A 223,820-nucleotide genomic window follows, 5' to 3' on the forward strand; every position below is an offset into this window, starting at 1 on the left:
CCTGGTCACCCAGCCCCGCTTCCTGTGGGGCACGCTCGATCTCGCCGGCACTCAGCCGTTCTCGGGAGTGATCGACAACGGGACAGGGACGGCCGCCGGGAAGCCTGAATCCGCGGTCGCACTGCCCAACGCACGCGCGATCCTCAACCAGGGGACCTGGACGATCGACACGCCGTTGGACCAGACCGTCGTACTGCGGCAGAAGTTCTACCAGCGTGAGTACGGCAGCGACATCAACGTGCAGTCGCGTCCAGGGAGCAAGGTTGTGCTCGTCGGTCAGTACAGCTACTCCGACCGGGGCGGTGACACCAACCCGTCGCTGAGCGCCCCGGCGCTCAACTGGCGGAAGATCCCGCACGATCGCAACAAGCGCGGGACCAACATCAAGGGCGCCAACGTGCAATGGGGCGACGGCACGACTCATCAGATCTTCATGCCGGGTACGGCGGACACGGTCTACATCAACCTGCTGGCGGCACGGTCCCGGTCGAAGCTCACCTTCGCCTACAACGGCCCGGTGACGCTGGGTGCGCCGATCGGCGGTGGTGTCTTCCACGACACGCTCAAGGCGCCCGGCGCGGGCGACATCGTCATCAAGGGTGTGCCGGGCAACGATGTGACCTTCGCGGCGGACCAGTACTACAACGGCTCGACGACGATCGAACGCGGCGCCGTGCTGCGGCTCGGTGGTGCGCAGGGCGACGGAAGCCTGCTGACCAAGGCAGAGCTGTTCAAGGTCGTCAACGACGGTTCGCTGATCATGCGGAATTCCCGGGAGACGATCTCACTGTCGAAGATCAGCGGAAGCGGTTCATTCACCCAGGCCGGCGCTGCCACGACTCGGTTGACTGGGCACCTGACCTACACAGGCACGACCACGATCTCCCGAGGCACTCTGGTTCTGACCGCCGGGACCTTGCACACGAGCGGCGCTGTCGCTCTCACCCGCGCCGGCGCACGGCTGGACCTGACCACAGCCGGAGACCAGACGCTCCGCAATCTCACAACGGTCGCCGGTACGGCGATTTCGTCCGGTAGGCGGGCGGTCGTGACGCTGGCAGGAAAGTCGACGCTCGCAGGTGATTTCCAGGGCGGCAAGCTGGTGAACACCGGCGTGCTCGGTGGTTCGTTCACCGTGAGTGGGGACTTCGCGCAGAGCTCAGGTGGTCGGTTGATCGCCGGTGGGAAGCCAGTGAAGGTCGCCGGCGCGGTGTCACTTGCCGGGACCCTGCAGCTGGCCAGGGCGGGGGTTGGTGCGGGTTCGGAGGGCTCCCAGATCACTCTGATCGACAACGCCGGCTCGGACCCTGTGACCGGTGCCTTCGCCGGATTGGGCGAAGGCACTGAGGTGACGGTGGACGGGAAGAGGTACGCCGTCACCTACCGAGGTGGCGACGGCAATGACGTGACCCTGACTGCGGTTCAGGCTGCGGCTGCCACACCTTCGGCGACGGCCAACGAACCGCCCGTGGCAACCAAAGCTGCCACGGGCGCGAAAACGTCATACTGGCGTCCAGCCGGTCTTGGTGCCGCGGCCGTGCTGGTGGCAGTACTGGGGATGGTGCTGCTCCGACGGCTCAGGCGTCGGAGCTCCTCTTCCAGAGGTTGATGCCGGCCTCGACGGCGTCCTTGTCGATGGCGTCGAGCTCTTCCTGGCTGAACGTGAGGTTGCGGACCGTGGCGAGGTTGTCCTCGAGCTGCCCGACGCTGGAGGCGCCGATCAGCGCGCTGGTCACGCGGTCGTCGCGGAGGGTCCAGGCGAGCGCGAGCTGGGCGACGGACTGACCGCGCTCCTTCGCGATCTCGCTCAGCGCGCGAACGTGCTTGAGCGTGTCCTCGGTGAGCGAGTCCGGGTTGAGCGACTTGCCCTGCGCCGCGCGCGAGTCGGACGGGATGCCGCCCAGGTACCGGTCCGTGAGCACGCCCTGCGCCAGCGGCGAGAACGCGATCACCCCGACCCCGAGCTCACCCACCGCGTCCAGCAGGTCCTCCTCGATCCACCGGTTCAGCATCGAGTACGACGGCTGGTGGATGAGCAGCGGCGTACCGAGTTCCTGCAGGATCCGCGCCGCCTCCCGGGTCCGGTCCGCCGAGTACGACGAGATGCCGGCGTACAGCGCCTTGCCCGAGCGGACCGCCGCGTCGAGCGCGCCCATCGTCTCCTCGAGTGGCGTGTCCGGGTCGAACCGGTGCGAGTAGAAGATGTCGACGTAGTCCAGGCCCATCCGGCTCAGCGACTGGTCGAGCGAGGCGAGCAGGTACTTCCGCGAGCCGCCGCCCTGGCCGTACGGCCCCGGCCACATGTCGTAGCCGGCCTTGGTCGAGATGATCAGCTCGTCGCGGTACCGCTTGAAGTCCCGCGCGAAGTGCGTCCCGAAGTTCGTCTCGGCCGACCCGTACGGCGGGCCGTAGTTGTTCGCCAGGTCGAAGTGCGTGACGCCGAGGTCGAACGCCCGCCGCAGGATGTCCCGCTGCGTCGCGAACGGCTTGTCGTCGCCGAAGTTGTGCCACAGCCCGAGCGAGATCGCCGGGAGTTGCAGTCCACTCCGGCCCGTGCGCCGGTAGGTCATCTGATCGTCGTACCGGCTCGCAGCCGCCTCGTAGTCAGTCACGGAACCCCAGTCTGCCTCATGTCACAACAAGTGCAAACCCCCTTGTTTTCAAGCAGAAACCCCATCACTGACATCAAGAACCCCGCCTTCTTGATCGCTAGGTCAGATCGGACCAGGGCTGCGGTGGGGCGGTGGTGAAGAAGTGCAGGATGTTGAGCATGCGGCTGGTGGTGGGAGCGGTCCAGTGCCGTTGGCCCGGCCAAGGGGCGGCGGGGAGTTTGGCGAGACCCCAGGACAGGTGGAACCAGAGGACGGCCGCGGCGAGCTCCTCCTCGGACTCTGGTGACTGGGAGTGCCGGAGGTAGTCCGGAAGCAGCACGGCGACCTGGGTCAGGGGGAGCTTGGCGAAGTCCATGGCCCGTGGCGCCCAGGCCGCGTCACCCCAGTCGATGAGCGCGCGGAGCTCCCCCTCCGGCCCGGCGAGAAGGTTGTGCGCGGCAACATCCCCGTGGATCAGCACCTTCGCCCCACTCCCGTCGATACGCTCCGCCAACCGCGTGAACCACCCAGTCAGCCAGCTCGCCGTCCCCGGATCGAGATACCCCCGATCAGCAAGCTCGTCGAGAGTCCGCCACGGATCCCCCCACCCATCCTCACCCACCCCCGACAGGTCCAGCGTCCGCTCGAGTTGGTGGAGGCGGGCTAGTTGGTTGGCGAGGCCGGTGGGGAGGTTGGTGGGTTCGGTGCCGTGGACTCGCTCCATCACGACGTAGGGCGCGGCGATCAGGTGGCCGCTGTCGTCGTACTCGACGATCGCGGGTGTCAGCACCCCGACGGACCGAGCGGCCGGCACGACGTGCGTCTCCTTCAGTAGGTCGGCCTCGTATCCAGGTCGGCACACCCGCAGGAACAGTTCGTCCCCGAGTACGAAGCCCCGGTTGGCCACTCCGCCGGCGACCTCCTTCAGCTCACCGGGGTCGACGCCGTGACGCCGCGCCACCGCAGCCACCTGCTCCAGGAAGTCGGGCTCCGCAACCAATCCACATCTCCGTCGTCTCGTCGGGCCGGACGGCGTGGGCCCCGTCCTGAATGCCCGCGACCGCACTTCGTCTCGCTGGCCGCGTCCGCGCGAACCGCCGCCCGGATCCGCGAGGCGGGGTACGGCGGCATCCACCGAGTTTGATGTACTGCGGGCGTGCGTGTCGATGTGAATCCGGAGACCGTCGGGCGGCGGGAGTTCTATGCGCTGCTGAACTCGGTGGTCGTGCCGCGCCCGATCGCGTGGGTGTCGAGCCGATCGGCCGACGGCGTGCTGAACCTGGCGCCGCACTCCTTCTTCACCGTCTCGTCCGTGCAGCCGCCGATGGTGCAGTTCACCTCGGTGGGGCGCAAGGACAGCCTGAACAACGTCGAGGCGACCGGCGAGTTCGTGGTGAACTTCGCCGCCGAGCCGCTCTACGAACAGGTCAACGCGTCCGGGACGAACTTCCCCGCGGAGGTCTCCGAGTTCGAGGCGATCGGGGTGACGACCGAGCCGTCCCGGACGGTCGCCGTACCGCGGGTCGCGGAGTCGCCGGTGGCGATCGAGTGCACGCTGCACACCACCCTCGAACTGGGTGACTGCACGCTCGTCATCGGTCGGGTCCGGCACATCGCGGTCGATGCCGCCGTGCTGGAAGGAGACCACCCCGATGTCCGGCGCCTGCGCCCGCTCGCCCGGCTCGGCAAGGACGAGTGGTCCACGATCGGCGAGGTCCGCTCGATCTCCCGCATCCGCTACTCCGACTGGCCTGGGCATTTCACACCTCCTGGTGAATAGGTCCTGTCTGGTGATCCATCGCCTCCTGCGGGGCTCTCGGCACGGCACCTCGCCCGCGGAGCACCTCGCCGCACGGAGCACCTCCTCGCTACGGCGCTGGATCAGCAGACCGGACCTAGGTCCTGGTAGTTGCTTTAGGCATCTGTCATCGCCGGGACTCAGTTGATGCCTCCCGGGTTGCGAGGAGCTTGGTGAGGGATTCGAGTTCGGGGGACAACCGCAGGGGTGTGTGGTCGGGCAGTGCGGTCGTGGCAAGGTGCCAGGTGAAGTCGGGAGTGACCAGGTAGACGTCCGGGGACAGCGGGCCGGGATCATGGGCGTGGCAGCGGGCGGCGACGTTCAGCAGGACGCCGAGCGCGGGGATGACGGTCAGGCCCTCGATCACGTGGAGCAGCAACGTGTCCCGGGCCGGCACCGCGGCCAGCACACCGTGGGGTGCGTGCTCGACGTGTAAGGACTCGCGCAGCACGGTGTCGAGGACGAGCGCGCGGGAGGCCGCGAAGGCGGTCCCGGAGACGAAGGCGATCCGGAGATCGTCGTGATCGACATACTCGACCTGGTCCTCGAGGCGGCGGAGGTTGGCGAGTCCGTAGCGTTCGGCGTCCGACCAGGTGAGGTCCAGGTCGTCCGGCTCGAGGTACATCGTCACGATGCCGTCGGCCTCCGCGGACGGGACAGAGATCAGGCCGGGGAGGAAATCGGGGCGGTCCGCGGTCCAGTCGGGCGGCAGCGCGTCGCGAGGGACGAGCCGCTGGATCAGCTCGCGCTCGGGGTCGTCCGGTGGTTCCGGTGGGCCTTGGCGGAGCTGTTCCAGGAGTTGGCGGAAGTGTTCCTCGATGAGCAGCGGCCAGCGTTCCTCGTCGAAGTGGGCGAGGATGCGCGCGAGATTGCTCAGTCCGAGCACCGGGTTGTCGGCGGATCTGTCGGTGGGCACGAGCGCGGCGCCGCCCTGGTAGCTGACGGCGAGACCGAGGTCGGCCGCCGTACGCAACGCGAGATGCACGAACCGATCGGCCTGCCGCCTGGACAGCGGTGGCAGCACCAGGTCGGGAGAGCTGGAGTGAGGGGAGTTGTTGCCTCGGGCATGGTTGGTGGTGTCGATGGGCATCGTCGGTCCTCCTTGTCGGCAGAGAAAGTACGAGGATCGGCCCGGCTCCGAGCACGCCAATCCGAACCTGTGGACAAGCGGGCATCTCGTGATGCAGGTGGTGGGATCAGGCTGGTGGCCAGGGGATGGCGGAGCACCGCAGCACCGCAGCACCGCGACAAGAAGGCTGGTTATCCCCTCGTGTTGGGGGTTCTCCCTTGGTGTACGAGCAGAGAACCCACCATTCGAGGGGATAACCGTTCTTCTTGGTCGGGGCGTGGCGGGGCACCGGCGCCGGTGTGGGCGGCGGGAGGTGGTGGGCGGGATACGCTGCCGCAGAAGCAGCCGGAGTGAGCCAAGGAGTTGTATGAGCAGCAGTCCGTCGTCGCGGCCGACCTCGGAGACGCGGCTGTCGCTGTCGCACATCACCGCGCAGAACGAGACGAACCTGCTGGGCACCGTGCACGGCGGTGTGATCATGACGCTGGTCGACTCGGTGGCCGGCGTGGTCGCGGCACGGCACTCCGGCGGGCCCGCGGTCACCGCTTCGATGGACGAGATGGTGTTCCTGGTGCCGGTGCGGGTCGGTGACGTCGTGCACTTCAGCGCGCAGGTCAACTGGACTGGGCGGAGCTCGATGGAGGTCGGCGTACGGATCACCGCTGATCGGTGGGACGCGGTCGGTCCGCAGGTGCACGTTGCGTCGGCGTACCTGGTGTTCGTGGCGGTCGACGGGGACGGGAAGCCGCGGCAGGTTCCGCAGGCGGTTCCGGAGACGGACGAGGACCGCAGGCGGTTGCGCGAGGCCGAGATCCGCCGAAGTCACCGGCTGGCCCGCCGCACCGCAATCATCGCCTCCCGCGAGGAAGCTGCACACGCGGTGGGTGCACACGCGCAGGCCGCACACGAGGAGGAGGCGGCGGTTGAGGGGGGTGGGCGGTGACGGTTTTTGGTAGTGCTCGGCGGAATCCGTCGGCGGTTTTGCTGATCGTGCAGTTGCTCGGCGTGCTCGTCTATCCCGCGATGGAAGGGTCACGCTCCGGCCGCGTCGCGTTCGAGATCCTCGGCATCGTCGTACTCGTGCTCGCGGTCTTCTCCGTCCGCTCGACCCCAGGACTCACCTGGGTCAGCGTCTGCCTGGGCATCCCGGCGGTGGCGCTGTCGTTGCTCGACGCGTTCGACCCGACCGAACCGGTCGTCGCGATCTCCGGCGCGCTGCATGCCGCCTTCTACTTCTACGCGGCGTACAGCCTGCTCCGCTACATGCTCTCCGACCACGACGTCAGCGTCGACGAACTCTTCGCGACCGGCGCCACTTTCACCTTGGTGGCTTGGGGTTTCGCCTATCTGTACGTGTTCGTCCAGGTCCTCGTCCCCGGCAGCTTCACCGCAGCCGTTGACCCAGCCAACGATCGCACCTGGATGGAGCTGCTGTTCCTGAGCTTCACCACACTGTCCAGCACCGGACTGAGCGACATCGTCCCGATCACGTCCTGGGGCCGCTCGGTCGTGATGCTCGAACAGCTCGCAGGCCTCGGGTACGTCGCCATGGTCGTATCCCGCCTCGTCGGTCTAACCATCGCCAAGCGGAGCAACACCTAGACCCGCGGCCACCCGGCCAGCAGATCGGCGGCCGCCCGGGCCGCGACCTCCGGCGCCGAGGTCATCGCCGCGACTCGGTAACTGACCAACGCGCCCTCGTGGAGCAGCAGCAGCCGATCGGCCAGCTCACCCGCGTCCGCGAGTCCCGCCGCCTTCGCCTGCGCCTCGAACTCGGACCGCATCCACCGCTTCTGGCCGACGATCACCGGCATCGCCGGATGGTCCGGCGCGGCCAACTCGACGCTCGCGTTGATGAATCCGCACCCGTTGCGCGAACCGGCCAGCCAGTCCGTCAGTGCGGCGAACAGCACCAGGATCACCGCCTCGGGCGTGGCCGGATTCCGCGCGGCCAGCTGTTCGTCCAGGAAGAGGTGCCAGGTCCGGTCCCGCTGCTCCAGGTACGCCGCGATCAGGCGATCCTTCGACCCGAACCGGTCGTACAGCGTCTTCTTCGTCACGTCCGCCGCCGCGGCGATCGCATCGACGCCGACGGTCCGGATCCCCTGCTCGTAGAACAGCGTCGACGCGGCCGCCAGGATGCGCTCGCCGGCCGGGGTCAGCCGGGGCGCCGCACGGACCTCGCGGTTCACGATCAGTCTCACCTGGTGGTCGAGCATACTGATAGTATACCGACCGGTGTGGTTACCGTCCTTCCATGATCACGCACAAAGCGCTCACGCTGGCGGCCGGGACCGGGTTCGTCGTGTTCTGGAGCTGCGGCTTCATCGGTGCGCGCTGGGGGACGCAGTACACGAACGCGTTCGACCTGCTCGCCTGGCGGTTCCTCGTCGCGGGTGCGATCGCCGCCGTGGTGCTGGCGATCCGGCGGCCGCGGATCTCCCGCCGGGACCTCGTGAGCCAGGTGTGGATGGCGGTCCTCACCCAGTTCGTCTACCTGGGCCTGATCTTCACCGGTATCGACCACGGCATCACGGCCGGCGTCACCGCACTCATCGGATCGCTCCAGCCGATCCTGATCGCGACCGTCGCGGGGCCGCTGCTCGGTGAACGCGTCAGCGGGCGCCAATGGATTGGGCTGCTCCTCGGTCTGCTCGGCGTCGGTCTGGTCGTGGCCGACGACCTCGGCGCCGGCCACGGTTCACCACTCCTCTTCCTGGTCCCGATCGGCGGTCTCCTCGGCCTGGTCGCGGGGACCTGCCTCGATCGCCATCGAAAGCCGGCGACGAACTCGCTCGACGCGCTGGCAATCCAGAGCCTCGTGTCGGCAGTCCTGTTCACTGCGTTGGCCGCGTCGACGGATCGACTGACCGTGCCCGAGCAGCCGGGCTTCTACGGCGCGGTGCTCTGGCTGGTGCTGCTGGCAACCGGCGGCGGCTGGGGGCTGTACCTGGTCAACCTCAAGCTCTCCGGCGCAACACGCATCAGTTCGCTGCTCTACCTGGTGCCTCCGACCACTATGGTGTTCGCGTTCCTGCTGTTCCACGAGACGATCGGCGCGCTCGCGGTCGTCGGCATGCTGGTGTGTGCTGCCGCCGTACTGCTGATCCGGGTCGGTGAACAAGTAGGCTGCCGGGATGGCGGAACCCCGGTGGCTGAACCAGACAGAGGCGCAGGCCTGGCGCGCGTACATCGCGGCGCAACGCGTAGTGAGCAGCCGGATCGAGCAGCAACTGCAGCGCGACGCCGGCATTCCGCACACGTACTACGAGATTCTCGTCCGGCTGTCCGAGGCGCCTGCCAACCGGCTGCGGATGAGTGAACTCGCGGTCGCCACGCAGGGCTCCCGCAGCCGGCTCTCGCACGCGGTCAACCGGCTCGAGCAGAACGGCTGGGTGAAGCGCGAGGGCATCGAGTCCGATCGCCGCGGCCAGGTCGCGATCCTCACCGAACTCGGCCGGCAGAAGCTGGTCGACACGGCACCCGGTCATGTCGAGGAGGTGCGTAAGTCGATCTTCGACGCACTCACCCCCGAGCAGGTCGAGAACCTGTACGACGTCTGCGCGACACTGGCCCGGCATTCCGGTGACACCATCGATCGCGCGGCCTGGGAGCGAAACTGACATGAGGCGTCCGGTCACGCTGATCGCGCTGACTGCCCTCGCCGTGACCGGCTGTGGTGACAGTGGCTCCCCGACCGCGGGACCGAGCACCGTGCCGTCGTCCTCGATCCCGATCACGGACGACCCGGCGACCACACCCACGGATACACCAACCGACACACCCACCGACGCGCCGAGCACGTCCCCGACCTCGAAACCGCCGACCAGTACGGCGGGCTGCGTCGACCAGAAGCTGCAGGCCCTGACCCTGCAGGAGAAGGCCGCGCAGCTGATCATGACCGGGATCGGCTCCACCGGTATGACGTCCACCCAGCGCGCCGTCGTACAGCAGCAGAAGTCCGGCAGCGTGTTCCTGATCGGCAACGGCGGCAGCCTGTCGCACACTCGCACGGCGATGGCCGCGGTCAACACGGCCGCGACAGTGAAGGGCGTCCGCCCGTTGATCGCCGCGGACCAGGAGGGCGGCCAGATCCAGCGACTCAAGGGCTCTGGGTTCGACCGCATCCCGGCGGCCACGGTCCAGGGCACCTGGTCGAGCGCCAAGCTCACCGCACAGGCCGAGCAATGGGGCAGCCAGCTCAAGGAGGCCGGCGTCAACGTCGACCTCGCGCCGGTCGCCGACGTCGTACCCAGCTCGCTCAAGTCGCAGAACGCACCCATCGGCCAGCTGGATCGTGAGTACGGCGACACGCCCGAGGAGGCCGGTCAGGGAGTACGGGCGTTCGTCCAGGGCATGCGCAACGCGGGCGTGGCGACGTCGGTCAAGCACTTCCCGGGGCTCGGACGTGTGCGCGGCAACACCGACTTCTCCGCCGGGGTCGTCGACAACGTCACCGTCCGCGGCGACGCCGACCTGCAGCCGTTCGCGGACGGGATCAAGGCCGGTACGTCGATGGTGATGATCTCGACCGTGACGTACACGAAGATCGACCCGAAGAACCGCGCGGTGTTCTCGCCGATCGTCATCCAGGGCATGGTGCGCGGCGATCTCGGCTGGCGTGGGGTCGTGATCACCGACGACGTGGGCGCCGCGGCGGAGGTTGCCGCGGTCCCGGCCGGCGACCGCGCGACCCGGTTCGTCGCGGCCGGCGGAGACATCGTCATCAACGCCAAGGCCGGGCTGACCGCGGAGATGGTGGCGGCTCTGGTCGCCAAGTCTCAGCAGGACAAGTCCTTCGCCGCGCAGCTGACGAGTAGCGTGCGCCGTGTGCTGACACTGAAACAGGATCACGGCCTGGTGAGCTGCGGATGACGGAGGAGGAGCCCGACTACCGCTTCACCCTGGCGAACGAACGCACCTACCTGGCCTACCTGCGGACCTCTCTCGCCTGTTACGCCGGCGGGCTGTCCGCGGTCCAGTTCCTCGACCTCGGACCGGACCGCTGGCCGGCCCGGATCATCGGCATCGTCCTGGTCCTCGCCGGGCTCGTCACGACCGCAGGCGCGTTCCGGCGCTGGCAGCTCAACCTGACCGCGATCCGCCGCGGCGGTGCGCTTCCGGTGACCAGGCTCCCGCTGATGCTCGGAGCAACGATCGCCGTGGTCGGCCTGATCGGCCTGCTGTTCTCGCTCTGGCGGTGAGTGTGGCGATGAGCACACCGGATCCAGGCCGGCAGCCGGAGCGGACTTTGCTGGCGTGGCGTCGTACAGCGCTCGGACTGATTGCCAACGGCGTCCTGCTGCTTGCCTCCGGCCACGGTTCGTCGGAGGTCCGGACCGGTCTCGGGATCGTCGTTCTCGTGCTCTCGATGGGCTGCTGGGCGGCGGTGAGCGCCGTGTACCGCCGTACCAAGGGCGGTGCGATCCATGCCCTCGGCCACCAGAACGTACTCCGGGTCGCGGCCGGTCTGGTGCTCGTGGTCGGGTTCTTCGACCTGTACGCCGTGATAACACGCTGAAACCGATCGGTTACCGGCCGTGCGCGACTGAAAATACGGTTCACCGCGACGCGCTACGTTGATCGGGGCGGATGTCACGTCAACCGATGGTTCCCCCTAGCATGTTCACGGTTTGTCCCTCGTTCATCCGGAGCTTGAAGTGCCGTTACGTCTGCGTCCGAACGACCCGACGTTCTACGACCTTTTCACCGAGTCCGCCAACCACCTCGTTGACGGAGCGCGGATCCTGGCCGAGTTGCTCGGCAGTACGGCGGGAACCGGGCTGTCCGCGAGCCATTCGATCGCCGCCCAGATGAAGGACGCGGAACACGCGGCGGACGAGACCACCCACTCGATCATCCGCCGGGTGAACTCGACCTTCGTCACCCCGTTCGACCGTGAGGACATCTACCGGCTGGCCTCCGATCTGGACGACGTCATGGACTTCATGGAGGAGGCGGTGGACACCATCCACCTCTTCAACCTGGAGAAGCTGCCGGAGGAGATCGCCGAGCAGATCGAGGTACTCCAGCGGGCCGCGCAGCTGACCGCCGAGACGATGCCCCGGCTGCGGACCATGAAGGACCTGGCCGAGTACTGGATCGAGATCAACCGCCTGGAGAACACCGGTGACGCCGTGCACCGGCGGCTGATCGCGAAGCTGTTCAGCGGTGAGTACGAGGCGCTGACGGTGATGAAGCTCAAGACCGTGGTCGACCTGCTGGAGGCCGCGATCGACGCGTTCGAGCACGTCGCGAACACGGTCGAACAGATCGCCGTCAAGGAGAGCTGAGCGTGGAGCTCACGCTCGTCATCGCCGTCGTCGTCATCGCGCTGGCCTTCGACTACACCAACGGCTTCCACGACGCCGCCAACGCGATCGCGACCTCGGTCTCGACCCGCGCGCTGACCCCGCGGGTGGCGCTGGTGATGGCCGCGGTGATGAACTTCCTCGGCGCGTTCCTCGGCACCGAGGTGGCCGAGACCGTCGGCAAGGGCATCATCAACACGCCGAGCGGCAAACACGGCCTGGTGGTCGTGATCGCGGCCCTGATCGGCGCCATCACCTGGAACCTGATCACCTGGTACTTCGGTCTGCCCAGTTCCTCGTCGCACGCGCTGATCGGCGGTCTGGTCGGCGCCGGCCTGGCCTCGAGCAGCGTCGTGCTGTGGTCGGGCATCGAAGACAAGGTCATCATCCCGATGGTGCTGTCGCCCGCGGTCGGGTTCGTCGGCGCGTTCCTGCTGATGACCGCGATCCTGTGGATCTTCCGGAACCGCAACCCCGGCAAGACCACGCGCGGCTTCCGGCTGGCGCAGTCGCTGTCGGCCGCCGCGATGGCGCTCGGGCACGGCCTCCAGGACGCCCAGAAAACGATGGGCGTCATCTTCCTGGCGCTGCTCACCACCGGCCACGCGAAGGCCGGCGACGGCATCCCGACCTGGGTGAAGCTGGCCGCCGCGACCGCGATCTCGCTCGGCACGTACTCCGGCGGCTGGCGGATCATGCGGACGCTCGGCCGCCGGATCATCCACCTGGACCCGGCTCGCGGGTTCGCCTCCGAGGCCGTCGCCGCCACCGTGCTGTACGTGATGGCCATCGGCCTGCACGCGCCTGTCTCCACCACTCACACGATCACCTCCGCGGTGATGGGCGCCGGCGCCACCAAGCGCCTGTCCGCCGTCCGCTGGGGCGTCGCCAAGGGCATCGTCACCGCGTGGATCCTGACCATCCCGGCCGCCGGCATCGTCGCGGCGGGCGTGTACGGACTCGCCCACCTGATCCTCGAGTAAGGTCCCGAACCGGTTCATTTCGAGTTCACTCACCCGGCCTACGGTCGATCGACGCTGCTGATCGTCCGCCTAGGGAAGTGGTCGCTATGGACCTTTCGTTCCTCGTCGTCGTGGTGATCATCACCGCGCTGGTGTTCGACTTCACCAACGGGTTCCACGACACCGCCAACGCGATGGCGACCTCGATCGCCACCGGCGCCCTGAAACCGAAGATCGCGGTCGCGCTGTCCGCGGTCCTGAACCTGGCCGGCGCGTTCATCTCGACCGAGGTGGCCAAGACGATCTCCAGCGGCATCGTGGACGACGCCAAAGTGACCGTCCCGGTGATCTTCGGCGGGCTCGTCGGAGCGATCCTCTGGAACCTGATGACCTGGTACGTCGGTCTACCGAGCTCCTCGTCGCACGCGCTGTTCGGCGGCCTGATCGGCGCCACCTGGATCGCGTCCGGGAGCAGCGCCGTACATTTCGGCACCGTCGTCCAGAAGATCATCATCCCGGCGGTCGCGGCCCCGATCGTGGCCGGTGTGGTCGCGCTGCTCGGGACCTTCCTGGCGTACAAGATCACCGCGCGGGCGCGGAAGAAGTCGGTCGACGACGGGTTCCGGGCCGGGCAGATCGCGTCCGCTTCGCTCGTCTCGCTCGCGCACGGTACCGGTGACGCGCAGAAGACGATGGGTGTCATCACACTGGTGCTGATCACTTCCGGCAGCCTCGCCTCCGGGTCCCGGCCGCCGCTGTGGGTGATCCTGGCGGCCGGACTGGCGATCGCGGCCGGCACCTACCTGGGCGGCTGGCGGATCATCCGGACGATGGGCAAGGGCCTGACCGAGATCGAGTCGCCGCAGGGCTTCTCCGCGGAGACGAGTTCGACCGCCGTGCTGCTGGCCTCCTCGCACCTGGGCTTCCCGCTGTCCACCACCCAGGTCTGCTCCGGCAGCATCCTCGGCGCCGGCCTCGGCAAGCGGCTGGCCGAGGTGCGCTGGACGGTCGCCGGCCGGATGGCCGTGGCCTGGCTGCTGACGCTGCCGGCCGCTGCGGTCGTCGGTGCACTCGCCGGCGAGGTCGCCGACTCCGGCAACATCGGCGTCGTCATCATCGCGGTCCTTGCGGTCGCGGCCGGTGGCGGAATCTACGCCGCGTCCCGGCGCCGCCCGGTGACGTCGGAGAACGTCAACGAGTACCCGAGCTCCACCCCGTCCACCACCGCTGCGGCGGCCTGAGAGGAGTACGGCGATGCACATCAACTGGAGTGGCCTCGGCGAGGTCGCACTGGTCAGCCTGCTCTTCGGTGTCGGCCTGGCGGTGCTGTTCGCGTTCGGTGTGACCGCTATGTCGCGGCGGGCCGTGGCGATCGACGAGAAGCGGCAGCCGTCCTTCATGGACACAGGTGTGGCTGCGCTCTGTTTCGCAGCCTGCCTGGCGGCAGTGCTCTACGGGCTGTACCTGATCATCCCGCAGTTCCACTGAGCTGTACGACGGGCGGTCTGGCGGCTGCCCGTCGTACAGCAGTCTTAGGAGGGGGTCTGGGGGCTCTGCGCCTACTGCGCGGCACTCGGCGGGCACCTCGCCGAGCGGGAGCGAAGGGAACGATGAAACCACATCGACCCCTCCGCTCCCGCTCACCGAGGCACTCCGCCGAGCACCTGCTCGCTACGGCGCAGAGCCCCCAGACCCCCTCTAGCGGTTCCAGCGCCGTACGGACTTGGCTACGTCCTTGGCGCGGATGGAGCCGAGGTTGTACTCCCAGGCGGCCAAGAGGCGGTCGCCGAGGACCTCTGCGTCCAGGTACGTGCGTGGGCGGACGGCGACCGCCCAGGTGGCTGCGGCGGCGTGGCCCTGCTGGTGGAGGAGGTGGTCGACGGTCGCCTCGATGCGGTTCGACTGGTCGCCGCCGAGGCCGTCCGTGGCCCACTCCTGCAGGATCCTCGCGTCGTCGGCCGTCATCCGGGCGAGGTAGGTCAGCGGGCCGCGCCAGAAGCCCTTGCGGCCGATGCTGTCCAGCGACTCGAGCGGGAACCAGCCGTTCTGGTTGCGCCGGCCGTTCACCGCGGACTCGATCTCCCGGGCGCGATCCGCGGCCAGCCCCCGGGTCGCCCAGTCGACGAAGAACGCCCCGGCGTCCGGGATGTGCTCGGCCACGTGCGGGGCCGGCGTCAGCGCCCCCGGGTCGAACAGATGCAGCTCTTCCGGTGAATCGAACAAAACCATCCCCGCCCGCTCTCGTACGCGAGCCACCGCAGTCGCCCGCCGCACAGGGACCCCCCAGGTTCCTGCTCTGTCAACGAGAGACTTCGTACCCTCGTACCGGCCCGAGGGTCAAGGTCTGGTCCGGTTACTGACGTTTGGCTGCCCGCCGGGCGAGCTCCTCGGCGTCCAGCCGTTGGGCCTCTTCGGGCGTCGGCGCGCTGCCGCCGTACGCGGCCGGCAACCACCAGGCACCGGCCGGTTGCTCGGGGTAGGCGCGGATGGTCTCGTCCAGCATCCCGGCCATCGTGGACCGCAGGTGCGCGGTCGCCTCGGCCGGGTCGTCGTCAGGCGTCACGGTGATCGGCGCGCCGATGCTGATCGAGATCGGCCGGTGCCGGGTGAAGTCCCGCGGGTGGTCCTTGGTGAACATCCGCTGCGTGCCCCACAGGATCATCGGCAGCACCGGTACGCCGGCCTCCGCCGCCATCCGCACCGTGCCGGACTTGAACTCCTTGAGCTCGAACGAGCGGCTGATCGTCGCCTCCGGGAACACACCGACCAGCTCGCCGGCCGCCAGGTACTCCAGCGCTTGCTGGTACGACGCGGCGCCCGCGTCCCGGTCCACCGGGATGTGGTGCATCCCGCGCATCAACGGACCGGAGTACCGGTTGCGGAACAGCACCTCCTTCGCCATGAACCGGACGAGCCGCTTCGCCGGAAGTGCGCCGTACCCGCCGAGGATGAAGTCGACGTAGCTGACGTGGTTGATCGCGATCAGCGCCCCGCCGGTGCGCGGCACGTGCTCCGTCCCGGTACGCCGGATCTTCAGGTCCAGCACCGTGAACGCGGTCTTCGCGAAAGCGACGACAGGCGGATAGACGAGGTCTCGCATCTCTAGAACCTACAGGGTTCGTCTAATGTGTCCGGTGACAACTGGAGATCGCGGGAGCTCGCACCGTAGTGGGCTGAGAGGGCGGCTGGACCAGGAATCGACACCTGGCCGGCGCCGCCGACCGCCGAACCTGTCCGGGTAATTCCGGCGTAGGGAGCAGCAGCATGGTGAATGTCAGCACGATCCGTCCGGCCGTCACCACGGGCCCGATCTCGGGCTCGGAGAAGATCTATCGCGGAGAGCTCGGGGTACCGGCGCGCCGCGTGAATCTCACCAACGGCGAGCACTTCGACCTCTACGACACGTCCGGTCCGTACACCGACGCGTCGGCGCGGATCGACGTACAGGCCGGTCTGCCCGCGTTGCGGCGCGAGTGGATCGCCGGGCGCGAGCCGCGGACCCAGCTCGGGCACGCGCGGGCCGGAGTGATCACCGAGGAGATGCGGTACGTCGCCTTACGGGAGGGACTCGATCCGGAGTTCGTCCGGGCGGAGGTAGCGCGCGGGCGCGCGGTGATCCCCGCGAACCGGCGGCACCCGGAGAGCGAGCCGATGATCATCGGGAAGAAGTTCCTGGTGAAGGTGAACGCGAACATCGGCAACTCCGCCGTCAGCAGCTCGGTCGAGGAAGAGGTGGAGAAACTCGTCTGGGCGACCCGGTGGGGCGCGGACACCGTGATGGACCTGTCCACCGGGAAGAACATCCACGAGACGCGGGAGTGGATCCTGCGGAACTCGCCGGTGCCGATCGGGACGGTGCCGTTGTACCAGGCACTGGAGAAGGTGAAGGGCGATCCGGCGGCGCTGTCGTGGGAGGTGTACCGCGAGACCGTGATCGAGCAGTGCGAGCAGGGCGTGGACTACATGACCGTGCACGCCGGCGTACTGCTGCGGTACGTGCCGCTGACCGCGCGGCGGATCACCGGGATCGTGTCGCGCGGCGGGTCGATCATGGCCGCGTGGTGCCTGGCGCACCACCAGGAGTCCTTCCTGTACACGCATTTCGCGGAGCTGTGCGAGATTCTCCGCGAGTACGACGTGACGTTCTCGCTCGGGGACGGGTTGCGCCCGGGCTGCATCGCGGACGCCAACGACGAGGCGCAGTTCGCCGAGCTGCGGACGCTGGGGGAGCTGACGCGGATCGCCTGGGAGCACGACGTACAGGTGATGATCGAAGGCCCCGGACACGTGCCGATGCACAAGATCGCGGAGAACGTCCGGCTCGAGGAGGAGCTGTGCGGGGAGGCGCCGTTCTACACGTTGGGGCCGTTGGCAACCGATGTGGCGCCGGCGTACGACCACATCACATCGGCGATCGGCGCGGCACAGATCGGCTGGCTGGGTACGGCGATGCTCTGCTACGTCACGCCCAAGGAGCACCTCGGCCTGCCCGATCGTGACGATGTGAAGACCGGCGTGATCACGTACAAGATCGCCGCCCACGCAGCCGATCTGGCCAAGGGGCATCCGGGTGCGCAGTCCTGGGACGACACGTTGTCCAAGGCAAGGTTCGAGTTCCGCTGGGAGGACCAGTTCAACCTCTCGCTGGATCCGGACACCGCCCGGTCCTTCCATGACGAGACGTTGCCGGCCGAGCCCGCGAAGACCGCGCACTTCTGCTCGATGTGCGGGCCGAAGTTCTGCTCGATGCGGATCACCGCCGACATCCGCGCGTACGCCGAGGAACGTGGGCTGACCTCCACCGAGGCCATCGAGGCCGGCTTCGCCGAGATGTCGGAGACCTTCAAATCCACTGACCAGAAGCTCTATCTACCGATCACGGACTGAGTACGGCGCCCGTCCGGCCCGGCGTGAACCTGGCTCCGGGCCGGATACGGGGAGTAACTGGCTGAACCGATTCAGGTTTTGGCCTTCACTCTACGTGAATAAGACTGTAGCCTTAAGCCGTTCAGAAGGAGGTGCAGGGCGATGGTCTTCGTTCTCACGGTAGATCAGCGCGGCAGCCGAAGCACGAGCGATCTCGTACCTGAGCTACTCAACTCCCTGAACCGCCGGCCGCGGCGGAGCGGACTGCTGCGGAAGTTCGAGCGGACCGCCGGCGACGAGGTGCAGGGCGTGCTGTCCGAGGCCCGGCCGACCGTCGACGTGATCGTCGAACTGCTGCGGTCGGACAACTGGTATGTCGGACTCGGCGTCGGTGAGGTCACCGAACCGCTGCCACGCAGCACCCGCGCCGGAAGCGGCGACGCGTACGTGTTCGCGCGGGAGGCGGTGACGCGGGCGAAGTCCAGTCAGCACCACGTGAACGTGGTCGGAGCGGACTCACGCAGAGCAGAGCAGGTGGAGACGGTGCTGTGGCTGATGGCGTCCGTACTGCGGCGTCGCAGTGACCGTGGCTGGGCAGTGGCGGACCTGTTGGGCGAAGGACTCACGAGGCGGGAGATCGGCGTGAAACTCGGCATCAGCCAGTCGGCGGTGACGCAACGCGCCCAGGCCGCGGGCTTCGCCGAGGAACAGCGCGGACGGGTGCTGGCCGCGGATCTCCTCGGCGCCGGGGCTGCTGCGTGACGGCGCTGGTCCTGTCGCTGACCGGCGCCGCCCTGGTCCTCGCCGTACTCGCATGGGTGCCCAGGTCGTCCGGCTCCACCCTCGAGATCGTCATCAGTAGCGTCATGCTGGCCTGCCTGGCCGCAGTCGGCGTGCTACTGCTCGCTGGACACGGAGTAGACGGCTGGCCCGAGCGCTGGTGGAACGTACTGCTCCTGCTGGCCGGAGCGTTGGCAGTGACAGGCGGCGGTCCGCTGACGACCTCTGTGATGGCTCTGGCCGACCGGAGGAGCACCCGTGCCCAGTCGACGCAGAAGGCCGGTGAGGTACTGCGTGGCGGCGCACTGATCGGTGCGCTCGAGCGAATGGCCATCTACGCATCACTGGTTGCCGGCTGGCCGGAAGGCATCGCTGTGGTGCTGGCGATCAAGGGACTGGCCAGGTACCCCGAGCTCCGCAGTCCCGATCAGCCTGCCTCGGTCACACCGCAGGCCGTTGCCGAACGCTTCATCATCGGCACCTTCAGCAGTGTGCTGTGGGCAGTGGCCTGCGCCGGTCTCCTACGCTCGCACTGACGTCAGATGCGCACCACGTAGGTGTTCACGACCTTGTCGTGCCACGTCTGCTTCTGGTCGTCCCACAGGGGCCACAGGAGGTTCAGGAAGCAGGCGTTGTTGAAGAGGCCGCTGAGGAAGTCGCGGAGGAAGGACCGGCCGGCGCCGATCGGCTCTCCGGTCACGGCGTCGATCAGCTTGATGTGCAGGGCGCTCTTGCCCACGCTCTGGCCGGTCCGTCCCTGCCGGAAGACCCGGTTCCACAGACTGAGCGCGATGCTGGCGACGAGGCACACCAGGAAAAGGATGATCGCCCACCACTGCGGCCTGTCGTACGGGTAAGGGTTGTCGCGGCGCGCGACGACGTTCGCGATCAGAGCGCCGTACCCGATCAGGAGCGGCGCCAATGCGATCAGACTGTCGATGAGCGACGCAGCGACCCGAGGGCCCCAGTCGGCCAGCGGAGGCATCGGAGCGCCGTAGCCGTAGCCATAGGCACCATAGGGCTGCTGGCCGTACGCCGTGCCGTACGGCTGCCCGTAGCCCGGCCCGTACGGCGCCTGCTGCGGATGCTGCTGCGGATGCCCGTATCCGTACCCCGGCTGCTGCCCGTACCCGTAGCCCGGCTGCTCGTTCCCGTAGGGCCGGTCCTGCGGCCGGTCGTCGTCGGGCGGCATCGGTGTGCTCATCGGAATCCGTCTCCCAGTCGATCGATGCACACTGTATCGGGGTTACCGTTGGCGTGTGACCTTCGCGGTGATGCCCCGTCCACAAGGACCGGTGAAACCTGTCGATCGCCGCGTCTGGGGACTCGCCGGAGTGGGGATCGGCGGCTTCGCGCTGGCCGGGATCTACCGGGTGTCCGGTCTCGGCATCCCCTGCCCGCTGCACACGCTGACGGGTCTCGACTGCCCGTTCTGCGGCGCGACCAGAATGGCCGCGGCACTCCTCGAAGGCGACCTGAACGCCGCCTGGCACTTCAACGCCGCGGTCCTGATCCTCGGCCCACTCATTGGCGTTGCCATCGGCTACGAGGTCCTCGCCTGGTCACTGTCCCGCGCCGGCTGGCTCAACCTGCCACGGCAGCGCCTCAGCCCACGAGCGGTGGCAATCCTCACGAAGGTTGCCCTGGGCGCCTTGCTGATCTTCGGCGTACTACGAAACTTCTGACGCCGGTCACCTGATCAGGCCGGCGCGCTGCCACGCGGCCTGCACGAAGGGCGGGACGACGAGGTCGATCCGCCGGTTGAACGCGACGTGGTTCAGCATGACGTCGAACCAGACCGGCCGCGGCACCCGCAGCTTGTACTGAGTGTCCCCGTAGGCGAGGACGGTCCCGTCATGCTCGGTCCACATGCGAGTCACCATGGCCAACCCGAAGTCCTGAGGCATTGGCCTGGTCAGTAGACATACGCGAAACGGCGTCAGAACCGCCGTGCCGTTGTCAATTGTGCGCCACTGAGCTGCAGCCGCATGGCGGTCCGCGTTCCCGTAGGCGAGCCGTAAACCGTCGTAGCGTTGCACTTCGCAGGGCTCGACGGCGTACGCATGTTCGCCGGGATTCAACGGCACCGGCGGCGGGAGAGGCTGCAACTGAACACCCTGGCCCAATGCGCTCCACAGATTCCACGCATCCCACCAGTCCTGCTCAAATGGATTCAGCACAGCCCCTCCCAATCCTCAGCTGACTACCGAGTACCGATCACCAGCGTGTTTGCAGCCTTGTCGTGCCATCCCTGCACACGCCCAGAGCTGTCGAAAAGCGGCGACAGGTAGACGAGCAGCGCACCGACGTAGCAGAGGAAGGAGCCGATCATCGGCAGGAGCCAACGCATGAAGGCCGGGCCGAAGCCAGGAACCTGACCGTCCGACGAACGAACGACCTTGATCCCCATGACCATCTTGCCGACGGTCTGGCCCTTGAATGCGGTGAGCAGCAGTTCGTAGAGAACCGTGATCAGCACCGAGAGGCCGATGACGGCGAAGAACGCGCCGAGGAAGCCGGCACTCTCGCCCTCGGAGAGAGTGCCATCGCTGGTCGCAGCGCTGGCACCGCCGATGAAGATGGCGTACAGGATGCCGACGATCGCGTACAGGATGACGCTGTCGATGATGCGTGCGAGCGCACGCGATCCGATGGTTGCCACCTTGACGGTGCCGATACCTGGGATCTGCACGAGGCCGCTCTGGGCCTGGGCTACCTGGCCGTAGTCGGGGCCTTGTCCATAGCCGCCGGGCTGGCCGTAGCCGGGCTGGCCCGGCTGCTGGCCGTACTGCGGCTGGCCGTAACCGGGCTGTCCCGGCTGCTGGCCGTATTGCGGCTGGCCGTAGCCAGGCTGACCCGGCTGGCCACCCGGACCCGGCTGGCCGGGCTGCTGGCCGTACTGACCCGGAGCGCCGTAACCAGGCTGTCCCGGCTGGCCGGGCTGCCCCGGCGGTGTCGCACCGGGGTTGCCGTACGGGTTCTGTCCGGGGCCTTGGGCGCCCTGTCCATAGGACGGCGGCTGCCCACCGGGCGCGCCCGGTCCCTGGTTCCGGCCGTCCTCCGGTCCGGTGCCCGGGGGTACGTTCTGGTCGCTCACGATGGTCCTTTCGTCACAGTTCACCCGCGTTTACTGGGCAAAGGCTAGCGGTCAGAGGGCCACAGTGGTGGTCAGGGCAGACGCGAAACGCCCGATCTGTGGACAGTTGCACCAATTGACACCAAACACAGCTGCGGGCCGGCGAAGCGCCGGCCCGCAGCTGTGGATAACTCGTACGACGGACTAGCCGAAGCGGCCCGTGATGTAGTCCTCGGTGGCCTTCTCGGCCGGGTTGGAGAAGATCTGCTTGGTCGGAGCCATCTCGATCAGCCGGCCGGGCTTGCCGGTCGCGGCCAGGTTGAAGAAGGCCGTCTGGTCCGAGACCCGCGCCGCCTGCTGCATGTTGTGCGTGACGATGACGACGGTGAACTGGTCCTTCAGCTTCTCGATCAGGTCCTCGATCGCCAGCGTGGAGATCGGGTCCAGGGCCGAGCAGGGCTCGTCCATCAGGATCACCTCGGGCTCGACCGCGATCGCCCGGGCGATGCACAGCCGCTGCTGCTGACCACCGGACAGGCCCGCGCCGGGCTTGTCCAGCCGGTCCTTGACCTCGTTCCACAGGTTCGCGCCGTGCAGGGACCGCTCGACCACCTCGGTCAGCTTCTTGCGGTCCTTGACGCCGTTCAGCTTCAGGCCGGACGCGACGTTGTCGAAGATCGACATCGTCGGGAACGGGTTCGGCCGCTGGAACACCATGCCGACCACCCGGCGGACGGCGACCGGGTCGATGCCGGCGCCGTACAGGTCCTGCTGGTCCAGCATCACCTTGCCCTCGACGCGGGCGCCGGGGATCACCTCGTGCATCCGGTTCAAGGTGCGCAGGAACGTGGACTTGCCGCAACCGGACGGGCCGATGAACGCGGTGACCGAGCGGGGCTCGACCGTCATCGACACGTCCTCGACGGCCTTGAAGTCGCCGTAGTAGACGTTGAGGCCGCTGACCTCGATGCGCTTAGCCATTCGACTCAGAACCTCTCGACTATTTCGACTTGATGGTGCTGAACCGGGCGACCAGCCGGGCCAGCAGGTTGAGGGCAAGAACCAGCAGGATCAGGGTGAGCGCCGCCGCCCAGACCCGGTCCGCGGCGTTCGGCAACGCCAGCTCGGTGCGGTCCTGGTTGATCATCGTCGGCAGCGCGCCCATGAAGCCGTTGAACGGGTTCAGGTTGATGTTCTTCGAGTAGCCGACCAGGATCAGCAGCGGCGCGGTCTCACCCATGACCCGGGCCAGACCGAGCATCACGCCGGTGACGATGCCGCCGAACGCCGTCGGTACGACGACCTTCAGGATCGTCTTCCACTTCGGGACCCCGAGCGCGTACGACGCCTCCCGCAACTCGTCCGGGACGAGTTTCAGCATCTCCTCGGTGGACCGCAGTACGACCGGAAGCATCAGCAGCACCAGCGCCAGCGACACCGCGAAACCGACGCGGTTGAAGCCGAACACGGTGATCCAGACCGCGTAGATGAACAGCGCGGCGACGATCGACGGGACACCGGTGAGGATGTCGATCATGAAGCTGACGACCTTGGCGGCCCGGGTGCCCTTGCCGTACTCGACGAGGTAGACCGCGCCGAGGATGGCGATCGGGACCGCGATCGCCGCGGTGATCAGGGCCATGATCAACGTGCCCATGATCGCGTGGTACGCACCGCCGCCGGCTCGCCGGACGGTGATCCCGCGCTGCGACTGGCTCCACCAGTCCGCGCTCAGCAGCAGGTCGTACCCCTTGCTGATCACGGTGAAAAGGATCCACACCAGGGGAATCAGGGCGACGAGGAAGGCCAGCGCGATCAGCACCGTGGCCAGCGTGTTCTTGAAGGCCCGGGCGCCGGACTTGCCGGTCAGGTCGAGGACCTTCCCGTCGTACGCCGGCCTGTTCTCTGCTACGGCGGTCATGCGGAAGCTCCTTCGGCTGCCTCGGCGCGACGGCGGCGCCGGGGACGCTTGGCGCCAGGGGCGCTGCGGTCGACGATGATCCGGGCCGCGGAGTTGACCAGGAACGTGACGACGAACAGCACCAGGCCGGCCGCGATGTACGCGCCGGTCTTCTCCGGCGAGTCGAACTCGGCGGCGTTGTTGGCGATCTTCGACGCGAACGTCTCGCCGCCTGCGAAGATCGACGAGTTCCACGGGTCGTTGCCGTTCGGCACCGTCAGGATGATCATCACGGCGACGGTCTCACCGAGCGCTCGGCCGAGGCCGAGCATCGAGGCGCTGACCACCCCGGAGCGCCCGTACGGCAGGACCGCCATCCGGATCATCTCCCACTTGGTGGCGCCGAGCGCCAGCGCGCCCTCGCGGTGCGCGATCGGGGTCTGGGCGAAGATCTCCCGGCTGATCGCGGTGACCACCGGCAGGATCATGATCGCCAGCACCACGGACACCGTGAAGACCACACCGACGTTGTCGCCGATCGGCTTCTCGAAGATCGGGATCCAGCCCAGCGCGTCGGACAGGCCGTTGATCACCGGGAGCAGGATCGGCGCGAAGAACAGCGCACCCCACAGGCCGTAGACGATCGACGGTACGGCGGCCAGCAGGTCGACCGCGTGCGCGACCGGTGCGGCCAGCCGCTTCGGGGCGTAGTACGTGACGAACAGCGCGACGCCGATCGCGATCGGGACCGCGATGAGCATCGCGATGATCGAGCTGATCACGGTGGTGTAGAAGAGCGCCGCGATGCCGAACCGCGGATCGTCGCCGCCCGGCTCCCAGATCCGGGAGAACAAGAAGTTGCTCTTGTCATCGATCAGCGCCGGGATCGCCAGCGCCAGCAGGAAGATGCCGACGAACGCGACGATCACGACCACCAGGCCGCCGGAGCCGCGGGCGAGCCCGCCGAACAGCCGGTCGCCGAGATGACCGACCGGGCCGAGGTCGAGCTTGCCGTCCGTGGTGGACTTCGTGCCTGCGGCCTCGACGCCGGACTCGGTCAGCACCTCGGCGGACTGCTGTGCCGCCTCGTGTTCGGCGTGTTCGGAGGCCAGGCCGCCGAACTTCGGGGTCGGACCGGCGTCCTCGTGAACCAGATCCTCGATCTTCGGTTCTGTTTCGTCGGCGGCTGTGCCGTCCGGCCGGTCGGGCGGTGCCGTGCCGTCTGGACTACTCATTTCGATGCTGCTCCAAGCGCCTGGGTCGTGATGTCACGTCTGGGTCTGACGAGGCGAGCCCCGGCGTCCTCCGATGACTCGGATCGACCGGGGCTCGCATCAGTACTGCGTCTCGATCAGCTGATCGCCTGGATGGCGGCGTCGACCTTGGTCTGGATCTCGGCCGGGAGCGGCGCGTAGTTCAGGTCGGTCAGCGACGCCTGGCCGTCCTTGCTGACGAAGTAGCTCAGGAAGCTCTTCACCAGCGCGGTCTTCTCGGCCGGAAGGCCCTTGGTGCAGGCGATTTCGTAGGTGACCAGGATGATCGGGTACGCACCCGGGGCCTTGGTCGCGTAGTCCAGCTTCAGGGCCAGGTCCTTGCCGGACGCGTCGGCCGGCTTGGCCGCGGCCAGCGCCTTGCCGGCGGACTCGGCGGACAGCTCGACCGGGGTGCCTGAACCGGTCTCGATCTGGGCGACGCCGAGCTTGTTGTCGACGGCGTACGACCACTCGACGTACGTGATCGCGTTCTTGGTGCTCTTCACACCCTCGGCGACACCGGCCGACTTCTCCTTGCCGGCGCCGGTGCCGGTCCACTTCTTGGCCGGCTCACCGGTCCAGGCGCCGCCGCCGGCCGCCTTCAGGTACTTGGTGAAGTTCTCGGTGGTGCCGGACTCGTCGGAGCGGAAGAACACCGAGATCGGTGCCGACGGCAACGTGACGCCTGCGTTCAGCTTGGCGATCGCCGGGTCGTTCCAGGTCTTGATGGTGCCCTGGAAGATCTTGGCGGCGGTCGGGCCGTCGAGCGTCAGCTTGGTGACGCCGTCGACGTTGTAGGCGATCGCGACCGGGCCGATGACCATCGGCAGGTTGACGGCCGCGTTGTCCGCGCAGCGCTTGGTGGCCGCGGTCTGCTCGTCGGGCTTGAGCGCCGAGTCGGAGCCGGCGAAGTCGACCTGGCTCGCGTTGAACTGCTTGATACCCGCGCCGGAACCGGTCGGGTTGTAGTTCACCGTGACGTCGGCGCACTTCTCGTTGTACTTGCTGATGACTTCCTCGATGGCGTTCTTCTGTGCCGAGGAACCTTCGGCGTTCAGCGTGCCCTTCGGGCACTCGGCGCCGGCCGACGACGTCGAGGAGTCAGGGCTCGAGGAGCCGGTCGGCTCGGGGTCACTGCCACAGGCGCTCAGGGCGAGGACGCCGAGGGAGGCCACGGCGACGGAGCCGACGCGGAGCAGGCGATTGACGGACACGAGAGTGTTGCCCTTCTGCGGGAATCAGACTTCTGAACTTCCACAGACGGTAGGGAGACCAGGTGACCGACCGGTCCGTCACCGGTGAACGAGCGGTGAACGGTTCCGGTAGCGTGCGCGACGCCTGGCGTGCCGACAGGCGGCCATTAGGTGAACTGAGTTAGGAGCCGTCACTCTCCGTCGATGTAAACGGCTGTTTGCTCACGTTTCGGTAACGCACAGCGCACTATTAATGTGAACGGTAGTACCTCGTCGTGCCATCCGGGGTCGCGGACCTCAGCTGGAGAAGTCCTCCGGGGCGACGCCGTCGAGGAACTGCCGGAAGCGTTCCAGCTCCGCCTGTTCCTCCTCGGGGGTCGCGACGCCGGCTTCCCGGAGTACCTCTTCGGTGCAGCGGATCGGCGTACCGAGACGGACCGCGAGCGCCACCGAGTCGCTCGGACGGGCCGAGACCCGGGCGCCGTTGGCGAGGACGAGTTCGGCGTAGAAGACGGCGTCGCGCAGCTCGACGATCTCGACCGCTTCGATGTGCACGCCGAACGCCTCGATCAGGTCGCGCATCAGGTCATGGGTGAGCGGCCGCGACGGACGCAGGCCCTGTTCCTCGTAGGCGATCGCGGTCGCCTCGACCGAGCCGATCGAGATCGGCAGGTAGCGGTAGCCCTCGGTCTCCCGCAGCATCATCACGGGCGCCCGGTTGGGCGATTCCATCCGGATCCCGATCAGTGTCAGTTCTCGCATCATCGTCATGGTGCGCCCCGAACCTCTCCTCAGACCGGCACCCGGTGGGGCGCCGGTTCCTCGGGTAGGAACATACCCGTCACCTCCAGTGTCACCCGGCCACCCCGTCGGCTGTGCCTGGATCGTCACCGAGCCGTGTCGCGGCGGCTACGAGTTGCTTCAGGGGGCGCCGAATCGTTCGTGCACCAGGCGGCCGTCGGCCAGCCGATGCGCGACCAGAAACGCACCTGTGGAGAACTTGCCGACCTTCAGGCCCAGCTCCCGCGCCAGCGCCGGCAGCACCGGCCGGTGCGAGCAGACGACCGTCACCTTGCCCGGTCTCCACACCCGCTCGGCCAGACCGCGCAGTCCGTCCGGGTCGGCGTCGTACCCGCGTTCGGAGATCTCCGGCCACAAGTGGATGTGCCGGTCGAGAGAGGCGGCGTACGGCGCGACTGTCGCGACACACCGCTCCGCGTCGCTGCTGATGATCCGGTTGGCGCCCAGCGCGGCCAGTACGCCGGTCAGTGCCTGCGCAACCGCCGTACCGTTGCTGGTGAGTGGACGGAGGGTGTCCTTGCCGTCCCAGTCCTTCCGCTTCACTGCCTCCGCATGCCGCACCACGACCACAGTGGCGACGACGGGTACCGCACCGTCCAGGGCGTCCAGGATGTCCACGTCACGCGGGTAGCTGAGCTTGCCGCGGGCCTTGTCGACCGGGAGCCAGCTGACCTGGTCCACCTCGTCGTTCGGCTCGAACTCGCTGCCGTTGACCGGTACGGCGGACCAGTAGTGCACCAGCTTCTCGGTGGTCCCGCCGTTCTTGCGGATCGGGTACCGCTGCACGCCCAGCGGGGGACCGAGGACGACCTGTAGCCCGGTCTCCTCCTCGATCTCCCGCCGCGCACCGAGCAGTACGTGCTCATGCGCGTTGAGCTTGCCCTTCGGGAGGGACCAGTCGTCGTACCGGGGCCGGTGCACCAACAGCACCTGCCGGGTGCCGCGGCGCTCTCGCCACACGACACCACCCGCGGCGATGACGGTCGCCGGGTTGCTCATGGATTCACCCTAAGACGTGACTAACTGATCGGTTCGGACGCCCGCCGTCGGCCGCGGGTTGCAATCAGCCGCTCCTGCATGTCCCGCAGCGGCTCACCGTCCGCTCCGCTGAGCCGGGCCTGCCACGTGTCGTCCGCCTGCAGCCACCAGGAGCCGGTGCCCTCGTCCATCGCCAGGTCGAACATCTCACCGAGCTCGGCGACGTGGTCCTGCTGCTTCAGCTGCACCAGCACCTCCACCCGGCGGTCCAGGTTGCGGTGCATCAGGTCGGCCGAGCCGATCCACACCTCCGGCTCACCGCCGTTCTCGAACAGGAACACCCGGCTGTGCTCGAGGAACCGGCCCAGGATGCTGCGGACCTGGATGTTCTCCGACAGACCGGGGACCCCGGGCCGGATCGTGCAGATGCCGCGGATCCACAGGTCGACGGGTACGCCGGCCTGTGACGCCCGGTAGAGCGCGTCACACAGGGCCTCGTCGACCAGGCTGTTCACCTTGATCCGGATCCGCGCCGGGCGGCCGGCGTGGTGGTGCTGCACCTCACGGTCGATCCGCTCGACGAGCCCCCGCCGTACCGACTGGGGAGCGACCAGGATCCGCCGGTAGCCGGCACTGCGACCGAAGCCGGACAGGTGGTTGAAGAGCAGCGCGACGTCCTCGGTGACCACCTTGTCGCTGGTCAGCAGACCCAGGTCCTCGTAGAGCCGGGCCGTCTTCGGGTGGTAGTTGCCGGTGCCGATGTGCGCGTAGCGGCGCAGGCCGTCCGGCTCGTCACGGACGACCAGCGACAGCTTGCAGTGCGTCTTGAGGCCGATCACGCCGTACACGACGTGGCAGCCGGCATGCTCGAGCTGACGAGCCCACTTGATGTTCGCCTGCTCGTCGAAGCGCGCCTGGATCTCCACCAGGACCAGCACCTGCTTGCCGGACTCCGCGGCGTCGATGAGCGCGTCGACGATCGGGGAGTCACCACTGGTCCGGTACAGCGTCTGCTTGATCGCCAGCACGTGCGGGTCCGCGGCAGCCTGCTCGATGAAACGCTGGACGCTGGTGGAGAACGAGTCGTACGGGTGGTGGACGAGTACGTCGCGCTGCTTGAGCGCGTGGAACATGTCCGCCGGGTTGGAGGTCTCCACCTCGGCCAGATGCGGATGCGTCGACGGAACGAACGCCGGGTACTTCAGCTCGGCCCGGTCCAGGCTGGCGATCGTGAACAGACCACGGAGATCCAGCGGGCCGGGGAGCTCGAACACCTCCGCCTCGGTGACGCCCAGCTCGGACAGCAGCAGCGCCTTCACCTGCGGGTCGATCGACTCCTCCACCTCGAGCCGGACCGGCGGACCGAACCGGCGGCGCAGCAGCTCCTTCTCGAGCGCGGCCAGCAGGTTCTCGGCGTCGTCCTCCTCGACCTCGAGGTCCTCGTTGCGGGTCACCCGGAACGTGTGGTGCTGGGTGACCTCCATCCCCGGGAACAGCTGGCCGAGGTGGGTGGCGATCACGTCCTCGAGCGGCACGAACCGGCCCTCGGCGACCCTCACGAACCGCGGCAGCAGCGGCGGCACCTTCACCCTGGCGAAATGCTCACCGCCGGTGTCCGGGTTGCGGACCACGACCGCGAGATTCAGGCTCAGACCGGAGATGTACGGGAACGGGTGCGACGGGTCGACCGCCAGGGGCGTCAGGACCGGGAACACGCGGTCCCGGAAGAACTTCGTCATCGCTTCGCGCTCGTCGTGCTCCAGCTCGTCCCAGCGCAGGATGTCGATGCCCTGCTCGGTCAGCGCCGGCTGCACCGACTTCCGCCACGTCTCCGCCTGCCGGTCCATCAGCTCCCGGCTCCTCGCCAGGCTGCGGTCGAGAACCTCGCGGGGGAGCAGGCCGCTGGCCGCCTTCACCGCGACCCCGGCCGCGATCCGGCGCTTCAGCCCCGCGACCCGGACCATGTAGAACTCGTCCAGGTTGCTGGCGAAGATCGCGAGGAACTTGGCCCGCTCGAGCAGCGGGATCCGGTCGTTCTCGGCGAGCTCCAGGACCCGCTGGTTGAACGCCAGCCAGCTCAGCTCCCGGTCGGAGAACCGGTCCGCGGGGAGGTCACCGGCCGCACTGATGTCGTACGGCGGTTCGACGTCGTACTCCCTGTTGTGCGATGCCAGCAAGTCTCCAGCCACACCGCTCAGCATCCCATCCTTTGGTGAACATCGGGTAGCGGTCCGCGCGTTGACCGATGTGACGTTTTCGTTGCCTGTCGACACTTTCTCCCGCGCCGCGGTTGCTAGCGTCACCCCTTGTGAACCTACGACTGGACTCGGTACTGCGTGACACGGTGACCGCCGTACAAGCGAACGCCCTCACCCCGCTGTACGCACTGCCCGCGGCCGTCCGCCGCCGGCTGGCCGGCGCCCCGATCCAGATCGACGGCAACACCCTCGACCCCGACATCCAGCTGCTCCTGCGCGTCGAGAACCTGTTGCCGCACACAACCAAAACCGACGCGGCGACGGCCCGTACCCACTTCCGCAACCTCTGCAAACTGATCCCCGGCAACCCCGCCGAACTACTCCGAGTAACCGACCTAACCGTCCGCGGCACCGTCGGCCAACTAGGCGCCCGCCTCTACATCCCCCGCACAGACCCGCCCTCTGGGGCAGCCGCCGCTTCCGCGTCGGCTTCCGGTCGGGGATCGAAGGGCCTTGGCGGGTTGCTGGTGTTCTTCCACGGGGGCGGCTGGGTGGTCGGTGACCTCGGCACCCACGACGCGCTGTGCCGCGCGATCGCCGCCGACTCCGGCGTACGGGTCCTCTCCGTCGACTACCGCCTAGCCCCCGAGGCACCCGCCCCGACCGCCGCCGAGGACGCCATCGCCGCGTTCACCTGGGCCGTCGAGCACGCCGAGGACCTAGGCGCCGATCCCGCCCTGGTAGCCGTCGGCGGCGACAGCGCAGGCGGCAACCTAGCGGCGGTCGTCGCCCAGCAAACAGTCCGCCGAGGCCTCCCGCAACCGGCCCTCCAGGTCCTGCTCTACCCAGCCGTCGACCTTGTGGCCCGCCGCCCCAGCCGAGACCTGTTCTCCGAGGGCTTCATCCTCACCGAGGAGGACATCATCTGGTACCGCGACCTCTACACCCCCGACCCCACGCTCCGCCCCGACCCGATCGTCTCCCCCCTCCGAGCCGAAGACCTCACCGGCCTCCCACCCACCTACCTGACCACCGCCGGCTTCGACCCCCTCCGAGACGAAGGCCTCGAATACGCCCAAGCCCTCACCAAGGCCGGCAACCCCCTAACCCACGCCCACTACAGATCCCTCCCCCACGGCCACGCCAACCTACTAACCGTCCCAGGCGCAACCCGCGAGGCCCACACCCACCTCACCAACCACCTGAGAACCGCCCTGTACTAGGCGCGTGTGGACAACCGCCCCTCGCACCGAGCGACCGAACCTCCTGAGCCGGGTCGGGGAGGATTACCTACCCAAATCGGACAGAAACCCTCCCCAACCACCTGCCTCTCGCGAGAACGAGATCAGCGGTCCGGGTCGACGAGGACGGGGATGGCTTCGCGGATCTGGAGTGGGGTGGCGGGGCCGGTGATGGGGACGGTGCCGTCGATGTACTGCCAGCCGGTGTCGGCGACGTTGAAGCGGGCGGCGTAGTTGGTCGTCAGCGTGAGGCTGACGGCGCCGCGCTTCATGTACTTGTGGGTGATCTCCTTCGACGGGTACGGCTTGCCGGGCGTACTGGTGGTGAGTGCCGGAGTACCGTCGCCGAAGCGCCAGGTGTAGCTGATCGGCGTCGCCTCAACGACCACCGGGAATCCGAGCAATGTGACGGTGGTCGTCGACACCTTGCTGTCGTCGGTGTAGACGATGGTGTCCAGATTCACCAGCGTCCGCCCATCCGGCTGCACCTTGACCGAGAGCCCCGGGAACATGACGTTCTTGGTTTCCGAGCGCACCTGCTCCCACGTGACGTCCTCAGGCCGCGGACGCACCACCTCGGGCGGCGTCGTGCGCGCCGTAATCTTCCGCCCGACCCCACCAGGCTGACACCGATTCGGCCCAGGCACAGTCCCATCCGTCTGCACACGACCACAAATACCGCGGTTCATTCGGATCTCTTGCCGAGGGTCGCTCTGCGGTTTACGGAAGCGCGTTGGTTTCGCAGGTTTGGCGGTCCGCGTCGGCGTCCGTGTGGTGTCTGAGCCATGACGCTCCTGGCGACCGCGTTGGGTAGTCGACCCCTGGACCGTCCCACCCCAGCGCCGGGTCTTTCCCTTTACCTTCGGGACCGGCTTCGACGACGCTTCGGCCAAGGGCGCAGCTGGAGTCGCGTTTGCCTCGTTCGCATCACCGGCGAGCGTCACCGTTACAGAAACGCCAGCCGTCAGGATCAGCGTCGCGAGAGCAGCGCACGCACAGCGGACAAGACCCGGCCTCATTCTTTGATTTCCATCTCGTACATCACCCAGTTCCCGCCGCTCGGCGACAGGGTGAACTCCATCGTCCCCGTGTCGCCTCCCTGGGGAACGGGGGACGCGCTAGGTGAGTCCCTCTCGGTGAATGTCCCCGATTTGAGGGTCGCCGAGCCGCCGAGTCGTCCGGAACTGCCTCGAAAGATCTCTTTCACGTCGATGAGGCGGTCCTTGTAGTCGCCTTCAAGGGTGCCGTTTTTGACGTTGATCTTCCGGACGTAATCTGCGACAGCCTTGCAACCGACGCAACCTTTGTCGCTGGCCGTGAGGAGTGGGCCCGAGTCGCCTGTTCCGTACGAATAGTTGAGCAGGTCTACGTAATATCCGATGAAGGCTTCGCCGGCAGCGAGACTTGCCCCGGCTGCGGCTTTTGGACGCCCGGGCGGGGCCGTGGGCAGAGCTGCAGGAGATGTGCTGACGGGGTTGCTCGGGCCAGAGGTCGCCGACGTCCCGTTCGTGGGGGTCGTTGACGCGCCCGTTGATGCCGGCGGGGCCGTGTTGGGGTGGCCGGCCTCGGGGCTGTTTTGGGCGCAAGAGACCAGTAGTGCGGCGGCGCTTAGGCAGGCCAGGAGTGTGAGCGTTGGCCTGTTGCGGTGTGTCACGTGTGTCAGCCCTCCGTAGTTGACACGATCGTAACGGCGGGGTGGGGCGGGGTTCGATGTCAAAAGATGCAGTTGTGGATAACGGGGTTGGGGCCAGGAGCCGCCCGGCTGGGGGGTTAGAGGCTCGGACGGCTCCTGGTTGATGGTGGGACGGGGCGGGGTGGGGTTTATGACGGGACGTGAGCGGGTGACTTCGTTGTGATGTCGTTCACAGGAGGTTGCCGCCTCGGGTGAGGTGGGAGGTGGGTGGCTGGAGGGTGGCGGGGTTGTGGGGCGCTGGGTGGTGCAGTTCTGGTGGCTGGGGGCGGGTTGTGGTGGGTGGAGACCAGTTATTTCAGGTCTCCACCCACCAGTTCCTGTCTCACGCCACCGGCTTCGCCCGCAACCTCAGCCCGCAACCTCAGCAGGCGGGTGCAGCCCGGGCAGTCAGCAGCGTCAGCCCGTTGGTGGTGGCCGGAGGTTGGGGTGTGGGAGGGGGTGGGTTAGGCGGGGGTGTATTGGACGTGTAGGGCGGCGGTGGTGAAGTTTAGGGAGGTGTAGAGGGTTCGGGCTGGGGTGTTGGTGCCGTCTACGTAGAGGGTTATTTCGTTGAGGTTGCGGGTGGTTTGGAGGTGGTGGAGGCCTTGGAGGGTTAGGGCTTTGCCTAGGCCTTGGCCCTGGTGGGTGGGGGAGACGCCTACTACGTACACCTCGCCTACGCCGTCTTCGACCTTTGTCCAGTGGAAGCCGGCGATCGCGCCGGTGGCGGAGTCGACAGCTAGGAAGAAGCCGTTGGAGTCGAACCACGGTTGCTGGAGGCGTTCGGCCAGGTCGGCGGCGGTCCAGCTGCCCTGTTCGGGGTGGTCGGCGAAGGCGGCTGCGTTGACCTTCAGCCAGGCGGCGTCGTCTTGTCCGGGGACGAACGTGCGTACGGCGATGCCGTCGGGCCAGACCGGCTCGGGCAACGCGGCCCTGGTACGGCGGAGGAAGTAGAGCTCCCGGGTGACCTCGAGGTGGAGGCGGTGGGCCAGTTCGTCGGAGCCGGGCAGGCGGCCGTGGGCCCAGACGCTGGTACGGCGGCCGCCGTGGTCGAGCAGGATGCGGAGGAGCGCCGTACCGAATCCTTGCCGGCGAAACGGCGGGGCGACGAAGAGTTCGGCGGAGCCGTCGGGGGACAGGGCGCCGTACCCGACCAGGTTGCGGGCGCTCTGCAGGCCGCTGACCTCGATGGTGCCCGGATCGCCTTCGTAGGCGAGGACGTGGACGTCGCCGGGGTGCTCGCCGTCGAGGTGCAGGAGGGTGCGTTCGGAGAGCGGGTTGACGCCGTCGCTGTGTGCTGCGGCGCGGGCGAGTTCCGTGACGGCGGCGGCAGTGGCCGAGGGCAACGGTGAGGGAACGGCTTCGAGGGTCACCTGAATACCGTAAAAGGGTCCGGTTGAGTTCACGCTCAGGTCCTGGCGAGGGCGCGTCGTCACGGGTAGCTTTCGCGGAACCGCGGAGGATTTCGCGGCGCCGCAACAGCGGTGACCGAGACGACGGAGAAGAGATGGCCATCACAGGACGAGGCAGGGCACGGTTGGGGGGACGGCGGGCGGTCGGGCTGCTCGTCACCGGGACGGCCGTGGCGCTCGCGTTGGCCGCGGGGGGATCCGTGAGCCAGGCAGGGGCCGCGACCCAGGCCACGACGCAGGACGCCGCCACGCAGAATGCGGCGACACAGGCGACGAAGCCGAAGCCGACGCACAGCCAGATCCAGCTGCTCGCGATCAACGACTTCCACGGCAACCTGGAGCCCGCGACTGGTTCCAGCGGCAACATCAACGGCACCCCGGCGGGCGGCGCGGCATACCTCGCCACGCATCTGAAGGAGATGCGGGCCGCCGCGAAGGCGAAGGGCCAGGACTCGGTGACGGTCGCCGCCGGTGACCTGATCGGCGCCTCGCCGCTGCTGTCGGCCGCGTTCCACGACGAGCCGACGGTCGAAGCGCTGAACGGGATGGGACTCGAGGCTGCGTCGGTGGGCAACCACGAGTTCGACGAGGGTTGGCACGAGCTGCTCCGGATGCAGACCGGCGGCTGCCTGCCGGACGGCGACGGGACGAACAACCAGAACTCCTGCCCGGACGCGGCGCACCCGTTCGAGGGCGCGAGGTTCAAGTACCTCTCCGCGAACGTGTACTTCGAGAACACCCGGAAGACCCTGTTCGCGCCCTACACGATCAAGACCTTCAAGGACGGCAAGAAGGTCGGCTTCATCGGTATGACGCTGGAGAACACGCCGAACATCGTGACCAAGTCCGGCGTCGAGGGGCTGACCTTCAAGGACGAGGTCGACACCGCGAACGCGCTGGTCCCGGTGCTGAAGAAGAAGGGCGTGGAGTCGATCGTCGTGCTGCTGCACGAGGGCGGTTTCCCGGCCGACCCGAAGGCGTACAACAGCTGCCCGGGCATCTCCGGCCCGATCGTCGACATCAACGCCGGCCTGGACCCGGAGATCGACGCGATCATCTCCGGCCACACCCACCAGGGGTACAACTGCTCCCTGCTGGACAGCGCCAAGCAGCCGCGGCTCGTCACGAGCGCGTCGTCGTTCGGCCGGCTCGTGACCGAGGTCCGGTTGAGCATCGACAACACGACCGGTGACGTCGACCGGGTGAACACGCTGGCGAACAACCAGATCATCACCCAGGACGTCGTGCAGGACCCGAAGACCGCGGCCCTGATCGCGAAGTACAAGGCGCTCGTCGCCCCGATCGAGAACAAGGTGATCGGACACATCACCACGCCGTCGGTGGTGCGGACACCTGACGATTCGCTCGAGTCGCCACTGGGCAACCTGATCGCGGACGCGCAGTTGGCCGACCCGAGCGTCGTGACCGGTGGGAAGACGCCGGTCGTGGCCTTCATGAACCCGGGCGGTATCCGGGCGGACCTGGCGTCCAACGCCGGTGAGGTCACCTTCGGCAAGGCGTTCACCGTGCAGCCGTTCAACAACTTCCTGGTCTCGATGGACATGACCGGGACGCAGATCAAGGGTCTGCTGGAGCAGCAGTTCTCCGGGGTGAACGGTCCGGACGCGCCGAAGTTCAAGGTGCTCCAGGTCGCGGGCATCACCTACACCTGGAACCCGGCCGCCGCGGCGGGCTCGAAGGTGGTGGCGGGCTCGATCAAGATCGGCGGCCAGCCGCTGGTCGACGGTACGACGTACCGCATCGTCACGAACAACTTCCTGTCGGACGGCGGTGACGGCTTCCCGGCCTTCACCACCGCGACGAACAAGTTCTTCGGTGGGCTGGACATCGATGCGTTCGCGAACTACCTGACCGCGCACGACCCGTACACGCCGGTCGCGACCGACCGCATCTCCATCGGTTCCTGACCGCAACGGCGGACTGAACGAGAGCCGGTACGTCGCCTCACAGGCGGCGTACCGGCTTTTTCTTCTCGTCAGTGATCCTGGTACCTTGCGTACTCAGGCACTTACGGAAGGTGAGCGATGTCGCACGTTGCTCCGACCTCGCACCGGCGGGCCGCCAGAGCCTCGCATCGAGGGCATCGCGGCGCGGAGGGGCCGGTACAGGTCACCAGCTGGCTCGGGTTGACGTTGGCGTACGTCGTGGGGCTGGTACTCACGGCGCAGTCACACGTCGGGGTTCACGCGGCCGGGGTCACCCTGCTGGTGATGCTGGTGCCCGTCACCGTCGGGGTGTTCGTGGCCGCGTTCCGGCAGGGCGTCGGTTCCTGGAAGGCGGCCTTCGTCACGGCGGCCGCGCTGGCCTTCACCCTGCTGAAGTTCTTCTTCTAAGAATTCAGGACTTCACTTCGGCAGGTTCGCGCGCGGCGGGCGCCGGCGGGACCACGAAGCGGTAGCCGACGTTCCGGACGGTGCCGATCAGGGCCTCGTGCTCGGGGCCGAGCTTCGCGCGCAGGCGCCGTACGTGCACGTCGACCGTCCGCGTGCCGCCGAAGTAGTCGTAGCCCCAGACCTCCTGGAGCAGCTGCTCCCGCGTGAACACCCGGCCCGGGTGCTGCGCGAGGAACTTGAAGAGCTCGAACTCCTTGTACGTCAGGTCGAGCGCCCGTCCGTTGAGTTTCGCGGTGTACGACGCCTCGTCGATCACGACGTCGCCGCTGCGGATCAGCGTGGACTCGGGCTCGTCGTTGCGGGTCGCGGCGAGGCGGCCGATGACGAGTCGCAGCCGGGCCTCGATCTCGGCCGGGCCGGCGGTGTCGAGCAGTACGTCGTCCGCGCCCCAGTCGGCGTTGACCGCGGTCAGGCCGCCCTCGGTGACGACCAGGATCAGCGGTACGTCGACGCCGGTGGTGCGGATCAGCCGGCAGGTGCTCCGGACGGCGACCAGGTCACGGCGCGCGTCGAGCAACACGGCGTCGGCGTCTGGCGCATCGACCAGCGCGGCGACCTCGGCCGGCAGGATGCGGATCTGGTGGGGGAGCAGGGCGAGCGACGGCAGGACCTCGGTGGAGGCCTGCAGGGCGTTCGTCAGCAGAAGCAACGTACTCACGCCGTCTCCTTGTGCTGATCATCGGATCCGATGGCCGCGATCCGGTCCTCGTGCACGTCAGGCCCCGACGGCGTCGTTGCCGGGGGCCTGGGACACACTGGGTCTAACAGCAAGCTGACATAATAGCCGAGACTTAACCGATTAGTGAGGCGCGGACCAGATGCCGGAAGTGACCATCAGGTACTTCGCTGCCGCCCGCTCGGCCGCCGGGGAGTCGTCGGCGACCGCCGAGGCGGGCTCGATCCGCGACCTGGTCACGACCGTTTCGACCGATCGGCCGGAGCTGGCGCGCGTGCTGTCGATCTGCACGTTCCTCCTGGACGGCGAGCGCGCCGAGCCGGGCACACCGCTCACGCAAGGCGCTCTGGTCGACGCCCTGCCGCCCTTCGCCGGCGGCTGACCAGGACCAAGCCCGAGGACTCCTCGCCAGGTACATTCGTCGCCGTGGCGATGGAGTCGGGGACGCTGCTCACTACGGTGGGTCGCGCGGGGGTCCTGTTCGGGAAGGCGTGGCCGCGCCTTCTGGCGGTGTTTCTGGTGGCCCAGTTGGTGCACCGCGGCCTGCAATGGGTAGCGGTCCAGGCTGGCGCCAGAGCCGAGGCGGCCGGCATCGCCGTACTGGCGTTGCTCGTAGTCGTCTCGTTGGCGATGTACGTAACCATGTTCCTGGTCCTCCGCGGCGAGCTGCCGTTCCACCGCCGGGCCGTTGCCGAGGGCACGCTTGCCCCGGACGGTGTGGAGCCCGGCCATGAACACCGGGCGCTCGACGCGCTCGCTGCGGCGCTCCTCCCGTTCCTGGCCTTCTACGCCGCATACAAGTTCCTGCAGACCGAGGCGCTCGACTACGAGTACCAACTGGCCGTCCACAAGGTCAACGAGACGGCCGCGACGATCCTGACCGGAGGCACCGTCGCACCGCAGTCCACGGGATTGCAGTCGCTGTCCACCTGGTTGTTCATCGGGCTCGGCGCCACGGCGTACCTGCTCCGGTTTGTGTTCAAGAAGTGGAAGAAGGAACGAGAAGGCGCGGTCCGCAAGCTGTTCGTCACCTACCTGGAGGCGCTGTGGATCTTCGTGGTCATCTATCAGGCGTCCTCGTACATCCCGTCGCCGAAGACGTGGCTGCAGGAGCGCCAGGTCTGGCAGTGGCTGCACGACGGGTACACCTGGGTGCTCGACCACGTGCTGGGCGTCGACCAGGTCCGTGAGGTGTGGGACGCGGTCACCGGGTTCATCACCGCCGGGATCGCGGACCTCTGGGACGCCGCCGTACTCCCGCTGATGTGGATCACGATGACCGCGATCATCTACGGCCGCGTGGTGCAGAAGCTCGACAAGCCGCGTTGGCGGTTCGACCGCATCACGAACCGCTGGCAGCAGACCCCGCGGATCGTCCGCGTCGCCGGGAACTCGGTCATGGCCGACTGGAAGGACCGCTGGACCCCTGTCCTGGAGGCGTTCCGGCTGGTGGTCCGCTCCGGCCTGCGGCCGATGCTCGGGTACTTCCTGGCCTGGGCGGTCGTCACGTTCGCCGCGAGCGGCGTGTGGATCGCCCTGAAGGTGTGGGTCCTCGGACCGCACACGCTGCAGTTCTGGCAGGTCATCGACGAGCCGCTGAACCTGGTCACCGACGGCCTGAAGATCATGCTGCAGGTCAGCCTGCTCGCCGCCGCGTACGACCGGATGATCGGCGGCCTGGCCGGCTACCTGACCCCGCGGACCCGCGCGGTCCACGAGCAGCCGGCCGGCGACCACGGTGTCACCGACCTCAGCGCCGCTACCTCGGGAATGCCAGGTACTGAGGGAGCTTCGTTGCCCACGTGATCGTCGGCTGCACGCTGCCGGCGACGGAGGACGGTACGACGAACACGGCGACCGTCTCGAACGGCTTCCCGGCGACCGGCTTCAGGTAGTACGGCGCCGCGGCCCCACGCCAGCTCGACGGTTTGTCGTCGGAGCCGCCGCTGCACCCGGTCGGACGGTCCTGGTAGTCGTCCGCGATCGCGTCCTCGTCCCAGATCCGGCCGTCCGGCGCCCGGAGATGGACCTGGCAGCCGCCGAGCCCTTCGAGCGCGGACAGGTTGTCCACCTGCAGCCGGAAGTACACCCGGATCCGGGTGGTTCCGTCGGGCAGATTGTCCTGATCGGCGCCAGCGCGCGACGGGTCCGGGTTCTCCTCGACGTTGGCGGCGTACCAAGTGGCTCCGTTGTACGTCGTACCGCTCGCCGACACCGTGACGGGATCGCGGGGCTCGTTGTCGTACCAGGACTTGTAGTCGCTGCGGGTGGTCCACCACCCGGCGAGCGGGATCGCCAGCACCAGCGTCGCGAGCGCGACCGTGTTCTTCCGGAACCAGCCGCGGCGGGCACGGCGCGCGCCGCTCACGTGTCGCTCGCAGTGGTCAGCGTCACGACGTCTTCCAGCTTCGGAGTGTCTGTCCCGAGTGGCACGGTGACCTGCGGCTCGAGGTCGTTCAGGATCGACTTCTCCATCACCAGCAAGGTTGCCCCGGGCACCTTGTCGGCCGGCATCTCGACCACGAACGAGCCGCGGACCGGGATGTCCGGCGCGAACTCGGTCCCGGTCAGGTCGACCTGGTCGAGACCGCTGCGGTTCGCGCCGAGGTACGTGATGCCGTCGGCGGACCGGATCTTGACGCCGAGGATGTGCATCGGCTCCCGTTTGGCGGTGACGCTGGCGTCGACGACCACGAAGGCGGTCAGCGAGTCGCGGTCCGGCGTGGATCGCGGGATCCGGAGCTTCTTGCCGACCCGTACGTCGTCGACGGTCAGATCGAACCGCGGCGTCTGCACCGCGCGCCCGACGATGCCCTTCACCGAGGTCGGCTGCTGGATGTCCTGCTGCGTCGGCGTGAACCGGTACAGGGCGACGATCGCGACCAGTACGGCGAGCGTGAGGCCGGCGTTCAGCAGCTTCTTCCGGGTCATTTGGCCTTCACCGCGACCGTGCTCTCCGCGGCGATCTTGTCCGGCAGCCACTTCTCGTGGTGGTCGAGGATCGACTCGTCCTCGTGCTCGTAGCCCTGCACGGTCAGCTTGACCTCGGTCGGGAACTGGCTCGCCTTCGGCAGTTTCCAGACGTAAGCGACGTCCTCGGCGGCGTCCGGGGTGAGCACCGGGGTCATCGTGGCGTCGCGGAGGTTCGTGGTGCCGAGCGGCGGGTCGGTGTCCTTCACGCCGGGCACGCCGATCAAGCGGATCAGGTCCGACGGCGGTGTCGTGCCGGTGTCGTCGGTGACCTTGAGCTTGGTCACGACCGCGATCAGCACCCCGCCGTCGTCCGGCGTGAACAGCGGCTTCAGGTCCTTGACGGTGACGACCCGCTGGACGGTGACCTCGAACTGGCCGGCGTCGATCGCGGTCCCGGCGTCCACCTGTGGAGTCTCGTCGCCGGCCTTCTTCAGCCCGCCGAACGCCGCGGAGACCACCAGCAGTACGGCGCCGGCGCTGATCGCCCACGTCCTGACCGAGCGGCCCCGCACCTTGAGATCCTGCAACTCCGGAAGGTCCTCCGACCCCCCGCTCCCCGTTTCCTGCACGCGCGCAAGCGTATCCAGCCAAAGGGCCGTGTCAGTCGTCCGGTCGGCCGCGGAGCCGCTTCGTCTGGCCGCGGCGCTTCTTGTCGTCCAGCCGCCGCCGCACGGACCCCTTGCTCGGTTTCGTCGGCCGTCGTTTCCGGGGCGGCGGAGCGATCGCCTCCCGGATCAGCACGGCCAGCCGTTCCCGTGCGGCCTCCCGGTTGCGCCACTGCGACTTGTACTCCGACGCGGCGATCGTCACCACCCCGTCGACCAGCCGCGACTCGAGCCGCTCCAGCGCCCGCGTCTTCAGTACGTCGCTCAACGCCGACGTACTCGCCACGTCGAAGCTCAGCTCGACCCGGCTGTCCGTGGTGTTCACGGACTGCCCGCCCGGTCCGCTCGACCGTGAGAACCGCCACATCAGCTCTGCCTCGGGAATCACCACCCCGGACCGCACGGTCACTCCGCTCTCCACAGGACCTATTAGACCGGAGGAGAATCGGCAGATGGATGCCTGTGTCTTCTGCGGCCTGATCTCGGCCGACTCGGCCCGCTGGATCGCCAAGGAGGATGCGGCGGTCGCGTTCCTCCCGCTGCCCGGTGAGGAGATCGCTCCGGGCCACACGCTGGTCGTGCCGCGGCGTCACACCACCGCAGGTCTGCTGGACGCACGGCCGGACGACCTGGCTCAGGTGGTGGACCTGGCGCAGCGCATCGCGCAGAAGATGGTGGCCAAGCTCGGGGCGACCGGTGTGTGCCTGCTGAACGCCAGTGGGCCGGACTCCGGGCGCAGCGTCGACCACCTCCACCTGCACGTGGTCCCGCGGTACCCGGGTGACGGCGACGACAGCCTGCCCTGGCCGACCGGGCGCTCACGCCACCGCCTCGCTGTGGATCCGCAGGTGCTTCTCAGCACGTGAAACGGGCGGTTGAATCGCGAACAAGCCGACGTACCGTGGGTAACTGTGAGCCTGGGGCTGTGGGTACTCGTCGCGGCGGTGGTAGCCGGCGTGGGGCTCAGTGTGCTCAAGGCCTGGGTCGACGGGCGGTTTCGCGGGAAGAGCGAGGACGACGTGGAGCGGGTGACGGCCGCGGAGGTAGGCGGGGAGCTGGGCGAGCGAGCGACTCTGCTGCAGTTCTCGTCGGCGTTCTGTGCGCCGTGCCGGGTCACTCGGCGGACGCTGGCCGAGGTCGAGGCTATGGTCGACGGCGTACGCCACGTGGAGCTGGACGCCGAGTCCCACCTCGAGCTGGTACGCCGGCTGGACATCCTCCGTACGCCGACCACGCTGGTGCTCGACAGCACCGGAGCAGTGGTGAAACGCGCCAGCGGAGCGCCCCGGAAGCCGGACGTGATCGCCGCGCTGGCCGTCGCGATCGACCGCCAGCCGAGCTGACCGCGTCCGGTACGTGCCACCGGATGGCCAATGAACCGGGACGTACGCAAGACTCTCCCGGTGAGCTCCCAAGTAGCAGGTTGGTACGACGACCCTGAGGACCCGACCCAGCAGCGGTACTGGGACGGCGCCGCCTGGACGGATCAGCGTCGGCCGCAGGAGGGCCCACCCCCGTTCCAGGGGCAGTTCGGCCAGTCGAAGACGCAGGACCTCCCGAGGTACGGGCAGACCGCGGAGCACGGACAGGTGTACGGCGGCGGCGGGCCGGCGCAGTCACCGTCGCAGTTCGGCCAGCAGGCCCCGCAACAGGGCGGCTACCCGGCGTACCCGCAGAGCGGACAAGGCTTCGCTTACCAGGGGCAGAGCCGCGGGACCACACCCGACGGTCAGATGCTGTCCGGTTGGTGGCGCCGTGTCTTCGCGCGCATCATCGACTCGATCATCGCCTGGTTCATCGCCTTGCCGCTGACCGGATACTTCTACTACCAGTCCAGCAAAGTGATGAACTCGTGGATCGAGGACGTCCTGGACGCCGCCCGGGCCGGTAGTTCGACACCGGTCTCGATGCCGCCCGAGGTCTTCAAGTACGCCATCCCGGCGTCCCTGCTGGGGGCCCTGGTCGCCTTCGTCTACGAGTACCTGTTCCTGGTCGCGAAGGGCCGCACTCCTGGCAAGATGGCGACCGGCATCGCGGTCCGGCTGCGGGAGACGCCGGGCAAGCCGCCGCGCGGCGCCGTGGCGAAGCGTGGCGGTCTCGTCCTGGCCCTGAACATGGCCGGCTCGATCCCGGTCGTCGGTCTGTTCGCCTCTCTCGCGCTGCTGCTCAACTACCTCTGGCCGCTCTGGGACGACAAGAAGCAGGCGCTGCACGACAAGGTCGCCGCGACCAACGTGGTCCGGGTCTGACTCCAGAGTCCACAGTTTGATCAGTTGTCTCACGTGATGGGACCACGGGTGGCGTGCCCGCCCAGGTTCCGTAGTCTCGTTGCGTGGTTTACACGACATGGCTGACGAAGCGACGGGCAGTGGACAACTGCCGCGTCCGCTCTTCGCTGTGTCGACGCCGCTGACCAGGCGGCGTCCCGAGCGCTGCGGAACCGGTCGCTGAGCACGGTTCCGCGTACGTCGCCTCCCGCAGACCCGGGCGGGTTTCCGGCTCGACATCCTCCTTCACCGGGAGTCGTCATGTCCGAACAACAGGCGGCACAACAGGTCGATCCGCGCGGTCTCCGGTTCGCCGCCGGCGTGACCACGGTCGTCCTGGCGCTGACGCTCGTACTGAACAACCCCTGGCCGCTCGCGGTGCAAGCCGTGGTGTTCGCGATCTCGGTCGCGTTCGGCGTGAGCGCGTCGCCGTACGGGTTGCTGTTCAAGCGGCTGGTCCGGCCCCGGCTGGGCCCGCCGAAGGAGCTGGAGGACGCGGCCCCGCCGCGGTTCGCGCAGCTGGTCGGCCTCGTCTTCGCGGTCGTCGGTCTGGTCGGGTACCTGACCGGCGTCACCGTGCTGGGAGTGGTCGCCACCGGATTCGCCCTGGTCGCCGCGTTCGTGAACGCGGCCGTCGGGCTCTGCCTCGGCTGCGAGGCCTATCTGCTGATCCACCGCATTCGTACGCCAACCACCGCTACCAACTGAGAGGCAGCACACATGAGCAGGGAATCCGCGCTCGTCTCGGCCGACTGGGTCGAGGAGCACAAGAACGACGCCGGTGTCGTCCTGATCGAGGTCGACGAAGACGTCTCGGCGTACGACGCCGGCCACATCGCCGGTGCGATCAAGATCGACTGGCAGGACGATCTGCAGGACCCGGTCCGTCGCGACTTCGTCAGCAAGGAGCAGTTCGAGGCGCTGCTGTCCGACCGCGGCGTGAAGAACGACGACACGGTCGTGCTGTACGGCGGCAACAACAACTGGTTCGCGGCGTACGCGTACTGGTACTTCAAGCTCTACGGCCACGGTGACGTGAAGCTGCTCGACGGCGGCCGCAAGCGCTGGGAGCTGGACAGCCGTGAGCTGACCGACGAGGTCGTCAAGCGCGAAGCCACCGAGTACTCCGCGCAGCCGCAGAACCTGGAGATCCGCGCCTTCCGCGACGAGGTCAAGGACGCCATCGGCGTGAAGAACCTGGTCGACGTGCGCAGCCCCGACGAGTACGCCGGCCGGCTGCTCGCCCCGGCCCACCTGCCGCAGGAGCAGGCGCAGCGGGCGGGTCACATCCCGACCGCGGCCAGCATCCCGTGGAGCAAGGCGGCCAACGACGACGGCACCTTCCGCGCCGACGAGGAGCTGAAGACCCTGTACGCCGACGCCGGCGTGGACTTCGGCAAGGACACCATCGCGTACTGCCGGATCGGCGAGCGCTCGGCGCACACCTGGTTCGTGCTGCACGAGATCCTCGGCCAGCAGAACGTGAAGAACTACGACGGTTCCTGGACCGAGTGGGGTTCGCTGGTCGGCGTACCCGTTGCTCTCGGCGACGAGCCCGGGGAGGCCTGACATGTGCGGAGCGAAGCAGGGCGGACTCGACCTCAAGGGCGTGGACGTCGACAAGGAGGCCGTGATCCAGGGCCAGGTGCTGCGCGGCGAGGAGCCGGTCGGCGGCGCGTACGTGCGGCTGCTGGACTCCACTGGTGAGTTCACGGCCGAGGTGCCGACCTCGGCGACCGGGCACTTCCGGTTCTTCGCGGCGCCGGGCAGCTGGACGCTGCGCACGCTGGCCCCGAAGGCCGACCCGGTCGACCGTCAGGTGGTCGCGCAGTACGGCGAGGTCGCGGAAGTGGCCGTCACCGTCTGACCAGTCGTTCGTTACTGATGGTGCCACCACCACCCGACGGTGGCCCACCCTGAAGTAAGCACCGAGGGGCCCGGACCTTGCGCGTCCGGGCCCTTCGGCATGTCCGGAATCGCTTGCGCGGCAGGGCTTCCAGGTCATCGCAGCGGGGTTACGGGTGGTACCGGGAAATCTCGTGGAACGAGCGGCAAGGTAACGGTTTGGTCTCGGAGCGCGGTCGGCTCGTCACCTACCGCAATCGGCTGAGTTGTGTCTGTGTCCTGACCCGCACTTCGGGTCACGTCATCACTCAGGGAGGAGGGGTCAATGCGACCCCGCATCGGATACAAGAAGCTCGCTGCCGTCGGTGTTGCGGCGGTTGTCGGCGTGGCTTCTACGATTGCGCTGACGTCGGGTTCCGCGTCCGCCTCGCCGGTTTTCGGCTACAGCGGCTACGCGTACGGGACCGATGTCCAATCCGGGCTGGCGAACAGTGGCCCGCAGGTGATCAGCAAGTTCGGTTGCACCACGGACGCCAACAAGGCTGACAAGAACGACATCGCCACGGCGAACGTGAACGGGCAGGCGATCGCGCGCTCGGTGAAGACCGACACGCACAGCTTCAACAACGCCGGCGGCACCGGCGTCACCAGCAACGCGGTGGCCGCCGACATCCGCGTCGGCAACCTGCTCACGCTGACCGGCGTGAAGACCACCACCACGTCGAAGTACTCGAAGGGCCAGCTGTCCTACACCGGCAGCACCACCTTCGCGGGCGTGCGGATCGGCGCGATCTCGGTGCCGTCGCTGCTGAACCCGAAGCCGAACACCAAGGTCGCCGTACCGGGCCTGGGCTACATCGTGCTGAACCGTGTCGGCGGCGTGAAGACCGCGTCCGGCATCTACTCGTACGCGCAGGCGGTCGTGCTGCACGCGACGGTGAAGAACCAGTACATCCCGCAGGGCGTCGACGTCGCGGTGCTGAAGACCCGCGCCGAGATCTCGAAGCCGGCGACCGCACTGGTGATCGGTTCGGCGTACGGCACCAAGGCCATGGCCGACAAGCTGGTCGTCTCCGACGCCACGTCGCTTCAGACCACCTGCCAGGGCACTGAGGGCAAGACGGTCCGGGTCGCGGTCGGCGAGCTGAACATCCCGAAGGTCGCCTACGTCGGCGGTGTCTACACCACCAAGAACGGCGCCATCGGCGAGAACAAGTCCTACATCAACTTCACCTCGCACGTCGCGGGCGTGAAGGTCGGCACGCTGTCCATCGGCGCCATCGAGTCCTCGGCGTCCGCGTGGAAGACCAAGGACGGCAAGGGCGGCGTGGCGTCGTCCTCGACCATCGCCTCGATCAAGGTCGGCGGCAAGTCCTACGCCGTCCCGACCGGCGAGAACAAGACGCTGAACATCCCCGGTGTCGCCAGCCTGACCTTCAACAAGGTCATGCGGCAGAAGCGCTACATCGAGGTGGACGCGCTGGTGATCAACGTCTACAGCCTGAACACCAAGGTTGTCGTCGGTCACTCGGCCGCCGGCGTCGTCAGCTGATCGCAGCAGACACTCTCTGAGTCGAACCTCACCGACCCAGAACCCCCGGCCCCCGGATCCCGCACGGATCCGGGGGCCGGTCTGTTCCCCCCAACTTTGAGAAGCCACCGACCATTTCCGGAGCGGATTTTTGGTCGGTGGCTTCTCAAAGTTGACTTCAGGTGTCGAGGATCAGGGTTACGGGGCCGTCGTTGACCAGGGCAACGTCCATGTGGGCTCCGAAGACGCCGCGTTCGACCTTGGCGCCGAGGGATTCCAGGGCGGTGCAGAAGGAGTTGTAGAGGGGCTCGGAGACAGGGCCGGGGGCTGCGGCGTTCCAGGAGGGACGGCGGCCCTTGCGGGTGTCGGCGTACAGGGTGAACTGGCTGATGGCGAGGATCGGGGCCTGCTCGTCGGCGGCGGAGCGTTCGTCGTGAAGGATGCGGAGGGTCCAGATCTTCGCGGCCAGCGCGGCGGCCTTCTCGGGAGTGTCGTCGTGGGTGACGCCGAGCAGGATCAGCAGCCCGGGTCCTTCGATCGCCCCGACCACCTCGCCGTCCACGGTGACCGACGCCCGACTGACTCGCTGTACTACGGCTCTCATGAGGAACATCCTCTCGCGCGGGAGATCGTCCGGTCATCGGACCCTCCGACCGGAAAATATCCGTTTCCAGGCGCGATCTGGCAGGATTCGTCCATGGCGTCGACACTGATCACTGTTGCCCCCACCGGTGCCGAGACCGCGAAGGCGGACTACCCGGCGTTGCCGACCACGCTCGACGAGCTGGTCGAGACCGCGAAGCGCTGCGAGGCCGCGGGAGCGGCGATGATCCACATCCACATCCGCGACGGCGAGCACCAGCCGACGCTGGACCTCGGCCGGCTGACCGAGACCGTCGCGGCGGTCCGGGAGAACACGGCGCTGATCGTGCAGCTCTCGACAGGCGGTGCCGTCACCGATCCGTACGAGGACCGCCTCCGCGTGCTGGACGCCGTACCCGACTCCTGCTCGTTGACCATGGGCACGGTCAACTTCGGCGACGACGTGTTCATGAACCCGTGGCCATTCGTCACGCAGCTCTTCCAGCTCACCCAGGAGCGCGAGGTCGTTCCGGAGTTCGAGCTGTTCGACCTCGGGCACGTCGCCGCGCTGCACCGGCTCCTCGACAAGTACGGCCTGCCGTACGGCGGACGCGTGCACTGCGACCTGGTGATGGGCGTCCCCGGCGGCATGCCCGGTACGGCGGACGCACTCGTCGCCGCCGTCAACGCGCTCCCCGACGCCGTCACGTCCTGGTCCGCCACGGGCATCGGCCGTACGTCGTTGACGGTCGCGCTGGCCGCACTGTCGAAGGGCGGCAACCTCCGCGTCGGCATGGAGGACACGCTGACGCTGGCGAAGGGCCACCCGGTCACGCACAACGCGGAGCTCGTCGAACGCGCCGCCGCGCTGGCGACCCTCGCTCAGCGGCCGCCGATGTCGCCGGACGAGGCCCGCGACCTTCTCAAGGTGAAGAAGTAGCCGACGACGCCGCCCGCGATGATCGTTGCCTCCAGCAATAACCAGTCGCGGAGGTAGTCGCGGGGGAGGACCGTCGGGTTCACGCCCTTGCCCTGCCGCAGTAGTAGCGGCAGCGCGATCAGGCTAGTGATCCCGACGTACAGCAAGGTCGTTCGCACCGCTCCGACTGTTCGGTGCCGATCGGGCCCGGCCGACCAGCGCGTGACGAGCCACCCGATGGCGACAGTCAGCGGCACAAGCAGGAAGTCGTCGACAAGCACGGCCCCACCCAGCCAAACCGGCAACCGCACCAGGGCTGGGGTGTCGACGGCCCGCACCAACTCCCAACCACCCCACAGGGCCATCACCACGCCGGCGACCAGTAACCCGATTCGCAACCTCATGTGATGACCTCCAGCCGATGAACCCACTTGGTCTGCAACACGCCAGGCCGGTTAGGCGCGATGATCCGCGCCGGAAACCCATGGTCCAAAGCCAGCTCGCTGCCATTGAGCCGGAGCGCCAGCAGCGTCAGCGGATCAGCGGCGAACTCCGGTGGCAGCTCACTCGTCGCGTAGAAGCCGCCCTTCTCCATCGAGACGACCCGAACGCGGGAGTGGGCCGGGGCTCCGGACAGTTCGAGCAGATCCCGGATCCGGATGCCCTCCCACCGGGCGCCTTGACTCCATCCCTCGACGCAGGCGATCGGCAGCTTGGAGCGGCTCTGCGGCAAGGCCCGTAGTTCGTCCAGCGAGTAGGAGAGCTGCTGCGGTCCCGTGATCATGAAGCGCCAGTTCTCGTCGATTCCGGTGACGCCGGCCGCTTCCGCCGTACGGTTCACCGGCAGTCCCTGTGGTCCGATGTTCGGCTTCCGCGGGGCCAGTACGGCGACGGGACCGAACGCCGGGGCCGATTGGCCGACCGACGTGATGCCGACGAGCGTCGCCGCACCCGCCACGGTCCGAAACAGCCCGCGCCGGGTGAGCCCGGTGATTGCCGGCGGCAAAGAGTCCGGCACCTTCTCGGCCGTACGCCGCCAGTTCGCGCGGATCAGCGGGAGCTTGACGGCGAGGTGGACCAGGAGGGCGCCGACGATGATCCACGCCAGCGCGTAGTGCGTCTGCCGGAACGGGAACGGCCAGGGGTACCACTGCAGGGTGTTGAGGAAGCCGGTGAACAGCTCGAGAGCCATCGCCGAAACCAGCACCAGGATCGACGCGCGCTCGAGCATCGTCGCGAGCGCCTGCCGGCTCGGTGGCCACGGCGGCTTCGCGAACAGCTTCGGGTAGACCGTCCACAACTTCGCCAGCAGCAGCGGGACCGCCACGGTCCCGCTCAGCACGTGCAGTCCCTGAGTCACGCGGTACAGCGAGGCCGGGCGGCTGGGGATCGGCAGCCAGCTCGGGGTGTCCTGGACGAAGTGGCTGTAGAGACCGGTCAGGAAGCAGATCGTCACGGCGGTCGCGAGCCAGCGGCCGATGACCGTCGCCACCCGCGGGTGGTGCAGCGGCGACGGGAACGACTTCTCCGTCGGTGGTGCCGGGAGCTTCATGTTTCTACTACAACCCAGCGGGAGACGTGTGGACGGCGTACTGCGGTTACTGCTCGCGAACGGCGTACCCGGAACCAGTTATCCACAGGTCTGCGTCTGTACCCGAGTTGGTGGCACCGGTCGGGGCATACTCTGGGCAAACTTGACGGAAGGAGTGTGGCGGAGTGAAGACGCAGGAGCGGTCGTTCGACGATGACGAGCGGGCGATGGCCGATCTGGCCGAGGTCGTCGACTGGCGACCGATCTGGGGGCCGCCGGCCACCGGCATGGACGCGATCCGTGCCCTGGTCAACCGCGTCACCGACGCCACCGGCTGGCTTCCCTGGGCACCGGGAAACATCGATCCTGATCGGTACACCTGGGGCCTGGTCACCCAGCGCGAGACGGTGATGCTCGTGCTGCCCGACGCCGTGCTGCCGGAGTCGCCGCGGAGCGGCTGGTCGGCGTACGAGATCGGTGAGTCGGAGCTGCCGCAGGCCGAAGAAGGCCTCGACGCGCACTGGCCGGGCCAGCTCGAGATCGCCCGCCGCTACTGGGGTCCGCCGGTGTACGTCGGGCCCGGCGACGACCTGCGCATTCCGCCGGAGTGGCGCGGCCGCCGGCGGCACTTGGCCGTCTGGCTCCGACCGGGAGCCGAGTTCCACCTGTATGCGTCCCAGCCGGGACCGGGCGAAACCGCCGCCGGTTTCGGGTACTCCGTCTATGCGAGCGAGGTGGACTGATGTCCATGACAGGTGACGAAGCCACCGACGAAGTCACCCAGGCTCTGCTCCGCGGGTTCCGGCAGATGAAGCGGATGGCACGTGGCGGGCTTCGGCAGGTCCAGGCGCTGCTCAGCCGCTACAAGCGCCATCGCGTCGGGGTCGAGCACGGACTGTCCCAGGGACGGTGGGACCCCGAGACCGATCGGCTGATGCAGCGGTCCGACGGGCCCGACCGCACCCGCGACATCGAGCGCGCGGCCGAGCTGTCCGAACGGAACGACGCCCTCGGGCAGCAGATTCGCGACACCGAGGCCCGGAACCGCGACCTGCGGGAGCGGAGCGAGAACCTCCGGGCGGAGAACGACGCCGCCAACGAACGAACCCGGGACGCGGAGGCCGAGCGGAACAACGACCGCGACGGCGACGGCATCCCCAACGACGACGTCAGGGAACTGACCGATGTCGACAACGACCGCATCCCCGATACGCGGGAGCGCGATATCGAGAACGACCAGCAGAACGACAACACCACCGCGGACGCGGACGCGGACCGGCGGCGACAGGAAGAGCAGGCGCGGGCGGACAACGACCGGCGGAATCGGGAAGAGCCGGAGAACCAGCAGAACCGCGAGGACGGCATCGACCCGCTCACCGCCGGGACGGCTGTCGGCGCGGCGGCCGCGGCCGACGAGATCGCCGACGAACAGGACGAACGGAACGCCGACGACCGGCAGGAGAACGCCGACGCGGACCGCGAGACGACGGTCGACGCGGACAACGCCGTGGACGACCGGTCGACCGACGCGGACAACGCGGTAGATGACCGGTCGGCGGAGGCGGACAACGACCGCCAGACCGACCTCACCGCGGAGCAGGACGGCGTCGACCCGCACGTGGCCGAAGAGGGTGCCCTCGACGCGAACGACCGGCTCAACGAGAACGACGGTCAGCAGACGGACCCCGCGCTCGACGCCGACGGTCAGCCGAAGGTCGACGCGGAGAACGCGGCGGAAGACCCGTCGGCCGAGGCGGACAACGGGCGCCAGGCGGAGCCTGCCGCGGAGCAGGAGGGCGTCGACCCGTACGTGGCCGAAGAGGGTGCGCTCGACAACGACGAGCGGTTCCAGCAGACCGACCTCGCGCAGGAAGGGCAGGACTCTGCTCTCGACGGGGACGAGTTGGACGGTTCGGACCTGGACGAGCCGGGGCTGGACGCGAACGACGGGCAGCAGACCGACGTCAGCGCGGACCAGGAACGGGTGAGCCCGTACGTTGCCGAGGAGACCGGAGTCGACAAAGACCTGCAGAACGACGGCACCGAGCTGGGGCAGGACGGCCGACAGGTCGACCCGCAGCAGGTGGAGGCTTCTGGGCAGGGGGTGGAGGCGGGTCAGGACGGCGCGCAGCCTCCGCAGCCGAAGGGGCCGAACACGCAGCAGATCGCCAACGCCTCGCAGACGGCCGTCGACGAGACCGCGGGACTTGGTCAGGAGGACGGCCAGAGCGGCCAGACCGAGGGCCCTTCGACCAGCCAAGCCCAGGGCACGCAATGGCGTCCGCCGGAGCAGGCCGCGGAGGACCCGGCGATCGCCGAGGCCAAGGGTCAGAAGAACGGCAGGCCGAGCGGCCCCGGCCCGGAGCTCCCGCCCGACGAGAAGGCGACGTTCGACCACGTTCGGACGGACCAGAAGCCCCTCACCGCCGTCAAGGTCGAAGGCGGAGGTGTCGCCACCAGCGAGCGCCCCGGTACCCCGGCTGCGCAGCGCGGCCAGGACCGCGACCGCGGCGGCCGCGGCAACGACGGCCGAGGCGGCGACGGCGGCCGCGAACGCTGACCCCCACACCACACGACTACTGACCGGCGTCCGCTCCTTGCGGGTGCCGGTCAGTAGACGATTGCTTGGGTGTTTTCGGTGAGGATTTCTTCGGTGAAGGCGGGGGCGCCGGCTACGCGGGTGCCGGGGCGGAGGTCGGAGTCGGTGAGGTCGCGGCGCTTGGCGCACTGGGTGCAGACGGTGAGTTGACCGCCTTCGAGGACCGCGGTGAGCAGGTCGGCGAGGGGTGCCGCGTGCGGGAGTTCGAAGGTTTCGGCGCGCCCGGGTACGGCGAACCACACGGCCTCACCGGTCAGCCACAGGGAAACCGTGGCACCGGCCGCGACCGCGGTGGCGGCGACAGTGAAGGCCTGGTTGGCGCGCTCGGGTTCCTCGGCGCCTGCAGTCAGTTTGATCACCAAGGTGCGGGACATCACGCCACCGTAGCCGAAACCGCCGTACCCATCCTCTAGACTGACCAACGTGCTGCACGTCGTCTTCACCACGCTGCTGGTCCTGGTCTGTGTGTTCATGGGCTGGTTCTCGGCGTTCGTCGTCTACCGGCTGTATCGCGGCCGTAGTGCGAACTGAGTGACCCCATGGCGTTCGAGATCCCGCAGGACCTGCACCCGGACGTGATGCCGCTCGCGTGGCTGATCGGTCGCTGGGAGGGCCGCGGGCACGGCGACTACCCGACCATCGAGAAGTTCGAGTTCGGGCAGCAGATCGACTTCACCCATAACGGCAAGCCGTACCTGCACTACGTCAGCCAGACGTTCGTGGTCGGCGAGGACGGCACCAAGGAGCGTCCGCTCGCCGTCGAGACCGGGTTCTGGCGCCCGCAGCCGGACAACAAGGTCGAGGTCATCCTCGCGCACCCGACCGGCTTCGCCGAGATCTGGTACGGCGATATCGACGGCGCGAAGATCGAGCTGCAGACCGACGTGGTGGCCCGCACCGTCTCGGCCAAGGAAGTCACCGCCGGCCACCGCCTCTACGGCCTCGTCAACGGCGAGCTCCTCTGGGCCTACGACATGGCCGCCGAAGGCCAGGCCCTGCAGCCCCACCTCTGGGCGACCCTCGTCCGGTCCTAACTCTCGGATACCCAGGAGTACTCGACTTTCGGGCGGCCGCTGCGGCCGTCGTAGCGTTGTGTGCGGAGTGCCTGGCCCTGGTCGGCGAGGTGTTCCAGGTAGCGGCGGGCGGTGATCCGCGAGGTGCCGAGCGACGTCGCCACTTCCTCCGCGGTCCATCCCTCGCGGTCCGCGAGGAGCTGTACGACGCGGTCCAGCACACCCCCGGCGAGACCCTTCGGCACCGACGAGACCGTTGCCGGACGCAACAGACGGTCCACCTCGTCCTGATCCGCGACGACCTGGCCGGCTTCGGCGGCGCGGCGCTGGCGGGCGTACGCCGACAACCGGTCGCGCAATGTCTCGAAGGCAAATGGTTTCAGCACGTACTGAACGACCCCGATCCGCGCGGCCGCCTGCACCGCCGCGACCTCGCGCGCCGACGTCACCGCGACCACGTCCGTTTGGTTGCCGAGGGCGCGCATTCGGCGGACCACGTCCAGCCCGTGACCATCGGGCAGGTGCATGTCGAGCAGCACCACGTCGACATCGCCCCGCGCAAGCACCTGCAGCGCGCGCCCCGCAGTACCGGCGATTCCGGCGCAGGTGAAGCCGGGCAGACGCTCGACGTACGTGCGATGTGCTTCCGCGGCGACGGGATCGTCCTCGACGACGAGTACGCGTAGGTCAGGCACTCGCGCCCACCGCCCGCGGCAACCGCACCCGCACGGTCAGCGCCGGTACTTCGTCCAGCTCGGAGTCCGGATCGACCATCAGCGAACCCTGCCACCGCTCGACCGTGCTCCGCACCAGCACGAGCCCCAACCCGTGCCCCGGCTCCGCCTTGGTCGTCCACCCGCGCTCGAACATGTGCGCCAACTCCACCGACCCCAACTCGGCACCCGTGTTCGTCACGATCAGGTCCACGGCCTCCGCGGTCGTCGCCGCCCGGAACTCGACCTTCCGCGGCGCCGGTCCACCCCGCGCGGCCTCGATCGCGTTGTCCAGCAGGTTCCCGACCACGGTCACCACGTCCTGCGCCGGCAGCCGCGTGTTCAGCGTCTCGTGCCCGAGATCGAGGGTCAGTACGACGCCACGCTCCTGCGCCTGCGACAACTTCGCCAGCAACAGCGACGCCAGCACTGGATCGCCGACCGTACCCACGACCCGATCCGTCATCGCCTGTGCGAACTGCAGCTCCGACACCGCGAACTCCCGCGCCCGTTCCGGCTTCCCGATCTCGATCAGGCTGACCACGGTGTGCAGCCGATTCGAGGCCTCATGATTCTGTGCCTGCAGCGATTCCGCCAAACTCCGTACGGCGTCCAGCTCGCCGAGAAGCCGCTGCAGCTGGGTGTGGTCGCGCAAGGTGACGATCCGCCCGCGCCCGGACGGCTGCTGGTTCACGACCACGACCCCGCGCGCGCCGAGGTGCAGCTCGTCGTACGCCGTCCGTCCGGTCGCGAGCAGCTCGGCCAGGGGAGCGCCGAGGCGGAGCTCCTCCAACGGCGTACCGGGAACCACGGAGCGCAACCCGAGCAGGGCCAGCGCCTCGTCGTTCGCGAGCTGCACCCGGCCGTCGAGGTCGAGCAGGATCAGCCCTTCGCGCGCCGCGTGCAGGACGCCTTCGTAGAAGTCGAGCATCCGGGCCAGCGACTGCGTTCCGACGCCGCGCGTGGCCCGCCGTACCCGCCAGGTGACGAGTGCGTTGCCGGCGATCGCGACCCCGAGCATCAGGCTGGCGATGCCGAGCATCGAGCGCACGTCCAGCCGGACCAGCTCCCACCAGCTCGGTGTGGCCAGGCCGGTCGCCGCCGCGTCCCGGATCGCCTGGGCGCGCGATCGGCTGATCATCACGATCCACGCCATCGCGATCAGGACCAGGACCGTGACCGTCTGTATCCAGAGCACCTGGCGGCGCAGCTCCCACGGTCGGCCCCTCATGACGAACAGTTTGCACCGCGAACGATATGAACGAAATGCGCGCTTCTCCTGTGCGTCACGTCACAGTTACCCGAAACACCCCTCCGCCAGGCCGATACAGGGAGTCCCGACCATGTCGAGCCCGACCGAACCCCGCCCGACTCCGGTGCGCAACGACCGGACCCATTTCCTCTACATTGCCGTCATCGTCGCCGTCGCACTCGGCATCGGTGTCGGTCTGCTGTTCCCGGACTTCGCCGTCGAGCTGAAACCGCTCGGCACCGGATTCGTGAACCTGATCAAGATGATGATCAGCCCGATCATCTTCTGCACGCTGGTGCTCGGCATCGGCTCGGTCCGGAAGGCCGCCCGGGTCGGCCGGGTCGGCGGTCTCGCGCTCGTCTACTTCCTGGTGATGTCGACGGTCGCACTCGGAATCGGCTTGGTGGTCGGCAACCTGATCCACCCGGGCTCCGGGCTGAACCTGACCGAGAAGCTGCGTGAGTCGGGCCAGAAGCAGGCGGCCGGCGCGCATGCGAGTACGTCGGACTTCCTGCTCGGCATCATCCCGAAGACGATCGTCTCCTCGCTGACCGAGGGGCAGGTGCTGCAGACGGTGTTCGTGGCGCTGCTGGTCGGCTTCGCGCTGCAGGCGATGGGCTCCAAGGGCCAGCCGATCCTGGATGGCATCGGCCACATCCAGCGCCTGGTGTTCAAGGTGCTGTCGATGATCATGTGGGTGGCGCCGATCGGTGCCTTCGGTGCGATCGCGAACGTCGTCGGTGCGACGGGCACGGACGCCCTGGTCAGCCTGGGCAAGATCATGCTGGCGTTCTACATCACCTGTCTGATCTTCGTGCTGGTCGTCCTCGGCACTCTGCTCCGAGTGGTCACCGGGATCTCCATCTTCCAGCTGTTGCGCTACCTCGGCCGTGAGTTCCTGCTGATCGTGTCCACGTCGTCGTCGGAATCCGCGCTGCCCCGGCTGATCGGCAAGATGGAACACCTCGGCGTGGACAAGTCCGTGGTCGGTATCACGGTGCCGACCGGGTACTCCTTCAACCTCGACGGCACGGCGATCTACCTGACGATGGCGTCGCTGTTCATCGCGGAGGCGATGGACACGCCGTTCTCGCTCGGCCAGCAGATCTCCCTGCTGCTGTTCATGATCGTCGCGTCGAAGGGCGCCGCCGGGGTCACCGGTGCAGGCCTGGCGACCTTGGCCGGCGGTCTGCAGTCGCACCGGCCGGAGCTGGTCGACGGCGTCGGTCTGATCGTCGGCATCGACCGGTTCATGTCCGAGGCCCGGGCGCTGACGAACTTCGCCGGCAACGCGGTCGCGACCGTCCTGGTCGGGCACTGGGTCGGCGAGTTCGACAAGAACCAGGCCGAGCAGGTGTTCGCCGGCAACGACCCGTTCGACGAGGCCGCCTTCGCCGCCGGTGACACCCACGCCGGCGACGCCCCGGCCGCCGTCGAAGCGCGCCAGTCCGACCGCTAGACCATCCCCACCCCTCCCAAGCGCTCCCCGCCGGCCCACAGACCGGCGGGCAGCGCGCTGTTCTTTGTGCCCCGATCAACCACCGGCCGGCTTCCTTGAGCACCCGTCAACCATTTGCGGACCGGATTTTTGGTTGATCGGTGCTCAAAGTCGGCGGGCGGCGCTTTCCTACTTGCCGTCCAGGAGTTCGATGACGGGGGCGAAGTCCTCGAGGTAGCCGGAGTTGACGCTGATGTAGCTGGCGCCGATCTGGTCGCGGCGGCGCAGGAGTTCGTCGGCCATCTCCTGCGGAGTGCCGCGGAGCAGCATCAGCGAGTCCATCGCCTCGAGCTGGTCGGGGTCGACGCCCGAGGCTCGCTTGGTCCAGGGCGGCAGCGGACGGGTGCCGGCGGCGAGCAGGTTCATCGCGAGCTCGATGTCGTCGGCGCGGGACCCGGCCAGCTCACGCAACTCGCGCGCGACGGCCGCAACCTCCGAGCGAGGAGTGGTCGCGTCTTTGGCCAGCGAGACGATGTCGGCCCGCTCGGCCGCGAGCGCACGCGCCTTCGGTCCGCCGGCGGCCAGCATGATCGGCGTACGGCGCTCGCCGTCGAGCTCGCGCAGCAGGTCGAGGGTCTCGATGACCTGCTCGCGCCGCTCCCGGGCCGTTCCCCACCGCAGGCCGACCTCGGCCGTCTGCTGCTCCGCGACCGGACGCCCGGTCCCGATACCGAACTCGAACCGCTCGTCGGTGAGTACGGTCAGGGTGTGCGCCTCCCAGGCGGCCTGTCGCGGCGTCCGCAGCGGCGCGGCCGCGACGAAGGTGCCGACCCGGATATCGGCGACCGCTGCCGCCATCGCCAGCGAGGCGAACGGCGCGGGGAGCTGCAGCCCGTCCGGCATCAGCACGGTCTGGAACCCGAGGTCCGCCGCCTGCCGGACCGTCTTCACCCACTCCTCACCGGTCGTCGGACTTCCCGCCACACCGAACCGGAACTGCCTCGCGTTCATCGCCCTGCTCCCTCCGTCTGTTTGGTGACTCCAGACTCGCCGTAGACCGGGTCTGTCCACATCCCACGACGGGAGGCGTTCGCCGTACGCCGACCGACGTACTCTGGTGACATGTCACGTATGCGCAGCCCCCTGCTGGACCGGCCCGGCGCGGTCGAGGCCGACGGATTCGATGCCGGCGTCGCGGCGCACTACGGCTCGGATCTGCGCGAGCAGCGGGCCCTGGTCGCGGGTGAGGCGTTCGTCGACCTGTCGCACCGCGACGTGGTCACGATCACCGGTCCGGACCGGTTGACCTGGCTGCATGCGCTGACGACGCAGTACTTCGAAGGCCTCAAACCCGGTACGTCGACGACCGCGCTCCTGCTGTCTCCGACCGGGCATGTCGAGCATGTGATGTACGGCGTCGACGACGGCGAGACGTTCTGGCTGCACACCGAGCCGGGCGCGGCGGCCGCGTTGGTGGAGTGGCTGCAGAAGATGGTGTTCATGTCCCGCGTCGAGATCACGGACGTGACCGACGACTACGCGATCATCTGGCGTCCCGGCACTGCGGAGGGCGAGCACCTGACGCGCAGCGGTGATGACTCGCTCGGTGGGCACGAGGTGTTCCTGCCGCGGGCCGAGCTGGCCGGTTTGGAGGGCGCCGCGGCCGGGATCTGGGCGTACGAGGCGCTCCGGATCGAGGCGGGCGCCCCGCGGTTCGGGCTCGACACGGACGAGCGCGCGATCCCGAACGAGCTCGGATGGCTCGGCGTCGGCGTACATCTGGACAAGGGCTGCTACCGCGGCCAGGAGACCGTCGCGCGGGTCCACAACCTCGGCCGCCCGCCGCGCCGCATCGTCCGCCTGCTGCTCGACGGCTCCGTCGACCACCTGCCGGCGCACGGGTACGCCGTCCGCGCGGGCGAGAAGCAGGTCGGCGTCATCGGCTCCGCGGCCCGCCACCACGAGCTCGGCCCGATCGCACTCGCCCTGGTCAAGCGCAACGTCGACCCCACCGCCGTGCTCGACATCGTGGCCGAAGACCAGCCCACGGTGACTGCCACCCAGGACCTCCTGGTCGACCCCGAGGTCGGGCTGCACGTGCGCTCCCGGTTGTGAGCGGAATCATTCGCAACACGGCGTTTTGCACCTGTACAGTTCAGCCGTGACCGAACCTGTGATCCTGGCCGACGTCGTCCGGAGCGACTTCGTCGAAGGCCACCACCGCGGCTCCGTCGTGGTGACGAACCCCGACGGCTCTGTCGACTGGTCAGCCGGCATCGTGGACCAGCCGATGTTCCCGCGCTCGTCCAACAAGCCGATGCAGTCTCTCGGCATGCTCCGCAACGGTCTCCCACTGACCGACAAGCTGCTCGCCCTCTCGGGTGCATCGCACTCCGGCGAGCAGTTCCACGTGGACGGCGTACGGCAGATCCTGGCGACGGCCGGCCTCGACGAGACTGCGCTGCAGACGCCGGTCGCGTACCCGCTGGACGACGACACCCGGGATGCCTGGGTCAAGGCGGGGCACGGCAAGGAGCGGATCGTGATGAACTGCTCCGGCAAGCACGCCGCCATGCTGCTGACCTGCACGCTCAACGACTGGGATCTCGAGACCTACCGCTCGCCGGATCACCCGCTGCAGAAGGAGATCCGCAGCGCGATCGAGGACACGGCGGCGGAGAAGGTCTCGTACGTCGCGATCGACGGCTGCGGCGCCCCGATCTTCGCGCTCACGCTCTCCGGCCTGGCCCGCTCGTTCGGCCTGTTTGCGGCTGCGGCCACGGATACCCAGGAGGGCCGGATCGCCCAGGCGTTCCGGACGTACCCCGAGTACGCCAGTGGGAGTACGCGCGACGAGGCCGAGCTGATGCGAGCCGTCAACGGCCTGTTCTGCAAGGCCGGAGCCGAGGGCGTGTACGCCGTCGGTCTCGCGGACGGCACCGGCATCGCGCTGAAGCTCGAGGACGGTACGCCGCGCGCCCGCAGGGTCGTGATGGCGGCGACCCTCCAGCGTCTCGGCATCACGAACGAGACGATCGAGAACCACCTCCACTTCGACCTCACCGGCGGAGACAACGTGGTCGGCGCAGTCCAGCCACACGCACCGACCTTCAGCTGACCAGCGGCTGGGTCGGCGTGACTGTGCGGGCGTGGAGTACGACGTCGAACCAGTCGGCCGGTGCGGGCGGCATCGTGAGCGGGCCGAGCGTCGTACCGTGGTCGAACGTGCAGCCGATGGAGCGGTAGCGGTCGCCGTACCAAGCGCGGAGGTACGAGCCGGCGCTGCGGAAGGCGACGGGTGGTTCGCTGACCCGCAGGCGCGGGGCGTTGGCGGTGTGCGCGCTGGCCGCCCAGTAGATCACCTTGTTGCGAGTGAAGCTGTGCCACCAGCGGACGTTCTCCGCCACACGGGCATCGCGGTACACCCAGTTCTGATCTTCGGGCAGGCTGAATGCCGTGTAGAACGAGCGGATCTGGCGCGCGTCTTGCTCGGTGATCGCGTAGTCGCGGTCGTTCGGCCGGTGCGGTAGGTCGCGCACCAGCGAGTAGACGGCGCGGGCCTTGGCGACGTACGGCGCTTTGTCCTTGACCTCTTGCCAGTACCACCGGACGAGAGACGGCGGGTCGAGAAGTACTCCGAAACCGGCGAACCGGACCTTGTCGCGATGCGTGGCGTTGTGCGCGCGGAGGTACTCGAAGAGCTCGGCGATCTCGTGCGTGCGGGCCTCGGTGCTCAGCTGGCGTTGCCAGGATTCAGGTCGGTGATCGGCCTGGCGTTCTGCGAGATCCAGCGGGTGATCGAGTTGCCCATTGCGTAGGCGGTGGTGCCGCTAAGGCTGACTGCCGCGAGTGCCGACCCGGATAGCAGCGTTCTGCGAGAGATGGGTTCCATGCCATCCCACCCTGTCCTCCAGGCTCGGTCCGGGCATCCTCCAGCGGAGGGCTTCAGGGATACGCCCTCCGTCGTACGTGCTTGGCCGTCTGCGTTCCTATGGTGAAAGGCATGGACGAGGCGATCGTGATCGGGGCCGGGATCGGTGGGGTAGCAGCGGCTGCTGCGTTGGGGCGGGCCGGGTGGCGGGTTCGGGTGCTGGAGAGCGCGCCGGAGTTGGGGGAGGTCGGCGCCGGCCTTGTCGTGACCGTCAACGGACAACGGGCGGCCGAGGAGCTCGGCGCCGCGGAGCGGATCCGGCGGAGCGGGTACGGCGTACGGGCGGCCGGGACCCGGCGGTGGGACGGGAAATGGTTGCTCAAGGCACCTGACGGTGGTGACACCGGGATGATCGGGATCCACCGGCGGCGGCTGCACCAGGCGCTGGTCGAGGCGCAGGACGCCGAGCTGGTGACGGGTGCTCGGGTCATTGCGGTCGAACCGGGAGCGGTGGGTGGCGAGCGGGCCCGGGTGACGTGGGAGTCCGCGGACGGGACGCACAGTGCGCGGGCCGATCTGGTGGTCGGCGCGGACGGGATCCGCAGTACGACCAGGAACGCCTTGTTCTCCACAGGTTTGCGCTACAGCGGCTTCAGTTGCTGGCGTGCGGCGATACCGGACACCACGGTCGACGACCGGTTCGCGATGACGTGGGGGCCGAACGCCGAGTTCGGGGCGCTGCGGATCAGCGCCGACGAGGTCTATTGGTACGGGTACGTCGCGATGCCGAGCGGCCGGCCGATCGAGGACGAGGTACGGGCGGTCCGCGAGTACTTCGCCGCGTGGGCTCCCGACGTACGGGCGCTGACCGAGACGACGGACGAGGTGATCCGGCACGACGTGTGGGTGCTGGACCGGCCGCTGCCGCGGTACACGATCGGGCGGACCGTGCTGATCGGGGACGCGGCGCATCCGATGCTGCCGACGCTCGGGCAGGGCGCGAACTCGGCGCTCGAGGATGCGGTGACGCTCGGGCTGGTGGTCCCGGCTGGTGGCGAGTTGGCGGCCGGGTTGCGGGAGTACGAGTCGCAGCGGTATCGGCGTACGCAGAGGATCGTCAACCGATCGGCGTGGATGGGGCGTACGGGCGCAGAGGTCGGGGTGCACGGTCAGTGGTTGCGGAACGCGATGCTGCGGATCACTCCACCGCGGGCTGCGCTCAGGAACGGTACGCGGATCTTCGACTGGACTCCGCCCGGGTCATTTGGCGCGCAGGCGGTTGACCGCGGGTGACAGGACCGGGAGCGGGGTGGTCGGTGCGGGCAGGTCGTAGCCGACGTACAGGCGGGTGCGGATCGCTTCCAGGGGGAAGGTCTCGCGGTAGATCGCGAGTTTGACGGTCACGCCCTCCAAGGTTGCTCTGAGCAACATCTCCTCGACGGCCGGGTCGGCGGCGCCGCGGGCCGCGAACACGTCGCGGATCGCGTCCTCGACCAGCGACAACCGGTCGGACTTGGCCTGCTCGACGCGGGCGAACACGTCGTGGGTGGTCGGCTGCATCATCAGCGTGATCGCGAGCCGCTGGATCGGGAGCGTGGTCGCGGCCGCCATCAGCGCGCCGTCGATGATGCCGGCCAGACGTTCATCAGGTGTTCCCTGGATGGTCAGAATGCCGGCGATGCCGTCCAGCCAGCGGTCCAGGAGTTCGGCCGCCAGTTGCTCCTTGGTGGCGAAGTAGTACGAGACCAGGCCGCGGGAGACGCCCGCGGCGGTGGTGATGTCGGAGATCGACGCGGCCTCGTAGCCCTTGGCGGCGAAGGTCTCCAGCGCCGCGGCCAGGATGCGTTCGCGGGAGCGCTCCCGCAGTTCCTGGTTGACGGTCGCCGATCGCGGCACTGATTCCTCCCGGTCGAAGCCTGAAGCGCCGGGCAACCCCCATCCTCGTGCCCGGCGCCTCGGGCTGACCCCCCGTGGTTTCGGCCCCTCCCCAGGCGCCGTTTATAGACTGGACGTCCAGTCAACAAATGTCAAAGAGGTTGCCGTTTTCTGGACACGAGCGGTGACAGGTAGAATGACGGTGCTGCGCCCTGTGTCGAGTGGCACGTGAAACCAGCCGTAGCCACCGCCAGATCCCTATTGCTTGGAGCGCTTCCTCATGCCTGTCCGTAACGACCTGCGCAACGTCGCGATCGTGGCCCACGTCGACCACGGGAAGACCACCCTCGTCGACGCGATGCTGTGGCAGTCCGGCGCCTTCGGAGCCCATCAGCACGTGGATGAGCGGGCGATGGACTCCGGCGACCTGGAACGTGAGAAGGGCATCACGATCCTCGCCAAGAACACCGCCGTACGGCACAAGATGGCCAACGGCGAGCAGATGACGATCAACATCATCGACACCCCCGGTCACGCCGACTTCGGCGGCGAGGTCGAGCGCGGCCTGTCGATGGTGGACGCCATCGTGCTGCTGGTGGACGCCTCCGAGGGCCCGCTGCCGCAGACCCGGTTCGTGCTCCGCAAGGCGCTGGCGCGGCAGATGCCGGTGATCCTGGTGGTCAACAAGGTCGACCGACCGGACGCCCGGATCTCCGAGGTCGTCGACGAGACGTACGAGCTGTTCCTCGATCTGCTCGACCACGACGCCGACCAGTCCGCCCTGGACTTCCCGGTCGTCTACGCCTCGGCCCGGGCCGGCCGCGCCTCGCTGAACCAGCCCGCCGACGGCGGCATGCCGGACTCCGAGGACCTCGAGCCGCTGTTCGAGACGATCCTGAACAACGTGCCCGCCCCGGAGTACACCGAGGACGCGCCGCTGCAGGCGCACGTCACCAACCTGGACGCTTCGCCGTTCCTCGGCAGGCTCGCGCTGGTCCGCGTGCACGAAGGCACCCTGAAGAAGGGCTCGCAGGTCGCCTGGTGCCGCCACGACGGCTCGATCCAGAAGGTCAAGATCACCGAGCTGCTGGTCACCGAGGCGCTCGAGCGCGTCCCCGGTGACTCGGCCGGTCCGGGTGACATCGTCGCGATCGCGGGCATCCCGGAGATCATGATCGGCGACACCCTGACCGACCCGGAGAACCCCAAGCCGCTGCCGCTGATCACCGTGGACGAGCCGGCCATCTCGATGACGATCGGCACCAACACCTCGCCGCTGGCCGGTCGCACCAAGGGCACCAAGGTGACCGCGCGGCTGGTCAAGGACCGGCTCGACCGCGAACTGGTCGGCAACGTGTCGCTGAAGGTGCTCCCGACCGAGCGCCCGGACGCCTGGGAGGTGCAGGGCCGTGGTGAGCTGGCGCTGGCCATCCTGGTCGAGCAGATGCGCCGCGAGGGCTACGAGCTGACCGTCGGCAAGCCGCAGGTGGTCACCCGCGAGATCGACGGCAAGCGGCACGAGCCGGTCGAGCGGCTGACGATCGACTGCCCGGAGGAGTACCTCGGCACGGTCACCCAGCTGCTCGCGGTCCGGAAGGGCCGGATGGAACAGATGACCAACCACGGCACCGGCTGGGTCCGGATGGAGTTCCTGGTCCCGGCCCGCGGGCTGATCGGGTTCCGCACCGAGTTCCTCACCGACACCCGCGGTACCGGCATCGCGCACCACGTCTTCGAGGGGTACGAGCCCTGGTTCGGCGAGCTGCGCACGCGGCCGTCCGGTTCGCTCGTGTCCGACCGGGCCGGCGCGGCCACGTCGTACGCGATGATCAACCTGCAGGAGCGCGGCACCATGTTCGTGGAGCCGGCCACCGAGGTGTACGAGGGCATGATCGTCGGTGAGAACTCGCGCTCCGACGACATGGACGTCAACATCACCAAGGAAAAGAAGATGACGAACGTCCGCTCCAACGCGGACGAGTTCGAGAAGCTGGTGCCGGCCCGCAAGCTGTCGCTCGAGCAGTCGCTGGAGTTCTGCCGCGAAGACGAGTGCGTGGAGGTCACGCCGGACGCGATCCGGATGCGAAAGGTCGCCCTCACCCAGATCGAGCGGGCCAAGCTTGGCCGCAAGTCGAAGAGCTGATGGTCGACCGGGCGGCGGTAGACGGGCTCTTTCCGGCGGATCTCCCGGAGCCGGGGCACTGGGAAGAGCGGTATCCGGCGCGGGAGCTGCCGGAGGGGGCGAAGGTCACGCGGTTCGGGCCTTCGCCGACCGGGTTCGTGCACATCGGCGGGATCTACGCGGCGATGATCGACCGGGACGTCGCGACGGACTCCGGCGGCGTGTACCTGCTCCGCGTCGAGGACACGGACCAGGCGCGTGAGGTCGAGGGGGCGCTGGAGCAGTTCGACCGCGCCTTCGGCTACTTCCGGATCAGCTCCGACGAGCACCGGGGCCACGGTGCGTACGGGCCGTACCTGCAGTCCGAGCGCGAGCACATCTACCTGACCTACGTGCGGCACCTGCTCCGGCAGGGCAAGGCGTACCTGTGCTTCGCGACGAAGGACGAGCTCGCCGACATCACCTCCCGCCAGCAGGCGTCGAAGGTCCCGACCGGGTACTACGGCAAGTGGGCGATCTGGCGCGACGCCGACCCGTCCGCCGTCGCCGAGAAGCTCGCCGAGGGCACGCCGTACGTCGTGCGCTTCCGGGCGCCCGATGACGCCGACGGGCAGCGGACCAGCTTCGTCGACGCGATCCGCGGCCGGCTCGAGCACGAGGCGAATCGCAACGACGCGGTGATCCTGAAGTCCTCGGACCAGTCGCCGCGACTTCCGACGTACCACTTCGCGCACGCGGTCGACGACCACCTGATGCGGGTGAACCTGGTGATCCGTGCCGACGAGTGGATCTCGTCGGTGCCGCTGCATCAGCAGCTGTTCGCGGCGCTCGAGTTCGAGCCGATCACGTACGCGCACATCGCGCCGCTGATGAAGCAGATCCCGGGCGGGAAGCGCAAGCTGTCCAAGCGCAAGGATCCCGAGGCGGGCGTCGACTTCTACATCGGCGCGGGCTACCCGGCCGACGCGGTCCTGTACTACCTGCGTGGCCTGGCCAACGGGCGGCTCGCGGAGCTCCCGCTGGCCGAGGCGCTGGCGACGCCGATCGACCTGAGCCTGTGCGGGGTCGCCGGTCCGTTGGTCGACCTGGTGAAGCTCGAGGACATCAGCGCCGACCACATCGCGACGCTGAGCGGACAGCAGATCCTCGACGCGGTGCGCGCCTGGGCCGTGGAGTACGACGCTGAACTCGTTCCCGTGCTCGACAACGAGAAGGACCTGGCGCTGCGTGCGCTGGCGGTCGAGCGCGACGGCGTCGAGAACCCGCGCAAGGACCTGCGCAAGTGGTCGGATTTCCGGCCGGCGTACGGCTTCTTCTTCCCCGAGCTGTTCGTCCCGGTGGACGGACCGGGCGACGAGCGGCTGGTTCCGCTCGGTGTCGCGGCGGAGGTCGTCACCGCGTTCGCGGCGGATCTCGTGGCGAACTACGAGCATCTCGACGACCCGCAGGAGTGGTTCGACCAGATCCGTACTCTCGCCGGCAAGCACCGGTTCGCGCCGAACGCCAAGGAATACAAGAAGGATCCGGACGCGTACGTCGGCTCGATTCGCGAGGCCTCGCAGCTCGTCCGCGTCGCGATCACCGGCGCCACCCGGAGCCCCGATCTGCACGCGACCGCGCAGGCTCTCGGGGCCCCCGAGGTACTGCGTCGCCTGCGTGCGCTGACGTCCTAGGGCACGAACTGGAAACGGTGGCTGACGGAGCGTGCCCCGGGCTCCGTCGGTGTGATACACCATTTCTCGGCCAGCGGTGGGGCTGGCGGTGGGGGAAGAAAGTTTTGATTCGTTACCAACCAGACGTGAAGTAGCGACGTCTGTCTTGTGGAAGCACTCTTTGGGGGAAGGACAAGGGAAACATGGGCATTCTGCGTAAGTTCGGCGCTACCCTGACGGCCGCCGCGTTCGTGGGCGTCGGCGCTCTGTCGGCGACCACTTCGGCCGAGGCCGCGCCTCAGGTTGCGGCGTCGGCGCAGAATTCGACGACGGCGCCGGCTCCGGTCGGTTCGCCGCCGAAGGCCGCAACGGCGAAGCCGAAGGCGACCTCGACCAGCAAGCAGATCGCGAAGTACCGCATCGACCGCCGCTGCATGACCAAGGGTCGCGTGCTGTGCATCAACAAGAAGACCCGCAAGCTGGTGTACATGGTGAACGGCAAGCCGGTCCAGGTGATGGACGTCCGGTTCGGTTCCAGCCGGACCCCGACGCGTAACGGCGTCTTCCGCGTCTACCGCAAGTCGAAGAACCACGTGTCGTCGCTGTACCACACCAAGATGCCGTACGCGATGTTCTTCAGCGGCGGCCAGGCGGTGCACTACTCCTCGGACTTCAAGGCCCGCGGTTACAACGGCGCCTCGCACGGCTGCGCGAACATCCGCGACAAGAAGAAGATCGCCTGGGTCTTCGCCCGGGTGAAGGTCGGCGACAGGGTCGTCGTCTACAGCAAGTGAGCTGACGTTCGTGAAGCGGCCGGGGAGCTATTCCCCGGCCGCTGTCGCGTTCCGGAACGCCTTGTACAACCGTGGTTCCACCAGGCAGAAGGTGGCCGCGGCAACGCTGGTCGCCGTACGGCGCAACGTCTGTACGGCGATGTCCGCAGCGGACTGTGCGGGCCACCCGTAGATGCCCGCCGAGACCGCAGGCAGCGTCATTGTCTGTACGCCGAGCTCGTCCGCGATCCGCAACGCGTTGCGGTAGCAGGACTCGAGCAGCGCCGGGTCCCGTTGCCCGGCGGTGTAGTTCGGGCCGACCACGTGGATCACGTACGTCGCCGGTAGTGCGCCGGCCGTGGTCCACACCGCCGTACCGGTGGGAGTGCCGTTCGGGTACCGCTCGATGAGCTCCGCGAGGATCTCCGGGCCACCCGCCCGGTGGATCGCCCCGTCGACGCCGCCACCGCCGCGCAAAGCGTGATGAGCGGCGTTCACGATCGCGTCCGCAGGCACCGTGGTGATGTCCGCCGTGCTGAGTGCGATCTCGATGGTGTTCTCCTTCAGCAGGTCGGGATCCAGTCGAGGAGGGCGGCGGCGATTGCGGCGGCCGAGTCCTCGGGCAGGAAATGCAGTCCGGGGACGGTGACCTCCCGCTGGTTCGGCCAGCGCCGGCACAGCTCGCGCAGCGGTCCGGTGAGGAGCGCCCCTGGATCTCCGTTGATGAACAGCTTCGGTACCCGCGACTCGGCCATCCATGCCGCGTTGGCCGCGACGATGTCGTGCACGTCCGCCGGAGTCCCGTCGATCGGTATCTCACGCGCCCAGGTCAGCATCGGCCGCCGGCGCTCCCCGGGCTCGGCGAACGGAGCCCGGTACGCCGTGAACTCGGCATCGTCCAGCCTGCGCATCGTGCCGCTCGGGAGAACGAGCTCGATGAAGACATTCTCCTCCAGCACGAGCCGCTCACCCTCCGGGCTGCGGAGCCGCCGGAAGAGCTCAGGTGCTGGCGCGTTCGGACTGTCCCAGGTGACCGGAGCGACGAGCGTCTCCAGGTAGGCGATCCCGCGGACCGCATCGGGATGCCGGCGGGCCCAGTCCGTCGCCAGGACCCCACCCCAGTCGTGACCGACGAGGATCACGTCGCTGGTCAGCTCGAGTGCCTCGAAGAACTTGTCGACGTACCGCCTGTGGTCGACGAAGCGGTAGCTGCTCGCCGTACCCGATCCGCCCATCCCGGCGAGGTCCGGTGCGATGCAGCGGGCGACCGCCGAGACCGGGTCGAGGACGTCACGCCACAGGTACGACGACGTCGGATTGCCGTGCAGGAACACGACCGGCGGGCCGCTGCCAGCCTCGCGATAGGCGATCCGGGTGCCTGCCTCGACTGATCGTTGAACGATCGGCATCCAGGTTTCCTCCGGTACGCTGAGCCAACCAGATGGCCGGTGAGGACGTCCTACAAGTGTAGGGACGAGGTCTATCCAGAGGGGTCTCGATGCGCGGGCTGTTGATTCGCAAGGTGCTGAGCGGGCTGGTTGCCGGGGGCGCGATTGCTGCACTCCTGAGTACCGGAACGAGCGCGACCGCGGCCCCGCAGGACCTGAAGACGGTGCCGTTCGAGGTGAGCGGGGAGCTGCCGATCTACCCGAAGGCGCTGTGGAAGAACGGCTCCAGCGGGACGAACGTTCGCAAGGTCGAGGCGCGGCTGGTGCAGCTGAAGCTGCTCGAGAAGCGCTACCTGGACAACGAGTTCGGGACCATGACCCGGTCCGCGGTGAAGAAGTTCCAGAAGTCGAAGGGCATTCCCCAGCTCGGGTACATCGACCAGAACACCTGGGACCAGTTGGTGAAGGTCACTCACGAGCCGACCCAGACCGAGCTGTTCCCGCCGGTGCCGGTGGTGAACGGCAAGAAGCTCGACGCGCGTTGCGCGACCGGTGTGGCGCTGTGCATCGACAAGTCCACCCGCAAGCTGCGGTACGTCGTCGACGGTGTGGTGAAGATGCAGATGGACGTCCGGTTCGGCGCGGTGAAGACCGCGACCCGGGAAGGCAGCTTCACGGTCGGCTGGAAGAGCCGGAACCACGTCTCGAAGCTCTACGACTCGAAGATGCCGTACGCGATGTTCTTCAGCGGCGGCCAGGCGGTGCACTACTCCTCGGACTTCGCGGCCCGCGGCTACAACGGCGCATCCCACGGCTGCGTGAACGTCCGCGACCTGGCCAAGATCAAGGTTCTCTTCGACCAGATCCACGTCGGCGACAAGGTGATTGTCTACCGCTCGTAGTTACAGCGGGCGGGGACCTCTGCGGCGGCGGATGGCGCCCCAGCCGCCGCGGCCGCGGCCGGTGGCGGCGCGGAGGGCGGGCCGGGCGTCCACGAGGTACACGGCGGAGGCGACGATGCCGATCAGGCCGAAGAAGCTCAGCCAGCCCTGGAACACCTGACTCAGCGTGAACACGACCAGGATCAGCACCCAGCCGGGCTTGGTGAGCTTGTCGGCGGCGATGAACACCGCCCGTGGCCGGAAGACCGCGTCGGCGAGTGCGACCAGCTTGATCGCAAGCAGCACCCACCAGATGACCGACAGCGGATCGTCGAACCCGGGGATCAGGCTCCGGAAGGTGATCATGCTACGAGCCTAACCGACAGACCGGGCGGCCCACCTCTGCTCAGTCGCAGCTGTGGACCGCCCGGTCCCAGGATTCACCCTGAGATGGGTGAATTGTCACCGTCTGTGGTGGCCGGGGAAAGCTCAGTCGCCGATCTTGTCGGCGGCGGACTCGGCAGCCTTGGTGGCGGCCTTCGCGGTCTTGCGGGCGCTGGTCGCGGTCGCCTTGACGTTGCGGGTCGCGGCCGTGGCGGTCTTCTTCGCGGTGGTGCGGGTGGCCTTGGCCTTGCTCACCGTGGTCTTGGCGGTGCTGACCAGGTCCTCGGTGGCCTGCTGGTGGCGGATCCGCTCGACCAGGTCCTTGCCGCGGCCGGCCAGGTCCTCGTAGGTCTCCTCGGCCTGACCGAGGACGGTGGTGAAACCGGCCTGCGCGGTCTTCGGCAGCTCACGCAGCTTGGCCGGGGCGGTGCGCGCGTCGGCGACGATCGCCTCGAAGCGCTTGGCCAGCTCGGCCTGCGCCTTGGTCAGCTCCTTGCTGAGCTCGGTCTGCAGGTTCTTCTGGTCGAGCTTCGCGAACCGCGCGGTCACGTCCTCGCCGACGGCGCGGACCTTCTCGACCGCGAGGTCGCCGGCGCCGGCGATCGCGTAGAACGGGGTTACAGGCGTACGGGTAGCCATCAGGCTTCTCCTCGGGGTGTTTTTCAGCAGATTCAGTCGGTGCTGCGTTTGCGAGCCGTGGGTTTCTTCGCTGGGGGCTCTTCAGGGCTGTTCTCGCGGACGAACGACGTGTAGACGTCCAGCAGGACGCGCTTCTGGCGCTCGGTCAGTGCGGGGTCGAGCAGGACGGCGTCGACCACGCCAGTGCCCTGCCGGCCGCCATCGGCCTCGTCGTCCGGATCGAGAATGCCGGCCCGTACGTACAGGGTCTCCGCGGAGATCCGCAGCGCCTTCGCGAGCTGCTGCAGTACGTCGGCCGACGGCTTCCGTAGACCGCGCTCGATCTGGCTGAGGTACGGGTTCGACACTCCGGCCAGGTCGGACAACTGCCGCAACGACAGCTGCGCGTGCCGCCGCTGCTCGGCGAGGTACTCCCCGACGGAGCCCACCGCCCCAGCTGCCCGATCACTCAACTTGGCCATACCCCCAGTGTGCTAGCAAGCTGCTTGCAATTGCAAGCACCAACCCCGTGAGCCGCCTCACTCGCGGGCCGGCCTACTGGATCAGGACTCCCGGTGGACCTTGTGCTGGGCGGCCTGGGCGCGGGGGCGGACCGTGATGCGGTCGATGTTGACGTGCGCCGGGCGGGTGGCGATCCAGGCGACGATGTCGGCGACGTCCTCGGACGTGAGGGGTTCGCGGACACCGGCGTACACGGCGTCGGCCTTGGACTGGTCGCCGTTGAAGCGGGTCAGGGCGAAGCCTTCGCTCTGGACCATGCCCGGGGCGATCTCGCTGACCCGGACCGGCTGGTCGTACAGCTCCAGGCGGAGCGTGTCGACGACGGCCTTCGCGCCGTGCTTCGCGGCGACGTACCCGCCGCCGCCCTCGTACGCGACCTGGCCGGCCGTCGACCCCATCACGATGATCGTGCCGCGCCCGGCGATCAGTGCCGGAAGCAACGACTTGGTGACCGCGGCGACCGCGATCACGTTCACCTCGTACATCCGCCGCCAGGCGTCCAGGTCGGCGTCGGCCACCGGCTCCAGACCGAACGCCCCGCCGGCGTTGTTCACCAGCACCTGCAGTTCGTCCCCGACCGCCGCGGTCAGTGCGGCGACGTCCTCGGCGGACGTGACGTCGCACTGCACCGCGCGGCCGTCGATCTCCTTGGCCAGCGCCTCGATCCGGTCCAGCCGCCGCGCGGCGCAGATCACCTCGAACCCCTCACGGGCGAGGTACCGCGCCGACGCGGCCCCGATCCCACTGCTAGCACCCGTCACCACGGCCAGAGGACGATCGCTCGAAGTCATACCCCAAGTTTCTCAAAGCCCTCGGCGCGCTCGGCCGGCCGTCTCACGTCCGCCCGCCGAGCGGCCGCGACCACCCCGAAGAGCGCAGCCAGGCTCACCGCCAGGAACCCGCCCAGCAGACCAAGCGTCTGTACGTCGGGATGGATCAGCGCCTGCCCACGGAACGCCTGGACGGTCACCGTGATCATCACGCCCGTGTACCCGAAGGCCGCGACGCCGACCAGGCGGTGGCGGACGCGCTCCGGCCGCAGCCACTCGACGCGCGCGGCGAGGAGGCTCAGCGCGAGGACCGTCAGCAGCAGGAAGTGGATCGCGTGCAGTCCGACGAAGTGCGGGATCCGCAGGTCGCCGCCGACGGTGCTCCAGTTGGTCAACGGCATCCCCGGACCGCCCGCCTCGACACCGATGCCGTGGCTGCCGCCCAACGTGACCGGATGACCGTACGCGTCCGTGACCTCTTGCCGCGCGCCGTTCGAACCGACCAGGTAGAACGCAAGCGCCATCCCCGCGACGGCCAGCCCGAGCCCGACCCGGATCGCCCGGTTCAGCGGTGCGTCGCCGACGCGCTGGAACAGCAGCATGACCGCGATCACCAGACTCGCCCCGAACAGCCCGAGTACGCCGGACATGAACACCTGCTGCCCGACCTGGTTGAACGTGTCGGTGTTGGCGTTGAAGTGGCTGAACGTCCCGCGCGCGGCCTGTACGGCGATGAACCCGACGTCGACGATCCCGGTGATCGCGAACACGGTCCCGGTCCACCAGCCGAAGCGTTTCGCCTTACGCAGCTTGGAAAGCAGCCACGCGAGCGTCGCGCCGTACAGGACGAACGACAGGCCGAACTTGAACGGCTTGAGCCACACGGACTCGTTGAGGATCTCCCGGCCGTCGACCGCGAGCCCGATGCCGGCGGTCAGGACGAGACCGGCCATCACGAGCACCATCACCATCAGCGGCCGATGCCAGGACCTGACTTCTTCGAGGACTGTACGCATGTCCTCAATGCTTTCGGCGCAGAGCCCGTGAAGCAGTGGTGCGAGTCTGCCAACCGGGGTGGTGGTAGACCCACCCTGAGAGAGACTGCGATCCATGATCGCGCTGCGGGCGGACCGGATCTTCGACGGCGAACGGCTCCTCGACGAGAACGTCGTACTGCTCGACGACGGCAAGGTCGTCGCTACCACTCGCGAGGTTCCGCCGGAGGTGCCGGTGCGTGAGTTGCCCGGTACGACGATCCTCCCGGGCCTGATCGACGCGCACGTCCACCTCACCGCCGACGCCGGACCGGGCGCACTGGACCGCCTCGGCACTCTGCGCATCGCCGCTGAGACCGCCGGCCTCGCCGCGACCGGGCGCGCCCTCGCAGTGACCGTCGAACAGTCGCTGCGACTGCACCTCGCGGCCGGCGTCACGACGGTCCGTGACCTCGGTGACCCGTTCGACGCCGTCCTGCGTTGGCGCAAGCAGGCACCGGACGGCCTGCCGACGGTCGTCGCATCCGGTACGCCGCTCACAAGCACGGGCGGCCACTGCTGGTCACTCGGTGGTGAGGTCACCGGCGTCGACGAGATCCGGTCCGCCGTGCGTGCCCGAGCCGAGAACGGCGCGGACATCATCAAGATCATGACGAGTGGCGGCGTCCTGACGCCCGGCACTGACACGATGAGCCCGCAGTTCACCATCGAGGAACTCACTGCCGCGGTCGACGAGGCCCACGCGCACGGTCTCCCGATCACTGCCCACGCCCACGCGCTCTCCGCCGTACGGCAGGCGATCGAGGCCGGGGTCGACGGGATCGAGCACTGCACCTGCCTCACTCCCGACGGTGTCGCCATCGACGACGAGCTGCTGGCCGGGCTCGCCGGAATCGCGGTGTGCGGAACGCTCGGCTCGGACCGTTCGATCGTCGTCCCACCGCAGATCCTCGAGTTGGTCGCCAAGGCCGGCATCAGCGAGGCCGCGCTCCAGCAAGCGGTACGTCGGCTGTACGACGGCGGCGTCCGGATCGTCGCCGGGTCGGACGGCGGAATCGGCCCCGCGAAGCCGCACGGGCTGCTGCCCGCCACCCTCGCCGAGTATGTGGAGGCGGGGATCCCGGCCACAGCAGCGCTCGTCGCGGGCACTTCGTCGGCCGCGGACGCGCTCCGCGTCGACAAGGGCCGCATCCGTCCCGGTGCGGATGCGGACCTCCTCGTCGTACCGGGCGATCCGACCCGCGATATCACCACGCTGACCACCCCGACCGCCGTCTACCTCGCCGGGCAGGACGTCACGCCTGGCCGCGGATAGGGAGAAGTCCCGATTCCCGGCCGAGGCCCCGGAGTTACCCTGACCGGGTGATCGAATCTCCCCTCCGGCGGGTCGCGATGATCAGCCTGCACACGTCACCGCTCGACCAGCCGGGGACCGGGGACGCCGGCGGGATGAACGTGTACGTCGTGGAGCTGTCCAAGCAGCTGGCCGGCCTGGGGATCGAAGTCGACGTCTTCACCCGGGCGACCGCGTCGGTGCTGCCGGCCCGGGTCGAGCTGATGCCCGGCGTGATGGTCCGCAACGTCGCCGCCGGCCCGTACGAGGGCCTGACGAAGAACGAGCTCCCGGCCCAGTTGTGCACGTTCGCCCGCGCCGTCCTGCGCGCCGAGGCGATCCACGAGCCCGGCTGGTACGACGTGATCCACTCGCACTACTGGTTGTCCGGACAGGTCGGCCTGCTCGCCCGCGATCGTTGGGCGGTCCCACTGGTCCACACCATGCACACGATGGCCAAGGTGAAGAACGCCAGCCTCGCGGACGACGACGTACCCGAGCCGCCCGCGCGGCTGATCGGTGAGGAGCAGGTCGTCGAGGCTGCGGATCGCTTGCTGGCCAACACCGATGACGAGGCCCGCGAACTGATCGACCTGTACGGCGCCCAGCCGGCGAAGGTCGGCGTGGTCAATCCTGGTGTGGATCTGGAGCTGTTCAGCCCGGGCTCGCGGGAGGCCGCGCGACAGGTGGTGGGGTTGCCGCCCGATGCCGTCGTACTGGCGTTCGTCGGCCGGATCCAGCCGCTGAAGGCGCCCGATCTGCTGATCCGGGCGGCGGCGCGGATGCTCGAGCGGGACCCGTCGCTGCGGTCGCGGCTGGTGGTCGCGATCATCGGCGGGCCGTCGGGCAACGGGATGGAGCACCCGGAGTCGCACGCCGAGCTGGCGCGGGCGCTCGGGATCTCCGATGTGACGAGATTTGTGAAGCCGATGGAGCGGGCGCGGCTGGCCGACTGGTACCGCGCGGCGTCCGTCGTGTGTGTTCCGTCGTACTCGGAGTCCTTCGGGCTGGTCGCGCTCGAGGCGCAGGCGTGCGGTACGCCGGTGGTCGCGGCGGCCGTCGGCGGCCTGAGTACGGCGGTGCTGGACGGGCGGACCGGGTTCCTGGTCCGCGGGCACGCCGTGGACGACTTCGCCGACGCGCTGGCGCGGATCGCGACGGATCCGGCCGTCCGCGAGAGCATGAGCCACGCGGCGGTCGAGCACGCCCGGGGATTCGGCTGGGAGCTGACCGCACGGAAAACGCTGGCGGCGTACCGGACCGCCGCGGAGACGATGGCGACGGAAATCGCCGCGGAGGTAGCCGGGTGAGAGTTTCTGCGGCGGACGTGATCCGCCAGGTGCTGACCGAGAACGAGCTCGAGTTCACCGAGAGTGAACCGGGTGTCTTCAGCGCGGACTTGCCGGGGGAGCGGAAGCTGAAGACCACGGTGTCGCTGACGGTCGGCGCGCAAGCGGTCCAGGTGCACGCGTTCGTCGCGCGGCACCCGGACGAGAACCACGCGGCCGTGTACCGGTGGTTGCTGGAGCGGAACCTGAAGATGTACGGCGTCGCGTTCGCCGTCGACCACCTGGGTGACATCCACCTGGACGGGCGGGTCCCGCTGCACGCGATCACCCCTGGTGAGGTCGACCGGTTGCTCGGGGCGGTGCTGGAGTACGCCGACTCGTCGTTCAACACGATCCTCGAACTCGGGTTCGCGTCGTCGATCCGGCGCGAGTACGAATGGCGAGTGTTGCGCGGCGAATCCACTCGAAACCTGGACGCGTTCAAAGGCTGGCTGGAGCCTCGATAGCATGCGGGTATGACCTATCGCCTGATCCTGCTCCGCCACGGCCACAGCGACTGGAACGCCAAGAACCTCTTCACCGGCTGGGTCGACGTCGACCTGAACGCCCAGGGCGTCGAGGAGGCGCATCGTGGCGGGCAGCTGCTGCTCGAGCGGGAGCTGCTCCCCGACGTACTGCACACCTCGGTGCTGCGCCGCGCGATCCGGACCGCGAACATCGCGCTCGAGGAAGCCGGACGCCAGTGGATCGACGTACGGCGCTCCTGGCGGCTGAACGAGCGGCACTACGGCGGCCTGCAGGGCAAGGACAAGAAGCAGACCCTGGAGGAGCTCGGCGAGGAGCAGTTCATGCTGTTCCGCCGCTCGTACGACACCCCGCCGCCGGCGATCGAGCGCGGCTCGGAGTACGACCAGGCCGGCGACCCGCGGTACGCCGCCCTGCCGCCGGAGCTGCTGCCCGCGACCGAGTGTCTGAAGGACGTCGTCGAGCGGATGCTCCCGTACTGGTACGACGCGATCGTGCCGGACCTGCGCGCCGGCAAGACCGTCCTGGTGACCGCCCACGGCAACTCACTCCGCGCCCTGGTGAAACACCTCGACAACCTCGACGAACAGACCATCGTCGGCCTCAACATCCCCACCGGCATCCCGCTCTATTACGAACTCGACGACGACTTCAAGCCGGTAACCCCCGGCGGCGAATACCTGGACCCCCAGGCCGCGAAGGACGCCATAGAAGCCGTCAAAAACCAGGGCCGCTAAGCCCTTCCCGGTGCGGGAGCCGGCGTTGCGGTGGGGTTGAACAGGTTATTTGCTGTTCAACCCCACGGTTTCCTCGGTGGACGTTCGTTGCGTGGCTGTTAGGCCGGTGACGGTGGGTCTTCGAGGTTCAGGGTGCGGAGGTGGGCTAGGTGCGCCTGGAGTTCGGGGCGTTGGGCGACGATCTCGGGGCTGCCCTCCAGGAGGGCTAGTTCGGTTCTGCGGAGCTTTCTCATGTGCTGTTCCACCGCGTCCAGGTGCGCGAGCAGCTCAGGTCCGCTCATGCCTGACACGTCGACGTTGATCAGCTGGGCGGTCACGGATTCGTCCACGCGCAGGAAGCTACCGGAACGGTAGGACACCTGCGGCCACTGGATCAGGCGTTCACAGGTGCGCTTGGGGTGGGGGATGATCTCCAGATGAAGTTTCTTCTCACGTCGGCGGGCATCAGCAACCGGAGCATCTCGGACGCTCTGGTGGGGCTGCTGGGCAAGCCGATCGGCGAGTCGACCGCCCTGTTCGTTCCGACCGGGATCTACCCGTTCCCGGGCGGTGCCGGGTCGGCGTGGAAGGCGATCACCGGACGTGCGGCGAGCCCGTTGTGTGAGCTCGGCTGGAAGTCCCTCGGCGTACTGGAGCTCACCGCGCTGCCGACCATCCAGAAGAAGAGCTGGCTGCCCGCGGTGCAGGAGGTTGACGCGCTGCTCGTCTGGGGTGGTGACGTGCTGTACCTGACGCACTGGATGCGGGAGTCGGGTCTGGCTGACGTGCTGCCGACGCTCGACCGGACCGTCTACGTGGGCGTGAGCGCCGGCAGCATCGCCGTGACGCCGTACAACTGTGACGCCGAGTTCGACCAGGAGTTCGTGCCCGAGGGCAGCGACATGGGAGAGGGCGCCGAGCGGGCCCTCGGGCTCGTGGACTTCACGCTGTACCCGCACCTCAACGACGCGAACATGCCGGACACCGCCGAGGCCAACATCGAGAAGTGGGCGGCAGGGATCCCGGTGCCGACGTACGCGATCGACGACGACACGGCTATCTCCGTGGTCGACGGCGCCGTCGAGGTGATCTCCGAGGGTAGCTGGAAGCTCTTCAACGGCTGAACAAAAAAATAGCCCTCGGCAACCAGATGGTTGCCGAGGGCTACGAAGGACTCAGTTGCCGTTGGGGTTGGGGGTGGAGGCGCCGGCGCCGGAGCCGGCGGCGGTGCCGCCGATGGCGACCGGGAGTTCGCCGGTGACGAGGTAGACGACGCGGCGGGCCATGGCGACCGCGTGGTCGGAGATGCGCTCGTAGTAGCGGCTGAGGAGGGCCATGTCGACGGCGACCTCGACGCCGTGCGGCCAGTCCTCGTCCATCATCAGGCGGAACTGGTTGGAGCGCAGCTTGTCCATCTCGTCGTCGCTGGCCTCGAGCCGGCCCGCGGCCTCGACGTCGCGGGACGCGATCACGTCGCCGGCGGCGTCGACCATCTTGCCGGCCACGGATCCCATCGACTCGATGACGTCGTGCAGTTCGGCCGGGATCGCGGGTGCCGGGTACCGCATCCGGGCGATCTTCGACACGTGCGCGGCCAGGTCGCCCATCCGCTCCAGGTCGGCGACCATCCGCAGCGCGGCGACCAGCATCCGCAGCTCGTTGGCGACCGGCGACTGCCGCGCCATCAGCTCGAAGACCTTCTCCTCGACACCCTCACCGGCGGCGTCGAGCTGGATGTCGGCCGCGATGACCTCTTCGGCCTTGCGGATGTCCGCCTCCAGCAGGGCCGACGTCGACCGGCGTACGGCGGTGGACACCGTCCGCGTCATCCGCTCCAGCTCGGCGAGGATGTCGTCGAGCTGCTCGTGGTACGTGTCACGCATGGTGTTCGAATCCGATCTGTGGTGTCCGGTGCCGCGGCGCGGCACCACCCCGGTACCCGCCCACCGGTGACCGTATGCCGTCGAGGTTGCCGGACGGCGACGAGTGGTGAACGACCGATGAACAGTTAGGTCGTGTCCCGGTCATCCGGTGATCATTCGGTCTTTCCCTGCTGGTTGCCCGCGTAGCATCGTTGCCGTGGACCCCACGCTGGCTGCGGTGCTGGGCGGCGTCATCGGCGCGGCCCTGGCCCTGCTTTCGCTCGGTGCGATGATGCTTTCCGAGCGGGCCCAGCGCAAGATCCCGGAGAGCCCCGACCCGATCGTCCCGAGCGGCGTCGCCACGGTTCTTTCCGTACTGCGTTCCTCGGCGGTCGTGATGGGACCCGAGGACCAGGTGCTCCAGGCCAGCGCCCCGGCGCACGTGCTCGGCATCGTCCGCGGTGAGCGGCTCGTGGTCGACGACATCCTGACCATGGTCCGCCAGGTCCGCCGCGACGGCGAGATCCGCCAGCAGGACCTGGAGATTGTCCGGGGCCGGCTGGGCGCCACGCAGTACGTCAGTGCCCGGGTGGCCCCGCTGGGCAGCCAACTCGTGTTGGTGCTGGTCGAGGACCGCACCCGGGAGCGCCGCCTGGACGCGATCCGGCGGGACTTCACCGTCAACATCAGCCACGAGCTGAAGACCCCGGTCGGCGCGCTGATCCTGCTGGCCGACGCGGTCTCGGAGGCCTCCGACGACCCCGAGGCGGTGCAGCGGTTCTCGGACCGGATGCGGATCGAGGCGTCCCGCCTCAGCCAGCTGGTCAAGGAGATCATCGAGCTGTCCCGGCTGCAGGGCGACGACCCGCTGGAGAATCCCGGCCCGGTCGACATCAACGGGGTCATCGAGACCGCGGTGGACCGCTGCCGGATCGACGCCGAGGACCGGGACATCAAGATCGTGGTGAAGACCGAGCCCGAGCTCGAGGTGCTGGGCAGCGAGGACCAGTTGGCGATGGCGATCGGCAACCTGGTCGAGAACGCCATCAACTACAGCCCGGACGGCACCCGGGTCGCGGTCGCCGCGCACCCGATCGGGGACCTGGTCGAGGTCACCGTGTCCGACCAGGGCGTGGGTATCCCGAGCAGCGACCTGGAGCGCGTCTTCGAGCGCTTCTACCGGGTCGACCGGGCCCGCAGCCGGGAGACCGGCGGCACCGGTCTCGGCCTCTCGATCGTCAAGCACATCGCCTCGATCCACGGCGGCGACGTGCGGGTCTGGAGCGTCGAGGGCCAAGGTTCCACCTTCACCGTGAGACTCCCGTTGCGGCTCGAACCCGCACCGGGCCAGACCGACTCCGCCAGCCAGGAGGAGGCGGCCGTAAACCTGACGCCTACCCCGTCAGGTCAGATCGCAAAGGAGACAGCTTCGTGACCCGAGTGCTGGTCGTCGAAGACGAAGAGAGCTACAGCGACGCGCTGTCGTACGTGCTGCGCAAGGAAGGGTTCGAGGTCGCCGTCGCGGAGACCGGGCCGGACGCGCTGGACGAGTACGACCGCGCCGGTGCGGACATCGTCCTGCTCGACCTGATGCTGCCGGGTCTGTCCGGCACGGAGGTCTGCCGGGCGCTCCGCAGCCGGGGCAACGTCCCGGTGATCATCGTGAGCGCCAAGGACACCGAGGTCGACAAGGTCGTCGGGCTCGAGCTCGGCGCGGACGACTACGTGACCAAGCCGTACAGCCCGCGGGAGCTGCTGGCCCGGGTCCGCGCCGTACTGCGTCGCGGTCAGGACGTCGAGCTGCTTCCGGACACCCTCGAGGCCGGCCCGGTCCGGATGGACGTCGAGCGGCACGTGGTGACGGTGTCCGGGACCGAGATCCGGCTGCCGCTGAAGGAGTTCGAGCTGCTCGAGATGCTGCTGCGGAACACCGGCCGGGTGCTCACCCGCGGTCAGCTGATCGACCGGATCTGGGGCGCCGACTACGTGGGCGATACCAAGACCCTGGACGTGCACGTGAAGCGGCTGCGGTCCAAGCTCGAGAAGGACCCGTCGAACCCCGCCCATCTGGTCACGGTGCGTGGTCTGGGCTACAAGTTCGAGTCCTGAGTCACACCCCCACGGGTCGCGACGGCCTGTGGGGTTAGCTTAGGCTCTCCTTAGTTGAGGCAATTGGTCTAAGGAGAGTTCACCATGTCCTGGTCCCGTACGCGGGTCGTCGGTGCGGTTACCGCCGTACTGCTCGCCACGACCACGCTGGCCGCCTGCGGCAGTGACGGCGACAAGCAGGCCGAGAGTTCGGCCGGTACGGCGTCGTCCGGGTTCCCGGTCACGCTGAAGAACACGTTCGGCGACACCACGATCACCAAGAAGCCGGAGCGGATCGTCACGCTCGGCTGGAACGCCCAGGACGTGGTCTACGCGCTCGGCGAGACCCCGGTCGGGATGCCGAAGGTCACCTACGGGCCGACCGCCGACGGCACCACCGCGTGGGACGCCGGCAAGTTCGACAAGTCGAAGACGACGTTGCTGGACACCGGCGACAAGTACCCGTTCGAGAAGATCGCGGCGCTGAAGCCGGACGTCATCCTGGCTCCGTACGAGGGCTTCGACGAGGCGACGTACAAGACCCTGAGCGGGATCGCGCCGACCGTCGCGTACCCGGGGGCGCCGTGGCAGACCACCTGGCAGGACCAGACCCTGCTGGTCGGCGAGGCGCTCGGCAAGAAGGCCGACGCGGAGAAGCTGATCACGGGGATCCAGGACAAGATCAAGCAGGTCGCGGCCGAGCACCCGGAGTTCAAGGACAAGACCATCACGGTCGGCTCGTTCGGCGCCGAGAACTACATCTACATGCCGGGTGACCCGCGGGTGCAGATCCTGAACGAGATGGGCTTCAAGAACGCGCCGGGGGTGGAGGCGCTGGAGAAGACCAACACCAAGAAGGAGTTCTCGCTGACGATCAGCAAGGAGAAGGTCGCGGACGTCGACGCCGATGTGCTGATCGCGTACGTCGACGGGATCGGGACGCAGAAGTTCCTGGCCGACCCGGTCTACTCGTCGCTGAAGGCGGTCAAGAGCGGCGGCGCGTACGCGCTGCAGGACCAGCAGGTGATCTCCGGCATGAGCGCGGTGAGCGTGCTGAGCCTGCCGTGGGTCCTCGACAAGGTGCTCCCGGGCCTCTCGAAGGCAGCCTCGGCGAGCAAGAACTAAGAGCTGGTACGGCGAGCCGCGGCCACTGGCTCGCCGTACCAAGCAGAACGGGCCGTCCCGCGCCGGGGCGGCCCGTTCTGTCGTTCAGAGGATTACTCGCCTGCCGCCGGGGACGGCGTGTAGTGGTCCTCGGTGAGGACCGGGACGTAGGCGGAGACCGGCGCCGCGGTGCCGAAGGTGATGGTCACGTTGACCATCTGGCCGGGCTTCGCGCCGGTCACGATGATCGCCGGACCGGCCTCCTCGGCGCCCGGGGTCGGGGCCGTCGGGGTCTCGGTCGGGGCTGCCGTCGGTGTGGTGCTCGGGGTGGTCTCGGCGGCTGGGGCCTCGGTGCCGGTGCCCGGCAGCACGACCGCGGTGTGCGGCTCCAGCTCCAGCGGCTCGGTCAGCCCGGTGAACTTGACCTCGCCCGGCTGGTCGCCGCCGGCCTGGCCGTCCGCCGTCCCGGGCGCGGCCTGCGCGATGCTGACCAGGGTCTCCGGGGCGTCGCCGTCGTTGACGATCACGCTGTGCAGTTCACCCTTGCCGTCGGCATCGGCCAGCACCAGCATGTTGCGGACCTTGAGCTGGCCGGACTCGATGTTGGTGCCCTCGGCGGCCTGGTACGGCTGCAGGGTCGGCGCGGAGAAGCTCGCGCTGCACGCCGCCAGCGCGATACTGAGAGTGGCGGCGGCACCCGCCAGCGCGGTACGCCGGGCGAACCGCGAGGACAACGTGATCGGCACTGGAATCCCTCTCGTGCAAGCTTTTCGACCTGTCGCGGCACCGGTGTGCGGCAACGGCTGGCCGACTGTGGACACCGTCAGGCAGCGGCCTCCGGCGCCCCACAGCGTAGCCCTCGGGTCCGGCGAGGCGGACGCCGGGATGCCGCCGGCGGGGTGCCGGAGCGATGTCCAGAGCAACGGTGCGCGCGCGCACGAGGCATGCGATTGAGCGTTTGTCAAGGCGGGAAATGGGCCCTGACCAGCGCAAACGCCCCAACCGGACCACCGACCGCGTGGTAGGATAGATCTCGGAAAGGGGCACGTGACATATGACTTTCACAGTCGGCGAGACGGTTGTTTACCCCAATCACGGAGCGGCCGTCATCGAGGACATCGAGACCCGTCAGATCAAAGGTGAGGACAAGACCTATCTGGTCTTGAGGATCGTCGCTCAGAACGACCTGGTCGTCCGGGTCCCCGCGTGCAACCTCGATCTCGTCGGCGTGCGTGACGTCGTGGATCAGGCTGGCCTGGAGCGCGTCTTCGACGTGCTGCGTGCACCGCACACGGAGGAGCCGACCAACTGGTCGCGACGCTACAAGGCGAACCTGGAGAAACTGCACTCCGGTGACGTGCTGAAGGTGGCAGAGGTCGTCCGCGACCTGTGGCGCCGTGAGCGTGACCGCGGTCTGTCCGCCGGTGAGAAGCGGATGCTGGCGAAGGCTCGCCAGATTCTGGTCTCCGAGCTGGCCCTGGCCGAGCACACCAACGAGGACAAGGCGGAAGCCATCCTCGACGAGGTCCTCGCTTCCTGAAGTAGCTGTGCATGAGTAGCGCGGTCGTGATTCCCGCGGCCGGGCTAGGGCTGCGACTCGGTGGTGAGACCCCGAAGGCATTTCGAGAGGTCGGTGGCGACTCGCTGCTGGTCCACGCGGTGCGTGGGCTGAAGGCAGCGACCGCCGCCGACCTCATTTGTTTCGTGGTCGCGGTGCCGCCCGGCTCCGAGGAGACGGTCGGCAAGGAGCTCACGCCGTACGTCGGGGACTCGCAGCTGCTCGTGGTGGCCGGAGGTGCGGAGCGGCCCGCCTCGGTGCGGGCGGCGTTGGACGTGGTGCCGGTCGACGGGATCGACTGCATCCTGGTCCACGACGCGGCGCGGGCGTTCGTCCCGGCCGATGCGATCGAGCGCGTGGTCGCGGCGGTGCGAGCCGGCGCCGAGGCCGTCGTACCGGTGGTGCCGGTGACGGACACGATCAAGCGGGTCGGGCCGACCGGTGAGGTTGTCGACACGCCCGATCGGTCGACGCTGGTCGCCGTACAGACGCCGCAAGGGTTCGCTCCTGACGTACTGCGTCGCGCGCATGCGGCCGGTGCCGACGCGGGCGTGACCGACGACGCGATGATGTGTGAGCGGATCGGGGTCACGGTGCGGACGGTCGAGGGCTCGCCGGACGCGTTCAAGGTGACCCGGCCGCAGGACCTGCTGCTCGCCGAGGCGCTGCTGGCGGAGCGGAGGATCTCGTGAAGGTTCCACGGGTCGGCAACGGCATCGACGTACATCCGCTGGAGGAAGGCCGCCCGATGTGGCTGGCCGGCCTGCATTGGCCGGAGGAGCCCGCTGGGCTGTCAGGTCATTCCGATGGCGACGCGGCTGCCCACGCCATCTGTACGGCGTTGCTCACCGCCGCGAAGCTGGGTGACCTGGGATCGAACTTCGGCACCGCCGAGCCCGAATGGGCCGGTGCCGCCGGGGTCGTGCTGGTGGCGGAGGCCGCGCGCCGGGTTCGGGCCGCCGGGTTCGAGATCGGCAACGTCGCGGTGCAGATCGTCTGCAACCGCCCACGGATCGGCACCCGCCGCGAGGAGGCGGAGAAGGTCCTCTCCGCCGCGTGCGACGCCGAGGTTTCGGTGAGCGCGGCAACAACCGACGGCCTCGGCTTCCCCGGCCGCGGCGAAGGCATCACCGCCATCGCCACCGCCCTGATCTACTGAACAGGATCAGGAGAGAACCGCGCGGCGCGGGGGTTCAGTTCGTTGCCCATGGGTTGGGTGAGGAGGGTGTAGAGCTCGGGGCGGCGGCCTCGGAGCCAGCGGCGGCCGGTTGCCAGGGGCACCAGATCCAGGTCGAGGTCGCCGGCCACCACGGCCTCGGCGGGGACCGGAGTCTCCGCGACGATCCGCCCGTACGGGTCGAGGATCATCGCGTTCCCGGTGCGGAGCTCGTTGTCGTCCCGGCCGACGCCGTTGCTGAACAGTACGAACATCCCGTTGTCGTGCGCCCGCGCCGGCAACCACCGCATCAGCCATCCCCGCCCACTAGGCCCGTTGAAGGCCTCCTCGATCGCCGCGCGGTCCCCGCTGGTCCACACCTCGAGCGGGATCGGCTTCATCCCGTGCGGGCTGCGCGAGCTCGTCCCGCCGGTCTGGTGCGGCGCGATCAGGACCGTTGCACCGAGCAACGCCGTGATCCGGACGTTCTCGACCAGGTTGTTGTCCCAGCAGATCAGCACCCCGGCCCGGAATCCCCACGGCGTCTCGAACACCGTGTACGACGATCCGCTAGCGATCTCCTCGTGCTCGAACGCGTGCAGCTTCCGGTGCACGTGAACGGTCCCGTCCGGCAGGCAGACGGCGTACGCATTGAACAGCGTGCCGTCAGCATCCTCGAGGAACCCGACTCCGATCCCGGCGTCCAGTTCCTTGGCCAGAGCAACGACCCGGCTGACCAGCGGTCCGTCGGCCGGCTGGGCGAGCTCGTGCAACCGCACGGCGGTGTGCCGCCGGAGATGCCAGTAGCCGAGCAGACACATTTCCGGGAGTACGACGAGCCGGGCGCCGTCGGCAACCGCCGCGCGAGCGAGTCGCTCGACGGTGGCGAGGTTGGTCGAGGGCTGGTCAGGGGTCGGCTCGAACTGCACCACAGCGGCGCGAAAGGACGTCATACGACCATCGAAACGCCGCGGAACCTATGACGTCCAATAGCGCTTCGGGGAGATTCCATATCCTGGGGTTATGGATCTCCGTTTGCTGCGGGCGTTCGTCACGGTGGCCAGGCTGCGGAACTTCGGGGCCGCGGCCGCGGAGCTGTCGACCAGTCAGCCCGCGTTGACCAAGCAGATCCAGGTGCTGGAGCGCCGGGTCGGCTCGGTGCTGTTCACCCGCGGCAGGCACGGCGCGCGGCTGACCCCGGCCGGGGAACTGTTGCTTCCTGACGCTCTGGAGTTGCTGGAGCGTTCCGAGGCCTTCGAGCGACGCGCCGTTCAGGTGGCGTCCGGGACCGAGGGTTCGCTGGCGATCGGGTTCGGGTTGTCGGGGATCGAGCTGGCGCCGCTGGCGGTGGCGCTGTTCCGGAGCCGGTGGCCGGGAGTGACGATCTCGCTCGAGGACATGTCGTCGGCGGAGCAGTGCGAGCGCCTGCTGGCCGGGAGCCTGCAGATCGGGTTCGTCCGGTTACCGGTGCCGGCCGGCCTCGAACACCTTCGGTTACGACGGGACCGCCTCACCCTCGCCGTACCGGCCGATCAGCAGTTGCCGCGTGATTTGGTCGGCTGGATCGACGCGCGGCCGCTGGTCCGCCTGACCCCCGACCGCGGGCCGGGGCTGACCGCCCAGATCAACATGCTGTACGCCGAACTTGGTTGCCACCCGCAAATACTCCAGGAGGCCGGGGACCTGCAGACCGTGCTCGCCCTGACCGCAGCCGGTGCCGGGCCGGCCGTCGTACCGCAGACCGCCGAACGGATCGCGCCGCCCGAGGTCCGCCTGGTCCCGCTCCCCGGCCGCGCGGCCACCTGGTGGACCGGCACCGCCTGGGCCACCAGAACCCCGCTCACCGAACGCTTCGTCAAAGCCGCCGCCGAGGTGGCGCGAAGCTCCTAGCGTTTCCGCGGCAGGGGCGGAAGCTCGTAGGAGTCCAGCCAAGCGGCGAACAGGTGGCGTAGTACCTCCTCGTCCGGGCTGAAGGTGGTGGCCAGGGCGATGAACTCGGCCGTGGTGACGGAGCCGTGCCGGTGCGTTTTGGTCCAGGTACGGAGGAGTTCGAAGAACGCGTCGTCGCCGAGGTGCTTGCGCAGTACGTGCAAGGTGATCGCGCCGCGCTTGTAGAGGCGGTCGTCGAACATCAGGTCCGGGCCGGGGTCCGACAGCATCAGGTCCTGTGTCAGGCCCTTCAACCGGGTGTGCGCCTTGGCCGCCTGCTGGTCGGCGGTGAGTCCGCGTGACTCCTCCGACCACAGCCACTCGGCGTAGCAGGCGAAGCCCTCGTTCAGCCAGATGTGCTGCCAGTTCGCCGGGGTCAGGCTGTTCCCGAACCACTGGTGCGCCAGTTCGTGCGCGACCAGCCGCTCCGACCCGTTCCGGCCGTCGACGTGGTTGCTGCCGAACACCGAGATGCCCTGCGCCTCGAGCGGGATCTCCAGCGGGTCGTCGGTCACCACGACCGTGTACCCGCCGAACGGGTACGGCCCGAACTGCCGGCAGAACAGTTTCATCATGTCCTGCTGGCGCCCGAAGTCGTGCCGGAACTCGCGGCTCCGCCCGGCCGGCAGCACGCCGCGGATCGTCACGGGCGAGGCCGCCAGGTTCACCTCGTCGTACCGCCCGATCTGCACGGTCGCGAGGTACGTCGCCATCGGCGCAGCCTGGTCGAACACCCACGTCGTACGGCTCGCCTTCACGCGGCGCGACACCAGCCGTCCGTTCGCGACGACCTGGTACGGCGAGTCCGTGGTGATCGAGATCCGGTAGTGCGCCTTGTCGCCGGGGTGGTCGTTGCACGGGAACCAGGTGGCCGCACCACTCGGCTGGCTGGCGACGATCACGCCCTCGGTGAGCTCTTCCCAGCCGAGCTCGCCCCACGGGCTGTCCTCGGGTTTCGGATTCCCGTTGTACTGGACGTCGACCGTGAACTCGGCGCCGTCCGGGATCGTCGTCGACGGCGTGACGTGCAGTTTGCCGCTCCGATGGACGTACCGCTGCGGGCGGCGGCCGTTCACCGTCACCTTCGACACCCGGAGTCCGGACAGGTCGAGGCTGAAGCGGGATAGCGCCTGGGTGGCGAACGCCGTGATCGTCGCCTTGCCGGTCAGCCGGTTGCTGCTGACCCGGTAGTCCAGGTCGAGCTCGTACGACTCGACCTTGTAGTCGATGCTTCCGTGGCTGGGCACATACGGGTCAACCATCAGCCCTGCCATGGACCGATCGGGTTCCCCGCCCACCGCGTACCCGCAGGCACACCTTCACCACGCATCACGAGAGACACCGGCCCGATGGTAGCTCCTGCTCCTACCGCGGCCGCCGGGAGGACGATGCCGTGCGGGCCGAGAGTTGCCCCGGCCCCGAAGGTGACTGTGTTCATGGAGAGAACTCGATCATGAAATAGGTGCGTTTGCAGCACACAACCGCGATTCACCGTGGCACCGTCGCCCAGGGTGACCAGATCTGCCTCCGGCAACCAGTACGTCTCGCACCAGACGCCTTTGCCGATCTTCGCTCCGAGTGACCGCAGCCAGAGCGTGAGGACCGGCGTACCGGCGGCGGCGTTCGCGAACCACGGCGCGGCGACCAGCTCGACGAAGCTGTCGACCACCTCGTTGCGCCAGACGAACGAACTCCACAGCGGATACTCGACCGCTCGCGTGCGGCCCACGATGACCCATTTGGCGACCGTCGCCATCCCGCCCGCGACCGCGCCGGCGGCGAGGATGACCGCGCCGGACAGCAGCATCGTCCACCACGGACCGAGCCAGAGGTCGAGCGCCTGCAGCGCGAACAGCACGCCGAGGGCGATCAGCACCGTGCACATCATCGGGACGAACCGGCACAGCTCGACCAGCGCGCGGGCGACCTTCAGCTTGTACGGCGGGTTGAACGTGCGGCTCTGATCACCCGAGACGGCCTGGCGGCGGAGCTTCACGGGCGGTGATCCGAGCCACGACGTACCGGCCTTGGACTTCTTCGGGGCCGCGGACAGCACCGCGACCAGGCCGTTCTTCGGGACGCTCCGCCCGGGCGCGGTCATCCCGGAGTTGCCGAGGAAGGCGCGCTTGCCGACCTTCGCGCCGGCCACGTGCAGCCAGCCGCCGCCGAGCTCGTACGACGCGATCATCGTGTCGTCGGCCAGGAACGCACCCTCGCCGACGGTGGTCATCTTCGGCAGCAGCAGGACCGTCGACGCCTCGACGTCGCGGCCGATCTTCGCGCCCAGGGCGCGCAGCCACCACGGGGTCAGCAGGCTCGCGTACAGCGGGAAGAGCAGGGTGCGTGCGGAGTCCAGGAGCCGTTCGGTCGCCCAGACCTGCCATCCGATCCGGCTACGGACCGGGTAGTGACCGGGCTTGATCCCGATGCCGAGGAGCCGTACGCCGATCAACGTGAGGATCGCGATGGTGGCGAACCCGACCAGCGTCATCAACGGGATCGCGCCCAGCGCGTGGAGCGCCGCGTCAGACAGCGTCTGGGTACCGCGCACCGCGAGCCCGAGGACGACGAACGCCGCGGCGGCTCCGGCGACCGGGATCAGGGACATGAGCGCGGACTGGGCGCCGTACGCCGCAACCCACCACGGAGCGCGCGCGGGACGGTGGTCGGGCCACGGGTGCCGCGCGCGGCCGAGCCGGGCGGCGGGCGAGCCGGACCAGCGCTCGTTCTCGGGGACCTTGCCGGAGACGGCCGAGCCGGCCATGATCTCGGCGCTCCGGCCGATCTCCGTGCCGGGGAGCAGCGTGCTGCGGGAGCCGACGACCGCGTCGGGGCCGACGGAGATCGATCCGACGTGCAGCCGGTCGCCGTCGATCCAGTAGCCGGCCAGGTCGACCTCGGGCTCGATCGAGGCGCCGCGGCGCATGGTCAGCATGCCGGTCACCGGCGGCAGCGTGTGCAGGTCGACGCCGCGACCGACCTTCGCGCCGAGCGCGCGGGCGTAGTACGCGATCCAGGGCGCGCCCGCCAGGTTGGCGGCGCCGGCCGCGTCGGCGAGGTTCTCCGCGGCCCACAGCCGGACGTGGACGCTGCCGCCGCGTGGATATGTGCCCGGTTTCAGGTCGCGCAGCAGGATGCGGGCGCCGACGACCGCGATACCCATCCGGCCCGCCGGGCTGATCAGGATCAGCCAGCCGGCCAGGATCCACCACCACGACACGGTCCGCGCCCACGGGAGCGGCTCGATCAGAGCGGCGAGGAGATTGTTCAGCGTGAACACGTAGACCAGCCAGCGGACGCCGACGACGGTCTGCAGGATCAGTGTCAGCGCGGTCTGCAGGAGCTGCGTGCTCTTCGGGGTCGGCCGGATCTCCCGGAGCTCGACCGGCTCGAGTGCCGCGGGCTTGAAGTCGTCGAGCCGCTCGGCGAGCGCGCCGAGCCGCGGGTACTCGTAGATGTCGCCGACCGTGACGTCCGGGAACCGCTCGCGGAGCGCGGAGACCAGCTGGGCCGCGGCGAGGCTGCCGCCGCCGTGCAGGAAGAAGTCGTTATCGGGTCCGGTGACCTTGGCGCCGAGGATCTTCGTCCAGCGTTCGGCCAGCCAGCCGGCGGTTCCGTCCAGCTCGGCGGCCGGGCCGTCGCTGTCCATCCCGGGCAACGGCCAGGGGAGTGCGTTGCGGTCGACCTTGCCGGAGGTCCGGGTCGGCAGCGTGTCGACGACCGCCAGCAGCGGCACGAGTGCGGCGGGAAGCGCTTCACGCAGACGCTCGGTGGCCTTGGCGTTGTCGAAGGTGATGGCCTCGTCCGGTACGACGTACCCGACGAGGAGCTGATTGCCCGCGGCGCTGTTGCGTACGGCGGCCGCGGCGCCGGTGACACCTGGGAGCGCCTGCAGAGCGGCGTCGACCTCACCGAGCTCGATCCGGCGGCCGCCGAGTTTGACCTGCTCGTCGGCGCGGCCCTGGAACAGCAGGCCCAACGGGTCGGACCGCACCAGGTCGCCGCTGCGGTACGCGCGGTCCCAGCCGAGCGTCGGCATCGGGGCGAACTTCTCGGCGTCCTTGGCCGGGTCGAGGTACCGGGCCAGGCCGACACCGCCGATGATCAGCTCACCGATCTCGCCGTCGGCCACTTCGTTGCCTGTGGCATCTACAACGGCGAGGTCCCAGCCGTCCAGCGGGAGGCCGATCCGTACCGGGCCTTCGCCGGTGAGCTGGGCGGCGCACGCGACGACGGTGGCCTCGGTCGGCCCGTAGGTGTTCCAGACCTCCCGGCCCTCGATGGCGAGGCGCTCGGCCAGTTCCGGTGGGCAGGCCTCGCCGCCGAAGATCAGCAGCCGGACCTGGTCGAGGGCGTCCGGCGGCCAGAGCGCGGCCAGCGTCGGCACGGTCGAGACGATCGTGATGCCCTGGGCAACCAACCACGGGCCGAGGTCCATACCGGTACGAACCAGCGAACGGGGTGCGGGCACGAGGCAGGCGCCGTGCCGCCAGGCCAGCCACATCTCCTCGCAGGACGCGTCGAACGCGACGGACAGGCCGGCCAGGACCCGGTCGTCGGGCCCGATCGGCTCGTCCTGCAGGAACAGGCGGGCCTCGGCGTCGACGAACGCGGCCGCCGATCGGTGCGTGACGGCGACGCCTTTCGGTACGCCGGTCGAGCCCGAGGTGAAGATGATCCACGCGTCGTCGGTCGGCTCCGGGCCGCCGGCGCCGCGCGAGTTCGTCGTACTCGTGGCGTCCATGCGGGCCGAGTACGGGTAGTCGAAGGCGCCGTTGGCCGCGTCGTTGTCGGCCATCGGCGCCTGCTGCGGGCGGGTCAGCGTGAGCTCGAGTTCGTCGCCGACCGTGGCCGCGACGGCTGCCTCGCCGAAGACGAGTTCGGCACGCTCCTCCGGGTCGTCGGCGTCGACCGGGACGTACGCCGCCCCCGCTTGCAGGGTGCCGAGAATCGCGACGTACAGGTCGTTGTGTCCCGACGAGATCCGGATCCCGACGCGGTCGCCCGGGCCGATACCCGCCGCGGTCAGCCGGCCGGCGAACTTGGTCGTCTGCACCAGCAGTTCGCGATAGCTCAGGCTGACGCTGCCGTCGTCCAGCGCGGGCTCGTCGGCGTATTTCGCGGCCGTCTCCTCGAGCACATCCACCAACGTCCGCGAGGCCGTCGCCAGGTCCCCGCGTCGCAACGTCACGGGCGGATAATACGCCGCCCAGTTACCGCTTGGATAACCCGAAGCAAACACGTGGGTGCACCCATCAACCGCTTGTTCACAGGCGAACCGGCGTGCCGGGCGATCACACGGGGACGTTGATGGAGTTGTCGCGGGTCGTGGTGCGGGGCGGTTTGTTCATGTCCGGGACGGTAAGTCGGGTCGCTCGGGACCCCTCCCGAGCTCAGTCCAGGACGTCGAGGTCCGCCGGGACCAGCGTGGTGGTCAGCAGCAGTTCCCGGAACATGTTGTCGTTCAGCGCGTTCCCGACGGGCTCGCCGACCTCCTCACGAGTCAGACCGGGTACGCCGTCTCGCGACAGCCGACTGCGGACGTTCGAGACCAGGTGCTCGACCCGCTTGGCTGTCCAGTTCTCCGTCGGCTGCAGCTCGGCCAGCTGGTCCGCAGCTTGTCGCCATGACAGCGGCAGCGGGTGCAGGTCGTGCAGCAGGTACCGCTGGCCGACCACGATCAGCGCGAGCTTCTCAGCCGGTGACAGCCGCCAGTGGCGCGGCGGGTGCGTTGACTCACGTGGCCGCGGTACGGGGCGAGTGCCGCTGTCGCCCACGACGTACACCTCCAGGAGGTGCTCGCGACCGCTGGAGCCCTGGACGAAGAGCGGTGTGTAACCAGCCGCGAGAGGTATCGGGTCCTCGCCGGCGAACAGCGTCCGCTGCCGTGGGAACCGCACGGGGAGCCGACCGGTCACCGCGACGTACCACTGGTTGCTGCGGTAGCTGATCGAGCCGTGCCTCCGGCTGACGCGCGGATCGTCCTCGCCGATGCAGACATGCACCTCGGGACGGTTCCGTCCGAACAGGATCGTCCGGTGCGGTCCGGCGTCGGCGCTGACGCCGCCTGCGACGCTCAGCACGAAGATAGTGCCCGGCTGGGCGTCAGGTACGCCGCCTGCCAGGCTGGTCTGGTTCGGAGGGAGACGTTCCATCTCAGGCCTTCGGCAGCTTCGCCGCGACTGACTGACCGAGCTTCGTGGCCAGTCCGCACAGTGTGGTCTGCGTACCAGGACCTCTCGCGATCACCGTCACCAGCTCGACCGTATCGGCGTACTGCCGGAACACGATCAGCACCGCACAGGTCCCCGGACCGTCGTCCTCGCTCGACACGAACGCGGACCGGCCGGACATCGTCACCGGACGCCCGTCCGACGCGTCCAGCGGCTGGTCCCGGTCGAACCGTACGTCGACCGACAGATCGCTGGTCGTGCTCTCCCAACCGCACGACCAGCCGCCGAACGACGTGTCCGGATGCTTCGCGTCCACCGCCGGGATCAGCTCGAGCGCCTGGTTGTCCAGCAGCGTGCAGGCGTCGAGATGCGCCAGCGACGCGGCCGCCAACGGCTGCGTACGGCGGGGGATCGGTCCGGCCTTCAGTACGCCGATCGCCTTCTGCGTAACGGCTTCCGCCATCGCACACACGTCCATCCCGGACCCGTCGGTGTGCCGGGCCTCGACCACGACATGCGTACCGTCCGACAGCACGAGTACTCGCTCGCAGTCGCCGTCCTCGGCCCGCGCACGGACGACCCTGTTCAGGTTGCCGGTGAGCTTCTCCACCGCACCCTGAGGCAGTTCGTTGTCTGCTTCGTCGAATTCCGCCCGTACGTCGACCTGCTGGCCGCCGGTGCCGTTCACCACCACGTCACACCGGTCGAAGTTCCCGTACGCCGGTTCCAGCGTCGCGTCCCCGAACTTGCTCAGCGACGCCTCGTCGATCAACGCACAGGGGTCCACCGTCAACGGATCACCCACCGGACCGGCAACAGCCGTCGTGGGCGCGGCCGACGGCTCAGACGGTCCCGACACCGCCCGACCGATCAGCACACCCAGTACGGCTATCACTGCGACGCCCGCAGCCGCCGCCGGGATCACCCATCGCTTGCGTCGCCTGCTGACGGGGGCGGCCGCCGTACCACCGAGCTCGTTCACGACCTCAGCGATCGACGGGCGGTCACCTGGCTCGACAGCGAGCATCCGCGTGATCAGCGGTGTCAGCTCGCCACCGCGTCGCAGCGGCTCGAGTTCACCGTGTGCGGCGCGCCGCAGTACCGCCAGCGGATTCGGGTCGTCGCCGAACGGCGAGTGGCCCTCCAAGGCCGTGTACAGCACCGCGCCCAACGAGAACACATCGGATGCGGTCGTCGGGTCGTTGCCATTGGCCACTTCCGGTGCGAGGTGGTTCGGCGTACCGACCGTCGAGCTGTCCGTCAGCGTCGCCTCGGCCCACAGCCGCCGCGAGATGCCGAAGTCGGCGAGTTTCGCCGTACCGTCCGCAGTGACCAGGATGTTGGCGGGCTTGAGGTCCCGGTGGATGATGCCCGCCGCGTGCACGGCCTGCAGCGCGGACGCGATCTGTACGCCGATCCGCGCGACCTGGTCTGGTGGCAGCTTGCCCAGTTCGTCCAGGCCATGCGACGGCAGGTACTCCAGGACCAGCCAGTGCTCGTCCCCGTCCGTCACGACGTCGAAGATCGTCACCACGTGCGGGTCGTGCAGCCGGGCTCCGGTCCGCGCCTCGCGACGCAGCCGGCGCCCCTCCGGGTCGTCCACACCGGGGTGCGCGCGTTTCAGCGCGACCACCCGGTCCAGCTGCTGGTCGTGGGCACGCCAGACCGAGCCCATACCGCCCGAGCCGAGCGGTTCCCCCAACAGGTAGCGGCCCCCGATCAGCCGGGCCGTCACTTCACCAGGTCCGCCGATACCGCGAAGGTGTCACAGGCCTTGTTCGCGCCGACGTTGAAGCCGTTCTGGATCCAGAAGCCCTGGCTGGTCGCCAGACCGTGCGTCCGCTCGTCCTCCGGCGTGTCCGCCGACTCACCGAAGCTGTTGCTGGACTGCTCCTTGAACTCCAGCAGCCGGTTGGTCAGCGGGTACGACTTCGCCACGGCCTTGCTGAACACGCCGCCGAAGCAGGAGGCCTGCAACTCGTTGCGGCGTGAGCTTTCCAGCTTCTGCTCCGGGTGCTCCTGCAGGTAGACCGCACGTGCGTAGAACAGCCCGGTGACACCCTGGACGTGGTGGCCGTACTCGTGGGCGATCGTCATCAGATACGCCAGGTCGTGGGTCGGACCGAAGGCCCGGTTCATCTGCTTCACGTCGACGTACATCACCTGGTTGCCGTAGCAGTAGAACGCCAGTACCCGTCCGGACAGCGGCTGGAAGTTGCCGCACGCGGTCGTCACCGGCTGGTCGAACACGACCAGACCCGGGTCCGGCTTCTCCTGGCCGAGCTCCTTGAAGATCGGGCGCCACGCGTCGTTCAGGCACTTGAAGAGCCGCTGGTAGTAGACCTTCTGCGACGCCAGGCTGCCGCTGCCGAGGTTGGCCGCCGGGCAGTTCTGCTCCGGCAGCGGACCGGTGCGGTAGACGTCGGCGTTCAGCAGGAAGTCCTCGGCGGTGCCCTTCTCGGGGGTGGTCGTCGGCGTCGGCACGATCGACGGACCGGTCACCTTGGGCTCGGCCGTGTTCTTCTCGGTGCTGTCGGAGCCCAGCAGCGCGGCCAGCACGGCTACCGACACGCCGATGAAGGTCAGGAAGATGAAGCTCACCAGAACCAGGCGCAGCGCCCCGCCCCGCTTCCGCGGCGGCTGGAACCCGTTGAACTGGCCAGGACCGCCGTAGTACGGCTGGAACTGACCTGGGAACTGCTGACCCTGGTACTGCTGACCGGGGTACTGCTGTCCCGGGTACGGCGTACCTTGCATCGGACCCGGCGGGTACTGGCCCTGCTGCGGCGGCCACGGCGCGGCCTGCGGCGGTGGCGGCACACCGGGCGGCGGGCCGAGTGGCCGGCCCTGCGGTGCGCCCTGCGGCGGGCCGCCGTACCCGTACGGGCTGCTCACAGGTCTGGCCTCCATGTGGTCGGGTCACGCGGTCGGTCGAGTTCGCTGCACGAACCGGCACGAGACTACTCTCGACCCATGTCACTGAAGCGCCGCCTCCTCCCGGCTGCCCTGCTGATGTCCCTGACCGCCCCGCTGTTCGTTGCCCTGAGCACTGTGGCCGCCGAGGCGGTGGCCCCGATGGCAGGGGACCAGATCACCGCGTACTCCGCGGACGCCACGCTCACCAAGGACGGTGAACTGCAGGTCAAGGAGACGGTCGACCTGACCGCCGGCGGTACGACGTTCAGCCGCACGCTGGCCACCCGGGTCCGGTCGGACGCCGAGCGGGACCGCACGTACGAGCTGAAGGACGTGTCCGCGACGGTGAACGGACAGCCCGCCCAGGGCTTCCAGAACGAGAGCACCGACGACGGCCGCAAGCTGACCCTGAACGTGTCCGGGCAGTCGAAGGTCGTCTACAGCTACACAGTGGACAACGTGGTCGCCGACTCGATCGACGGCCGCCAGGTGAGCTGGCCGATCGTCCAGGGATTCGACACGTCGATCCCGAAGGCCGAGCTGAGCGTCAGCGTGCCGTTCGCGACCTGGGTGACGTGCTTCGCCGGCCGCACCGGGTCCAGCCTGCCGTGTACGTCGTCGCAGCTGGGCGAGTCGGCCGCGCTGGAGATCCAGCAGAACGGCGTACCGGCCGGCGGCCGGGTGACGTTCCTGACCGGGCTGAGCGACCAGGCGACCGTACAGGCGAACGCGCAGTTCTCGACCCGCTGGACGCTCGGGAGGGCGTTCACGGTCGACAAGACGACCGTCGGGCTGGCAGTGCTCGTGTTCGGGCTCGGACTGCTCGGTGCGGTCGGCCTGTGGTTCTTCCGCGGCCGGGACGCCGCGAAGGTCGGCGAGGGTGCGCCGGAGCGTCCGGTGCTCGACGGCTCCGACGGCCCGCAGTTCGCCGCTCCGGACGGCATCCGGCCCGGCCAGGTCGGCACCGTGGTGGACGAGACGGCCGACGTCGTCGACATCACCGCGACCCTGCTGGACCTTGCCGTGCGCAACTACCTGACGATCGTCGAGCAGCCGCGCGAGTCGCACTTCGGCAAACTCGACTGGGAGCTGCAGCGGCTGCACCCCGGCGGTCCGGAGCTGCTGGCCTACGAGAAGGCCCTACTGGACGCGGTGTTCGCTGACGGCGACTCGGTGCTCGTCTCCGCGCTCGGCCCGTCGCTGCGGCCGCGGCTCAACCTGGTCCGCGAGCAGCTGTACTCCGACGTCGTCACGCAGGGCTGGTTCAACAACCGCCCGGACGCGGTGCGGAACCGGTGGACCACCGCCGGCGTGGTGCTGCTCGGTGCGGGCGTCGTACTGACCATCGTGCTCGCGATCGTCAGCAAGTTCGCGCTGGTCGGTTTCGCCGTCATGGCGGCCGGTCTGGTGCTTGCACTCGTCGGACAGGCCGCACCGGCCCGCACCGCGCGCGGTGCCGCCGTACTGGGCCGCGTGGCCGGTCTGCAGCACTACCTGGCCAACGAGACCTCGGCCGATCTGCCGCAGAGCCACCGGCTCGAGTTCGCGTCCCGCTGCCTGCCGTACGCCGCTGTGCTCGGACTGACCGAGAAGTGGGCGCTGGAGATCGCAGCGACCGATGACGACGACGACCCCGACGCCGGCATCGGCTGGTACTCCGGTCCGGAGAACTGGCACCTGTCCGACATCGGGGAATCGCTCAGCAACTTCGTCACGTCGTTCGGCGGCTCCCTGACCACCGCCCGCCGCCTCTTCGGCTGAGGCGGCGGTCGCCTTCACCGCGGTCTAGTTCACCCGAACGTCGGCCGCGGTGAAGGTGTTGCAGGAGTCCGGCTTCTTGTTGTTGTAGCCGGTGATCGACCACTGGTAGTTGCTGACCCGGTTGCCGTGGTCGTGGACCCGCGGCCGGGCGTAGTCGTCACCCGAATGCGAGATCAGGAACTTCCAGTTGTTCAGCAGTACGCCGTTCATCGGGAGGTACGTCGCGTTCGCGCCGAGGTAGACCGCGCCGAGACAGGTCGCCTGCAGCTCGCGCCGGCGGCTCTCGGTCAGCTTCTGGTTCGGCGTCATGCTCTGCTGCCGGGACATCGACGAGGCGAGGATCCCGCTCAGCTTCTGGATGTGGTGGCCGTACTCGTGCGCGAACGTGTTCAGCATAATCGCGCGGGTGTAGACCGGGTTGCTCTTGTAGTACCGGTTGTCGACGCTGAACGGCAGGTAGATCGTCTCGTTCGCACCGCAGTACGCCGCCCGCACGCTGCGCTGCACGCCACACGGTGAGGGCACCTTGCCGACGTACACGACCGCCTTCGGGTTGCGGAACGGCAGGTTCGCCTTCTTCATCGCCAGCCACCAGGTGCGGTTCAGGCAGGGCAGCAGGCGGTTGTAGTACTGCTGCGCCGCCGGGACGGTGACCGGTGCGAACGGCGGCTCCGCGCACTTCGACGCTGCCAGCGGGCCGATCGTGTAGAGCCGGCTGCCCTTCACGACCTCGTCGACCGTCGGGCCGCGCGGCGTCGACGGGGACGGCGAGGTGGACGGGCTCTCCGACGGGGACGAGGACTCCGAGGTCGCGGTCGTCGGGGTCTGCTTCGCCTCGGGCTCGTCGCCGCCGAGGCCGCGGATGAGCAACGTGACGCCCGAGCCGACCACGAGGACGGCGAGCACCACCAGGCCGATCAGGAGAGTGCGGGAGATCTTCTTCTTGCGCCGGCGGCGGCCACCGGGTGGCTGCGGGATCGGGATCGGCGGGTACTGCCAGGTGGGTGCCTGCTGGACAGGTTGACCCATCGGGCCGATTTGACCGCCTTGACCTCCCTGGCCGCCCTGGGGGGCGGCGTGACGGGCGCCGGTCTGCTGTTGCTGCGGCGGGAGCGCGTTGCTCCACGGGGAGGACTGCTGCTGGTTCTGTTGCTGGCTCTGTTGCTGACCTTGCGAGCCCCACAGGTACGAGCCCTCGGAGTGCGGACCGGTCTGCTGCTGGCGGGACTGCTGCTGCGAAGGCGACGCCTGCCACGCACTCGACTCGGACTGCTCCGTGGCCGACTGACCGGCACCAGTTTGCAGAGGCCACGACTGAGTCCCCCACTGGGGAGCGTTCGGCTGGGACTGGTTGGGCTGGGAGGGCCCAGAGGTGCTCGCGCCCGACTGCGGGTTCTGACCACCCTGCGGACCTCGCGGGCCGGGCTGCGGCGGACCTGACTGCCACGGGCTAGGAGTAGTGGCGCCGGGCTGGGATGCCGGTGGGGCGGACTGCCAGGAACCAGGCTGGTTCGGGCGTGACTGACCAGGCCCGGGCTGAGCCGGACCGGGCTGGTTCGGACGTGGCTGGTTCGGACGTGGCTGGGGCGGGCCGGATTGCGACGGACCGGGCTGGTTCGGTCCCGGTCGACGAGGGCCGGGCTGGTTCGGGCTCGGCTGCGGGCGGCCGGGCTGGGGCTGGCCTGAGTGAGGTTGGCCGGGGGCGGGTTGGTCGGGGTGTTCGCGGCGGTTGGGGTCCCAGCCGCCGTCGAACCAGCTGCTGGCGGGCTGTTCGGACTGGGCCGGGTTGCTGAACTCCCGCTTGGCGTCGGAGTCGCCGGTCCACCACGTGGCCGGCTGACCCTCCCCAGGGCTCTGCTCACCGGGACCACGAGGGCCGGCCTCGTTGTCCCGGGATCCGAACCAACCACCACTACCGGGTCCTTGGCCTGCGGGCGGCTGGCCGGGAACGGGCTCCTGCGGGCGGTCCGGCTGATCGTCAGCCGGGTCGCTCCCCGGGGGCTGGTTCCTGTTGTCCGACATCGATGCTCCTCACGACCTTGCTGGGTATAGCTCTGCAGCTCGTTGGTGGGGCGCCGAAGCCGCCTCCCCCTACATATCCTCCGCGACATACTTTGCGCGATACGGACCCACCAGGCTAGCTACCCCGGCCAGTCGTTTCGAAGTAGACCAGTGACGGCCCTCACTGCACCTTGGCGGCCGATGCGGCGAACGTGTTGCAGACACTCGGGTTGCGGGCGTTGTACCCGCGGGTGGCCCAGTACTGGTGGTTGTTCGCGTCCCCGTGGTCGTTCGCGTCGTCGGTCACGTGCCCGATCAGCCAGCGCCACTGGAACTGCGACTGCCCGGTGATCGGGTAGCTCCGCCGGTTCGCGCCGATGAAGATGTCCGAGAAGCAGGACGCCTGCAGCTCCAGCCGCCGGCTGTCCTGCAGCTCCATCGCGTACGTCGGCCGCTCGTACCGGATCCGCGCGTACGCCTGCAGGATCCCCATGTTGTTCTGGATGTGGTGCCCGTACTCGTGCGCGAACTGGTGCAGCATCCACATCCGCGCCCACACCTTCTGGTAGGCCTGCGGGTAGCGGTTGTAGTTGCCGATGTCCTCGGTGAGGTTCATGTAGATGGTGTCGGTGGTGCCGCAGAAGAACGGCGGCCCGGAGTCGCTGTGGGTTCCGCACGGCGTCGTGATCGTGCCGCTGAAGATCTTCACGGTCGGTGCGCCGAACCGCCCACCGGCCTTGGTCACCAGCGGCGCCCACGCCCTGTTCAGGCAGCCCCACAGGTTCTTGTAGTTGGCCCGCGCGCCGGCAACGGTGCTCTGCCGCGCCTTGGACTCCTTGCAGTTCACCGACGCCATCGCACCGGCTTTGTAGAGCCTGTTCCGCAGCACCAAGTCGCTGTCCGTCGGCCCTGGGTTGGTCGTCGGCTTGGAGGTCGCTGTCGCGGTCGACCGGGTCGCGGTCGGCCGCGGCGCCTGCGTGGTCTGCCGGACGGTCGGCTTGGTCGTCGGCACGTTGGTCGGCTGGCCGGACGGTTCCTCCGTCGGCTGGTTCGTCGGGGTGTACGACGTGGTGGTCGTCGGACTCGCGTACGACGGGTCGCCGCCGTCACCCTTCAGCGCCGCCGAGACGATCTTCAGCGCGGTGACGCCGACCAGCAGCACACCGACCAGGACCAAGACGGCGATCAAACCGCCACGGCCCTTCTTCGGCGGTTTCGGTCCACCAGGTGGAGCGCCCCACCCGAACTGCGGCTGCCCAGGACCCGGCATCGGCTGCCCCTGGAACGAGTGCCCGTGAAACGGCTGTCCCGGCCCCGGAGGCCCCTGATACGGAGGTCCGTAGCCCGGCCCCTGCTGCCAGGGCGGAGGTGGCTGCTGCGGCGGGTACTGCTGCCCGGGAGGAGGTCCCCATTGGTTGCCTGACACACCCGGGACGCTACCGGAGCCAGGGCTCAACTTACCCGGGCAGGCGACGCCGACCAGGTGTTGCAGCTGGCCGGATTACGGCTCTGGAAGGCTGCGCGGCTCCAGGCTCCGTGGTTGGTGGTGCTGCCGTGGTCCCGCGGGTACGGCGGACGGTCGCCGCTGTTGTTCACGTCGTACAGCCACATCTGGTACGCGTACCCGGTGATGCCGTAGCTGCTGCGGTTGGCGCCCAGGAACACGTTGCCGAGACAGGAGGCCTGCAGCTCGAGCCGGCGACTCAGCTGCAACGCTCCGGCGGCGGAAGCGTCGTACCGGAGCTTGGTGTAGGCCTCACCGAGCCCGGTCATCCACTGCACCGAGTGCGCGTACTCGTGGGCCATGGTGAACGTGCCGACCATCCGGCCGAACGTCGGGTTCTGCTTGTAGAACGAGATGATCGACGGCGACTCCATATAGATGGTGTGCGTCGTCGGGCAGTAGAACGAGCGCCCGACGCCACCACCGCACGGGGTGTTCACCGAGCCGCCCCAGACGACCAGACCGGGTGACCGGAACCGGCCGCCGGACGCGGCGACCTGCTTCGGCCAGGCGCGATCCAGGCAGGCCCTGATCGCCTTGAAGTACGCCAGCGACTGTGAGCCGTTGCCGAGGCCGGTCTTGGCCTGCTTGCAGTTCACGGTCCGCATCACGCCGGTCTTGTAGAGCCGGTGCGTGGCGTTGTAGGTCGCCGGGTTCACGGTCTGCACCGGCTTCGGCGGGGTGACCTGCGTCGTCGCGGTCGTCCGCGTGGGCGGAGGAGCAGCAGTCGTCCGAGAAGGAGGCGGCGGGACGCTGCTCGGAGCAGTAGTCGGCTCAGAGGTCGCTGACTTCGTGGCGACCGGTACGGCCGTGGCAGGTCCATCGTCGCCGCCCTGTGTGAGTTTCACAGCCAGGAACACGCCGCCGGCTGCGACCGCCGCCAGCACTGCGACGACCAGTAGCGCCGTACCGCCGGATTTCTTCCGTGGCGGCTGGGGCGGCAACGGTCCCCACCCGTACTGCGGGCCGGGCGGCGGCGGAGGGGCGTAGTACTGCGGAGGCACGGAGTACTGCGGAGGCGGAGGCCCACCCTGGTAGCCCTGTTGCGGCGGCGGGCCGAATTGTCCGGGTCCCGGTCCCCATTGGTTGCCTGACACTCCCCAGACGCTATCGTGCCCCGTGTCAACCTGACCCTCTCTTTACGGTGTGATTGGGCGATGCGTCTACGTCTCCTCGGGCTCTCCCTGTGTGCCCTCGGCCTGCTCGGCCTCTCGACTGTCCCAGCCGGTGCGGCCGGCGCGGACGCAAGCAGCTCTGCCGCCGACCCGGTGGTGACCACGTACGACAGTCAGGTCCGCGTCGAACGTGACGGCCTGCTCCGGGTCGCCGAGACCTGGAAGCTCAGCAACGTGAACGGGACCTTCACCCGGTTCATCGTCACGCGCGACCACCTGCCGGACGACATCGACCACGTCCAGGAGATCGGCGACCTACAGGTCAAGGCCGGCGGCCAGGACAAGAAGGCCGACGTGAAGGTGGAGGGCGACGTCACGTCGATCGCCGTACCGGACGTCAGCGGCGGTACGACGCAACTCGACGTCACGTACACCGTGAAGGGCGCGGTGGCGAAGACCCTGGACGGCACCGAGGTCCGGTTCGCGCCGCTGACCGGGATCAACCTCCCGATCCAGACCGCGAACATCGTCTTCAGCGTCCCCGAGGTCTCACACGTCGCCTGCTTCGCCGGCCCGATCGACAGCAACATCCCGTGCACGCTCGCGCAGATCGGCGAGACCTCCGGCCCGACGTTCCAGCAGACCGCGCTGCCGCCGGGCAACACGGTCAAGATGGCGGTCGGTTTCCCGAAGGGCCAGATCGCGGACAACTCGATCATCGAGTACCGGCACACCTTCAAGCGCGCCTTCTCCACCGACGCGGCCCAGCTGATCACCGCGCTGGCGGTGCTGCTGCTCGGCGCGATCGCGCTGTTCGTGCTGTACCGGCTGCGCGGCCGGGACCAGGTCGACCCGCGGCGCGTCGTCCCGGCGTCGCTGTTCAGCCTCGGCACCGACACGCGGATCGACTTCACGCCGCCGTCCGACCTGCGGCCCGGTGAGGTCGGCACGCTGATCGACGAGCGGATCGACCCGGTCGACGTGACCGCGACGATCATCGACCTGGCCGTCCGCGGTCACATCCAGATCGTCGAGCTCGAGCACAGCACCGAGTTCGCGCGCCCGGACTGGGAACTGCGCCGGGTCTCCAATGCCCCGGCGGAGGAGCTGCAGCGGTACGAGAACGTGCTCATCCGCGCGATCTTCGGCGACGCCGACTCGGTGCTGGTCTCCGAGCTCGGCAAGCAGGTCCGGGCGAACCTGGCCCAGGTCCAGGACGCCCTGTACGACGGTGTCGTCAAGCGCGGCTGGTTCACCGAGCGCCCGGACCGCACTCGGTCGCTGTGGGCAACGATCGGCATCGTGACCACCGTGGTCGGCGTCATCGCGACGGTCCTGCTGGCCCTGCTGTCGACCTGGGGCCTGCTCGGCCTCGCGATCACATTGGTCGGCGTCGGCCTGCTCGTGGTCGGCCGCTACATGCCGGCCAAGGCGCCGGCCGCCGGTCGCGTGCTCGGCCAGGTCGCTGCGATCCGCGGTGAGCTGCTGGAGATGGACGTCAGCGAGCTGCCGACCGACCAGCACGCCGAGCTCTGCTCGCGCGCTCTGCCGTACGCCGTCGTACTCGGCGGCTCGGACCGCTGGATCGACGCACTGGTCGCGACGGACTCCACGCCGGACCAAGAGGACGAGGGCTTCACCTGGTACCGCGGCCCGAGCGGCTGGCACCTGCAGTACCTGCCGGACTCGCTCCGCAACCTCACCACCAACCTGACGGGCGCGCTGTTCGCCCGCTGAGGTCTAAAGAACAGGGCCCGCCACGCCGCCCCGGCGTGGCGGGCCCTGTCGTCTCTACCAGTTGTGCTGAGGATCCGACGGCGCCGGCAAGGCCAGGCCCTCCGGGTGGACGACGTACACCAGTCCACCCGAGTGCGGCACCCACGCGTTCTCGAAAGCCGTTCTGTCGTACGTCGTCCGCACCTGGTCGTTACTCGCGATCAGGTGCGACGCGGGGTCGTTGACGACCACGTTGCCGTTCTGGTCGAACCCGACGATCACCATCAGGTGCCCGTTGGTCCCGTAGCCCGCACCGGGCAGGTCGCCCTTCTTGAACGACAGCGACGCGATCAGCGGGATCCCCGCCTTGATGAACTGCTCCGCCTCGGTCAGCGACCGCAACCGCGTGACGAAGGCGTCCACACCACGCGACCCGGCGTACGCCGTGTTGAACGGCCAGTTGCCCGCACCGTCGTACGCGTAGTCGAAGACGGACCGGGCCGAGTGGTCGACCTGTGGATCCGGGTCGGACGGGTCGACCCATGCGGTCTCGGCAGCGGTCGGGCCGGCGCCGTAGTAGTCCAGCACCATCGCGGTGGACGTCGCCGAGCACCAGGCCTCGCCGCCGCCGTCCCACTGCGGGTAGTGGCCGATGTGTGTCTCCTGCGAGTACGTCGGTACGTCGAGGACGATGCCCTCCGCGCCGCCGAGGGGGCTGACGGCAACCTTCTTGTCGGACGGCAGCCGGGAGGCCATCGCGCCGACGGACCGGACCACGGGCGACTGCGTCGTACCGCTCAGCCGGTACAGGGTGACCTTGAGCTGCCAGCGGTCGAGCCACTGACCTGTGGCGGACTGGAAGGTGTCGACGGCAACGGATCCGTTGGCGTCGCCCTGGCTGGGCACCGAGGTCCGGTGGATGTCGCCGGCCGCGGTGTCGTCGCCACCGGACCAGCGGCCGAGCACGTACCACTTGGTGGTCGTGCCGAGGTTCGTCGTACCTGCCATCGAGACCTCGACCCAGGTGCCTGGTGGCGTGGTGGCGTTCCAGGAGGCGACCAGCTCGGTCAGCCCGAAGCCGGTGCTGACATGCGGTGAGACCCAACTGGTCTGGTCGTAGGACTTGGCGGTGCCGTCGCCGAACGGGTCGACGTACGACGTGGTGCCGGTCGCCGTGCCGAACGTCAGGGCGCCGTCGGCGACCGTGGTGCCGAACTGCTGGCCGGCCAGGAAGTCGGCGTTCGACGTCCACGTGCGATAGGCGATCTGCCGTGCCGGTGCGACCTTCACGGCTTCGCTCGGCAAGGTGCCGGCGCTGAGCACAACCACACCAAGAATCAGGGCGGTGACGGAACGGGCGGAAGTCATACTCCGACGGTAGACCGGGCGGCAGTCGCTGTCATCAAGACGGCGTGCCGCGACAGAAACTTACGAACGTTTGTCCCATTCGCTGTAGAGCATGGCGAAAACCAACTCGTCGGTCCACTCGCCCTTGAGGTACTCGTTCTGCACGAAGTGCGCCTCCTGCCGGAGACCGAGCCGCTCCAGCAGTTTCACCGAGCCGGTATTGCGGGCGTCGAGCCGCGCGATGATCCGGTGCAGGCCGAGCTCCTCGAACCCGAGCCGCAGCAGTTCGACCGACGCCTCGGCGGCGTACCCGTGGCCGTGCGACTCCGGGTGGAAGACGTACCCGAGCTCGCCGGTGCGGTGCTCGACGCTGTTCATGAACAGCGTCACCTCGCCCAGGTGGTGACCGGTGTCCCGCAGGATCACTGCGACGGTGAGCGCTTGACCGTCGGCGTCCATCGGGACATCGGCCAACCGGCCGGTGAGGGCCTCCTTGACCTGCTCCGGCGTACGCACGTCGTACAGCAGAAAACGTGTGACGTCGGGGTTCGACTGCAGTTTCAGCAGGTCGTCGTAGTCGTTCTCGACGTAGCGTCGAAGGGTCAGGCGGTCAGTCTCGATCGGCAGTGAATAGCTCACCGATCGAGACTATGCGACCGCGGCAACAGATTTAGCCGTTCGCCGGCGTTATCCGTTGGCCAGTGCCTGCAGCCGGGACATGTCGCCGTTGAACCGGTTCGAGTCGACCGGCGACGAGGTGTACTGCCAGATGGTGTGGAACGGCCAGCCGCCGGGCAGTGTCCCCGGCGAGGAGGCGTACTTCGCGACCCACAGCGGGTTCGTGGAGTTGAACGCGGTGCTGTTCCCGGTGCAGCGGGTCCACCAGTCCAGGTTCGTGTAGATCGGCACGTCCCGGCCGGTCGCGGCCCTGTAGGTGTTGGCGAAGTCGCGGATCCAGCTGACCATCGCGGACGCGCTCAGCCCGTAGCAGGTGGCGCCGTACGGGTTGTACTCGATGTCGAGCGCACCCGGCAGCGTCTTGCCGTCCCGGGACCAGCCGCCGCCGTGGGCCAGGAAGTAGTTGGCCTGGTTGGCGCCGCTGGAGTCGTTGGGGGTGGCGAAGTGGTAGGCGCCGCGGATCATCCCGACGTTGTAGGACCCGTTGTACTGCTGGGCGAAGTACGGGTTCGTGTAGTAGTTGCCCTCGGTCGCCTTCACATAGGCGAACCGCTTGCCGGCACTCCAGTACGAGGCCCAGTTGACGTTTCCCTGGTGACTCGACACGTCGATACCTTCGACGGTGGCGGCGGGCGCCATCACGGCCGGGGCCGCGGTGGTCGTGGTGTTCTGCGTCCAGCCCATGTAGGCGTCGCCGGCGCGGTCGATGCCGTGCTGACGTGCCTGAGCGGTGGGCTGGTGCGATGCGGTGCTGCCTTCCGGCACCGGGCTTGCTTGGGCGGAGCCGACCGAGGCCAGGATCAGGCCTAGGGTTGCGGCGGCACCCGTGAAAAGGGCGGACTTCACGGTTTCCTCCAGAGCGATGAGGGGCGGACAGAGCGCTCGGCGATGGTCTTACCCGGATCCGGCAAGAACCAACCCTTACATTCGTTTGTTCGGTGATTATTTACCGGCGTCACCTCCCGTTACCCTTGACCGGTGACACTTCGCTTGTACGACACCGCAACAGCAGCAGTGCGTGATTTCCAGCCGGTCCACCCGGGCAAGGTCGGGATCTACCACTGTGGGCTGACGGTGCAGGGTGCCCCTCATGTCGGGCACATCTACAAGGAAGTGGTCTTCGACGTCCTGCGGCGCTGGCTGGAGCGGTCCGGCTACGAGGTGACCGTGATCGCGAACGTGACCGACATCGAGGACAAGATCCTCGCGAAGTCGGCCGAGCGCGGCGTCCCGTGGTGGGCGCACGCGTACGAGTTCGAGCGCGAGCTGCACTGGGCGTACGACGTCCTCGGCTGCCGCCCGCCGACGTACGAGCCGCGCGCCACCGGGCACATCCCGGAGATGCTCGAGATGATCGCCGAGCTGATCGAGGGCGGGCACGCGTACATCGCTCTGGACGGGTCCGGCGACGTCTACTTCGACGTGAAGTCCTGGCCGACGTACGGCGCTTTGTCGCATCAGAGGATCGACGACATGGAAGCGGCCGAGGACGCCGACCCCCGCGGCAAGCGGGACCCGCGCGACTTCGCGCTGTGGAAGGGCTGGACCGAGGCCACGCCGCGGACCGCCTCCTGGCCGGCGCCGTGGGGACGAGGCCGCCCGGGCTGGCACATCGAGTGCTCGGCGATGGCGGGCAAGTACCTCGGCGACGAGTTCGACATCCACGGCGGCGGGCTGGACCTGCGGTTCCCGCACCACGAGAACGAGCTGGCCCAGTCGACCGCGGTCGGGCAGAAGTTCGCCCGGTTCTGGATGCACAACGCGCTCGTCACCACGGCCGGCGAGAAGATGTCGAAGTCGATGGGCAACAGCGCCGTCGTACGGAACGTGGTCGAGCGGGTCCGCCCGATCGAGCTGCGGTACTACCTGGTGCAGTCGCACTACCGCTCGGTCGTCGAGTTCTCGTTCGAGGCGCTCGACGAGGCCGCGAAGAGCTTCCAGCGGATCGAGGGCTTCGTGACCCGGGCCGTCGAGATGACCGGCGGCGTCGAGCCGGACCCCGAGCTGCCCGGTGACTTCGTGGCCGCGATGGACGACGACCTGGGTACGCCGGCCGCGATCGCCGTGCTGCACAACACCGTGCGCGACGGCAACAAGCTGGTTGCCGACGGCGACTCGGAGGCGCTGCGCGAGGTGCTGGCGTCGGTGCGCGGGATGCTCGGCGTGCTCGGGCTGGACCCGCTGGCCGAGCCGTGGGTGTCGCGGACCGGCGGCAGCGACGAGCTCACCGAGGTGGTCGACGGCCTGGTGAAGGCGCTGCTCGAGCAGCGGCAGGCAGCACGTGCACGCAAGGATTACGCCGCCGCGGACGACGTCCGCGACCGGTTGAAGGCGCTCGGCGTCGTCGTCGAGGACACCCCGCAGGGACCACGCTGGTCCCTCGCGACAACTACGACTGACGAGGGAAACTGACGTGCCAGGCAACAGCCAGCGCAAGGGCGCCATCCGGAAGAAGCCGCGGGGGAACCCGACGGCCGGGTCCGGTGGCCGGGTCCGCCGCGGACTCGAGGGCAAGGGGCCGACGCCGAAGGCCGTGGACCGGGTCAAGCACCCGGCGCACAAGCGGGCGAAGGCGGCCGAGCGGGCCAAGGAGCGGGACCGTACCCGCCGCCCGGCGCGCAAGGACAACGACGCCGCAGTCGAGTGGGTGTACGGGCGGAACCCGGTGGTCGAGGCGCTGCGAGCCGGCGTACCGGCCGCGGCCCTGCACGTTGCCGAGGGCACCGAACGGGACGCCCGGCTGCGTGAGGCGTTGCTGGTCGCGGTCGAGACCGGGGTGTCGGTGCTCGAGGTCCCGCGCGCGGAGCTCGACCGGGTCACCGCGGGCGGCTCGCACCAGGGCGTCGCGCTGCAGATCCCGCCGTACGAGTATGCGCACCCGGACGACCTGCTCGACCGGGCGCACGCCGCCGGTGAGGTGCCGCTGATCGTCGCGCTGGACGGCGTGACCGACCCCCGCAACCTCGGGGCGATCACCCGGTCCGCCGCGGCCTTCGGGGCGCACGGTGTCGTCGTACCGGAACGCCGTACGGCGTCGATGTCGGCCTCGGCCTGGAAGACCTCGGCCGGCGCCGCGGCCCGGATCCCGGTCGCCCGCGCCACCAACCTCAACCGGGCCCTCCAGGCCTACAAGAAGGCCGGGCTCCTGGTCATCGGCCTGGACATGAACGGCGCCGTGGACCTTCCGTCCTTCGAAGCCGCCACCGAGCCGATCGTCCTGGTGATCGGTTCCGAGGGTAAGGGTCTGGCCCGCCTGGTCCGCGAGAACTGCGACCTGATCGTCTCGATCCCGATGACCAGCGCCACCGAATCCCTGAACGCCGGTATCGCCGCCGGCGTCACGCTCTACGAGATCTCCCGCCGCCGCGCGAGCTGAACACGAGTGTGGGGCCGGGGAAAGCTTTCCCCGGCCCCACAGTCATGTCTGGATCAGTAGACGCTCACGCCGTAGCGAGAGAGAACTTCGGTGACGGGCTGGAAGTAGGTGGTGCCGCCGGAGGAGCAGTTGCCGGAGCCGCCGGAGGTGAGGCCGAGGGCCACCGAGCCGGCGAACAGTGCGCCGCCGGAGTCGCCGCCTTCCGCGCACACCGTGGTGCGGATCAGGCCGGTGACGGTGCCTTCGGCGTAGTTCACCGTGGCGTTCGTCGCGGTGACCGAGCCACTGTGCACACCGGTCGTGCTGCCACTGCGCTTGACCGCCTGCCCCACCGAGGCGTTGCCGGCGGACGTGATGTCCTGGGAAGAGCCGTTGTAGAGGTCCACGGTCCCGGGGTGGTTGGTGTACGACGTGCTGTACTTCACGATCGCGTAGTCGTTACCCGGGAAGCTCGACCCGTACGTCGTGCCGAGCAGTGTGGTCTTGCTGGAGTTCGAGTACCAGCTGGATGCGATGTTCCCGCAGTGTCCTGCGGTCAGGAAGTAGTACGTGCTGCCGCTGCGCACGTTGAAGCCGAGCGAGCAGCGGTACTGCCCGCCGTAGATGGCGTCGCCGCCGGCGATGTACTTCGTCAGCTTGCCGGACAGCTTCTCGAGCTTGATCCGGTCGCCGTACTGCTTGGTCACACCGGTCAGCTTCGACAGCTTCGCGCCGGTGACGGTTTCGTCGTACGACACGATGATCCGGCCGTTCGGGTCGGTCTGCCACGCCGTACCCGGGATCGTCGCGTTCTCGGCCAGGGCGGACGAGATCGCGGCGGCGGACAGGGTGGACGGATTGACCGGTGCGGCCGAGGCCTGCGTTGCCAGAAGTCCGGCGGCGGCAAGCCCGGCCGCGGCCAGGAGTGCGGTGGTACGACGGAGTGGGGACATGTTCATGGTTTCAGCCTCCTCACGATGAGGACGCCTTCGGGGCGGGGCGTCCTTGACTTCAACCGAGACGAGTCCTACCCACTATCTCCCTGAGTATTCAAACGAGCTCGGAGCGTAGGGGAAACCTGCGTTCAGTAGACGGAGACCCCGTACGCGTTGAGGGCTTCCACTACCGGCTGGAAGTAGGTCACGCCGCCCGAGGTGCAGTCGCCCGAACCGCCGGAGGTCAGACCGAACGCCCACTGCCGGTAGAACAGCGGACCGCCGGAGTCGCCCGGCTCCGCGCACACGCTCGTGCGGATCAGGCCGGCCACGCGCCCGTCGCCGTAGTTCACGACCGAGTTCAGCCCGGTCACGCGGCCGCTGTGCAGGCCGCTGGTGGCGCCCGAGCGGTACACCAGCTGGTTCAGGCCCGGGTTCATCGCCCGGGTGATGTCCTGCGAGCGTCCGTTGTAGAGGTACACGCTGCCGCCCGGCACCTTCAGCGGGATGTCGGTGCGGTACACGACCAGGGCGTAGTCGTTCCACGGGTAGCTGGCGTGGTGCACCGCGCCCGTGAACACCTTGTGGCCCGGGTCCTGGTACCAGCGGGCCGCGTCGACCCCGCAGTGACCGGCAGTGAGGAAGTAGTACTTGCCGCGTCGCTGCACGTTGAAGCCGACGCTGCACTTGTACTCGCCGCCGTACGTCGCCATGCCGCCGCTGATGTACTTCTGCAGCTTGCCGGGCAGCTTCTCGAGCTTGACGTTCGAGCCGAGCTGCTTGGTCAGGCCGGTGAGCTTGCTCAGCTTCGTGCCGGTGACCGTGGGGTCGTACGACACCAGCACGGTGCCGTCCGGCTGCGTCATCCACGCCGTACCAGGGGTGTGGATCTGGTCGTTCAACGTCTCGGTGATCGCCTTCGCGGACAGCCGAGGCGGCTTCACCGGATCGGCCCCCGCCGGCACAGCGGCGGTCAGTGCGAGGGCGGCGGCGACGACCATCGCCGCGGCTCGTCGTAAAGATTTCATCGGATTTGTTGCGGGCCGTCGTTCGGAGCGGGAACGAACCGCAACTGCCTCCCTTCAAGTGATAACTGTCGGTGTTGTCTGTTTGGGTGTGTGTTGTGTCTCGCTACCGCCTCGTGCCAACTCCTGCCCAGGTGTGTGGGGTGCTGGAGCACTGCAGGCATGCGCGGTATGTGTGGAATCTTGGTCTGGAGCAGCGGTTGATGTGGCGGCCGGGCCGCCCCGCTGCCCCGGCGTACGTGGCACAGTCCGCGCAACTGACTGAAGCCCGCGCGGCGGAGCCGTGGCTCAGGGCTAACCAGCGCGGGAAGATCCGGGCCGCGATCGCGAGACTCAAGGCGCGGGAGAGCGATCGGCGGAAGAACTGGGTCGAGCAGACGACCACCGACCTCGCCCGGCGGTTCGACGTGATCGGTGTCGAGGACCTGCGTATCCGCAGTATGACGAAGTCGGCGCGAGGCACCCGCGAAGCGCCGGGACGCAACGTGCGGCAGAAGGCCGGGCTCAGCCGGGCAATCCTCGCCCAGGGCTGGGGCCTGCTCGTGCAACGTCTGGAGCACAAGGCACCCGGACGGGTCGAGAAGATCAATCCTGCGTACACCTCGCAGACCTGCAGTTCCTGCGGGCACGTCGCATCGGAGAACCGCGAGAGCCAAGCGGTGTTCCGATGCGCCGCCTGCCGCCACGAGGCCAACGCCGACGTGAACGCGGCTATCAACATCGCACGCATTGCCGCGGCCGGACGGGCCGTGAGCGCACGCCGAGAGACCGCCGTACTGGCCTCTGAGAAGCGTGAACCTCAACACGCGCCTCCAATGGTCGCGTAGTTGGAATCCCCGCCTCCGGGCGGAGGAGGACGTCAAATCATCAGCCTTCCGGGCGGATCTGATGCGCAATATGGCAGCAAGAGGACGTGAGAGACACCCTAAAGGTGTCTGCGGTTCAGTCCAGGCGCAGGGAGTGCAGGACGAAGGAGGCCAGTTCGCGGTAGGCCTCGGCGTCGTTCAGTCCGGTCCGGCGGGCGATGTCGCCGCGCTGGATGGCCTGCATGGTGTGCGCGATCATCTCGGCCGCGAACGCGATGTCGACCTCCCGGAACGTCTTGTGGTTGATCCCGTCCTCGATCAGCTGCCGGACCCGCTCGGCGGCGATCCGGGTGTTCCGCTCGTACACGGACCGGGCCGGCGCGAACGTCGCCACGTCGTCGAGGAAGGTCCGGCTGGCCGGCCGCAGCGCGTCCGCGACCGCGTTCAGGTACGCCGCGATCCGCCGGTCGTGCCGGGTCTGGCGGGCCACCGCGGACTCCACCTGGGCGGTGGCGTTCTTGAAGTAGTGCTTGACCACCTCGACGGCGAGCTGCTCCTTGCTCGGCGCCAGCGCGTACAGCGTCGTCTTGCTGCAGCGCAGCTCGGCGGCCAGGTCGTCCAGGGTGAATCGGCTGAACCCCTGCTCGAGGAACAGGGACAGGAGTCGGTCGAGCAGCTCGGACTGCCGGCGGGTCCGCCGCCCCGGAACGACTGTTGTCATATCGAGACAGCATAGAACGATACTGGATTGCGTGCTTCAGTATCGTTACTAGTATCATTTCGTCAGCCGTTGAGAGGGGTGCCTGATGGCTGTCGATCGTCTCCTGCCTACTGACGAATCCATTGACCTGCTCGCCCTGGTCCGCGACCTGTGCGAGCACGAGCTCGCGCCGCACGCCGCGCAGGCGGAGGAGAGCGAGACCTTCCCGAGGGACGCCTTCCGCACCCTCGGGAAAGCGGGCCTGCTCGGCCTGCCTTATCCGGAGCAGTACGGCGGCGCCGAGCAGCCGTACGAGGTGTACCTGCAGATGCTCGAGGAGATCGCCGCCGCCTGGATGTCGGTCGGCGTCGGCGTCTCGGTGCACACCATGACCAGCTACGCGATGGCGACGTTCGGGTCCGCCGAGCAGCGCGATCGGCTGCTGCCGGACATGATCGGCGGCGAGCAGCTCGGTGCGTACGCGCTGTCCGAGCCGCAGGCCGGCTCCGACATCAGCTCGATGACGACCCGCGCAGTCCGTTCCGGTGATTTCTATGTGCTGAACGGAACCAAGGCGTGGATCAGCCACGGCGGGCACGCCGACTTCTACACGACGTTCGCCCGTACGTCGGACGACCCGAAGCATGGGATCTCGGCGTTCCACGTGCCGGCGTCGGCGGACGGCCTGAGTTTCGGTGCGCCCGAGCGGAAGATGGGCCTCACCGGGTCGACGACCACGCTCGTCAACTACGACGACGTACGGATCCCGGCCGGCAACCTGATCGGCGCCGAGGGGGAGGGGATGCGGATCGCGTTGTCCGCGCTCGACTCCGGCCGGCTCGGGATCGCGGCCTGTGCGGTCGGCCTGGCGCAGGCGGCGCTCGACCTCGCAACGGCGTACGCGAAGGAGCGGCAGCAGTTCGGGCAGTCGATCGCCGACTTCCAGGGCATCCAGTTCCTGCTCGCCGACATGGCCGCCGCGGTCGAGTCCGGGCGGGCGACGTACCTGCACGCCGCGCGCCGCCGCGACCTGGGCCGGACGTTCATCCGGGAGGCGGCGATCGCGAAGCTGGTCTGCACGGACGCGGCGATGAAGGTCACCACTGACGCCGTACAGGTGCTCGGTGGGTACGGTTACACCCGGGAGTTCCCGGCCGAGCGGTACATGCGCGAGGCCAAGGTGACCCAGATCTTCGAAGGTACGAACCAGATCCAGCGGCTCGTGATCAGCCGCGACGTGTTGAGGAGCATTTGATGGAGTTCAGCCCGTCCGACGTCGCCCTGGTCACCGGTGGTGGTTCCGGGCTCGGGGAGGCGACCGTACGGCGGTTGGCCGCGGACGGGCTCGGGGTCGTGATCGTCGACCTGCCGTCGTCCGCGGGCAAGGCGGTCGCGGACGAGCTGGGTGACCGGGTGGTGTTCGCGCCGACCGACGTCACTGACGAGACCACGGTGGCTGCGGCGCTCGACGCGGCGGAGGCCCTGGGCACGCTGCGCGTGGTCGTGAACTGCGCCGGCGTCGCGACTCCCGGCCGGGTTGTCGGACGGAAAGGCCCGCTGCCGCTGGCCACGTTCCGGCAGGTGATCGAGATCAACCTGATCGGCACCTTCAACGTCCTCCGGCTGGCCGCCGAGCGGATGATCGCCTCCGACCCGACCGCGGACGGCGACCGCGGCGTCGTGGTCATGACCGCGTCGATCGCGGCGTACGACGGTCAGGTCGGACAAGCGGCGTACGCGTCCAGCAAGGGCGGCATCGTCGCCCTCACCCTGACCGCCGCCCGCGACCTCGCCGACAAAGGCATCCGGGTCGTCACCATCGCCCCCGGCACCATGGAGACCCCCATGCTCGCCGGCCTCCCCGAAGAAACCCGCACAGTCCTCGAACAACAGGTTCCCCACCCTTCCCGCCTGGGCAAGCCCTCCGAATACGCCGCCCTGGTCCGCCACATCCTCGACAACCAACTCCTGAACGGCGAGGTCATCCGCCTCGACGGCGCCCTCCGCATGCCACCGCGCTGACACGCTTCCGATCGCGCCGAGCTGCTCAGAATGCCCGGTTGTCAGAATGCTCGGTTGAAGGTGATGAAGAGGCCGTTGACGTCGATTGTCACGGTCCGCCCGTCGCTGACGAGGCCGTCGACCGGTCCGATGTTCTTGCCGGGCAGTGGGTTGCTGAGGGCACCGGTCTTGAGGTCGACGGCGATCAGTCCGCCGGTGGAGGAGGTGGCGAGCAGGCTGTCCCCGACGACGCTCGACGTGTTCGGCTTCAGCGTCGGGCCGGCGGCCTCGAGCCGGGTCTGCCAGCGCACCGCGCCGGTGCCCAGGTCCCGCGCCACGAGGAGCGACGTGCCCTTCTCGCGCGACACCACGAGATCATCGGTCACCAGGAACGACCCGGACAGGTCGAAGTCGTACTGATTCTTGAAGTCGTACTTCCACAGCTGCTTGCCGGTCCGGTCGAGACCGACCATCCAGCTCTCGGTCGACCCGGGTTTGTCGCCGTCCTTGGTCGGCCGGCGGGAGATCACCACCGCGACGTCCTTGCCGGTGCCGACGACGTTGTTGATCCACGGCCGCTCGTCCAGTCCACGGTACGACCAACTGGCCGCGCCGTCCGCGACCGACCGGGCGACGAGCGCGCCCAGGTCCCGGACCGGCTGGTCTTGGCCGTCCCGCAGGGCCGTCGCCATGTCCTGGTAGTCCATGTCGGTGTGCAGTGGACTCAGCAGCACTTGATCGCCCAGCAGGTGCAGCGAGTCCGCCTCGGTGACGCCATTGACCGGCACGTCCCAACTCACGTCGCCGGATCCGGTGTCGAGGCGCGACAACCGCACGTCCCGATCCGACGTGTTGCCGGAATCAGAGCCGCGGACAGTGAAAAGTGCGTCTCCCTTGGCGGCCGAGTCGAACGTCGGCCGCCAATCGGTCTCGACGTCCTTGCCGAGCTTCGTGCACCAGGCAAGGTCTCCGCTGCTCGTCTTCACCTCCGCGATGCGCGGCGCCTTGTCGTTGGGAATCTGCGTCAGCAGGAACTCGTCACTCAGGCCGACACCGCCGACGGCGTACCCGGACTGGCGGCGCGCCCAGGCAGACCGGCCTGTTTCGCCGTCAACCTGCACGATGCCGCCGGACGTCGCCGTACCCTTCAGACCGCCTCCGCCGACCACGAACCTGACGTTGCCGTCCTCGGAGTCGGCCAGCTTCGCGCTGCCTACGCCGTAGTCGTGGGGTACGACGACAGCGTCGCGGGCCGCGCCCAGCGGAGCGACCGGATTCTTCGCGACCTCCAGCGCGTTTCGCGCGTTCGGCCGGTACGCCGCCGGGAAGTCGTCGACGTTCACCTGATCGACGGGGACCGAGTGGAGCTGTTCGAGTTCCTTCGACGGCATCTCGTCGAAGCCCGCGGCGCACCGCCCGTTCCACGCCGGTCGCCCGACCAGGAACCCCGCGCCCGCCACCACAACGAGCCCGACGGCGACAGCGACGACGAACTTCCGGCCGCTCAGTGCTCTGATGGTCACAGTCAGTGATCTATCACAGCAACGGTCCATGGCCGCTTGACCCCGTAGTGTGGCCGCTCCTCAACTCTTCCGCCGGCCGAACAGAACTACGGGGAGATCGACGTGAAGCGCAAGAAGATCATCGCCTTGGCTGTGTTGCCGGCGCTGGCGTTCGGGTCCTGGGGCGTTGTCGAGGGAGTGCAATGGTGGGGAGAGCGCTGTCAGCCCCTGGTTGCACGGGTGCCGGCCGAGCAGCCGCTGCCGTCGTTGCGGCCTGCTGCCCCCGCGGAGGTAGATCTCAGCGCATTCTCGGACTCCCTGCGCGTTTTTGCCGAGGAGGTACTCGCCCAAGCTCGGCGAATGCCATCGAGCCTGGGGACCCTGCGCAGCGTCGTCACGACCGTCGACAAGTACGGCGCGCCGAACGGTCTCATCCGGCTGGTCGGAGCTGAGCAGGGCGAACCGTTGGTGTTGATCGATCAGGACCAGTTGGCCGGGAAGCAGGAAGTCAGCGCCGGCGTTGTCACCCGGCTCGACAGCGCCATCGGGGGGACGGCCTGGGCGCGTTGGTACGACGACCACCTGCTGGATGCTGCCCACACCTCGAAAGGCCTGGTGCTGCACCAGCATGAACCAGACGGATTGGCTCCTCAGATCGCATCGGTGGAGCCCGGCAGCGGTGAACTGCAGTGGTGTACGTCGATCGGCGAAGGATACGTGTCCGGCAGCAACGAGCCGTCGATCGCAGCGGGCGGCGGTGGACTCTTCGCCCTGCGCGGCGCCAACGACAAGTGGAGCGACCAGCGTCCGATTCTCGTTTCGCTCGATCCGGGCAACGGGAAGCGGCGTTGGAAGGCGCGGATCGACGGGTTCGAAGAGGGCGGCTCGGTGGACGTGTTCGGCGACTCGGTCCTGGTGACCCAGTGGGGTGACCGAGCCGACCGCTTCTCGGTGCCATCGAACGGCGATGGTCGCCTCAGGACTAATGAAGGCCCGGTGCGCGCGTTCGCGATCCGCGATGGTTCGGCCAAGTGGGAGTATCCCGGACCCGATGGCACCGGCTGGGCGACCGCCGTGATCGGAGTTCATGACTCCACCGCTGTCGTCCTGGCACGGCAGACGCGAGGGTCGAGCCCCACGTACGACCGCCGCAACAACCAGAACTGGCTGGTTGGCCTCGGACCTGATGGTAAGGAGCGCTGGCGTCAGGACCTCGGCAACAGAATCGGAATCAGTCGCGAGGACGGGGTACGTGTCGTCGGTGACGTGTTGCTCACGTTCGAGACCACGGGCATCGCTCCGCGGGATCAGCAGACCGTCGTGGCACGAGACGTATCCACCGGGAAGACCCGGTGGACGAAGACGTTCACCGACTACACCAAGGAGCTTGATCCCAGGGAGGTGGCGGTGGCCGGCAATACCCTTCTCATCGCGACGCTCCACGATCTGGTGGGCATCGACCTCACGACCGGCACGATGCGCTCGCTGCTCACGGACAACCAACTCGATGCCGAGTTCAACGTCGCGGTCGACGATCGATCCCTCGTCGTCAACGCCGCCGGTCTGATCCTGACCTTCGACCGCAAACCGAACTGAAGGCCTGACAAGATGCCTCGAGTATCTGTTTCTGGCATCTGGTTCCGGACAAGGGGTGTGCATGAGCGAGGCTGACAACCGCGAGTCTTTCGGGGGCGTCCAAGCGCCGTCTTCCGGCAGTGATGAGTCCAGGCGTCAGCATTTCCGGCTGATGGGCTTCGCTGTGTCGCTGGCGTTGCTGGTCGTGCTCGCGCCGCCGTGGCTGACCGCGTGGGAGGACGCCGGTCGACCCCGGATCAGGCTCTTCAGCGGGATCAGCCTGATCGAGCTGCCTGGCGGACCCTTGCCGCTCGGCGGTCTGGGAACCGTTCTGTTCCTCGCTTATCTCGTGCTGATGCTGGCCTTTCTGTTGTTCCCAGCGACGATCGTCGCCGTGGTGTGCAGTTTCGCTGGGACCGTGGTGACGATTGTCATCATGATGGTCGAGCCGAATCCGGCCTATTCCTGGACCGACAAGACCTACCAGGTGGAGTGGACAGGGGCGCCGGTCGTTGCTGTCGGCATCTGGCTGGTTGCTGCAGTTGTCGCCGTGGCCGGCTGGTCGGCAACCAGCCGCCAGAGAGCTCGCTGATGCGCTTTCGCGCTCTGCTGCTGCGCGCGGGCTCACCGTTCGCGCAGCTCTGGTTCCGGGTTCGCAAACCGACGACGTTCGGCGTCAAGGCCCTGCTCCGCCAGAAGGACGGCCGATTCCTGGTCGTCCGCCACTCATACGCCGACACCCGCCGCTGGGCACTACCGGGCGGCGGCTACAAACCACCCCGCGAAACACCCGCACAGGCCGCTGCCCGCGAGATCCACGAGGAACTAGGCCTCGCCGTACCGCCCGAAGCCTTCACCGTGGTGGACACCACCGTCACCACTCTGGAAGGCAAGCACGACACTCTGACGATCCTCACCGCGGTCGCCACCGCGCAGCCACTCAGACTGTCACCCGAGATCGCCGAAGCCCGCTGGATCAACACCCTCGACGAACTCGGCGACGCGCCGATCTCCCGTTGGTTGACCAGAGCAGTGGACTGAACCTTCAGCTCCGCAGCGGAGTCTGTCGAGCTGCAGTTTTCGGCGGACTGCGTCTACAGGTGAGCGCGGTCAGCCGGTTCCCGGGAGAAGTGACAGTCGCTGGGTGCTGCGGACAGGGAATACCGGGTGCCGCCGACCAGAACGTGTCTCACGGCCCTGCAGTTCGCCCGCGGTGGTCAGCTGAATTTGAGCCAGCGCACGCCGTGGGCCGGGACCTCATCGGTAACCGAATCGTCCCAGAGGTCGCGTGGTGCACCCTCGGCGGCGAGGGATTTCAGGGGGACTGTTACCTCGCGTGGGGTGGAGCCGGTCCAGAACAGCGCTGCGTAGGAGCAGTTGTCGCCTTGGGCGGTCCAGACGATCAGCTCGCCGTCGTCCAGCGGCTCGCGGATGATCTCCCGGCCGTCGTACGAAGACCGCAGAAGTTCGGCGAGCGCCGGGTTCTTCAACAGGGCAAGGGTTTCCGGGGACGTGGTCGGGAGGTCGCCGCCCATCATCAGTGGCGAGCGGCCCATCACCCACAGCGTGAGCAGCGTCTTCTGTTCGTCGACGGTGAGGCGGCTGTCGCGGTCGTCGCCGCGTTCGGCGCGGATGCCGATGTGGCCGAGGGGCAGCATGTCCGCGTCGGCCCAGCCGCCGGCCTGCTGGAACGGCGCCCACCGGGCCAGTCGCGCGAACTGCGCGTGCACATCCTCCCACCGGTCCCACAGGTCGTCGGAGATCCGCCACAGCTGCGCGTTGGCCCGCAGATGCTCGACGTGATGCGTCGACAACTGCGTGCCGGGCGACAACGACAGCACGATGTCCCGCCCGCTCCGCGCGATCGCCTGCGCGTACGCCGCGATCTCGCGATCGTGGTACGGCGCGAGCATGTCGTCCGCCTTCACGAAGTCCACACCCCACTCGGCGAACTGTGCGACCTGGGCGTCGTAGTACGCCTGCGCGCCGGGATGGTCGTGGTTCAGCCCGAGGTTGTCCGGATTCCACGCGCAGACGTGATCGGGGTCCGCGATCTCCCGCGCCGTCCACTCCGTCCCGTACACCGGCAGGTCGAGCTCGACCGCCCGCCGCGGGATGCCGCGCATGATGTGCAGCCCGAACTTCAGCCCGAGCTCGTGCACCTTCGCGGCCAACGGCCCGAAGCCGGCGCCGCTCGCGGCTGAGGGGAACCGCAGCGGCGCCGGCAGTTGGCGGCCGTAGTCGTCCAGGACGACCGGCGCGTTCTCGTTGTAGCCGTGCGATCGGGCGGTCGGGTCGTACCAGGCGATGTCCACGACCACGGTGTCCCACCCGAACCGCAGCAACTGGTCGTGCATCACCTGCGCGTTGGCCAGCACCTCAGCCTCAGTGACCGTCGTACCGAAACAGTCCCAGCTGTTCCAGCCCATGGGCGGGTTCACCATTCTGCGAAGGATCCGTCGTCATGCCGCAGCACGGGCGACCGCCAGCGATGCGGCTCCGCAGCGGCAGCCCGTACGACGTCCTCGTTGACCTCGATGCCCAGCCCGGGGCCGGCCGGCCGTTGCACATACCCGTCGGTGAAGGCGAAGACGTCCGGATCCACCAGGTAGTCGAGGAGCGCGTTGCCGCCGCCGTACTCGATGCCGAGGCTCTGTTCCTGGATCAGGAAGTTCGGGATCGCGAAGTCGAGTTGGAGGCTCGCGGCCAGCGTGATCGGCCCGAGCGGGCAGTGCGGTGCGACGCTCACGTCGTACGCCTCGGCCATCGCGGCGATCCGGCGCACTTCGGAGATACCGCCGGCGTGCGAGATGTCCGGCTGCGCGACCGCGATGCCCGTGGTCAGGACGTCGCGGAAGTCCCAGCGGGAGAACAGCCGCTCGCCGGTGGCGATCGGGATGCTCGTCGATTCGGTGATCCGGCGCAGGTCGCGGGCGAACTCGGGCAGCACCGGCTCCTCGACGAACATCGGCAGCAGCGGCTCGAGCAACGGCAGGATCTGCCGCGTCGCCGCCGTACTGAACCGGCCGTGGAAATCGAGCGCGATGTCGATGCCGTCGCCGAGCGCATCGCGCAGCGCCTCGACGCGACTCACCGAGGCTCGGAGCTGAGCAGGCGACGGGATCGGCGGCAGGGCCTCGGACAGGTTGAGCTTGAGGGCCGTGAATCCCTTCTCCACCTTGGCTTGGGCCTCGTCGACGAGCTGCGCGTTGTCGCGGCCGTGGACCCAGGTGTAGACGCGCGCCCGGTCCCGGACCGGTCCGCCGAGCAACTCGTGCACAGGGACCTCGTGGTAGCGCCCCTTGATGTCCCACAGCGCCTGGTCGATCCCGGCCAGCGCACTCGACAGCACCGGGCCGCCGCGGTAGAAGCCGCCCTTCGCCATCACCTGCCAGTGCTCTTCGATCCGCAGCGGATCCGCACCGACCAGGTACTCCATCAGGGCCGCGACCGCGCCCTGCACGGCCTCCGCACGTCCCTCGACGATCGGCTCCCCCCACCCGCTGATGCCTTCGTCGGTGTCGATCCGCAGGAACTGCCACCGCGGCGCCACCAGGAACGTCTCGTACCCGACGATCTTCACACTGCCTCATTCGGTTGCCGGTCAGGAGCGGACAGAAGGGCGGCGACCAGCTGGTCGGTCTGACGGAGCACCAGGGCGGCGGCGCCGGAGGCACCGGCGCGGGCGCCGAGGTCGAGCTCGGCCGCGACGACGTCGGCGTCGCGGGTGAGTGACATCGCCGTACGGCGCAACGTGGCGCGGATCGGCTCCAGAATCAGGTCACCCGCGCGTGCGAGCTCGCCGCCGACGATGATGCGCTCCGGGTTGAGCAGGTTGCAGATGTTCGCGAGCACCCGCCCGGTCTGCTCACCCGCCTCCCGCAGCACCTGCAAGGTTTCCGGTTGGCCGTCGGCGGCGGATGCGAGCAACTCGTCGAGGCCGGCGTCCTCACCGAGCACCGGCGCGAGAGCCGCGAGTACGGCCTGAAGCGACGCGTACTGCACCAGGCAGCCGCGATTCCCGCACGGACAGGTCGCACCGTTCGTGTCAGCCGACAGATGGCCGATCTCCCCGCCGCCACCGCGCGCGCCGCCGTGATGAAGGTTGCCGTCGACAAGCAGTCCGGACCCGATCCCGGTCGACAACCCGAGATACAGCACGTCGCGGAGGTCCCGCCCCGCGCCCCAGGTGAACTCGGCAACGGCCTCCAGCCGGGTGTTGTTCTCCACGAGCACCGGTACGTCGAGACGCCGGCCGAACTCCGCCGCGACGTTCACCCCGGCCCAGGCCTGCCCTGGCAGCGACGGACCGACCACACCGGTCTGCAGATCGAGCGGACCGGGCACGCCGATCGCGACGCCGACCAGGTTGTCGCGACCGCGACCGGTCTGCTCCAGCAGGCCGTCGAGCAGCTCGATCCCGGCCGCGAGCCGCTCCTGCCACGGGGTGTCGCGAACTACGCGGACCCCGTCGCTGGCCAGCGTCTCGCCCGACAGGTCCGTGAGGTGGCACCAGACGCGTTCGAGCGTGAAGTCGAGGCCGCCGGCCGCACCGGCCGCCGGGTTGGCGCGCAGGAAGCCGCGGGCCCGGCCGTCGACTTCGGACGCGTCGATCCCGGCCCGGGCGACCTGGTCGCCGACGACTTCGATCACCACACCGCCGGTGATCAGGTCGGCCACGATCGTCGACACCGTCGTCCGGGACACACCGCAGATCCGCGCCAGCTCCGCCCGGTGCAGTGCGCCGTGCTCCATGAGCGCGGACAGCATCCGTTCGGAGTTGGTGCGCCGCAGCGCTCGCAGAGATCCGGTGTCCTTGGCAGCCACGACGAAAAGTATTGACGAACTCGTAACCGCCGTCAACAAAACTGACAAACTGCGTTCACACTCTTGACACAAACGGCGGAGTGCTCGAACAATTCCAGCCACAGCTCGGGGATCACCCCGGGCCTGGCGACCGGACGAACGACATGGACGCTGAGCTGAGCAACGCCCCGCTGGTGGTGGTGACCGGCGGACTGGGGCGCGTCGCCACGGTGGTGCTGCCGTGGCTGCGCAAGCACTACCGGGTGCGGCTGATCGACAGCGCCGTCCCGGCGCAGCGAACCGCCGGGCTGGTGCAGGCCGATCTCAGCGATCCTGAAGAGGCGCGCGACGCCTTGGCCGGAGCGGACGCGGTCGTGCACCTGGCGGGAAACAGCAGCCCCTGGCAGACATGGGACAGCGTGTACGCCGCCAACGTGTGGACGACTCAGGTGGTGCTCGAGGCCGCCGCGGCACACGCCGTACCGAAGCTGGTGCTGGCCAGTTCGCTGCACGCCCTGGGTGAGTACAACCGGCCGCAGTACTGGCCTGTCGGTCCACGACTCGACCCGCGCCCGTGCTGTCCGTACGGACTGGGCAAGGTCGTCCTCGAGGCGCTCGGCCGGACGCATGCCGAGCGCACCGGCGCGTCGGTCACCTGCCTGCGTCTCGGCCTGACCGGTTGGCCGCCGACCGAGCGTCGCTACCTCGGGCAGTGGCTGTCCGACGACGACGCCGGCCGGCTGATGCTGGCCGCCCTGCAGGCGCGGCAGCGGTACGGCGTGCATTTCGGCGTGTCCGCCAACACACGGAACTACTGGGACACCACCTCCGCCCGGCACGAGCTGGGCTACCGACCCGAAGACGACAGCGAAGCCCTGGCAGACCGGGCCGGCCCCTCCTCCGGCCCGGTCTGCCGGCTGTTCGACCCCGAGACATCCGATTGAGAGGCTGGCCATGACCACAACGAACGCAGGGCTCTCCCGCCGCCGGTTCCTGGCGCTCGGCAGCGCGGCCGCCGGCGGTGCGCTGGCGGTGGGCTGCTCACCCGCGTCCTCCACGAACACCCCGGCCGCCGCCCCTGGCACGGGCTCGGCCGCGAAGGGCACTGTGACCGTCATGTCGCAGTCGGGCGAGTTCGGCCCGAAGGAGGCGAAGGCTGCCTCGCAGGCGCTCGGCCTGACCGTGAAGACCGTCGAGTACGACCTGACCAAGCTGACCGCGATGCTTGCGAGTGGCAACCCGCCGGACGTGGTCCGGGGCATGGGTGCGACCGACACGCCGTACCTGGTGGCCAGGCAGGTCGCGGAGAACCTGGATCCGTACTTCGCGAAGAGCACGCTGATCAAGGCGGACGACATCGACCCGGTCAACGACCTCTGGCGGTACGACGGTGAGAAGCAGGGGAGCGGCCCGCGGTACGGGTTCGCGAAGGACTACTCGCAGGACTGCACGATCTGGTTCAACAGCGCGCTGTACGACGCGGCGAAGGTGACCCGTCCGAGTGCGACGACGCCGCTGCTGCTCGACGACCTGCTCGAAGAGGGCAAGCGCCTGGTGAAGCGGCAGGGCGCGAAGGTCAGCGTCTACGGCCTGAACCCGAACGGCCTGGGCCTGTTCACACAGCTGGCCTGGCTGACCGACCTGGCCGGAGGGAAGCTGACGTCCGACGACCTGGCCTCGGTCGACTTCAGCAGTACGGAAGCGCAGCGCGCCCTCACCTGGTACCTGGACTACGCGAAGGCGGGGATCGGGCCGACCGTGCTCAACCCCGACCCGAACGGCTGGGACGGCCCGACCTTCCAGGCCGGCCGGATGGCGACCACGCTCAGCGGCTACTGGCTCGGCGGCCTGTTCGCCGGCGACCCCAAGTCCGCCAAGGTCGCGGGCTTCGCGCCGGCGCCGCAGTTCGACACCGGCCGGCGGGTCAGCCCGTGCTTCGGCGCGACCGGCCTCTGGATGCCCAAGGCGAGCAAGAACAAGGACGCCGCCTGGGCGGTGATGGAGTGGTTCCTGGCCGGCGACCCCGCGAAGGCGCGGGCGACCGGCGGCTGGGGCATTCCGCCGCTCAAGTCGCTGCAGAAGCTGATGCCGCAGAAGCTGCCGTACCAGAAGCAGGCCTACGAGGTGCAGATGGCGGAGCAGCAGCATTTCTCGGTCACGTCCGCCACACCGTACGTCCGGCAGGACGCGATCAACGCGATCATCACCCGTGAGTTGCCCAAGGCAATCAAGGGCACGATGACGGCCGGCCAGTTCGCAGACACGCTGAACTCGCAGATCAACGCGCAGCTCGCCGACGGAAAGAAGCGGTTGCGGTGAGCTCCGCGCTCACCGAGGTACGGCGTTCCACCGTCGCGGAGGCCGCAGCGGAACGCCCGGACCGGAAGAAGAAGCCGCCGACGCTGCGCAAGGCGCGCACCTTCTACCTGTTCGTCGCGCCGTGGGTCCTGGGGTTCGTCGGCCTGACCGTGTTCCCGCTCGGGTACGCGTTCTGGCTCAGCCTGACGGACTCCGACGGTCTATCGCCCAGGACGCACTTCGTCGGCTTCCAGAACTACGTCGACATCTTCCACGACCCGCTGACCCTGAGCTCGCTCGCCAAGACCGGCATGTTCGCGCTCGTCACCGTGCCGTTGTCGATCCTCGCCGGGCTGCTGCTCGCGGTGATGGTGAACCAGCCGATCCGGGCGCGGGGGTTGTACCGGGCGCTGATCTACCTGCCGGCCGTGGTCCCGCCGGTCGGGGCGGCGCTGACGTTCCGGTTGATCTTCGACCGTGACGCGGGCGCGGCGAACGGCATCCTGAGCACCCTCGGCGCGAACCCGATCACCTGGCTGGTGGATCCGAACGCCCGCTACGTGCTGTACGCCCTGGTGCTCTGGGGCTGCGGCGGGTCGATGATCATCTCGCTGGCGGGGTTGCAGGACATTCCGCGGGAGTTGCTCGAGGCCGCGCAGGTCGACGGGGCGTCGTACTGGCAGTCGTTCACCAGGATCACCATCCCGCTGCTGTCGCCGGTGATCCTGTTCCAGGTGATCACCGGCATGATCGGCTCGCTGCAGTCGTTCGCGCCGTTGCTGTTGTCGTCGGGTTCGCTGAGCGGCGCCGGGGCGGTGCCTCAGGGCAACTATCTGTACATGATCCACGTGTTCGCCCAGTACTTCAGCGCGTCCCGCTTCGGCTACGCGTCGGCGATGTTGTGGCTGCTGTTCGCGGTGATCCTGCTCGTCACGCTGCTGATCATCAAGGTGAGCGCGCGGACCGTCTTCTACACCGTCGAGCCGGAGGGATCGAAATGACGCGGACCTACCGGTGGGCGCTGTCGCTTGTGCTGCTGGCTGTTGTCCTCGTAATGATCAGCCCGATCCTCTGGCTGGTGTCGAGCTCACTGAAGTCGTCGGCCGAGATGGCGTCGTTCCCGCCGACCTGGTGGCCGTCGCAGCCGCGGTTCGCGAACTACTCCGAGGCGATCATCAGCGTGAACTTCCTCGGCGCCGCGCAGAACTCGCTGACCATCGCGTTCATCAGTACGACGTTGACCACACTGAGCTCGGCGTGGGTCGGATTCGGGTTCGCGCGGCTGACGGCGCCAGGCAAGAAGCAGCTGTTCGTCGTGCTGCTCGCGACGATGATGCTGCCGGGGATCGTGACGCTCGTTCCGACGTACCTGATCTTCGCGAAGCTGCACATGGTCAACACGTACTGGCCGTGGGTCGCCTGGGGGCTGGGCGGCAGCGCATTCCTGATCTTCTTGTTCCGGCAGTTCTTCGCCGGCATCCCGCGGGAGATGGAGGAGGCCGCGATCATCGACGGTTGCGGGTACGTCGGGATCTTCTGGCGGATCTTCCTGCCGCAGTCCTGGCCGGTGATCGCGGCCAGCGTGATCCTCTCCTTCACGCACGCCTGGGGCGATTTCGTCGGCCCGGCCATGTTCCTCAGCCAGGACAGCACGACCCTGGCCGTCGCGATGGCCACCGGCTACGTCAACGACAAGGGCCTGCCCCTCAACAACCTGGTCGCCGCCGGCGCCGTCATGTACGTCCTCCCCGTCCTGATCCTCTTCCTCTTCATGCAACGCCGCTTCGTCAGCGGCTTCTCGACGTCAGGCATCAAATGATGAGACTACGTATCTTTGGCGCTGCCGCGTTGTTGCTCACGGCAAGCCTCACGAACGTCCCCGCACAAGCACAGACGACGAGTCCCACGTGCGCGGCGCGGCAACCTGCTGGGATGCGGTTGAGTTGGCACGACGAGTTCGGTGGGCAGGCGTTGGACCGGCGGTCGTGGAGCACGGTGATGGACTTTCCCGGGCGGGCGGGTGGGCACTACCACAACACGTCGTACGGGAGTTACGCCGTCGACGAGAACGTCGTACTGTCCGGTGGGAAGTTGCGGCTGGTGACCGACGACAAGCCGGTGGTCGGCACGGATCCGGCCGGGACGTATCAGTACACCGAGGGGTTCATCTCGTCGCACGACAAGTTCTTCCAGACCTACGGATACTGGGAGATCTGCGCGAAGTTCCCGGCCGGCAAGGGGTTGTGGCCGGCGTTCTGGCTGATTCCGCAGGACCGCAGCTGGCCGCCTGAGATCGACGTCGCCGAATGGTTCGGCTCCATCGAGAGCATGCACAGCGGCCTCGCGTCCGGAACCTGGCCCGACGTCCGGTGGGACAGCCATTGGTCGACCGGCCTCACACCCACGACCGGTTGGCACCGGTACGGCGTCCTGTGGTCGCCGGGCCACATCACTTTCACCGTCGACGGCACACCAACCTCGAGCATCACCGGCGCCCAGGTCCCCGACAAACCCATGTACGTCGTCCTCAACAGCGGCACCTGGGCGAACGCCGACCGCGGCGGCCCACCCGACGCCACGACCCCGTTCCCGAACTCCTTCGACATCGACTACGTCCGGGTCTATCAATCGAAATAGCCCTGTGGACAACGGCTTCCCACAGTCAGAACACCCGTACCTTCTCTGGCGACAAACCAAGGAAGGCGGTGTCAGACAAATATGTACTATACTGAAGCCATGGCTGAAGTTCCGATCCGGATGTTGAACCAGGAAACCGCCCGAGTGCTGGCCCGGGTGAAGCAAGGCGAGGAGATCGACATCACCGAACGCGGCGTGGTCGTCGCGCGCCTGGTGCCGGCAACGCCGTCTCCGATCGCTCGCTTGCTCGCAAGTGGGAGCTTCCGGCCGGCTCGCCTTACGCGACCGTTCTCGCGGCCGAAGGGTGAGGTGCGCACCGATCATGAGGCCGGTGAGCTGCTCAGGCAGATGCGGGATGAGGAGCGCTACTGATGATCTACCTGGATGCAGCGGCGCTGGTGAAGCTCGTCCGACGGGAGGCCGAGTCGCAGGAGCTCGTTGACTGGCTCAACCAGCAGGTCGATCGAATCTTCGTGTCGTCGGCGCTGGTGGAGGTGGAGCTGCCACGAGCTCTCCGACGATCTGAGCCGGCCTTGCTCACCACCGCCCCTTCTGTTCTGGCGCAGGTGTCCATGTACGACGTCGATGAGACGGTGCGCACCACTGCAGCTGCTTACGAGGATCCGTGGATTCGCTCGCTCGATGCGATTCACCTCGCGACGGCAGACGCGATTCTGGGCGACGATCTGACCGCGTTCGTCAGCTATGACCGGCGTCTGCTGGCGACGGCCAAGGCGATCGGCCTTCCCGTCGCCAGCCCGGGGATGTCCTGAGTTCAGCGGTTTGGCGGAGTGATGGGGCGGACCGGGTCGAAGATGTCGCTGGGCTGGTTGGGTTTGTGGACGCCTTGCTGGATCAGGCCGAGGGTGTTGCCGTCGGCGCGGCGCTGAGTGGTGCCGTCGTCGGTGGAGAAGGTGTGGTCCACGATGCAGTAGTCGGCGATGATCCAGACCGGATAGGACTTGGCGCGGCCGTGCAGGGTGACGACGAACGTGCGCTGGTCGATGTTGCCGCACCCCTTCGCGCGGGGTGATTGTGGACCTTCCGGCGAGCCGTTCACTCCCTGCGCGAACGCGGTCGCGGTCCCGGCGCCGAGCTGGGATCCAGAGACCAACGAGCCGTGCCAGTACTCACAGACGTCGGCAGAGGTGATCTGATCCTTCGCATCCAAACCTGTGCCCTGCGGTCCGAGGTCCGTCAGCGCGCAACCGTAGTAGTCGGTGCCGGTGATCGGACGGGCCGAGTCGAGGATGCGGCGACGGAGTGTGTCGTCCTTGGTCAGCACGCTGATCTTCGTGCCGCCGACGAGTCGGGTCTCCTCCGTCCACCCGGCGTCATACCGCTTGATCCCTGGCGCCTGGACGTCGTCGAACCAGAGGTACGGCTGCCGTCTGTTCAGCGGCAGTACGGCGTCGCTGCAGGTGTACCAGTCCTTGCTGAGCCAGCCGTTCAACCGTCCGACCGAGGGGACGGCCGAGTTCGCGAACGTCGTACACGGTGCCGGGCCGGAGATGTACTGCGTCCAGCTCGACGGGACCTGGACCTGCACAGTCTTGTACGACTCCCACCGCCACCCGGCGTCTGCCGGACCTGGCCGGCTGACCTGCGGGTCGGTCCGCGTTTCGGCGGTGAGGGAGTGCGACGCGGTGATGGCCGTGGCGACGACCGCCGCGGCAATGACGACGGCGCCGATCGAGCGACCGGTGCGGCGGCGGCGCAGGCGGGCGTGGACCACGGACAAGAGGTGGTCGTCGGCCGGTGCGTCGGCCGCGTGCTTCGCCAGGGTGTCCGCGAGCAGCTTCTCGGATGCGTCCATCAGCGCTTGACCTCCTCGGTTCCGATGGTGGTGCGCAGCGATGCCAGCGCACGATGGATCTGCGAGCGGACCGTGGCCGGCGAGCAGCCGAGGATCTCCGCGATCTCCGCATCCGGAAGATCCTCGTAGTACCGCAGTACGACGGCGGCCCGTTGTTTGGTTGGCAAGGTTGCGCAGAGCGTCCAGACCGCGTCCTGCTCCGCTTGGGCGTCGGCGTGATCCGGCCGGGATGATGTCCGCACCGGATCCGCGGTCGGCGTCTCGCGCCGGAGGAACCGGCGCCAGCGGGAGATGTCGGCGTTCACGATCGAGCGCCGGACGTACGCCTCCGGATCCTGACCACGGCAGATCCGGTTCCACCGTGAGTACGCAGCGATCAGCGCGTCCTGCACGGCCTCCTCGGCGCGCGCGTGGTCGCGGGTGAGCAGGTACGCGAACCGCAACAGCGCGGCCCCCCGCTGCGCCACCCACTCGTCGAACTCCGGCGTCTCCATCCGGCACCTCCCACCCACATCACGCCAGTGAGCGCCAGAACGTTGCAGGGATCAGTCAGGTTCGGGCAGCGTAGGAGTCGGAAGCGCCAGCTTCTCGTCCGGTTTCGCGGCGAGTACCTCGTTGACGTACGAGCGCGCGGCCTCCATCGTGTCGACCTCGTGGCCGGCCTGTTCGGACAGGAACCAGCGGTGCTCGAGGACCTCGTGGAAGACCTCGGCGGGCTCGAGTTTGCGCTTCAGGTCGCGGGGGACCGAGCGGACGACCGGCTCGAAGACCTCGGTCAGCCACTGGTGGGCGACGATCTCCTCGTCCTCGTTCTGCTGGTCGGTCGAGGCGGCGAACGAGTCCAGGTCGTTCAGCAGCCGGCGGGCCTGGTTCTCCTCGACGTCCAGCCCGGTCAGCCGGAGCAGCCGGCGGGAGTGGTGCCCGGCGTCGACGACCTTCGGCTGGATCCGGACCTGGCTGCCGTCCCAGTCGGTGATGATGTCGATCTCGGCGACGTCGAAGCCGAGTTCGTTCAGCCGCCGGATCCGCGAGTCCAGCCGGTGCATCTCGTCTCCGCCGAACTCCTCCGGGGCGGTCAGCTCGGACCACAGCGCCTCGTACCGCTTCTGGATCGACTCGACCGTCTCCTGCGGGTCGATCGACTCGTCGAGCAGACCGCCCTCCTGCAGGTCGAGGAGCTCGCCGAATAGGTTGATCTCCGCCGTGTAGAGGTCGTGCGCCCGCTGCCCGTCGGAGATGTCCTGGTGCAGTTCACCGGTCTCGGCGTCCACCAGGTACGCCGCGAACGCGCCGGCGTCGCGCCGGAACAGGGTGTTCGACAGCGAGCAGTCGCCCCAGAAGAAGCCGAGCAGGTGCAGCCGGACGATCAACGCGACCAGGGCGTCGATCAGCCGGTTGACGGTGTCGGGGCGCAGCGTGCTGGAGAAGAGCGCCCGGTACGGCAGCGAGAACTGCAGGTGCCGGGTGATCAGGATCGAGTCGATCGGCTCGCCGTCGCGGTCCACGCGGTCGGTGATCACGCCGACGGGTTCGACGGACGGCGCCTCCAGTCGTTCGAGGTCGCGGAGCAGGCGGTACTCGTGCATCGCCAGGTGCTCGAGGACCTCCTTGATCGCGTACACGCTGCCGTTGACCCGGACGAAGCGGACCACGTGCCGCGAGATACCGCGCGGCAGCGCGACCAGCTGGTCCTCGGGCCAGTCCTCCAGCGGGACGTCCCACGGGAGCGACAGCAGACCGGTGTCCGGGCGGGTGGCGACGAATCGAGGCACGGCTCCCAGTGTGTCAGGAATCCTGAGCGTTCAGCGTCCTTCCGCCCGGCAGCTGGAGAAACTCGACGCAAGTGCTTGCAAGTTCTTGCGTGAATAGGCGTAGAGTTTGCGTCATGACACGACGACTTGCAGAGGTGGCCAAGAAGGTCGGCGTCAGCGAAGCCACCGTGAGCCGGGTCCTCAACGGGAAGCCCGGCGTGTCCGAGGCTACCCGGGAAGCAGTCCTGACCGCGCTCGACGTGCTCGGGTACGAGCGGCCCACGCAGCTCCGGGGTGATCGCGCCCGGCTGGTCGGCCTGGTCCTGCCCGAGTTGCAGAACCCGATCTTCCCGGCGTTCGCCGAGGTCGTCGGCGGGGCCCTCGCGCAGCAAGGTTTCACGTCGTTGCTCTGCACCCGGACGGTCGGCGGCGTCTCCGAGGCCGACTACGTGGATCTGCTCCTCCAGCAGCAGGTGTCGGGCGTCGTGTTCGCCGGTGGGTTCTACGCGCAGGCGGACGCGCCGCACGGGCACTACGAGCTGATCCAGGAGCGCAAGCTGCCGACCGTACTGGTCAACGCGGCCGTCGATCACCTCGGCTTCCCGCAGGTCTCGTCGGACGACTACGTCGCCGCGGAGATGGCGATCGGCCACCTGCGCGCCCTTGGCCACCGGCGGATCGGGATGGTTCTCGGCCCTCGCGACCACATCCCGTCGCGCCGGAAGCTGGAGGCGTTCATGGCCGCGGAGGAGGCGGATCCGGGGCTGGTCGAGCACACGATGTTCTCGCTCGAGGGCGGGCACGCGGCCGCGACCAAACTGGTGAACGCCGGCGTCACCGGCATCGTCTGCGCCAGCGACATCCTCGCCCTCGGCGCCATCCGCGCCGTACGTCGAGCCGGTCTGAGCGTCCCCGACGAGGTCTCGGTGATCGGGTACGACGACTCCGCGATGATGAACTGCACCGACCCGCCGCTGACCACCGTCCGGCAGCCGATCGACGCGATGGGCCGCGCCGCCGTCGACATGCTGGTCGCCCTGATCGAACGCGCCGCCGTCCCTGCCGACGAGCTCCTCTTCGAACCCGAGCTTGTCGTCCGCGCCTCCACCGCCCGAGCCCGCATTTAGACAACCGCAAGACCAGGCAGCCGCTGACCGATGAGGTCGGCGGCTGCTGTCGTTTGCCCTCCGGCAGGCAATCTCCACAGGAAGTCACGTTTTTGCAATGCCAGATTGAAGTATTGCGTTCGTGCGTCCAGTTCCCTACGGTGTCGGCACCAGGAAAGGGAGAGGGTGGAGATGACCACAACGCGCCGCGGGCTCAGCCTGCTGCTGGTGATGGGACTCGGGCTGGTGGCCGCGTCCTGCGGATCGGACGACAAGAAATCGGCGGGGGCGGCCGACGGTCCGGTGACGATCACGGTCGGCTGCGAGCCGCCGAAGAGCAACCCGAAGGAACGCGAGGCCTGGGAGGCCGATGTCGCCGCGTTCCAGAAGGCGCACCCGAACATCACGGTCGAGGGCAAGGACGCGTTCCCCTGCATCAACCCGGACACCTTCCAGGCGAAGCTGGCCGGCGGGACGCAGGAGGACCTGTTCTACGTCTACTACACCGACGTCCGGAAGATCATCGAGAAGAAGCAGGCCGCGGACATCAGCCAGTACGTCGGCAGCGTGAAGCCGGTGAACGACCTGCGCAAGGACGTGATGAGCGTCTTCAAGGACGGCGACAAGACGTACGGCCTGCCGCGGAACAACTACAACATGGGCCTGGTCTACAACCGGAAGCTGTTCACCCAGGCCGGTCTCGACCCGGCCAACCCGCCGAAGACTTGGGAGGAGGTCCGGGCGGCCGCGAAGAAGATCGCCGCACTCGGCCCGGGGTACGTCGGCTTCGGTGAGTACTCGGCCGGCAACACCGGCGGCTGGCACTTCGCCGCGGAGCTGTACGCACGCGGCGGCTCGATGGTCAGCGACGACGGGAAGACTGCGGCGTTCAAGAGCGACGAGGGCAAGGCGGTCCTCGAGAACCTGAAGCAGATGCGCTGGGACGACAACTCCATGGGCAGCAAGCAGTTGCTGCAGTGGGAGGACCTGATGCGCATGATGGGCGGCGGCAAGCTCGGCATGATGGTCGGTGCGCCGGACGTCGTGCAGTCGGTGAACAACGACTTCAAGGGCAAGTTCGAGGACTACGGCGTCACCGCCGTACCGGAGTCGGACGGGAAGTCGTCGCTGAGTGGCGGTGACGGGTACATGTTCAACCCGAAGGCGTCGCCGGAGAAGATCAAGGCGGGCCTGCTGTGGCTCGAGTTCCACGAGCTGACGCCGGGCCAGGGGCAGTTCAACTACGCGCGGTCGAAGGAGCAGGGCCGGCCGGTCGGTCTGCCGATCCCGGACCTGTACGGGAACAGTGCCCCGGGCAGCGAGATCAACTCGCTGCGCAAGAAGTACGCGACGGTCCCGGTCGACAACTTCACGCCGTACGTCGATGCCCAGGGCAACATCACCAACAAGCTCGAACCCCCGAAGGCGCAGGAGCTGTACGCCGTCCTCGACGTGGCGATGTCCGCGGTACTCACCCGCAAGGACGCCGATATCGACAAGCTGCTCTCCGACGCCGAGTCCAAGGCCAACAAGATCCTCGCGAAGAACACGTAAATGACGGTGACCGAGGAGCGGGTCCGTCGTCCCCAGTTGGGGGCGACGGACCCGCGATCCCCAGACGACCATGGCGCCCTCCGTAGGGCGGTGGGGCGGAATCTAACGGCGTACGGGTTCTTGTGCGCGGCATTGGTCTGTTTTGCCTTGTTCTCCTGGTATCCGATGGTTCGGGAGATCGTGCTGAGCTTTCAGCAGAACAACTTCGTCGATCCGGGGGAGTGGGTCGGCTTCGAGAACTTCCGCACGGTGATCGCGGACCCGGCGTTCCGGTCCGCGTGGCTGAACACCGCGGCGTTCAGCGGGCTGGCGCTGGTGATCGGGTACGCCGTCCCTTTCGTGCTGGCCGTGGTGCTGAACGAGCTCAAGCACGCGAAGGCGTACCTGCGTTTCGTCGTCTACCTGCCCGTGATGCTCCCGCCCGCGGTCGCCGTACTGCTGTTCAAGTGGTTCTACGACCCCGGAGCCGGCTTGTTCAACCAGGCGCTCGACGCGGTGCATCTCCCGCCGTTGAGCTGGCTGGACTCGACGAGTACGGCGCTCGTCAGCCTGGTGATCGTGTCGACCTGGATGAACCTCGGCACCGGCACGCTGATCTACCTCGCCGCGCTGCAGAGCATCCCCGGCGACCTGTACGAGTCGGCGGAGCTCGACGGCGCCGGTCTGCTGAGGCGGGTCTGGCACGTGACGATCCCGCAGACCAAACTGATCCTGCTGGTGATGCTGCTCCTGCAGGTCGTCGCCACGATGCAGGTCTTCATCGAGCCATACCTGCTGACCGGTGGCGGCCCGGAGAACGCGACCGTCACCGTCGCGTACCTGATGTACCAGTACGCGTTCAACTTCGGTGACTTCGGCGGCGGTTCCGCTCTCGGCCTGATGCTGATGATCGTCCTGCTGGTCTTCTCCACGATCTACCTGCGTGTGTCCCGCGAGGAGGCCGAGCGATGAGAACCCTGGTGTCACCCCTCGCCCTCCGCACGCCGCGCGGCCGGATCATCTACTGGACGATCCTGACGGTGACGATCGTCGGCTTCACCGGCGCGTTCGTTTTCCCGTTCTACTGGATGGTGAGCGGCGCACTGAAGTCGCCCGACGAGCTCGCGCAGATCCCACCCAGCTTCTTCCCGAAGTCGGTCGACTTCAGCGTCTACAAAGAGGCCTGGGACCAGCTCCAGCTGGGCGTGTTCCTCAAGAACACCGCCATGTACGCCGGTGGCGCGTGGCTGTTCACGCTGGCGGTCGACGTGTCCGCGGCGTACGCGCTGTCGAAGCTGCGGCCCGTCCTCGGGAAGCTCGTGCTCGGCGCGATGCTGGCGACGTTGATGATCCCGCCGATGGTGCTGCTGTTGCCGACGTACCTGGTGGCGAAGGACCTGCCGATCTTGCACCTGGATCTGCTGAACACACCCTGGGCGATTTGGTTGCCGGCGGCAGCGAACGGGTTCTTCGTGTTTCTGCTCAAGCGGTTCTTCGACTCGATCCCTCGCGAACTGCTCGAAGCGGCCGAGATCGACGGTGCGTCGCCGCTGCGGATCCTGTGGTCGATCGTGCTGCCGGTGTCGCGGCCGATCGTCGGCGTGGTGTCGATCCTGTCGGTGGTCACGGTCTGGAAGGACTTCGTCTGGCCGCTGCTGGTCCTGCCGGAGACGGACAAGATGTCGATCAGCGTCGGCATCGCGTCGCTGTCCGCCCAGATGCCGCAGAACGTCCTGATCGCCTCACTGGTGATCGCCAGCCTGCCGACAATCCTTGTGTTCTTCGTGTTCCAGCGCAGCATCATGGCCGGACTCACGGCCGGAAGCCTGAAAGGTTAAAGGAGATTTGATGGCCGACGAATGGTGGCGTGGAGCTGCGATCTATCAGGTGTACCTGCGGAGTTTCGCGGACGGCAACGACGACGGGATCGGCGACCTGGCCGGTCTGCGCGCGAAGCTGCCGTACCTGGCGGAGCTCGGGATTGACGCGATCTGGCTGAACCCATGGTACCCGTCGCCGATGGCCGACGGCGGGTACGACGTCGCCGACTACCGCGCGATCGAGCCGGCGTTCGGCACCCTCGCCGAGGCGGAGGCGTACATCGCGGAGGCGCACGCCCTGGACATCCGCACGATCATCGACATCGTGCCGAATCATGGGTCCGACCAACAGGACTGGTTCGTTCAGGCGTTGCAGGCCGGCCCGGGATCGCCCGAGCGGGAGCGGTTCCTGTTCCGGCCTGGCCTTAACGATGGTCCTCCCAATGATTGGCAGTCGATCTTCAACGGCCCGGCCTGGTCCCAGGTCGAGGACGGCGAGTGGTACCTGCACCTGTTCGCGCCGGAGCAGCCCGACTTCAATTGGCGCAATCCCGAGGTCGTCGAGGAGTTCCACGACATCCTGCGGTTCTGGCTGGACCGCGGCGTCGACGGGATCCGGATCGACAGCGCCGCCGTACTGTTCAAGGACCTGGACAGCGTCGAGGAGTCGTACACCGACCACGACGAGGTGCACGAGGTGTACCGCGGCTGGCGGCGGATCTCCGACTCCTATGAGGGCCGGTTCTTCGTCGGTGAGATGTGGATGCCGGACCAGGAACGGTTCGCGCTGTACCTGCGGCCGGACGAGATGCAGACCGCGTTCAACTTCGACTTCCTGTCCCGCCCGTGGGAAGCCGCGGAACTGAAGGCGTCGATCGACCTCACGCTCTCCACGCATGTCCCGATCGGCGCACCACCGACCTGGGTGCTGTCGAACCACGACGTGACGAGACCGGTGACGAAGTACGGGCGCGCGGACACGTCCTTCTCGCACCAGGACCGCAAGCACGGGATGCTCACCGATCTCGTCCTCGGCGAACGCCGCGCCCGCGCAGCCGCTCTGCTGGCGATGGCCCTTCCAGGCGGTCTGTACGTCTACCAGGGCGAGGAACTCGGGTTGCCTGAGGTCGAGGATCTGCCGGACTCGGTGTTGCAGGACCCGATCTTCTCCCGCTCGAAGGGCGCCGACCGCGGCCGAGATGGTTGCCGTGTGCCCCTACCGTGGTCCGGCAAGGAGCCGCCCTTCGGGTTCGGCGCCGGTACGCCGTGGCTCCCGCAACCACGCGACTGGAAGAACCTCACCGTCGAGTCCCAGTACGACGACCAGAACTCGATGCTCACCCTCTACCGCACCGGCCTCCACCTACGCCGCAATCTCCTGGGCGACGGCGCACTGACCTGGCTCGACTCCCCACCCGACGTGCTGAGCTTCCGCCGCGAGAACCTCACCTGCATCACCAACCTGAGCGCCGACCCGGTGCCCCTGCCCTCGCACGAGGAGGTACTCCTCACCAGCATCCCCCTCGACGACGGCGCCCTCCCCGCCGACGCCACCGCCTGGATCCACTGACCACCACGCCCGCTGCGACGCGGTTAGGGAGGATTACCTGCCCGAATCGGCAAGTAATCCTCCCCAAGCCAGCCTCGATCAGCTAAGCGGACGGAAGCGGCGCAGTCGCAGGCTGTTCGACACCACAAACACCGAGCTGAACGCCATCGCAGCACCCGCGAGCATCGGGTTCAGCAACCCGGCGGCGGCCAGCGGAAGCGCGGCGACGTTGTACGCGAAGGCCCAGAACAGATTGCCCTTGATCGTGCGGAGCGTGCTGCGGGACAACCGGATGGCGTCCGCAGCCGCGCGCAGATCGCCGCGCACCAGCGTCAGGTCACTCGCTTCGATCGCCACATCGGTGCCCGTACCCATGCTCAACCCGAGGTCAGCCTGGGCAAGGGCGGCCGCGTCGTTGACGCCGTCGCCGACCATCGCGACCACACGGCCCTCGTCCTGCAGCTTCTTCACCGCGTCGACCTTGCCGGCCGGCAGGACCTCGGCGATCACCTCGTCGATCCCGACCTCACCGGCCACCTTCGTCGCCACCGCTTCGTTGTCACCAGTCAGCAGCACCGGCCGCAGGCCCAACGCCTTGAGCTGAGCGATCGCCTCCACGGACGTGGGCTTCACGGTGTCCGCGACGACCAGCACAGCCCGTGCCTGCCCATCCCAGCCGACCGCCACCGCCGTACTGCCTTCCGCCTCGGCATGCTCCTTGGCGTGCGCGAGCTCTGATGGCAGGTACTGGCTCCACTCCTCCAACAGCTGCGTCCGCCCGACGAGTACGGCGTGCCCGTCGACGATCCCCTGCACACCAAGGCCTTCGACGTTCCCGAAGTCCTCGACGTCCGGAAGCTTCCCTTCGACAGCCGCGGCCCGGGCGATGGCCTGCGCGATCGGGTGCTCGCTCGAGTGCTCGAGCGCCCCTGCCAACCGCAGTACCTCGGCCCGATCCTGGTCCGGAGCAAGCAGTACGTCGACCAACTCCATCCGGCCCGTGGTGACGGTGCCCGTCTTGTCCAGTACGACGGTGTCGACCCGCCGCGTGGACTCGAGCACCTCCGGCCCCTTGATCAGGATGCCCAGCTGCGCGCCCCGACCCGTCCCGACCATCAACGCGGTCGGCGTGGCCAGACCCAGCGCACACGGGCAGGCGATGATCAGTACGGCGACCGCGGCCGTGAACGCGACCTCGAGCGGGGAACCGTTGCCGAGCCAGAAACCTAGCGTTGCTAGCGCCAGCCCGATCACGATCGGCACGAAGACCCCGGACACCTTGTCGGCCAGCCGCTGTACGGCGGCCTTCCCGTTCTGAGCGTCCTCGACGAGCCGCGCCATCTGCGCGAGCTGCGTGTCCGCACCGACCCGGGTCGCTCGCACCACCAGCCGGCCGCCGGCATTGACGGTCGCACCAACGACCGCGTCGCCTTCGCCGACCTCGACCGGCACGGACTCGCCCGTCAGCATCGACGCGTCGACCGCGCTGCTGCCGGTCACGACCACGCCGTCGGTGGCGATCTTCTCGCCCGGCCGCACGACGAACTCGTCACCCACGACGAGCTGGTCGGCCGGGATCCGGGTCTCGGTCCCGTTCCGTAGAACGGCGACGTCCTTCGCGCCGAGTTCGAGCAGGGCCCGCAACGCGGCCCCCGAGCGACGCTTCGCCCGTGCCTCGAAGTACCGGCCGGAGAGGATGAACACGGTGACGGCGGTCGCCACCTCGAGGTAGATCTCCTCGGCGCCGGTGCCGCGGGACGGGATCAGCGTGAACGGCATCTTCATCCCGGGCTCACCGGCCGAACCGAGGAACAGCGCGTACAGCGACCAGAGGAACGAGCTCACGATGCCGAGTGAGATCAGTGTGTCCATCGTCGTGGCGCCGTGCCGCAGGTTGGTCCAGGCAGCCTTGTGGAACGGCCAGGCCGCCCACGTCACGACCGGGAACGCCAGCGTCAGCGACGCCCACTGCCACGAGTCGAACTGCAGCGCCGGGATCATCCCGAACGCGACCACCGGGACCGCAAGGACGATGCTCGCGATCAGCCGCTCCCGCAGGGGCTTCAGCTCGTCCGGTTCGTCGGCCGACGCTTCGACGGCTGGCGTCGGCAGGCTCGCGGTGTACCCGGTCTTCTCGACCGTGGCCACCAGGTCGTCGGTGGAGATGCCGTCCGCGTACGTCACCTTCGCCTTCTCGGTGGCGTAGTTCACGGTGGCGGTGACGCCGTCCATCCGGTTCAGTTTCTTCTCCACCCGGGCGGCGCACGAGGCGCACGTCATACCACCGATGATGAGTTCGACGGACTGACCGGGCTCGGTGCTGGTCATGATGAAGTGCCTCCTCTCAGTGGCCGTGGGGTGTTTCTTCGTGCCCCGGGGTCGCGCTTGGTGCGGCGGTCGGCGGGACGATGGTGGTGCCGGTGGCGCCCACCTTGACGGTGAACTCGGCGGTGTGGACCTTGCCCGCGTGCTGGAAGTCCAGGAACAGGCTGTAGGTACCAGCAGTCGGGAAGGTGGTGGCGAACGTGATCCCCGGTCCGCCCTTCATCCCCGCCGTCGCTTCCTGCGCCGGATGGGTGTGCAGGTAGGCGAGGTCCCCGCTGCGCAGCGAGACCAGGTGCCCGAAGGCGCCCAGGTACGGCTGCAGATCGGTGACCGGTTTGCCATCGCGGTTCACCGTGAACGCCAGGTTGGACTCCTTACCGGCGACCGGGGTGCCCTGCAGCGTCACGTCGTACCCGTCGAAGCTGTAGCTGCTCGCCGGTTCGGCGACCGGGACCGGGACGTACAGCCCGGTGACGTTCACATCCGTGCCGAGGGTGATCGTGCTGTCGTGGCCGGCCGGCTGGAAGTCGGCGTACAGCCGCCAGGTCCCGCCGGCGGTGAACGTGAACGGGATGCTCCACGTCCCGTCCGCCGCCAGCGTGGGGTGCACGTGATGGAACCCGGACAGGTCCCGGCGGACCACGATCAGGTGCAGGTCCTTCTCGTGGGTCTTCGTGTACTTCGTGACCGGTTTGCCGTCCGGTCCTTGGATCGTGAAGCGCAACTCGGTCTTCGTGCCGCTGGTGAAGAACGTTTTCGCCGGCGCGAACGTGTAGCCCGCGTCGGACACCGCCAGCCCGGGCAGTTGCCCGGCCGACTCGTGTCCACCGTGTTCCGAGGTGCCTGCAGTCTGCTCCATGCCACCCATCTCCTCTCCGTGGGCCGGTGCCGCGGAGGAGTCGTCGGCCGCCGCGATCGGGTCGATCGCGGAGCCGATGCCGTACGCCGCCCCGAAGGCCAGCACCACCGCACCGGCGAACGCGCCGAGCCGGAGCGCGACGGCCCGGCTCACGACGCCGCCAGTTCGTAGCCCGCCTCGTCGACGGCGTCGCGGACGGCGGCGTCGTCGAGAGCGGACTCACTCGTCACGTGCACCGCGGAGGTGCCGCCCGCGACGAGGTCGATCTTCACGTCCTGGACACCGACGAGCTTGCTGAGCTCCTCGGTGACAGCCGAAGTGCAGTGGCCGCAGGTCATACCGGAAACGGAGTAGGTCGTAGTGGTGCTCATATCGAAGCTCCTTGCTCGAAACGGGGTGATTGTTGTGTGAGAGATGTTTCAGCTGCGGACGAGGCGGGCGATCGCGTCGGACGCCTCGCGAACCTTCTCGTCGGCCTCGGGCCCGCCCTTCTGCGCGGCCTCGACCACGCAGTGCGAGAGATGCTCGTCGAGCAACTCCAGCGAGAACGACTGCAACGCCTTCGTGGCCGCCGACACCTGGGTCAGGATGTCGATGCAGTACTTGTCCTCCTCGACCATCCGCTGCAGACCGCGAACCTGCCCCTCGATCCGCCGCAACCGCTTCAGATGACTGCTCTTCTCAGCGGTGTATCCGTGCACCTGTCCCTCATCGGTGGTCATCACATGGTCCTCTCGCCCTCAGCTACCCCTCCGGGGTATCTCCACGCCCAAGAAGTTACCCCCTACGGGTATGGAACGCAAGTCCTCGGGCAATACCGGCTGGGGGTATCTGGCGGGACGTCCGTGCGGAGCATCCGCTCCGCGCACCACCCAACCGCCGTACGCCTGCGGCTGCACAGGACCTGCTGGCACAGCACACGCAATTTCGGCTCTTGTGACTGATGTGTGGGTGGTCGACGGGTGCCAGGTTTGGTGTGATCTGCAGCTCGACAGGATGTGTCGGTCGGCTGGGTAGTGCACCTGAGCGTGAACGTGTCCGTGCGTACAGCGTCTCACCGGTGCTCTACCTGTCGAGCTTGCACATCCCACAGCCCACGAGCAGCCGTGCCGCCACCACAACCCCCACACCTCCGGCAATAGAACCGGGTATCCCCTGGTGTTGTGGGTTCTCCCCTCGCATACCAACGGAGAAGGCACAACACCGTCGGATATCCCCTCGTGTGCGGACGGTGCACGCCGGACGGTGGTGCGGTGGGTGAGTGCGAGTGGTGGTGTGGTGGTGCGGTGGTGTGGTGCGGTGGGGGCTGACAGGAGCTGGTGGGCGGAGACAGGGAATGTCGGGTTCCAGCCCGCCACGGCCTGTCATGAGTCCTCGGGTGCCCCACCGACACCCACACATCGGACCGGAGAGCCGCAATTTCCTGTGCACCGCCACCGCTCGGGGTGCACACCCGCCAGCCACGCCGCGCCTCGGGTGTATGTAGGTGTGCGTGGGGCTGTCCACATCCACCCCCCACCACATCCACCCCTTCACCACATCCACCCCTCACCACATCCGCCAGCGCGCCGCGCCGCGGTTCGCTTGTGGGGTAGGTGTGCGGGTGGTGAACAAACCTGTCACGCTGTGCGTCTGCTCAACGACGAGAGGGGTGGGGATGTCCGACCTGGCCATCAGTACGCGCGGGTTGCGCAAGACGTACCGGACTCGGCGGGGGCGCAAGGTGGTGGCGGTGCAGGGGCTGGATCTGGAGGTTCCGGCGGGTGGGGTGCACGGGTTTCTCGGGCCGAACGGGTCGGGGAAGACCACGTCGATCCGGATGCTGCTCGGGCTGGTGCGTGCCGATGCGGGGACGATGACGGTGTTCGACAAGCCGGTGCCGGCGCGGTTGCCGGAGGTGGTCGGAAGGATCGGCGCGATCGTCGAGTCGCCGAAGTTCTTCCCGGCGTTCACCGGACAGAAGAACCTGGAGTTGCTCGCCGAGGCGATCGGCGCGCCGCGTGCTCGGGTCGGCGAGGTGCTCGAGCAGACCTCGCTCGGCGAACGGGGCAAGGACCGGTTCCGGTCGTACTCGCTGGGAATGAAGCAGCGGCTGGCGATCGCGGCCACGCTGCTCAAGGAGCCCGACCTGCTGATCTTCGACGAGCCGACCAACGGCCTCGACCCGGCCGGTATCCGGGAGATCCGCGAGACCATGCGCGGACTCGGCGAGCAGGGTAAGACGGTCCTGGTCAGCAGCCACATCCTGGCCGAGGTCGAACAGGTCGCCGACACCGTGTCGATCATCGGCCACGGCCGCCTGCTCGCGTCCGGCACGGTCGCGGAGGTGATCGGCGGCGGTACGGCGCCGACCGTCAAGGTGGCTGTCAACAACCATGAGGCCGCGACCCGCATCCTGACCGCCGCCGGTATGACGGTTCGTGCCGACGGCAACTACCTGCTCGTCGAAGGCGCCCCGGATCCCGCCGACGTCACGCGCCGCCTCGCCCATCAGGAGCTGTACGTGTCCGAGCTGGCCCCGGTCCGCGCCGATCTCGAGTCGGTGTTCCTCGAGCTCACCGAAGGCGAGGGGCTGTGATGATCCGCCTGACCAAGGTCGAGCTCCGCCGGCTGCTGGCCCGCCGTTTGACGGTCGTCGGTCTCCTCGGCCTGTTCTTGATCACGATCCTGCTCCTGGTCGCCACCTACTTCGAGGCGCGGCCGTTGTCCGCCGTCGAGCAGCAGCAGGCGCAGCAGCAGTACGAGATGGCGCACAAGGACTGGGTGGACCACGCGGCCGAGAATCTGAAGCTGTGTGAGGCGGACTGGGCGAAGCAGCCCGACCCGAAGCCGAAGCTCGACGAGATGTGCACCTATCCCGAGCCCCGGCCGGAGGACTTCGGCAAACCGCAGACGATCTTCGCCGAGATCATGCCGGAGCTGTTACAGGGTTCGTCGTACTTCCTGGCGTTCGCGGCGTTCCTGATCGGCGCCAGTTTCCTCGGCGCCGAGTTCAGTTCCGGTGCCATCGGCAACTGGTTGACGTTCGAGCCGCGCCGGCTCCGGGTCTACGGCAGCAAGCTGCTCGCCGCCGCGACCGGGTTCGTGCCGATCGCCGCGGTCGTCCTGGCGGTCATACTGTTCGGCGCCTTCCTGATCGTCGACCAGCTTGGTGACACCGCGAGTACGACGGGAAAGGTCTGGGGCGATCTCTCCGCGATCGCGGGTCGCGCCGTAGTGACGACCGCACTGGCCGCCGCACTCGGCAGCGTCGTCGGCCTGCTGCTCCGGCACACCGCCGCGGCGATCGGTGTCGTGATGGCGTACCTGGTCCTGGCGGAAGGCGTTTTCGCGGCGTTCCTGGAGAAAGCCCAGCCCTGGTTGGTGAAACTCAACTTCGACGCCTTCGTCCGGCACGACGCGCAGTACTACGTGACGCAATGCAAGTCCGGCGCCGACGGCAGTTACGCCTGCGACTACGTGCAGAAAACGCTTTCGTTCGAGCACGGCGCCTGGTACCTGGCGATCTTCACCGTGGTGGTGATCCTGCTCGGCGGCTGGGTCTTCCACCGCCGAGACGTCAACTAGCGGCCCGCCGCCGTCGCCGTACTGCGCCGATCAATGCGATCCCGAGCGTGGCTGCGGCGGCGGCCGCACCCACCGCCAGCCCGCGGCGAAGCCCCGGCGGCACGAACGTGCAGTCCACCCGGTCCGCCGTACCTGTCAGCGGGACGGCGATCAGACCGCCGAAGTCCCGCGGGGTCTGCGGCTTGCCGCCGCCGACCTTGCAGGTCCAGCCGTCGATCTTCGGTACGCCGACCACCGCCCAGCCCTTGCTGCCCGCGGGCAGCGTCGCGTGGATGGAGTGACCGCTCGTCTCCACGTCCGTCGCCCCGGTCGCCCGTAGCTTCTTGACCGCGCTGCTCAAGGCCTGCTGGTTGAGGCAGCCGAGGGCGTTCCGCGGCGGAATGCCCTGCGGGTCCTCGCCGAAGTTGACCTCGACCAGCACGACCCCGCTCGCCGGCACGGTGCCGAGCCCGATCATCGCGCTGCTGGTGTTGATCCCTGGCCGGCGCGTCGAACTCAGATCGTGCCACTCGTTGTCGGCCAGCCGAGCGCGGCCGCCGACGCGCGGCATGTACAGGTACGCCGTGCTTCCCGGCTTACAGGCCGCGACCAGCTTGACGTCGCCGGTCGCGAACCGGGTGCCCTTGTACTCCGGGACGTCGTACACCTTGGTCCCGAGCAGGCGCTCCTGGGCGGCGTACGCGTTGGGGGAGTTGGTGTCGACCGGGACCGCCGTATCGAGCCGGCGCCGTACCGTGACCAGCGGCGGGACCGTCGTCCGGGTGATCTTCGGGTTGCCGTCGACGAGCCGCATCCGGGCGCCGACCGAGAAGATCGTGTCGGTCACCGGGTTGTCGAGCGTGCGCGCCGCGCGACCGTACCCGGACCAGCCGAAGCCGAGGCCCGTCATCATTTCGTTCACCGAGTGCGGCAACAGGCTGCTGTACAGGCCGGCGCCCTGTCCGCCGAGCAGAATCGGATCGTTCGGCGTGACGGACGTCCCCGGCTCGGTCCGGTACGCCGGCCAGCCGTCGACTGCCCGCAGCGCGTCGTACCGCGTGGTCTGCTTGTCGTCCCACGGCATGGTCGACGTGCTGAGCACCTTCGCGCGGTACTCGTCCGTGACCACCGCGGTCCAGGTGGTCTCCAATGCGACGACCACCAGCAGTACGGCGAACGCGCCGGCGACCGGCCATCTCACCCGACGGGTCCGCGGGAAGGCGCGCAGCATCCAAATGGTGCCGAATGCAACCAAAGTCGCCGCCCCGGACGCGATCAGCACCTCCATCCAGTGCTCCTTGAGCAACGGACTGCCGTCGGACAGTACGGCGATCAACGCCAGCAGCACCCCACCGCCCAGCAAGGCGATCGGCCCGGGCAGCTTGTGGGCGGCCGAGACCCACGCGACCGCCACGAGCAGGCCGCACAGCACGAACGCCTCGCGGTACTGGCTGCCGTTCGGGGTGTCGAACGCGTGCCAGAACTCCTGCGTCGGCGCCCACCGGAACGACCAGGCGACCGCGACGATCGTGACCACCCAGACCGCCTTCGCCCGCCACGGCACGAACTTGTTGAACGGCATCGTCAGCGCGAGCAGGAGGGCGATCGTTCCGACGTACAGGCTGGCGGTCCGGCCGACACCCTCGGTCAGCGGCAGCAGCCGGGACAGGAACACGTCCATCGCCGACGGGTGGAAGATCCCGGACGGGGACGGCGTTGCGGCGCGGTTGGTGGTGACGATCGGTAGCAGGATGGGCGCGACCAAGGCCATGCCGAGCACGAACGAGACGCCGTGCCGGACGACCGACCGGAGGCGCAGCGACCAGCTCAGGTCGCTGCTGAGCAGCCGGGCGAGCAGGTAGATCCCACCCGCGATCGTTGCCATGTAGGCGGTGTAGAAGTTGGACAGCCAGAAGACGGCGACCACCAGCACACTCAGCACCCGGTTGGTCCGGCGTAGTGACCACTCGGCGACCAGGAAGAACATCGGCAGGGCGATCAGGCCGTCCAGCCACATCGGCACGTAGGATCCGTCGTCGAGTGCCCAGCCGCAGACGCCGTACGAGACTCCCAGAATCGCTGCAACCCAGCGGGGTCCGGGACGCATCTTAAGAAGTGCGGCGGCCATCGCGGCCGCGGCCAGGCTCAGCTTGAGTGTGGTGACGACGTAGACGGCGAGGTCGATCTGGTCGCGCGGGAACAGACCCACCAGCAGGGACAATGGGCTGCCGAGATCGACCCCGACGTCCGCGAGGAAGCCGACGCCGAAGGCGCTCTGCCAGTTGAACAGCAGGTCGCCCTGGCCCTGGCCGTGCAGGACGTCCCAGAGATGGGCGAAGAAGGGGATGTACTGGGTGCCAAGATCGTTGGTACTGCGGGACAGCGAACCGAAGGGAAAGGTACCGCGGATGATTCCGGAGGCGACGAACACCGCCGCCACCACGACAGCGGCGACGGCAGCCGGCAACAGCGCCGAGCGCCGTCGAACAGCCCCGCCGTCAGCGTCCCCCGCAGCGCCTCTGTCAGCGCTGTCCTCGGAAACCATTGGCCGCCCCTTCGTTCCGCTCACCCGGTCGCCAAAGCTAGCGGGTAGTTCCGGTCTGGACAAGAATCGCATCATGGTCGACGTACGGGGCGGATGGGGACAACGATGCGGTTGAGTCTGGTGGTGCCGTGTTACAACGAGGTCGAGGTGATCTCGCGGTTCCATCAGGCGCTCAGTCACGAACTCGAGGAGACCGGCCGGCCCTACGAGATCGTGTACGTCGACGACGGCTCCTCTGATGGGACGCTAGAGGCCCTGGTCGGGTTGGCAGCGACCGACGAATCGGTCCGGTACCTGTCGTTCAGCCGGAACTTCGGCAAGGAGGCCGCGATGCTGGCCGGCCTGCGGTACGCGACCGGCGACGCCGTGGTGATCATGGACGCGGACCTGCAGCACCCGCCGGAGCTGATCGGCCGGATGCTGACGGAGTACGAGCGCGGGTTCGACCAGGTGATCGCGCGCCGCAACCGGACCGGCGACCCGGCGACCCGGACGCTGGCGGCGCGGGCGTACTACTGGCTGATCAACAAGTGGGCCGACGTCGAGCTGATGGACGGGGTCGGCGACTTCCGGCTGCTGTCCCGGCGCGCGGTCGACGGGCTGCTCGAGCTGAACGAGTACAACCGGTTCTCGAAAGGGCTGTTCGCCTGGATCGGCTTCGAGTCGCTCCTGTTCGAGTACGACAACGTGAAACCGCCCCCGGACCGGAAGAGCCGGTGGACGTTCCGGCGGCTGCTGGAGTACGGGCTGGACGGGCTGCTGTCGTTCAACAACAAGCCGCTGCGGATGGCGATCTACGTCGGCCTGCTGCTGACCGCGGTCGCCGCCGGGTACGCGATCTGGGTGATCGTGGCCGCGATCCTGCACGGTGTCGAGATGCCCGGGTACGTCACGCTGATCGCCGCGATCACCGGGCTCGGCGGACTGCAGATGGTGATGCTCGGCGTGATCGGCGAGTACATCGGCCGGATCTACTACGAGACCAAGAAGCGCCCGCACTACCTGCTCAAACAGACCAACATGGACCCGGCAGACCGGCTGGAGCGGAGTAGCTGAAGATGGGACCGGCCCCGGGTGGAGGAACCACCCGGGGCCGGTAACAGCTACTGCTGAGGATCAGGCGGTGAGCCGCTCCTCGGTGGACGTCGAGAACAGGTGCAGCTTCTCCGGCACGGCCGCCAGGCGGATGGTCGAACCCTTCTCGACCGTCATCCGGGCGTCGATCCGGGCCACGATCTGCTGGTGCTCGCCGTTGTGCTCCGACGTGCCGTACAGGTACGCGTCCGCGCCGAGCTCCTCGACCACGGCGACCTTCACCGGCAGACCCTCGTCGGCGACCTTGAAGGCCTCCGGGCGAACGCCCACGGTCAGGGTCTTGTCGCTACCGGCCTTGGCCAGCAGGTCGCGGCCGATCGGGATGGTGTAGTCGCCGACCTTGGCGCCGCCGTCGGTGATGTCCGCGGTGAGCAGGTTCATCGCCGGCGAGCCGATGAAGCCCGCGACGAACTTGTTCTTCGGGCCGTCGTACAGGTTCAGCGGGGTGTCGACCTGCTGGAGCAGACCGTCCTTGAGCACCGCGACCCGGTCGCCCATCGTCATGGCCTCGACCTGGTCGTGGGTGACGTAGACGGTGGTGACGCCGAGGCGCTGCTGCAGCTCGGCGATCTGGGTGCGGGTCTGGACGCGGAGCTTGGCGTCGAGGTTCGACAGCGGCTCGTCCATCAGGAAGACCTGCGGGTTACGGACGATCGCACGGCCCATCGCGACGCGCTGGCGCTGACCACCGGACAGGGCCTTCGGCTTGCGGTCCAGGTACTCCTCCAGGCCGAGCAGCTTGGCGGCCTCGCCGACCCGCTTCGCCCGGTCCTCCTTGGAGACACCCTGCATCTTCAGCGCGAAGCCCATGTTGTCCGCGACCGACATGTGCGGGTACAGCGCGTAGTTCTGGAACACCATCGCGATGTCCCGCTCCTTCGGCGGACGGTGCGTGACGTCGCGGTCGCCGATGTAGATGGAACCCTCGTTGACCTCTTCGAGGCCGGCGAGCATCCGGAGCGAGGTGGACTTACCGCAACCCGACGGGCCGACGAGCACCATGAACTCGCCGTCCTCGATCTCGAGGTTGAGCTTGTCGACGGCGGGGGTGTCACCACCGGGGTAGATCCGGGTTGCCGCCTTGAACGACACAGTAGCCATGACTGATCTTTCCCTTCACCGGCAGGAACGTGCCGGACGATCCGAGTAAAGGTTCCCCCCGAGCGGGGGAGTCCGCCTATCCTCGCCCGGCGCCGCTCGTCCTGACAAGGTGTACGGCGTGTGACGTGTCCGTTCTGTTCACGTTGTGGACACCCGTGCGCATCCTGCAAGTTCTTGCAGGATCTTGCTGAAAAGTCAGGGGCGCCTGGGTACAGTGCCGGGCGTGAGCAGCAGAGCACGGCTGGCGGATATCGCGGCCAAGGCGGGGGTCAGTGAGGCGACGGTCTCGCGGGTGCTGAACGGGAAGCCGGGGGTCGCGGAGGACACGAAGCAGTCGGTCCTGACCGCGCTCGACGTACTGGGGTTCGAACGGCCGTCGCGGTTGCGGCGCCGGTCCGCGGGACTGATCGGGCTGGTGATGCCGGAGCTGATCAACCCGATCTTCCCGGCGTTCGCGCAGGTGATCGAGTCGGCGCTGTCGCAGCGCGGGTTCACCCCGGTGCTGTGCACGCAGTCGCCGTCCGGCGCGACCGAGGAGGAGTACGTCGAGATGCTGCTCGAGCGCGGCGTCTCCGGGATCATCTTCGTCTCCGGCCTGCACGCGGACACCGGCGCGGACCACGAGCGCTACCAGGCCCTGGTCGAGCGCCGGCTGCCGGTGGTGTTCGTGAACGGCTGGCTGCCGGCGGTCGAGGCGCCGTTCGTGTCGTCGGACGAGTACGCCGCGATGGAACAGGCGGTCACCCATCTGGTGGCCCTCGGGCACCGCCGGATCGGCTTCGCGTCCGGGCCCGAACGGTTCATCGTCGTCCAACGGAAACTGTCCGGCTACCGGACCTCGATGAAGGCGCAGCTCGGGTTGTCCGACGAGGACCTGGACCCGATGGTTGCCTTGAGCATGTTCGGCGTGGAGGGCGGCGAGGCGGCCGGCCGGCAGTTGCTGGACGCCGAGGTCACCGGGGTCGTCTGCGGCTCGGACATGATGGCGCTCGGCGTCATCCGCGCCGCCCGCCAACGGGGACTCGCGGTCCCGGGGGACGTCTCGGTGGTCGGGTACGACGACGCGCCGATGATGGAGTTCACCGACCCGCCGATGACGACGATCCGCCAGCCCGTGCAAGCGATGGGCCTGGCCGCGGTCCAATCCCTACTGGAGGAGGTCCGCGGCCACACCACCCCCCACACCGAGTTCCTGTTCCGCCCCGAACTCGTAGTCCGCGGCTCGACTGGCCCCGCCCGCTGAAACGCGCAAAAGGCTCCGGCTCGGGGCCGTCCCCTGCCGGGCGACTCCGAGCCGGAGGATCGTGGCGGTCTTACCTGGATGTGTGGAAGGCGGCCGCCGGAAGCGACGTCTTGCCGTTGGCCCAGAGTTGGTTGACCTTGGAGCGTTCGGTCGAGTCCGGGTAGGCGTTCGTGCAGGACGGGCCGGGGCCGCCGCCGGACATCAGCTCGGAGCACGGGCCGGAGTAGTGGTCCGGCAGGCCGAGGACGTGGCCGGTCTCGTGGGCGACGATCCGGGTCTTGTCGTACTGCTCCGACTGGGCGTAGTCGATGAAGATGTAGCCGCTCCCGTGCCCGTCGGTCGACGCGTACGAGCCCCGCGAGTCGTTGCCCTCGGTGTAGTAGAAGTCGTAGTTGCTGCCCTCGACGAGCTTCACGTTGCTGACCGACGAATTCCAGATCTGCGTGCTGGACGAGATCTGGGACGCGAACGTCGGCGCGTCCACGGCGTACGTGACGGTGACCGCGGTGACCTTGCGGCCCGACTTCGCCTGCTGGGCCATCTTCGCCTGGGCGGACTTCATCACGGCGTCGTAGAACGCCTTTGTGGCGGCTTCGTCCTGCGGCGAGCCGACGTACGCCGCGCGGGTGGTGGCGGTGGAGACGTGCGAGTCAACGGCGGGCGCGGCAGTCGAGGGGGACGCTGCCAGCGCGGGTACGGCCAGCACGGCGGCGGCGAGCCCCGCGAGGCTGGAGAAGATACGGCGATGCGACATGGAGGGCCTCACTCCGAATCGGTGGCGGATAGCGACGGGCGGATTACCGATCGCCACCTTCGGATGCTCCCAAGACTCCCGATTTTCCGCATCGCTTCCCGCAAAACCCTCGGGTTAACCCGCGAATCCTCCTGCCCGTTCTATGCCTGACATAGCGGCCGGATTATGGGGTGCGGTCGTGCGCCGCGAGGAACGTCCGCAGATCATCGGCGATCCGGTCGGGGTATTCGCCGTTGATCGCATGCGACGCGTCCGGGTAGAGCATGACGGTCTTCGTCCGGAGCGCGCGTTCCGCCGTACTGCGGGCCTTCGGCGGGTCGTGCATCACCGAGCGCCCGGCGATGATCGCGAGAACCGACATCGGCAGGGCGGCGAGCTGTGCCTCGGTGATGCGGTGCGGCGGTGGCTGCCGGATCGTGTAGTTCTTCATGCCCGCCTCGATCATGTCGGCGACCGGGACGTGCTCCACCGGCGCGCCGCCGGCGGTGTACGAGTTGAAGCTGTCCCGCCAGGACCGCGGCAGCCACTTGACCGTGGCCGAGATCGAACGAATCAGGGTCTTCAGCGGCAGGCCGTCGTACACGAAGGGCGCGTCCAAGGTGGTGACCGTGGCGATCCGGTCCGGCCGGCGTACGGCGAGATTCATCGCGCTCCAGCCGCCGATCGAGAGGCCGAGCAGGTTGAACCGCTGCTCCGGGAGGTTTGCCAGGGTCTGGTCGAGCCAGGCCGCTTTGTCCTCGTCGGACGTGATCGGTTCGCTCTGAACGCTCATTCCCGGCTCGCCGAGCAGGTCGATCGCATAGACGTCGGTGATCGCGAGCAAGGACTTCAGGTTGTCGGCCCAGACAGGCGTTCCGGATGACGTACCGGGCAGGAGTACGAGCGGGTGCAGGCCGTCCTTGGCGCCGGCGTACTGGTAGACGCGGACGACGCCGTAGTCCGTGCGGATGTCGTGAACCGCGGTCGGGGCGGGCAGGTCCTGCATCGCGGCGTCGTACTTGGCGCGGTAGTCCTCGTGGCCGGCCGCGCTGTTCCAGTGGCCGAGTGGATTCTTTGGCATTGCCTCTCCTAACCGGTTGGTAGGTGATCTAACCATACGGTAAATTGAGAGCATGCCTTCTGCGCGCGGCCGGAATCTGACGTTCACCGAGGAGGCGCGTCGGGCGCAGTTGGTCGACGTCACGATCGAACTGGTCGCCGAGCGTGGGTACGCCGCGGCGTCGCTCGGGCGGATCGCGGAGAGTGCCGGAATCACGAAGGCGGGAGTGCTGTATCACTTCGCGTCGAAGCAGGCGCTGGTCGAGGCGGCGTACGAGCATGTCGTGTCCGGGGTGGTGGCGACGGTCGGGGCGGCCGTTGAAGCGGCGGGGCCGGCGGAAGGGCCGGCGGCGTACATCCGGTCGATGGTCGGGCATCTTCGGGAGCGGCCCCGGCATGTGCGGATGCTGATCGAGGCGATTACTTCCGGTGCGTCGCTGACCGACTCGAAGGCGCGCTGGTCGGTGGTCGCGGAGTTGGTGTCCGCGGCGCGTTCCGCCCGTGGGCTCACGGGTGAGGTGGATGTGCGATCGGCCGCGTTGCTGATCGGTGGAGGTATCAACGCGATCGTCGCCGAGTCGCTCACCGATCCGGAGTACGACGCCACCGCAGCCGCCGAGCTCCTCGTCGAAGTGGTTGAGCGCGGCCTGCTGTCCTAGGGGTTAAGCCTCGCCGGGGATGCCTACGTTGAGGAGGCGGGCGCCTGGGCCTCGGGTGGAGAGGCGGTCTTCCTTGTTGTAGAGGTTGCACCGCTGGAGGCTGAGGCAGCCGCAGCCGATGCAGGAGTCGAGGTCGTCGCGGAGGCGCTCGAGCTCCTCGATGCGTTCGTCGAGGCGGCTGCGCCAGGTCTTCGACAGCTTGCTCCAGTCGGCGCGCGTCGGCGTACGGTCCTCGGGGAGCGAGTCCAGCGCCTGCTTGATCTCCGCGAGCGCGAGACCGACCCGCTGCGCCGCCTGCACGAACGCGATCCGCCGCAGCGTGCTGCGCTGGTACTGCCGCTGGTTACCGGCCGTACGCCGGGACGCGATCAGGCCCTGATCCTCGTAGAAGCGCAACGCCGATGCCGCCACCCCGGACCGATGCGCGATCTCCCCGATCGAGAGCCAATGCTCCTTACTGGGGACGTTCTCCTCTCCCATACCCGCCACCCTAGAACCCCGTCCCAAAAACTCAACCAAGCTTGAAGTGCGGGCAAAGACCAGTAGGGTGGGTGGTCTGGCGGTCGGGTGCGTGGTCGGGGGGACGGTCACGATCGGTTATACTTTTGGGGTGTCGGTGCGCGCGTCGCGTCACCAGAGATGTTCCCAGGCGCTCCGACCCGTCGGTTTCGGCATCCGCTGAAAGTCCGGCGACATGGGTGCAACGCGATAGCACCCGCAGGTCGATGCCCGTCTCCTGCTGAGCACGTTGCTGTCCGGTCATGTTCGTGACCGGCGCTCGCGTGCGGCTGCGATCCGGCGCCATTCGTCCGTGAATCCGAGAGAGAGTTTGCGTGACCCAGCACGACCCCGAGTCCGCCGACGGGCGGATCAAGAAGCCACGGCACAGGAAACACCAGAACCAGTCGTACGGCGAACGCCTCGCGGCGGACCCGTCCTATGTCGCACCACGCACGGACAGCGCGCCGGTCAAGGGATACCGCTCCGAGCAGCCCCGCACCGACCGCGGCCAGCGCTCGACCGATCGCAACCGCGACGAGCGTCCGTCCTACAACCGCGACGACCGTCCCGCCGCGCGCAACAACCGCGACGACCGTCCGGCGTTCCGCCGCGACGACCGCGCCCAGGGCAACGGCGCGCGCTACAACCGCGACGACCGTACGTCGAACAACCGGGGCGACCGCCCGTCGTACAACCGCGACGACCGTCCGCAGTACAACCGAGGCGAGTCGTCGTACAACCGGAGCGACCGTCCGTCCAGCAACCGGGACGAGCGTCCGTCCTTCAACCGGGACGACCGTTCGCAGGGTAACCGCGACGAGCGTCCCCGCTTCAACCGCGACGACCGTTCCTCGTACAACCGGAGCGACCGTCCGTCCGGCAACCGCGACGAGCGTCCGTCGTACAACCGGGACGACCGGTCGCGCTTCAACCGCGATGACCGCTCGCAGGGCAACCGCGACGAGCGTCCGCGTTTCAACCGGGACGACCGGCCGCAGTACAACCGCGACGACCGTTCGTCCTACAGCCGGGACAACCGTTCGTCGTACAACCGGGACGACCGTTCGCAGGGCAACCGCGACGACCGTCCGCGTTTCAACCGCGACGACCGTCCGCAGGGCAACCGTGACGACCGGCCGCAGTACAACCGTGACGACCGGTCGCGGTTCAGCCGGGATGACCGGCCGCAGTACACCAATGACCGCCCGCGGTTCGAGCGGGACGACAAGAGTTATCGGAGGGACGAACGGGTGAACAACCGGGACGACCGGCGGAGTGAGCAGGCGGAACAGCCGGTGGATCTCGGTACTGTTGCTGAAGACAACCAGTTCGCAGCCCTCGGCCTCGCGCCACGGCTCGTGCAGCGGCTGGCCCGGGACGGGATCACCACGCCGTTCCCGATCCAGGCCGCGACCATCCCGGACGCGCTGGCCGGCAAGGACGTGCTCGGCCGCGGTCAGACCGGCTCCGGCAAGACGCTCGGCTTCGGTCTTCCGACGCTGATGCGGCTGTCCGGCGGTCACACCGAGTCGCGCCGTCCGCGCGGCATGATCCTGGTGCCGACCCGTGAGCTCGCGATGCAGGTGCACGACGCCCTCGAGCCGCTGGCGCACGTGATGAACGTGTCGCTGAAGCTGATCGCCGGCGGTCTTCCGTACCCGAAGCAGATCGACGCGCTCCGTCGCGGCGTCGACCTGCTGATCGCCACCCCGGGCCGCCTGATCGACCTGTGCGAGCAGGGCGCGGCCGACCTCGGCGCCGTGGAGGTCGCGGTACTGGACGAGGCCGACCACATGTGCGACATGGGCTTCATGCCGGCCGTCACCACGCTGCTCGACATGACGCCGCCGGAAGGCCAGCGCCTGCTGTTCTCGGCGACGCTGGACAACGATGTCGACAAGATCGTCCGTACCTACCTGAAGGACCCGGTGCAGCACTCGACCGAGTCGGGTCAGGCCTCGGTCAGCACGATGGAGCACCACCTGCTGGTCATCGAGCCGGCGCACAAGCAGTCGCTGACGGCCGAGCTGGCCAGCCGGGACGGCCGGACCATCGTGTTCGTTCGGACCAAGCTGGGCGCCGACCGCATCGCGACCCAGCTGCGGGACCGCGGCGTGATGGCGGCGGCTCTGCACGGCGGCCTCACCCAGGGCATGCGGAACCGGACGCTGGACCAGTTCAAGGACGGTTCGGTTCCGGTGCTCGTGGCAACGGATGTCGCGGCGCGCGGTATCCACGTCGACGACGTCACGCTGGTCGTCCAGGCTGACCCGCCGGCCGAGCACAAGGACTACCTGCACCGCGCCGGTCGTACGGCGCGTGCCGGCGGCAAGGGTGCGGTCGTCACCCTGCTGCTGCCGCACCAGCGCCGCGGGATGATCCGGATGGCCGAGTCCGCCGGCGTCAAGGCCGAGCCGGTGCGCGCCCGTCCGGGCGACGAGCTGGTCACCGAGCTGACCGGCGGCAGCAAGCCGTCCGGCTACCCGGTGAAGCTTCCGGCCCCGAAGCCGCAGCGCTTCAACAAGGGCGGTGGCAAGCGCTACGGCAGCACCCGTCCGGGTCGCGGCCACGACAGCCGGGGCGGCAACGGCCCGCGTCGCAGTGGCAACGGCGGACGCCGAAGCGACGGCAAGTCCTACCAGCACTAAGACACAACAAACGGTGGGCTGACACAGGAAATAACCTGTGTCAGCCCACCGTTTTGTGTGCAGCGCCTCAGGTGAGGACCGCCCAGAGCCGGGCGAGGACGGTCGCGATCTCGTCGGGGTCGAGGGGGATGAGCTCCAGCATCAGCTCGTTGTCGGCCATGCGGTCGGTCATCACGTAGATGGGCGGCGTACCGGCCTCCAACTCGGTGGCGACCCGTTTCGCGTCGGCGACCTTCAGCAGGACCCGCGACACCTGGAGGCCGGTCGGGTCCCGGACTACCTCGGCCGTGACGCCGGGGATCCGCGCGACCGCGGCGACGAACGCATCCACCTTGGCGAGCTCGTCCGCCTCCCACTTCACCCGGTCGAACGCCTGCCACTCCTCGAGAGCCGCCAGTACGCCGACGATCGCTTCCTTCGTCGGCTTCATCACCCGCCCGATGCCCTTCTCCTGCGCCCGCAGCGCCTGCACCAGCGCCCAGCTCCCGGCCGCCATCCCAGCGGTCGCCGAGCCGAGGTACTTCTGCCCGCTCACCAGCACCAGATCCGCGCCGGTCGCGAGCAGGTCCGCGATCCGCGGGAACTGCGCCGCCCCGTCGATGATCGCCGGTACGCCGCGACGATGCGCGGCCCGCACCGCGGCGACCAGGTCGATCGGATCGCCCGTCGTCAACCGCGACGACACGAGCATCAGGCAGGCGATATCGGGCCCGTCGAGCTCGGCCTCGAGGTCGGCGATCGTGCAACTGTCCTCGTCGCCGGCCAGGTCCACCTGAGCACCGGCCAGCCGGATGCCCTGCAGGTTGGAATGCCCGTAGTCGACCACGTGGCAGGCCGGCAGGACGACGCGGTTGTGCATGTCGGTTGCGTCCGGCAACGCCGCCGTACGTCGGGGGTCGCCGCCGGTCATGGTGGCCGCGACTGCGAGCGTGATGCCGGCCGCGGTGCAGTGCACGACGGCGCCCGCCTGGGCGCCGGTCACTTGGGCGATGGCTTCGCTGGCACGGTCGCCGAGTTCGTCCATCACGAAGAACTCAGGCAAAGCCTGTGCGACGGCCGCCGCCACCCCGTCGGAGCTCCTCGACACCCCCAGCGGGGTGTACGTCCCCTTGGCGTTGATCACCACACTCAACCGATAACGATCGTGGATGCTCATGGTGTTGCTGAGCGTAGTGGTCACGGACTGCAATTGGCGAGGGTCTGAGAGCAGTCGAGATCTTGACCCGATGCTACTCGTGAGTCATTCTCACTTTTACCGACCTGAGGAGGGAACCGTGCCCCGCCCCGCACTCCGAACCCGCCTTCGTACGACGCTCGCCGTGGCAGCTGTCACCGCTGTCCTCGCGACCCTGCCCGCGCCGACCCATGCAGCGCCGCAGGCCGTTGCCGCGACGCCCACCGACTATTGCCTCGAGCAATGTCGCGACATCCTGCCGCCCGGTCAGAACGGCAACGCGACCTTCACGGATCTCCTTGCTTTCAAGGCGTTAGGAGTCCGTCCGGCGCACTTCAGCGACACCGTGAAGCCGTACCAGGATCTCGTCTGGAACTCGCAAGGCATCACCGACGCCGGCCTCGCGCCGTACTACGACGACTCGTCGTTCGGGGTGAAACCGGATGACGTGGCAAGTACCGTCAAGCCGCGCAGCGACGTCACGATCGTGCGGGACAAGTCGCGCGGCATCCCGCACATCACCGGCACCACTCGGCTGGGCACGATGTTCGGCGCCGGGTACGCCGGCGCGCAGGACCGGCTGTTCGTGATGGACGTGTTCCGGCATCTCGGGCGCGGCCAGCTGACCCCGTTCGCGGGTGGTGCGGCGGCGAACCGCGCGTTCGAGCAGGAGTTCTGGCGGACCGCGCCGTACACCGAGGCCGATCTGCAGCGGCAGTTCGACGACGCGGACGAGTTGTACGGCGCCGACGGCGTGAAGATGCAGCAGGACATCCAGGCCTGGGTCGACGGTGTGAACCACTACATCGACACGGTCGGCATCGCGTACCCCGGTGAGTACGTCGCTCTCGGTCTCGACTGGCCGACGCCGCACTGGAAGGTGACCGACGTGGTCGCCACCGCGGCCGTGGTCGCGGGCATCTTCGGCACCGGCGGCGGCGCCGAGGTCACGTCCGCACTCGCGCTCCTCGAGGCGCAGGCGAAGTACGGCGTTGCCCAGGGCACCAAGGTGTGGGAGTCGTTCCGTTCCCAGAACGACCCGGAAGCCAGTACGACGGTGCACAACGGCGCGACCTTCCCGTACGGCACCACCGGCCCGAACCCGGCCGGCCGCGCGCTGCCGGACCGCGGCTCGGTCACGCCGGAGCCCGAGGTGATCGACCAGACGGTCAACAAGACGGCGACCGCGAAACCGGCGCCGAAGGGCGCGGAAAGTCTGCGCGGAATCTTCGATGGCGGACTCTTTCCGGAAGGTTTCGGAAAGAAGGGCATGTCGAATGCCTTGCTGGTTTCCGGCGCGCACACGCAGTCCGGCAACCCGATCGCCGTCTACGGCCCGCAGACCGGGTACTTCGCCCCACAGCTGCTGCTCCGCCAGGAACTCCAGGGTCCCGGGGTCAGCTCGCGCGGGATCGCGTTCGCCGGCCTGAACTTCTACACGCTGATCGGCCGCGGCCCCGACTACTCGTGGAGCGCCACGTCCGCGGGCCAGGACATCACCGACACGTTCGCCGTACCGCTGTGTGAGCCGGACGGCGGGACGCCGACCAAGACCTCGCAGTACTACGCTTTCCGTGGCCAGTGCGTGCCGATCGAGCGGCTCGAACGGCACAACGCGTGGTACTCCAGCCTGGGTTCGTCGGAGCCCGCCGGCTCGTACACGTTGGTTGCCCTGCGCACCAAGTACGGAATCGTCACGCACCGCGGAACGGTCGGCGGAAAACCCGTTCTGTTCACCAAGAACCGGTCCACGTACGGCAACGAGGCAGGGTCGGCGCTCGGGTTCATGCAGTTCAACGACCCGGACAAGATCCACTCGGCCGCCGACTTCCAGAAGGCCGCGGCGAACATCGGGTACACGTTCAACTGGTTCTACACCGACAAGAACTCGATCGCGTACTTCAACTCCGGTGACAACCCGGTCCGCGCGGCCGGTGCCGACCCGAACCTGCCGACCTGGAGCTCGTACGAGTGGCAGGGCTGGAACCCGGCCACGAACCGGGCTTCCTACACCCCGCCCGCGCAACACCCGCAGGTGGTGAACCAGGACTACCTGACCAGCTGGAACAACAAGCAGGCGCCCGGGTTCTCCGCCTCGGACGGGCAGTGGGGTTACAACGCGGTCTACCGGAGCCAGCCGCTCGACGACCGGATCAAGGCGGTCATCGACAACGGCCAGAAGTTCACCCGCGGCAAGCTGGTCGAGGCGATGGAGGACGCGGCCACGGTCGACCTCCGCGGCGACCAGGTCCTGCCCTATCTCCTGAGAGTGCTCAAGTCGGCGCCGATCACCGATCCGGCCGTCGCCGACGCGGTCACGAAGCTGACCGCCTGGGACCAGGCCGGCGCGCATCGGAAGACCCCGAACGCGTCTTCGAAGACCTACGACAACGCCGACGCGATCCGGATCCTCGACGCCTGGTGGCCGCTGCTCGTCCCGGCCGAGTTCAAGGACCTCGGACCAGATCTCTACGGCGCAGTGACCGCCAACCTGAAGATCGACGAGCGGCCGAGCGCGCAGGGATCCGCGTTCCAGAGCGGCTGGTGGGGCTTCGTCCAGCGGGATCTCCGGAAGGTCCTCGGCGACCCGGTCAAGACAGACCAGCCGGTGACGTACTGCGGTGCCGGATCGCTGGCCGCGTGCCGCAGCACCTTGACCGAGACTTTGCTGGCGGCAACCAAGGTGCCGGCGTCGACGACGTACCCGGCGACGGCGGACTGCGCAGCGGGCGACCAGTTCTGCGCCGACCAGATCGCGCACAACCCGATGGGCGGCATCACCCAGGACCGGATCGCGTGGGTGAACCGGCCGACGTACCAGCAGGTGGTCGAGTTCCCGGCGAAGCGGGGTGACGACGTCAGCAACCTGGCGGCCGGGAAGACGGCGACCGCGAGCAGCTACGAGAAGGGCTTGTACAACTCGCCGCCGGCCCAGGCGGTCGACGGGAAGCTGGACACCCGGTGGGCCAGCGACTGGTCCGATCCGCAGTGGCTGAAGGTTGACCTCGGCAACGAGCAGACGGTCAGCCGGGTGGTCCTGCGGTGGGAGGCTGCATACGCGAAGGGGTACCGCGTGGAGGTGTCGCGGGACGGCTCGACCTGGCAGCAGGTGTACGCGACGACCGTCGGTGACGGCGGGGAGGACGTGGTGCGGTTCGGCGCGGTTCCGGCCCGGTACGTGCGGGTGACGGGGACGCAGCGGGCGACGTCGTACGGGTATTCACTGTATGAGCTGCAAGTCTTCAGATGGTGATACCCCAGGGCCTGTCAGGATTAGGGCATGAACCAGAACTTTCCCCCGAACCAGCCGTATCCGCCGCAGCAGCCCGGTTACCAGCAGGGGCCGCCGCCCGGGTACCAAGGTCCGCCGCAGCAGCAGGGGTATCAGCAGGGTCCGCCGCCGCAGCAGGGCTACGGACAGCAGGGCGGCTACCAGCAGCCGGCCCAGCCCGCGGCGCCGCATGTCGCTCCGCAGGGGTCGCCGTACCCGGTGCTGGTCTCGACCATGAACGACCTGCCCGGGTACACCGCGGAAAACGTGTTCGGCGAGGTCTTCGGGCTGACCGTGCGGAGCCGCAACATCGGGTCGAACTTCACCGCGAGCTTCCGGTCGCTGGGCGGCGGCGAGGTGCCGGAGTACACCCAGATGCTGGCCGAGTCGCGGCACGTCGCGGTGATGCGGATGTGCCAGATGGCGCAGCAGATGGGCGCGAACGCGATCCTCGCGATGCGGTTCGACTGCAACGAGATCGCGCAGACCATGAGCGAGGTGGCCGCCTACGGTACGGCGGTGGTCGTCCGGAAGATCGAGCCGCCGCGGCCGACCGACACGACGCCCGACGAGGACGATGCGAATGACAGCTGACCTGACGTTTCCGCCCGGTTTCCGGTGGGGGGTCTCGACGTCGGCGTACCAGATCGAGGGTGCCGTGGCCGAGGACGGCCGCGGTCCCTCCACCTGGGACACGTTCTGCGCCGAGCCCGGCCGGATCGTCAACGGCGACACCGGCGAGGTCGCGTGCGACCACTATCACCGGTACGCCGAGGACGTCGCGCTGATGCGTGGGCTAGGGGTGAACACCTACCGGTTCTCGTTCTCCTGGCCGCGGATCCAGCCGTCGGGGAGCGGGCCGGGGAACGCGGCCGGTCTGGACTTCTACGACCGGCTGATCGACACGCTGCTCGGCGCCGGGATCCAGCCGGCGCCGACGCTGTATCACTGGGACACCCCGCAACCGCTCGAGGACGCCGGCGGCTGGCTGTCCCGCGACATCACCGACCGGTTCGCGGAGTACGCCGGAATTCTGGCCGCGCACTTCGCGGACCGGGTGCCGATGTGGATCACCATCAACGAGCCGATGGTGCTGACGTTGATGGGCTACTCGCTCGGCGCCCATGCCCCCGGCAAGGAGCTGATGTTCGACGCGCTCCCGGTCGCGCATCATCAGCTCCTCGCCCACGGCCGCGCCGTGCAGGCACTGCGGGCAGCCGGCGCCTCGAGCATCGGTATCGCGTCCAACCACGCGCCGACCTGGCCCGCGAGTGACAGCGCGGAGGACAAGGAAGCGGCCGCGCTGTACGACAATCTGATCAACTGGTTGTTCGCCGATCCGATTCTGCTCGGTGTGTACCCGTCCGGTATGGGCGACGCGATGCCCGGGCCGGTCGCCGACGACCTCGCGGTCATCTCGACGCCGCTCGACTTCTTCGGCATCAACCACTACGCGCCGGTCTCGGTCGGCGTCGCCACCGGGCAGGCCGACACCGCCGCCACCGACGGCGTGCTGCTGCCGCCGGGCCTGCCGTTCGAGCCGCGGACGTTGCCCGGGTACCCGACCACGGATTTTGGCTGGCCGATCGTGCCGGACGCGTTCGGCGAGACCCTGCGGATCTTCAAGGAGCGGTACGGCGACAAGCTGCCGCCGATCTACATCACCGAGAACGGGTGCGCGATCAACGACGAGCCTGTCGACGGAGTGGTGTCGGACCAGCGGCGGATCGACTACCTGGACGGGTACCTGCGGTCGTTGAAGGCCGCGATGGACGATGGGATCGACGTTCGCGGGTATTTCCAGTGGTCGCTGCTGGACAACTTCGAGTGGGCGGCCGGGTACTCGCAGCGGTTCGGGCTCGTGCACGTCGACTTCGAGACGCTGCAGCGGACGCCGAAAGCGTCGTACCACTGGCTGCGTGATGTGATCGCTCAGAGCCGGCCATGATTCCCGAGCCCGGCGTGGTGCCGTCCGCGCTGGCGGAACCGACTGTCCGGGTGCGCGGTGGCTGGACCGCTGCCGTCGTATTGGCGAACGTCGGGGTGTTCGCGGCCTGGCTCGGGCCGATCCAGGTACTGCTCGCGAAGCAGTCCGAGGCTGTTGCTCCGGGCAACAAGGAATACGTTTTCGGGCTGGTGACCGGGGTCGGTGCGGCGGTGTCCGTCGTGGCGAATCCGGCCTTCGGTGCACTGTCGGACCGGACGACGTCCCGCTACGGGCGACGGGTCCCGTGGGTGGTCGCCGGTGCGGTCGGTGGTGCGATCGGGCTCGGCATTCTGTCGGGTGCGCACGTGATTGCGTTGATGCTGATCGGCTGGTGCCTGATGCAGCTCTTCGGCAACGCATTGCTCGCCGCGGCCACCGCCGTCGTACCCGATCGTGTGCCGGTCGCGCAGCGCGGCGTCGTCGGCGGGTGGGTTGCCATCTCCCAGGTCCTCGGCGCATTGGTCGGGACTGCGTTGGCGGCCGCGTTCAACAGCTTCACGCTCGGGTACGTCGCGTGCGCCGTCTTCCTGTTGTTGTCGATCGTGCCGTACCTGCTGCGGAGCGGCGATGCGGTGTTGACGGAGCGACCGGCGTTTGTGTTCGGCGAATTCGTGAAGGGCTTCTGGATCAGCCCGCGGCGCTACCCGGACTTCGGGTGGGCGTGGCTGACGCGGTTCCTGTTCAACGTGGGTAACGCGTTGGGGACGCTGTACCTCTTCTACTACCTGCAGGACGAGGTCGGTGTCGCCGACGCGGACACCGCCGTACTGATCCTGACCGCGATCTACAGCGTATGCGTGCTGGTGACCGCGATCAGCTTCGGCCGTTGGTCGGACCGGCTGGCACGGCGCAAGGTGTTCGTGATCGCGTCCGGGTGGGTGATGGCGGCAGCTGGCGTCGTACTCGCGGTATGGCCGACCTGGCCGGGGGCGGTCCTTGGGGCGATCATCCTCGGCGCGGGCTTCGGCGTGTACCTGTCCGTCGACTTCGCACTCCTGACCGAGGTCCTCCCGAACGCCCGCAACCGCGGCAAAGACCTCGGCGTCATCAACATCGCAAACTCCCTCCCCCAGGTCCTGGCCCCAGCCGTCGCCGCCCCCATCGTCAAACACCTAGGCGGCTACCCGGTCCTCTACCTCTCAGCCTCCGCAGTGACGCTTCTGGCCGGCGTACTCGTCACCCGAATCCGTTCAGTCAGCTAGTTCGGCCCTGGCGTGCAGCCGCGCGCCCCTGTCACGATGAGGCGTGACCGGACCCCGGGAGCGATCGCCGCTGATCCAACGGCTCGCAGCGCTCGGCACCGTCGACGGCGATGCGGAGGACGAACGCCTCCGACGATCGACACTCGTGTTGTCGACCTCCCTCATCTGCGTGCTCACGCCACTGTGGGTCGTCACCTACCTCGCGCTCGGTCTGCCGATCCCGACGTTGATTCCCGCGGGCTATCTCGTCGTGACGATCGCTTCGCTGGTCTGGTTCGCACGGACGCGGCGCTACGTCCCGTTCCGGACGTTCCAGCTGACGCTCATGCTGCTGCTCCCGTTCGCCCTCCAGTGGTCACTCGGCGGGTTCGCCGCCTCGAGCGCCGTGTCGCTCTGGGGCCTCTGGCCGTCGCTCGGCGCGGTGCTGTTCGTCGGAGGGCGCGGGGCGGTGGCCTGGTTCGCCGGATATCTCGCTCTGCTGGCCGTCTCTGCTGCCATCGATCCGGTCCTCGAGCCGGCCGTGATTCCCGCCGGCGTGCAGACCGCGTTCTTCGTCGCGAACGTGACCGGGCCGTCGCTGGTCGCCTACCTGCTCCTGCGGTACTTCGTCCGCGAGCGCGATCGAGAGCACGAACGGTCGGAACGCCTGCTGCTGAACGTCCTGCCCGCCGTCGTCGCGGCCCGTCTCAAGCACCACCACGGAGTCATCGCCGACCGGTTCCCCGAGGCGACCGTGCTCTTCGCCGACATCGTGGACTTCACGCCGCTGGCGGTCCGGCTACCGCCGGAGGAAGTGGTGAAGCTACTCGACCAGGTCTTCACCGCCTTCGACCGGCTTGCCGATGACCTCCGCCTGGAGAAGATCAAGACCATCGGCGACGCCTACATGGTGGCGGGCGGTGTTCCGACGCCGCGGGACGATCATTGCGAGGCTGTCGCCGAGATGGCGCTCGCCATGGTGGAGGCCTGCCGACGGCTGACCGGTCTCGACAGCATCACGTTGCGGATCGGTATGGACACCGGTCCGGTCGTCGCCGGCGTCATCGGGCAGCGCAAGTTCAGCTACGACCTGTGGGGCGACACGGTCAACACCGCGAGCCGGCTGGAGAGCCATGGTGTGCCCGGCTCGATCCAGGTCTCGTCACGGGTGTACGACCGCCTGTGTGATCGGTACCGCTTCGAACAGCGCGGCCTGATCGACCTGAAGGGCAAGGGCCCGACGCCGGCCTGGCTCCTACTGGGCCCGCGGGCGTGATCGGTCTTGTACTCCCGGGCCGCCGGAGAGGGCCTGGGTGACAGCGCGGCCGACGGGGCCGGTGGCGGTGACCAGGATGCCGTCCAGATCGAGCCAGTCCGCCATCAGGTGGAGCTCGGTGGCCAGTTGTTCGACGAAATCGGGAGCGTTGGGTTCGGGGGTGAGTGTGGGGACGACCAACGTTGAGGAATGGCGGTCGGCTTTGAGGTCTACTCGGGCTACCAACTGGTCGCCTAGGAGGAACGGCAGGACGTAGTAGCCGTGGATGCGTTGTGGGGCGGGGGTGTAGATGCTGATCCGGTAGAAGAAGTCGAACAGGTGATGGGTGCGGTCGCGGTTCCAGATCAGTGGGTCGAACGGGGACAGTAGCGCCTGCGCGTCGATCGGGCGGTCCTTTGCCTCGTGCCAGCGGTACGCCTGCTGCTTCACTCCCTCGACGCGGACCGGCACCAGTTCACCAGCCTCGACCAGCTCACCGATCACTTCGCGACCAGTTGCTGCGGGCAACGGAAAGTGCGCCTGGCCGCTGCCGCCGCACAGCTCCTTCTGCGTCGCGACTCCCAGACCGCGCGCCGCGATCCGGATCAGCTCCCGGCGGGCCTCGTCGGCGGTCGGCTCCGGCGCGTCGAGTACGTCGGCAGGCAGCACGCGCTCGGTCAGATCGTAGATCCGCTCGAAGTGCCGCCGGCCCGCGATCGTCACCTGGCCCGTGCAGAACAGGTACTCGATCGCGATCTTCGCGTCCTGCCAGTTCCACATCTTGCCGGTGGTCGGATCCGGATGCGGGTCGGAGCGCTTCCGTCGTACGCCGTCCGGACTCGCCTCGCCCGCGGTCAGCGGCCCCTGCTCCGTCACGAGCCGCAGGACTTGGTCGACGTAACCGGGCCGCTCCGCCGTCAGCCGCCGCATCCCCGCGACAACCGACCACGGCGCGGTGACGTCCGGGCTCAGCTCCTCGTCCCACACCTGCCGCTCGGCCGCCCGCATCCGCCACCGCATCAACGGGTACGTCGTCATCGGGAGCAGCGCAGCCTTGTGTCCCCAGAAGTACTCGAACAACTCCCGGTCCGGACCCCAGCTCAGCTCGTCCAGACCCGCCCGCGAGTAGTTCCCCACCCGCGAGAACACCGGCAGATAATGCGACCGGCACAACACATTCACCGAGTCCAACTGCAGTACGCCGACCCGCGCGATCGCCCGCCGTACATCACCACGTCCCCGCGGCTCCCCGAACCCTTGCGCCCCCAACGCAATCCGCCGCGCCTCAGCCCCCGAGACCTCATCTCCAACGGCCGCCATACCTCGAACATAGCGGGACACTGGGCCCATGCAGTCCATCACGATCGGAAAGCCCCACGAGTACCTCAGGCTGACCGCCGTCCGGTGGCCGTCGGAGAGAGCCCCGGAGCACGTGCCGAGAGAGAAGCGCCGGTACCTGCGAGCAGAGCTCCGGATCCGGGAGCTGACTGCAGCCTGCAAGATGGATCTTTGGTCCGACTACTCCGGGTTGGTGCAGTTCTTCGATCAGGTGGTCGCGAACTGGCCTGAGTGGGAGAACTCCTCCGCGGTCTGGGGGCTGTCCAGCGCGCTTCGGCTGGAGATCCTCCGTGGGCCTCGTCCGGCGCTCGGCCCGGATCATCTGGTCCTCTGGATCAAACTGCAGGACGGTGGTTTTCGGCAGCGTCTCTGGACGGTTGAGACGTCGATAGTTCTCTCGCCGGAGCAGCTCGAGGTCTTCGCACGCGACCTCCACGAGCTGACTGATTAGGCGGGCACCAGCTCCGCCGCGTAGCTGAGGTTCAGGCGGCGGTAGGCGGCGCTCAGGAAGGCGAGCAGTACGACGATCAGCATCACGAGGCTTGCGGCGACGAAGGCAAGGGCGATGCCGCGGGCCTGGCCGTCACCGAGGAGCCAGCCGAACGTGGTGCGGCCGGCCGTCGAGTCCATGTAGGGGATCAGCAGGAACTGGGCCGCCGGGCCGATGGCGAAGGCGGCGATCGGTGTGGACGCGGTCTCGATGCTCTGGGCGAACCCGAACACCCGGCCCTGCTTCTCGAACGGAACCATCCGCTGCAGGATCGTCTGCTCGGCCGCCTCGGCGATCGGGATCACCAGCATGAAGCCGAACATGCCCAGCACCAGCAGCGACTGCCATTCGCGCGCCGCCGTACCCAGGCCGACGATCGCGATCCCGACGTTCGCCAGCATCAGCAGCCGCAGCGGCGAACGGCCGAGGCCGAAGCGCGCGACGAGGGCGCCGCCGGTGATGAACCCGATGCTGGTGATGCCGAGAACGAGGCCCCAGGACTGGACCGAGAACAGGTTGAGCCCGTACGGGTCCATCAGCGCCATGAAGACGCCCATGATCAGGTTGTTGAACGTGCTGAACAGGACCAGCGGAAGCAGCCCGGGTACGCCGCGCATCGTCTGCCACGCGCTCCGGATGTCGATCCGGGTCCGCTCGTGGTGGTCCGGCCGCGGCTCGTCGAGGTGGATCGCGAGCAACAGGTGGACGAGTACGGCGGCAGTGAACACGATCGCGATCGCGACCGTGCCACCCATCCCGACGAATCCGACCGACAGGCCGCTGAGAACACTGGTGATCAGGAACGCGACGCCGTTGACCGTGCCGACGAGACCGTTCGCCTTGTCGCGGCGGTCGGCCGGGACGAGCAGCGTGACGGCGGTCGAGAGCGCGATGCTCCGGAGCTGACCGGCTGTGCTGCCGACGAGGACCAGCAGCGTGAACGCCCAGAACCACGGCCCGTGCCAGTTGGTGAGCTGCCGGCCGGCGACGGCGTACAGGACGCCGGCGAGGGCGAAGGCGACGCCGGTGATCGAGGTGGACAGCGCCATCGCGGTCTTCTTGCGGTGCGAGTCCACGACCGCCCCGAAGATCGTCCCGGAGACGGCGCCGATCAGCATCGAGACGCCGGAGACGAGCGACGCGGCGAGCACCGAATGCGTCACCAGGTACACCCAGAAGGCGAAGCCGAAGCTCAGGAACGTGGTCGTCACGTTCGCCACCAACGTGTTGATCAGCAACCGCCTGAATGTCGTCGTCATACCCATACGTCGGACGCGACCTCAGGAAATTGACATGACCTCCCGAAGGATCTCGAAATCGTCCGGCTCGAGCGGGACCAGGCCGCGACGGAGCTGGTAGCCCCAGTTCGGCGTCCGGGTCAGCTTCAGGTCGACGTCGCGGAGCGTCACGCGGCGGACAGGCAGGAACTCGATCCGCCGCCGCCACGGCTGGATCGTGCCGCGTTCACCCATCGACATCGGTTCGGCCTGGTACGGCGCGGTGTCGGCGACCACTCCGAGTGCGGTGAACGCCCGGAGCGGTTCCTTGGACCGATATTGCTCGGTAGGGGAGTAGATCGCGAACCTGTCCCCTTCGCGCAGCCGCGCAACGCCGTACCGCTTGCCGTGGTTGAGCTGGATGAAACCGCCCTCGACGGCCCGCTGGGCGTGATCCCCGGAGACCACACCCAGCCAGGCCCTGTGCACATCGTTCATGGACCTACTGTCGGCCGGTATATACGACATCTTTCGTCATAATTTTCCGGCGGAGTTTGGCGAGCAGCGGCGCCGTGATCATCAGCAGGATGACGGCGTAGATCACGTAGGCGATCGGCCCGCCGATCAGCCCCGAGGCGTCGCCGTTGGACAGCTGCAGCGCCATCCGGGCCTGCCGCTCGGCGATCGGTCCGAGGATCACGCCGATGATCAGCGGCAGCACGGGCAGCCCGAAGCGGCGCATTGCGAACCCGAGCAGACCGAGCACCAGGAGCAGCAGCAGATCGAGCGGCTGCGCGTTCACGGCGTACGCGCCCATCGAGGCGAAGAAGATGATCCCGGCGTACAGGTAGGGGCGCGGGATCTGCAGCAGCTTCGCCCAGGCCGGCGCGAGCGGCAGGTTGAGCAGCAACAGGAACAGGTTGCCGATGAACAGGCTCGCGATCAGCGCCCACACCAGCTTCGGCTCGCGCTGGAACAGCAGCGGTCCGGGCTGGATGCCGTACGACGTGAACGCGGCCAGCATCACCGCTGCGGTCGCATTAGTGGGCAGACCGAGCGCGAGCATCGGGACGAGCGTGCCGGCGGCCGACGCGTTGTTCGCAGCCTCTGGACCCGCCACGCCTTCGATCGCACCGTGCCCGAACTCCTCCGGGTGCTTGGACAGCTTCTTCTCGGTCGCGTACGACAGGAAAGTAGGGATTTCCGCGCCGCCGGCCGGCAGCGCACCGATCGGGAAGCCGAACGCCGTACCGCGCAGCCACGGCTTCCACGAGCGACGCCAGTCCGACTTGCCCATCCACGGCCGCCCGACCGGGATCACCGTGCCCGGGTTGCGCCGCAGATGCGCCGCGACCCAGAGCGCCTCGCCGACCGCGAAGATGCCGACGGCAACCACTACGACATCGATGCCGTCGGCAAGCTGCGGGATGCCCAGCGTCAGCCGCTGCTGGCCGGTCACCTTGTCGATCCCGACCAGCCCGATCACCAGCCCGAGCAGCAGAGCCGCGAACCCGCGGATCCGCGACGACCCGAGCACCGACGTGGCACCGGCGAACGCAAGCAGCATGATCGCCAGGTAGTCCGGCGCGCCCAGGCTGATCGCGAACTTCACCACCTGCGGCGCGACCAGCACCAGCAGCAGCGTCCCGATCGTCCCGGCCACGAACGACCCGATCGCGGCCGTCGCCAGCGCCTGCGCGGCCCGTCCGGCGCGGGCCATCTTGTTGCCCTCGATCGCCGTCACCACCGATGACGACTCGCCGGGTGTGTTGAGCAGGATCGAGGTGGTCGAGCCGCCGTACATGCCGCCGTAGAAGATGCCGGCGAACATGATGAACGCCTGCACCGGCTCGAGCCCGTACGTGATCGGCAGCAGCAGTGCGACCGTCATCGCCGGCCCGATCCCGGGCAGTACGCCGACCGCCGTACCGACCGTGACTCCTAGCAGTGCCAGCAACAGGTTGATCGGCGTCAGCACGTCGCCGAACCCGTTCAGCAGGTTCGTCAGGTTGTCCATCAGAGAATCCCTTGCAGTACGCCGGCCGGCAGGTTGACCCCGAGCCCGATCGCGAACGCGTAGAACGTGATCAGCGACAGCGCGACCGCGATGAACACGTTGCGGATGTGGTGCCGGCTGCCGAGCGCGAACGCCGAGCCCCAGAACAGCAGGGTCCCGCTGATCACCCAGCCCAGCGGGTCGATCAGCACCAGGTTCACCATGAACGCGGCGATCAGCAGCAGTACGGTGCGCCAGTCGACGGCCGACGTGACGTCGACGTCCTCGCCTTCCTCGGCGTCACCGGTGCCGCCGCGGGCGACGTCGACGGCGTACAGCACGGCGACCACGAGCAGCAGTACGCCGAGCACGATCGGGACCGGCTTCGGGCCGATCGGATCGTTGCTGTTGGCAATGTGCTGGATCCGGGCGGCGTCGACGATCACCAGGGCGCCGACCACCGCCAGGAACCCACACACTCCGTACTGCGCACGATCCGGCCGCCGGGTAGCGGCCTCGGTCATGCCGCCAGACCCAGTTTCGTCAGGATGTCGGCGACCGCCTTGTCCTGTTCGGTGAGGAAGGTGCCGAACTCGTCACCGGTCACGAACGCGTCGGTCCAGCCGTGCTTCTGCAGCTCGGCCTTCCACTCCGCCGAGTCGTGCATCTTGGTCAGCGCGTCGATCCAGACCTTCTTGTCCGCGTCGCCGATCTCCGGCGGCGCCACGATGCCACGCCAGTTCGTGAACACCAGGTCGATCCCGGAGCCCTTCAGCGTCGGCACGTCCTTGAGCGCGTCGATCGGCTTCTCGCTGGTCACCGCGAGTACGCGGACCTGACCGCTCTCCACCTGGTCCAGGAACTCGCCGAATCCGCTGGCCCCGAACGCGATCTTGCTCCCGAGCAGCGCGGGCAGCAGCTCGCCGCCACCGTCGTACGAGACGAAGTTGACGTCCTTCGGGTTGATGCCGACGGCCTGCGCGAGCTGCATCGGCAGCAGGTGGTCCGGTCCGCCCGGCGACGAGCCGCCGCCGACGGCCAGCCCCTTCGGGTTCGCCTTCCAGGCCGTGACGAGGTCCTGGATCGTCTTGTACGGCGAGTTCTTCGGCACCACGATCGCGCCGGCCTCCTCGATCATCTTGGCGATCGGGGTGGTCTGGGTGAGCGTCGCCTTCGACTTCGACGTGTACGTCGCGCCGACCACGCCGAGCCCCATCTGCATCGCGAGCTTGCCGTTGCCCTTCTCGTTCACGATCCGCTGCAGGCCGACCGTGCCGCCCGCGCCGGGCAGGTTGAACACCTGCATGCCGGTCGCGATCTTCGCGTCCTCCATCACCTTCGCGGCGGTCCGGGCGGTGGTGTCGTACCCGCCGCCCGCGGTGTTCGGCACCATCAGCCGCAGGCCGGTGGCCGGCTTTCCGCTGTCGGCGTTCGCTGTGTCGGATTTTTCCGCGGTCGCACCACAGGCGGTCGCGGTCACCAGCGCCACCAGCGCCGTGGTGACCCAGAGCATCGGCCTAGACCTCATCGGCGGAGTCCTTTCGTTGTGAGGGTGTCTGGGGCCTCTGCGCCTACTGCGCGGCACTCGGCGGGCACCTCGCCGAGCGGGAGCGAAGGGAACGATGACACCACATCGACCCCTCCGCTCCCGCTCACCGAGGCACTCCGCCGAGCACCTGCTCGCTACGGCGCAGAGTCCCCAGACACTCTCAGTGGTTCACGTGGCAGCGATCGTGGACCTCCAGCGGTACGGGCGTCTGCGTTGTGGCCGCAGCGGTGGTTGAGTTCATTGTGGTCACGGGCGGAACCTGGGTGAAGTGTGGCACTTGGCCGCTGGAGCGGTGATCATGCGGCAGAGCCCGATGCGAGCGAGGAGGTGACTATGACGAGGCTGAGGAGGCGTCCGACGCTCGCCGGGCAGCTGCTCGTGCTGCAACTGGCGATCGTGGTGATCGTGCTCGTCGCCGTCGCCGCGGTCTCGCTCGCCCAGTCGGCCGCCACGTTCAACCGGGTCGAAGGCCGCCGGGTGACCTTGCTGGCCGAGCAGCTGTCGTCGAACCCCGCGCTGCGGTTCAACATCCGCAACCCGGCGCCCGCGGAGATGCTTGCGCCCACGCTGCAGACCAACCTCGCGCAATCCGGCGTCACCTCGATCACGGTCGCGAACGCCGACGGAAAGGTGATCGCGGCAACCAATCCGACGCTGATCGGGACCTCCCTCACACTGGGTGTTCCTGAGGTAGCCGACGGTCGCGGTTGGTCGGGGCAGTTGCGGGGCGACGACGGAATGGAGCTGGTCGCGCAGGTCCCGGTGCTGAGTGAGGGCAAGGACGCGAACGGCAAGCTGGACGGGACGCTCGGCGACCACATCGGGACCGTGATGGTCGGTGAGCGCGCTCCGTCCGTACTGCAGCGGTTGCGCGGCGCATCGTCGTACCTGGCGATCTATCTCGGAATCGCTTGTGTATTAGGGCTGCTCGGCTCGTGGTTGCTCGCCCGCCGGATCAAACGGCAGACGCTCGGGCTCGAACCGCGGGAGATCGCCGGGCTGGCGGAGCACCGGGAAGCCATGCTGTACGGGCTTGCCGAGGGAGTCGTTGCCTTGGACCCGCATCTGCGCGTCACGCTGGTGAACGATGTCGGCCGGCGACTCCTCGATCTCCCTTCGAACGCGGTGGGAAAGTCCTTGCGGGAACTGGGCGTCGAAGGACGGTTGCGGGAGGTCCTGGCCGGCGAGGACGAGGCGCGCGACGCGGTCGTCGTACGGCGTGGGCGGGTGCTGGTGATGAACCGGATGGAGGTGCTGAAGGACGGGCGGTCGCTCGGATCGGTCACCACGCTGCGGGACCGGACCGAGCTGTCGCAACTGGAGCGCGAACTGGGGTCGTTCCGTTCCTCCGCCGAGCTGCTGCGCGCGCAGACGCACGAGTTCGCGAACCAGTTGCACACGATCTCGGGGCTGATCCAGATCGGTGAGTACGACGAAGTGGTCACGTACGTCGGCGCCCTCAACCGCTACCGTGAATCGCTCGACCTGACCGTGACCCGGCGGGTCCACGACACCACGGTCGCCGCCCTGCTGATGGCGAAGTCGTCGCTCGCGGCCGAACGCCGCGTCGAGCTCCGGGTGTCCGAGCGGACCACATTGCTGCGCCTCGATCCGGAGCTCTCCGCCGATATCGCGACCGTTCTCGGCAACCTGGTCGACAACGCCGTCGACGCGGCCGCGCAGTCCGGTACGCCGCTGTCGCCCGCGTGGGTCGAGGTCGAACTCCGGCAGGACGCGACGAGCGTGGAGATCGTGGTCCGCGACTCCGGGCCGGGCGTCGCCCCTGAGCTGGCGCAGGAGGTGTTCGCGCACGGCTTCACCACCAAGGCCGCGGCCGAGGGCGAACGCGGGATCGGCCTCGCGATGACCCGCCTGATCTGCCGCCGCCGCGGCGGCGAGGTGGCGGTCACCAACCTCACCGAGGGCGGTGCGGCCTTCGTCGCCCGGATGTCCACCCAACGCACGCCGGAAGGAGCCCGATGATCACCGTTCTGGTCGTCGACGACGACTTCATGGTCGCCCGCATCCACCGCGGGTTCGTCGACCGCGTGGACGGCTTCGAGGTCGTCGGTACGGCGAACTCCGGCGACCAGGCCGTGGCGGCGCTCGCTGACCTTTCTCCTGATCTGGTGCTTCTGGACCTCTACCTCCCCGACGTCTTCGGCCTCGACCTCATCGCCCGTCTGCGCGCCGTCCAGCCCGACGTCGACATCCTCGTCATCACGGCCGCCCGCGAGGCCGACGCGGTCCGTGGCGCTGTCCGGCAAGGGGTCGTGAACTACCTACTGAAACCCTTTGGTTTCGAGGATCTGCGGGCGCGGCTGCGCGAGTACGCCCGGCGCCGCGCCAGCGTGCCCGACCAGGTCACCTCCCAGGCCGACGTCGACCGAGTCCTGGCTCCCGCCCGCCAGTTGGTCAACCGCCTCCCCAAAGGCCTCAGCCAGGAAACCGCCGACCTCGTCACGGCCGCCCTCCGCGCCACCCCTGACAACCTCTCCGCCGCCGAGTGCGCCGAAAAAGTCGGCATCTCCCGTGTCAGCGCCCGCCGCTACCTGGAGTTCTTCGCCGCCCAAGGCCAAGCCGAAGTAACCCTCCGTTACGGCACCACCGGCCGCCCCGAACGCCGCTACACCTGGCGCACCTAACCCTCCAGCTCGGTGGGTATCCACTCAGTTGGAGGGTTGCCCACTGAGAATTTGAGGGGGCAACCCTCCAACTGAACGGGCAAGTTGATCCGCGCTCAGCGGTCGGCGGCTCGGGCTGCGCGTTCGATCGTCTCGCGGTGAGTGGTCCAGTCGGTGTTTGGGTCGTTGTTCGTGGTGCCGTCGACTTGTTCGCGGAGGATGTCGGCGTGGCCGGCGTGGCGGTTGGATTCGGTGAGGACGTGGACCATGACGTTGAACAGCATCACGTCGGGTCGCGGCCACCACGGGACGGTGGTGCGGGCGTCGATCGGGAGGGCGTCGATGGTCGCGTCGGCGTGGTCGCAGGCGCGGCGGTAGTTGGTGAGGATCTGCGCGCGCGACTCGTGTTCGGTGACCCACAGCTGGTCGCGGTTCGCGTAGCCGGGGTCGGTGAAGCTCGGGAGCGGGTCGGCGTACGGGCGGTCGAAGATCTCCCCGAGATAGCGGGCCTCGGTGATCGTGAGGTGTTTGATCAGGCCGAGGAGGTTCGTGCCGGTGTGGGTGAGGGGGCGGCGTACGTCGTACTCCGAGAGGCCCTCGACCTTTGTCAGCAGCGATTCGCGCACCCAACGCAGGCTGTCGTGCAGGTAGTCCTTGGCGAATTCGTCGATCACGGTTCTACTGACGCCCTTAGTCCTCGACGAGTTCGACGGTTGCGGCATGGCGTTCGGCCAGGGCGTGGTAGACGGCGGCGTTGTGGTCGACGAAGAGTTTTGCGGTGCCGTCGAGCGGGACGATCTTCTTCGCGGGGCTGCCCATCGCGACCGACTCCGGCGGGATGACCGCGCCCGGCGTGACCGTGGAGCCCGCGGCGACGAGTGAGCGTTTGCCGACGACCGCGCCGTCCAGCACGATCGCGCCGTTTCCGACCAGCGCCTGCTCGCCGATCGTGCAGTCGTGGACCAGGCACTGGTGACCGACCGTCGCGTTCGGGCCGATCTCGCAGCCGTTGTGGCCGACGTGGATGACGGTGTTGTCCTGGATGTTCGCCCCGGCGCGGATCGTGATCGTACCCAGGTCGGCCCGGATCACCGCGCCGTACCAGATCGAAACCCCCGCCTCGACGACCACGTCCCCGACGAGCGTGGCGGTCGGCGCGATCCACGCATCAGGATGGACGGTCGGACGCTTACCTTCGAACGAGTACAACGGCATGCGCCACACCCTACGTCTCAGCCGATCGTGATCCCGGTCCAACTAGGGTGAGCTGATGCTCAAACCAGTCGCCGGGTTCGCAGCGTTCGGTCTGTTCTGGGGTGCGTGGGGCGCGATACTTCCCGCGATTCGGACGGGTGCCGGCGTGAACGACGGTGAGCTCGGTGTGGCGTTGCTGATGATCGGGCTCGGAGCGCTGGTGTCGATGCGGCTCACCGGTTACCTGATCGACCGGTACGGCGGCGTCGTACTTCCCGTGGTGACGGTGCTCTTCGCGCTGTGCGCCGTGCTGCCCGCGCTGGCCGGCTCAGTCGTCACGCTGAGCGCGGCGCTGTTGTTGCTCGGAGCAACTTCTGGTGCGATGGACGTAGCGATCAACGCGACCGGATCCCACGCCGAACACGACTCCGGACGGCCGGTGATGAACCTTGCCCACGGCATGTTCTCGGTCGCGGTCGTGGTGGCGAGCCTCGGTACGGCGGGACTCCGGGCGGCCGGTGTGGGCGCACTACCTGTGCTGGTTGGGGCAGCGGCGTTGATCGTGATCACAGCGGTCGTCGCCCTCGCGCCGGGAGCAACCAAGGTCACCGGGATCCCCAGAACGGCCGCAAAGCCGAGAACCAGGTTCGAACCGGTGCTCCTCGTGTTCGGCGTGCTGTGTGCGCTGGCCTACCTGGTCGAGAACGCGTGGCAGAGCTGGAGCGCAGTACATCTCGACACCTCGCTGAACGCCGCGGCCGGCCTCGCGTCCAGTGCTCCCGCGGTCTTCGCCGCGGCGGCCGCCACCGGCCGCTTCGCGGGCAACGCTCTGCTCGCGCGCGTCCGCCCGGTGCAGCTCCTCGTCGTGGGCGGCGCGGTCGCCGCCGTCGGCTCGCTCGTCGCGGCCACCGCGAACAATCCCTGGACGGCGCTGATCGGGATCGGCGTCGCCGGCCTCGGTACGTCGGTCTGCGCGCCGACCATCATCGGGATGGCGGGCGCCTGGGCGGGTCCCGAGCGGCGCGGGGGAGCGATCTCCACGGTGACCACGATCGCCTACGTCGGTTTCCTGATCGGCCCGGCAGCAGTCGGCGCGGTCTCGTCCGCGTGGTCCCTGCCGGTCGCCCTGGGCGCTGTCGCCGTCATCGCGGTCGTCGTCGCCGGCCTCGCACCCGTCGCCGGCCGTGTCGCCAGGCCTCGAGCGAGCCGCCCACTGGGCTGAGTGCGGCCCGTCGACGGACGTCGAAAGGGATGTGAAAGGACCTGGCGCAACCGTTACGGTGGCTGAACCGATCGAGGAGGGTGCCATGACGGAGATCGCGAAATCTGGCGCTGCGGTGATCAGCCGGGCGGACGGGCGGGACGACGGTGAGGAGTGGACCGAGAACTACACCCAGCTGCCGGGTGGCGCCGGTGTCTCGCTGATTCTCGAGTCGACCACGCAGGAGGGCGTCGGGCCGCGGTTGCACCTGCATCCGTACGCCGAGACGTTCATCATCCGGCGTGGTTCGGCGACCTTCACCGTGGACACCGAGGAGATCGTCGGCAAGGCCGGCCAGATCCTGGTCGTCCCGGCCGAGACCCCGCACAAGTTCCGCACCGGACCGGGCGGCTACGAAGCAGTACACATCCACGCCAACGCAACCTTCGAAACCACCTGGCTGGAGTAGGCCCTAGCTACTCCGGTTTCGGGGGAGTGAACGCGGCCAGCAGGGTCGCGGTGATGTACGGCGCTGCCTGGGCGGACGTGATGCGGCCGGCCTGGATCTCGCTCGCGGCGCCGTGCATCACGTTGTGCATGACGCTGACCAGCCACGACGTCGGCAGGTCGGTACGGAAAACGTTTTCGGTACGGCCGCGTTCGAGCAGCCGTTCTACGCGCGCCATCGGATCGGCGTGCAGTTCGCGCACCCGTCCGGGCGGCAGCGCGTCCTGAGCCGCGAGCAGCAGCGCCCGGTACTGGTCGACCAGGTGCCAGCTCGACTCGATCAACCGGGTCAGCGCGTCGCGCGGATCACCGGTCAGATCGACCTGCCCCAGCGTCTCCTCGCCGGTCGCGATCGCCTGGACGAAGACGGCGTCGACCAGCTCGGCCCGGGACGGGAAGTGGCCGTACAGGGTGACCCGCCCGACCCCGGCCGCCTTCGCGATCTCCGACGTACTCGCCGACGGATCGCGGCCCAGGCACTCGGCCGCCGCGGTCAGGATCGCCGCGATGTTCCGTTGCGCGTCCGCGCGCCGGGTGGTGACCGCCATCGCACCTCCATGATCTCGAACACCACTGTACGAATTCCTCTTGTCGAACACCAGTGTACGAGTTACCGTACCGAAGATAACCCGTACACAGCTGTTCAACTTAAGGACGAGACCATGAATCAACCCGACCCCCGGCGGTGGCGACTGCTGGGGCTGCTCGCCGTCGCGCAGTTCATGCTGATCCTCGACGTCACCGTGGTGGCGATCGCGCTGCCGAACATCGAGACCGACCTTCACCTGCAGCGCGAGACGCTGACCTGGGTGGTCAGCGCGTACACGCTGATGTTCGGCGGCCTGATGCTGCTCGGCGGTCGCGCCGCCGATCTGCTCGGCTCCCGCCGCGTCGTTCTGACCGGCCTGCTGGTGTTCACGCTGGCCTCGCTCGTCACCGGTCTCGCCAACGGGCCCGAGGTCCTGCTGGGCGGCCGGGTCGCGCAAGGCATCGGTGCCGCGATGCTCTCGCCCGCGGCCCTGTCGGTGGTCACGAAAACGTTTTCCGGCGCCGAGCTCAACAAGGCGCTCGGCATCTGGTCCGCGATGGGCGGTGGCGGTTCCGCGATCGGCGTACTGCTCGGCGGTCTGCTCACCGCGGGTCCCGGCTGGCAGTGGGTGTTCTACATCAACCTGCCGATCGGCCTGGTCGTGTTCGCGTTGCTGATCCGGATGCTTCCCGCCGACACGCCGAGCGAGCAGCCGGGGCGTCTCGACGTACCGGGTGCGCTGCTGGTCACGGCCGGCACGGGTACGGCGATCTACGCGCTGATCAACGCCGGCGATCGCGGCTGGCTCTCGCTCGCGACCCTCGGCACGCTGGCCGGAGCCCTCGTGCTGTACGGCGTCTTCGCCTGGGTCCAGCGCGCCGTACGGTCACCGCTGATGGACCTGCGGATCTTCACCCGCCGACCGGTCACCGCCGGCATCTTCATGATCCTGATCGCGACCGCGCTGATGATCGCGATGTTCTTCCTGGGCTCCTTCTACCTGCAGCATTTCAAGCAGTACGACGCTCTGCGCACCGGGCTGTTGTTCCTGCCGGTGGCCGTCGCCGCGATCGTCGGCGCCCAGCTCGCCGGGCACCTTGTCGGCCGGACCGGCGCGCGGCCGATCGCGGTCACCGGGTTCCTGATCACCGCGGCCGGCGTGGCTGTCCCCGCGATCTGGGAGGGTGCTGCCGTGATCGTGATCGGGATGACCGTGGGGACGGTCGGGCTGGGCGCCGCGTTCGTGGCGTCGTCGACCACGACGTTCGCGCAGATCGACTACCGGGAAGCGGGTCTGGCGTCCGGGCTGCTCAGCACGTTCCACGAGGTCGGCGCCTCGCTCGGGGTCGCTGTGGTGTCGAGCATCGCGGCGGCGAGTCTGGCCGGGACCGTGTCGACCGGATTCACCCGCGGGTTCACGTTCGCCGCGGTCACCGCCGCGGTGGCGGCCGTCCTCGCGCTGGTCGTCGTACCGGCGTTCAAGCCTTCGACTGGAGAAGTCCATGCCCATTGAGATTCGCCGCGCGGTGGTCGCGGATGCGGAGACGGTGCTGACGATGTTGCGCGAGCTGGCCGACTACCAGGACCAGGGCGCTTATCTGACGGCGGGCGTCGAGGACTGGAAGGGGTTCCTCGGGCGCGACGAGGTGATCGTGCTGATCGCGGAGGTCGATGGCCACGCGGCGGGGTACGTTTCCGCGCTGCGGCGACCGTACCTGTGGGTCGGCGGGGACCAGTTGGCGTTGGACGACCTCTACGTCCGGGAGCAGTTCCGCGACGCCGGCGTCGGACGGCAACTGATGCTGGAGCTGGCCCGGCACGCGCTGCCGGACCGGCTACCGATCGGCTGGGGTCTGCGTCTGGAGAACACGGCCGGCTACCGCTTCTACGAACGCCTCGGCGCCAAACTGGTCACCAAGACCGCGGCCGGCTGGTCCCCCGAAGCGTACGAGGCCCAGCTGACCGACGAGGTCACATAGCTTCGGATGCCAGGTCCTGCCAGGCTTCCCAGGTCTTCAGCCGGTCGGCGTAGACCTGTTGCAGCATCGGGTAGCCCTGGGTTCCGAAGAAGATGCGTAGCGGCGGGTTGGGGGTGTCGGCGAGCTCGAGGATCGCGCGGCCGGCCGCGGCGGGGTCGCCGAACTCGGCCGACGCGACGTACGCCGACAGTGCGTCGCGCAGGTCGTCGTACAGCGGGTTCGGGTCGGAGCGAACTCCGCCGGTGACGCCCTCGGTTGCGTAGCCGCCGGGGGCGACGACCGTGACCTTGATGCCGAAGCCGGCGACCTCTTGGGCGAGCACTTCGCTCAGCCCTTCGAGGGCCCATTTGGATGCGCAGTAGGCGCCGCCCATCGGCAACCCGGTCAGGCCGGCCACCGAGGAGATCTGGATGATGTGACCGTCGCCCTGCGCGCGCAGGTACGGGACAGCAGCCTGAGCGACCCAGAGCGGACCGAAGAAGTTCGTCTCGAACTGATCGCGCAGTTGCGTCTCGTCGAGTTCCTCGACTGCTCCGGTCAGGCCGTACCCCGCGTTGTTGACGATCACGTCCAGGCGGCCGAAGTACGCGTGCGCTTGTTCGACGGCCTCGAAGACGGCTGCCTTGTCGGTGACGTCGAGCGTCAGCGGGAGCACTGCGTTTCCGTAGGTTTCCGTCAGTTCCGTGAGGGTTTTCCGGGCCGTCGCGGCCACCCTGTCCCCGCGGGACAGGGCGGCCTCGACGAAGCTCCGGCCGAGGCCGCGGGACGAGCCCGTGACGAACCAGACCTTCATGGCTTCACGTTGTGGTTGCCGGCGAAAACGTTTTCTGGATCGTACTCGCGCTTCACCGCCGCGAGCCGCTCGTACGTCGTGGCGGGGTAGACCGCGGTGACATCAGCGTCTTCGGCCTCGGACAGGAAGTTCGCGTACGCGCCGCTGACGTGGGGGCTCAACGTATCCCACAGCTGTTTCCGCGCCGGACGCGTCGCCTCGATCACCGGCGGCGGACCGACCGTCATGGTGACGAACATCAGCTCCGCCTGGCGATGCGCGTACGCCGTCGCGTCGTCGGCGACCTGTGCCACGGCCCCACCGACGCTGCGGACGGCGATGACCGGAGAGCCCTGCGCGGTGCCGGCCTCGGCGAGGATCCGCAGTACCTCGGGCACGGAATCCTTGTCGACAAAGGCACTCCGGGTGGCGAACTGGATGCCGGGCGGCGGTACGACGCCGTCGACAAGCACCTCGGCGTACGGCGTCAGCGTGACGTCGTCGGCGATCACGGTGCCAAGTGCGCGAATCGGGTCGATCGTCTGCGCGGCGAGTTCCGCGTCGTCACCGTCGTACGCGACCTGGAGCTCCAGCGGCGCCTCGGGACCGCCGAGGAACGGGTTCGCGAACGACGCGATCGAGGTCAGTTCCGCGGGCGCGGTGCGCAGGTACTCCGCCCAGCGCGGCAGCACCTCGGCGATCTCGTTCGCAGGAAAGACGACCTTTCCGAAGTGGATGTCGGTCGTCGGGTGCGCCGCGAACTCGAACGCGGTCACGATCCCGAAGTTTCCGCCGCCACCGCGGATCGCCCAGAACAGCTCCTGGTTCTCGTCGGCGGACGCCCGTACGACGTCGCCTGCGGCGGTCACGACCTCCGCGGCGACCAGGCTGTCCAGCGCGAGACCGTACTTGCGGACCTTCCACCCGATGCCGCCGGTCAGCGTCAACCCACCGACCCCGACGCTCTTGGTGTCACCCGACGAGATCGCCAGCCCGTGCGGTGCCAGCGCGGCCGCGACCTGCCCCCAGGTCGCGCCGCCGCTGATCCGGACGACGTGCCTGTCCTTGTCCACGAGCTCGACACCCGCCAGGTGGGCGAGGTCGATCACCACCCCGCCGTCGTTCGTCCCGAATCCCGGGAACGCGTGTCCACCGCCGCGCACCGCGAGCGGCAGTCCGCTGCCGGCGGCGTACCGGACGGCCTTCCGGACGTCCTCGACGGTTGCCGGCCTGAGGACGTACGCCGGGCTGCCGCCGACCAGCACGGTCCGGCTCGCGGCGTCGTACTCGGGGTCGTCCGGTCCGACGATTTCTCCAGCGAATCCTTCGACTGTTGCGCTCATGACGTTCCTTTGCGTTTGCCCTCATCGAACAAACACCCGACGCCTGCGCAGCGGCCGGTGTGACGTGAACAACGCCACATCACACAACGCAGGGCTATTTCGTCTGCGCGTCGGTCTTGTGGCTGAACGCGCACCGCCAACCGTCCGGCGTCTGCACCCAGACCTGGCTGATCCACTCGTCCGCGCGGTACGCCGCACCTTCCCAGGAGCCCGTGCTGGTCTTGCGCGCGGTGAGTACGACGGCATCACCGGCACGCGCCACGCGCTGCTCGCCCACCACCTCCATGCTGTGATGCGCAAGCCGCCCGCTCGCGATCCAGCCGATGATGTCGGCCCTGGTCACCGGGCCGGTCGAGTCGACGTACACCCAGTCGTCCGCCATGAAGGATCCGACCTCGTCGGCATCGTTGCCGACGACGATCCGGTCCCACTCGGCTGCAGTCGCCCGTACCTGCTCTTCGATCGTCATCCGCCCATCCTCTCGGCGGATTGGTCGGAGTATGCGTAGTACTGCAGGAACATGTCGACACCGGTGTCGATGAGCTGGTCAGTGGTGCGCGCATCGAGGGTGGCGCCGTACGTGCTGTGGACCAGGTGCGGGTAGAGGACCAGGGCGTACAACTGGAGAATCGCCGTGTCCACGTCGGGCATGGTCAGGCGGCCGGCCGCGATCAGGCGCTCGAAGGCGGCGGCAAGGGCGGGACGCGCCCGATCCGGCCCGTGCCGGCGCCAGGCGGTGCCGAGCTCAGGGAAGCGCCGCACCTCGCTGGTGACGAGCTGGCGCAGCGCCAGCATGTCGGGCTGGGTCATGCTGGTGACCCAGGCGGACGCGGTCCACTTGAGCGCGGCGCGCAGGTCGTCGGACTCTGCCAGACGTTGCGCAGTACCGGCGATGACCTCGGCCAGTGCGCTCTCGAGCGCCTCGCCGACGACGGCCATGAACAGAGTTTCCTTGTTGCCGTAGTGGTTGTAGACGGTCACCTTCGACACGCCGGCCTCGGCCGCGATCGAGTCCACCGCGGCGTCGAACCCGTCCCGGACGAACGCAGCGCGCGCCGCCGGGATGATCGCTTCCCGCTTGCGCGCCGCCCGGTCGCCCGTGAGCTCGCGCGGAGCTGCCTTCGTCATAGTCCAGGAGTCTAGCAAGAATCTGAACTGAACGGTTGAGTTCATCTGAACTGTCCTGTACAGTTCGGTTCAATCGGTGGAGGAGGAATCATGGATCGCAGGAAGTCCGCGGCGCTTGCGCTGCTGTCGTTCGCGATGCTGATCGTGTCGCTGGACCAGTACATCGTCGTCGTCGCTCTCCCGGAGATCGGGCGCGAGCTCGGATACTCCGCGCACACCCTGCAGTCGGTGATCAGCGCCTACGCGATTGCGTCGAGTGGCTTCCTGCTGTTCGGCGGTCGCGCCGCCGATGTGCTCGGGCGGCGACGGATGCTGATGACCGGCCTTGCGCTGTACGGCGTTGCGTCGCTGGCCGGCGGCCTGGCGACCGAGCCGGCCATGCAGCTGACTGCTCGGGCGGTCCAGGGACTTGGCGGCGCACTGGTGTTCCCGAGCACGCTGGCGATCATCAGCACCATGTTCGCGGAGGGCCGGGACCGGAATCGTGCACTGGGCATCTGGGGTGGGTCCGGGGCGGCAGGCCTGGTCATCGGCGTGCTGCTCGGTGGCGCGCTGACTCGGGTGTTCGGCTGGGAGGCGGTGTTCTTCGTCAACGTGCCTTTGGTCGCCACAGCGCTGGTTCTCGCCGTACCACTGCTCGATCGGGGGCGTCCGGATGTCCGTCGGTCGTTCGACCTGCCAGGGGCCCTGACGGCGACCGGTGGGATCACCTTGCTGGTGTTCACGCTGGTGCAAGGTCCGGCGCTCGACTGGAGCACCCTCGTCGGGACCTCCGCTGTTGCGGTTGTCCTGCTCGTGTCCTTCATCGGGATCGAACGGCGCAGTCCGGATCCACTGGTGCCACCGAACCTGCTGAGGAACCGGGTGCTGGTGGTGGCGCTGATGATCGCGTTCCTGTTCATGGCAACGTTCGGGTCGCTGCTCTACTTCCTGTCCATCTACTTCCAGGACGTGCGTGGGTACGACCCGTTGCGGACCGGTCTGGGCTTCCTGGTCCCCACTGCGGTGGTGGTGACCGGATCCACGGTCGCGGGGCGGGCGGTGACTCGATTCGGATTGCGTCGTACGTTGCTTGCGGCGCTGGTGATCGGATCCGTCGGAGCAGTGGCTCTGGGGCTCGGCATGTCGGCCGGTGGGTCGTACGTCGCACTTGTCCCGGGCCTGGTGCTGGTGAGCGTCGGTGACGGCGCGGTGTTCACGATGATGTTCATCGCCGCGACCACTGGGGTGTCCGATCGGATGCAGGGGGTAGCGTCGGGCGTGGTGTCGACCAGCTCGGGGATCGGTGCGTCGGTGGGGCTCGCACTGCTGGTGCTGGTAGCCAACGCCCACACGTCCGGTCTCGTCGGCGACGAGCTGCGCGCGGCGGCTGCCGAGGGGATCCGTACCACCGTTTTCGTCATTGGTGCGGGGATCCTCTTGACGTTGCTGTTCGCTCTACGGCTGCGCGGACCCGTCGCCGCGAGTTGCCACTAAGGCAGACGGATCGTCACCAGCGTGGTTTCGATCTTGCTGTCGACCAGGTTGCCGCCGGCATCGAATGCTTCCGGCCCGTCGGTCATTCCGAAATCGTTGTCATTGATCACGACGAGGGCGTTGTGCGGCAGCAGCGCCACACCCTCGATCTTCTTCGGTGCGCCCTTGACCGTGTTCAGGTCGAGGAACAGCGACTTCGCGAGCGCCGGTGCGTCGGTCGATGCCTCGTACGACGGTGTGGTCGCGGGGTCGTCCCACTTGGAGCCGAGGATGTTGGCAGACGGCCGCAGTACGACGCGCTGCAGCCGGGCGGCGTTGTCGGTCCGCTCCTCGACCAGCAGCGTTTCGGGGCCTGCGGCAACGATCGACGAGATCTTCAGCTCACTCGTGTCGTCCTCGCCCGGATCGACCACGCCGACCGGGTCGAATCGGTACGCGTACTCCGCCGTCACCTTGCCGGCCTGCGGCGAGAACCTCAGGAGCCGCGTGTTGAGCGAAGCCTCGCCGACCTTCTTGCTCGGGTTCGAGAGCGGGCTCTGCAGCGCGAGCACCAGGTCGCCGCCCGGCAGCTGCGCGAGACCCTCGAAGCCCCGGTTGATCTTGCGGGTCAGGAAGATCGCCGGCAGCGACTCGATCACCGGGTAGTCCGCGCCCTGCAGGTTCAGGCCCTTCGGCACGTACCGCGCGAGCACCTGGCCGCGGCTCGAGACGTGCACCAGCGAGGGACTGTACTCGTCGACGAGCCAGAACGTTCCGTCGTACGCCCGGACGATGCCCTCGGTGTCGAGACCGTTCGGGTTCAGCGGGAGGCGCGTCGAGGCGTCGTACGTGTAGGGGAGTTCGTCGCGGCTTTCCTGGTTCGGGAGCCCGGTCACCGGCTTGCCGTGCCGGGTCGTGATCGGGATCGCGTCGATGACCTTCAGCTTCTTGCCGGCCACCTTCACCTTCACGATCGCCGGGTCGAACCCGGGCACCGGGAACGTCCGGCGGTTCGTGCCGTCGACCTTGATCTGTCCGTTCGGCCCGCGGTCCGTGATGGTCCAGAACTCGCCGCTCTTCCCGGCCGGGAAGATGTCGCTCCCGATCCCCCCGAGATCGACCTTCCGATCGTCATCCACCGATCCGCGAATCAGCCCGTTGGAGAACTCCTGCAACGAGATGTTCGGCAACGTCGCCGTACCGACCACCCGCGGCCCGCGCTCATCCGCGGACGCCGCCTGCACCGTACTCCCCACCAACGCAGCAACCCCGACCACCGAAGCCGCCACCAGCCACCTACGACGAGACATCCGAACTCCCCTCAGAACAGTCCCGCCGACCCTCACCCCACCACATGAACACCACCACCCCATCCCATGAACCCCCGGAGAACCTCCCCGCCAGTGAGAGGGTGGGGTGATGATCTATCGGTTCTCGGTTGGGCGGTTGGAGTGCGTGGTGGTGAGCGACGGTCAGCCTGCGCCGCCGTTCGAGCCGCCGCTGGGGGAGTTCTTCACGCCTGAGTCCGGCGTGCCTGACGACGTACTGCGGGGCGCGTCTCAGGGGCGGTCGACGCTGAGCTGCGGGTACAACTGCCTCTTCGTGAGTACGCCGGATGGGACGGCGGTGATCGATACGGGGCTGGGGGCGAGCTTCCTCGGGTACGGCGAGTACATCGAGCCGCTCGTCGGGCAGTTGGACAGCGGCATGACCAGCGCCGGACTGTCACGGTCGGAGCTGGCTGCGGTCGTGTTCACGCATCTCCACCAGGATCATTCGCGCGGCGCGATCTGGTCGGGCGAGCTGACCTTTCCGGCGGCGACCGCCTTTGCACATGCGTCGGAGGTCGCGTTCTGGTCCGGCTCTGTCGACCTCCCGTCAGCGCAGCCGCACGTCGAGGCGGCTCGGGAAACCATTCGGCTGTTCGGCGAGAAACTGCAGCCGTTCGAGTACGACGCGGAGATCCTGCCCGGCGTACACACGCTCTCAGCTCCCGGCCACACCCCCGGCCACTCCGCCATCCTCCTGCAATCCCAAGGCGAACGTCTGCTCTGCGTAGGCGACACCTTCTACGACCCGCTCCAACTCACCAACCCGGATTGGGCCACCCCGTGGGACCTGGACACGCCGGCCTCCATCACCACCCGCCGCCAACTCCTGTCCCGCGCCGCCGACGAGCACCTCCTCATCCACGCCTACCACCTCCCCTTCCCAGGCCTCGGCCACATCCAACGCAACGGCCCCACCTACACCTGGCACCCACTCGGCGTACCGAACAACGGGTAGTGCTCCGGCGCGGACGCCCACGCCCGTCGTCCTGACGCACGGCGGGCGTCCAGGAAGCTGCGCCACTACCCGTTCTCCGGTACGCCTCTCGCCCACTTTCCGCGGCTACCGCACCGCGCCCTCGGCACACCCCGCCCACATCCGCACGCGACGGGAGATCCCCTGCGGTTGTGGGTTCTCCCCTGGTATTCGAGGGGAGAACCCACGACACCAGGGGATGTCCACCCGAGTTGACGGGATGGGCGTCGGCCGCGACCGAGCCGCGCGGCGAGAGCCGAACCCGGGCGCCGTCTAGCGCCCCGCGCCCACTCCTCCGGCGTGCCGCAGGTGCGCCACCACCCGTTCGTCGGTACGCGTGAGCCGCAGCCGCTCCCGCAGCCGTCGCCTGGGGGTCGAGGTGTGGTGTCGTGGTGGCGGGTTGTTTGAGTGGTGGCGGGAGTCGGCAAGCGCGGCGACCCGTCGATCCCGGTGATCGCGGCGGCGTACACCCCGGCCAGACCGCTCGCGGATGCGACCGCGCCCGCCCCGGGCAGCTCCATCGCGAGCAGGTCGGGGTCGTTCCAACCGTGAGGTACGTCGAGACCGGGGAACTCGAGCGCCCCGTTCATCGTCACGATGCGCATCAACAGGTGCTCAGGATCCAGCGCCGGCGGCCGCCCCTCGGCCCCTCCAACCGCGCGAGCGTCGGCAGCTCCGCGGCCGGCAGTCCGATCCACGCGCGCAGTCCGAGCGGATCGCCGATCACGGTGCGGAAGTACGCGCCGGGCAGTTGCCCCGTGATCCGCCGTACCACTTCACCGAGCACGAACCCGAATACATGATGCCCGAGCACCATCCGGCAGGTGATCGCCTCTTTGCCCTCAGCAACAAATGAAGGTCATTGCGCACCGATCGGCGCGTCCAGATCGAGCCGCTCTTCCTGCGCCAGTAGGTGTACGACGACACTCACCAGCCCCTTCGCACAGGAGAACACCGGTACGACGGTCTCCGGCGCCCACGGCTTCCCTGGCGCCGCCTCCCCGTCCCAGAGCTCGACCACCTGCCGCCCACCGGCGTACACGCTGACCGCGGCTCCCAACTCCGGAAACAACGAGAAGTTCTCCGCGAAGGCATCCGCAACCGCCCCGAACCCCTCGTCCACCCAACCCTGACTCATGGGCAAGACGATAGATCCGAGGCAGCCGCCGAGACGATCCGATTACGGCAGGACCCACTTCTGGTTCAGGCCGTTGTTGCAGGTGTAGAGGATCAGTGGGGTGCCGTTGGCGGAGGAGGCGCCGGCGGCGTCGAGGCAGAGGGGTACGGCGGCGTTGACGAGGGACCCGTTCGGTTGGGGGATCCAACGCTGGCCGGGGGAGTTGTCGCAGGTCCAGAGCACCGCGGGGGTCTTGAGAGCGGTGCCGCGCGCGGACAGGCACTTGCCCATCGTGCGTACGGTGCCGTCCTCCATCGACGGAATCCACTGCTGGTTGACCGCGCCCTTGCAGGTGTAGAGCGTGGTCGGCGTACCGTCCGCAGTCGAGGCCTGGTAGACGTCGATGCACTGCCCCGCGATCCCGGTGGCCGGCCCGGTGTCCTGGTACACCCCGAACTCCCAGAACGAGTAGTAGCTCCCGGCAACGGCTCGCTGCGTCGCGACCATCCGGACGTACCGCGCGTAGTTCGGCGGGAACGTGACGAGGTCCGTGCCGCCGTCCCCGCTCACCGTCGACGCCACGGTCTTCCACGTGCGCCCGCTCCCGGACACCTGGAGCTGGTACGACTTCGCGTACGCCGTCGACAGCCAGTTCATCATCACCCGGTTGACCACCTGGACGGACCCGAGATCGACCTGGAACCACTGCGGATCCGTGCGCGCGCTCGACCACGCCGTACTCATCGAACTGTCCACGGCCTTCGACGCCTCGCGCCCTGCAGTAAAGGTGCTGGAGGCAACAGCAGGCCGACCGCGGGCGAGGTTCCGCTTCGTGGCAAAGGCCGCCGTGTACGTCGCCGGCGTCGCGGGCGCAACCAGGTTGTGGTCACGGGCCCCACCGTCCGACCACAACCCGAACCGGTAGAGCTGGTTGGCCAGATTCGGCACCGGATCCGCCGCCACCGAAACGCTCGACCCGACGATCGTCGTGACGCCGAGCGGACCCTTCCCGCTCTTGTCGAGCACCGTCACCGGCAACCCGGTCGGTGTGGTCGCGAAGGTCATCTTGACCGTCTTCGGATCGAGCCGCACGCTCTTCGAGTCCGTCAGCCCTTGCGCGTCCCGCGCCGTCAGCTTCAGCTCGAGGTACGACGGATACTCGTGATCCGGTGCCGTGAACGAGCCGCTCGCCCCGGTCAGCGTCGTGATCGTGTGCGTGTGGCAATCGCTCGGGCAGTGATGCATGATCAGCGCCCACGTCAACGCGGACCCCGGCAACGTGCCCTGTTCGGGGTCGGTCGCCGTACCCGAGAAGTTGATGGTGTCCCCAACCTTCCAGGTCGTGGCTGGACCAGGGGACGTGATCGTCGCGGTCGGCGCGGTGTTCGCGACGTTGATCTGCGTGGTCGTCGTACTGCTCGCCGTACCGTCGGACACCCGCAATCGCGCGGTCACGGTGCCCGTGGTCGTGTACGTGTGCTGCGCCACCGAGGCCGTCGAGTCGTCGTACGCCCCGTCGCCGTCGAGGTCCCAGGCGTACGTGAGCGGATCGCCGTCGGCGTCGTTGGACGCGGTTCCGTCGAACGTCACCGTCAACGGCGTCGGCCCGCTCGACGGGTCGGCCTGGATCACGGCCGTTGGCGGATTGTTCGTGCCGTTGTAGACGTAGCGCAGGATCCGGCCGTTGTCGTAGTCGACCGTGAAGAGGTCGCCGCCGGGACCCGTCTGCAGCCGAGTGGCGCCGTACCCGGAGGCGAAGAGCTGGATGTTCGCCGGATTCGGCAGTCCGTTGGACCCCGGCATCATCGCCCACACACATCTACGGCTGTAGTCGGTGAAGAACAGCGCGCCGTCGTACGTCGACGGGTAGTTGCCGCCCTTGTAGAACGTGAGCCCGGAGATGGACGAACTGCCGGTGGAGCAGGTCCCGGCGACCTGATCGCTGTGCTTGTAGGCGTAGTACGGCGCGGCGACTGCGGACGAGCCCGCGGCGTACAAGTTCTCGCAGATGCTCACGTTCGTGCTGTCGTACCCGGGCTGCCGGCCCGCTCCTTCGTAGCACGGCCAGCCGAAGTTCGTGACGCCCGCGGTCGGGACGACGACGCGGTCGATCTCCTCCCAGGACGAGTAGCCGACGTCGCCGATCCACAGCTCGTTCGTCCCTGGGCGGAACGTGAACCGCATCGGGTTGCGCAGACCTTCCGCCACGATGCGGCGGGCGTTCAGGTCGGCGCTGTTGATCAACGGGTTGTTCGGCGCGGCCTGTCCGGTGTCGGGGTCGATGCGAATGATCGAGCCGTCGAGGGTGGTCGGATCGCCTGCGGTCCGGAGGTCCTGCGCACGCAGCGCACCACCTTCGGCGGTCGGCGGAGTGAGCGTCGCACCGACCGGCGCCGTCCCGTCACCACAAGGGTTGTCGGGCGTCACATCTGAGGTGGGGAAGCTGTCCTGCCCGTAGTCGACGTAGTTGAAGCTCGCGCCTTCGCCGCCGCCGGCGTACAGGTATCCGTCAGGGCCGAACTCGATCGAGCCGATCGAGTGGCTCGGGAACACCTGGCACCAGTCCTCGACGAGGACCTGCTCGGCGCCGTTCGCGTTGAGCACAGAGAGTCGCGCACTGGCCTGACATCCGTCACCGGTCGGGCCGGGCGGCGACGGACACGGGTCGGCGTCGGTGTCCGGCGTACCCCACTTCGGCGTCGGCCCACCGATCAGGCCGTCGTGCGTGTACAGCACGTAGATCCGTGGATCTGCGGGGAAATCGGGGTGCAGCGCCAGGCCGAGCAGCCCGCGGTCCCAGTAGTTGTAGACCTCGGTCCGCAAGTCGGCGTACACGCTGGGCGTCGGATCGTCGAGCGAGTCGAAGACCTTGATCAGGCCGCTCTTCTCGGCGACGAACACCCGGCCGTCCGGCGAGAACGCGACGTTCGTCGGACTGCTCAGTCCGGTGAACGCCACCTGCTCACTGAAACCGGTGGGCGTGACAGCAGCCCGTGCCGGCGTGATCGCGACAAGCGGCAGCAGCAGTACGACGCACAACGTGGACAGCGCACAGCGCAGCCACCGGGCAGAAATCCTCACGAAGCCCCCCAGGCCAGAGTCCGGTACCCGTCCCCACAACCCCCTGCGGGCACTCGGACCGCGCCAGGATGACCTCCACCACGGACCCGGCGCAACCCCCGGCCTGCATTCGTTTCAAACAATCCACCAGGCAGTCACTCCACCGGTCGGACCGTGCACACTGAGCTGATGATCCGCAGCGTTCGGGAGTTGCCGACCGGGCCCGGTGTCTATCGCTTCCGCGACGACGCCGGGAAGGTGCTGTATATCGGCCGGGCCCGCAACCTGCGGCGGCGCGTGCAGTCGTACTGGGTGAACCTCGGCGACCGGCCGCATCTGCGGCGGATGGTCCGGCGGATCGCCCGGGTGGAGGGTGTTTGGTGCGATTCCGAACACGAAGCGGCATGGCTCGAACGCAATCTGCTCGAACATTCCAAGCCGCGCTGGAACCGGGTCGAGGGTGGCGCGGAGGTCGTCGGCTACATCCGGCTCGCCGACGGATCCAAGCCCGGCTTGCGTTTCGAGCACACGGTCAGCGGCGGCGGGCCGCATTTCGGGCCGTATCTCGGCGGGTTGCGGATCCGGCAGGCGATCTCGGGTCTGCATCGGGTGCTGCCGCTGCAGTACACCGTGGCGGGCGACGGTTCGGCGGAGGAGTTCGGCCGGCTGTTCGGGATCGGGCCGGCGGATCGGGACGCCTTGGCGCAGACGGCGATCGCCGTACTTTCAAGGGATCCGGCGGCGGTCGCGGCGTTGCGGGACGAGCTGGTACGACGACGTGACCGGGCTGCAGGTGAGTTGCGGTACGAGTTCGCGGCGAAGGTGCAGGGGGAGATCGAGGCGCTCGAGTGGATCTGTGCTGAGCAGAAGGTTGCTTGGTTGGAGCCGCGGGACGCGGACGTTTACGGGTGGGCGCACGGCGTACTCGTGCGCTTCGAACTGCGGGGTGGGCGGATGTGCACGTGGACTTCGCGTGCAGTCGGAGAGGCGACGGCCCGAGAACGCGTGGCTGCAACGCCCGAGTTGTGGCAGCCGTTCGCCCGACGCAACGCCGAACTCGCCGCACGCCTGCTCAAGGTGACTTCCTGATTACCTAGCATGTTCTTTCATGACGCAGCCCCCGGTCCCGCCGAACCAGCCGCCCGGTCCGCAGGGCCAGCCTTATCCGCAGGACCGGCCGCCCGTCCCGCCGGGACAACCACCCTTCCCGCCGTACGCGCCGATTCCCCCCAAGCGATCGAAGGGGCCGCTGCTCATCGTCGGCGGTCTCGTCCTGCTGCTCGTCGTTCTGACCGTCACCGGCCTCGTCCTGATCATGAACCATGGCGGAGACGAACCGGTCGGCGACGAGTCACCACCGCCGGCCCGCACCAAACCGTCCGATCCCAAGGCGGTCGAGTTCCGTCGCGTGCTCACCTCGAAGCCCGGCAAGTGCCCGACCCCGTCGCCGAGTGGTACGGCGTGTGACGACCAGGGCAACGTCTACACGCTGGGCAAGGTCGAGCTCGACGGCAGCAACGTGTCCGAGGTGAAGGCCGGGTACGACCCGGCCATGGGCACCTCGTGGTACGTGAACCTCAACCTCGACCCGGAAGGCACCAAGCTCTTCGGCCAGCTGACCGCCAGCATCGCGAAACAGGAGCCTCCGGCGAATCTGCTGGCGATCGTCGTCCACGGCGAGGTGGCCGCGGCACCAGCTGTGCAGTCCGCAATCACCGGCGGCCAGGTCCAGATCTCCGGCGGCTACACCCGCGATACCGCCGAGGCGCTGGCCAAGAAGATCACCGGCTAGCGGTTGGTGACCTCGAAGGCGACCACCGCCGCGGCGACGGCGACGTTCAGCGACTCGACGCCGGAGTGCAGCGGGATCTGCAGGTCGGAGTCGGTCGCGACCGTGATGCCGTTGGTCTCGCCGCCGAGCACGTACACCGCGCGCGGGGCGAGCTCGGTCTTGAACAGCGAGTCCTGCGAATGCGCCGACAACCCGTACACGTGGTACCCGGCGGTCCGCAGTACGTCGACCGCCGCCTTCGCCGTCGACGTGTTCACGATCGGCGCCTGGAACGCGACGCCGGCTGACGCCTTGATGACGAGCGGCCCGACGTGCGGCGTACCGGCCCGGGGGAGGATCACCCCGTCGAACCCGGCGCCGGTCGCGGTCCGCAGAATCATTCCGACGTTTCCGGGATTGGTCACGCCGTCGAGCAGGAAAACGTTGGTCGGCCGTTTTCCGCGGGCCCGCACGAACTCCTCCAGCGGCGTCATCCGGGGCGCGTCCACGTCCGCGACCACGCCCTGGTCGTGCTTACCGTTTCCGGCCAGCCACTTCACCCGGCTGGCGGTCGCCCGCTCGACCGGCGTCCCGTACCGCTCCGCCGCCCGGAGGATCTCCTGCATCGACTGACCGGTCGCGTTGTCGGCGAGCACGACCTTCGCCACCGACAGGCTCGGATCGTGCAGCGCCTCCAGCACGGGCTTGCGCCCGTAGACCGTGATCCACTTGTCGCGGGGCGATTTCTTCGAATCCACCCGCCTACCGTAGCGCCGGGTTCGTTGCCTTACCGTCCAGCCAGAGCATGTTGCTCGGGTCCGAGTGCGTGCCGTTGGTGCCGACGTGCTTGTCGCTGATCTGCGCGCCGTTCTTGATCACCTGCACCAGCGCCATCCCGTGGCCGCGGCCGAGGTCGTAGTCCGCCTTCAGCCAGTCGAGGATCGTGCCGGCCTTCACGTCGGCGGCGCCGTACCCGCGCTGATGAGCCTCGTCGACCAGCTCCCGCGGGGTCTTTCCGGTCTTTTCCTCGATCTTGTCCAAGTACGCCTGGAACGACATCGTTTCCTCCTGGGTGGTCGTCGTACACCCCTGTGTCGGGCGACCCTCGCGGAAATCGACACCGACGATCAGGAAACTTTCCGCAACACCGCGAGCACAGTTTCCGCAGAGCGGTCGATGTCGGCCGGGCCAGTGGTCCAGTTGGAGACCGAGATGCGCATCGCGGCCCGGCCCTGCCAGGTGGTGCCCGACATCCAGCAGGTGCCCTCGTCCTGCACCTCGGCGACCACGCGCCGAGTGAGCGCGTCGTCGTCCCCGAAGCGGACCAGGACCTGGTTGAGGACCACGTCGTTCAGCACCTGCACGTCCTCGGCCGCGAGGATGCCGGCGAACCGTTGCGCCATCGCGTGGCAGCGGTCGACGATCTCCGCGATCCCGGTGCGGCCGAGCGCCCGAATCGCGGCGTACACCGGGATGCCCCGGGCCCGTCGCGAGAACTCCGGGTTGAAGTCGAGCGGGTCGCGTTCGCCGTTCTCGTCCTGGATCAGGTACGCCGCGCGGATCGACATCGCGGCGCGGTGGGCCTCGGGGTGCGCGCACAGGACGAGGCCGGAGTCGTACGGCACGTTCAGCCACTTGTGCGCGTCGCTCGCCCACGAGTCGGCCAGCTCGATCCCGTCGACCAGCACTTTGAGCTGCGAGCTGACCGCAGCCCAGAGGCCGAAGGCGCCGTCGACGTGCACCCAAGCCTGATGCTCGTGCGCGAGGTCGCAGATCTCTCGGACCGGGTCGGACGCTCCGGTGTTCACGTTGCCGACCTGGGCGCACACGATCTGTGGACCATCGGCGTTCAGCGCCTCGGAGAGCGCGTCTGGGCGCATCCGGCCCTGCTCGTCGACCGCGATGGGCACGATGCAGCTCGTCCCCAGCCCCAGGAACCGCAGCGCCCGGTCGATCGTGTCGTGCCGCTCCGCCCCGGCCAGTACCCGGATCGGAGGCGCGCCGATCAGGCCGTTCTGTTCGACGTCCCACCCGGCTCGTCGCAGTACCTCGTGCCGCGCGGCCGCCAATCCGGTGAAGTTCGCCATCTGCGCACCGGTCACGAAACCCACCGACGTACCGCGCGGCAGGCCGAAGAGTTCGACCAGCCAGCCCGCGGTGATGTCCTCGACCACGGCCGCCGCCGGTGAGGCGGCGTACAGACCGGCGTTCTGATCCCACGTCGTCGTGAGCCAGTCCGCGGCCAGCGACGCCGGCGTGGCGCCGCCGAACACGAAACCGAAGAACCGGCCGCTCCCACTCGGCAGCAGCCCGTCCTCGACCCCCTCCGCGAGCCGCGCGATCACTTCCCGCGGATCCATGGGCCCGCTTGGCAGCGGCCCGCCGAGCGTCTTGTGCAGCTCTTTGGCGCTAGCCCGCGGCCCAACCCGCCGCTCCGGAAGCCCCTCCAGGTACGCCGTCGCCCGCTCGTACGCCTCCCCGAGCGGCCCCTCCCAATCAACCATTCCTCATTTCTACGCCTAGGGGTCGTAAAGTTCGCCCATGCAAATCCGGAGCCGATGGTCCGCGATCGTCGGCTACTCCCTGGTCGGCGCCGCGACCCAGCTGGTCTGGCTGAACTTCGCGGGCGTCACCACCGTCGCCGCCGCCCGGTACGGCGTGTCCGAGAGCGCGATCGGCTGGCTCGCCCAGGTCTTCCCACTGCTGTACGTCGTACTCGCGATCCCGTGCGGCCTCGCGCTGGACCGCCGGTTCCGCGGCGGGCTGCTCGCGGGCGCCGTACTGACTGCTCTCGGCGCGGTGGTGCGGCTGATCGGCGACGACTTCGGCTGGCTGCTCGCGGGTCAGATCCTCGCGTCGATCGCGCAACCGCTGGTCCTGAACGCCGTCACCGGCATCACCGGCAGGTACCTGTCCGAGAAGGACAGGCCGACCGGTATCGCCATCGGCACCGCCAGCATCTTCGCCGGCATGGTGATCGCCTTCCTCCTCTCCGCCGTCTTCACCACGTCCGCGTCCATCCCCGCCATGCTCACCGTCAGCGCCATCTTCTGCGTCCTGGCAGCAATCGTCCTAGCCGTCGCCATCCGCGGCCCTGTCGAATCCCACACCACCTCAACTCCACGCCCCGACCGTGGTGCTTTGGCGGCCGCTTGGGGTGACCCGTTGATCCGCCGCCTGTGCGTGCTCGCGATCTTCCCGTTCGGCGTCTTCGTTGCCATGAGCACCTTCGCCCAAGCGCTCCTCGAACCGGCCGGCGTCAGCGGCGGCACCGCAAGCACGATCCTCCTGCTGCAAGTCATCGCCGGCGTCATCGGCAGCGCGACCATCCCGATCCTCGTCGTACGCCGCCGCGCCGAATCCCGCCTCCTCGTCGTCAGCCTCACCGTCACCGCCGCAGCCTGCGTACTGCTCGCGCTGGCCCCGAGCGCCCTGTCCGGGTTCGTTGCGATCACCGTGATCGGCCTGCTCCTCCTCCCGGCGCTGCCGATCGTGCTCGAGCTCGTCGAGCGCCGCACCGGAGAAGCAGAAGGCACCGCGGCCGGCCTGATCTGGATGGCCGGCAACCTCGGCGGCCTGGTCGTCGCGGTCGTCGTCGGCCTGCTCGTCGATCACCCGTTGGCGGCGTTCCTCGTGATGGCCATGATCGCGCTCATCGCCGTACCGGGTGCTCGCGCTCTTCGTCGCCCGATCGCCGAACTCCGATCGCAGCCGCAACCGTAGCGATCAACCCACCGGCGCCCGCGACGACGAACGTCGTACGGGCGTCTGTCTGCTGCAGGAGCAGCCCGCCGCACACGTACGAGATCCCGGCCGCGAGACCGATCGCGCCGTACAGATTGCCGAAGACGCGGCTGCGCAGCTGCGGCGGTACGACGCGTTGCAGGTGGGTGTTGACGCCGACATCGACGCCCGCGATTCCGAGCCCGCGGATCACCTGCAGCGCGAGGGCCGCCCAGATCGCCCACGCGAGCCCGGTGACCAGGTTGCCGACGCTGCTGACGGCGAACCCGAGGAGAATGAGGGCCGGCATCTTCAGGCGGCCGGCGTATCGCGCGAGGATCGCGAAGCCGATGATCAGCCCGATGCCCACCCCGGCGTACAACATCGCCGACGCCGAATCGCTCCCGTGCAGCTCGTCCTTCGCGAGGAACACCATCGCGACGTCGTCCACCCCGTTGAACGCGACCGTCGCGAAGAACCCGATCCCGATGACGCGGATCTGGCTTGCTCTGAGGATGTATCCCAGCCCGTCACGCGCATCCTTGAGCACACTGTTGTTGGTCGGTTCGGACGGTGGGATTTTCGGCAGCTTGGCGAGCAGGCCCGCGGAAACGAAGAACGTCGCCGCGTCGATCAGCAGGATCCCGCGTACGTCGGTGACCAGGAACAACCCCGCCGCGATGATCGGGCCGACCGCCTCCAGCCCGTTCGTCCCCGCCCCGAGCGCCGAGTTCGCCGCCTCGAGCTGATCGTCCCGCACCAACGCCGGCATAGCGCTCCGCGAAGCAGCCTGAAATACCTGCGCCGTGACGCTCCTGACCGCCACCATGACCAACAACACGGTGAGTGGCGGAAGGACGATGGCCATGGCGACCGTCAGAACGCCCTGGACGAGGTCGCACGCCACCATCACCCGCCTGAGATCGAACCGATCGCCCACCACCCCCGCGAACGCCCCGAACAACCCCGGCACAAAGTCCCCCGCCAACAGGAGCAGAGCCACCGCGATCGCAGCCCCCGTAGACGCCTGCACATACAACAGCAACGCCACAAGCCCCAGCGAGTCCCCCAGCACCGACACCGCCCGAGCACCCCAAAGCCCCCGAAACGCCCCCGACCCCCGCAGCACCCCCCACACAATCCTCTAGTATGTATCCGCACACCGGCCGGTGTGGCGCAACTGGCAGCGCACCGCTCTTGTAAAGCGGGGGTTAGGGGTTCGAGTCCCCTCACCGGCTCTTTTGTGATCTCTCAGGAGATCCCGGACAGACCGGACCCCTATCGAGGGTCCGGTTTTTGTTTTTTGGGTGGTCCTGGGGGTCGTCCGAGGGGCTGGTAGTTGCGGGTGGGGTCGAGGGTGAGCTCGCGGAGGAGTTCGCCGGTGGCGGCGTTGATGATGCGGATGTGAAGGTCGTCGACGAGCTTGAGGACGGAGGGTCGGGCGTGCTCGGTGCCGATGGGGACGTGGTGGAGGCGGCCGGCGCGGCGCAGGGTGAGTTTGCCGGCTGAGTCGGCGATGTCGTGGAGCACGCGGTAGTGGGTGTCGGTGCTGCGGTCGGCGCCCGGGCCTGCTTTGGGGCGGGCCTGGTAGGCGGTGGCTGGGGTGGCGCGGTGTGGCAGCGATCGGTGGGGCCGGGTGTGGTTGTAGATGCCGACGAAGGTGTCGATCAGGGTCTGGAGCTCGTCCAGGCCGGCGGGTTGTTGAGGCTGCGCGGCCAGCCAGTTCTTCATCGTCTGCTGGAACCGTTCGACCTTCCCGCAGGTGGTTGGGTGGTTGGGTGGTTGGGCCGGGAGTTCTTCTGGACGATGTCGAGACGGCGTAGCTCGGTCTCCAGCCCGTTGCGGCTGTGACGGCCACTGCGGCTGCCGGCGAAGCGGGTGGTGTAGACGAAGCCGTTGTCGGTGAGCACGGAGGCGGGATAGCCGTGCTGGGCTGCGGTTTCGGTGAAGGTGGCGAGCACGATCTGGCCGGTGACGTGGCGGTGGGGCGAGACGCGGAGGGCGTAGCGGGAGTGGTCGTCGAGCCAGGTGATGGTCTCGGTGTCGGTACCTGTGTCGGTGCCGTCGGCGAGTGGGTAGTGGGTGAAGTCGGATTGCCAGGTTTCGGTGCCTTCTGAACGTTGTGTGGGTCCCGAAAGCCACCCTCGCTGCTAGGAAAAATAGGGCTGTCCAATGGGGTTCCTGGCATCCACCTGGTCGTGAGCATGTCGAGCGCCCACTGGGGTAGCCCCAAGATGCGTTCACCGGCCGCCGACTTGACTCTGCGGCGTATCAACCCGTGCCCCTTGATTCTCTGGATCTGATGGCTGCAGTCGATCTCACCAGTCGTCCAATTGAGATCTTCCCAGCTCACAGCCAGACACTCGCCGATGCGCTCGCCAGTGGCCAGCATGAACTTGCACAGGTCGACCAGGTCCGCGCGGACGGCGCGTTCGTCTTGTTCGAGCAGCTCGAACCACTGCTCTCGTTCTTCCTTCTCCAAGGCCCTGGGACACTTGCGCTTGGACTTGCCGCCGATCTTGATCTCGCGGACCGGGTTCGACGAAATGGCGCCGTGCCTCACCGCGAGACCAAACGTTCCTGTGAGGATGCGCTTGCAGGTCTTGGCGCTCGCCACGCCGACCTCATCCCTAACCTTCACGATCACCTTGTTGACCCTGGGGATGGTCGCTTCGATCAGTCGCAGCTCGCCAATGCGTGGCTCGAGATTCTTGTCGTACTGATAGCGATACGTGTCGTACGTTCCTGGGGCCAGCGCATCCTGCTCAACCTTGTCCTTGACCTCGGCCAAGAACAGCTCAGCCGCAATCGAAACGCGATCCGTTGACCTCAGCTCCGCAGACTCGGCAACGATCCTCCGTGCCTTGAACTTCGCCCTGAGATTGTTCTCCGCCTCGCCCGCACTACCTCCCCACGCCGCTACCCGCCGAGTGCGACCGTCGAGGTCTCGATAACGCCCGCTCGCCTCGAACTTGACGACGCGCCCTCGACGATCACGCTTGACTTGCCGTACAGCGATGTTCCCCCATGTCCCGAGCGGGAACGGCTCCCTGGCCATCCGGCCTCCTGACTCACTTCGCGCAGCGCACACCAGAGGCATGCTCAACGTTTGAGCCATTGGAAACCCGGAGACGCGACTCGAAACCAGCCGGTGTTGGCAAGGCAATACGATCAAGTGGTCCGAGGGCGCGGCACAGTCGGTACTCATCGGGTCGAGGCGGCTTCCGTGCAGAGAGTTGAAACAGCTGAGCAGACGGTCCGCGCGGCGCCATCAGCCGTGTCGTCGCCGAATGTCGATCCCGAACTCGGAAACCGCTGAATTCCAGCTGAGACTGCTGATGGATTGCTGCTGGTGAGAGGTATCTCTTGTATGTAAAGGATTCAGCCGGCGTTGCATGCTCATAGGTTGTCGTTGTTGGTGGATCATCCGAGCTGATTGACGTGCGTAAAGACCGGTGTTGCGCGGCGGAGGCGGCGGGGGGAGAGGTAGCGGCGGCGGTCGGTGACGATGATGGTGGCTAATGTGCCGGCGATGAGCCACGCGGCGAGTTCGGCGATGCCGGTCGCCAGACCTGGGCTGTCCATGGCTATGGCTCGGAGGGCGAGTACGGCGCCATGGGTGGGAAGGTATCCGGCGACGGCGTGGAACGGCGACGGCAGGGTCGACACTGTCCCCGTCGCGGCGGCCAGGATGAGAACTGTCAGTGATGCGATGCGTCCGGATCGGCCGAAGACTGCTGTCGCGGCTTGGTTCAGGGAGACGAACGCGAAGGCGGCCAGCAGCGTGACACCGAGGAAGGCGACGCCGGCACCGAAGCCCAGTTTCAGAACCGGTATGGCGATTGCCGTGATCACAGTGGCGGCCAGGGCGGCCGCGGTTGCGCCAGGTACGGCGGCCCGGACGATGATGCGCCAGGACGGTTCACGTGCGGTCAGGACGGCGTCCGGGACGGCGCGGGTGACGATGTAGGTGGCGAGTGCCAGCGCCCACAAGGCCAGGGCCGCGAACAGTCCCAGGGCGAGTGGGCCGGTCGAGTTGATGCTGACGGTGGCGGTCGACGGATTGGCTGCGATGGTCTTCAGGTGATCGCGCTCGTCGGCCGTGTACGTCGGAACCTGGTTGCGGCCCTTGTTCAGCTCGGTCGCCAACTGCTGTGCACCGTTGTTGGCCTTGACCACACCGGTCGAGAGTTGCTGGGCGCCGGTGGCGAGTTTGCTGGCGCCGGTGGTGAGCTGGCCTGCACCGGTCGAGAGCTTCTGGGCGCCGGTGTTGACCGTCGCTGCCCCAGTCGCGAGCTTGCGTGCGCCGTTCGCGGCGGAGGCGATTCCGCGGGTGAGCGGAACGGCCTGCTTGGCCAGCGCGCGGTTGCCGTTGGCGACCTTGCGTGAACCGGTGGCGAGGGCTTGGACCGAGTTCCGGATCTGTACGGCGTTTGCACGGACGCGAGCCTTCGTTGCGTCGATCTTGGCTGCGGTCGCGGTGAAATCGCGCGAGGTCGTGGTCAGTTGCCGGCAGAAGTCCGGGGCGCCGCCCTTTGCGCTGCACTGGTTCGCCAGCTGCTGGAACTTGACCGCGTCGGTCTTTGCCGCCGGTACGGCGTCCAGCGCGGCGATGACCCGATTGGCCAAGGGGACTACCGTCGAGGCGATCTTCTGGTTGCCTTGTGCAACCTGTTCGGCGCCGTCCGCGAGCTGCTTGGTGAGTGCGGGCAGTTGGGCGGTGTCGCGTTCGGCCTGGGTGAGGCCTTTGGACAGTTGCGAGGATCCGGTGGCGAGCTGCGCCGTACCGGACGCCAGTTGCTTGGCGCCGCTGGACAGTTGGCTTGCTGCTGTCGACAGTTGGCTCGCTCCGGTCGCGACCTGTTGTGCGCCGGGGACGAGTTGCTTGGTACCGGCCGCGAGTTGCGTGGCGCCGTCCGCGGCCTTGACGAGCTGGCCGTGAATGGTGTTGAACCCGATGTAGACGTTGTCCAGGTAGGTCTCGACCACCTGTTGCCCGAGCGACTGCTGAGTGGCACGCGCGATCTGCGACGTCAGGGCCGGGTCGGCGACGCCGGCCGTACTGGAGGTTTCGACATCGATCACGCCCTGGGTGGCGTCCAAGGGCTTCGCGGTGGCTGAGGATGTCGCCTTGGAGGAGAAGTCCTTGGGAATGGTGACGACGGCTGCGTACTTGCCGTCGGCAAGTCCGTCGTCGGCGTCCGCGGCGTCCGTGAGCACCCAGTCGTAGGGGGAGTCGGCGCTGTTCATCAGGTTGCCGGCCAGGGTGCGGCCGAGCGGGATGGTCTGGTTGTTGATCTTGACCGGCTCGTCGTTGTTGACGACCGCCGCGGTGGCGGTGCCGTGACTGCTGTCAGGCGACCAGAACGCCCAGGTCAGGAGACCCATGACCAGGATCGGTACGGCGATCAGGCCGGTCCAGGTGCGCCACGTCAACGGGCCGGTGTCGGGCATCCGCGCGGAGTCGGTGAACGGCTTGAGCATCAGTGAACCTCCGCGGGCTGAGGGGCCAGCCCGCACAGCTGGGTGGTGGTGGGGAGAATGTCGCGGATTCGTTCCGGGTCCTGGCAGCTGACGACGAACGATGCGTCACGGGCGAGAACGTCGCGCAGCGCGTCCCGTACGTCGGTGCGCAGTACGAAGTCCACGTCGTCGAGCAGGACCAGTCCGACGCCGTCGTCGAGCGCGGCAGCGGCTTCGGCGCCGGGGTCCGCGACCTCGCGACAGCGGATGACATGTACGTCGCGGCGCAGCGCGTGGCTGTGCTGGGGGAGGACCCGGCCGAATACCTTCAGGTCGCCCTCGTGTTTGGTGACTCGCCCAGCCAGCGTCAAGAGCAGTGCGGTCTTGCCGACCGATCCGTATCCGTACAGGACGAGTGTGTTGCCACGCGGCACGTGGAGTTCGACATCGTGGTAGACCGGTCGGCCGTGATCGTCTTCGAGGCTGAGTTCGCGGGTGCTGATCACCTCGTCGGCGCTGCCCCAGTCGGCCAGCCGGAGTTCATGGACCAACGAGTCGCCTTCGGCGTCGAAGACCGGCAGCGCGCGATCGAGTGTCGGCGGCAGCCCCCACGCCCGTCTCCCGAGCAGCGCCAGCACCGCCGGTACGAGCGTCATGCGTACGACGAAGGCGTCGACGAATACCCCGACAGCGAGGCTGAACGCGATCGGCTTGATCGTCGCGCTGCCTTCTGGCACGAAGGCGGCGAAGACGGCGAACATGATGAGAGCGGCTGCGACGACGACCCGTGATGCGGAGACGAAGCCGGACTCGATCGCGTGCTGTGGGTCGCCGTGGTGGACGTAGTCTTCGCGGATCCGGGAGACCAGGAAGACCTCGTAGTCCATCGCCAGGCCGAACAGGACGCCCATCAGAATGATCGGGAGAAAGCTGATCACGCTGCCGGTATGGGCGACGTGCAGTGTCTCGGCCAGATGACCTTGTTGGAAGACGAACGACGTCGCGCCGAACGCGGCGCCGACCGACAGCAGGTATCCGAACGTGGCCTTCAGCGGAACCCAGATCGAGCGGAACACCATCGCCAGCAGGATCATCGAGAGCCCGACGACCAGGATCCCGAACGGAAGCAGGGCCTGTCCGAGCTTGGCGGACACGTCGATGCCGACCGCGGTGATACCGGTGACGGCGGTCTGCGTTCCGTACGCGTCCAGGAAGTGCTGCTCCTGGCCGCGGAGCCGCGTGACCAGATCCTCGGTCTGCGCGGAGTCCGCGGCGGTGGTCGGGACGACCTGGATGATGCCGGTGTCGCCCTTCGGGTTCGGCGTCGCGAGCGGTACGGCGGCGACACCGGGCATGGTGCGGATCTCGGCGGCGATCTTGTTCACCAGCCCGACCGGGTCGGTGCTCTGGATGATGTCCGCGGTGACGATCAGCGGCCCGTTGTAGCCAGGACCGAAGTGCTCGCTCACGACCTCGTAGGTCACCCGTGCGGTCGAGCCCTCCTCCTCACTGCCGTTGTCCGGCAACGCGAGGCGCAGGTCGGTGGCGGGGATGGCGCAGACGGCGAGCCCGACGATCGTGATGACGACGGTGAGCAGCGGCGCCTTGGTCGCCGTACGGACCCATGCCTTCGCGATCGGGGGCTTCGGCAGCCGCGGACGTCGCCGGGCCTTCTGTGCTTTGGGGGCACGCGGTCGAAGCTGGTCGCCGGCGAAAGCCATCAGCGCGGGGATCAGAGTGACCGCGATGGTCACCGCGAACGCGACAGCGATCGCGGCCGCGACACCCATTGTGGTCAGGAAGGGGATACCCGCGACGGTGAGGCCGAGCAGCGCGATCACAACGGTGAGGCCCGCGAAGATGACTGCTGATCCCGCGGTCGCGGTGGCCCTGGCGACGGACTCCTCGACGTCGAGTCCTTCGGCGAGTTGGTCTCGATGCCGTGACAACAGGAAGAGCGCATAGTCGATGCCGACGGCCAGGCCGAGCATCACTGCGAGCATCGGCGCCGTCGAGGAGATCGGCGTGACGACGGTGGCAAGGTAGATCAGGCCGACCGAGATCCCCACGCCGAGCACCGCGGTGATCAGCGGCATCACCGCTGCGATCATCGAGCGGAACATCAGCAGCAGCACGAGCAGTGCGATGCCGAGTCCGATCCCTTCGGTCGGACTGAGCTTCGGCACCTTGTCGGAGAACGCGTCCCCGCCCGTGTAGACGTGCGCGCCGGCGCCGACGGCCTTGGCGAGGTCGTTGGCAATGCCGGTCAGTTCGTCCTTGGTCTCCGGTTTCACCTGCGCGAGATCGACGTCCATCGGTACGGCGATCAGCGCAGCCCGGTCGTCACCGGACACCGCGCCCTGGACTCCGGACCCGAACGGGTTCACCACGGTGGCGACCTGATCGACGTTCTCGATCCGTTTGACGGCTGAGCTCACCGCGGTCCGCGTCGTGGCGGTGTCCACCTTCTGCCCGTCAGGTACGACGAGGACCAGTTGCGCCGACGTACCGCTGACCTCGGGGAACACCCGCCCGAGGTGGTCGAGCGCGTCCTGGGACTCCGAGCCCGGGATGCTGAAGGTGTCGTCCGTGCCGTGGTTGAACACGACCGCGCTGCCGCCAACGGCGGCCAGGATGAGCACCCAGACGGCGACGACCAGCACCCGGAGCCGAGCGGCGGACCGCCCGAGGCGGTAGAGGAACGACGACACGGAGACTCCTTGGGTCAGGCCTCACGCGTTGGATTGACGATATCGTCATTAATGAGGCGAGCGTCAGCATACACCAAACTGACGATATCGTCATCTCTGACGAAGGGTGCTAGGCTCCTGACATGGCAGCCGACCCCACGCCAGAGCCGAACCGTTTGGAGCGCCGCAAGATGCGGACCCGGGCGGCGCTCGTGCGCGCAGCTCAGACCTTCATCGCCGACGGCAACGTGAATGTGCCGATCCTGGAGATCACCAAGGCAGCCGATGTCGGGATGGGCTCGTTCTACAACCACTTCCAGACCAAGGACGAGCTTTTCGAGGCGGCCGTCGACGATGCGCTCGAGGCGCACGGGGCCGTCCTGGATGCGCTCGGCGATCCGTCGGACGACCCGGCCGAGAGGTTCGCGCGGAGCTTCCGGCTCACCGGCCGGCTGCACCGGAAGGTGCCGCAGCTGAGTCGCGTGCTGCTGCGCAGCGGGACCGAGCTGATCACGGCTGACCGCGGGCTGGCACCGCGCGCGATCCGCGACCTCCAGGCGGCGATCGACTCGGGTCGCTTCACCGCCGACGATCCTGAGCTTGCCGTCGTCGTCGCAGGCGGTGCACTGCTCGCCCTCGGTCAGCTGCTCCTGGATCGGCCGGACCGCGACGACGCGGCCGCCACCGACCGGATTGCCGAGGACCTGCTCCGCATGCTCGGCCTCCCGCCCGACGAAGCCCGCACACTCAGCCGAGCTCCCCTCCCAACCCTCGACGACCTTCCCGTCATCTGATGGCCGGGGCGCGACCCTGATCCGCCCGAATGGTTTCTGACGATTTCGTCAGGAATTGTTGACTGACGACTAGATCATGAGTGAGGATTTCGTCAGTTAGCGATCAGGGAGGCAGATGATGCAGCAGTCGGTCAGGGACGAGAGTCACAGGGATCTGCACAGTGAGTACGGCGCTGTGCGCGGTGAGCATCCGGGCCGGGTGCGGAATCCGGTGATCAAGGCCGAGGATCTGGTCTGGCTGGAGTTCGAGAAGCCGGACCTCGATCGCGCCGAGCGGTTCGCGCGCGCGTTCGGGTTCGGTGTCGCGGCTCGGACGTCCGACGAGCTTCAGTTGCGCGGCTCCCGGCCGGGGGCGCCGTGTGTCTTGATCAGGCGCGGCTCTCGGTCGCGCTTCGCCGGCCTGGCGTTCGCGGCGGCTGATCCACGTGACCTCATGCGTCTCGCCGATGCCACTGGTACCAGTCCACGGAAGCTGCCTGAAGCCCTGGGCGGCATCGGTGTCGAACTGCGGGATCCCAGCGGTGCACGAGTCCGTGTCGTCAGTGGTGTCCACACTCTGCCCGAGGTCCCGTCGCAGCAGGCGCACTCGTTCAACTTCGGCTCGGAGGTACGGCGTACCAACGCGACGCAACGCACGGTGCGGGCACCGGTGACGGTCGAGCGGCTCGGGCATGTGGTTCTGCAGAGCACGACGTATCGCGAGACGCTGGACTGGTACCTGGAGCACCTCGGTTTGATCGTGAGCGACTTCCTGTACAACGAAGGGCAGCGTGATCGAGGTCCGGTGATGAGCTTCGTTCGCTGTGATCGCGGAGCGGTCGCGACCGACCACCACACGATCGCGATCACACTCGGGCCACGAGATCGTTACGTGCACTCGGCGTACCAGGTTTCGGACCTCGACGCGTTGGCCGCCGGTGGCGAGTATCTGCTCGATCAGGGGTACCGACGGTCCTGGGGAATCGGGCGGCATGTCCAGGGCAGCCAGATCTTCGACTACTGGCGTGATCCGGACGGGTTCCTGGTCGAACACTTCAGCGACGGTGACCTGTTCGACAACACCCTGGAGCCCGGCTGGGCACCGATGACGGCCTCCGGGCTGGCGCAATGGGGGCCACCGGCAACGAAAGACTTCCTGGGGATCGGGTTCGGTCGCGAAGCTGTCGACGAGCTGCGCGCCATCGCGGTTGCGTTGCGATCTGAGAACGAGTTCGACTTCGGGCGCTTGCGCGGACTGCTGAAGGTGGCCGCGTCATGACCGTGTCCATCCTCCGTAGCGACGGCGGTTGGTGGGTTCAGACTCCGGCCGGTGCCGCGATGATCGACACCTCGGCCGTCAGTACCGCCGAACTGCTCGCTGACCGGCGCGCCATCGAGGTGGCCGCCGTGGCCGACGGCCCGGTGGTGCCGGTCGATCGGCTCGTGCTCCGGTCGCCGATCACGGCGCCGTGCCGGGTGATCGCGCAGATGACCAACTACCGGTCGCACATCCGGGACTCCGGGATGGACCCGGACACGGTCCCACTGACCTTCTTCCGGAAGTCCTCGGGTTCGCTCAGCGGACCGTTCGACGACATCGTCCGCCCCGGGCATGTCTGCTTCCTCGATTACGAGGTCGAGATCGGTCTGGTCATCGGGACGACGATCCCGGTCGGAACCAGGGTCGAGGAGAGCGACCTGGCCCGTTACGTCGCTGGTTTGGTCGTCACGAACGACGTCAGTGCCCGAGACCTGCAGTTGCCGAAGACGCAGTTCTACGAGTCGAAGTCGTATCCGACATTCACGCCGGCCGGGCCGGCACTCGTCCTGCTCGACGCCGACGAGCTCGAGCACTTTCCTGATCTGCGGCTTCGCCTCACGGTCAACGGCGAGCCACGGCAGGACAGCATGGTCGCTGCGGACATGGTCTTCCGGCCGGCAGCCGCGCTGACCGCGCTGGCCAGGTTCCAGCGACTCGATCCCGGGGATGTGGTACTGACCGGCACCCCTGGGGGCACGGCGCTCCGTGCGCCTGCCAAGCCGGTCGAGATCCTTGGCTCGCTGCTGCCGCCCGCACTGCGATGGAAGGCGTTCTTCAAACGGCAGGCAGGCAACCGCAACTACCTGCGAGCGGGTGATGTGATCGAGGCCGGTGTAGGCACCGACGACGGCGCGATCATTCTCGGCACGCAACGTACGGTGGTGAGGGACGCGTGAACACGAGTCTGCTGTGGCCGGAGTACACCGGGCCCGCGGACCTGCCGGCGATCGAAGCGATCTCCCTGTCCGATCGTGGTCTCCCGGTGACGACGTACGACGTACTGTGCCGCGCCGCCGAGCAGTGGCCCGCGCGCACTGCGCTGACCGTCATGCCGGACGCGGACCGCTGGCGGCACCATGCCGACTTCACATTCGCCGATCTCCGCGCGGCGGTGCACCGGACCGCGAATCTCCTGCACGACTTGGGCGTACGACGGACCGACACCGTCGGTCTGCTCGCACCCAACTGCCTGGAGGCGATCGTCTCCACGCTGGCTGCCCAGACCGCAGGGATCGCAGCACCCGTTCAGCCGACGCTCGCGGAGTCCACTGTCCAAGAGCTGCTGGCCCAGGCCGGAACGCGCGTATTGCTTGCCGCAGGCCCTGAATTCGGCGAAGTAGTCTGGGCCACTGCGCTCGGCGTCGCCCGGTCCGGGTCGGTCGACGCAGTCGTTGTCCTGCGGCCGACCGGCGCCCAGGGGACAGGACCTGCGCTGCCTTCGATCGACGGTGTACGCATCGGGTATCTGGCCGATCTCACGGCCGGCATGCCGGCCGACCGGTTCGTCGGGGCCCCGCCCGTGGCGCAGGAACTGGCGGCCGTCTTCCACACCGGCGGTACGACGGGCCGGCCGAAACTCGCAGCGCACACGCACGCCAACGAGGTCAGCGATGCTTGGATGATCGCAGCCGACTCAACGCTGACCGATGAATCGGTCCTGTTCGCAGGGCTGCCGCTGTTCCACGTGAACGCACTCGTTGTCACGCTCCTGGCTCCTCTGCTCCGCGGGCAGCGAGTCATCTGGGCGGGTCCGCTCGGCTACCGCGACGTGGGGTTGTACGGCGAGTTCTGGCGCATCGTCGAACACTTCCGGATCGCGACTGTCAGCGGCGTACCGACTGTCTACCAGGTCCTGGCGCAGTGTCCGGTCGACGCGGACATCTCGAGTTTGCGATTCGCGATGGTCGGCGCGTCCGCACTGCCTCCCGCGGTCCGCACGGCCTTCGAGGGAGCGACCGGCGTCCCGCTGATCGAGGGTTACGGCTTGACCGAAGCCACCTGTGCGAGCGTTCGCGGATTCGCCGGTCGGCAACGCCTCGGAGCGATCGGTGTGCGGCTTCCCTATCAGCGGCTGAACGTGACGAGTTCAGGGATCTTGCAGATCGCCGGGCCTACCGTCTTCGCAGGCTATGTCGTCGGTCGTGACGACCGCGGGCTGGTGCTCGACGGCCTCGGCAAGCTTGCTGACGGATGGCTGGACACGGGCGACCTCGCGCGGATCGACGACGACGGGTTCGTCCACCTCACGGGTCGGGCCAAGGACCTCATCATCCGGGGTGGTCACAACATCGATCCCGGCATCATCGAAGAGGCGCTGCTGACGCATCCACGTGTCGTTGCCGCCGCTGCTGTCGGTCGCCCCGACCGGCGTGCCGGCGAGGTGCCAGTGGCGTACGTCGTCCTGACCGGAGGCGCCGCCCCGGCCGAGGATGCGCTGGAATCCTGGGCCGCCGCGCACATCCCGGAGCAGGCTGCGGTACCGAAGGCGGTGCACGTGATCGACGCGATCCCGACGACTGCGGTCGGCAAGCCGTACAAGCTCGCGCTCCGTGCCGATGCCACGCGCCGCGCGGTGCAGGACGAGCTCGGTCCCGCCGGCAGCGTTGACGTCGAGATCACCGATGGCACGGTTCAGGTCGCCGTCACCCCGGCGCCTGGGGTCGATGAATCTCGTGTCCGGGCGACACTCGAAGCGTTCACGGTGTCGTGGCGCTTCGCCGACCCGGCGGGGGCGAGCTCGTGATCGCGGTCGTCGGGCTGGTGCTGGCTGTTGTCCTCGGATCACTCGGTACCACGAAGGTTCTTGCCGTTCCGGCGATGCGTGCCGCGGCTGCGCATGCGCGCCTCGGGGTCAACGCCTACCGGCTCATCGGCTGTGCCGAGGTGATGGCCGCGGTCGGCCTGGTGGCCGGCCGGTGGTGGTCGCCGGCCGGTGCCGCCGCGGCTGTCGGCACAGTTCTGCTGATGGTCGGCGCCGTCAGCGTTCATCTGAGCAACCGGGATTCCGCTGCGCGGTTGGTGCCGGCGATCGGGACCGCGGCGCTGGCCGTTGGTTATCTCGTCCTACTGCCTGCGGCGACGTCGTGACCGGCCGAGTGATCGTCGTCGGCGCCGGCCCTACCGGAGTTGCGGCTGCCACGTTGCTTGCGTCGTACGGTGTCGAGGTTCTGCTCCTCGAGCGGTGGGCCGAGGTGTATCCGCAGCCGCGGGCGGTGCACCTCGACGACGAGGTGTACCGGATCCTCGGCTGGACAGGGATCGCGAAGGAGTTCGCACAGATCTCCCGGCCGACGCTCGGACTGCGCCTCGTGGATGCGCGACAACACACCATCGCGGAGTTTCGGCGGCATGATCGCGTCGGCAGGCACGGCTATCCGGAAGCCAACCTCTTCGACCAGCCGGACCTCGAGGTGCTCCTTCGAGCCAACCTCGGCAACTGTCCGTCGGTGACGTTCCGAGGTGACGTCGAGGTCACGGCCGTTCGGCAGGAGGAAGCGGGCACGGCCCAGGTCGAGCTGCGGGACCGGACGACGGGTCAGGTGGAGACGCTGGCGGCAGAGTATGTGCTGGGATGTGACGGCGCCAACAGCCTTGTGCGCCGGGCGATCGGCGCTCCTTACCGGGATCTCGGATTCGACCAGCGGTGGCTCGTCGTCGATCTGGACATCGACCAGGAACTGGATCACTGGGACGGCGTGCATCAGCTGTGCGACAACGGCCGTGCCGCGACCTACATGCGCGTCGGCGCCCGCCGGCATCGCTGGGAGTTCCGGCTCGCGGACGACGAGAACCACGAGGATTTCCGTACGCTTGCGGCTCTCCGGGCGATCGTCGGGCCGTGGTTGCGAAGCGCTGGCGACGACCGGATCGAGGTCGTGCGGGTGGCGTCGTACACCTTTCGTGCCCAGGTCGCCGATCGATGGCGGGACCGGCGCGTCTTCCTGCTCGGCGACGCGGCGCACCTGACGCCGCCGTTCATCGGGCAGGGCCTGGGCGCCGGGATGAGAGACGCCGCGAATCTCTCGTGGAAGCTCGCCGGTGTCCTCGACGCGCGGCTGTCCGAGCAAGTCCTCGACACCTACCAGCAGGAACGACGCCCGCACGCGGTCCGGATGATCCGGCTGGCCATGGCAGTCGGGGCGATCATGACCAAGGGTGGCCGGACGGGTGACGTTCTCCGTCGGCTCATCGCACCGCGGTTGTCCCTCGTCCCAGGGCTGGCGGACCGTGTGCTCTCCAGCGCAACTCCGCGATTGACCCGGACGGACTTGGTACGGCGACGTCGTTGGTCTGGAGGCGTCGTGGGGACCTTGTGCCCGAACGCGCCGGTCGGCGCCGAGCAGCGCCTGGACGATCATGCGGCCGGCCGGTTCGCGCTGCTCACGACGCAGCAGCTGACCGCGTTCCAGCAAGCGGAGGCGGAGGCTTTGGGCGTCGTCGTCCTCGAGACGGAGCCTGGGGATCGGCTGCATCATTGGCTGACACAAGGCCGCCATACCAGTGCGTTGATTCGCCCCGACAGCATCGTCATGCTCGCCGCGGAAACCGTCGACGATGTGCTCCTGGCTGCTTCCGCTGTGATCCGCCGCCGACGGCTGGTGGCAGTTCCATGACCGCGAAGAAAGGCATCCTGGCACTCGTTGCTGCCCTTGTGGTCTGCCTCGGCGGATGCCATGCCGGAGCTAGCATTGAGGCTGACAAGGGACTCCGCATCCGACGGATGCAGGCACGTCCCGATGACGGTAGCTGCAGCCGACGTCGGCAACCGGTGGGCGTCGGGGGCGAACGCGCAGATTGCCGGCTGGTCTACTGCGGCGAGCGGGAGAGCAATCGCCGAGGCGAGTGTCGGACAAGCGCTGACGACCTTCGTGCGGGATCGAATCAACTTCGCTGTCACATCGATCGATTGGCGGTCCTTGCCGTACCACCGGGAAGATGGACGTGACGCCGGCGCCTGAGCGCCGGCGTCACGATCTTCGTCGATTGGGTCGTGTCAGTTGATGTAGAGGCTGTCACCGGCTGTGGATTGTCTGCCGGGGTCGGTGGTGACGGGGGTGATAGTGATGTCGTAGTCCTCGTCGGGCCGTCTGTGATGCCGTCGTGGTGCGTGCGGCGGCCTCGGGCAAGGACGCGGATCAGGTGCAGGCCCGGCGTGCTGGGTGTGTAGATCAGCGGTGTCGATCCGCCCCCCATCAATGGCACGAGATACATGTCGCCGTCGATCGGAATCGCGGCCTGTTCCCCGACGTCCCACCCTTTCGCAGCGGCGGCAAGGTCGGGCAGCGGCTCGCGCTCGATGTGGACGGTGACATCGACCGGGGCATCGGTGCCGCCCGTGAGGATGATGAGCGCGCCTGGTACCCGGGGATCGAGCGCCAGCAGTGGGCCTGCGGGGCGGCTGGAGTCGATGACAGGGTTGTCGCCCCCGAACGGGGTCAGAAGGAACTGATGGTAGGAGACCCCGATTTGGTACGTCTGTGGCGTGGCCATCAGGCGAACGCTACCTGGAACGGGTCGCCGCTGAGCATCCGCTGCTGTAGGTAGAACCCGCTGAGGAAACCGCCCGCCGACCCGTTCTGTAGTGCGTTGATGAAGCACCGGCTGAAGCCGGTGGGTCCGGTGCGCGGCGGGTCGGGCATCTCGCAACCGTCCCAGCTGCGCGGGGTGGCGTCGCCGCTGGTGTAAGCGCCCTCGTAGGTGCTGCGGAACGGGTACTCGTCACACTGTTTGCCCGACGGGCGCGGCCGGCTTGGCGGACACGCGGTGGTGCCGTTCTTCGTGCGCAGAGCGTCGTCGTACGGTCGGTGCAGGTTGGTGGTGGAACCGGCCAGGCCTGGTAGTCCGGACAACAGGGCACGCTCGACATGGCTGGCGAACTCCGGGTTGGCGGAGCGGCTGAATGTCATCGTGGCGGGAACGGTCGGGAGCACGCATCCTGGCCTGGTCGCGGTGTAGGCGTTGTCGCAGCAGGAGTCGCCGGTGGTGAGGTCGGAGCTGGTGGTGCCGACCCATTCGGGGTTGTTGAAGGTGATGCGCCAGTAGCCGCCGACGTGGTCGCGCCACGAGCCCCCGATCATCTCTTTCGCCGACAGTGTCAACGAGCCTTTCCAGTACGAGGTGGTCACCGCCCCTACGACAGGTTCGACGCGACGCAGTTAGTCGGACAGACGTAGAACACCCCGGTCGTGATCGTCGGCCGACCGACCGGAGTCGTGGACGGAGACCGTGAAGCCCGGTCCTCGTCAAGCCAAGATCGCCGAAGAAATGAAGACGCGGTTCCTCAACCAGGTCGACGAGCAGCGCAATCCCAAGACACGCGCGACGGTGAACCAGTTGGTCACGAGGTACTTCGAGATCCTCGATGTGGCTACGTCGACGCTGAACGAGTACAAGTCGAAGTACCGGGTGCACGCCGAGCCCTATATCGGCCGGCTACCCCTGACCCAGCTCCAGGACGCGGAGGCGCTGGACAGCCTATATGCCGAGATGCGCAGGTCCGCCAAACACTGCCGTAAGAGGAAGGAGCCCGGACCGTGCGCTTCGTCGATGGAACGAATCGAGACGGATCCCTGGTCGTGCGTCAGTTGGGCTGGGTGCCCGTCACCGTGACCTCGGCCAGGCTGATCACACCGGCGCTGGTGGCCGGCGACTGCACCTTGACGTAGCGGGCCACGGTGTTGGTCGGCAGACTGGTGACCGCCCCCGGCGTCTCCCCGAGGTTCAGCTTGGTCACCGTGGAGTCGGCCATCAGCTGGGCGTAGGTCCGGCCCGACATGCTGGCGGTGGAGAGGAACACCACCGCGTTGTTCAGCTTGTCGGCCGAGGCGTCGGTCCGGTTGTGCACCGTGACGTTGCCGACCCGGGAATTGGTCAGCAGGTCGACCTGCCACCACGGCTGCGAGCTGGACGCCGTCCGGCTCACCGACCCGGCGGCGAAGACGCCGTTGGTGTTCCCATCCACGGCCCGGGCGGCGGTGCCGACGTCGGTCGACGACTGCGTGGCCGGCCGGTTGGTGGACAGGTTCACGGCGCCGGTGGTGCCGCCGACCTGCAGCTCGGCCAGGTTCAGGGTGGTGATGATGCTCGACAGCTGCACCCGAACGTACCGGCCGGTGGCGTTGCCCGCGTTCAGGGTCAGGCTGTCGGTGGTGGACGAGAACGCCGAGAACGGCATCTCCTTCACCGAGTCGTCGGCCCGCAGCGAGGACATCGACCGGCCGTTCATGTCGGTCGAGGAGATGAACACCGAGCCGCTGCCCATCCGGTTCGAGTCGGTCCGGCTCCACACCGTGACCGTGGAGACGGCCGCCGCGGAACCGAGGTCGACCTGCCACCACGGCTGGGTGGAGAGGTTGGTCTGGGTCACCGAGCCGCTCGCGAAGACGCCGTTGGTGTTGCCGTCCACCGCCCGGGCCGCCACCGCGGTACCGCTGGTGCTCGACTGGGTGGCGGTCTTGCCCCGGGCCAGGTTCGGAGCGGTGACGGTCACCGTGGTGGTCGACACCGCGCTGTCCACCTCGTCGTCCCGCACGACCAGGCTGAAGGCCAGCGTGGCCGGTGTGGCCGGGGCGGTGAAGGTCGGCTTCTGCACCGTCCGGCTGGACAGCGTCACCGCCGGCCCACCGGTCTGGGTCCAGGTGTAGGTCAGCGGGTCGTTGTCGGCGTCGCGGCTGCCGGAGCCGTCCAGCGTCACCGTGGTACCCGTGTTGACCGTCTGCGCCGTACCGGCGTTCGCGACCGGTACCTGGTTGACCGGGGTGGTGGTCACCGTGGTGGTCGCCGCCGCGCTGTCGGCCCGGCCGTCCCGCACCACCAGGCTGAAGGTCAGCGTGGATGCCGAGGACGGGGCGGTGAAGGTCGGCTTCGCCGTCGTCGTACTGGACAGCGTCACCGCCGGTCCACCGGTCTGGGTCCACGCGTAGGTGAGGTCGTCGCCGTCGGCGTCGGTGCCGGACCCGTTCAGGGTCACGGTCGTACCAACCACGACAGACTGCGGCGCGCCGGCGTTCGCCACCGGGATGCGGTTGTTCGGCTCCGAGAGCGGCCGCGGGGTGCAGTTGCTCATCGAGACCGTGAAGGGCTCGAGGTCGTTGTTCGTCTCGATCATGGCGCCGTCCTCGGAGCCGCTGAGCGAGATGGTGTACGCCTGACCGGCGTTCACGAGGGTCTCCCGCCACACGTCCGTACCGCGCTCCCACTCGATGATCAGGGCCCGGCCGGTGACCACGCGGACGGTGCACCCGTCGGCCCAGGCACCCATGTACGGGTAGAGCGGAACGCCCGACTCCGAGTAGACGATGCGCGCGTTGTAGCCGGAGCGGCCGTTGCCCTGGTAGGCCGTGCCGGCCGGCCAGGTGATCACGCCGCCGTACCAGTCACCGGGGTCCTCGCCGGTTCCGGCGTAGCGCCAGCGGGCGCTGACCCAGGAGACCGGGTCGCAGGTGGTGGGGTCGGTACAGGCGGGCGGCGGCGGCGGGAGCGGCGGGCCGGGGGTAATCGTGTACTCGAACGACCCGCCGTCCTGCACGCTGACGAGGCTGCTGCTGCTCAGGGTGCTCGACACGGTGTAGCTGTCGCCGGCCGACAGCGCGGCCAGCGACGAGTGCGAGTTGTCGGCTGGGCCGGCGTAAACTGTGGCGCTGCCGGAGGTGATGGTGATCTTCCAGCCCGCCACCTTGGACGCCGGGGCGTACACGTCGTGGGAGACGGTGTAGCCGTAGCGGGCACGGACCGGCTCGGCCGCGGCCGGCCAGACCGCCGTGTTGCTGGTGGCCGACGGGCCCCACGGGCAGGGGCTGCTGGTGCAGGTCCAGGTGGCCAGCACCGAGCCGTCACCGGAGGCCGGCTGCGGCGGGGTCGGGGTGCCGGGGGTGATCGTGTACTCGAACGACCCACCGTCCTGCACGCTGACCATGCTGCTGCCGCTGAGCGTGCTGGACACGGTGTAGCTCTGGCCGGCCGACAATGCGGCCAGCGACGAGTGCGAGTCGTCGGTCGGCCCCGCGTAAACCGTGGCGCTGCCGGAGGTGACGGTGATCTTCCAGCCCGCCACCTTGGACACCGGAGCGTACACGTCGTGGGAGACGGTATAGCCGTAGCGGGCCCGGACCGGCTCGGCCGCGGCCGGCCAGACCGCCGTGTTGCTGGTGGCCGACGGGCCCCACGGGCACGGGCTGCTGGTGCAGGACCACGTCGCCACAGCGGAGGACGCAGGATCACCCTCGGCTGCCCGCGCGGGCGAGGCGGTGAGGCCTAGCACCATCACGACCGCAGTAGTGAGAACGAAAAATGCGGTCGCGAAACGTTTCGGCATGCCGGCCCCCCGGACTGTGACTCTCCCCTTGCGGCAAACCGTAGCTCAAGTCGCTCTCTGTCAACCGAAAACAAGCGAAAAAATGCAACCACGAACCATTTGTTATGGACTTCATCACGCTATGGAAGAACCCGATTACTCATTGATGAGACCCATTACTCATTAATGAGAAATGGGATCGCGGGACTCGGTGCCGGTTTCGCTGAACGGCGCCGGTGCGCGCTCGAGCATCCGCAGAAGCTCGAGCAGCCGCCTGCAGGTGAGCCGAACGCTGTCACGCCGGCCGCAACGCACCGCCGCGAACCACAACCAGTACAAGGTCGAGTTACACGAGGCGAACCACCCGACCACCGAGCACTGGATCGCCGACCTCGCCAACCCCGACTCTGCCGACTACCACTCTGCTCGTGACCCTGCCCCCGGGTGATCTGCTCGCCGCCGGCGTCTCGTGCGTGAACCACTCGCCCGCGAACACGATGAAGGCCTACGAGCAGGGACTGACGCTGTTCGACCTCGAAGACCCCGACTACGACGACCGCGTCACCCGCTCGGAGCGTGACCGTGCCACGGCCAACTGTGTCCTGCACCACGCGGCGCAGCACCACCCCTGGGTCATCTTCGTCGAGTGCACGACCCAGCTGCAGTCCTGGGGTTACCCGGTGCTGGGCAAGCGGAAGGTCGGTGACGGGTCGACGCACCGCTGGTGGCTCAAGCAGTTCGAGAACCTGGGCTACCGCTACAAGATCCTGTACCTGAACTCGATGTTCTTCGGTGTCGGACAGTCCCGCGACCGGGGCTACTGGGTGTTCTGGAAGAAAGAGCACCCCACACCCGACCTGGAACACCGGCCGCTGTCGTGGTGCAGCTTCTGCTCGGAGATCGTCGAGTCGGTGTGGACCTGGCGCACAGGCATCCCTGCGACGGGCACGGTCTGCTACGGCAAGCAGTACGACTACCGCTGCGCGCGCTGCCGCCGGGTCGTGATCCCTCAGTTCACGCCTTCGCTGGATGCGATCGACCTGTCGAACCTCGGCACCCGGATCGGCGACCGTAAGCGTCAGTTGGCGAGCACGACCCTTGCGCGGATCCCTTGCCCACTCCACCCACTCATGTGCCGCGGCCTGCTCGTCACTGTCCAGCGAGGCGACCCGCTGCTGCATAGCGGCGATGTAGTCACCAAGCAGTTGGTTTGGCGCCATTGGGCGGCCTGCGCGGCCAGAATGGCGGCGCGGTTGTGCTCGCGCAGGGCGACGACAGCCTCGTCTCGGACCTGTTGCCGACGCCGGCGTCGTTCGGCCTCTTGCTGTTCACGTTCAAGACGGTGTTGCTCATCGGCAGCCGCCCGGAGTTCCAGTTCCTGGACGAGGACTGGTAGGCGGTCGGCGAGGTTGATCGTCTTCGTGTCGCTGAAGGCGGACTGGCGAGCAGGGACGCCGCCATCGACCGCGATCGCTAGCCGCCCTGAAGGGACCTTGTCGTACGTCGGAATCCGCGGGTAGCCCCACCTCTCGAAGTCGCGAAGCTCCTTCGCGGTTGGTTCATGCGGGACTTTGTCGTCGTTCTCGGAGACCTGTAGGTCGTACGTGTGCCCCGTGATGGAGACAGCGAGGTCGGCGGGATGGTGATCGTCGCGGTTCCAGGCCGGGCAGGTGACTTCCCACCCCCGTCCTGAGGTGCTCTTGGCTATCGCGTCGAGCAGACGTAGTGCCCGTTGCCGGACGTCGCCCTTGAACCGCAGTCGATGCTCCTTGTCGGCGCGGAGCGCGACGATCGCGGAGTGGGGTTTGATGAGCCGATCGGAACACCGGCTCGACATGCAGCCGCCACTTCGACTCGTACTGAATCTCGCTCGCAGGATCGATGGTCCGCGACCCCATCCACCGCGGCCAGATCTCGTCGAGCCGCACCTTGCCGGCGTTCGGATCGAGATAGTCCCCACGATCCCGATCCGTCTCGATCCCGTTCGCACCGCAACGCCTGAACCTTCGTATCGAAGGCCCGAGACCTCTCCTTTCCCTGCGGATCAGTCCAAACCGCCAACCACCGCTTCCCCCGACCCCAACGCTTCTCGTTCCGCTCCCGCGTCACCTTCCCATCGGGTTGCGTGACGGGCTTCGTCCACTGATCGTTCGCAAACGCCACCGCCGCCTCCTCGGCCCGCAAACACAGACCGAGCTCAACGTTTGGGGCGTGAAGACTTCTGCTTTGGCAGCTACGAATATCTATGCCGACGGAGGACGCCACGGCTGGTCGACGGACTGGAACGCACCGCGATCGACGAACCTCGTAGCCGCTGAATTCCACTCGAGACTGACCATCGTTTGTCGATGATGAGCGAAATCTCTTACTGGCAAGGGCTTCGAGGTTTGCTCTCGTGCGCATCACTTCTCATCGCTCACCATCCTCTCTGGCTGATTGAGGTGCGCAAAGAGGTGAGTGGCGGGGCCTCGCCGGACCTGCTGGTCGGTCCTCCAGGTCGAAACCTGTCCTGAGTTTGTGGCGATGTCGGCAACGGGCGGCAACCTTTTCGGTTCCGGCGGCAACTGCGCTGTGGAACGTCGACTGGATCTACCGAACGGATGGACATGAGGACAACGATGCACGGCGCGGCGGAGCCGCTGCGCAAGCACCGGCGGGCCATCGGCATTCCGCTGGCACTGCTGGCCGTCAGCGTTGTGGTCTGCCTGGCCGCCGCGCTCCTCATCGGGGGCAGCGCTGATACCCGGCGTACCGCCGACGAGTCCGTTATGGCTGCCCCGGCGAGCGTCCCGGCCGATTCCGGCTCACCGACCGCGGCGGCCGACGCCACGATGGCACCGACGCAGCCGCTGGTCACGAGCCCCCCGCCATCGCTTCGCCATACCCCAACGCCGTCGGCCGCCGGCAGGCCGCCCGTCCCTTCTCGCAGCCCGCGCACGCCTACCAACAGCCCGCGCGCGCCTGCCAACAGCCCGCGCACGCCTTCCAACACTCCGCGCACGGAATCCGCGGTGTCCACAGGGTCTTTGGCCGGACGGATCAAGCCCGCCATCCGTTACCGGGGCGTCGCGACCGCCTACGAGGCGGGTGACGGGAATGGTGCCTGCCTCTACGGCCCGTCCGGCGACCTCATGATCGCGGCGATGAACCACACCGACTACGAGTCGGCCAAGGCATGCGGAGCGTACGTGCTGGTCCGCGCCGCGAACGGGGCTTCCATCACGGTGCGGATTGTCAACGAGTGCCCGTTGCCCTGCGCACCCGGGCAACTCGACCTCAGTCAACAGGCGTTCGCCAGACTCGCCAACCTCTCCGTCGGCCGGCTCCCGATCACCTGGACGCTGCTGAGCCCCGCCGTGTCCGGCCCTCTCTCGATCCGCTACAAGTCCGGCTCCAGTCCGTACTGGTGCGGCATCCAGGTGATCGGCCACCGCAACCCAGTGGCCGCGCTCGAGGTCCGGACCGCCAAAGGCTGGCGAAAGCTGCACCGCACCGACTACAACTACTTCCTGGCCACCGACGGCGACGGATGCGGCAGAGCGATCAGGGTCACCGACATCTACGGTGAGCGGCTGACCATTGACGGGATCGCCCTCAAACCGGACGTCGCGCAGCCGACCCGGGTCCAGTTCGCCCGGCATTGACCGCGCCGCCAGTCCATCGTCAGGACGCCCTCCTGCACGGGCGATCGCCGTCCGGCTGCGGGGTGCGGGGCACTGTTACGCTCGGGCCGATTGTTAACGCGAACATCGCAGGGAGAGGGCGACCGCGGGAGATGCTGTTCGACGACGCGTCCGCAGAGTTCCACGACTTCTTCGAACGCCACTACGCCGAACTGGCGCGTCTCGCCCACCTCCTGACCGGCGAGAAGGATGCGGCCGACGACCTCGCCGCGGATGCGCTGGTCGCTCTGTGGCAGCGCTGGGACCGGCTGCGGGCAGCGCAACACCCGGTCGCTTACGCCCGCGGCGTCGTGGCAAATCTGGCACGGGAATGGATCCGGAGCAGGGTCCGCGAGCGACGGCGAGTAGCGCTGTTCTGGTCCCGCAGTACGGAGCTGGTGGACGGGCCGGACGTTGCGGTCGTGCTCGACGTCCGGGCCGCGCTCACCCGGCTGCCGTTCCGCAAGCGGGCGTGCGTGGTCCTGCGCCACGCCTTCGATCTGTCGGAGAAGGACACCGCCGCTGCGCTGGGCATCTCGGTCGGTACGGTGAAAAGCCAGACCTCGAAGGGCATGGCCGAGCTGGAATCGCTACTCGGCGCGGATGCGGTGGGCGAACTGGCGGCGGGAAGGAGGAACCGGTGAACGACGAGATCAGCCGACGGCTGCGAGAGGCCGCCGAGGCTCACGAGCCCAACCGCGCAAGGATCCTGGCGCGCGTGGAGCGCGGCGCGGCCGACCCCAGCGTCCGGCACCGCACACCTTCGATCGCGAGGTCATGGCCCCGGGCGGCAATCGTCGGTCTCATCGCCGCCGCCACCCTGGCGACCGGTGGTCTCGCCGTCGCTGTCGCCGCCATCGGCGGAGCTCCGACGCCGCCGGCCACCGCACCCACTCGCACAGTCCCGTCCCCGACCGTCACGTCCGCTCCGACGCCATCAGCCCGCACGACCACTACCGGTCCGGCCCCGGCCACCACCTCGCACAGCGCGCGTCCGACTCCGCCGGCCGGCAGCCGGGTCAATGACGGGCCGTTGTGGTCCGAAGGCTCGCTGGACGTGCACAGCACCATCTACTGGGCCCAGAACAACCTGACCCTCAAGACCACCAAGCCGCTCACCTCGCTCACCGTGGAACTGCGCATTGCCCAGACCGGCGACGTGCGGAACACCGGCAACTGGCAGACCCTGCCGAGCGACGACTTCACCGTCACTGTTCAGGAGTCCGGCGGTGCGCTGCTCTACCGCTGGGCCCTCAAGCCGGGCCGCACCGTGCCGGCCGGACAGCACGAGTTCGCCGGCCAGTACAACCACGCCACCGGCGTCCGCAAGGTCAAGCGCGACAGTTACCACGTCCACGCCCAGAGCTCAGGCCGTTCCGTCGCAGTCTGGGGAGGGTTCGCCCCGCCCCGGTGAGGACGGTCCCGCACGTTCATCGCCGGCAGCAACGCTGCCGGCGAACAGGTTGTGCTCCCATCGGGCGACCGGCAGCGAAAAGATCCCGGCCCGCGGCAACCCTTTGCAGTGCCTGTGACCACTAGGGGGCGGATCAGGCCGCTCCGTTGCCTGGATCCGTCTTCCTCCGGTGAATGACATGCAAGGAGTACACCCCGATGGACAACCCCACGCACCGCGGGCGTTACCGCGGCCGCTGGACCGCCACCGGTCTGCTGGTCGGCGTGCCCGCCATCGTCGTGCCGTGCCTCCTGTTCGCGCAGCAGGACTCGCAGGCCGCGACGGTCGACGGCAACGCCTACTATCAGCTGGTTTCCGTGCGCAGCAGCAAGGTGCTCGACGTCAACGGCTTCTCTACCGCTGACGGCGCCCGTATCCAGCAGTGGACCGACCAGCACACCGCCAACCAGCAGTGGAAGCTGAGGTCCACCGGGAACGGCTACTACGAGCTGGTGAACCGCAACAGCGGCAAAGTGCTTGGCATAGCGGGCAGTTCCACCGCCAACGTGGCGGCCGCCGAGCAACAGACCGACAGCCCCTCCACCGCCCAGGAGTGGAAGATCGGCGAGGTGAGCGGTTCCGACGCTGTCACCTTCATCAACCGAAAGAGCGGCCAGCTCCTGGACGTCTCCGGAAACTCCACCGCCCAGGGCGCGGCAGTCATCCAGTTCCCCGGTACGGGCGGCACCAACCAGCAATGGAAGCTGGTGAAGTCGGACCAGCCCCAGACGGCCGGGTCCGGCCCGTACGCGTGGAAGAACGCCCAGGTGGTGGGCGGCGGATACGTCACCGGTCTGGTGTTCAACCCGAGCGAGAGGGGCCTACTGTACGCGCGCACAGACATGGGCGGCGCCTACCGCTGGGACACCGCGGCCGAGCAGTGGATCCCGCTGACCGACTGGCTCGCCGAGAAGGACTGGAACCTTCTGGGAATAGATGCGCTGGCCACCGACCCCGTCGAGCCCAACCGGCTCTACCTCGCGACGGGCACCTACACCAACGAGTGGGCCGGCAACGGCGCGATCCTGCGCTCCACCGACCGGGGCCGCACCTTCCAGCGCACCGATCTACCGTTCAAGCTGGGCGGCAACGAACCCGGCCGCGGGGCGGGCGAGCGGCTCGTGATCGACCCCGCGGACCACGGCACCCTGCTGCTGGGCACCCGCAAGAACGGCCTGTGGCGCAGCACCGACTACGGCGTGACATGGAGTCAGGTCTCCTCGTTCCCCGTCAAGGACGGGGCGAGCAGTGCCGCGGGCATCTCCTTCGTGACGTACGGCCCGGCCGGCAGCAACACGGTCTACGTCGGCGTCAACGACAAGTACACCTCCCTGTACCGCTCCACCGACGGCGGCAACAGCTGGCAGGCCGTCTCCGCGCAGCCCACCGGCCAGATGCCGCAGCACGGTGTGGTCTCCGGTGACGGTTCGCTGTACCTGACGTACAGCAACGCCATCGGCCCCAACGACGCGACGGCGGGCTCGGTGTGGAAGTACACGCCGTCCGGCGGCGCGTGGAAGAACATCTCCCCGTCCCAGGGCAGTTACGGGTTCTCCGGTCTGGCCGTCGACCCGAAGAAGCCGTCCACGGTGATGGTCACCACCCTCGACCGCTGGTGGCCCCAAGACGAGCTCTACCGGACCACCGACGGCGGTACGACCTGGAAGGCGCTGGCCGACAAGTCGGTGCGGGACGCCTCCGCCGCTCCTTACGTCGGTACCGGCATCGGGCACTGGATGACCGCGCTGGCCATTGATCCCTTCGACTCCGGGCACGTGGTGTACGGCACCGGCAACGGTATCTGGCGCAGCAAGGACGCGAGCGCCTCCGACAGCGGCGGTACCAGCCACTGGACCGCCGGGGCCTGGGGGCTGGAGGAGACCTCGCTGGCGGACGCGATCGCCCCTCCCGGCGGCGCCACCGTCATCACCTCCATGGGCGACCAAGGCGGCTTCCGCCACGACTCTCTGACCGAGGTGCCCGCCGGACGGCTGAAGAACCCGCTGATGAGCAGCAGCACCGACATCGATTTCGCCCAGTCGGCCCCCGCGGTGATGGTCCGCGTCGGCACTGGCGGCGCGCATGACGGCGCCTACTCCACCGACGGCGGCAGCAGCTGGAACGGCTTCACGGCAGAGCCGGTGGGCAGCGCGAACAGCGGCCATGTCGCGCTCGCGGCGGACGGCTCCACCATCGTCTGGACGGAGGCCGGCCAGACCCCGTACCGCTCGACCGACAAGGGAGCGAGCTGGTCGAAGGTCAGCGGCCTGGGCACCGACGCCGTGGTCGTCGCCGACCGCTCCTCGGCCAATACCTTCTACTCACTCACGGGCGGCACGCTCTACGCCAGCACCGACGGCGGCGCGACCTTCACCGCCCGTGCAGGCAATCTGCCTGCCGGCCGGCTCACGGCCGTCCCCGGCATCGCAGGAGACCTGTGGATCTCCGGCGGCGGCAAGGGGCTGCTGCACTCCACCGACGGGGGCCGCAGCTTCACCGCGCTCACCTCGGTGCAGTCCGCCTCCGCCCTCGGCTTCGGCAAGGCCGCGCCGGGCACCACCTACCAGGCCCTGTACCTGATCGGTACCGTCAAGGACGTCACCGGAGTCTTCCGCTCCACCGACAAGGGCGCCACCTGGCTCCGCATCAACGACGACGCCCACCAGTGGGGCAGCATCGGCGGAGTCGGCGTCATCACCGGTGACCCCGACACCTACGGCCGCGTCTACATCGGCACCAACGGACGCGGTCTGCAGTACGGCGACCCGTCCTGACCCCACATCCCATCGAGCACTGGCGTGCCCGGTACCCCCAGCAGCCGCAGCCAAACGGGCAGCATCATCTCGGTCCCGCGGGCGGTGGCGATGTGCCGCGATCGCACCCCTGGTTCACGCGGCGCACGTGCGCGAGATGGAGGCTTTTCGGCGTATCGCTTTGGGCAAGTCGTTCCCCGAGGCGTCGACCTGGCTCCCGCCGGTCGACCAAGACCTCTGATGCCCGCCGCTGCGCTGCAGGAAACGGGCGCGACCAAACCGGCCGAGATGACCAGAAGGCCTCTGCGACCGGCCCTGCGGCAAACGGCTGGCGAAGACAGGGTGGTCGCCGCCTGTGGGCCATTGCGGAGGACGGAAGAGGCGAGTAGTGGAGCGTGAGAAGGCCATTGGGTTGGTCGAGTTGGTCCTCGACCGCCTCGACGAAGGAAAGCCGACCTGGCCGCTCAGCCTGGTGCGCGAGGTCGCTGTGTTTGGGTCGTTCGCTCGAGGTGCGCTGCAGCCCAAGGACGTCGATCTGCTGATCACTCGTGACCACGCCGACGACCGCTGGGTGTCGCACTTTGTGACCTGTCTGTCCTACGGGCGAGATCCTTACAGTGTGTTTCGGCAGGAACTGGTCGGTCGTCGCCGTGGCTGTCAACTGGTCTTCGAGTACGGCGATCCTGAGGAACTTCGCCCGATCGTCTTGTGGCGGGCGGGTGATTCCATCGAGATCGCACGACAGAGGCTGCGAGCGATCCCGATCGATCCGACGGCCGGCAGGGCGCCTCGGCACGCGATGCTCCCGGCATTCGAAGGGCTGGACGAATGGATTCCACGTTCCGACCGCGAGGCCTTGGGCGACGCGCTGGACAAGGGAGCGATCAACCTCGAACGGCTGCCCCTCGGAGAAGGGCCTGTCCGCAGCCGGATCGCGGTGGAACACGCTGAGGATCGTTGGACGGCCTCGAGCCCGCTACTCCGAGCGGGTATGGCGGTCTTTCGGTACTGGGAGAGCCGCGGGATCAGTCCCAGGGAGGGTCATCTGCACGGGGTGGATGTCGACCAGTCCGTCACGCCGTACTTTGCTGGCTTCAATCTGCGCTACTTCCGTGCCATCCCGCGCTGTCTGACCGAACATGGAGGCAAGGAGTGGATCGAGGTTGTTCACCCCACGAAGACCAGGCCGCTTGAGTGCCTGCGGATCACACCGCGGGACACAGACGTGCTAGCCAGGTTGGACTTCGGGTAGACAGTCCGCTCACCGCGTCGCAGAGTCTGCGGGTTGCGGTGTGCCCCGGTCGACGTCCCACCGGGGCACGGTTGTCTCGCCAGGCCAAGAGAGCCCTTACGAACGAGGCCTGGAGGTGTCGCCTTCCGCAGGCGCAAGAGTATCGTCAGAGTTCGGTGACCCAGCGCCGGATCCGCTCGCGGGCGGTCTCGGTGGTGCGCCAGGGGAGGTTGAGCTGGGCGCGCTGCTGGTCGTGAAGATCGATCAGCTTGAGTAGCGCGCGTTTGAGGTCGGCGCGATCCGGTGTCGGGAACAGTTGGGCCAGGTCGGTGGTGTCGAACAAGGTCTCGGTGCGGCGAATCGTGAACGCGGGATGGCCGGCGAGGCGCGCCTGCCACTGCTCGACG

General features: G+C 68.2%; 218 protein-coding genes, 1 tRNA gene, 1 pseudogene and 1 riboswitch (2 of these 221 running past the window's edge). Of the genes and pseudogenes, 116 read left to right on the forward strand and 104 right to left on the reverse strand.

From position 1 onward, the window contains the following. Positions 1-1,609: the 3' portion of a hypothetical protein gene (locus ACLJOO_RS23125; protein WP_410789363.1), read on the forward strand. 497 nt of this gene lie to the left of the window's left edge; only the last 1,609 of its 2,106 coding nucleotides appear in the window; its start codon lies beyond the left edge, outside the window; its stop codon occupies positions 1,607-1,609. Here ACLJOO_RS23125 and mgrA read toward each other — a convergent pair. Together mgrA and ACLJOO_RS23135 are read right to left on the reverse strand one after the other, a co-directional pair. Then, positions 1,578-2,612 (reverse strand): L-glyceraldehyde 3-phosphate reductase, encoded by a 1,035-nt coding sequence (gene mgrA, locus ACLJOO_RS23130; protein ID WP_410789364.1) that lies wholly within the window; start codon positions 2,610-2,612, stop codon positions 1,578-1,580. The genes ACLJOO_RS23125 and mgrA overlap by 32 nt on opposite strands. 97 nt (positions 2,613-2,709) lie before the next feature. Next, complete coding sequence (locus ACLJOO_RS23135) at positions 2,710-3,591, reverse strand: phosphotransferase family protein (protein WP_410789365.1); 882 nt, start codon at positions 3,589-3,591, stop codon at positions 2,710-2,712. Positions 3,592-3,747: 156 nt separating this feature from the next. On the opposite strand from ACLJOO_RS23135, the gene ACLJOO_RS23140 reads away from it, so the two are divergent. Further along, the gene (locus ACLJOO_RS23140; RefSeq protein WP_410789366.1) at positions 3,748-4,371 is read left to right on the forward strand and encodes a flavin reductase family protein; all 624 of its coding nucleotides are present in this window, start codon (positions 3,748-3,750) and stop codon (positions 4,369-4,371) included. A gap of 145 nt (positions 4,372-4,516) precedes the next feature. On the opposite strand, the gene ACLJOO_RS23145 is transcribed toward ACLJOO_RS23140, so the two are convergent. After that, the gene (locus tag ACLJOO_RS23145; RefSeq protein ID WP_410789367.1) at positions 4,517-5,479 is read right to left on the reverse strand and encodes a hypothetical protein; all 963 of its coding nucleotides are present in this window, start codon (positions 5,477-5,479) and stop codon (positions 4,517-4,519) included. Between the two features lie 346 nt (positions 5,480-5,825). On the opposite strand from ACLJOO_RS23145, the gene ACLJOO_RS23150 reads away from it, so the two are divergent. Together ACLJOO_RS23150 and ACLJOO_RS23155 are read left to right on the forward strand one after the other, a co-directional pair. Further along, a complete protein-coding gene (locus tag ACLJOO_RS23150) occupies positions 5,826-6,401 on the forward strand; it encodes an acyl-CoA thioesterase (RefSeq protein ID WP_410789368.1) in 576 nt (191 codons plus the stop codon). Next, positions 6,398-7,060 carry a potassium channel family protein gene (locus ACLJOO_RS23155; RefSeq protein ID WP_410789370.1) on the forward strand — a complete coding sequence of 221 codons (663 nt, stop codon included), beginning with the start codon at positions 6,398-6,400 and terminating at the stop codon, positions 7,058-7,060. Before ACLJOO_RS23150 ends, ACLJOO_RS23155 begins: the two co-directional genes overlap by 4 nt. Here the strand turns inward: ACLJOO_RS23155 and ACLJOO_RS23160 are convergent. Further along, positions 7,057-7,677 carry a TetR/AcrR family transcriptional regulator gene (locus tag ACLJOO_RS23160; protein WP_410789371.1) on the reverse strand — a complete coding sequence of 207 codons (621 nt, stop codon included), beginning with the start codon at positions 7,675-7,677 and terminating at the stop codon, positions 7,057-7,059. The two genes, ACLJOO_RS23155 and ACLJOO_RS23160, sit on opposite strands and share 4 nt — an antisense overlap. Positions 7,678-7,715: 38 nt before the next feature. Between ACLJOO_RS23160 and ACLJOO_RS23165 the strand changes: the two genes are divergently transcribed. The 9 genes from ACLJOO_RS23165 to ACLJOO_RS23205 all read left to right on the forward strand — a co-directional run bounded on the left by ACLJOO_RS23165 (position 7,716) and on the right by ACLJOO_RS23205 (position 14,219). Further along, entirely contained in the window at positions 7,716-8,780 is a 1,065-nt protein-coding gene (locus ACLJOO_RS23165) for a DMT family transporter (protein WP_410789372.1), read from the forward strand. Next, entirely contained in the window at positions 8,668-9,081 is a 414-nt protein-coding gene (locus tag ACLJOO_RS23170; protein ID WP_410789373.1) for a MarR family winged helix-turn-helix transcriptional regulator, read from the forward strand. The genes ACLJOO_RS23165 and ACLJOO_RS23170 overlap by 113 nt, the downstream gene beginning before the upstream one ends. Before the next feature lies 1 nt (position 9,082). After that, positions 9,083-10,333 carry a glycoside hydrolase family 3 N-terminal domain-containing protein gene (locus ACLJOO_RS23175; RefSeq protein WP_410789374.1) on the forward strand — a complete coding sequence of 417 codons (1,251 nt, stop codon included), beginning with the start codon at positions 9,083-9,085 and terminating at the stop codon, positions 10,331-10,333. Continuing rightward, positions 10,330-10,662, forward strand: coding sequence for a YidH family protein (locus ACLJOO_RS23180; protein WP_410789375.1), 333 nt, complete (start codon positions 10,330-10,332; stop codon positions 10,660-10,662). Before ACLJOO_RS23175 ends, ACLJOO_RS23180 begins: the two co-directional genes overlap by 4 nt. An 8-nt stretch (positions 10,663-10,670) precedes the next feature. Beyond that, positions 10,671-10,979: a DUF202 domain-containing protein gene (locus tag ACLJOO_RS23185; protein WP_410789376.1), complete on the forward strand. Its 309-nt coding sequence runs from the start codon at positions 10,671-10,673 to the stop codon at positions 10,977-10,979. A gap of 139 nt (positions 10,980-11,118) precedes the next feature. Continuing rightward, positions 11,119-11,751 carry a DUF47 domain-containing protein gene (locus ACLJOO_RS23190; protein WP_410789377.1) on the forward strand — a complete coding sequence of 211 codons (633 nt, stop codon included), beginning with the start codon at positions 11,119-11,121 and terminating at the stop codon, positions 11,749-11,751. A 2-nt stretch (positions 11,752-11,753) separates the two neighbouring features. After that, positions 11,754-12,752 carry an anion permease gene (locus tag ACLJOO_RS23195; protein WP_410789378.1) on the forward strand — a complete coding sequence of 333 codons (999 nt, stop codon included), beginning with the start codon at positions 11,754-11,756 and terminating at the stop codon, positions 12,750-12,752. Positions 12,753-12,838: 86 nt separating this feature from the next. Next, positions 12,839-13,972, forward strand: a complete 1,134-nt coding sequence (locus ACLJOO_RS23200; RefSeq protein ID WP_410789379.1) for an anion permease — start codon at positions 12,839-12,841, stop codon at positions 13,970-13,972. A gap of 13 nt (positions 13,973-13,985) precedes the next feature. Continuing rightward, complete coding sequence (locus ACLJOO_RS23205; RefSeq protein ID WP_410789380.1) at positions 13,986-14,219, forward strand: hypothetical protein; 234 nt, start codon at positions 13,986-13,988, stop codon at positions 14,217-14,219. Positions 14,220-14,429: 210 nt separating this feature from the next. On the opposite strand, the gene ACLJOO_RS23210 is transcribed toward ACLJOO_RS23205, so the two are convergent. Together ACLJOO_RS23210 and ACLJOO_RS23215 are read right to left on the reverse strand one after the other, a co-directional pair. Continuing rightward, a complete protein-coding gene (locus tag ACLJOO_RS23210; protein ID WP_410789381.1) occupies positions 14,430-14,960 on the reverse strand; it encodes a hypothetical protein in 531 nt (176 codons plus the stop codon). A gap of 124 nt (positions 14,961-15,084) precedes the next feature. Next, positions 15,085-15,831, reverse strand: coding sequence for a lysophospholipid acyltransferase family protein (locus tag ACLJOO_RS23215; protein ID WP_410789382.1), 747 nt, complete (start codon positions 15,829-15,831; stop codon positions 15,085-15,087). A 40-nt stretch (positions 15,832-15,871) separates the two neighbouring features. Further along, a riboswitch (TPP riboswitch) is annotated at positions 15,872-16,005 on the forward strand. Here ACLJOO_RS23215 and thiC point away from each other — a divergent pair. The 3 genes from thiC to ACLJOO_RS23230 all read left to right on the forward strand — a co-directional run bounded on the left by thiC (position 15,996) and on the right by ACLJOO_RS23230 (position 18,913). After that, positions 15,996-17,618 (forward strand): phosphomethylpyrimidine synthase ThiC, encoded by a 1,623-nt coding sequence (thiC, locus tag ACLJOO_RS23220; RefSeq protein WP_410789384.1) that lies wholly within the window; start codon positions 15,996-15,998, stop codon positions 17,616-17,618. Its footprint overlaps the riboswitch before it by 10 nt. A 141-nt stretch (positions 17,619-17,759) precedes the next feature. Beyond that, positions 17,760-18,359 (forward strand): transposase, encoded by a 600-nt coding sequence (locus ACLJOO_RS23225; protein WP_410789385.1) that lies wholly within the window; start codon positions 17,760-17,762, stop codon positions 18,357-18,359. Continuing rightward, on the forward strand, positions 18,356-18,913 hold the full coding sequence (locus ACLJOO_RS23230) for a hypothetical protein (RefSeq protein ID WP_410789386.1): 558 nt from the start codon (positions 18,356-18,358) through the stop codon (positions 18,911-18,913). The genes ACLJOO_RS23225 and ACLJOO_RS23230 overlap by 4 nt, the downstream gene beginning before the upstream one ends. A gap of 2 nt (positions 18,914-18,915) precedes the next feature. Here the strand turns inward: ACLJOO_RS23230 and ACLJOO_RS23235 are convergent, their stop codons facing one another. After that, positions 18,916-19,581, reverse strand: a complete 666-nt coding sequence (locus ACLJOO_RS23235; protein ID WP_410789387.1) for an RDD family protein — start codon at positions 19,579-19,581, stop codon at positions 18,916-18,918. Between the two features lie 91 nt (positions 19,582-19,672). On the opposite strand from ACLJOO_RS23235, the gene ACLJOO_RS23240 reads away from it, so the two are divergent. Further along, positions 19,673-20,062, forward strand: coding sequence for a DUF2752 domain-containing protein (locus ACLJOO_RS23240; RefSeq protein WP_410789389.1), 390 nt, complete (start codon positions 19,673-19,675; stop codon positions 20,060-20,062). A 6-nt stretch (positions 20,063-20,068) separates the two neighbouring features. On the opposite strand, the gene ACLJOO_RS23245 is transcribed toward ACLJOO_RS23240, so the two are convergent. The 9 genes from ACLJOO_RS23245 to ACLJOO_RS23285 form a co-directional block, all read right to left on the reverse strand. Next, complete coding sequence (locus ACLJOO_RS23245; RefSeq protein WP_410789390.1) at positions 20,069-20,248, reverse strand: hypothetical protein; 180 nt, start codon at positions 20,246-20,248, stop codon at positions 20,069-20,071. A gap of 332 nt (positions 20,249-20,580) precedes the next feature. Further along, positions 20,581-21,474 (reverse strand): RDD family protein, encoded by an 894-nt coding sequence (locus ACLJOO_RS23250; protein WP_410789391.1) that lies wholly within the window; start codon positions 21,472-21,474, stop codon positions 20,581-20,583. Between the two features lie 183 nt (positions 21,475-21,657). Then, positions 21,658-22,434: a phosphate ABC transporter ATP-binding protein PstB gene (gene pstB, locus ACLJOO_RS23255; RefSeq protein ID WP_410789392.1), complete on the reverse strand. Its 777-nt coding sequence runs from the start codon at positions 22,432-22,434 to the stop codon at positions 21,658-21,660. Positions 22,435-22,453: 19 nt separating this feature from the next. Continuing rightward, complete coding sequence (gene pstA / locus ACLJOO_RS23260) at positions 22,454-23,374, reverse strand: phosphate ABC transporter permease PstA (RefSeq protein ID WP_410789393.1); 921 nt, start codon at positions 23,372-23,374, stop codon at positions 22,454-22,456. Next, a complete protein-coding gene (gene pstC, locus ACLJOO_RS23265; protein WP_410789394.1) occupies positions 23,371-24,588 on the reverse strand; it encodes a phosphate ABC transporter permease subunit PstC in 1,218 nt (405 codons plus the stop codon). Before pstC ends, pstA begins: the two co-directional genes overlap by 4 nt. A gap of 116 nt (positions 24,589-24,704) precedes the next feature. After that, complete coding sequence (gene pstS / locus ACLJOO_RS23270; protein WP_410789396.1) at positions 24,705-25,820, reverse strand: phosphate ABC transporter substrate-binding protein PstS; 1,116 nt, start codon at positions 25,818-25,820, stop codon at positions 24,705-24,707. A gap of 276 nt (positions 25,821-26,096) precedes the next feature. Then, positions 26,097-26,561: a bifunctional nuclease family protein gene (locus ACLJOO_RS23275; protein WP_165546713.1), complete on the reverse strand. Its 465-nt coding sequence runs from the start codon at positions 26,559-26,561 to the stop codon at positions 26,097-26,099. Between the two features lie 159 nt (positions 26,562-26,720). Continuing rightward, complete coding sequence (locus ACLJOO_RS23280; protein ID WP_410789397.1) at positions 26,721-27,599, reverse strand: NUDIX hydrolase; 879 nt, start codon at positions 27,597-27,599, stop codon at positions 26,721-26,723. A 20-nt stretch (positions 27,600-27,619) separates the two neighbouring features. Beyond that, positions 27,620-29,779 (reverse strand): RNA degradosome polyphosphate kinase, encoded by a 2,160-nt coding sequence (locus tag ACLJOO_RS23285; RefSeq protein ID WP_410789398.1) that lies wholly within the window; start codon positions 29,777-29,779, stop codon positions 27,620-27,622. 107 nt (positions 29,780-29,886) lie between these two features. Here ACLJOO_RS23285 and ACLJOO_RS23290 point away from each other — a divergent pair, with 107 nt between their 5' ends. Then, positions 29,887-30,999, forward strand: a complete 1,113-nt coding sequence (locus ACLJOO_RS23290) for an alpha/beta hydrolase (RefSeq protein WP_410789399.1) — start codon at positions 29,887-29,889, stop codon at positions 30,997-30,999. Positions 31,000-31,121: 122 nt separating this feature from the next. On the opposite strand, the gene ACLJOO_RS23295 is transcribed toward ACLJOO_RS23290, so the two are convergent. The 3 genes from ACLJOO_RS23295 to mshD form a co-directional block, all read right to left on the reverse strand. Further along, on the reverse strand, positions 31,122-31,664 hold the full coding sequence (locus ACLJOO_RS23295; protein WP_410789400.1) for a PKD domain-containing protein: 543 nt from the start codon (positions 31,662-31,664) through the stop codon (positions 31,122-31,124). A 368-nt stretch (positions 31,665-32,032) separates the two neighbouring features. Next, positions 32,033-32,671, reverse strand: coding sequence for a DUF6318 family protein (locus ACLJOO_RS23300; protein ID WP_410789401.1), 639 nt, complete (start codon positions 32,669-32,671; stop codon positions 32,033-32,035). Positions 32,672-33,153: 482 nt separating this feature from the next. After that, on the reverse strand, positions 33,154-34,062 hold the full coding sequence (gene mshD / locus ACLJOO_RS23305; RefSeq protein WP_410789402.1) for a mycothiol synthase: 909 nt from the start codon (positions 34,060-34,062) through the stop codon (positions 33,154-33,156). 134 nt (positions 34,063-34,196) lie between these two features. On the opposite strand from mshD, the gene ACLJOO_RS23310 reads away from it, so the two are divergent. Both ACLJOO_RS23310 and ACLJOO_RS23315 read left to right on the forward strand, forming a co-directional pair. Then, positions 34,197-36,029: a bifunctional metallophosphatase/5'-nucleotidase gene (locus ACLJOO_RS23310; protein WP_410789403.1), complete on the forward strand. Its 1,833-nt coding sequence runs from the start codon at positions 34,197-34,199 to the stop codon at positions 36,027-36,029. 117 nt (positions 36,030-36,146) lie between these two features. Next, a complete protein-coding gene (locus ACLJOO_RS23315) occupies positions 36,147-36,455 on the forward strand; it encodes a hypothetical protein (protein WP_410789404.1) in 309 nt (102 codons plus the stop codon). 4 nt (positions 36,456-36,459) lie between these two features. On the opposite strand, the gene ACLJOO_RS23320 is transcribed toward ACLJOO_RS23315, so the two are convergent. Then, positions 36,460-37,173: a winged helix-turn-helix domain-containing protein gene (locus ACLJOO_RS23320; RefSeq protein WP_410789405.1), complete on the reverse strand. Its 714-nt coding sequence runs from the start codon at positions 37,171-37,173 to the stop codon at positions 36,460-36,462. Positions 37,174-37,333: 160 nt separating this feature from the next. On the opposite strand from ACLJOO_RS23320, the gene ACLJOO_RS23325 reads away from it, so the two are divergent. Further along, positions 37,334-37,573: a MoaD/ThiS family protein gene (locus ACLJOO_RS23325; RefSeq protein ID WP_131345109.1), complete on the forward strand. Its 240-nt coding sequence runs from the start codon at positions 37,334-37,336 to the stop codon at positions 37,571-37,573. Positions 37,574-37,623: 50 nt separating this feature from the next. Then, positions 37,624-38,997, forward strand: coding sequence for a hypothetical protein (locus ACLJOO_RS23330; RefSeq protein ID WP_410789954.1), 1,374 nt, complete (start codon positions 37,624-37,626; stop codon positions 38,995-38,997). On the opposite strand, the gene ACLJOO_RS23335 is transcribed toward ACLJOO_RS23330, so the two are convergent. From ACLJOO_RS23335 to arfB, 4 genes are read right to left on the reverse strand one after another with little or no spacing between them, the layout of a single operon-like run. Continuing rightward, positions 38,951-39,559 carry a hypothetical protein gene (locus ACLJOO_RS23335; RefSeq protein WP_410789406.1) on the reverse strand — a complete coding sequence of 203 codons (609 nt, stop codon included), beginning with the start codon at positions 39,557-39,559 and terminating at the stop codon, positions 38,951-38,953. The two genes, ACLJOO_RS23330 and ACLJOO_RS23335, sit on opposite strands and share 47 nt — an antisense overlap. Continuing rightward, the gene (locus ACLJOO_RS23340; protein WP_410789407.1) at positions 39,556-40,122 is read right to left on the reverse strand and encodes a hypothetical protein; all 567 of its coding nucleotides are present in this window, start codon (positions 40,120-40,122) and stop codon (positions 39,556-39,558) included. Before ACLJOO_RS23340 ends, ACLJOO_RS23335 begins: the two co-directional genes overlap by 4 nt. Further along, positions 40,119-40,733, reverse strand: a complete 615-nt coding sequence (locus tag ACLJOO_RS23345) for a hypothetical protein (protein WP_410789408.1) — start codon at positions 40,731-40,733, stop codon at positions 40,119-40,121. The genes ACLJOO_RS23340 and ACLJOO_RS23345 overlap by 4 nt, the downstream gene beginning before the upstream one ends. 31 nt (positions 40,734-40,764) lie before the next feature. Beyond that, positions 40,765-41,136 carry an alternative ribosome rescue aminoacyl-tRNA hydrolase ArfB gene (gene arfB / locus ACLJOO_RS23350; protein WP_410789955.1) on the reverse strand — a complete coding sequence of 124 codons (372 nt, stop codon included), beginning with the start codon at positions 41,134-41,136 and terminating at the stop codon, positions 40,765-40,767. Between the two features lie 85 nt (positions 41,137-41,221). On the opposite strand from arfB, the gene ACLJOO_RS23355 reads away from it, so the two are divergent. The 7 genes from ACLJOO_RS23355 to ACLJOO_RS23385 all read left to right on the forward strand — a co-directional run bounded on the left by ACLJOO_RS23355 (position 41,222) and on the right by ACLJOO_RS23385 (position 46,433). Continuing rightward, entirely contained in the window at positions 41,222-41,635 is a 414-nt protein-coding gene (locus ACLJOO_RS23355; protein ID WP_410789409.1) for an HIT family protein, read from the forward strand. Positions 41,636-41,680: 45 nt separating this feature from the next. Next, a complete protein-coding gene (locus tag ACLJOO_RS23360) occupies positions 41,681-42,112 on the forward strand; it encodes a TlpA family protein disulfide reductase (protein WP_410789410.1) in 432 nt (143 codons plus the stop codon). Between the two features lie 60 nt (positions 42,113-42,172). Next, positions 42,173-43,018: an RDD family protein gene (locus tag ACLJOO_RS23365; RefSeq protein ID WP_410789411.1), complete on the forward strand. Its 846-nt coding sequence runs from the start codon at positions 42,173-42,175 to the stop codon at positions 43,016-43,018. Positions 43,019-43,297: 279 nt separating this feature from the next. Next, positions 43,298-43,744, forward strand: a complete 447-nt coding sequence (locus ACLJOO_RS23370) for a DUF4395 domain-containing protein (RefSeq protein WP_410789412.1) — start codon at positions 43,298-43,300, stop codon at positions 43,742-43,744. 12 nt (positions 43,745-43,756) lie between these two features. Beyond that, entirely contained in the window at positions 43,757-44,605 is an 849-nt protein-coding gene (locus ACLJOO_RS23375; RefSeq protein WP_410789413.1) for a sulfurtransferase, read from the forward strand. Position 44,606: 1 nt separating this feature from the next. Then, on the forward strand, positions 44,607-44,903 hold the full coding sequence (locus ACLJOO_RS23380; RefSeq protein ID WP_131294190.1) for a DUF1416 domain-containing protein: 297 nt from the start codon (positions 44,607-44,609) through the stop codon (positions 44,901-44,903). Positions 44,904-45,266: 363 nt separating this feature from the next. After that, positions 45,267-46,433: a choice-of-anchor P family protein gene (locus ACLJOO_RS23385; RefSeq protein ID WP_410789414.1), complete on the forward strand. Its 1,167-nt coding sequence runs from the start codon at positions 45,267-45,269 to the stop codon at positions 46,431-46,433. A gap of 157 nt (positions 46,434-46,590) precedes the next feature. Here ACLJOO_RS23385 and dtd read toward each other — a convergent pair whose 3' ends face one another. Further along, positions 46,591-47,016, reverse strand: coding sequence for a D-aminoacyl-tRNA deacylase (dtd, locus tag ACLJOO_RS23390; protein ID WP_410789415.1), 426 nt, complete (start codon positions 47,014-47,016; stop codon positions 46,591-46,593). A gap of 93 nt (positions 47,017-47,109) precedes the next feature. On the opposite strand from dtd, the gene ACLJOO_RS23395 reads away from it, so the two are divergent. After that, a complete protein-coding gene (locus ACLJOO_RS23395; protein ID WP_410789416.1) occupies positions 47,110-47,934 on the forward strand; it encodes a 3-keto-5-aminohexanoate cleavage protein in 825 nt (274 codons plus the stop codon). Here ACLJOO_RS23395 and ACLJOO_RS23400 read toward each other — a convergent pair. After that, entirely contained in the window at positions 47,877-48,317 is a 441-nt protein-coding gene (locus ACLJOO_RS23400) for a hypothetical protein (protein ID WP_410789417.1), read from the reverse strand. The genes ACLJOO_RS23395 and ACLJOO_RS23400 overlap by 58 nt on opposite strands. After that, a complete protein-coding gene (locus ACLJOO_RS23405) occupies positions 48,314-49,465 on the reverse strand; it encodes a molybdopterin-dependent oxidoreductase (protein ID WP_410789418.1) in 1,152 nt (383 codons plus the stop codon). Before ACLJOO_RS23405 ends, ACLJOO_RS23400 begins: the two co-directional genes overlap by 4 nt. 164 nt (positions 49,466-49,629) lie before the next feature. Here ACLJOO_RS23405 and ACLJOO_RS23410 point away from each other — a divergent pair, with 164 nt between their 5' ends. After that, entirely contained in the window at positions 49,630-50,187 is a 558-nt protein-coding gene (locus tag ACLJOO_RS23410; protein ID WP_410789419.1) for a hypothetical protein, read from the forward strand. Further along, positions 50,187-52,004, forward strand: a complete 1,818-nt coding sequence (locus ACLJOO_RS23415) for a hypothetical protein (protein WP_410789421.1) — start codon at positions 50,187-50,189, stop codon at positions 52,002-52,004. Before ACLJOO_RS23410 ends, ACLJOO_RS23415 begins: the two co-directional genes overlap by 1 nt. 50 nt (positions 52,005-52,054) lie before the next feature. Here ACLJOO_RS23415 and ACLJOO_RS23420 read toward each other — a convergent pair whose 3' ends face one another. Further along, positions 52,055-52,417, reverse strand: a complete 363-nt coding sequence (locus ACLJOO_RS23420) for a DsrE family protein (protein WP_410789422.1) — start codon at positions 52,415-52,417, stop codon at positions 52,055-52,057. A gap of 165 nt (positions 52,418-52,582) precedes the next feature. Between ACLJOO_RS23420 and ACLJOO_RS23425 the strand changes: the two genes are divergently transcribed. After that, positions 52,583-53,077: an FABP family protein gene (locus tag ACLJOO_RS23425; protein WP_410789423.1), complete on the forward strand. Its 495-nt coding sequence runs from the start codon at positions 52,583-52,585 to the stop codon at positions 53,075-53,077. Here the strand turns inward: ACLJOO_RS23425 and ACLJOO_RS23430 are convergent. Then, positions 53,074-53,751, reverse strand: coding sequence for a response regulator (locus ACLJOO_RS23430; RefSeq protein WP_410789424.1), 678 nt, complete (start codon positions 53,749-53,751; stop codon positions 53,074-53,076). The genes ACLJOO_RS23425 and ACLJOO_RS23430 overlap by 4 nt on opposite strands. Then, entirely contained in the window at positions 53,744-55,000 is a 1,257-nt protein-coding gene (locus ACLJOO_RS23435; protein ID WP_410789425.1) for a sensor histidine kinase, read from the reverse strand. The genes ACLJOO_RS23430 and ACLJOO_RS23435 overlap by 8 nt, the downstream gene beginning before the upstream one ends. 112 nt (positions 55,001-55,112) lie before the next feature. On the opposite strand from ACLJOO_RS23435, the gene ACLJOO_RS23440 reads away from it, so the two are divergent. Then, on the forward strand, positions 55,113-56,480 hold the full coding sequence (locus ACLJOO_RS23440) for a cation:dicarboxylate symporter family transporter (protein WP_410789426.1): 1,368 nt from the start codon (positions 55,113-55,115) through the stop codon (positions 56,478-56,480). 168 nt (positions 56,481-56,648) lie between these two features. Here ACLJOO_RS23440 and ACLJOO_RS23445 read toward each other — a convergent pair whose 3' ends face one another. Further along, positions 56,649-57,470 carry an LLM class flavin-dependent oxidoreductase gene (locus tag ACLJOO_RS23445; protein WP_410789427.1) on the reverse strand — a complete coding sequence of 274 codons (822 nt, stop codon included), beginning with the start codon at positions 57,468-57,470 and terminating at the stop codon, positions 56,649-56,651. Between the two features lie 111 nt (positions 57,471-57,581). On the opposite strand from ACLJOO_RS23445, the gene ACLJOO_RS23450 reads away from it, so the two are divergent. Together ACLJOO_RS23450 and ACLJOO_RS23455 are read left to right on the forward strand one after the other, a co-directional pair. Further along, positions 57,582-58,574: a YgfZ/GcvT domain-containing protein gene (locus tag ACLJOO_RS23450; protein ID WP_410789429.1), complete on the forward strand. Its 993-nt coding sequence runs from the start codon at positions 57,582-57,584 to the stop codon at positions 58,572-58,574. Positions 58,575-58,620: 46 nt separating this feature from the next. Then, positions 58,621-59,577 carry an asparaginase gene (locus tag ACLJOO_RS23455; RefSeq protein ID WP_410789430.1) on the forward strand — a complete coding sequence of 319 codons (957 nt, stop codon included), beginning with the start codon at positions 58,621-58,623 and terminating at the stop codon, positions 59,575-59,577. Here the strand turns inward: ACLJOO_RS23455 and ACLJOO_RS23460 are convergent. Beyond that, entirely contained in the window at positions 59,570-60,196 is a 627-nt protein-coding gene (locus ACLJOO_RS23460) for an erythromycin esterase family protein (RefSeq protein WP_410789956.1), read from the reverse strand. The genes ACLJOO_RS23455 and ACLJOO_RS23460 overlap by 8 nt on opposite strands. Here ACLJOO_RS23460 and ACLJOO_RS23465 point away from each other — a divergent pair. Continuing rightward, the gene (locus ACLJOO_RS23465; protein WP_410789431.1) at positions 60,125-60,277 is read left to right on the forward strand and encodes a hypothetical protein; all 153 of its coding nucleotides are present in this window, start codon (positions 60,125-60,127) and stop codon (positions 60,275-60,277) included. The genes ACLJOO_RS23460 and ACLJOO_RS23465 overlap by 72 nt on opposite strands. 185 nt (positions 60,278-60,462) lie before the next feature. Further along, positions 60,463-61,623: an FAD-dependent oxidoreductase gene (locus ACLJOO_RS23470; protein ID WP_410789432.1), complete on the forward strand. Its 1,161-nt coding sequence runs from the start codon at positions 60,463-60,465 to the stop codon at positions 61,621-61,623. Here the strand turns inward: ACLJOO_RS23470 and ACLJOO_RS23475 are convergent. Next, a complete protein-coding gene (locus tag ACLJOO_RS23475; protein ID WP_410789433.1) occupies positions 61,591-62,226 on the reverse strand; it encodes a TetR/AcrR family transcriptional regulator in 636 nt (211 codons plus the stop codon). The genes ACLJOO_RS23470 and ACLJOO_RS23475 overlap by 33 nt on opposite strands. A 259-nt stretch (positions 62,227-62,485) precedes the next feature. Here ACLJOO_RS23475 and typA point away from each other — a divergent pair, with 259 nt between their 5' ends. From typA to ACLJOO_RS23490, 3 genes are all read left to right on the forward strand, one after another. Beyond that, positions 62,486-64,348 carry a translational GTPase TypA gene (typA, locus tag ACLJOO_RS23480; RefSeq protein WP_410789434.1) on the forward strand — a complete coding sequence of 621 codons (1,863 nt, stop codon included), beginning with the start codon at positions 62,486-62,488 and terminating at the stop codon, positions 64,346-64,348. After that, the gene (locus ACLJOO_RS23485) at positions 64,348-66,000 is read left to right on the forward strand and encodes a glutamate--tRNA ligase (protein ID WP_410789435.1); all 1,653 of its coding nucleotides are present in this window, start codon (positions 64,348-64,350) and stop codon (positions 65,998-66,000) included. The genes typA and ACLJOO_RS23485 overlap by 1 nt, the downstream gene beginning before the upstream one ends. A gap of 182 nt (positions 66,001-66,182) precedes the next feature. Beyond that, positions 66,183-66,773 (forward strand): L,D-transpeptidase, encoded by a 591-nt coding sequence (locus ACLJOO_RS23490; protein ID WP_410789437.1) that lies wholly within the window; start codon positions 66,183-66,185, stop codon positions 66,771-66,773. A gap of 27 nt (positions 66,774-66,800) precedes the next feature. Here the strand turns inward: ACLJOO_RS23490 and ACLJOO_RS23495 are convergent, their stop codons facing one another. Together ACLJOO_RS23495 and ACLJOO_RS23500 are read right to left on the reverse strand one after the other, a co-directional pair. Next, complete coding sequence (locus tag ACLJOO_RS23495) at positions 66,801-67,250, reverse strand: macro domain-containing protein (protein ID WP_410789438.1); 450 nt, start codon at positions 67,248-67,250, stop codon at positions 66,801-66,803. 65 nt (positions 67,251-67,315) lie between these two features. Beyond that, on the reverse strand, positions 67,316-68,161 hold the full coding sequence (locus tag ACLJOO_RS23500; RefSeq protein ID WP_410789439.1) for a haloalkane dehalogenase: 846 nt from the start codon (positions 68,159-68,161) through the stop codon (positions 67,316-67,318). Positions 68,162-68,250: 89 nt separating this feature from the next. Here ACLJOO_RS23500 and ACLJOO_RS23505 point away from each other — a divergent pair, with 89 nt between their 5' ends. Then, on the forward strand, positions 68,251-69,042 hold the full coding sequence (locus ACLJOO_RS23505; RefSeq protein WP_410789440.1) for a L,D-transpeptidase family protein: 792 nt from the start codon (positions 68,251-68,253) through the stop codon (positions 69,040-69,042). On the opposite strand, the gene ACLJOO_RS23510 is transcribed toward ACLJOO_RS23505, so the two are convergent. The 5 genes from ACLJOO_RS23510 to ACLJOO_RS23530 all read right to left on the reverse strand — a co-directional run bounded on the left by ACLJOO_RS23510 (position 69,043) and on the right by ACLJOO_RS23530 (position 72,331). After that, the gene (locus ACLJOO_RS23510) at positions 69,043-69,387 is read right to left on the reverse strand and encodes a DUF2516 family protein (protein ID WP_131460606.1); all 345 of its coding nucleotides are present in this window, start codon (positions 69,385-69,387) and stop codon (positions 69,043-69,045) included. It lies immediately after the preceding gene. A 123-nt stretch (positions 69,388-69,510) separates the two neighbouring features. Then, positions 69,511-70,044 carry a hypothetical protein gene (locus ACLJOO_RS23515; protein WP_410789441.1) on the reverse strand — a complete coding sequence of 178 codons (534 nt, stop codon included), beginning with the start codon at positions 70,042-70,044 and terminating at the stop codon, positions 69,511-69,513. A 32-nt stretch (positions 70,045-70,076) separates the two neighbouring features. After that, positions 70,077-70,505 carry a helix-turn-helix domain-containing protein gene (locus ACLJOO_RS23520; protein WP_410789442.1) on the reverse strand — a complete coding sequence of 143 codons (429 nt, stop codon included), beginning with the start codon at positions 70,503-70,505 and terminating at the stop codon, positions 70,077-70,079. Positions 70,506-70,586: 81 nt separating this feature from the next. Continuing rightward, positions 70,587-71,336 (reverse strand): SDR family NAD(P)-dependent oxidoreductase, encoded by a 750-nt coding sequence (locus ACLJOO_RS23525; RefSeq protein WP_410789444.1) that lies wholly within the window; start codon positions 71,334-71,336, stop codon positions 70,587-70,589. Then, positions 71,333-72,331, reverse strand: coding sequence for a hypothetical protein (locus ACLJOO_RS23530; RefSeq protein WP_410789445.1), 999 nt, complete (start codon positions 72,329-72,331; stop codon positions 71,333-71,335). Before ACLJOO_RS23530 ends, ACLJOO_RS23525 begins: the two co-directional genes overlap by 4 nt. Positions 72,332-72,425: 94 nt before the next feature. On the opposite strand from ACLJOO_RS23530, the gene ACLJOO_RS23535 reads away from it, so the two are divergent. The 4 genes from ACLJOO_RS23535 to ACLJOO_RS23550 all read left to right on the forward strand — a co-directional run bounded on the left by ACLJOO_RS23535 (position 72,426) and on the right by ACLJOO_RS23550 (position 76,194). After that, complete coding sequence (locus ACLJOO_RS23535; protein WP_410789446.1) at positions 72,426-73,625, forward strand: amidohydrolase family protein; 1,200 nt, start codon at positions 72,426-72,428, stop codon at positions 73,623-73,625. A 77-nt stretch (positions 73,626-73,702) separates the two neighbouring features. Then, positions 73,703-74,953: a D-inositol-3-phosphate glycosyltransferase gene (gene mshA, locus ACLJOO_RS23540; RefSeq protein ID WP_410789957.1), complete on the forward strand. Its 1,251-nt coding sequence runs from the start codon at positions 73,703-73,705 to the stop codon at positions 74,951-74,953. Next, a complete protein-coding gene (locus ACLJOO_RS23545) occupies positions 74,950-75,438 on the forward strand; it encodes a YbjN domain-containing protein (RefSeq protein WP_410789447.1) in 489 nt (162 codons plus the stop codon). The genes mshA and ACLJOO_RS23545 overlap by 4 nt, the downstream gene beginning before the upstream one ends. A gap of 9 nt (positions 75,439-75,447) precedes the next feature. Then, entirely contained in the window at positions 75,448-76,194 is a 747-nt protein-coding gene (locus ACLJOO_RS23550) for a phosphoglyceromutase (RefSeq protein WP_410789448.1), read from the forward strand. Positions 76,195-76,292: 98 nt separating this feature from the next. Here the strand turns inward: ACLJOO_RS23550 and ACLJOO_RS23555 are convergent, their stop codons facing one another. Next, positions 76,293-76,523 carry a hypothetical protein gene (locus ACLJOO_RS23555; protein WP_410789449.1) on the reverse strand — a complete coding sequence of 77 codons (231 nt, stop codon included), beginning with the start codon at positions 76,521-76,523 and terminating at the stop codon, positions 76,293-76,295. A gap of 87 nt (positions 76,524-76,610) precedes the next feature. Between ACLJOO_RS23555 and ACLJOO_RS23560 the strand changes: the two genes are divergently transcribed. Beyond that, positions 76,611-77,297: a Type 1 glutamine amidotransferase-like domain-containing protein gene (locus ACLJOO_RS23560; RefSeq protein WP_410789450.1), complete on the forward strand. Its 687-nt coding sequence runs from the start codon at positions 76,611-76,613 to the stop codon at positions 77,295-77,297. A gap of 51 nt (positions 77,298-77,348) precedes the next feature. Here the strand turns inward: ACLJOO_RS23560 and phoU are convergent, their stop codons facing one another. Continuing rightward, complete coding sequence (gene phoU, locus ACLJOO_RS23565; protein ID WP_410789451.1) at positions 77,349-78,056, reverse strand: phosphate signaling complex protein PhoU; 708 nt, start codon at positions 78,054-78,056, stop codon at positions 77,349-77,351. Positions 78,057-78,252: 196 nt separating this feature from the next. Between phoU and ACLJOO_RS23570 the strand changes: the two genes are divergently transcribed. The 3 genes from ACLJOO_RS23570 to ACLJOO_RS23580 all read left to right on the forward strand — a co-directional run bounded on the left by ACLJOO_RS23570 (position 78,253) and on the right by ACLJOO_RS23580 (position 81,248). After that, positions 78,253-79,470 (forward strand): sensor histidine kinase, encoded by a 1,218-nt coding sequence (locus ACLJOO_RS23570; RefSeq protein ID WP_410789452.1) that lies wholly within the window; start codon positions 78,253-78,255, stop codon positions 79,468-79,470. Then, entirely contained in the window at positions 79,467-80,144 is a 678-nt protein-coding gene (locus ACLJOO_RS23575) for a response regulator transcription factor (RefSeq protein ID WP_130383318.1), read from the forward strand. Before ACLJOO_RS23570 ends, ACLJOO_RS23575 begins: the two co-directional genes overlap by 4 nt. A gap of 84 nt (positions 80,145-80,228) precedes the next feature. Beyond that, positions 80,229-81,248 (forward strand): iron-siderophore ABC transporter substrate-binding protein, encoded by a 1,020-nt coding sequence (locus ACLJOO_RS23580; protein WP_410789453.1) that lies wholly within the window; start codon positions 80,229-80,231, stop codon positions 81,246-81,248. Positions 81,249-81,340: 92 nt separating this feature from the next. Here the strand turns inward: ACLJOO_RS23580 and ACLJOO_RS23585 are convergent, their stop codons facing one another. After that, the gene (locus tag ACLJOO_RS23585; protein ID WP_410789454.1) at positions 81,341-81,973 is read right to left on the reverse strand and encodes a hypothetical protein; all 633 of its coding nucleotides are present in this window, start codon (positions 81,971-81,973) and stop codon (positions 81,341-81,343) included. Positions 81,974-82,281: 308 nt separating this feature from the next. Between ACLJOO_RS23585 and ACLJOO_RS23590 the strand changes: the two genes are divergently transcribed. Genes ACLJOO_RS23590 through ispF form a run of 3 tightly spaced genes read left to right on the forward strand, consistent with a single transcriptional unit; the run spans position 82,282 to position 83,944 of the window. Then, the gene (locus ACLJOO_RS23590; protein WP_130446326.1) at positions 82,282-82,767 is read left to right on the forward strand and encodes a CarD family transcriptional regulator; all 486 of its coding nucleotides are present in this window, start codon (positions 82,282-82,284) and stop codon (positions 82,765-82,767) included. An 11-nt stretch (positions 82,768-82,778) separates the two neighbouring features. Continuing rightward, positions 82,779-83,477, forward strand: coding sequence for a 2-C-methyl-D-erythritol 4-phosphate cytidylyltransferase (ispD, locus tag ACLJOO_RS23595; protein WP_410789455.1), 699 nt, complete (start codon positions 82,779-82,781; stop codon positions 83,475-83,477). After that, positions 83,474-83,944: a 2-C-methyl-D-erythritol 2,4-cyclodiphosphate synthase gene (gene ispF, locus ACLJOO_RS23600; protein WP_130383313.1), complete on the forward strand. Its 471-nt coding sequence runs from the start codon at positions 83,474-83,476 to the stop codon at positions 83,942-83,944. The genes ispD and ispF overlap by 4 nt, the downstream gene beginning before the upstream one ends. Here ispF and ACLJOO_RS23605 read toward each other — a convergent pair. Continuing rightward, a complete protein-coding gene (locus ACLJOO_RS23605) occupies positions 83,938-84,894 on the reverse strand; it encodes a nitrilase family protein (RefSeq protein ID WP_410789456.1) in 957 nt (318 codons plus the stop codon). The two genes, ispF and ACLJOO_RS23605, sit on opposite strands and share 7 nt — an antisense overlap. 70 nt (positions 84,895-84,964) lie before the next feature. Here ACLJOO_RS23605 and ACLJOO_RS23610 point away from each other — a divergent pair, with 70 nt between their 5' ends. Then, on the forward strand, positions 84,965-85,831 hold the full coding sequence (locus ACLJOO_RS23610; RefSeq protein WP_410789457.1) for a LysR family transcriptional regulator: 867 nt from the start codon (positions 84,965-84,967) through the stop codon (positions 85,829-85,831). Here ACLJOO_RS23610 and ACLJOO_RS23615 read toward each other — a convergent pair. The 5 genes from ACLJOO_RS23615 to ACLJOO_RS23635 form a co-directional block, all read right to left on the reverse strand. After that, positions 85,828-87,132: a M1 family metallopeptidase gene (locus tag ACLJOO_RS23615; protein WP_410789458.1), complete on the reverse strand. Its 1,305-nt coding sequence runs from the start codon at positions 87,130-87,132 to the stop codon at positions 85,828-85,830. The two genes, ACLJOO_RS23610 and ACLJOO_RS23615, sit on opposite strands and share 4 nt — an antisense overlap. Continuing rightward, a complete protein-coding gene (locus ACLJOO_RS23620; protein WP_410789459.1) occupies positions 87,132-91,061 on the reverse strand; it encodes a Pls/PosA family non-ribosomal peptide synthetase in 3,930 nt (1,309 codons plus the stop codon). The genes ACLJOO_RS23615 and ACLJOO_RS23620 overlap by 1 nt, the downstream gene beginning before the upstream one ends. A gap of 202 nt (positions 91,062-91,263) precedes the next feature. Continuing rightward, the gene (locus tag ACLJOO_RS23625) at positions 91,264-92,025 is read right to left on the reverse strand and encodes an FHA domain-containing protein (protein ID WP_410789460.1); all 762 of its coding nucleotides are present in this window, start codon (positions 92,023-92,025) and stop codon (positions 91,264-91,266) included. A gap of 1 nt (position 92,026) precedes the next feature. Next, on the reverse strand, positions 92,027-93,778 hold the full coding sequence (locus ACLJOO_RS23630) for a protein kinase domain-containing protein (protein WP_410789461.1): 1,752 nt from the start codon (positions 93,776-93,778) through the stop codon (positions 92,027-92,029). Then, on the reverse strand, positions 93,775-94,938 hold the full coding sequence (locus tag ACLJOO_RS23635; protein WP_410789462.1) for a neutral zinc metallopeptidase: 1,164 nt from the start codon (positions 94,936-94,938) through the stop codon (positions 93,775-93,777). Before ACLJOO_RS23635 ends, ACLJOO_RS23630 begins: the two co-directional genes overlap by 4 nt. 78 nt (positions 94,939-95,016) lie before the next feature. On the opposite strand from ACLJOO_RS23635, the gene ACLJOO_RS23640 reads away from it, so the two are divergent. Then, a complete protein-coding gene (locus ACLJOO_RS23640; protein WP_410789463.1) occupies positions 95,017-96,720 on the forward strand; it encodes a DUF2207 domain-containing protein in 1,704 nt (567 codons plus the stop codon). A gap of 24 nt (positions 96,721-96,744) precedes the next feature. On the opposite strand, the gene ACLJOO_RS23645 is transcribed toward ACLJOO_RS23640, so the two are convergent. The 3 genes from ACLJOO_RS23645 to ACLJOO_RS23655 form a co-directional block, all read right to left on the reverse strand. Beyond that, complete coding sequence (locus ACLJOO_RS23645) at positions 96,745-97,749, reverse strand: neutral zinc metallopeptidase (RefSeq protein ID WP_410789464.1); 1,005 nt, start codon at positions 97,747-97,749, stop codon at positions 96,745-96,747. Positions 97,750-98,902: 1,153 nt separating this feature from the next. Beyond that, positions 98,903-99,991: a neutral zinc metallopeptidase gene (locus ACLJOO_RS23650; RefSeq protein ID WP_410789465.1), complete on the reverse strand. Its 1,089-nt coding sequence runs from the start codon at positions 99,989-99,991 to the stop codon at positions 98,903-98,905. A 182-nt stretch (positions 99,992-100,173) separates the two neighbouring features. Further along, complete coding sequence (locus ACLJOO_RS23655; RefSeq protein ID WP_410789466.1) at positions 100,174-101,229, reverse strand: neutral zinc metallopeptidase; 1,056 nt, start codon at positions 101,227-101,229, stop codon at positions 100,174-100,176. Positions 101,230-101,382: 153 nt separating this feature from the next. Between ACLJOO_RS23655 and ACLJOO_RS23660 the strand changes: the two genes are divergently transcribed. Continuing rightward, positions 101,383-103,077: a DUF2207 domain-containing protein gene (locus ACLJOO_RS23660; RefSeq protein ID WP_410789467.1), complete on the forward strand. Its 1,695-nt coding sequence runs from the start codon at positions 101,383-101,385 to the stop codon at positions 103,075-103,077. Positions 103,078-103,131: 54 nt separating this feature from the next. Here the strand turns inward: ACLJOO_RS23660 and ACLJOO_RS23665 are convergent, their stop codons facing one another. From ACLJOO_RS23665 to ACLJOO_RS23675, 3 genes are read right to left on the reverse strand one after another with little or no spacing between them, the layout of a single operon-like run. Beyond that, on the reverse strand, positions 103,132-104,424 hold the full coding sequence (locus tag ACLJOO_RS23665) for a peptidase C39 family protein (RefSeq protein WP_410789468.1): 1,293 nt from the start codon (positions 104,422-104,424) through the stop codon (positions 103,132-103,134). A gap of 60 nt (positions 104,425-104,484) precedes the next feature. After that, positions 104,485-105,042 carry a GNAT family N-acetyltransferase gene (locus ACLJOO_RS23670; protein WP_410789470.1) on the reverse strand — a complete coding sequence of 186 codons (558 nt, stop codon included), beginning with the start codon at positions 105,040-105,042 and terminating at the stop codon, positions 104,485-104,487. A gap of 48 nt (positions 105,043-105,090) precedes the next feature. Beyond that, the gene (locus tag ACLJOO_RS23675) at positions 105,091-105,927 is read right to left on the reverse strand and encodes a lysozyme (protein WP_410789471.1); all 837 of its coding nucleotides are present in this window, start codon (positions 105,925-105,927) and stop codon (positions 105,091-105,093) included. A gap of 132 nt (positions 105,928-106,059) precedes the next feature. Here ACLJOO_RS23675 and cysS point away from each other — a divergent pair, with 132 nt between their 5' ends. Beyond that, entirely contained in the window at positions 106,060-107,493 is a 1,434-nt protein-coding gene (gene cysS, locus ACLJOO_RS23680) for a cysteine--tRNA ligase (protein ID WP_410789472.1), read from the forward strand. A gap of 1 nt (position 107,494) precedes the next feature. Then, positions 107,495-108,457, forward strand: coding sequence for a 23S rRNA (guanosine(2251)-2'-O)-methyltransferase RlmB (gene rlmB, locus ACLJOO_RS23685; protein ID WP_410789473.1), 963 nt, complete (start codon positions 107,495-107,497; stop codon positions 108,455-108,457). A gap of 53 nt (positions 108,458-108,510) precedes the next feature. Here the strand turns inward: rlmB and ACLJOO_RS23690 are convergent, their stop codons facing one another. Continuing rightward, positions 108,511-109,395: a S1 family peptidase gene (locus tag ACLJOO_RS23690; RefSeq protein ID WP_410789474.1), complete on the reverse strand. Its 885-nt coding sequence runs from the start codon at positions 109,393-109,395 to the stop codon at positions 108,511-108,513. Positions 109,396-109,520: 125 nt separating this feature from the next. Then, a complete protein-coding gene (locus tag ACLJOO_RS23695) occupies positions 109,521-110,399 on the reverse strand; it encodes a S1 family peptidase (protein WP_410789475.1) in 879 nt (292 codons plus the stop codon). A gap of 113 nt (positions 110,400-110,512) precedes the next feature. On the opposite strand from ACLJOO_RS23695, the gene ACLJOO_RS23700 reads away from it, so the two are divergent. Next, positions 110,513-111,223, forward strand: a complete 711-nt coding sequence (locus tag ACLJOO_RS23700) for an RNA-guided endonuclease InsQ/TnpB family protein (protein WP_410789958.1) — start codon at positions 110,513-110,515, stop codon at positions 111,221-111,223. Positions 111,224-111,338: 115 nt separating this feature from the next. On the opposite strand, the gene ACLJOO_RS23705 is transcribed toward ACLJOO_RS23700, so the two are convergent. Then, the gene (locus tag ACLJOO_RS23705; protein WP_410789476.1) at positions 111,339-111,923 is read right to left on the reverse strand and encodes a TetR/AcrR family transcriptional regulator; all 585 of its coding nucleotides are present in this window, start codon (positions 111,921-111,923) and stop codon (positions 111,339-111,341) included. Between the two features lie 85 nt (positions 111,924-112,008). On the opposite strand from ACLJOO_RS23705, the gene ACLJOO_RS23710 reads away from it, so the two are divergent. Together ACLJOO_RS23710 and ACLJOO_RS23715 are read left to right on the forward strand one after the other, a co-directional pair. Continuing rightward, a complete protein-coding gene (locus ACLJOO_RS23710) occupies positions 112,009-113,157 on the forward strand; it encodes an acyl-CoA dehydrogenase family protein (protein WP_410789477.1) in 1,149 nt (382 codons plus the stop codon). Further along, entirely contained in the window at positions 113,157-113,924 is a 768-nt protein-coding gene (locus ACLJOO_RS23715; protein WP_410789478.1) for an SDR family NAD(P)-dependent oxidoreductase, read from the forward strand. Before ACLJOO_RS23710 ends, ACLJOO_RS23715 begins: the two co-directional genes overlap by 1 nt. 41 nt (positions 113,925-113,965) lie before the next feature. Here the strand turns inward: ACLJOO_RS23715 and ACLJOO_RS23720 are convergent, their stop codons facing one another. Continuing rightward, a complete protein-coding gene (locus ACLJOO_RS23720) occupies positions 113,966-115,426 on the reverse strand; it encodes a PQQ-binding-like beta-propeller repeat protein (RefSeq protein WP_410789479.1) in 1,461 nt (486 codons plus the stop codon). 102 nt (positions 115,427-115,528) lie between these two features. On the opposite strand from ACLJOO_RS23720, the gene ACLJOO_RS23725 reads away from it, so the two are divergent. The 3 genes from ACLJOO_RS23725 (at position 115,529) to ACLJOO_RS23735 (ending at position 118,021) form a co-directional block, all read left to right on the forward strand. Further along, entirely contained in the window at positions 115,529-117,001 is a 1,473-nt protein-coding gene (locus ACLJOO_RS23725; protein ID WP_410789480.1) for a PQQ-binding-like beta-propeller repeat protein, read from the forward strand. Positions 117,002-117,062: 61 nt separating this feature from the next. After that, positions 117,063-117,572: a hypothetical protein gene (locus ACLJOO_RS23730; protein ID WP_410789481.1), complete on the forward strand. Its 510-nt coding sequence runs from the start codon at positions 117,063-117,065 to the stop codon at positions 117,570-117,572. After that, the gene (locus ACLJOO_RS23735; RefSeq protein WP_410789482.1) at positions 117,572-118,021 is read left to right on the forward strand and encodes an NUDIX domain-containing protein; all 450 of its coding nucleotides are present in this window, start codon (positions 117,572-117,574) and stop codon (positions 118,019-118,021) included. The genes ACLJOO_RS23730 and ACLJOO_RS23735 overlap by 1 nt, the downstream gene beginning before the upstream one ends. A 176-nt stretch (positions 118,022-118,197) precedes the next feature. Here the strand turns inward: ACLJOO_RS23735 and ACLJOO_RS23740 are convergent, their stop codons facing one another. The 3 genes from ACLJOO_RS23740 to ACLJOO_RS23750 are packed head-to-tail and all read right to left on the reverse strand — an operon-like array spanning position 118,198 to position 121,807. Beyond that, entirely contained in the window at positions 118,198-119,424 is a 1,227-nt protein-coding gene (locus ACLJOO_RS23740) for a glycoside hydrolase family 27 protein (RefSeq protein ID WP_410789483.1), read from the reverse strand. Next, positions 119,418-120,563 (reverse strand): galactonate dehydratase, encoded by a 1,146-nt coding sequence (gene dgoD / locus ACLJOO_RS23745; RefSeq protein ID WP_410789484.1) that lies wholly within the window; start codon positions 120,561-120,563, stop codon positions 119,418-119,420. The genes ACLJOO_RS23740 and dgoD overlap by 7 nt, the downstream gene beginning before the upstream one ends. After that, complete coding sequence (locus tag ACLJOO_RS23750; RefSeq protein ID WP_410789485.1) at positions 120,560-121,807, reverse strand: ROK family protein; 1,248 nt, start codon at positions 121,805-121,807, stop codon at positions 120,560-120,562. The genes dgoD and ACLJOO_RS23750 overlap by 4 nt, the downstream gene beginning before the upstream one ends. A gap of 143 nt (positions 121,808-121,950) precedes the next feature. Between ACLJOO_RS23750 and ACLJOO_RS23755 the strand changes: the two genes are divergently transcribed. The 7 genes from ACLJOO_RS23755 (at position 121,951) to ACLJOO_RS23785 (ending at position 127,494) form a co-directional block, all read left to right on the forward strand. Continuing rightward, a complete protein-coding gene (locus tag ACLJOO_RS23755) occupies positions 121,951-122,730 on the forward strand; it encodes an NAD-dependent epimerase/dehydratase family protein (RefSeq protein ID WP_410789487.1) in 780 nt (259 codons plus the stop codon). Between the two features lie 10 nt (positions 122,731-122,740). Then, on the forward strand, positions 122,741-124,105 hold the full coding sequence (locus ACLJOO_RS23760; protein WP_410789488.1) for an extracellular solute-binding protein: 1,365 nt from the start codon (positions 122,741-122,743) through the stop codon (positions 124,103-124,105). After that, on the forward strand, positions 124,102-125,085 hold the full coding sequence (locus ACLJOO_RS23765) for a carbohydrate ABC transporter permease (RefSeq protein ID WP_410789489.1): 984 nt from the start codon (positions 124,102-124,104) through the stop codon (positions 125,083-125,085). The genes ACLJOO_RS23760 and ACLJOO_RS23765 overlap by 4 nt, the downstream gene beginning before the upstream one ends. Then, entirely contained in the window at positions 125,082-125,903 is an 822-nt protein-coding gene (locus ACLJOO_RS23770; RefSeq protein WP_410789490.1) for a carbohydrate ABC transporter permease, read from the forward strand. Before ACLJOO_RS23765 ends, ACLJOO_RS23770 begins: the two co-directional genes overlap by 4 nt. A gap of 113 nt (positions 125,904-126,016) precedes the next feature. Beyond that, positions 126,017-126,721 carry a family 16 glycosylhydrolase gene (locus tag ACLJOO_RS23775; protein WP_410789491.1) on the forward strand — a complete coding sequence of 235 codons (705 nt, stop codon included), beginning with the start codon at positions 126,017-126,019 and terminating at the stop codon, positions 126,719-126,721. A 99-nt stretch (positions 126,722-126,820) separates the two neighbouring features. After that, positions 126,821-127,093, forward strand: a complete 273-nt coding sequence (locus ACLJOO_RS23780; RefSeq protein WP_410789493.1) for a type II toxin-antitoxin system Phd/YefM family antitoxin — start codon at positions 126,821-126,823, stop codon at positions 127,091-127,093. Next, positions 127,093-127,494 carry a type II toxin-antitoxin system VapC family toxin gene (locus ACLJOO_RS23785; protein ID WP_410789495.1) on the forward strand — a complete coding sequence of 134 codons (402 nt, stop codon included), beginning with the start codon at positions 127,093-127,095 and terminating at the stop codon, positions 127,492-127,494. The genes ACLJOO_RS23780 and ACLJOO_RS23785 overlap by 1 nt, the downstream gene beginning before the upstream one ends. Before the next feature lie 2 nt (positions 127,495-127,496). Here the strand turns inward: ACLJOO_RS23785 and ACLJOO_RS23790 are convergent, their stop codons facing one another. Genes ACLJOO_RS23790 through ACLJOO_RS23800 form a run of 3 tightly spaced genes read right to left on the reverse strand, consistent with a single transcriptional unit; the run spans position 127,497 to position 130,330 of the window. Further along, the gene (locus tag ACLJOO_RS23790) at positions 127,497-128,537 is read right to left on the reverse strand and encodes a hypothetical protein (protein ID WP_410789496.1); all 1,041 of its coding nucleotides are present in this window, start codon (positions 128,535-128,537) and stop codon (positions 127,497-127,499) included. Next, positions 128,537-129,031, reverse strand: a complete 495-nt coding sequence (locus tag ACLJOO_RS23795) for a SigE family RNA polymerase sigma factor (protein WP_410789497.1) — start codon at positions 129,029-129,031, stop codon at positions 128,537-128,539. The genes ACLJOO_RS23790 and ACLJOO_RS23795 overlap by 1 nt, the downstream gene beginning before the upstream one ends. A 51-nt stretch (positions 129,032-129,082) precedes the next feature. After that, a complete protein-coding gene (locus tag ACLJOO_RS23800) occupies positions 129,083-130,330 on the reverse strand; it encodes a DUF4032 domain-containing protein (RefSeq protein ID WP_410789959.1) in 1,248 nt (415 codons plus the stop codon). Positions 130,331-130,422: 92 nt separating this feature from the next. On the opposite strand from ACLJOO_RS23800, the gene ACLJOO_RS23805 reads away from it, so the two are divergent. The 5 genes from ACLJOO_RS23805 (at position 130,423) to ACLJOO_RS23825 (ending at position 136,317) form a co-directional block, all read left to right on the forward strand. Beyond that, entirely contained in the window at positions 130,423-131,415 is a 993-nt protein-coding gene (locus ACLJOO_RS23805) for a LacI family DNA-binding transcriptional regulator (protein ID WP_327639948.1), read from the forward strand. A gap of 171 nt (positions 131,416-131,586) precedes the next feature. Then, positions 131,587-132,948 carry an ABC transporter substrate-binding protein gene (locus ACLJOO_RS23810; protein ID WP_410789498.1) on the forward strand — a complete coding sequence of 454 codons (1,362 nt, stop codon included), beginning with the start codon at positions 131,587-131,589 and terminating at the stop codon, positions 132,946-132,948. 165 nt (positions 132,949-133,113) lie between these two features. Further along, positions 133,114-133,899, forward strand: coding sequence for a carbohydrate ABC transporter permease (locus ACLJOO_RS23815; protein ID WP_410789499.1), 786 nt, complete (start codon positions 133,114-133,116; stop codon positions 133,897-133,899). Next, on the forward strand, positions 133,896-134,765 hold the full coding sequence (locus tag ACLJOO_RS23820) for a carbohydrate ABC transporter permease (RefSeq protein WP_410789500.1): 870 nt from the start codon (positions 133,896-133,898) through the stop codon (positions 134,763-134,765). Before ACLJOO_RS23815 ends, ACLJOO_RS23820 begins: the two co-directional genes overlap by 4 nt. 10 nt (positions 134,766-134,775) lie before the next feature. After that, complete coding sequence (locus ACLJOO_RS23825; protein WP_410789501.1) at positions 134,776-136,317, forward strand: glycoside hydrolase family 13 protein; 1,542 nt, start codon at positions 134,776-134,778, stop codon at positions 136,315-136,317. Positions 136,318-136,395: 78 nt separating this feature from the next. Here the strand turns inward: ACLJOO_RS23825 and ACLJOO_RS23830 are convergent, their stop codons facing one another. From ACLJOO_RS23830 to ACLJOO_RS23845, 4 genes are read right to left on the reverse strand one after another with little or no spacing between them, the layout of a single operon-like run. After that, on the reverse strand, positions 136,396-138,624 hold the full coding sequence (locus ACLJOO_RS23830; RefSeq protein WP_410789503.1) for a heavy metal translocating P-type ATPase: 2,229 nt from the start codon (positions 138,622-138,624) through the stop codon (positions 136,396-136,398). Positions 138,625-138,640: 16 nt separating this feature from the next. Beyond that, positions 138,641-139,633: a hypothetical protein gene (locus ACLJOO_RS23835; RefSeq protein ID WP_410789504.1), complete on the reverse strand. Its 993-nt coding sequence runs from the start codon at positions 139,631-139,633 to the stop codon at positions 138,641-138,643. Beyond that, entirely contained in the window at positions 139,630-139,851 is a 222-nt protein-coding gene (locus ACLJOO_RS23840; protein WP_410789505.1) for a heavy-metal-associated domain-containing protein, read from the reverse strand. Before ACLJOO_RS23840 ends, ACLJOO_RS23835 begins: the two co-directional genes overlap by 4 nt. A gap of 48 nt (positions 139,852-139,899) precedes the next feature. Further along, positions 139,900-140,202, reverse strand: a complete 303-nt coding sequence (locus ACLJOO_RS23845; RefSeq protein ID WP_410789506.1) for a metal-sensitive transcriptional regulator — start codon at positions 140,200-140,202, stop codon at positions 139,900-139,902. 935 nt (positions 140,203-141,137) lie between these two features. On the opposite strand from ACLJOO_RS23845, the gene ACLJOO_RS23850 reads away from it, so the two are divergent. Both ACLJOO_RS23850 and ACLJOO_RS23855 read left to right on the forward strand, forming a co-directional pair. Continuing rightward, the gene (locus ACLJOO_RS23850) at positions 141,138-142,058 is read left to right on the forward strand and encodes an ABC transporter ATP-binding protein (protein WP_410789507.1); all 921 of its coding nucleotides are present in this window, start codon (positions 141,138-141,140) and stop codon (positions 142,056-142,058) included. Next, the gene (locus ACLJOO_RS23855) at positions 142,058-143,047 is read left to right on the forward strand and encodes an ABC transporter permease subunit (protein ID WP_410789508.1); all 990 of its coding nucleotides are present in this window, start codon (positions 142,058-142,060) and stop codon (positions 143,045-143,047) included. The genes ACLJOO_RS23850 and ACLJOO_RS23855 overlap by 1 nt, the downstream gene beginning before the upstream one ends. Here ACLJOO_RS23855 and ACLJOO_RS23860 read toward each other — a convergent pair. Further along, complete coding sequence (locus ACLJOO_RS23860; RefSeq protein ID WP_410789509.1) at positions 143,040-145,571, reverse strand: YfhO family protein; 2,532 nt, start codon at positions 145,569-145,571, stop codon at positions 143,040-143,042. The genes ACLJOO_RS23855 and ACLJOO_RS23860 overlap by 8 nt on opposite strands. A gap of 105 nt (positions 145,572-145,676) precedes the next feature. Between ACLJOO_RS23860 and ACLJOO_RS23865 the strand changes: the two genes are divergently transcribed. After that, entirely contained in the window at positions 145,677-146,627 is a 951-nt protein-coding gene (locus tag ACLJOO_RS23865) for a glycosyltransferase family 2 protein (RefSeq protein ID WP_410789510.1), read from the forward strand. A gap of 60 nt (positions 146,628-146,687) precedes the next feature. Here the strand turns inward: ACLJOO_RS23865 and ACLJOO_RS23870 are convergent, their stop codons facing one another. After that, the gene (locus ACLJOO_RS23870) at positions 146,688-147,767 is read right to left on the reverse strand and encodes an ABC transporter ATP-binding protein (protein WP_410789511.1); all 1,080 of its coding nucleotides are present in this window, start codon (positions 147,765-147,767) and stop codon (positions 146,688-146,690) included. Between the two features lie 223 nt (positions 147,768-147,990). Between ACLJOO_RS23870 and ACLJOO_RS23875 the strand changes: the two genes are divergently transcribed. Then, positions 147,991-149,010, forward strand: coding sequence for a LacI family DNA-binding transcriptional regulator (locus ACLJOO_RS23875; RefSeq protein ID WP_410789512.1), 1,020 nt, complete (start codon positions 147,991-147,993; stop codon positions 149,008-149,010). A 70-nt stretch (positions 149,011-149,080) separates the two neighbouring features. Here the strand turns inward: ACLJOO_RS23875 and snpA are convergent, their stop codons facing one another. After that, positions 149,081-149,764, reverse strand: a complete 684-nt coding sequence (snpA, locus tag ACLJOO_RS23880) for a snapalysin (protein ID WP_410789514.1) — start codon at positions 149,762-149,764, stop codon at positions 149,081-149,083. Between the two features lie 163 nt (positions 149,765-149,927). Continuing rightward, positions 149,928-150,824 carry an alpha/beta fold hydrolase gene (locus tag ACLJOO_RS23885; RefSeq protein WP_410789515.1) on the reverse strand — a complete coding sequence of 299 codons (897 nt, stop codon included), beginning with the start codon at positions 150,822-150,824 and terminating at the stop codon, positions 149,928-149,930. Between the two features lie 52 nt (positions 150,825-150,876). Between ACLJOO_RS23885 and ACLJOO_RS23890 the strand changes: the two genes are divergently transcribed. After that, complete coding sequence (locus tag ACLJOO_RS23890) at positions 150,877-151,461, forward strand: TetR/AcrR family transcriptional regulator (RefSeq protein ID WP_410789517.1); 585 nt, start codon at positions 150,877-150,879, stop codon at positions 151,459-151,461. 3 nt (positions 151,462-151,464) lie between these two features. On the opposite strand, the gene soxR is transcribed toward ACLJOO_RS23890, so the two are convergent. Then, positions 151,465-151,941, reverse strand: coding sequence for a redox-sensitive transcriptional activator SoxR (gene soxR, locus ACLJOO_RS23895; RefSeq protein WP_133787295.1), 477 nt, complete (start codon positions 151,939-151,941; stop codon positions 151,465-151,467). A gap of 353 nt (positions 151,942-152,294) precedes the next feature. Between soxR and ACLJOO_RS23900 the strand changes: the two genes are divergently transcribed. Further along, entirely contained in the window at positions 152,295-154,610 is a 2,316-nt protein-coding gene (locus tag ACLJOO_RS23900) for a DEAD/DEAH box helicase (RefSeq protein WP_410789519.1), read from the forward strand. A 67-nt stretch (positions 154,611-154,677) separates the two neighbouring features. On the opposite strand, the gene ACLJOO_RS23905 is transcribed toward ACLJOO_RS23900, so the two are convergent. After that, positions 154,678-155,766 (reverse strand): aminotransferase class V-fold PLP-dependent enzyme, encoded by a 1,089-nt coding sequence (locus ACLJOO_RS23905; protein ID WP_410789520.1) that lies wholly within the window; start codon positions 155,764-155,766, stop codon positions 154,678-154,680. A 118-nt stretch (positions 155,767-155,884) separates the two neighbouring features. Here ACLJOO_RS23905 and ACLJOO_RS23910 point away from each other — a divergent pair, with 118 nt between their 5' ends. Genes ACLJOO_RS23910 through ACLJOO_RS23930 form a run of 5 tightly spaced genes read left to right on the forward strand, consistent with a single transcriptional unit; the run spans position 155,885 to position 163,499 of the window. Continuing rightward, positions 155,885-159,037 carry a penicillin acylase family protein gene (locus ACLJOO_RS23910; RefSeq protein ID WP_410789521.1) on the forward strand — a complete coding sequence of 1,051 codons (3,153 nt, stop codon included), beginning with the start codon at positions 155,885-155,887 and terminating at the stop codon, positions 159,035-159,037. Positions 159,038-159,064: 27 nt separating this feature from the next. After that, entirely contained in the window at positions 159,065-159,649 is a 585-nt protein-coding gene (locus ACLJOO_RS23915) for a YbjQ family protein (RefSeq protein ID WP_410789522.1), read from the forward strand. Beyond that, positions 159,639-161,003 carry a GH1 family beta-glucosidase gene (locus tag ACLJOO_RS23920; protein WP_410789524.1) on the forward strand — a complete coding sequence of 455 codons (1,365 nt, stop codon included), beginning with the start codon at positions 159,639-159,641 and terminating at the stop codon, positions 161,001-161,003. Before ACLJOO_RS23915 ends, ACLJOO_RS23920 begins: the two co-directional genes overlap by 11 nt. Continuing rightward, entirely contained in the window at positions 161,000-162,244 is a 1,245-nt protein-coding gene (locus tag ACLJOO_RS23925) for an MFS transporter (RefSeq protein ID WP_410789525.1), read from the forward strand. Before ACLJOO_RS23920 ends, ACLJOO_RS23925 begins: the two co-directional genes overlap by 4 nt. 43 nt (positions 162,245-162,287) lie before the next feature. Further along, positions 162,288-163,499 carry an adenylate/guanylate cyclase domain-containing protein gene (locus ACLJOO_RS23930; RefSeq protein WP_410789526.1) on the forward strand — a complete coding sequence of 404 codons (1,212 nt, stop codon included), beginning with the start codon at positions 162,288-162,290 and terminating at the stop codon, positions 163,497-163,499. On the opposite strand, the gene ACLJOO_RS23935 is transcribed toward ACLJOO_RS23930, so the two are convergent. After that, positions 163,479-164,798 (reverse strand): winged helix-turn-helix domain-containing protein, encoded by a 1,320-nt coding sequence (locus ACLJOO_RS23935; RefSeq protein ID WP_410789527.1) that lies wholly within the window; start codon positions 164,796-164,798, stop codon positions 163,479-163,481. The genes ACLJOO_RS23930 and ACLJOO_RS23935 overlap by 21 nt on opposite strands. A gap of 28 nt (positions 164,799-164,826) precedes the next feature. Here ACLJOO_RS23935 and ACLJOO_RS23940 point away from each other — a divergent pair, with 28 nt between their 5' ends. After that, positions 164,827-165,267, forward strand: coding sequence for a hypothetical protein (locus ACLJOO_RS23940; RefSeq protein ID WP_410789528.1), 441 nt, complete (start codon positions 164,827-164,829; stop codon positions 165,265-165,267). On the opposite strand, the gene ACLJOO_RS23945 is transcribed toward ACLJOO_RS23940, so the two are convergent. From ACLJOO_RS23945 to ACLJOO_RS23965, 5 genes are read right to left on the reverse strand one after another with little or no spacing between them, the layout of a single operon-like run. After that, entirely contained in the window at positions 165,264-166,565 is a 1,302-nt protein-coding gene (locus ACLJOO_RS23945) for an MFS transporter (protein ID WP_410789529.1), read from the reverse strand. The genes ACLJOO_RS23940 and ACLJOO_RS23945 overlap by 4 nt on opposite strands. 21 nt (positions 166,566-166,586) lie before the next feature. Continuing rightward, on the reverse strand, positions 166,587-167,021 hold the full coding sequence (locus ACLJOO_RS23950; protein WP_410789531.1) for an EVE domain-containing protein: 435 nt from the start codon (positions 167,019-167,021) through the stop codon (positions 166,587-166,589). A gap of 4 nt (positions 167,022-167,025) precedes the next feature. Then, positions 167,026-168,540 (reverse strand): tripartite tricarboxylate transporter permease, encoded by a 1,515-nt coding sequence (locus tag ACLJOO_RS23955; protein ID WP_410789533.1) that lies wholly within the window; start codon positions 168,538-168,540, stop codon positions 167,026-167,028. After that, positions 168,540-169,043, reverse strand: coding sequence for a tripartite tricarboxylate transporter TctB family protein (locus tag ACLJOO_RS23960; protein WP_410789534.1), 504 nt, complete (start codon positions 169,041-169,043; stop codon positions 168,540-168,542). The genes ACLJOO_RS23955 and ACLJOO_RS23960 overlap by 1 nt, the downstream gene beginning before the upstream one ends. Then, on the reverse strand, positions 169,040-170,047 hold the full coding sequence (locus tag ACLJOO_RS23965; protein WP_410789536.1) for a Bug family tripartite tricarboxylate transporter substrate binding protein: 1,008 nt from the start codon (positions 170,045-170,047) through the stop codon (positions 169,040-169,042). Before ACLJOO_RS23965 ends, ACLJOO_RS23960 begins: the two co-directional genes overlap by 4 nt. A gap of 354 nt (positions 170,048-170,401) precedes the next feature. Between ACLJOO_RS23965 and ACLJOO_RS23970 the strand changes: the two genes are divergently transcribed. Together ACLJOO_RS23970 and ACLJOO_RS23975 are read left to right on the forward strand one after the other, a co-directional pair. Beyond that, positions 170,402-172,051: an ATP-binding protein gene (locus ACLJOO_RS23970; RefSeq protein WP_410789538.1), complete on the forward strand. Its 1,650-nt coding sequence runs from the start codon at positions 170,402-170,404 to the stop codon at positions 172,049-172,051. Continuing rightward, entirely contained in the window at positions 172,048-172,713 is a 666-nt protein-coding gene (locus ACLJOO_RS23975) for a response regulator (protein ID WP_410789540.1), read from the forward strand. The genes ACLJOO_RS23970 and ACLJOO_RS23975 overlap by 4 nt, the downstream gene beginning before the upstream one ends. A 95-nt stretch (positions 172,714-172,808) precedes the next feature. On the opposite strand, the gene ACLJOO_RS23980 is transcribed toward ACLJOO_RS23975, so the two are convergent. After that, entirely contained in the window at positions 172,809-173,366 is a 558-nt protein-coding gene (locus tag ACLJOO_RS23980) for a DinB family protein (RefSeq protein ID WP_410789542.1), read from the reverse strand. 16 nt (positions 173,367-173,382) lie between these two features. Further along, complete coding sequence (locus tag ACLJOO_RS23985; RefSeq protein ID WP_410789544.1) at positions 173,383-173,907, reverse strand: gamma carbonic anhydrase family protein; 525 nt, start codon at positions 173,905-173,907, stop codon at positions 173,383-173,385. A 55-nt stretch (positions 173,908-173,962) separates the two neighbouring features. Here ACLJOO_RS23985 and ACLJOO_RS23990 point away from each other — a divergent pair, with 55 nt between their 5' ends. Together ACLJOO_RS23990 and ACLJOO_RS23995 are read left to right on the forward strand one after the other, a co-directional pair. Next, positions 173,963-175,108: an MFS transporter gene (locus ACLJOO_RS23990; RefSeq protein ID WP_410789546.1), complete on the forward strand. Its 1,146-nt coding sequence runs from the start codon at positions 173,963-173,965 to the stop codon at positions 175,106-175,108. Between the two features lie 85 nt (positions 175,109-175,193). Continuing rightward, a complete protein-coding gene (locus tag ACLJOO_RS23995) occupies positions 175,194-175,556 on the forward strand; it encodes a cupin domain-containing protein (RefSeq protein ID WP_410789548.1) in 363 nt (120 codons plus the stop codon). A 7-nt stretch (positions 175,557-175,563) separates the two neighbouring features. Here the strand turns inward: ACLJOO_RS23995 and ACLJOO_RS24000 are convergent, their stop codons facing one another. Further along, positions 175,564-176,142 (reverse strand): TetR/AcrR family transcriptional regulator, encoded by a 579-nt coding sequence (locus ACLJOO_RS24000; protein WP_410789550.1) that lies wholly within the window; start codon positions 176,140-176,142, stop codon positions 175,564-175,566. Between the two features lie 114 nt (positions 176,143-176,256). On the opposite strand from ACLJOO_RS24000, the gene ACLJOO_RS24005 reads away from it, so the two are divergent. Further along, positions 176,257-177,636 (forward strand): MFS transporter, encoded by a 1,380-nt coding sequence (locus ACLJOO_RS24005; protein ID WP_410789552.1) that lies wholly within the window; start codon positions 176,257-176,259, stop codon positions 177,634-177,636. Next, entirely contained in the window at positions 177,626-178,102 is a 477-nt protein-coding gene (locus ACLJOO_RS24010; protein WP_410789554.1) for a GNAT family N-acetyltransferase, read from the forward strand. The genes ACLJOO_RS24005 and ACLJOO_RS24010 overlap by 11 nt, the downstream gene beginning before the upstream one ends. On the opposite strand, the gene ACLJOO_RS24015 is transcribed toward ACLJOO_RS24010, so the two are convergent. The 4 genes from ACLJOO_RS24015 to ACLJOO_RS24030 form a co-directional block, all read right to left on the reverse strand. Further along, the gene (locus ACLJOO_RS24015; RefSeq protein WP_410789555.1) at positions 178,095-178,895 is read right to left on the reverse strand and encodes an SDR family NAD(P)-dependent oxidoreductase; all 801 of its coding nucleotides are present in this window, start codon (positions 178,893-178,895) and stop codon (positions 178,095-178,097) included. The two genes, ACLJOO_RS24010 and ACLJOO_RS24015, sit on opposite strands and share 8 nt — an antisense overlap. After that, positions 178,892-180,217, reverse strand: coding sequence for an FAD-binding oxidoreductase (locus tag ACLJOO_RS24020; protein WP_410789557.1), 1,326 nt, complete (start codon positions 180,215-180,217; stop codon positions 178,892-178,894). Before ACLJOO_RS24020 ends, ACLJOO_RS24015 begins: the two co-directional genes overlap by 4 nt. A gap of 94 nt (positions 180,218-180,311) precedes the next feature. Further along, the gene (locus ACLJOO_RS24025; RefSeq protein WP_410789559.1) at positions 180,312-180,686 is read right to left on the reverse strand and encodes a nuclear transport factor 2 family protein; all 375 of its coding nucleotides are present in this window, start codon (positions 180,684-180,686) and stop codon (positions 180,312-180,314) included. Next, positions 180,683-181,345, reverse strand: a complete 663-nt coding sequence (locus tag ACLJOO_RS24030; RefSeq protein WP_410789561.1) for a TetR/AcrR family transcriptional regulator — start codon at positions 181,343-181,345, stop codon at positions 180,683-180,685. Before ACLJOO_RS24030 ends, ACLJOO_RS24025 begins: the two co-directional genes overlap by 4 nt. 90 nt (positions 181,346-181,435) lie before the next feature. Here ACLJOO_RS24030 and ACLJOO_RS24035 point away from each other — a divergent pair, with 90 nt between their 5' ends. Next, positions 181,436-182,821, forward strand: coding sequence for an MFS transporter (locus ACLJOO_RS24035; protein ID WP_410789563.1), 1,386 nt, complete (start codon positions 181,436-181,438; stop codon positions 182,819-182,821). Here ACLJOO_RS24035 and ACLJOO_RS24040 read toward each other — a convergent pair. After that, positions 182,818-184,110 carry an esterase-like activity of phytase family protein gene (locus tag ACLJOO_RS24040; RefSeq protein WP_410789565.1) on the reverse strand — a complete coding sequence of 431 codons (1,293 nt, stop codon included), beginning with the start codon at positions 184,108-184,110 and terminating at the stop codon, positions 182,818-182,820. The genes ACLJOO_RS24035 and ACLJOO_RS24040 overlap by 4 nt on opposite strands. 109 nt (positions 184,111-184,219) lie before the next feature. Between ACLJOO_RS24040 and ACLJOO_RS24045 the strand changes: the two genes are divergently transcribed. Next, the gene (locus tag ACLJOO_RS24045) at positions 184,220-185,086 is read left to right on the forward strand and encodes an MBL fold metallo-hydrolase (RefSeq protein ID WP_410789567.1); all 867 of its coding nucleotides are present in this window, start codon (positions 184,220-184,222) and stop codon (positions 185,084-185,086) included. 426 nt (positions 185,087-185,512) lie between these two features. Then, positions 185,513-185,656 carry a hypothetical protein gene (locus tag ACLJOO_RS24050; protein ID WP_410789569.1) on the forward strand — a complete coding sequence of 48 codons (144 nt, stop codon included), beginning with the start codon at positions 185,513-185,515 and terminating at the stop codon, positions 185,654-185,656. Between the two features lie 52 nt (positions 185,657-185,708). On the opposite strand, the gene ACLJOO_RS24055 is transcribed toward ACLJOO_RS24050, so the two are convergent. The 3 genes from ACLJOO_RS24055 to ACLJOO_RS24065 all read right to left on the reverse strand — a co-directional run bounded on the left by ACLJOO_RS24055 (position 185,709) and on the right by ACLJOO_RS24065 (position 189,302). Continuing rightward, positions 185,709-185,891, reverse strand: coding sequence for a hypothetical protein (locus ACLJOO_RS24055; protein ID WP_410789571.1), 183 nt, complete (start codon positions 185,889-185,891; stop codon positions 185,709-185,711). 72 nt (positions 185,892-185,963) lie between these two features. After that, positions 185,964-186,242, reverse strand: coding sequence for a serine hydrolase domain-containing protein (locus ACLJOO_RS24060; protein ID WP_410789573.1), 279 nt, complete (start codon positions 186,240-186,242; stop codon positions 185,964-185,966). Positions 186,243-186,284: 42 nt separating this feature from the next. Then, complete coding sequence (locus tag ACLJOO_RS24065) at positions 186,285-189,302, reverse strand: PQQ-dependent sugar dehydrogenase (protein ID WP_410789575.1); 3,018 nt, start codon at positions 189,300-189,302, stop codon at positions 186,285-186,287. A 168-nt stretch (positions 189,303-189,470) separates the two neighbouring features. Between ACLJOO_RS24065 and ACLJOO_RS24070 the strand changes: the two genes are divergently transcribed. Both ACLJOO_RS24070 and ACLJOO_RS24075 read left to right on the forward strand, forming a co-directional pair. Then, on the forward strand, positions 189,471-190,370 hold the full coding sequence (locus tag ACLJOO_RS24070; protein WP_410789576.1) for a GIY-YIG nuclease family protein: 900 nt from the start codon (positions 189,471-189,473) through the stop codon (positions 190,368-190,370). Positions 190,371-190,389: 19 nt separating this feature from the next. Continuing rightward, a complete protein-coding gene (locus ACLJOO_RS24075; protein ID WP_410789578.1) occupies positions 190,390-191,073 on the forward strand; it encodes a SecDF P1 head subdomain-containing protein in 684 nt (227 codons plus the stop codon). On the opposite strand, the gene ACLJOO_RS24080 is transcribed toward ACLJOO_RS24075, so the two are convergent. From ACLJOO_RS24080 to ACLJOO_RS24090, 3 genes are all read right to left on the reverse strand, one after another. Next, on the reverse strand, positions 191,070-191,810 hold the full coding sequence (locus ACLJOO_RS24080) for a TrmH family RNA methyltransferase (protein ID WP_410789579.1): 741 nt from the start codon (positions 191,808-191,810) through the stop codon (positions 191,070-191,072). The genes ACLJOO_RS24075 and ACLJOO_RS24080 overlap by 4 nt on opposite strands. 4 nt (positions 191,811-191,814) lie before the next feature. Next, the gene (locus ACLJOO_RS24085) at positions 191,815-192,111 is read right to left on the reverse strand and encodes a DUF4287 domain-containing protein (protein ID WP_410789581.1); all 297 of its coding nucleotides are present in this window, start codon (positions 192,109-192,111) and stop codon (positions 191,815-191,817) included. A 68-nt stretch (positions 192,112-192,179) separates the two neighbouring features. Then, complete coding sequence (locus tag ACLJOO_RS24090; protein ID WP_410789583.1) at positions 192,180-193,556, reverse strand: pyridoxal phosphate-dependent decarboxylase family protein; 1,377 nt, start codon at positions 193,554-193,556, stop codon at positions 192,180-192,182. A gap of 37 nt (positions 193,557-193,593) precedes the next feature. On the opposite strand from ACLJOO_RS24090, the gene ACLJOO_RS24095 reads away from it, so the two are divergent. Continuing rightward, complete coding sequence (locus ACLJOO_RS24095; RefSeq protein ID WP_410789585.1) at positions 193,594-194,775, forward strand: MFS transporter; 1,182 nt, start codon at positions 193,594-193,596, stop codon at positions 194,773-194,775. Here ACLJOO_RS24095 and ACLJOO_RS24100 read toward each other — a convergent pair. Next, on the reverse strand, positions 194,705-195,913 hold the full coding sequence (locus ACLJOO_RS24100) for an MFS transporter (protein WP_410789586.1): 1,209 nt from the start codon (positions 195,911-195,913) through the stop codon (positions 194,705-194,707). The genes ACLJOO_RS24095 and ACLJOO_RS24100 overlap by 71 nt on opposite strands. 27 nt (positions 195,914-195,940) lie before the next feature. Here ACLJOO_RS24100 and ACLJOO_RS24105 point away from each other — a divergent pair. Then, positions 195,941-196,013 (forward strand) — tRNA-Thr (locus ACLJOO_RS24105). A gap of 40 nt (positions 196,014-196,053) precedes the next feature. On the opposite strand, the gene ACLJOO_RS24110 is transcribed toward ACLJOO_RS24105, so the two are convergent. Both ACLJOO_RS24110 and ACLJOO_RS24115 read right to left on the reverse strand, forming a co-directional pair. Beyond that, entirely contained in the window at positions 196,054-196,506 is a 453-nt protein-coding gene (locus tag ACLJOO_RS24110; protein WP_410789587.1) for a hypothetical protein, read from the reverse strand. Further along, a pseudogene (locus tag ACLJOO_RS24115) lies at positions 196,503-196,820 on the reverse strand (IS481 family transposase); the annotation flags it as partial. The pseudogene ACLJOO_RS24115 and the gene ACLJOO_RS24110, both read right to left, overlap by 4 nt. Before the next feature lie 257 nt (positions 196,821-197,077). Between ACLJOO_RS24115 and ACLJOO_RS24120 the strand changes: the two are divergent. Beyond that, on the forward strand, positions 197,078-197,602 hold the full coding sequence (locus ACLJOO_RS24120) for a hypothetical protein (protein ID WP_410789589.1): 525 nt from the start codon (positions 197,078-197,080) through the stop codon (positions 197,600-197,602). Positions 197,603-198,198: 596 nt separating this feature from the next. Here ACLJOO_RS24120 and ACLJOO_RS24125 read toward each other — a convergent pair. Then, on the reverse strand, positions 198,199-200,259 hold the full coding sequence (locus ACLJOO_RS24125) for a YhgE/Pip family protein (protein WP_410789591.1): 2,061 nt from the start codon (positions 200,257-200,259) through the stop codon (positions 198,199-198,201). Beyond that, the gene (locus tag ACLJOO_RS24130) at positions 200,259-202,949 is read right to left on the reverse strand and encodes an MMPL family transporter (RefSeq protein WP_410789592.1); all 2,691 of its coding nucleotides are present in this window, start codon (positions 202,947-202,949) and stop codon (positions 200,259-200,261) included. Before ACLJOO_RS24130 ends, ACLJOO_RS24125 begins: the two co-directional genes overlap by 1 nt. A 122-nt stretch (positions 202,950-203,071) precedes the next feature. Between ACLJOO_RS24130 and ACLJOO_RS24135 the strand changes: the two genes are divergently transcribed. The 6 genes from ACLJOO_RS24135 to ACLJOO_RS24160 all read left to right on the forward strand — a co-directional run bounded on the left by ACLJOO_RS24135 (position 203,072) and on the right by ACLJOO_RS24160 (position 209,635). After that, positions 203,072-203,722, forward strand: coding sequence for a TetR/AcrR family transcriptional regulator (locus ACLJOO_RS24135; protein ID WP_410789594.1), 651 nt, complete (start codon positions 203,072-203,074; stop codon positions 203,720-203,722). A 115-nt stretch (positions 203,723-203,837) separates the two neighbouring features. Beyond that, positions 203,838-204,980: a VOC family protein gene (locus ACLJOO_RS24140; RefSeq protein WP_410789595.1), complete on the forward strand. Its 1,143-nt coding sequence runs from the start codon at positions 203,838-203,840 to the stop codon at positions 204,978-204,980. After that, positions 204,977-205,918, forward strand: coding sequence for a fumarylacetoacetate hydrolase family protein (locus tag ACLJOO_RS24145; RefSeq protein WP_410789597.1), 942 nt, complete (start codon positions 204,977-204,979; stop codon positions 205,916-205,918). Before ACLJOO_RS24140 ends, ACLJOO_RS24145 begins: the two co-directional genes overlap by 4 nt. Then, complete coding sequence (locus ACLJOO_RS24150; RefSeq protein WP_410789599.1) at positions 205,915-207,765, forward strand: acyl-CoA synthetase; 1,851 nt, start codon at positions 205,915-205,917, stop codon at positions 207,763-207,765. The genes ACLJOO_RS24145 and ACLJOO_RS24150 overlap by 4 nt, the downstream gene beginning before the upstream one ends. Further along, on the forward strand, positions 207,729-208,109 hold the full coding sequence (locus tag ACLJOO_RS24155) for a DoxX family protein (protein WP_410789601.1): 381 nt from the start codon (positions 207,729-207,731) through the stop codon (positions 208,107-208,109). The genes ACLJOO_RS24150 and ACLJOO_RS24155 overlap by 37 nt, the downstream gene beginning before the upstream one ends. After that, entirely contained in the window at positions 208,106-209,635 is a 1,530-nt protein-coding gene (locus tag ACLJOO_RS24160; protein ID WP_410789603.1) for a bifunctional 3-(3-hydroxy-phenyl)propionate/3-hydroxycinnamic acid hydroxylase, read from the forward strand. Before ACLJOO_RS24155 ends, ACLJOO_RS24160 begins: the two co-directional genes overlap by 4 nt. Positions 209,636-209,915: 280 nt before the next feature. Here ACLJOO_RS24160 and ACLJOO_RS24165 read toward each other — a convergent pair whose 3' ends face one another. Beyond that, on the reverse strand, positions 209,916-210,512 hold the full coding sequence (locus ACLJOO_RS24165) for a hypothetical protein (protein ID WP_410789604.1): 597 nt from the start codon (positions 210,510-210,512) through the stop codon (positions 209,916-209,918). Beyond that, positions 210,512-211,147: a hypothetical protein gene (locus tag ACLJOO_RS24170; protein ID WP_410789606.1), complete on the reverse strand. Its 636-nt coding sequence runs from the start codon at positions 211,145-211,147 to the stop codon at positions 210,512-210,514. The genes ACLJOO_RS24165 and ACLJOO_RS24170 overlap by 1 nt, the downstream gene beginning before the upstream one ends. A 139-nt stretch (positions 211,148-211,286) precedes the next feature. On the opposite strand from ACLJOO_RS24170, the gene ACLJOO_RS24175 reads away from it, so the two are divergent. After that, positions 211,287-211,631 (forward strand): hypothetical protein, encoded by a 345-nt coding sequence (locus ACLJOO_RS24175; RefSeq protein ID WP_410789608.1) that lies wholly within the window; start codon positions 211,287-211,289, stop codon positions 211,629-211,631. On the opposite strand, the gene ACLJOO_RS24180 is transcribed toward ACLJOO_RS24175, so the two are convergent. Further along, entirely contained in the window at positions 211,603-214,335 is a 2,733-nt protein-coding gene (locus ACLJOO_RS24180) for a PKD domain-containing protein (protein ID WP_410789609.1), read from the reverse strand. The genes ACLJOO_RS24175 and ACLJOO_RS24180 overlap by 29 nt on opposite strands. Positions 214,336-214,507: 172 nt before the next feature. On the opposite strand from ACLJOO_RS24180, the gene ACLJOO_RS24185 reads away from it, so the two are divergent. The 7 genes from ACLJOO_RS24185 to ACLJOO_RS24215 all read left to right on the forward strand — a co-directional run bounded on the left by ACLJOO_RS24185 (position 214,508) and on the right by ACLJOO_RS24215 (position 223,434). Then, positions 214,508-214,762, forward strand: a complete 255-nt coding sequence (locus ACLJOO_RS24185) for a hypothetical protein (protein WP_410789611.1) — start codon at positions 214,508-214,510, stop codon at positions 214,760-214,762. Beyond that, a complete protein-coding gene (locus ACLJOO_RS24190; protein ID WP_410789613.1) occupies positions 214,743-215,834 on the forward strand; it encodes a DNA cytosine methyltransferase in 1,092 nt (363 codons plus the stop codon). Before ACLJOO_RS24185 ends, ACLJOO_RS24190 begins: the two co-directional genes overlap by 20 nt. Positions 215,835-216,920: 1,086 nt before the next feature. Next, a complete protein-coding gene (locus tag ACLJOO_RS24195) occupies positions 216,921-217,958 on the forward strand; it encodes an expansin EXLX1 family cellulose-binding protein (protein WP_410789615.1) in 1,038 nt (345 codons plus the stop codon). A 131-nt stretch (positions 217,959-218,089) separates the two neighbouring features. Further along, positions 218,090-218,620, forward strand: a complete 531-nt coding sequence (locus tag ACLJOO_RS24200) for a SigE family RNA polymerase sigma factor (protein ID WP_410789617.1) — start codon at positions 218,090-218,092, stop codon at positions 218,618-218,620. Continuing rightward, a complete protein-coding gene (locus ACLJOO_RS24205; protein ID WP_410789619.1) occupies positions 218,617-219,390 on the forward strand; it encodes a hypothetical protein in 774 nt (257 codons plus the stop codon). Before ACLJOO_RS24200 ends, ACLJOO_RS24205 begins: the two co-directional genes overlap by 4 nt. Positions 219,391-219,587: 197 nt before the next feature. Further along, positions 219,588-222,203, forward strand: a complete 2,616-nt coding sequence (locus ACLJOO_RS24210; protein ID WP_410789620.1) for an RICIN domain-containing protein — start codon at positions 219,588-219,590, stop codon at positions 222,201-222,203. A 367-nt stretch (positions 222,204-222,570) separates the two neighbouring features. After that, positions 222,571-223,434, forward strand: coding sequence for a hypothetical protein (locus tag ACLJOO_RS24215; RefSeq protein ID WP_410789622.1), 864 nt, complete (start codon positions 222,571-222,573; stop codon positions 223,432-223,434). 145 nt (positions 223,435-223,579) lie between these two features. Here the strand turns inward: ACLJOO_RS24215 and ACLJOO_RS24220 are convergent, their stop codons facing one another. Next, a protein-coding gene (locus ACLJOO_RS24220; protein ID WP_410789623.1) for a nucleotidyltransferase domain-containing protein crosses the window boundary here: on the reverse strand, positions 223,580-223,820 show its final stretch. Its footprint extends 560 nt past the window's final position; the window shows 241 of its 801 coding nt (coding positions 561-801); its start codon lies off the right edge, out of view; its stop codon occupies positions 223,580-223,582.

The sequence above is a fragment of the Kribbella sp. C-35 genome, assembly GCF_046549195.1.
In the GTDB taxonomy this organism is placed as follows: domain Bacteria; phylum Actinomycetota; class Actinomycetes; order Propionibacteriales; family Kribbellaceae; genus Kribbella.

Bases quoted from the DNA above. Each gene is read 5' to 3' on its own strand.
- ACLJOO_RS23145 (WP_410789367.1), bottom strand. From the start codon at position 5,479: ATGCCCATCGACACCACCAACCATGCCCGAGGCAACAACTCCCCTCAC.
- ACLJOO_RS23150 (WP_410789368.1), top strand. From the start codon at position 5,826: ATGAGCAGCAGTCCGTCGTCGCGGCCGACCTCGGAGACGCGGCTGTCG.
- ACLJOO_RS23160 (WP_410789371.1), bottom strand. From the start codon at position 7,677: ATGCTCGACCACCAGGTGAGACTGATCGTGAACCGCGAGGTCCGTGCG.
- ACLJOO_RS23165 (WP_410789372.1), top strand. From the start codon at position 7,716: ATGATCACGCACAAAGCGCTCACGCTGGCGGCCGGGACCGGGTTCGTC.
- ACLJOO_RS23175 (WP_410789374.1), top strand. From the start codon at position 9,083: ATGAGGCGTCCGGTCACGCTGATCGCGCTGACTGCCCTCGCCGTGACC.
- ACLJOO_RS23180 (WP_410789375.1), top strand. From the start codon at position 10,330: ATGACGGAGGAGGAGCCCGACTACCGCTTCACCCTGGCGAACGAACGC.
- ACLJOO_RS23185 (WP_410789376.1), top strand. From the start codon at position 10,671: ATGAGCACACCGGATCCAGGCCGGCAGCCGGAGCGGACTTTGCTGGCG.
- ACLJOO_RS23200 (WP_410789379.1), top strand. From the start codon at position 12,839: ATGGACCTTTCGTTCCTCGTCGTCGTGGTGATCATCACCGCGCTGGTG.
- ACLJOO_RS23205 (WP_410789380.1), top strand. From the start codon at position 13,986: ATGCACATCAACTGGAGTGGCCTCGGCGAGGTCGCACTGGTCAGCCTG.
- ACLJOO_RS23210 (WP_410789381.1), bottom strand. From the start codon at position 14,960: ATGGTTTTGTTCGATTCACCGGAAGAGCTGCATCTGTTCGACCCGGGG.
- ACLJOO_RS23215 (WP_410789382.1), bottom strand. From the start codon at position 15,831: ATGCGAGACCTCGTCTATCCGCCTGTCGTCGCTTTCGCGAAGACCGCG.
- thiC (WP_410789384.1), top strand. From the start codon at position 15,996: ATGGTGAATGTCAGCACGATCCGTCCGGCCGTCACCACGGGCCCGATC.
- ACLJOO_RS23225 (WP_410789385.1), top strand. From the start codon at position 17,760: ATGGTCTTCGTTCTCACGGTAGATCAGCGCGGCAGCCGAAGCACGAGC.
- ACLJOO_RS23235 (WP_410789387.1), bottom strand. From the start codon at position 19,581: ATGAGCACACCGATGCCGCCCGACGACGACCGGCCGCAGGACCGGCCC.
- ACLJOO_RS23245 (WP_410789390.1), bottom strand. From the start codon at position 20,248: ATGTGGACCGAGCATGACGGGACCGTCCTCGCCTACGGGGACACTCAG.
- pstB (WP_410789392.1), bottom strand. From the start codon at position 22,434: ATGGCTAAGCGCATCGAGGTCAGCGGCCTCAACGTCTACTACGGCGAC.
- pstA (WP_410789393.1), bottom strand. From the start codon at position 23,374: ATGACCGCCGTAGCAGAGAACAGGCCGGCGTACGACGGGAAGGTCCTC.
- pstC (WP_410789394.1), bottom strand. From the start codon at position 24,588: ATGAGTAGTCCAGACGGCACGGCACCGCCCGACCGGCCGGACGGCACA.
- ACLJOO_RS23275 (WP_165546713.1), bottom strand. From the start codon at position 26,561: ATGCGAGAACTGACACTGATCGGGATCCGGATGGAATCGCCCAACCGG.
- ACLJOO_RS23280 (WP_410789397.1), bottom strand. From the start codon at position 27,599: ATGAGCAACCCGGCGACCGTCATCGCCGCGGGTGGTGTCGTGTGGCGA.
- ACLJOO_RS23285 (WP_410789398.1), bottom strand. From the start codon at position 29,779: ATGCTGAGCGGTGTGGCTGGAGACTTGCTGGCATCGCACAACAGGGAG.
- ACLJOO_RS23310 (WP_410789403.1), top strand. From the start codon at position 34,197: ATGGCCATCACAGGACGAGGCAGGGCACGGTTGGGGGGACGGCGGGCG.
- ACLJOO_RS23315 (WP_410789404.1), top strand. From the start codon at position 36,147: ATGTCGCACGTTGCTCCGACCTCGCACCGGCGGGCCGCCAGAGCCTCG.
- ACLJOO_RS23325 (WP_131345109.1), top strand. From the start codon at position 37,334: ATGCCGGAAGTGACCATCAGGTACTTCGCTGCCGCCCGCTCGGCCGCC.
- ACLJOO_RS23330 (WP_410789954.1), top strand. From the start codon at position 37,624: ATGGAGTCGGGGACGCTGCTCACTACGGTGGGTCGCGCGGGGGTCCTG.
- ACLJOO_RS23340 (WP_410789407.1), bottom strand. From the start codon at position 40,122: ATGACCCGGAAGAAGCTGCTGAACGCCGGCCTCACGCTCGCCGTACTG.
- arfB (WP_410789955.1), bottom strand. From the start codon at position 41,136: ATGTGGCGGTTCTCACGGTCGAGCGGACCGGGCGGGCAGTCCGTGAAC.
- ACLJOO_RS23355 (WP_410789409.1), top strand. From the start codon at position 41,222: ATGGATGCCTGTGTCTTCTGCGGCCTGATCTCGGCCGACTCGGCCCGC.
- ACLJOO_RS23370 (WP_410789412.1), top strand. From the start codon at position 43,298: ATGTCCGAACAACAGGCGGCACAACAGGTCGATCCGCGCGGTCTCCGG.
- ACLJOO_RS23375 (WP_410789413.1), top strand. From the start codon at position 43,757: ATGAGCAGGGAATCCGCGCTCGTCTCGGCCGACTGGGTCGAGGAGCAC.
- ACLJOO_RS23380 (WP_131294190.1), top strand. From the start codon at position 44,607: ATGTGCGGAGCGAAGCAGGGCGGACTCGACCTCAAGGGCGTGGACGTC.
- dtd (WP_410789415.1), bottom strand. From the start codon at position 47,016: ATGAGAGCCGTAGTACAGCGAGTCAGTCGGGCGTCGGTCACCGTGGAC.
- ACLJOO_RS23395 (WP_410789416.1), top strand. From the start codon at position 47,110: ATGGCGTCGACACTGATCACTGTTGCCCCCACCGGTGCCGAGACCGCG.
- ACLJOO_RS23400 (WP_410789417.1), bottom strand. From the start codon at position 48,317: ATGAGGTTGCGAATCGGGTTACTGGTCGCCGGCGTGGTGATGGCCCTG.
- ACLJOO_RS23405 (WP_410789418.1), bottom strand. From the start codon at position 49,465: ATGAAGCTCCCGGCACCACCGACGGAGAAGTCGTTCCCGTCGCCGCTG.
- ACLJOO_RS23415 (WP_410789421.1), top strand. From the start codon at position 50,187: ATGTCCATGACAGGTGACGAAGCCACCGACGAAGTCACCCAGGCTCTG.
- ACLJOO_RS23420 (WP_410789422.1), bottom strand. From the start codon at position 52,417: ATGTCCCGCACCTTGGTGATCAAACTGACTGCAGGCGCCGAGGAACCC.
- ACLJOO_RS23425 (WP_410789423.1), top strand. From the start codon at position 52,583: ATGGCGTTCGAGATCCCGCAGGACCTGCACCCGGACGTGATGCCGCTC.
- ACLJOO_RS23435 (WP_410789425.1), bottom strand. From the start codon at position 55,000: ATGAGGGGCCGACCGTGGGAGCTGCGCCGCCAGGTGCTCTGGATACAG.
- ACLJOO_RS23440 (WP_410789426.1), top strand. From the start codon at position 55,113: ATGTCGAGCCCGACCGAACCCCGCCCGACTCCGGTGCGCAACGACCGG.
- ACLJOO_RS23445 (WP_410789427.1), bottom strand. From the start codon at position 57,470: ATGAACGCGAGGCAGTTCCGGTTCGGTGTGGCGGGAAGTCCGACGACC.
- ACLJOO_RS23450 (WP_410789429.1), top strand. From the start codon at position 57,582: ATGTCACGTATGCGCAGCCCCCTGCTGGACCGGCCCGGCGCGGTCGAG.
- ACLJOO_RS23465 (WP_410789431.1), top strand. From the start codon at position 60,125: ATGCGTGGCGTTGTGCGCGCGGAGGTACTCGAAGAGCTCGGCGATCTC.
- ACLJOO_RS23470 (WP_410789432.1), top strand. From the start codon at position 60,463: ATGGACGAGGCGATCGTGATCGGGGCCGGGATCGGTGGGGTAGCAGCG.
- typA (WP_410789434.1), top strand. From the start codon at position 62,486: ATGCCTGTCCGTAACGACCTGCGCAACGTCGCGATCGTGGCCCACGTC.
- ACLJOO_RS23485 (WP_410789435.1), top strand. From the start codon at position 64,348: ATGGTCGACCGGGCGGCGGTAGACGGGCTCTTTCCGGCGGATCTCCCG.
- ACLJOO_RS23490 (WP_410789437.1), top strand. From the start codon at position 66,183: ATGGGCATTCTGCGTAAGTTCGGCGCTACCCTGACGGCCGCCGCGTTC.
- ACLJOO_RS23500 (WP_410789439.1), bottom strand. From the start codon at position 68,161: ATGCCGATCGTTCAACGATCAGTCGAGGCAGGCACCCGGATCGCCTAT.
- ACLJOO_RS23505 (WP_410789440.1), top strand. From the start codon at position 68,251: ATGCGCGGGCTGTTGATTCGCAAGGTGCTGAGCGGGCTGGTTGCCGGG.
- ACLJOO_RS23510 (WP_131460606.1), bottom strand. From the start codon at position 69,387: ATGATCACCTTCCGGAGCCTGATCCCCGGGTTCGACGATCCGCTGTCG.
- ACLJOO_RS23515 (WP_410789441.1), bottom strand. From the start codon at position 70,044: ATGGCTACCCGTACGCCTGTAACCCCGTTCTACGCGATCGCCGGCGCC.
- ACLJOO_RS23520 (WP_410789442.1), bottom strand. From the start codon at position 70,505: ATGGCCAAGTTGAGTGATCGGGCAGCTGGGGCGGTGGGCTCCGTCGGG.
- ACLJOO_RS23525 (WP_410789444.1), bottom strand. From the start codon at position 71,336: ATGACTTCGAGCGATCGTCCTCTGGCCGTGGTGACGGGTGCTAGCAGT.
- ACLJOO_RS23530 (WP_410789445.1), bottom strand. From the start codon at position 72,331: ATGCGTACAGTCCTCGAAGAAGTCAGGTCCTGGCATCGGCCGCTGATG.
- ACLJOO_RS23535 (WP_410789446.1), top strand. From the start codon at position 72,426: ATGATCGCGCTGCGGGCGGACCGGATCTTCGACGGCGAACGGCTCCTC.
- mshA (WP_410789957.1), top strand. From the start codon at position 73,703: ATGATCAGCCTGCACACGTCACCGCTCGACCAGCCGGGGACCGGGGAC.
- ACLJOO_RS23550 (WP_410789448.1), top strand. From the start codon at position 75,448: ATGACCTATCGCCTGATCCTGCTCCGCCACGGCCACAGCGACTGGAAC.
- ACLJOO_RS23560 (WP_410789450.1), top strand. From the start codon at position 76,611: ATGAAGTTTCTTCTCACGTCGGCGGGCATCAGCAACCGGAGCATCTCG.
- phoU (WP_410789451.1), bottom strand. From the start codon at position 78,056: ATGCGTGACACGTACCACGAGCAGCTCGACGACATCCTCGCCGAGCTG.
- ACLJOO_RS23580 (WP_410789453.1), top strand. From the start codon at position 80,229: ATGTCCTGGTCCCGTACGCGGGTCGTCGGTGCGGTTACCGCCGTACTG.
- ACLJOO_RS23590 (WP_130446326.1), top strand. From the start codon at position 82,282: ATGACTTTCACAGTCGGCGAGACGGTTGTTTACCCCAATCACGGAGCG.
- ispD (WP_410789455.1), top strand. From the start codon at position 82,779: ATGAGTAGCGCGGTCGTGATTCCCGCGGCCGGGCTAGGGCTGCGACTC.
- ACLJOO_RS23605 (WP_410789456.1), bottom strand. From the start codon at position 84,894: ATGACGTCCTTTCGCGCCGCTGTGGTGCAGTTCGAGCCGACCCCTGAC.
- ACLJOO_RS23610 (WP_410789457.1), top strand. From the start codon at position 84,965: ATGGATCTCCGTTTGCTGCGGGCGTTCGTCACGGTGGCCAGGCTGCGG.
- ACLJOO_RS23615 (WP_410789458.1), bottom strand. From the start codon at position 87,132: ATGGTTGACCCGTATGTGCCCAGCCACGGAAGCATCGACTACAAGGTC.
- ACLJOO_RS23625 (WP_410789460.1), bottom strand. From the start codon at position 92,025: ATGGAACGTCTCCCTCCGAACCAGACCAGCCTGGCAGGCGGCGTACCT.
- ACLJOO_RS23640 (WP_410789463.1), top strand. From the start codon at position 95,017: ATGTCACTGAAGCGCCGCCTCCTCCCGGCTGCCCTGCTGATGTCCCTG.
- ACLJOO_RS23645 (WP_410789464.1), bottom strand. From the start codon at position 97,749: ATGGGTCAACCTGTCCAGCAGGCACCCACCTGGCAGTACCCGCCGATC.
- ACLJOO_RS23650 (WP_410789465.1), bottom strand. From the start codon at position 99,991: ATGCCGGGTCCTGGGCAGCCGCAGTTCGGGTGGGGCGCTCCACCTGGT.
- ACLJOO_RS23660 (WP_410789467.1), top strand. From the start codon at position 101,383: ATGCGTCTACGTCTCCTCGGGCTCTCCCTGTGTGCCCTCGGCCTGCTC.
- ACLJOO_RS23665 (WP_410789468.1), bottom strand. From the start codon at position 104,424: ATGACTTCCGCCCGTTCCGTCACCGCCCTGATTCTTGGTGTGGTTGTG.
- ACLJOO_RS23690 (WP_410789474.1), bottom strand. From the start codon at position 109,395: ATGAACATGTCCCCACTCCGTCGTACCACCGCACTCCTGGCCGCGGCC.
- ACLJOO_RS23695 (WP_410789475.1), bottom strand. From the start codon at position 110,399: ATGAAATCTTTACGACGAGCCGCGGCGATGGTCGTCGCCGCCGCCCTC.
- ACLJOO_RS23705 (WP_410789476.1), bottom strand. From the start codon at position 111,923: ATGACAACAGTCGTTCCGGGGCGGCGGACCCGCCGGCAGTCCGAGCTG.
- ACLJOO_RS23710 (WP_410789477.1), top strand. From the start codon at position 112,009: ATGGCTGTCGATCGTCTCCTGCCTACTGACGAATCCATTGACCTGCTC.
- ACLJOO_RS23715 (WP_410789478.1), top strand. From the start codon at position 113,157: ATGGAGTTCAGCCCGTCCGACGTCGCCCTGGTCACCGGTGGTGGTTCC.
- ACLJOO_RS23730 (WP_410789481.1), top strand. From the start codon at position 117,063: ATGAGCGAGGCTGACAACCGCGAGTCTTTCGGGGGCGTCCAAGCGCCG.
- ACLJOO_RS23735 (WP_410789482.1), top strand. From the start codon at position 117,572: ATGCGCTTTCGCGCTCTGCTGCTGCGCGCGGGCTCACCGTTCGCGCAG.
- ACLJOO_RS23740 (WP_410789483.1), bottom strand. From the start codon at position 119,424: ATGGTGAACCCGCCCATGGGCTGGAACAGCTGGGACTGTTTCGGTACG.
- ACLJOO_RS23755 (WP_410789487.1), top strand. From the start codon at position 121,951: ATGGACGCTGAGCTGAGCAACGCCCCGCTGGTGGTGGTGACCGGCGGA.
- ACLJOO_RS23760 (WP_410789488.1), top strand. From the start codon at position 122,741: ATGACCACAACGAACGCAGGGCTCTCCCGCCGCCGGTTCCTGGCGCTC.
- ACLJOO_RS23770 (WP_410789490.1), top strand. From the start codon at position 125,082: ATGACGCGGACCTACCGGTGGGCGCTGTCGCTTGTGCTGCTGGCTGTT.
- ACLJOO_RS23775 (WP_410789491.1), top strand. From the start codon at position 126,017: ATGCGGTTGAGTTGGCACGACGAGTTCGGTGGGCAGGCGTTGGACCGG.
- ACLJOO_RS23780 (WP_410789493.1), top strand. From the start codon at position 126,821: ATGGCTGAAGTTCCGATCCGGATGTTGAACCAGGAAACCGCCCGAGTG.
- ACLJOO_RS23785 (WP_410789495.1), top strand. From the start codon at position 127,093: ATGATCTACCTGGATGCAGCGGCGCTGGTGAAGCTCGTCCGACGGGAG.
- ACLJOO_RS23790 (WP_410789496.1), bottom strand. From the start codon at position 128,537: ATGGACGCATCCGAGAAGCTGCTCGCGGACACCCTGGCGAAGCACGCG.
- ACLJOO_RS23795 (WP_410789497.1), bottom strand. From the start codon at position 129,031: ATGGAGACGCCGGAGTTCGACGAGTGGGTGGCGCAGCGGGGGGCCGCG.
- ACLJOO_RS23805 (WP_327639948.1), top strand. From the start codon at position 130,423: ATGACACGACGACTTGCAGAGGTGGCCAAGAAGGTCGGCGTCAGCGAA.
- ACLJOO_RS23810 (WP_410789498.1), top strand. From the start codon at position 131,587: ATGACCACAACGCGCCGCGGGCTCAGCCTGCTGCTGGTGATGGGACTC.
- ACLJOO_RS23815 (WP_410789499.1), top strand. From the start codon at position 133,114: ATGGTTCGGGAGATCGTGCTGAGCTTTCAGCAGAACAACTTCGTCGAT.
- ACLJOO_RS23820 (WP_410789500.1), top strand. From the start codon at position 133,896: ATGAGAACCCTGGTGTCACCCCTCGCCCTCCGCACGCCGCGCGGCCGG.
- ACLJOO_RS23825 (WP_410789501.1), top strand. From the start codon at position 134,776: ATGGCCGACGAATGGTGGCGTGGAGCTGCGATCTATCAGGTGTACCTG.
- ACLJOO_RS23830 (WP_410789503.1), bottom strand. From the start codon at position 138,624: ATGACCAGCACCGAGCCCGGTCAGTCCGTCGAACTCATCATCGGTGGT.
- ACLJOO_RS23840 (WP_410789505.1), bottom strand. From the start codon at position 139,851: ATGAGCACCACTACGACCTACTCCGTTTCCGGTATGACCTGCGGCCAC.
- ACLJOO_RS23845 (WP_410789506.1), bottom strand. From the start codon at position 140,202: ATGACCACCGATGAGGGACAGGTGCACGGATACACCGCTGAGAAGAGC.
- ACLJOO_RS23850 (WP_410789507.1), top strand. From the start codon at position 141,138: ATGTCCGACCTGGCCATCAGTACGCGCGGGTTGCGCAAGACGTACCGG.
- ACLJOO_RS23855 (WP_410789508.1), top strand. From the start codon at position 142,058: ATGATCCGCCTGACCAAGGTCGAGCTCCGCCGGCTGCTGGCCCGCCGT.
- ACLJOO_RS23860 (WP_410789509.1), bottom strand. From the start codon at position 145,571: ATGGTTTCCGAGGACAGCGCTGACAGAGGCGCTGCGGGGGACGCTGAC.
- ACLJOO_RS23865 (WP_410789510.1), top strand. From the start codon at position 145,677: ATGCGGTTGAGTCTGGTGGTGCCGTGTTACAACGAGGTCGAGGTGATC.
- ACLJOO_RS23870 (WP_410789511.1), bottom strand. From the start codon at position 147,767: ATGGCTACTGTGTCGTTCAAGGCGGCAACCCGGATCTACCCCGGTGGT.
- snpA (WP_410789514.1), bottom strand. From the start codon at position 149,764: ATGTCGCATCGCCGTATCTTCTCCAGCCTCGCGGGGCTCGCCGCCGCC.
- ACLJOO_RS23885 (WP_410789515.1), bottom strand. From the start codon at position 150,824: ATGCCAAAGAATCCACTCGGCCACTGGAACAGCGCGGCCGGCCACGAG.
- ACLJOO_RS23890 (WP_410789517.1), top strand. From the start codon at position 150,877: ATGCCTTCTGCGCGCGGCCGGAATCTGACGTTCACCGAGGAGGCGCGT.
- soxR (WP_133787295.1), bottom strand. From the start codon at position 151,941: ATGGGAGAGGAGAACGTCCCCAGTAAGGAGCATTGGCTCTCGATCGGG.
- ACLJOO_RS23905 (WP_410789520.1), bottom strand. From the start codon at position 155,766: ATGAGCATCCACGATCGTTATCGGTTGAGTGTGGTGATCAACGCCAAG.
- ACLJOO_RS23915 (WP_410789522.1), top strand. From the start codon at position 159,065: ATGAACCAGAACTTTCCCCCGAACCAGCCGTATCCGCCGCAGCAGCCC.
- ACLJOO_RS23920 (WP_410789524.1), top strand. From the start codon at position 159,639: ATGACAGCTGACCTGACGTTTCCGCCCGGTTTCCGGTGGGGGGTCTCG.
- ACLJOO_RS23925 (WP_410789525.1), top strand. From the start codon at position 161,000: ATGATTCCCGAGCCCGGCGTGGTGCCGTCCGCGCTGGCGGAACCGACT.
- ACLJOO_RS23935 (WP_410789527.1), bottom strand. From the start codon at position 164,798: ATGGCGGCCGTTGGAGATGAGGTCTCGGGGGCTGAGGCGCGGCGGATT.
- ACLJOO_RS23940 (WP_410789528.1), top strand. From the start codon at position 164,827: ATGCAGTCCATCACGATCGGAAAGCCCCACGAGTACCTCAGGCTGACC.
- ACLJOO_RS23945 (WP_410789529.1), bottom strand. From the start codon at position 166,565: ATGACGACGACATTCAGGCGGTTGCTGATCAACACGTTGGTGGCGAAC.
- ACLJOO_RS23950 (WP_410789531.1), bottom strand. From the start codon at position 167,021: ATGAACGATGTGCACAGGGCCTGGCTGGGTGTGGTCTCCGGGGATCAC.
- ACLJOO_RS23955 (WP_410789533.1), bottom strand. From the start codon at position 168,540: ATGGACAACCTGACGAACCTGCTGAACGGGTTCGGCGACGTGCTGACG.
- ACLJOO_RS23960 (WP_410789534.1), bottom strand. From the start codon at position 169,043: ATGACCGAGGCCGCTACCCGGCGGCCGGATCGTGCGCAGTACGGAGTG.
- ACLJOO_RS23965 (WP_410789536.1), bottom strand. From the start codon at position 170,047: ATGAGGTCTAGGCCGATGCTCTGGGTCACCACGGCGCTGGTGGCGCTG.
- ACLJOO_RS23970 (WP_410789538.1), top strand. From the start codon at position 170,402: ATGACGAGGCTGAGGAGGCGTCCGACGCTCGCCGGGCAGCTGCTCGTG.
- ACLJOO_RS23975 (WP_410789540.1), top strand. From the start codon at position 172,048: ATGATCACCGTTCTGGTCGTCGACGACGACTTCATGGTCGCCCGCATC.
- ACLJOO_RS23985 (WP_410789544.1), bottom strand. From the start codon at position 173,907: ATGCCGTTGTACTCGTTCGAAGGTAAGCGTCCGACCGTCCATCCTGAT.
- ACLJOO_RS23990 (WP_410789546.1), top strand. From the start codon at position 173,963: ATGCTCAAACCAGTCGCCGGGTTCGCAGCGTTCGGTCTGTTCTGGGGT.
- ACLJOO_RS23995 (WP_410789548.1), top strand. From the start codon at position 175,194: ATGACGGAGATCGCGAAATCTGGCGCTGCGGTGATCAGCCGGGCGGAC.
- ACLJOO_RS24000 (WP_410789550.1), bottom strand. From the start codon at position 176,142: ATGGCGGTCACCACCCGGCGCGCGGACGCGCAACGGAACATCGCGGCG.
- ACLJOO_RS24005 (WP_410789552.1), top strand. From the start codon at position 176,257: ATGAATCAACCCGACCCCCGGCGGTGGCGACTGCTGGGGCTGCTCGCC.
- ACLJOO_RS24010 (WP_410789554.1), top strand. From the start codon at position 177,626: ATGCCCATTGAGATTCGCCGCGCGGTGGTCGCGGATGCGGAGACGGTG.
- ACLJOO_RS24015 (WP_410789555.1), bottom strand. From the start codon at position 178,895: ATGAAGGTCTGGTTCGTCACGGGCTCGTCCCGCGGCCTCGGCCGGAGC.
- ACLJOO_RS24020 (WP_410789557.1), bottom strand. From the start codon at position 180,217: ATGAGCGCAACAGTCGAAGGATTCGCTGGAGAAATCGTCGGACCGGAC.
- ACLJOO_RS24025 (WP_410789559.1), bottom strand. From the start codon at position 180,686: ATGACGATCGAAGAGCAGGTACGGGCGACTGCAGCCGAGTGGGACCGG.
- ACLJOO_RS24030 (WP_410789561.1), bottom strand. From the start codon at position 181,345: ATGACGAAGGCAGCTCCGCGCGAGCTCACGGGCGACCGGGCGGCGCGC.
- ACLJOO_RS24035 (WP_410789563.1), top strand. From the start codon at position 181,436: ATGGATCGCAGGAAGTCCGCGGCGCTTGCGCTGCTGTCGTTCGCGATG.
- ACLJOO_RS24040 (WP_410789565.1), bottom strand. From the start codon at position 184,110: ATGTCTCGTCGTAGGTGGCTGGTGGCGGCTTCGGTGGTCGGGGTTGCT.
- ACLJOO_RS24045 (WP_410789567.1), top strand. From the start codon at position 184,220: ATGATCTATCGGTTCTCGGTTGGGCGGTTGGAGTGCGTGGTGGTGAGC.
- ACLJOO_RS24060 (WP_410789573.1), bottom strand. From the start codon at position 186,242: ATGAGTCAGGGTTGGGTGGACGAGGGGTTCGGGGCGGTTGCGGATGCC.
- ACLJOO_RS24070 (WP_410789576.1), top strand. From the start codon at position 189,471: ATGATCCGCAGCGTTCGGGAGTTGCCGACCGGGCCCGGTGTCTATCGC.
- ACLJOO_RS24075 (WP_410789578.1), top strand. From the start codon at position 190,390: ATGACGCAGCCCCCGGTCCCGCCGAACCAGCCGCCCGGTCCGCAGGGC.
- ACLJOO_RS24085 (WP_410789581.1), bottom strand. From the start codon at position 192,111: ATGTCGTTCCAGGCGTACTTGGACAAGATCGAGGAAAAGACCGGAAAG.
- ACLJOO_RS24090 (WP_410789583.1), bottom strand. From the start codon at position 193,556: ATGGTTGATTGGGAGGGGCCGCTCGGGGAGGCGTACGAGCGGGCGACG.
- ACLJOO_RS24095 (WP_410789585.1), top strand. From the start codon at position 193,594: ATGCAAATCCGGAGCCGATGGTCCGCGATCGTCGGCTACTCCCTGGTC.
- ACLJOO_RS24110 (WP_410789587.1), bottom strand. From the start codon at position 196,506: ATGAAGAACTGGCTGGCCGCGCAGCCTCAACAACCCGCCGGCCTGGAC.
- ACLJOO_RS24120 (WP_410789589.1), top strand. From the start codon at position 197,078: ATGGCTGCAGTCGATCTCACCAGTCGTCCAATTGAGATCTTCCCAGCT.
- ACLJOO_RS24125 (WP_410789591.1), bottom strand. From the start codon at position 200,259: ATGCTCAAGCCGTTCACCGACTCCGCGCGGATGCCCGACACCGGCCCG.
- ACLJOO_RS24135 (WP_410789594.1), top strand. From the start codon at position 203,072: ATGGCAGCCGACCCCACGCCAGAGCCGAACCGTTTGGAGCGCCGCAAG.
- ACLJOO_RS24140 (WP_410789595.1), top strand. From the start codon at position 203,838: ATGATGCAGCAGTCGGTCAGGGACGAGAGTCACAGGGATCTGCACAGT.
- ACLJOO_RS24145 (WP_410789597.1), top strand. From the start codon at position 204,977: ATGACCGTGTCCATCCTCCGTAGCGACGGCGGTTGGTGGGTTCAGACT.
- ACLJOO_RS24165 (WP_410789604.1), bottom strand. From the start codon at position 210,512: ATGGCCACGCCACAGACGTACCAAATCGGGGTCTCCTACCATCAGTTC.
- ACLJOO_RS24175 (WP_410789608.1), top strand. From the start codon at position 211,287: ATGAAGACGCGGTTCCTCAACCAGGTCGACGAGCAGCGCAATCCCAAG.
- ACLJOO_RS24180 (WP_410789609.1), bottom strand. From the start codon at position 214,335: ATGCCGAAACGTTTCGCGACCGCATTTTTCGTTCTCACTACTGCGGTC.
- ACLJOO_RS24185 (WP_410789611.1), top strand. From the start codon at position 214,508: ATGGGATCGCGGGACTCGGTGCCGGTTTCGCTGAACGGCGCCGGTGCG.
- ACLJOO_RS24195 (WP_410789615.1), top strand. From the start codon at position 216,921: ATGAGGACAACGATGCACGGCGCGGCGGAGCCGCTGCGCAAGCACCGG.
- ACLJOO_RS24200 (WP_410789617.1), top strand. From the start codon at position 218,090: ATGCTGTTCGACGACGCGTCCGCAGAGTTCCACGACTTCTTCGAACGC.
- ACLJOO_RS24210 (WP_410789620.1), top strand. From the start codon at position 219,588: ATGGACAACCCCACGCACCGCGGGCGTTACCGCGGCCGCTGGACCGCC.